Here is a 230,686-nt window from a genome sequence, read left to right as displayed (position 1 = left end):
GAGCTGGTAAAACAACCATTCTAAGGATAATAGCTGGAATAGTTAAGCCTTCACGGGGCACTGTGAAAGTATATGGACTCGACCCTTATAGGGACTTCGATAAGACTAGGGAGCTGATAAGCTATCTACCAGAAGAGGCCAGCACATATCCATTACTAACAGGCCTTGAACACCTCTACTTCTACGCTAGACTCTATGGTGGAGACGTGAAGTCCATGGTTGAGTACGGTGTCAAGATAACTGGGCTGGGCGATAGGTTAAACGAGGAAACCATTGGGTATAGCCACGGGATGAAGCGCCGTCTCCTCCTCGGCATTGTCCTCATGAGGCGGCCTAAGATAGCTATACTTGATGAACCTACGAGCGGGCTCGACGTGCATGCAAGCGTGTCTATCCGGAGGATGATAAAGCAGTATGTTGTTGAAACAGGTGCCTCAGTACTCTTAAGTAGCCATAATATGCTCGAAATAGAGTATCTGTGTGATAGGGTTGGATTAATATTCAAGGGGAAGATAGTCGCCGAGGGAGAGCCTAGAAAATTGATAGAGGAGTATAATGCAGCGAATATGGAGGAGGTTTTCACTAAGATAGTGGGGGAGGAGGAATGATGCGGAACGAGATGATTAAGGTGATACTGTGGAAGGAGTTGAAGGAGTTATCAAGGGATAAGAAGACCCTGTTAACCACGTTCCTCCTACCATTGATCTCACTACCACTTATAGGTTTACTCACATTCACCCTGATGACCCAGCAACCAGTGAATATAGCCGTGATCGATGAGGATTCCACATCGTATACGTCTCCAGTATTGAATATAACGGTGTCATCCAGCAAGCTAGTGGAAGATGTAAGAGAGTACCTTGCTAGATCCGGGTTAAACGTATACCAGTACAGTAATAGAGAGTATGCACTACGGAATTCAAGCATTGATTTAATAATAATTATACCGAAAGGGTTCTCGGAGAATGCTACAAGTATTGACAGAGTTGCATCAATAGAGATCATTAGGAGGGCTAATGTTCGTGCAGCTGAACAAGCAGAAGGTTTGGTAAGGGGGTATATAGGCTACTTATCCTCACAGCTTTCAAGAGAGAAACTCGACTCCCTTGCTAAGCTAGCAGGTTTGGAAACCTTTGATGTTAATGCACTGAGAGACCCCGTTGTAGTTGGAACAGTAACGCTTGTATCACCTATAGGTTCAACAGTGGGGGCTGAAGAGGAATTGAAGAGTATTATAGCCCGCCTACTAGTGTTAAGCTTCGCATTCGTTGTAACCCCGGCTTCATCATACGTGATTGATGGGATAATTGGGGAGCGGGAGAGGAAGACTATTGAAATGCTACTAACCAGCCCGGCATCCATCACCGAAATATTCTCCTCGAAGCTGTTGGTGGCGTCATTTCTCGGAGTACTTGCATCTCTAGCGGATCTAGGTGGGATACTAGCGTACTTCATCCTATTGATAATGGCTCTCGGCGGCAGCATATTCATAGTAATGGATCCAGTGCTGATATTCCTACATATAGCTACAACCTTCCTAACAATACTGGTATCAATATCGATTGCAACACCCTTCATAGCTAGGACACGGGGGTTGAGGAGCGCCAGTAATATAGCTGGGATCGTGACATCGCTTGGAGTGATATTCTTCATAGTTGGCTGGATGATTGACTTCCCTAAGCTCCCAGCATCGATACTATATCCCTTAATGCTTATACCCTACACTCACAGCATTCTGGTGATACAGGGGTATATATATGGTAGGATGTTAATGGTTGCAGTAAGCCTCACCGTACTCTTACTTGCTTCACTTATTTCAATGATTATATCAATAAGATTTTTAGACAAGGAAAAACTGTTACTAGCGGAATATTGATACAGGTTTATATATTTAGGGAAAGTTAGATAATTTTTAGGCGAAATATATGGGTGAAAATATTAAACTAGTGGAATTCATAGATGAGAAAGGGGTCACGATTCACGAGCTTGCATCCAGGATGGGTATCTCGCCTAGAACTATTAAAAGATACCTCAGGGAACTCGAGGAAAAAGGCCTTGTTGAATCCAGGGATGGATTATACTTACTTACACCGGTAGGGGTAAAGTTCAAGAAAGCGCTTGAAGTAGTTAAATCAAGAAAAGAGGCCTCCCCCTACATAGTGACCGATCCATTTAGCGGCAATATAGTGCCCCTGAGCTTCAAGAACTACAGGCAGTTACTAGCTATAATAGAGAATGAACTTGTAGATAAAAAGATACTGGATGAACATGTGAGGAAATACCTTATTGAATGGGTTAAGACATCTATTGGTGACGAGTATTTGGTCTATCTACTCGAAAACAACATTGTTAAAAACGTGGATGACTTGAGAGAATATTTATCCATGATATTGAAAACCATAGAGGGTTAGAATAGGCGTTTAAAATGGATAAGCTATTCGAGCACATCATAGGCAGCTATCTTCCCCAGGCCAGGTGGTGGCCCTGGAAGAATACCAGGGTAAATGTAGAGGTCGTGGACGAGGTAAACTACGGTAACGTATTGCTATTATTTTTTAGATCAGGAGACATATTTTTTCACTTACCCCTGGCGAAAGTCAGTGATCTGCCAGGGGGTTTGGAGTCACGTGGATTCTGTCTCGATAATGAATGTTATGTAGAGGCAGAGTATCTTTCCTCCTACATGGACCTCATAAGTATGATTCAAGGTGTCTCGATAGAGTATCACAGGTCGAATAAGCTACCCAAGATAGTTAAGGCTAAACCCCTCACGTTTGAGTCAACGAACTCGGTTACCCTATATGAGGCGGAAAATGGCGGCAAGCTTGTTTTAAAAAGCTATAGAGTAATACCGGTGGTCAACATTGAGGCACAGATGTTGAGGAAACTTACTGAAGAGAAGTACGCTCACATCCCCGAGATTATTGCGTTCTTGAAGTATAAGGATATGACCACCGGTGTACTTTCAAGGTATGTAGAGGGGGCCGGTGATGGCGGCTATCCCTTCTACAACGCATTATTAGAGTACTTGGGTAGTAAGGTTCGTGGGTCTAGGCTCGGGCTCGCCTCGAAGCTCGGTATTATTATTTCAGGTCTTCACAAAGCCTTGAATAAGGATAGTGAAGGCTTCTTCAGCGTTGAGCCGGCTTCAAGTAGTGATATTAAACAGTGGTGTTCACGCATCGAGAAAATGTACTCAGGAAGCCTGAAGAGATTGGATGAGATAAATACAGGGGAACTGGATTACTGGCGTGGCATGCTTGAGAAGGCCCGGGACATAGTGGAGGATGCCATATCACTGCTTGAGGTCTACAATGGTTTATTGAAGGCTAGGATACATCAAGACTTGCATCTTGGGCAGATGATATATGTTAAAAACATAGCGGAGGACTTCATCATAGTTGACTTCGAGGGGGAGCCTGGTAGGAGTATCGAGGAGAGACTGTCAAAGGAGCCTGTGACAAGGGATGTGGCGTCGATGATAAGGAGCTTCCACTATCTCTCACACGCCGCGATAATGCATTACAGTGGTAGAAGCCAGGATGAGGTTTCACGTTTAATGATCGAGGATGATCCTTCTACTAAGTGGAGGCTTAACCATGTAAAGGCAATGGTTTACTCCTACTCAATGGATATCGACTCAAGTAAACTACTTGGAGTACCTAGGGATAAAATGGTCTCCGAGATAGGGAGGCTCCTTTACCCATGGATCATTGAGAGGGCTGTTTACGAGGTCTACTATGAGTCCCTCTATAGGCCCAACTGGGTCTCCATACCTATAGCCGGCTTATATGAAGCAAGCAGGATCTATAGGGGGTGGATTATTTGACCGATATAGTCTTAATGTTCGAGGTCCATCAACCATATAGGTTAAGGAGAAATCTTCACTCAATACTGCTTGAAAAAGCATTGAGCGGTAGACTTGAGTTAAAAGATCTCGAGGACACAGTCTTCGATAACGAGCTTAACAGGCTTGTTATTGAGAGAGCAGCCCATAGATGCTATGTACCTGCTACACAGATAATACTTGAGAACGTGAAGAGATACATGGATACTTCTAAGGAGTTCAAGGCCAGCTTCAGCATAAGCGGTGTATTCATAGAGCAGGCTGAGAAGTGGAGGCCTGATGTAGTTGATTTATTCAGGAAACTAGCTGAGACGGGTAGGATTGAATTCATTGAGCAGACATACTACCACAGCATGGCGGCATTCCTACCCTACTATGGGTTTGAAGAACTCAGAGAACAGATACGTGAACACAGAAGGATAATTGAGGAGACTATAGGCTTCAAGCCTGTTTCAATCGAGAACACAGAGTTCACATATAACAACGATATAGCCTGCCTCTTCGACTCCGAGGGCTATAAGGCAGTGTTAACGGAGGGCGTGGACCGGGTTCTCGGGTGGAGAAGCCCTAACTACGTATATAAGGCTTTTGGATGTAATATAAGGGTTTTAACAAGGAACTACAGGCTAAGCGATGATGTCGGCTTCAGGTTCAGTGATAGGAAATGGGATCAATATCCATTGACCGCCGACAAGTATGCTTCGTGGCTGGCCTCCACACCGGGCGATGTAATATTCATCGCCGTAGACTATGAAACCTTCGGAGAGCATCACTGGCCTGAGACAGGTATACACGAGTTTCTTAGGTGGTTGCCTGGTGAAGTATTGAAGTACGGGCACCTCTACTTCTCAACACCTGGTGAAGTAGTTGAGAGATACCCGGTTAGAGACGTGATAGATGTACCTCCATGGTCCTCTATAAGCTGGGCTGATGAAAGGGATTTAAGTGCTTGGCTGGGAAACGAGATACAGCGTGAAGCATATAATGCGCTTGCAGCTATCAGGCCGTTTATAAAAGCTGTGAACAAGCCTGAGATCACGAGGCTGTGGAAGCTGCTCACGATAAGCGATCATGTTTACTATATGGCTACCAAGTTTGGGTCAATTGGCGAGGTTCACTCATATTTCTCACCATACAAGAACGCCAATATAGCATACGGGTTATTCATGGAGGCCTTGGGAGTCCTTGTTGAAGCGGTGAGGCGTGAAATCGAGGCGAATAGAAAGAGTGTACTTGGTAGACTAGTATTACCGGATAACAAGGCATTCCACTTCACACTGCCAACCGGTGAGCACACTGGTTTAGTAGCTCACTCTATAAGGGAATTCATCGAGGTGATCGAGAAAGTGCCGCCCGAATCACTTCTATATCACTTCAACAAAGGGGACATCGATGCATGGCTACTTAACATATTTGGTCTTGGAGACGTTGTAGAAGAATTGAGGAGGCTACGTGAAAACATTATTTCATATAGCGAGCTTATCTCAACACTTAAGAAACTGCTCTTGGAAATAATCGAGTAGGTGGTATATATGTCAAAGGTAAACTTCATATTTGCACTTCACTTCCATCAGCCCACCGGCCAGTTAAAGAGGATAAATGAAAAGATATTTGAAAACAGCTATAAATTATTACTAGATGTCTTCAAGTCCTTTTCCGACCTGAAGTTCACGATACATATAAGTGGCCCCCTCCTACTCTACTTAGCTAAAAACCACCCTGAATGGCTTGAAGAAGTCTTTAAACTAGGCGATCTAGGCTCACTTGAATTCATGGCTGGTAGTATTGGCGAGTCAATACTGCCTATAATACCGAGGGACGACAGGGAATACCAGATAAGGGAGTACATTAAGATATTTGAGGAGCTCTCGGGCTTTAAGCCGAGGGGTCTATGGATACCTGAAAGAATATGGGAGCCGCATTTACCTGAGGTTATAGGGAGGCTTGGATTAGAGTACGTGTTCATAGATGACTCAACCTTAACCAAGACAGGGTACCCCCACGACCTGGCTTATTACTCGTGGATCACTGAGGATAGTGGACAAGTAGTAAGGGTCTTCTTCATAGATGCTGGGATAAGGTATATTCTGCCCTGGGAACCACCGCAGAGGGTCCTCGAGTACCTTATCGGTAAGATAAAGGAGGGTGATCCAGCGAGGCTCATCTTATGGGGTAGTGACGCGGAGAAGTTTGGGGAGTGGATGGACTCGGGACATAGTAGAAGCTGGCTCTACGCATTCCTAGACTTGATGAGGAGAACCCGTAACAGGGTATCTATGATCCATCCAAGCGAATATCTTAGTGAATACGGGGTTAAAGGATTACTATACCTCGATACTGGGAGCTATGATAAAATGCTTGAGTGGAGCAGAGGTTTCTTCAGAAACTTCCTGGTGAAGTACAAGGAAGCAGACAACATGCATAAGAAGATGTTATGGGTTAAAAAGAAGCTGGAGAAAGCTGGTGATTTACCTAGAGAGCTAAGAGTAGAGTATCTCCTTGCACAGTGTAATGATGCATACTGGCATGGATTATTTGGAGGCGTGTATCTGGCGCACTTGAGGCAGGCAATATATGAGAAACTCCTCAAGGTTGAGAGGTGGGCTGAGGAGAAAAGTAATTACTTCAGCGGCGAGGACTTCAGAAAGATAATGGTAGATTTCGACTATGATGGCTTATCAGAACTATTACTTGAGACACCGATGCAAAACCTATATATAAAGCCAAGTGATGGCGGGGCACTCTTCGAGTACGATGTGAAAATCAAGGGGTTCGAGCATAATCTACAGGACACTATGACAAGATACGGTGAGCCATACCTAAATAAACCTGGATTCAATCCAGACTGGTATAGAAGGGTGAGCTGGAGGCTACATCTATGGAGCCCGGATACAGGTCTCTACGACTGGATAAACAATACGCCGTTTAAAGACATGAGCGATCTAGCGTTAAAGAACTACCATGTAGCCTCAGGAGAGGAAGGAGAGGTTGTTCTAAGAGCCCTAGGCGGGTTCTACCAGTATGGCAGTCCACCAGTAATGGTTGCAGCGGAAAAAATGGTGCGTTTAACAAGCAATGGTCACACCACGTTGTTCAGGGTTAGAAACATCGGTGATAGAGAGTTCACGGCTAAATTAGGCATAGAGTACCATGTTGCATGGAAGATAGATAGAGAGAACGAGGCGAAACCATACTACACCGTAAACGGCGTAAGCAGAGATGTAAGTGAGGGAGGGGTATTCAGCACCGAGAGAATAACTATAAAATCCCCCGTCTACCCAGGCATAAGGTTAGAGAGTAATACTCATCACGAGGTATGGGTTGCCCAGCTCTCATCATACTCTAGAACCGAGAAAGGATTTATGGAGATACCACAGGGTCTGGCAATAATGTTCGTGGAACAGCTCTCATTGAAACCTGGTGAGGAATATGAGACAAGTATATCCTGGATCCTGGAAATATAGTGGAGGGTGCTTTCAGCTTGAAAGCATGGATGTTCACGTTTGAATCAATATATACTAGGAAGGTGGGAGGACTAGCCGAAGTACCACCAAGGCTCGCTAATGCACTAGTAGAGAAAGGTATCGACGTCGAAATATATACGCCGAGCCATGGCCTTAAAACCAATAAGGGATTTAAAAGGGAGGTTTTTAAAACCAGTATCAACGGCGTTGAGTACTCTATACTAGAGTATAATGCACCAGTGAAACACTATATAGTCTCCGGCGGTATACTAGAGGATCCCCTGGTTTACTCTTCAAACCTTGTCTCGAAGAGCCTTGTTTTCGCAAGGGTGATCAGGGAGTACTTTAATCAAATAGTTGGAGAAGGAGAGATACCCGACATAGTCCATGGACACGATTGGCACAGCTATCCAGCGCTTCTCGCCATCAACCTTGAATCAACTAGGAGGGGTACACCTATAGGTATAGTATACCATGTGCATCTGCTTTCACATGGATTCATGGATCTCCAAGAGATCACCAGGGGGTTGAACATATGGAGTAATGACCATGTCCGCGGCAAGCTAGGGATTAAGTCGTTCGAGGAATATTATTATGCATCAGGCGGCTGGATCGAGAAGCTGGCCGCGTTGACAAGCGATAGGGTTATAGTAGTTAGTAAAGGATATACTAGAGACGTTGTGAGATATGTAGGTCTGGATAATGCTGATAGAGTAGACTATGTGTTTAATGCATCAACATGGACCTGGAGCACGGTCCTGGATACAGTGTCGAAGTATATTGGTGACAGGGATCCCTTCAGCTATGAAGCACGTAGGTTAGTCAGGGATAAGATGCTTAGGGAAGAATTAAGGCTAATCAACGTTGAAAACCCTGATCCCTATTTAAGAGATGTCATTAACAGGCTCATCGATAAATACGGGGTATCAATTAGTTCGCCATTCAAACAAGATGGACCATTAATATTGCTCACAGGTAGATCCACGAGACAAAAAGGCATAGACCTACTGCTTAAATCGATGGATAAGCTCTTAGTAGAAGTACCACGGACTAGAGTCGTCTTAGCGGTGATCCCTGTAAGCGGTACAGAGGAGTTGTTAAGGGAGATCATAGAGTACCAATTATTGTTCCCGGATAACCTGAGGATTCTACCAGGATATATTGACCACGAACACTATTTAATGCTGTATTATGCCGCTTCAGTCTTTCTAGCAGCAAGCAGGTATGAGCCATTCGGACTAGTGGTATTAGAGGCTTTGTCCTCAGGTACACCTGTTGCTGCATCTAATACAGGCGGGTTCAGAGACCTCATCAAGGATGTGAGGATGTATAGCCTAGATGGAACGGGTGCACTGTTCCCCCCACTTGATGTAGATGGAATGATCGATGCCGTGAAGACTGTTCTCGAAATAGTTGAAGACAGGGAGAGATCAGTTGTGTTCAGGAGGAGATGCGTGGAACATTCCAAACAGTTCTCATGGAGTAGTTCGGCCGATAAGCTAATCAAGATATATACGAGTATTAAGAGTCAGGCTGGAGGCAGAGACGCATTGTAGCAGTGGGATCGATATGTCGCTTATACCTCCCAGGAAAATACGTGATATAGAGGCGTATTTAATCCTTAATAAACCGGTTCTAAAACCCGGTGAAGAAGCGAAAATACATGTCCTCGTATCAGGTAGCGGAGAAAGAAAAATGCATGTCATGGTGTATGATGATGAGAAAGCCATCTTCGACGGGGACATCACTGTAGGGGGCTCCTTAATAGCCGGCATAATACCTTACGACACGCCGAGCAGTCCAGGCATATACAAGGTCTACCTGAAGATAGGGGATATCGTAGTGGATGAATTAACATACATGGTATATGATGCCGAGGAGAAATCTAAGCCGAAAAACCTGGCACTTGTATGGCATCACCACCAAGCCCCGAATTACCTACCCGATGGCGCGATTCATGGACCATGGGCATTTATCTATACATATGGTAGTTCCCTTAAGCCATATGGTGATGCACCCTACAGGTATCATGCACAAATGCTTCAGAAGCATCGTGACTACCATGCAACCTATAATCTGAGTCCGAGCTTGATTAAGCAGTGGGACACTGCTGTTAAGCATGGCGTAGTCTTCGCAACCGGGGAAAAGATTGAGCCTGGTAGCGAGAAAGCTAAGTTGATAGAGGAAACCATGAATATGTATAAGGATGCATATAAACGGGGCCAGATAGATGTGCTAACTAGTATCTATGCCCATACAATAGGTGGTTTCCTAGTAGATGTACTCGGGCTAAGCGATATAGTACGGGACGAAGTAAAGTATGGGGTATCTGTTACAAGGGAGGTATTGGGGATAACACCGCTTGGAGCATGGACTCCTGAGATGGCTTTCTCGATGAAGATGATAGATGTTTACTATGATAACGGGATAGAGTATACTATTCTAGATGATAAATGTCATTTCGAGATAGCTGAAGGAGAGAAAACCACTAGCTACGAACCATATGTTGCTTTAAATAAAGATAGCGGGAAACACATAGTAGTGTACTTTAGGGACCATGAGTTAAGCGATGTATTAAGCTTTAAAAACAATTTCACGAGCGAGGCCCACGCTTGGAGAAACGCATATGAGGTATCACTTCTCATAGCCAGGAAGATCATGGGGATACCAGGTAGGATGCTAACCCTTGCACTAGATGGTGAGAATTGGATGGTTTTCGCAAGTAATCCACCTTTAACAGCATTGTACTTTGATAAACTATTATTGTTCCTGGAATCCCTGAGCGATGAAGGTGTGTTAAGGTTGGCTAATCTGAGGGAGGTATATGAGGAGTTACCTGCAACACGTATACTTATGAAGATCCCTACTAATACATGGCTTTGTACGTTCAGGAAGTGGAGAGGGGAAAAAGAAGAACATGAGGAATACTGGCTTAAAGTAGTTGACGCCTATATGAAGATAAGGGCGTATGAATCGCTGGTTAAGGGAAGAGATCCTTATAGTGAGAAGGCTAGATGGGCGTTATGGCATGCCCTTGATAGCGATTACTGGTGGGCAGAGTTCTGGTCACCTAAAATCATAAAGACATGGTTAAACGAGTCACTGAGGTATATAGATGAGAGATTAAAGGGCATCCAGATAAAGGATATTAAAATACCTGGAAAACCGATGTCAAACACGCCTTTCACACTTATCGTGGAGGTCATGAATACCCTGGAAACCCCTGTTAAAGCCATTGTTAAAGTATCCTGTCCAAGCAGGAACTGTGTTAGTTGGAAGGAATTTGAGACCCCGGGTAGGACATCTACAAGCATACCAGTAGAGATCACTGTGGGCGAAGTGGGGTTAATACCGTTCTCAGTGGTGATTCAATCCGATTCATACATTATCTCTAGCTTCATCAAGGAGATCGAGATATATCCATCCATACCATCGAATCCACGATAGTATGGATAGAAATAAATACCACCCATATATTAGTTATGTTTTGTATTAACTGAGTGGTGGAGATCTTCGGTATGAGGAAAGCTGTTGTAACGCACTGGGATATAGACGGGCTTGCATCAAACACTATTATTTCACGTTACACGCGTCCCGATAAGAAGGTACTTTCCTCCGTTACATCTACATTTAAGTATTTAATGAGTTTATTTGAGGAAGGCTATAGCGAAATAGTGGTCGCCGATTTAAACCCCCAGTTAACTGATCTAAATAATTATGTGAATTTATTTAACGCGATGCGTAAAAGGGGATGTATAGTTAAATGGCTAGATCACCATCTATGGCCCGAAGGGGTTGAAAAAACTTTTATTGAATTCAGTGATGTTGTCTCATATATTAATGATCCATTCACTGTTACAGCAGATATCTCAGCAAACTTCGTGAACGCTGCCAGGGATAGATTTGTCACGATGCTTATAGAGCTAGCCTTCGACGACGACTGGTTCCAAGGCAAATACGAGTTGACTACTATATATAGACGTATCCTAAGATTCTACAAGTGGGAGACAAGGTATAGAGTTCTAGAGTCACTACTAGCCGGTGACATAGCTCCTAGATGGATGCTAGAACTATACAGGCTTGAAGTCAAAAACATTTACGAAAACCTGATTAGAGAAGCGCTTGGCAGGGCAGAGCTAGTAGAAAGGAAAGGAGTCAAAATACTGGTCTTCCCTGACGTAGATCCCAGGGTCCATCCAGGTGAGTTGATAAGCGTAGCCGAGAAGAACGGATTCACCTCACATGTGTATATAGTTAGATATCCTAGAGGAGTTAACCTACGCAGCGACTATGTCGACGTATCAAAAATAGCGTTGAAATATGGTGGGGGAGGACATAGGAAGATATCCGGGATACCCGGTAGAGTAGATATTGAGACCCTGATCAACGAAATAGTTAGGGCCATCGAGGTCGAGGCTAAAGTTCATGGTAACTACATTATTTAAAATCTAAGGAGCTAAGTAGAGAGGAGTCTATCCCAGAACCCCTTGTCCTTAGCCTCACCTATTACCACGGCCACTAGTTCACCGTTCTTATCTAGCACGATGATATGAGGTACTCCTAAAGCGTATTGGGGTGGTGCTCCCTTTGAGATCTCTAGGTTTGTAAGCTGGGAGAAGAGGGAGCCAGCCTTTTCATCCATGTCGACCCATAAGTATAATACTTTACCAGACATCTCAGACTCGAAGAATTCTTGTTGTGCATGGCAGTGGGGACAGGTGGTCAGGCCAAACATTATTATCCTAGTGGATTCATTGAGTTGCGCTATCTGTGTTAGGTTATTGTATATGTTTTTCCATTCACTACTGGTAATATCTATATTCATGTATTTACTGGTGCCAAGATAGAAAGCTGTATTACCACCGCTTCCACCCGGCTGGTTCCATGCTAGTAGTATTGCTATTGTAGTAATGAAAACTACTACCGGTATGAGTAAGAATATCACATTGCTCTTATTAGTCCCACCCTTATTTTTACTAGCGCTTTTACCAGGCATTTTACGGTACCCCATTATTATTCTTATTCTTGAACCATTATCTCTAATCCTGTTTTTAACGGTATAGATAGACATATACCGCTGTTGCAACCGCTATCAGACCCCCGAGTATTCTCAAGGAGGCTTGGTGCCTGATTAGTTTCTCATGTATCCTGGTTTTCGTTATTCCTATATAAATCAATGTGATGAGAACCAGCGGTGAAACGAATATCGCTGTATAGAGGAACGTGTAGAAAGCCCATATGGGGAAAGGTGTGCCACTTGTCAGCATATTATAGATAATATACATCCCTGCACTACAGGGGAGCAGCGTGAAGGACGCAATAAACCCTGTTAAAGCAATATAAATTAGTCCTCCTGTCTCCAGGAGTTTTTGTAAACCTATTCTCCTTGACAGATTACACTCAACCATATCCTCCCTGCAGATTCCATCCTCTCTGTTATTCCTCTCCTTGATTAAATTATGGAAGCCATAGATGATCATTGAGACCCCATAGATTATCATTGTGGTAAATATGTAAATAGGTGAAACCAAGGTCCGGCTGAACACGCTTTTCAATAGAAACCCGAATACCCAGTACCCGGTGAAAACAGTTAATATAAATACTGCTGATACCTCAACGAGTTTCCTCATACTGCCTGCAGTATATGATATGAGGATACCAGTGTATAATATGAAGAAGCACGGGTCCACCGAGTCTATCAGGGCCATAGTGGCTAACATGGGGATAAAAGATATAGGATCCAAAATACCCACCGAGACGCCTACGCCTTAAAAACTAATTCATCAAGGAAACGGAGCCTCTTGGGTATTGGGGGGTGTGTTGAGAGGAATTCCTGCATGCTATTCACTTCTTTATTCTTGAGCTCCTGTATTACTTCATCTATGCTTGCGTCATCTATCTTAGGACTTCTATAGAATGAACCATAGTGGTATAATGGGTTAGCCACCGCCTCTGTGAAGGCGTATATGAACATTGTTCTCAACTTACTTGTTGAAACCATTTCTCGGGCTCTCCCGCTGCCCTCATAGTATATGTGTAGTTTTGCAAGCGCCCTCTGCATGTTCGATGGGGACGAAGCATAAGCTCCAGTAGTGTCTGCATAGTATTCCCTGAGCCTGCTAAAGGCTAGTACGAGTATTTGAACAATGAAGCTTATTACCACTGCTAATATACCTATTATAGCTAATATGAAGCCCCCTGAACCACTATTCTTCCTCTCCGATGTAAGCCTCATTGACGAGTAAATTATGCCTGCCCTTATCAGGGAGACACCTAGATAATATATGATGCTGGGCAGTAGCCCCATGAATAACATTATAGAGTTATCCCTGTGTAAATGATGGCCCAGCTCATGCCCTATTACAGCCCTTAATTCATCCTCGTTAAGCATCTCGATAAGCTCCCTTGACGCAGCCACGTATCTACCTGACAAAGCGTTACCATAGGCAAACGCGTTTGGAGGCATATTTACGATCATTGCCTTAGGTGGGTTACTTAAACCGAGCCTTAATGCTACCTCATCAACTACCTTCTGTAACCATTCATCGTGTCTAGCCCCGTAGAGAAGGTTTATCATATAGGGCGAGAGAATATATGTGAACATATTGGCTATCACTATGAAGATCACGAGCCATATAATGAAGCCCAGCGTGAACTCTGCACCAATATAGTTAATTAATACATATGCTACAAGCGATATCCCTGCAATACTCGACCCAATAGTTAGGAGGCCTATCAGCAACATGGATGATGAGAGGGAGAATCTACTGGCGAACCTACGTGCCACCTTTGGGGCAATATAGCCAGCTGTAACCATTAATACTAGGAATCCAATAATGTATACTATTATAAGCGCTATCATCGTAAAGGGATCATAAAACCATAGCAACATCGATAATCACCAGGTAATAATATAATCGAAGACATCCTTAAAAACTTGAGAAAACTGATTTATAAGCGTCTTATAGTGTTGTTTAAACCCTCTTAACTAGCTATACCACTACCTGTACTTTATCATCCTGAGTGCAAGGATTACCGATATAGCCACAACTGTGATGACTAGTATTCCTAGGTATTTCAGGATTAATCCCCTTGATAGCTGGTTCTCAGGAGTAGTATTGGCTATGGGTTGATTTACAGGTATCTGTATAAATGACGTAGTAGTATTCGAGGATGCTACACCTCCCTGGGAAGATGTACTAGTATTAGAGTTTCCCTCTAGAGTTAATGCGAGAACCAGGTAAAGCGAGAATGCCTGTGAAAACCCGTGGATCGCTGAAGAGTAATCTCTGTTCTCTAGCGCCTCGTAACCATACTTAATGAAGAATCGTAGCACTTGTGATGACGGTATTTTACTTGATAACATTGTTAATATGGCTTGCTGTACATACGCGATGTCATCTAGATTACTCTGATCAAACACCATGTGTAACCCATACGTGGATTCACCAATAACATATATTGTGAAACCAAGTAGTGTGACGGTGTCGTTGACTATCTGTGAATTCATTAAACCATAGTAGTCTGATGCATCGCTTAACACCTGTGTATTCCCACCCACCTCATTAACAAGGGCCTCGATATACGAGTAAATAGTTGATGCCGCCGCGTATAAATCCCTGGTATCAACTAGGTTAATTAATGATGATGGAGAGCTACTTGATGAAGCCTCGATCAAATCTAGGAGTATACTACACTGTTTAGCATAGGAGAGCGAGTAGGATAAATATGCTAATTCATTACTATTGCTTGTGGAGGACAAGGCATTCGTATAATAGTAGCCGGCCCTATAGTAGACCGCCTTAGCCAGAGAGATCCATATTAATTCGTCTAGATCTAGGTTTCTCCCTATACTATTAAGCCTGTTGCCTATCGAAATAAGAGTCGTATTCACGGTGTCAAGTATAGAGTCCATGCTTAGAGTATTCGAGAGTACTTTCGAGTAAAGATTATAGTATATTACCGTAGGATATATGCTGAACCCCTGCACAAACGTGTAAACTGGGTATTTATCTTTAATGGAGTAAAGGCTTGAAAGAGTATTATTTAAATTATCGATAACCATCTGCAGGGTTCTCTTATAATAATAGTCATATACCTTGCTCGCCGAAGAATATGTATCCTGAACCATAGTGCTCAGATTATTCAGGAGGGAGTCAACGATCTCTCCCGGCATGCTTACCTGTAAGGGTTCGAGGACACTAGAGGCATTGATATCTACACCTGTGAAGTATACGAATGCATCGAATATAGAGCCGACTTCTATCACAGATACATTAATGCTTCTACCATACTCTACAAGATCAATGCTCTGGTAGGTTGTCCTCCTTATAACACCCCATGGCAACCTCGTCTCCTGTATAACTGGGTACTGATAGTATCGTTGCCCCCTAGGAATAAGAAATGTCTTAAATCCATTCGAAGCCGCTGCATCAAGTTTCTCCTTCAATCCGCCAACAGGCCCTATCGTGCCATCAGGGTTAATCATACCCGTCATCGTTACACTTGGATTAAGGGTTTTATTCATCAACAATGAGAGAAAGCCAACACACATTAATCCACCTGAACTAGGGCCGCCTATGATGGGTACATTGGACTCCGTAATCACATAGTAATCGTAGTTGCTGAATGATACCCCTGCTGCCAGTGAAGCTATATAGGCAGCTATCCTAGCAGCCCCCTGGGTATCTAGCTCAGTATATGGTAAAGCTGAGAAGAATACCCTCCCACCACCAGGATAAGCCACTATTAATGTGGTCTTAGATAACACTCCCTCTCCACTACCGGATACCGCCGGGGCGTATATTGTGATAGATTTAATATAGCTGTAATTCGGTAACCCTGAATCACTAATCGCGGCAGCCGGTATTAGTGTAAACGCCAACAAGATAATTAAAGAAGCAGGTGTAGCATACCTATACCCATGCATACACCGCGCCTCCTAAGTTCACAAATAATTTTATTTGAAAACAGTGTTTATACGCCTTTCCACGATGTAGAATAGGGATTGGTAAGTTTGAAACCGCTTTAAGGCGAAATAGCGGTGTTTTCAAACCGTTCTCCGTCCACGGTTTTCTGGGTCTTCGTTGGGTGGTTTATCATGGTTCCTCCCCGGCTCCCTCCCCGTAGACAGCCATGGGTCTCGGGGAGCTAAGGAGTCGCCAATAGACTCGTGTTTTTAGCTTACAAATTTAAACGGGTAAAGCAGGGCAAGCATCCTGTAAAACCTTCAAACTAGAAACAGATATATACCCTAAAATGAATTAAAAATAGCGATCCCTACAAAGGTAGGGGATTGATGCTGAAGCCGACATAGTCTGATTCATTGATGAGGGGTCGATTAACTGAGAAAACGTTATCCAGGGGTGCAAAGCACGTGTGCTATCTCGATGTCCTTAAACTCTAACACCGCGATCTCCATGTTCTTCAATAAGAATCCATCCACATCAAGTATCCCACGCGTTGGGATTGATTCTAAAAGCTGACCTGTAATGGGTTCAGCCGAGCCTAAATTCAGCCATGTTATCAGGCTTGCATTCTCTAATATGGCATGCCTCCTCACTATAGGGGAAAGATATTCTTCTCTGTTGATAGATGCGTTGATGCCTGGGTGATAGGGCCCTGTAGCAGGCATTATAATTAGAATACCCCCTGTTTCCAGAGGGATTTTCATGAATACTGGAAACCTATATGCTCCGAAGCATCTAAGGCTCGGATGCTCGTGCCCTATTATAACTATATCCTTACCCGAGGTATCAACATATTCGTGTCCATGCACCAATAAAACCTTCTTATTGTTGACCACTACCTCAATAGAGTCAACAAACTCTACTTCCAACTTTTTAAGAACTGGTTTTATGAAGTTATCGTGATTACCTCTTACGACCTCTACCTCTTTAACACCTATATCCCTGATCCTCTTAACTAACTCGCCTACCTCCTCTCTTTCCTGTCTGAGTAGTCTATCAAACGCGTGCTTTAGATCCCCATTGATAACTATCTTATCTATCGTGATTACCTGGGATACCTGGTCAAGGTATTGGAGGACACGTTTCAACTGGATTCGCGGTATAAATATCCCCCCATATCCACTGCTGCCTCTGAGACTATATATCAACCCCCGTGAAGCCGCCTCCTCGAAGCCTAAGTGGAGATCAGCCATCAATAATGTCCTACTTGGTGAAATATAGAGGAAAGGTGTTCCAGCGACAACGTAGATCCCAGTATCTACCTCCTTGACTATAGGCCTTAACACCATGGATCTGACCTCCCCCTGTCCTGAGGGATGAGGTTCTTGGGTGGCTCATTGATTTTGAACTACATTCCCGGCTCTTGCCTGGTTTAGTCCTGGCCGGGTCTCCGGCCGGTTACCCCCATCCCTCTCCTACAGCTACCATCTAGGGCAACTTGACAGCAGTACCCATCAACATTTCATTATCCAGCTATAATGCAAGCACAAAACTTATAAGTTTTTACCGTCCTCACCCTAAAAGATAAGACTTCCAGCTGTAAACCATCTCCTTTAACCACGGGGAAAATAGTGAAGCGGGCCCGCCGGGATTTGAACCCGGGACCTACGGGTTAAGAGCCCGCCGCTCTACCAGGCTGAGCTACGGGCCCATGTCCAATTCAATAACCATAGGTAGGTGTGGTTTTTAAATATTTTACGGTCTTCAGTACTAATAGACTCGCCGAGCACTCGTGTTTAAATATTTGTTGTCCCGTGGATAGTGTTTTGAGGATAGAAACATGCCGGCTGGAGAGAGAAAGCCCCGTTCCAGGAAGCTTACTGATTTCATGGTTCCCAGGGATAAAGACCGGGCGAGCGGGGAAACCAGTGGTTCCATAGATACCGTGAAATCCGCTGAGGGACATGCCATCCCTCAAAATAATATGAGCAGCCTCGATGAAATAAAGGAGATCATCCTGAGGAAGGCAAAGTCATCTAGGATGTCTGAGAAGAAGCCTGAGACACAGGAGCCCAGCTTAAATAATAATGGGAAGCTTATGGAAATAATCAAGATCATATCGTCCTCTAAACTAGTTAGAACCATAGAGTGTAACCAGCAGGGTATATGTAATGATGGGAGGAGGATTGGCGAGATCTTCACCGACGAATACGGGATTAAGCGTCAAAGAGGCTTCATCAACACTACCCGTTTACCTATATTCCTAGACTTAATAGTTGAGGAGGCGGAAGCCATGCCTGCACTTAGGGATAAAGCATATATCGTTAAGACAAAGAGAGGGTCTTTAGCACTGGTGCCAGATGACTTTATATGCGAGCTGAATTCACGATATGGTATTATAATACCAGCCATAGAGAAATGCGTTAACTACAAGAGTGGCCCGTGGATAGATAGGGGTAGGGGTACCAGGAGGAAAAATGTATGATTAAAAAACAGCCAGGATAGGGCTTAAGTGGTTACCTTGTATAGGGTTCCTTCTACATCTATATCCATCAGCCTTGGGGTTCTTCTACGGCGTCTACGCTTAATGGTGGTGGGCTCCCACTTCATGTCAGGTGTTCCAAGACTTCCATCCGGGAACTCCACTATCTTCTTTAATGCTAGTAAATGATTCACGGCTTTACGTACTCTATCCTCACCAGCAATACCGCTGAACTCCTTGACGAGTTCCTGGAAGAATACTGGCCTGCCCTTGTTTCTAATGGCATCGTATACTACATCGGGTAACTCTATATCCCTTGGGGCTATCTCGATTAGTATGTCTGAGTCCTCATATACTACTTTCTTCTTCCTAACCATTTTCTTCACCAATTTATATTATGTGGGATAGTAATATATAAACTTTTTTAATTATTGAATCCCACCAACCAATGGTTAACTAGCATTCATAACATAATCCACCGGGTTAGAATCTGCTACAGGATTACATAGGGTTAAAAATAGGGTCATGCATGAGAATATATGTAGTTTATAGTATATATACTAGTACATACCATACATAAGATAGTGGTGCGGGACATGAGTTATATACTTTCAGGAAAAGGTGAAAAAGTGTTATTAATGGGGAATGAAGCAATAGCCAGAGCAGCACTCGAGGCAGGAATCTGCGTAGCAACAGCGTATCCTGGAACACCATCCACGGAGATAATAGAGACTTTAAGCGAGGTAGCCGGTAAATGCGGGATATATGTCGAATGGAGTATAAATGAGAAGGTGGCATTTGAAACAGCGTACGCGGCAGCAATAACCGGGGTTAGAAGCATTACGGCTATGAAGCATGTAGGCGTTAATGTGGCGGCAGATATATTGATGAGTAGTGCTTACTCAGGTGTGAAAGAAGGCTTCGTAGTGGTTTCAGCTGATGATCCAGGCGAACACAGCAGCCAAAACGAGCAGGATAATAGGTGGTACGGGTTACTAGCCCATATACCAGTTATTGAACCCAGCAGCGCGAGGGACTCATATTATTTAACCAAGGAGGCATTTGAGCTAAGCAGTAGATACGAGCACCCAGTTATTCTTAGAACCACTACAAGGGTAAGTCACACAAGGCAACCAGTTGAATTAAATGGTGATATACCATCAGAGAAAAAGTGTAAAGGAGTCTTCGATAAAAACTATGAGAGATGGGTGCTTGTACCAGCTAACGCGAGGAAGCAGAAGACTAGGATGATGAAGATATGGGAAGCTATAAGGCGTAATGAGGGGAGGGAACCATTTATATACGTGTGGAATCCAGGTAGGAGTAAAGTAGTTATTGCAAGCGGGATTAGCTACTCTCATGCCGAGGAAGCCCTTAGACTACTCGACGCCTTAAACGATGTGACATTAATCAAGGTCTCCCTACCAGTCCCCCTTCCACCAGCACCTATCACTACAGTTTTAAAGGATGCAAAAGAAGTACTGGTCATCGAGGAACTCGATCCCGTGGTAGAGACCCAGGTGAAAGACATAGCCGTTGATGAGGGTTTAAGCGTAAAGATACATGGTAAAAACATGATACCCGAAAACGGAGAGCTCTCGATAGATAGGGTCTTCGAGCCAGTAGCTAAATTCATTGGCAGGGAGACCCTGCCTCCATGGCAAAGCATTGGGGAGGTGAAAACCGAGCCTCCGATTCCGCCACGCCCCCCAGTGCTTTGTGCTGGGTGTCCTCATAGAAGTACTTATTACATAGTTAAAACAGCCCTTAACAAGGCTGGTATAAGAAATACTGTGTTTACCGGCGATATTGGGTGTTATACACTAGGGTACCAAAAACCATTTGAAACACAGATGACGTGCTTCGAGATGGGTGGAAGCCTAGGCATAGCCCATGGATTCGGAAAAGTATTAGAGAATACAGTGATAGCTGTTATAGGAGACTCTACATTCTTTCACGCCGGTATACCCCCGGTATTAAACATAGTTTACAATGACTCCAAGGTCATACCATTAATACTCGATAACTCAACAACAGCTATGACTGGACATCAGCCGCATCCAGGTACTGGGATAACAGCGATGGGGTTGCGGACAACGGCTATACTCCCGGAGAAGATATTGGAGCAGGCTGGGTTTAAAACTATCGTTATTAATCCATTAAGGGTTAAAGAATCAATAGAATTACTTACACAGGCTTTCAAAGAGTACTTGAAGGGTGAGCGAATAGCAATAGTTTCACGTATGAGATGCGCTCTCGAAGTCGCGAGGGATGCTAGAAGGAAGCAGGTAGTACTACCCATTTATACCATCGTTGAAGACAAGTGCATTGGGTGTATGGCATGCGTTAACTTAACGGCCTGTCCAGCTATAATAGTGCCAGCAGGATCGAAGAAGCCCATCATACTAGAAGAGCTCTGCAATGGATGTGGACTATGTGCGTCTATCTGTCCCTATAAAGCGATAACTGTTAAAAACACTCCGAGCCCTGAGTGGGAGAAACTCTGGTGATGCAGTATGAAGACCAGGTTTAATCTAGTGTTATCCGGCGTAGGGGGTCAGGGTATAATAACGCTGGGCAGGTTAATAGGGCTGGGATGCATGCATGCAGGCGTAGACGTCAGTATCGCGGAAGTACATGGTATGAGCCAGAGGGGCGGTAGCGTTATAGTGCATGTGAGAATAGGTGAGGGTGAAAGCCCGATTATACCAGTAGGAGGCGCTGATACAATTATATCACTGGAATTGTTTGAGGGAGCCCGGAGCCTAGTGTATGCGGATAAGGGTACAACACTAGTAGTAAACGACTTCCTATGGCCTCCCCCACTAGTTAAATATCCCCCTAGAGATACAATCCTAGCCGCAATATCCGGGAAGGGCTTGACTTACTACCTCTATGATGCAAATAAAGTCAGCATGGAAGTGAGTGGCTCAGTTGTTTCATCAAATATAGCCCTCCTGGGATTCGCTCTGGCCGTGGATAAGCAGTTATCTAAATACATTGAATTAAGCGATATCGAGTGGGCTATTGAGAAAACGCTGAGGGGACACCTTGTAGATATAAACAAGAGGCTTCTCAAGAAATCATATGAGGATGGTTTGAGACATGTCAACCCATGAAATAATCGATCTACTGGAGGATGCTATAGATATCATTGATCAACTTGAGGGAGTCCTGCAGAGGCTGAAGCCGGGTGATAATATAACTCCTGGGGTAATCTACCAGCTATATAATAGTTTAGTATTATTGAGGGAGAAGATAATTGTAGCCAGGATAAAGGTTTCGAGCAGTCTAACCCCGTCACAAGATTAAACGAGTGCTTTTAACCATGGTAAACAAAGCAACCATATGTGTTTTTAATACCCATAATATATCGAATCCATATACTCTATCTCCGAGATATGGGAATGGGGATCCATAAATAGAGCGGTGGCAACGCTCACCTTATCCACATTGCTCATCGACGATGCCACCCATTTACCGGAGTTGAGTTCCCCAATATGTACCCTACGTGTATAAGCCTCTAAAGTCTTCACGTAACGTGCGATAACCGGGTATTGGATACCTATGAGCAGGGCTTTCTCACAATATAGGTGATCAATTATTATAGCCCCTTTTTCACTAATAGCAATACATGTTTCACCAGTCAACAACCATACCCTACCCCTACCATGAAGCACTACGGTTTTCCCGGCCGCGATCTTTACAGAGAATCCACCATTCACCGCGATAAAATCCCCTGCTAATACTGACTCATGTATAAATCCAACAAGTATTTTCCCGTCTTCCAAGCGTTTTTTAATACTATCCGCGGACATAGTACTATCCCTTAATATTCTTTCTCCCACTCCCAGTTTAAAGATAAGTTAAACTAGCATAAAACCCTAGATAAAATAAAGGTGAGTATTATGGAGGTTGTAGGGTTAGACACATCAATAATAGAGAGGGTTTCGAGAGTCTTAAGAAACAATATTGAGAGGCTTGACACATTGGATCTTTGTGATACAAAATTCTACCCGCCCTGCAACGATAACCCAGAAAACATCCTCAGATACTTTATAGTCATGGTGGCCATGGATCATAGGCTGAGTAGACCTGGAAAACCATACGAGGCCATGCTTGAAGATGGGTTCTACCACGGTGCTGATCTACTATATAGGCTTGGAATGAAAAAGTATTCGGAGGACCCGGGGTTCTTTGATCCAGCTCGCTTAGCACAGGTGAGAATCGAGGAAGTTAAATCCTGGCTCAGCATAGGTAGTGCAAGTCCACCGGATATAGATGCCAGAACTATTCTTCTAAGGGATTTGGGGTTGAAAATCTCTAAACTATACGAGGGCAGGGTTACCAGGCTCATAGAGGTATCAAGAGGGAGGCTCTACGGCTCTTTAATGGAGCCTGGATTCATAGATCTCCTAAGGGTTTTCAGGGCCTATGAAGACCCTGTTGAGAAGAAGTCATTATTACTCGCGAAATTCCTGGTCAAAAGAAGGGTGTTCACGTTTCTCGATAAACTAGGGATCCCAGTTGACAATCACTTATCAAGGATAGCGTATAGGCTTGGAATAGTGATGGTTTCAGGCAATCTATGGGTTAAGATAAGGGAGCAGAGGGAAGTCTCACGTGAAGAAGACATATTGTTAAGGATGGTTATTAGACGAGGATACGAGGCTATATCCAGTGAGGCAGGTATAGACCCGGCCACCCTGGATGACTATTTTTGGCTGATGGGTAGGAGGATATGTCTAAGGGATAACCCACCTAGATGTGATAAATGCTTGTTCAAGGGTTTCTGCAGAGCTAGAAGGAATAATAGTTTTATGGTCCCTGAGCACTATTACTATGATACATGGTATTACTGATAGGTGGATATCTTTGAGTAGCCAGAACAACAATAACACAGATATTAACAAGGGTATTAACAGGCTTAGAAGCCTCAGCAGGCTTGAGAGGATTATTGTAAACTACTTCCTAAGACATATAAGTGCAGGCGATATAATAGCAGTATTAGATATACGTGAAGAAGTGAAAAAGAAGATCCGGGAAGGAGATAGAGATCTCCTCCCAGAGACCGAGGATACACTCATCGAAGTAGAGGTGAGACGTGTACTAGCAGAATTAGTCAGAGAGGGGATACTATACCATAGGAATGGAGTATATAGTTTATCACCATGGCTGGTGGAATTAGTAAAGAAAAAGTTCGGAAGGCTCAGGCCAGGGGAATTCAAGCCTCTTGAAAAACTCCTTGAATAACTACCTCTTGAAGCCAATGAAGCCCTGAGCCTCTGCATCATAATATACGTTGGTGAACCCGGCCTCCATTAACCTATTCTTTATTCCTTTGAGAATACTTGGTGCCCCATGCCGCCTCGGCTCACCAGTATAATGGAATAAAATACCTCCATGCCTGAGCACCCTGTATAGTTCTTTGTAGAAGTCAAGACTATATAGGCTACCAGTGCTTCTTGTGAATCTAGGTGGATCATGTATTACTCTATGAAAATACTCTGACTCTAGTGAGAAGATGCCTTCAACTACATCCATTATATTAATCCTTATTCTATCACTGGATAACTCCCTGCTCCATGGATTCCTCTCAGTTATCCATACAACATTTTCATCTATCTCAAAAATATAGATGCTACTAGCCCCCCTCCTCAGAGAAGCTATAGCTGTATAACCCAACCCCATACATGTGTCAAGGATGTTTAGGCCACTTGTAACCCTAGCTGCCCGTATCTTCGAGATCGTGTCGCGCCACGGATCGGTGTCCTGTATTCTATGCATATGGATGCCGTTTATCTCGAGCGTTGGCACTGTAGTTTTACCCGTCGCCTTTAATTTATAGAACCCTGTTTCAGTATGGAGTACCACCTCATATATTCTCCCGGTTTCCTCTAGCAGTACAACCCTATCATGCTCGCTTGGCTCTAACTCTCTAACATCTACCTCGATGCCTTTGCTAAGTAGTAACCTATTGTTCTCCACGCAGACAACCCTAGTTGATAAACCTAGATCCAGTGTAGTTTCAATACATCCGCTTGAACGCTTCAGCTCATCAATAGTGAAAAAAGTGAACCAGTATCCTTTCACGGGTTTAAATACGAATGCCTCGGGCACGGTTCATACCTGGGCTCATTTAATCTACTGGCTTAACACGTTTAAATCATCTAATGGGAGATACCTCTGGATCTTGGAGCCTGATGAGACAAGTCTTCTCAACTCGCTTATTAGTTTAGAAGATCCCTCAACTATTATCACTATTATAAATTCATTCCCCATCCTATGAACACTATACGATGTAATAACAGAGCTGTATCTCGAAATAATAGAGGAGGGCAGCGGGCTCTGCGAGTAAACAACTATTACACCACGACACTTGTGCTCCCTATCCTCGTGGAGATTCTCATGTATATACTCGTTTAAAGCATTCGATACTATAGTAGATCTATCACAGCGAAATAATCCGGCTAGATTATCCAGTTTCTCCGCCACATGGTAGGGCACGCTCACTCCAAACCTCTTCTTTGAATTCCCGCCCATCTATCTTCCCCACCCTGTGAGCGCCACATATAGAAAAGCGATGACAAGGATAAAACCACTTACACCTACAGGGCTTAATCCATAGTTTACTGCAGCTACATATCCCAGCATCGTAGACGTTGTTGACACTAGTAGTGTTAATAGTAAGTGCTCCTTACTGCTTCTAGAGATTCTTGCCCCAACTATTGCCGGGAGGAGTATCATTACATGCTCCATTATGTAACCACTGATACGTAGTAGCCCTATCGTGGCTAAACCGATTAGGGTGTAAGTGATGAAATCATAGTAGCCTATCCTCACACCAGCTATCCTAGCGGACACGGGATCTATGCTTAATAAAATTATCTTGTTGTATATTAAAATAACCACTGTGACTACAATTATTGAAATAACAATAGTCACCAGGACGTCTTGCCTGCTCATTAGAACAGGATCCCCTAGCATTATACTGGATAGACTATATTGCGCAGGGAACATTGTTAACACGTAGTATGCTAGTAGAACACCCATCGATGATGAGAATGAAACCATGAAAGAGGATACTTTGTTGGGATCTATTCCTCTGTGAATTAAGTATCCGGCGAGATATGTTAACATCAACCCAACCGGTATCGCTGAATAATATATGTTCACCCCGAATATTAATGCAAAGATGTAGCCGAGGGTAGCCGCTAGAAAACTATTATGTATGGAGCCTGAGACAAGGAACTCTAACCCCCTATAATAGGCCAGCAAGCCGACTAAGCTAAGCGATAACCCCGTTAACCAGTATGCTATAACCTTATCAACCCCTATGACCCTGGAGGAAAACACCAGGGACACTAGGAAAACTATGGATACAATAATGCATGCTAACAGGGAACTCGATCTCCTTCTGGCACCTGGGGTCATCTGTAAACCCACCTAGACAATGCTAAACCTATTATGACACCTATAACCACATAGAGTATTATGGAGAGGGGATCAGATGCTAGATGAGAAGGCCCCTCCAGTTTCGTAGAAGGCTCTCCGGCTTCCTTAATGTTCACACCACTTACTTGAGAACTTATATAGTATAGTTTATCAGGTATGGAGCCATTAACCAGCGGCGATGGGACCTCTATTATGGTTATATTATATTTCTTCGATAACTCGATCAATGCATTGCCTTCACTAGAGGCGGCCGGCGATGTTATAAACACTAACGGAGTACTCCCACTCTTCATGAAGCTCTCGACAGACGCTATATCCTGAGGGGATGGTTGCACCTCATGCTCTGGAACAAGTGATTTAACTACCTTGAACCCCATCCATTCCACGGCATATTGTATTTCAGGTAGGTCTATTATAGTGGACACGTCACGGTATTTGCCTATCATCTTATTAACTAGGGATATGAGTGAGTTTACTAGCTTTAAGGCTTTATCCCTATAGCAATCAGCTTTCAAGGGGTTGGCTTTCGCTAGTGTGCTTGTCAGATTTCCAACGAAGAGGATGTAGTTTAATGGATCGTAAATAGGCATGTGGAGATTGGCCTGCCCACTGGAGGGATTAATGGTAATCCTGATTCCAGGGATCTCAAGTATATTGATAAGTGTTGCGTTCAACTCACCCTTCTTCACAAGCTCCTCTATCTCCACTTCGGCACCAGTATGCCCTGTTGAAACTATTATCGACGCCCTCTTTAGTTTCTGGTAGTCACTAATGGATAACTGGTATTCATGGGGATCTACGCCTGGGGGAATAATATAATCGACTACGTCACCATCGCACAGTAGGAGTTTAATATCACTTACCAGACTAGGGAAAACAGTAACCACGTATACTCCGCTGGTGGTTTGAAGAGAAAAAAACGGTAGCCCTTGTGAAACCAGCAGACTTAACACGGTGATTACTGGGATCAATGCGTGCCCCATGGTTTCACACCTTATGCACAAAATGTTTATAAGTCCTTAAATAGATTTGTGCACAAGGGATTCGATGTGATTATAGAGTTAATAGATTTAACTGTGAAGAGAGGACATACCCTGGTACTGAACAATTTAAACGCGGTGTTCGAGGGCCCTGGACTAATACAGGTTATAGGCCCCAATGGGGCTGGCAAAACAACACTGCTTCTCACCATCCTAGGCTTAATAAAACCTGTAAAAGGAGCGGTTAGGATCAGGAATACTGAGCTGAAGAATTCGAGTGGAGGATTATATGAAACAATATCCTACATCCCTCAAAAATTCTATATACCGAGGGATGCACCGATAACGCTCTGGGAGTTCGTGGAAAGCTATATTAGGGCTTACGAAGGAGGCATGCCATTTAGATCCAGCCATACTGTAAATAGGAGAATTGAGTCAGCACTGGAAATGGCTGGATTACCCAAGGATTCATGGGATAAGAAGATCAGTGAGTTGAGTGGCGGACAGCTCCAGAGAGCTCTAATGGCTAGAGTTCTCTCAGTAGATTCAGAGATAGTATTGATGGATGAACCCCTCTCCAACATAGACCCCGAGGGAAGGGGGGCGCTGGCTGAAATCATTGGCAAGCTTTCAAGTAGGAAACTACTCGTGGTGACAAACCATGATCCCGTATTATTGCTGCCATATACCAGTAAAATACTGTTACTAGGATATGGTGAATACAGGTACGGTGACCCCGACAGCATCCTTTCACGGGAGGTTTTGACGAAAATATATAAGAGTTGTGCCATAGTATTCGGAGAGCATGCCCACATAGCGGATTGGCACTAGGTGGGGATACTTTCTTGAGGATGCTTGAAGGCGAGTTATGGGAGTATAATGGAGTAGTATATATCGCTAAGGGTTTCCAGCACCCTGAAGGAATGATCGTAGCCTACCCTAGGTACGATCTTTATATCTCAGGGAAAATACCCGGGTGGCGCCTAGAGAGATACATTAACACCGTGGACTGGGAGTGCATTAAGTCCAGGGTTCCCGTGATACCGGTGTCGAAAAGCACCGTGTTTCTAAACAGGCTCAACAATATTCAACAAGTAGTCGCGGAAATCATCTCAGATGCTCTAGGCGTGAGAGAGAATGATATATATGTCACAGGATCCTCAAGGATCCTCGGTAAATACAATGACATTGATATCGCGATATATGGGGTTAAAGAAGACTTCACTAAAGACCTCGAGGATCTCGTTAATAGAGGAGTGCTTAAACGGGTTGATGAATGGGTGCTTGTATACGAGTACTGGGAGAAGCATAGAGGTGGAATAAGTCTCGCTGAATATCTATGGTTCAAAAAGAATACTCTTCTACACCTAAATATACTTGGAATTCACGTGAATCTTAGACCAGTTATCTACTCTAGAGGAGTCCATGGATGCATAGACCCAGTCTTGAATATATCAGAGTACACCGGACTAGTACGCGTGGTTGAGCCGATAATAGATCATGCCATACCATCGAGATATATTGGCTTACTTGATAATGGTGAGGAAGTAATCCTTGAATCCATGCGGGAAGTATACTCGGAGCTGAATACGGGTAGCTACCTCGCCATAAATAATAAAGTAGAGGAAAGGCCTAACGGTATATACCTTGTACCAGACCATGGATTGCTGAAGCCTATACTACGGCATTGAATCTAACTTAAGGGAGAGGAGGGAAAGTGGTATAAGGGAAAAAGAAGAATGTGGTTAAAACCTATTACCTCTTATTTAATCCACACTTCTTTATGATGCTGAACACCGTATCTGGGGTTAATGGTATTCTATTTACATCCCTGTTCGCATCTTTACTCCCTAATGCATGCGCTACAGCATTGGCGATGCTTGGAGCTATGCCAACTATAGAAGGTTCTCCAAGCCCCTTAGCTCCAAACGGTCCCCTAATATACCCTGCCTCCACGAAGTCTACTAGTATTCTCTCTGGAATATCCAGGCCTGTGGGTATATGGTATGTCGATAAGTTTGTATTGTAGACGTGTCCTTCAGGGCTATAATACGTATCCTCCATTAGGGCGTATCCCATACCCTGGATATATCCTCCAACACCGTGGTGCTCTGCACCAGTCCGATTGATTACTCTTCCAATATCATATACTGTTACAGCGTCTTTTACTCTCACAACTCCTGTTTCGAGGTCTACCTCCACATCACTCACTATGGCGCCAAATGTGTATGTGAAGTAGGGTTGACCGGTGCCTGTCTCCTCATGCCACTCTGCCGGTGGAGCCCTATAGTAGCCGAATTCTTGCAGTGGAACACCTTTCCAGAAAGATTGCTCCACTAGTTCTTTCCATGTTATATAGTGTTCTGGGTCGTCTCTACAATAAACCTTTGGAGCATCTATTACAACGTCATCAGGGCTACTACATCCAAGCATAGAGGAGGCTAGCTCATTGAGTCTTTTTCTTAGCTTATATGCCGCCACAAGTGTTGCATTACCGCCCATCGCAGTGCTTCTAGACGCAACCGTGGGTCCTGCATCAGGTGTTGATGCTGTATCCGGTAACTCTACTTTGAAGTAGCTTGGCGGGACACCCAGTATTTCAGCAGCTATATTGATTAAGCCCTGGATAGAGCCCTGGCCCATATCGGTTAACCCTGTCCTAAATATTATGCTTCCATCCCTCTGTATGATTAGTGTTACAGACGAGTAGTCGGCTCCCTCCGCGCCAATACTGTTTCCATGATAGAATACAGCTATACCTATTCCACGCCTAATAGTACCCTTGGCCTCGGAGTACAGTTTCCTCTTCTCATACCACCCGCTTAATTCAACTGCTTTCTTGATGGCATCTACTAGTCCAACGCCGTGATCCAGTAATTGTCCATGAACCGTTCTATCACCTGGTCTCAACGCGTTCCTAAGTCTTATCTCCACTGGGTCCAGGCCTAGTTCCTCAGCAAGTATATCCATCTGCCTTTCAACCGCGAATGTTACCTGTGGGTTACCGAAGCCTCTGAATGCTCCTCCGGGAACTTTATTCGTGTACACCGCTGCGAGATCTATTTTCGCGTTGGGAACCCTGTAGGGCCCGGTGCTATGTACTATCGCTCTCCATGCGACGAATGGGCCGAGGCTAGCGTATGCTCCCTTATCTAGTATTATCTCGGCCTCGACGCCGAGTAATGTTCCATCTCTCCTAGCTGCATGCTTGTATCTAGCGATAATCGGGTGCCTCTTCGTGTGTCCTATTATGGATTCTTCCCTTGTATGTAATACAACCGCTGGTTTCTTCGTGTATAGAGCTGCTAACGCGGCTTTAGCAGCTATCTCGTTGCCCACGTCCTCAGCGCCGCCGAAACCTCCACCCAGTGCTGGAGCTATGACCCTTACCATGTTGAATGGTAGTCCTAATACGTTTGAAACAGCTTTCCTTGTATCGAAGGGGCACTGTGTCTTAGCATATATTGTAACTCCTCCATCCGGCTCGGGTATTGCTATTGCCACCTCTGGCTCAAGATAGGCGTGTTCCTGCATAGGTGTCCTATACTCGTTCTCAACTATGACGCTGGCCTCCTTGAATGCTTTCTCTACGTCTCCAACTCTGATCTTGTACCTCGTTAATACGTCGCTTCCACGTTCATCATGTATTAATGTATGAGGCTTCTCCTTTAATCCATTCCATTCAATTATCTGCAACGGGTCTAGGTATACCTCTAATGGCTCGTAGTCAACGTGGACTCTTTCCCCAGCGTCTCTGGCGTTCTCAAGGCTCTCAGCCACTATTAGTGCTACGGTATCCCCTATATACCTTACCTTTCTATCGGCTATAAGTGGTTGATCCGGTAGTACATAGCCAACGTCATTTATACCCGGTATATCCCTGGATGTTATAACTTTTATCACACCTGGGTAGTTAACCGCCTCTGATACATCGATACCCTTGATTAATGCATGGGCATACTTGGATCTAACGCTGTAGACGAATACGGGGTTCTTTAATAGATTAATTAGATCCGCTGTGAATATCGGCTTACCTGTTGCCTTACTTATGGCGTCCCATCTCACTACATGCTTACCTATATACTTGAAGTCCTTCGTAGGCTTACTCCTTGTTTCATTGAATATCTTTTCAACTATTTCAACATACTCGGGCTTACTCATGTGAACCACCTACTAGACAACTTTTAAATGATACTTCTCTCTCACCTGTTTTTCATCGAAGTAGATCTTGCCCTCATTGATGTACTTGGCTGCAAGCTTGGCTGCTGCAAAGTAGTAGTGGTAGCTCCCACACCTGCACAATGTGCTGCTAAGCCACTCCTTTATTTCGTCGTAGCTTGGGTTTGGATTATGGTCGAGCAACGCCTTAGTCATCATTATGAAGCCCGATGTACAGAAACCGCATTGCATGCCTCTGGTCTCGATGAATGCTACTTGGATAGCGTGTAGCTTGCCCTCGGGGGCCAGGCCTTCCACAGTCGTTATCTTGGCTCCATCAAGCGTGGATGTTAGCGTGAGACATGAGTGCCTTGGTAACCCGTTCACGAGGACTATGCATGTTCCGCATTCCCCTCTACCACATCCCTCTCTAACACTTGTATAACCTAGTCTATACCTTAGTGTGTCAATTAACCTCTCATGAGGAGGTACGTCAACTATGTACTCCCTACCATTAACCTCTAACCTGACTTTAACGATCCCCGCCAACCTACATCACCCCGTTTAGGATTCTATTGTGTACGAGGCGCAGACCCTTCCTTAAAATAGCCTTAGACATTTCAAGCCTGTATTCACTGGTAGCCCACCAGTCACTAATCCTCTTCATCTCCTTATCGAGGCATTGTTCCGCCTCTATGAGGGTTTCCTCGCTTATATTTCTTCCAGTTATACATTTCTCAGTGCTCCTGGCCCTTCCAGGTATCCTGTGCTCACTAATCATGTCGAAGGCTATTCTGGCTTCCCTTATCCGTCCTTCCTCCTCTGTTAAATAGATGGCGCCAGTGACTATGCCGGCTATAAGTAGCTCTCTTCTATCAAACTTTATGAATGCACTACTTGTCTTAGATGGCGGCTCCTTGAATGATATCTCCGTGATGATCTCGTTCGGCATGAGAATCGTTTTCCTTTTATCGACCAGGAATTCCTCCAGCCTGACCTTTCTCACACCATGCACGCTTTCAAGCCTTAGCTCGGCATCGTAGACGAGCAGGAGTGTTATGTAATCGCTGTACTGTGTGGCCGACGCAATATTACCGCCTATCGTGGCGTTGAACCTTATTGCCATGGTACCGAATTTTCTGAAGACATCTATGAACCCGGCATATTTTATATCCTGGTGCAGTATACTCTTACTGAGCTCCCATAGTGTTGTGAGGGCTCCTATTCTCACCACGCCATTCTCCACTACTACATAGGAGAGATCCCTCCTCAGTGGAGAGAGATCCACTAGGTATTTTGGCACAGGTATTTTCCGGTCTCTTATCAATACTAGTAGTTCTGTACCACCTGCCAGGGGCTTCGCGTCTGGCGAGTATTTGTCAAGGAATTGCAGGGCGTCGCTAAGGTCCCGTGGACGATGGATATCGAATATACTCTACACCCCCCATTGGTTACTTTATTTTCTAAGAGCCCGTGGGTAATAAATTTTTACAATTATAAACCGTAACAATGATTTAAATACAGGTTCCCACTTTAGTAAGATATATACTGAGAAGGAGGGTATATGCATGAAGGTGTGTAGGGATATAACCGAGTGTATAGGGGGCACACCAATAATACGGCTCTCAAGGATACTGCCACAGGGCTTCAAGGCCGAAGTATGGGGTAAGATGGAGTTCACTAATCCAACGGGCAGCGTAAAAGATAGGATGGCATTATACATGCTGAGAAAAGCCGTTGAGAAAGGAGAATTGAAACCAGGTATGACAATAGTTGTTCCTACAACAGGTAATACAGGCATAGCTTTCTCAGCCCTTGCAAGCGTGCTCGGCTTCAAGGTTTTAATAGTAATACCAGAGGAGATGAGTGCCGAGAGATTCATGTTAATGAAGTTATTCGGAGCCGAATTCTACTTCACACCAGGCGGTGAAGCCGATGCTGGTAATGCATTAGAAATAGCTAGAAAGCTTGTGGCTGAAAACCCTAATAAATATTACTTATTCGATCAATGGGGAGATGAAGCCAATATACAGGCCCATTACGAGACAACAGGTAAAGAGATACTTGATCAAATAGGGTGCCCCAAGGCCTTTGTAGCTGAGGTTGGAACCGGAGGTACTTTAATAGGTATAGCGAAGAGGCTTAAAGAGGAGTGCCGCGACGTCATAGTGGCGGGTGCTGAACCAGCTGAATGCCCGGTTGCAGCAGAGTGGTTTAAGACTGGTAAGCCGGGTCCCTGGGGAAGACATGAAATAGAGGGAGTTGGTGACGGCTTCGTACCCGATATAGTTATGAGGAATAAGCGCCTGCTCGACGACTTTGTAACCGTGAACAGTGATGAAGCAATACAAATGGCTAGGAAGATAGCCAGGCTAGAAGGCCTCCCAGTTGGAATAAGCAGTGGAGCAAATGTTGTAGCAGCTATAAAGCTCGCACAAGCCCATAACCTGAGAAACAATGACAAGGTTGTAACAATACTACCAGACTACGCTGCCAGATATTTCAGCACCAGGCTCTTCAAGAAGAAGCGTGAAATAGTTAACAGGAAGCGGCTGCTGGAGGAGCTGGATATTTAGTCCCATACTATCCTATTCTTCTTTTCTTCTCTTCTTTCTTCAATTCCCTATCTTATCATATATGGTCTGGCTAGATAGAGACGACCTCATCTAGACGAATAATTTAAATTAAGGTGTGGTAAGTTTAATTATAGTTAATTGTATAGGGTGATAGGAGCAAGTTATGATGAGCTTTAATCCCAGGATCTGTTCTACATGCCGGGGCCGGGGCTTCTGCGGGTTATCCTACTGCCCTGTTATAGCTAGGGCTAGAGCATCCATTAAGCTATCGGGGATCACTGGCCAGCGTGTGATAGAGGGTTCCACCCCGCCCTCGTTATTTGTTGGGAGATATGGTTACCCATATGTTAGAGCAGGTCCAGGCGCTGCTCCTCCAAACAATGACGTACTAGTGTATGATTACCCTGAATCATGGCTTGGAAGAAGGATAGAGGACATCCTTGAATATAGATGGAGCCTTGTAACAGGATATACCAGTATAGATGTGAGAAAGCCGTATGATAGGATAGTTGAAGAGACAAGACTCATGACCCTGAGCAGTAGACCTGTGGATATTAGAGTAGAGTTAGCTAAGCCACCGCGTCCAATATTGCATCTCAGCGAAGAGGAACCACCGCAGGGCCCTAGGGCACCAATAGTAAGGCTACAGGTATTAGGCAATCCCTCTGTGCCTAGGCCCGTGGAGAAGGCGTTTAATGATACGGATCTACCAGCCTATGACGCAGTGGTCTACCTCTATAAGTCAAATATACCGGTTTCCCATATACAGAAGATACTCAGTGCCGGAGCACTAGGTGTTAAAAACCAGAGGAGACTGGTACCTACAAGGTGGAGCATCACCGCTGTTGACAGCATGATATCCAGGGAACTGCTTAGAGAGGTGAAAAAATATGACGTTATCAACGAGATAGAGGTATACATGCTTAGGCACTACGATAACTTATTCATAGCAGTACTCTACCCAGCTAAGTGGAGTTATGAATGGATGGAAGCCTGGTGGCCAGGCTCCACATGGAACCCTGGAGCCCTGGACGTGGTTGTTGAGGGAGACTATGAGGACTATCATGGGAGAACAACTTATCCAGGTATTGGTGGATGCTACTATGCAAGCATGCTTGCGACACTTGAGCATCTTTCAAGGATGAGAAGACAGGCTACAGCGATACTACTTAGGGAGATATATCCAGGTTTCAATCTACCATTGGGTGTCTGGTTTGTCAGGGAGTCGATTAGAGAGATGTACAGGCATGAACCAATCTTAAAGACCAGCAAGTTAAAGGAGGTCTTCGATCTACTGGATAAGGTAACCAGGCTCGGGGCTACTAAATGGTACAATTCCTCCAAGCTGCTTCAGAGGATTGTAAAAACGAGGAGTATTAGAGACTTCTTCTCGAGGGATACCTGAGTTGTTCCAGGAGTTTAAAGTAATAAAGACAAGGTGTGAGACAGCCCTGTCGAGGAGCGGGTTGCCGGGACTAGACTATGCTTTAAACCCCTATGTCGGTTGTTCACATGCCTGTATCTACTGCTATGCTAGGTTATACACGAGGAATAGAGATGTAGGCGGTAACTGGGGAAGGATAATCCTAGTGAAAGAGAATATAGTTGACGTATTAAGAAGGGAGGTAGTCAAGTACCCAAGGGGCGTTGTCGGCATTGGCACGGTAACAGATGCATATCAACCTGTTGAAGCCGTGTATAAGCTAACGCGGCGTTCACTAGAAGTATTATTAAGACATGGTTTCCATGCAAGTATTCAGACAAAGAATCCCCTGGTTTTAAGAGACATGGATCTCCTGGTAACACATAGGGATCTAGTTGATGTGGGATTCACGATAACCACCCTTGATTACAGGGCCTCCATACAGATAGAGCCACATGCACCGCCCCCAAATGCCCGTTTAAAAGCACTCGAAAAACTAGTCGAGGAAAAAATTGCCTCATGGATTTTCTACGGGCCAATTATACCAGGCATCAATAGTGACCCCGATACTGTGAGAAGCATGGTGGAGATAGCTAAGAAACTAAACATAGTACTATATTACGACGTACTTCATGTGAAATCATTCATGAATACGCCCACGCACCCATTGTATAATTACATTGAGAAAACCCGTAGAGAGAGAAGGCGGATCATGGAACTAATAGAGACCGAGTGCAAGAGGCAGAAGGTGACATGTAGAACCGGTTTCAGCGAGATGTGAATAGTCTACAATACTGGACTGGTTAAAGATCGCGCGTGATTATTTATCTTCTTTCTCCCCCGTATCTCTCTCTTCTTCCTCAACTCTGAGTACTCTGCCTAATTCTTTCTTGGATATGTTGAAGACGGCTTCGGCTATAGCTTTAACATATTCATCGCTTGGCGTGGTTTTAGGAAAGCCAATCCTGATTGCGAGAGCCCTCTTAAATGCCTCCTTATACTCGCGGGATCTTATCTCACCCCTGTATATTGCCTCGGCTAGTTTTAAACCTATGAAGAATTTAACATAGCTTTTAACGGTTTTTTCCTCCTCCGGGAAAGCATTATATACTGCATGCAGTATCTTCGTGAATCCATCCTCGCTCATGAATCCAAGTATGAATTTTGTTAGAGGTATTCTCAACAGTCTTGCAATCATGTTACCATCGACCACGCCTGTAGGGGACACCGATTTTATTTTCTCTCTAGCTCCCTCGATATCGCCTTGGAGTATTAGATCCAGCGCCATATCCAGGTTTTCCTCTACGTAGAAAATCTTCGAGAACATATATGGGTAATCCTGGGCAAGCCCCAATCCGTATTTACCGATTACATAGAGTGTTGTAAGCTCCTTGTCGTATATGTCGGGAGGCAGAGCCTTCCCTCTGATCGGGCTTAATCCAGTTTTTTCATACGTCTTCCTCAAGTAATCAACAAGTGCTCCTCTATCAAACTCGTTAACTCTCTTTGCCACCTCGCTCAGTATCGATACTGCTACCTGGATTCTTTTCTTATGTGGTTGCCTCATTACGCATATCACCCTGTATACATGGGAGCTCTCTAAGTAGAAACCGCTTGATCCTCAAGTCTAAGCCTGTCCTACCCGTGTAAACCCGTATTCTACTACAATCCTTACTGATTAAAATTTTTACAGTTAAGGAGCCAAGATATCTATTACGTACTCCAATGTATACTTGAAACCTGCCCTTTCTCTCCCTGATCTCCTTAAGGCTTGCCTCACCGTATTCCTGTCTAAGCATCTTCTCCAGTCTTCCCAGGACATTTATCAACGTGTTAGCTGTTAACATATATATCACTATGGCTTCCATGATTCCTTGAGCTTGACGAGCCCCAGTGTTTCAGCCGCCTCCAGATACCATGCAACTATTTCTTTCAGAAGCTCCATCCTGGCGTCCTCGCAGGATACACTTATACCGTGAACCATTTTATATGCTTCCACAGCTATATCACAATTAACCTTATCCTCTATTCTTACACGGATTTCTCCTAAAACCTCTAGATAAGAATACCCTTTATTCTCAGCCATCTCTTTAATGTCATCCAGTATCTCACGTGAAGGAAGCAGATCCATACACTCACCGCCTTTAGACATGCATATTTCAAAGTATTTAATTAAAACAGAGTAGTCTCCAAGTATTTTACCGCTGGCTAAAAAAGGTTTTCTACCCAAACCTGTTCATCCTTTAAAGAGTAATATTTCTCAAGTACTCCCTTATATACTCCTTATGTTTCTCATTAACAGAGTTGTAGAGGTTTCTAAGCGACTCCAACAAATCTGTAATTATTATCCTCATTGCCTCATCCACCTCATAAGGCGCCAGCTTTTCCACCGCTCTTTGAAGGACTTCATCACTGGGATAGGCCTCCCTCTTCAAGTATTTCCTTATAGCTGTTGGTGAGATACCTAAGTCCCTTGATAGCTCAATGATGCTCCTGGTTGAAAGCATTAATTCTATAAGCCTTGCCCTCACATCCTTGCTGACCCAATGTAAACTCATCGATGCCTCTTTTTTCGCTTCCGGGATGCTGGTCATCCCCCAACACCTTTGTAAATAAATATAAATCCAGGTTTCTTAGTGATATATTACCCTTAGTTATATTAAAAGCTTATAGTAGGTGGCTTTATTGAGGCAACGTAGCATAGTTTTCGATGGCACCGTGAAATTACATGAGCTACCATTTATAGAAGTCGAGCATGGTGACATATTAGCGAAAACAGTTTTTGTCTACGTGGGACAGATAGAGAGAAACATAATGAATCATAACATTACTCCCCCTGGGAGAATCATCCTAGGGGCGTCCGGAGTAGTAAAGGCTATAGAGACCTCTGGTAGCAATACAAGCGTGACAGGCAGGTATATCACTATTTCACCTCTTAGCCGCCACGGCATACTCGCATATAACGTTAATGGATTGCTTGCCGACTATGTTTCAGTTAAGCCGGAACACGTCTTCGAGGAGTCCCTTAATGCAAACCCATATACAGCTGTGAAGCCGTTTATAGCCCATGGGATAGAACTAGGGGCCGAGGCCGAAGGAGTTACCCTGATAGTTGGATGCAATATAACAGCGTTCTCAACCGCTTTATTCACTGGGAGGAGTAATGGAGAGCCAATACTATACTGTAGGGATTCAACCCGTCTAGCCCAGTATCTCGGGTTAAATATTGTTAGCCATGTGAGCAATATACCCAGTAGAATCAATACCCTTGTGTTAACGGAGCCTGGTGCCGACATCTATTATAGATTACTCAAGGAGATAGCCCCTCAGAAGATAGTTGTATCGCCATTCTCATTTACAACATGGATTCCAATAAACCATCGCCTTGAGAAAACAGTGATTACATACAAGAATACCATTAGGAATACCAATCCGGTGGCAGCCGAAAACATTCTTCATGAATTATCCAGCTTTGTAAAAATAATTGAGATAGGGGATATTGAGAAAACTATTGGGTTGCTGCCGCCTAAAGAACTTGGATCCATAATAGTGTTGAAGTAAACTAGGATTCACGAATCAATTTGGCCAGCCTAGCTATTCCCTCCCTTATCTGCTCGTGCGTGGGGTAACTGAAGTTCAGCCTCATACTATTAACTCCGTCTCCCTCAGGGTGAAAGCTACCGCCCGGTACATATGCCACTTTATACTGCTTCACCGCTTTCTCTAAGAGCACTCCTGCATTGAATCCATTCTTGTACACGTATGCGAATACAAAGAGCCCTCCTATGGGTTTAGAGTACCAGACGTAATCGGGGAAGTTTTCTTTGATAGCTTCAAGCATCGTGTTCCTTTTTGCCTTATAGTATGGTATGGCTTTCTGAACAACATCGTCTATTAAACCCGTTTTAATGGCCTCGGCAACTATGAACTGGTTTAAGGTGGGTGAGTGCAGGTCCACGTATTGCTTCACTATCTCAAACCTCCTTATAAGCTCCTTTTCAGCAACGATCCACCCGATCCTCAGGCCTGGTGCTAGAATCTTGCTTACAGTACTCATATACATAACTCTACCCTCTTTATCCAAGCTCTTCAGTGATGCTGTTTCAGCTCCTTCCTCGTAGATGATGTAACTGTAGGGATCGTCCTCCAGGATTAATAAATCGTATTTCGAAGCTATCTCGAGGAGATGTTTCTTCCTCTCCTTATTCATAGTGGTGCCAGCCGGGTTCTGGCCAACTGGTATAACATATATGAATTTCACTTTCTTCACATCATCTCCCAACTGCTTCAGCTTTTCCTCCAGGAGCTCCGTCCTCATACCGTTCTCATCTATTTTTACACCTATTAGTTTGGCGCCATTCATCTTGAATGCTCCAAGTGCTGCCAGATATGATGGGCTCTCAGTTATCACTATGTCGCCTGGATCTATGAGGGCCCTTGAAACTATGTCTAGGGCCGACTGGCTCCCACTAGTTATAATTATGTCCTCTGCATCGGCATGTATCTCCCTCTTTCTAGCTAGGAAGTCGCTCAATGTCTCCCTAACCTCTATTATCCCCTTGGTTTCGCTGTACTGTAATGCATCGTCACCGTATTTCTCGATGACTATTCCAGCTATTTTTGCTAGTTCTTTACGTGGAAATAAGGCTGGGTCTGGTATGCCTCCTGCAAAACTTATTACATCCTTTCTACCTCGTATTATTGCTAGTAGTTCACGTATCTCCGATGCCTTAATATTCGAGGCAACCTTACTAATGAACCTGGAGTAATCGATCATGCTTACACCGAGATATACGTATAGGTATATATGGTATATAAAGCTTAATATCGTGGAGGAGATACGCGGGTGGAATTGAACACGATATATAAGAACCCAGTTAAAGTAAAGGCGAGGATAGCATATATTTATCCAAGCATATACAGAGTGATGATTTCCAGCTTAGCCCCCGACATCATATATCAATTATCAAACAGTATGAATGAAGCATACACTGAGAGATTCACTAATACGAGACTCACAGGTGATGAACCTCCCCCTAGAAGCCTTGAAACAAACACTCCATTAAAATACTTCGGCCTCATACTAACCACGCTACACTATGAGCCAGACATAGTAAACCTCGTGAGGCTATTGATAGCTGGGAAAATACCGGTTAAGCGTGAGCAACGTGATACACCAATAATCGCGGGGGGACCAGTTGTCATGGAGAATCCTATCCCATACAGCGGCATAATAGATGCATTCGTTATAGGTGAAGCCGAGGTCACACTGGAAAAAGTGTTACTGAAATGGTTTGAGACGATGGATAAGAAACGGTTCCTGGAAGAAATAGCTGGACTCACATACGTCTACGTTCCAGGCGTTAATGATGGGGAGAAAATTATAAGGAAGTATGTTGAAAGGCTCGATGATGCGGCTCACCCTGTTCACCAGGTGGAAAACACGGAGATTGAACCGATATATGGCGGGGGCTTTAAGCTCGAGGTTAGCAGAGGATGCCCGTACTGGTGTAGCTTCTGCCTTGAATCAAGGGTTTTCCAGCCATATAGAGAGAGGAGTATAATGATGCTTAAGGAGATTATGGAGGAGGGGTTATCGAGTAGTATATGGGGTAGGAGGGTAGTAATATATAGTCTCTCATTCCCAGTATCCCCAACCCATGTGAAACTACTTGAATACATCTCACAGGAGAAAATAAAAGCCTCACTACCCTCACTAAGGCTTACTGCGTTGAGGAGCAATGTACTAGAGTTAATCAAAGAGATAGGTCAGAGGACTCTTAGCCTGGCACCGGAGACGTTTAGTCCATTACTCCATAGAGTGTTCTTCAAGTACGTGAGCCTCCATGATGAAATAGCGAATACTATAGAAGACATCCTGAAACAAGGCTTCAATATTAAATTATACATGATATATGGTGTGAAAGGAACCCGCATCGATGAGGTTAAAATAGACATCAATACTCTGAAGAAGCTGGCCAGCTCAGCTAGGAGGCATGGTAGAGAGCTCTCAATATCGCTCAACCCATTAATACCGAAGCCTCATACGATGTTTCAGTGGATTGGGATGGAGGAACCAGCTAAGCTTAAGGAAATACTCGGCTTATATAGGGGGGAGTTAAGGGGGTTAATAGATGCGAGACCATATGATATAGAATGGGGATTCATACAAGCCTATATAGCTTTATCCAGTATGCCATTAGACAATGTATTCATCAACGTGGCAACCCGTGGTGGAGGGTTATCGGCTTGGAGGAAAACCCTTGGAGACAGGTATCTTAGATCCAGTTACGTGTTAAAGGGATACGAATTCGGTGGTAAACTACCTTGGGAATTCATTGTTCTAGGTGATCTACCTGTGAAAACCGCTGAGAAACAATACGAGGTGTTCCTAAGTCTTAGCGGTGGGGGAAGCATGCCCTAAATCAAATATTAATGAGTAGAGGAGGAGTACAGCGCATATATAGGGTTTCTCAACGGCTTTAAGTAACTCCCTGATCTCACTGGTGATCGTATTATTCAGCAATTGATATGGTGCATCATGTATAACCTTGTATCTCAGGGTGTCCCCGTTAATAGTATACTCGCTTGGAGCCACCGGTATCCCTGCAGAAAATGCATCGAGGCCGAGCATATAGTATATGAGGGCCATATATGAGTGTTTCACACCGAGGAAAACTGGATCACTATATAGTCTTGGAAAAACCAATGGATCCAATACATCTTTATGATCACTGAACGTTACATACGCGTCAGAATTACATACACCCTCATAGTCTTTGATACCAATGTTAACAATAGAGCTTTCCAAGATGAGGATACTATCCCTTAACCTATTAAGCAGCCTGCCTTTAATGAAGGGGGCGACAACATAGATCTCGGTTTTCTCATTATTTATGAATAGATTTAAAACCCCTATCACCCCGATAGGTATTTGTAAAGCCCCTATTACGTTGAATCCCTCGTAATCCCCCTCTGCAAAATCAAGTATTGTAGACCCAATAGCCGAGAGACTGATGCCTTCCTTGCTCTGTATGTAGAGGCGCCTTAGAAGTGCTCTCAGGTTTTCACTTAGTTTTAATTCATTTATGTATTCAAATGGCTTCCCGGATTTCCTAAGGGATTCAAGTAAAAAATCTATGTTAGACTCCAACTCGCTTAAACACCGGTCTATATGATATTCCGTAGTGTATTAATCCTGCTTCATTGTCCTCGGATATCCTCCTCAAGACCGGCTCCATTAAAATACCCGGCTTTAACTCCTCTGGTAATACATCGGTGAGGGGAGCCATTATCCGTGCCTTACTATTAATGGTCTCCAGTATACCTATCATGAGGGGGCGTTTCTCCTCGAAGCCCTCCATCGCGCTATAAATTATTGTCCACGTGATCAACCTGGCCTCCTCATTTATCAACTCGATATATTCAATATTCCTTGACCCACAGAACCTGCATATACTTGAAGCCGGATAGGCCACTCTACCACAGTCCCTGCACTTACTGGCTTTAAGCCTGTATCTGTCAAGTCTTGTTCTCCAGGATGGAGGTATAGATATCTTCATCATTTTTCACCTTATCCTGTTAATCAGTCTCCTGTATTTAGCATATAGGGCATAATCTATCGATGTCTTCCTCACTATATAGTCATCCACGGTGGGTGCTAATTCCTGTTTCTCCGTGATCCTATCAGTTACAACGATACTGTAGGCGTCACTACCAGCACCACTGCCGAATGGTGCCAAGAGAATCCTCTGGCCCGGCTTAGCCTTATCAAGCACGCGGGAAAGCCCTATGAGGGCTGACGAATTATAGCTGTTACCTATGAACGGTGTGACTAATCCAGGTATTACTTTCTCCTTGGGTATTCCAAGCATTCTTGCAACCCTAAGCGGGAATGTACCGTTTGGCTGGTGGAAGATAGCGTAATCGAAGTCCTCTGGTTTAAGCCCGGTCTTCTCCATTAGTAGTTTCACGGCGCCCACTATATGTTTAAAGTATGCTGGCTCACCTGTGAATGCCTCACCATGAAGTGGGTAGCGCGAATGATCCCTACGCCAGAAATCAGGTGTATCGGTGACGAATGTGGCACTTGCCTCGAAGTATGCCGCTGACTCTTCCCTAGGCCCCGTTATAAGGGCTGTAGCAGCTGAGGAAGCTGTGAATTCTAACACGTCCCCTGGGTTTGCTTGTGCTGTATCACTACCTATTACTAGTGCATAATTTATCAAACCAGATGCCACAGCTCCAATACTTATCCTTAGCGCCTCACTTGCAGCTCTACACGCGAACTCCAGGTCTGTCGCCATGGTTTCAGGAGTTATACCTAGAGCCTCAGCTATAATCGTTGCCGAGGGTTTTACAGCATAGGGCTTACTCTCAGTCCCAAACCATACTGACCCAATTTTCCTCGGGTCTATTCTAGCACGTCTCAATGCGTTTACAGCGGCCTCCCAGCCCATTGTAATGGCATCTTCATCTATCCCTGCGACACTCTTCTCGGCGACATTTAATTCTTCTGGTTCCTTAGGATTAAATCCCCACGTCCTAACTATTTCGCTGAGGGGAAGTCTCCACCTAGGTATATATGAGCCCCAGCCAATTATCCCTACCCGTTCCTCAGGAATCATAAAGGCATCCCTCTACACTATTTTATTACCTCGATAAAAATCATTTTTTAGCGTATAGCCAGCACTTGACGTAGTGGCCTGGCTCAACCTCGACCAACGGGGGTTCCCTCTTCATACAGTATTCTCTCAACTCTGGTTTCTCATCAAGTGCAACACATCTTGGATGGAACCTGCATCCGGCTGGGATATTTATAGGTGAAGGGACTTCACCCTTAATAGGTATCTCCCTAATGGCAAGCCTTCTCGATGGTTCGGGCTCCGGTATGGCCTCTACAAGAGCCCTAGTGTAGGGATGTAATGGATTCTCAATGACCCTTCTAGCATCGCCTATTTCAACTATTTGTCCAAGATACATTACTGCGAGCCTATTGGATATATATCTTGCAACAGCTAGGTCATGGGTAATGAATAGGTATGTTAGCCCTAGTTTATTCTTAAGCTCCATCATTAACTGGAGTATCTCAGCCCTTATTGAGACATCAAGCATTGAGACAGGTTCATCAGCCACTACGAACTTGGGATTAAGTATTAGCGCCCTCGCTATTACTACACGCTGTCTTTGCCCACCAGACAACATATGCGGATATCTATCCATGTATTCATCTGGTGGCGTCAGTTTAACCGATTCAAGCGCTTTTGCCACTATATCGTATCTGTCCTCACGGCTCACGCCCACTCCATGGATTGCAAGGGGCTCTTCAAGGATCTCATATATGGTTCTACGTGGATTAAGACTTCCAAAGGGGTCCTGCCATATCATCTGGATATCTTTTCTGAGGGGACGTAACATGTGTTCATTGAGTGAGGCTAGGCTTATATGGCCGTATTCGCTGATGTTATTGATGCTTCCATAGGATCTCATTTCCTCGAGGATCTCCTTCGAGGGCAGATAACCTATCTCGCCTTCCGTGGGCTTATTAAGCCTCAATATGGTTTTGCCCGTGGTTGTTTTACCACAGCCCGACTCGCCAACTAATGCGAATACCTCTCCCTTGCTTATATCAAAGGATACTCCATCGACTGCTTTTACGTATAACTGGGGTCTTCCACGTAGTATGTCGAGAAAGCTCTTTCTTACCGGGAAGTATACCCTCAGGTTTTTCGCGAACAATATGGTGTTAGATGTTATCTTAGGCTCATATATTCTTTCCTCGCTCATCCCAATCACCCCTTAGCGTATAGCCAGCACTTGACGTAGTGGCCTGGCTCAACCTCGACCAACGGGGGTTTCTCACTGCATTTATTAAATGCCTTGGGGCATCTGGGCATAAACCTGCATCCGGGTGGTGGATTAGCTAGGTCAGGGGGAAACCCGGGTATCCAGGTTAGATCCCTTAATTCGCCGTGTAGCCTAGGTATGCTTCCAAGTAATCCAATCGTGTATGGGTGCATTGGCCTATTGTATATAACTTCGCTCGGGCCATACTCTATTATTTCACCGCCATACATTATAGCTATTTTATCGGCTATCTCAGCGATCAAGCTTAGGTCGTGGGATATAAGTATTATTGATAAGCCTAGCTCCTTCTTCAGCCTCTTCAATAAATTCATGATCTGTGCCTGAACTACTACATCGAGTGCCGTAGTAGGCTCATCAGCTATGACTATTGGTGGGTTAAGAGCGAGCGCCATTGCTATTACCACACGCTGCTTCATGCCTCCGCTTAGCTCATGAGGATAGCTCTTCAACCTCTTCGGATCTATGCCGACCATTTGAAGCATTTTAGCAGCTGTTTCAAGTGCCTCCTTCTTAGAGTAGCCCTGGTGAAGCATTAGTACCTCAGCTATTTGATCACCAACTGTGTAAACAGGGTTCAACGCATTCATTGCTCCCTGGAACACCATTGAAATACCTTTCCACCTAACCTCTCTCCTGAACTCCTCCTCGCTCATCTCTAAAACATTTTTTCCCTTGAAAATAATTTGCCCTCCAGTTATCTTACCTGGTGGAGGGACTAAACGTATCAATGAGTATGCAAGCGTGCTCTTACCGCAGCCGGACTCCCCAGCTATACCCAGGCTCTCCCCTTTATTCAATGTAAACGATACATCGTCAACGGCCCTCACCATACCTCTTGCTGTATAGAAATATGTTTTCAAGTTCCTTACATCAAGTATTGGCTCACTCAATAATTCAACACCCGCCTTTGGTCTATATTAGTGAATAATAGGGTAGGTTTAAATATTTTAGAGGGAGTATAACTGGGGTTAAAGGGGTTGCTGGAGGTTATTGGGAGGTTCCCGGGTAATAGGATAATATATAGGGTACCCGGGTCTATGCCGGCATATGGGTACATAGCCTTCGGAGTAATAGATAGGGGCACAAACGTGCTTCAGGCAAGACCGACGACTATATGCCCCCAGAATTGTGTTTTCTGTAGTGTCGATGCTGGGATACATTCACTTAACCGCTGGGCTGAATATATAGTGGACCCCGAACTTATAGTGAATGGTGTGAGAAAAGCCACTAGTGTGAAGGGTGAAGGGGTAGAAGTCCTACTAGACTCTATGGGGGATGTATTAACATATCCATGGCTCACCGAGCTAGTCAGCGAGTTGAAGAAGGTGCCAGGTGTCTCAAGTGTGGCCATTGAAACCCATGGATTACTCTTAAACAAGTATATCATAGATAAATTAGATGAGGCGGGTTTAGATAGAGTAAATCTTAGCATAGATGTAGTAGACAACGAGAAAGCTCATCTAATATATGGTACAAGATACTATGATGTCAGGAGAGTAATGGAACTTGCGGAATACATTGTCAGAGAGACAAATATAGACCTCCATGTAACACCGCTATGGTTACCAGGCTTAAATGATGAAGACGTAGTATCCATTATCAAATGGGCAATTAAAATAGGTGCTGGCAAACGCTGGCCACCTGTAACCATCCAGAAGTATATAAGGCATAAGAGGGGGAGAAAACCCAGGGGGGTAAGGGAAGTATCCTGGGATAGGTTCTGGAAATGGCTTAGCAAGGTAGAGGAGGAGACAGGTATAAGACTCCATTGGTCAATGAGTGAATGGGGCATGTATTACGCAAGAAGAATCCGGCCACCAGTGAGGAAGGGTGGGAAAATAATTGCCGAAGTAGCTGGTAGAGGCTTATTCAGAGGCGAGTATATAGGTGTAATTGGAGGCAAAGACTATCTTGTAACTATAATACCTAAAGGAAAAAACCTGAAGCCTACAGAAAAGGTTCTAGTAGAGATAGTGGAAGACCAGGATGGATTATTAATAGGGAGGATGCTTGATACTCTACCAAGCTAATTCAGGCCAGCTAAGAGGGGCTTTAAAAGAATACCTGTTTAGATCGTGACAAAACCTCTTCAACCAGGATGTAGATTAATCCTTACATATATGGCGGGAGGGGGATTAAAAAACAATGTAACTATAGAGTCCTTAAGCGTGGCTCAACTATTTTTTCAACTGCTAACCCGAGTAGCACGAATGTTAGTGATGTCAGAGAGAGTAATAGTCCGGGCGGCAGTATCCACCACCATGCAGCATATCCAACTGGTCCAGCCGCCCTCGCCTCGGCTAGCACAGCACCCCATGTAGGCCATCCATGCCTGAGTCCTAGTACACTCAGCCCGGCTTCCGTTAGTATCGCGCTTGGGACATTATATACTAGGGTTGCAACAGCATACATCATTACCTGGGGAAATATATGGTAGAATATTATACGCGTATTAGATGCACCCATAGCCTTGGCAGCCTCGATATATGGTTCCTCCTTTATGCTGAGCGTCATTGAGCGTACAACTATTGCTAGACCAGCCCAGCTGAATATTATCAGTATTGCAACATATAGCATTATTATGTAGAAGGATTTCTGTGTGCCGGGTGGAAGCACTTTCATTGCGGCTGTACCAATAATTATCATTAATGGGAGGAATGGTATGTTATTCAATATATCTATTATTCTCTGGATAACCTCATCAATCCATCCACCATAGTATCCACTTATAATACCAGCTATAACGCCTATGAGCGTTGAAGATACCGATGCTATTAATCCTATTAGTAAGGCTATTGGGAAACCATAGTATAGTAGCGTGGCTAAGTCAGCACCATTATTTATAGTGCCAAGTGTTCCCTTTACTGAGCCTTTCACAGCGAATTTCACACAGCTTATTAGCGACTGCGGGTTAGACGGATATGTTCTGACACCTGGATAAGTAATATTTACTTCGAACCTATATGCTCCCGTTAATATCTCGAACTCAGGGCTTATACCAATGAATGAAACAGTGACCTTTAGTGAGTCAAGATATTTGTCTATTCTGCTCTTCGCATCATTTATATTAGTTACAACTACCGAGGGGTAGTTTTCACTCATAGCTAACTTATATGCGTTATTTAGGAGCGTTGAAACGTTTTGAAGTGTCTCATAGAGATCACTGAATGTTATTTTATCCAGGTTGTTTATAAGGAATGTAACATTAGATATGGCGTTATTGATGAGCGGTAATATGTTGGCTGGATCGTTACTGATGGAGCCTTGGATGTTCTTTAGCAAGTTGTTTATTTCCTCAAGTACTGGTCTTTGTTCACTTCTCAACACGGTTACCCAGTTCTCCACGTTAACTGGTTTCTGGAAGATCGAGAGAGCTGTTGAAGGCTGCGATATCTTTGAAACTACTCTATCACGTAGCAACGAGCTTGATATTGCCTGTATCATGTAGTTTTCTCCGATTATATTGGGAGGTACTGTGATATTATATTTCACAAATATTTCCGATACAAGATCATCCATCTTTATTTTCTTCGGGTCTGTCTTGTAAATTGATGTAACATCAGCGTTAGTGTTATTTATAAATATGTTCTCCTGCCATAAAACACTTGTAATACCGTCCGGGCGCTCAACACTTATAGTTATTATCGGGGTAATGTTATCATAGGATTTTATACCGTAGACTGCGAAATAATAGTCCTGTGGAAATACTGGGTCGGTTAAAGTATATTCAAACCTATATGTTAATGTAAGTATGCCTGTTGATGGATCCCATTGAGGCGTGACATCGGGCTTCGATTTCTCCTCAACTATGCTTGGGGCTACTTTTGCACCAAAGTATTTCACCCATTCTGGTGGTACTATGACAGGGTTATCCTCCCAGAATGATGCGCTCTGCCATGAGTCCAGGAAGCCAGGAGGCATTGTTAATGCAGCTGACACAGAGACAGCTATTAGGATTGATAATAGTAATAATGCTATCTTACCTGTTGTCATACCCCATATTTCCTTTAGAACACCCTTTAAGGGATTCACTACTCTGAGAACTAATTTGTCTTTAAATGTCAACTCCCTTGTGGCCGCCATCGTGATCTCACCCTACCTCACACGAACCCTGGGATCTACTAATACGTATAATATTTCAAGTATAAACCTTGCTATCAAGTAGACTCCTACATATATTACGAATAATGCTACAATAGTTTCAGCATCGCCAGTTGTTATCGCTGCATAATATAGTGTTCCCATTCCAGGCCAGTCGAATACGGATTCGGTGATAATCATACCGCCAAGGGTACCGGCCAACGCTAGTATCACATTAGTCAATATTGGTGCTAGTGAGGGCCTCATCACGTATTTCCTTGTAATATCTCTCTCGGGCAACCCCTTTGCTTTCGCTACCATTACGTAGTCTTCCCTAACTATCCTTAAAACCATTGCCCTAATACCATATAGCCATCCACCAAGCGAGATAACCGTGAATACTGTAAGCGGCGGCGTTATATACCATAGTATAGTTACAAAGTTCTGAGCAGGGTTAGACCAGAAGTTGTTAAGCGGTGTGGTAACTCCTCTTAGACTCGTAGGGAACCATCCAAGCTGGTATCCGAACACCCTTATAAACAACATTGCAAGCCACCATAGTGGTATAGCACTAGTAAGAGCTGCGTAAGCCACCACTACCCTATCCAAGAAGGTACCGTGTCTATATGCTATTCTAGGACCAACCAGTAACGCTATTGCGATTACTATTAATTCGCCAACAGTGACAACTATTATTGTCCTAGGTAGAACTACCGATATTATGTAAGTGATGCTTGCAGGGGGCATAGTGGGAACAACCATTGCAACGAGATCCTCTTTTGTCTTACCGAAGTTAAATGTTAAAGCATTAAATGCGAGCTTCCACATTCTCACGTATGAAGGGACCGGATTACCATTTTCATCTATCAGCCCATACTGCTTCATATACTCTATGGTTCTGTTTTGACGATACTCTTGGATGTATGCTGGATCTACTTGGCCCTGACGTGCTTTCACCAATGCATCTACATCTGCCCTCACAAGTTCATTGATTACTGCCTGGTATATCTGGGTTGCATAACCTGATAGCTCCAGTATAGCAGCTATTATTATAATTATCGCAACATAGGAAACCAGTAAAACAACTCCACGCCTAGCTATATAGTAGCCGGCTCCCGGCATTCAACCACCATTAATCCTGATAAATCCCAGAGGCTTATAAATACATTACATACCAAACATATCTCACCAGTCATGTGGTTCTATGCCATTATATTATCTCTATTACTGAAGCCAGCTAGGAATCGGAAAAGCAATGCTAGGAGCGATACCAGGGGCCGTATTAATCAAAGCCGGCTATAAAAATTGAATAAGGGTGGAAGGGGGTGAAAAAACTAAGCCTTAGGTTTTCTTACCAGGGCTATGATTGATAAGACTATTGCAACCAGTGTTAACACTATGTTAACCACTATGTATGTCTGTAAGCTACTCACGGTGGCCTGTGTATCATTAAGTTTCTCGCTTAGAGCTGTAACATCCGATCTAATCTGCTGTATTTGTGAGGAAACCTGTGAAGTTATTGTCGAAGCCGTGGTCTGCGATAACCTATTCATGTTGTCCATTGCTGTGCCAATTAACGAGACGTACTGGTCTATCAATACCCCGGTAACACCGCTGATGGCGGTTGCCAACTGGTCTCTTAGTGATTCAAGATCCACGGCCCTCTCTTGTTTCAGCTGTGATAATATGATATTCACTTGTTCTAACGCTGACGCCTTTACATTAGCCAATACATCACTTATAGACTGCGTTGAGAGAGCCTCGGAGAGCGTTGCTGTATTCACGACCTGACGTGTTATCCCGGGTATGGCTACCTCCTCTGATAAACCAACGAGTATTACTGTGTATGTGCTTCCATATGCCAGTGTCTTAGTGAAGTTTGAGTCAAGTACAACCCTGAACGTATCTTCACTTACCTTTAATCCATCTCCACTAGTTATTATTATTCCTCTGGGATCCCTGATCATGTATTTCAGTGAGAATGGTGGGATACCGGATAGTTTCACAGTAATGTTAGCTGTTTGACCTGGCAGTATCTTACCCTGTATTGGAGACTCTATTGATACTGATACTATTGAAGTAGCGACTGGTTGTCCAAAATACCAGTCTCCCTTCTTAAACGGGTATGTTGGATCCCTGAACGCCGTGAGCTCTAATACCTGGTTCTGTGTATCTAACTTTGTCAGCATGAATGGACCATAGCTTATCCATGCAAGATTATAGGTGTTGATCCAGTTTAAGTCAGCGTCTATTCTAGCATTCCACTCGTTCATATTGAGTGTGCCCATAGCATACTTGTTCACCTTGTTTAACACAGCCTGGTTGTTCTTGTATGACTGCAGCGTTGCCTTTACTTTTGCAACGTGGTTAGGCCATACCAGGCTGAACCATTCATAATTCTTCTTCTGGTATAGTACGTAATTTGTTTCGTTCCTCCTGTCAAGAGCTAGCTCAAAGGTTACAGCGTGTATTTCAACCGGATTTACAGGGCTGAAGGAGGCCCATGATGCAATATAGTTTTCATCGAAGTGCCAGTAGTCAACGTACACAGTAACCCTCTTATTGTTGAAGTCGAACTCGAATCCTTTTATCGTGTTTGCCCAAGGCTTCGAAGATGAGGATATCCTGGTCTCTAGGCTACTGTATGTTGGGTCATACACAATGTCGAACATGTATGCCAGGAAACCTATTACATCGGCCCAGCTTATGGTTATCCCATTATGGAATTTAGCACCTATTAGCTTACTGAAGTCGAAGATCACCTTGCTTGTTGCTTGCGTACCATTGGGTACGGGTACCCATTGCTTCTTTGATGCATCCCATATCACAGCATTAGAAGACACATTCAACTTGCCTGAGGGCCCAGCTGTAACTACCACGTAAGGCGCCCTAAACGCCAGTGGCCCACCGTTGAATGGGTGATTCCATACCGAGGGATCGTAGGTGGCCCTCTCAAAGTCGACACTGTATACATCGGAGAATCCACCCCAGATATTCCATGCACTCGAGGATGTCCATACCCATAAGTGAGCCAGGTTTAATGTATTGCGCCCCTCGACATACATTTCACGCAGGTTCCATATGCCTCTTAAACCAGCACCAAGATCCAGCGTGATCCCTTTAACCTCGCTTCTCATAGGCCAGGTATCTAACCTGGTTACAACCCATATTCTAACAGAGTCCTGTATGCATAGCTCGGCTGCCTTCCTGTACAGCTCGTTCCTCTCCTCCTTGTTAGTGTAATTGGCCTGGTATATTCTCAAAGTGAGTTCATCAACTATATCATTCTTATAGTTCCAGTATCCTGCTTCACCCCACCCAGGCATGTAGCCATACCATGGGGCACAGAACTGTGAGATTGATCCATAATCATAGCGGTCTATACCGCCCTTACCCCATCCAGCAGTGTATATTTGCCATTGGAATTCAATTGGGTCGGTGCCATAGATTATGTCTATTGCCTGAGCGAATGGCATCTCCATCTCGTTGACCTCAAAGCCCAGCTTCTTGAGCTCCGATGAGAATGTGTAACCTATGTCTCTCCTCTCATCCTCCTGCCTAATAATGAATTTTATTGTTATGGGTTGACCCTCGTAAGTCCATTTTCCACCGATCTTCACAGCACCTACCTTGGTTAACACATTCGTGACTACTTGGTCGACATATGATGGGTTATAAGTGAACTCGTATTTGGCAATAATATCCGCTATTGTAGCATAATCTGGGTCATACTGACTCAGGAATGTGTACATGGGGACAGCGAATCCCTTCATTATCGTGCTAGCCACGGTGACCCTATCTATTAAGTAGTTCATGGCGAACCTGATCTCTTTAAATGCGAATGGGTTAACGCCTTTGCCGGGGTATGCTCCAACCTCTACAACTGTTTTATCTCCCTGAGTATACAGGTTAGTTATCGCGGCTGCCGGAATACCTAGCTTAGAGGCAGCCTCACTTATTGAAAGAGCTCCCTCCAAAGTGAAAACAGCCACTGGGGCAGGATTCAATGTTAACTCTATTAGGCCTGCTGGAGCCGAGTACAGAGTTACACCGGATACACCTTGTAACTGGGCAGCCTGTGCTGGCCTTAAGCTGTAGAGATATCCATCTATTTTACCACTGGATATGGCGTCTGGTACTTCCTCAATGGTTTTCCTCGTGACCACTATTTTATCTGACGCAGGGCCTGGCTGCGTAGCTTGGGCTGATGTTATTTGTGTGGGTATAACTAGTATTGAGACTAATACTATTGTTAATAATAGTAATGGAATATATTTACTCAATACTTCTCACCCATATAATTATTAAGGATTACATGAGTAGGTATATAAATCTTAGCCCGCTATAAACAAGTGGGCTTCGAGAGGGGTTTGACCGGGTTGTCCACGAGGTTATTGATGCTGATTGGTTTATCTATGCTGATCGCATCAATCTTGCTGTCGATGGCATCAATGCTAACCTATTACAATGTAATCCATTATTCAACAATATATAATTTAACCACCATAGAAATACCCCTTACATCAATCCTGGATAACACTGACCCAGGGAACCTGGTAAACATCACCTTAGCGGTTGAGAACATAGATACTCATATAGCAGAGATAACCATATTCAACAGGTTAATAGAGTATAGTGAATACGTTAAGCCAGGTGAAGTAGCGGTCTTCACACTGGATAATTTATTCTACAATATAATAGCCTCCGAGGATACCCAAGTATCAATCAATATGACGTGTATAAGGGAGGAGAAACCATTTCTATTACTCTCACTGCTCTCTCTAGTCACGTTCACCATAGGCACTGTTGTCTCAGTGTTCTATGTGTACTTGAAGACACTTGAGAAAATGAGGCCTCAACAAAAACCATTCATGCATCCATGGAGAGATATAAATTGAGCACCCGTATCCAGGTAAAAATAATCTGGTAGTCGACGATATCGGTTTAAAAACAGTTATCTTATAAACCCTTTTTACCGTTCTCAGACTTCAGGTCCTGGTATACTCTGTAAGCCAGTAATGCCAAGACCCCGCCCTCAACTATTGCGAAGACGCGATTACCGAGGACTAATGCGTAGATAAGGAGAAGGGCTGTGCCTATACCATTAAGGATGTGTAGCCAGAGCCAGTTACGGATTATAAACGATGTAAACACGAACAACATACCCAGGTATCCAATCAGCTCACTCATGCTCCCACCCCGGAAAATCAATACCAAGTAATGAACAGGGTTTTTAAACCTTCTACCAAGTGCATGTGGGAATAACATGGTTTAAGTAACAGTGCCTTGATGAGAGAATAAGGATGAGTAAGATTGATAATAATGAATCGAAGTTACAATATCTTGCCGCTGTATTCCTAAACCCTTGGTTAGAAACCAAGGGTTTAGGAATACAGCCTCTTTAGATTTTAGAAGATTAGGTAGAGATCGAGGGGAAAAGTAATTCACATAGAAGCAACTCTACTTGTTTGCTTACACCATTTACAACCGAAAGCCCCGCCGTTTATGGCTGGGATGAAGGTTTACAAGCTCTGTATTCTCTATCTTTTTTGGTGGTGAGTGTAGAAGTGGTGGGTATGAGGGGTTGTCCCGACTGCCCCGCAGGTGAAAGATGTAAACCGAATAGATGGAGGGAACCAATGAACCCCCTAAAGGGAACCCCAACCCTTTAGAGCGGGGAGGAGGTCAGGACATCTAAAATACCTTACAGTATAAGTCCTGACTCGATAGGTATTCCTCCATCAAGACGTGGATACCAGGTAACATCTCTGCCATCGGTAATAGATGCTCGTGGTGAACTCATTAATTATTGTATTGATGTCTTTTCCTATTTCTTCCTTGCTGAATTCAAGTGAGGGTGGCCTATTAGTCCCTTTCCTGGCTACCACTACTATGTAGGTTGGGTTTTCATTGAGCTCTAGAGTCTTAAGAAGTGGGAAAGCGATCCTGGTATCTCTACTCGTGATCTTCGTGGCCAATTCCTTACTCGGCTACTTCATCGCTATCATGCTTCTAAAGGATACCAGGAAAACATGTCCGCCACATGGAGAAAACAAGGTAGCTTTGAACCAATGATTTTATGCCTCTCGGTATGTTGTTTCTGCTTCCATATAGGTTCACTATTGAAGAATGCAATCGCATGCATAAACCTATTCCTTAATTCAAGATGTAGGGTGCCCGCGAACACCCCTAAGCCAAATGCAAGCCCAAGCAGGATACAGGGGGAACAAGGATGAAGTGATGAAACCAATTTAAATAAACCTATATGAGACCTGAACCCCAGTAAGCACCACCCACATCTTGAAGAAGACCGGTGGTTGTTATTATTCCTGTAGCTAATGGAACCTTAGAAAACACATTTATTTTCCCCGAGGAATTCATAGTTCTGGGCGAGTAATTATGACCCTACTCTGTGGTGAAATACATTATTTTAGGGTTCCAAAGCATCTCTGGAGAGATAGGCTCCTAAAGTTGAAGCGGGCTGGGGGAAACTGCGTATCCACTTATATACCGTGGAATTGGCATGACCCGCGGGAAAAAGTTGTGAATTTCACCGATGGAACGAGTCAGTGGCATGTAGCGAGCTACTATAGTAGAGATTTGGCTTCATTTCTCGAGTTGGCTGGAGAACTCGGTTTAAGAGTCATAGCGAGGCCCGGTCCCTACATATGTTCTGAATGGGATAGTGGCGGTCATCCAAACTGGATCTATACTAAAGCGATGAGGCTACGCTCGCTGGACCCCGGGTACTTTAAGCATGTGGTGGAATGGTATAATAGTGTCCTCAACATTCTCAAACCATACGTTGAGAGAGAGATTGTAATTGGTATCCAGGTTGAGAACGAGTATTTCTGGGGTAATGAGAAGTATATTGAGAAGCTAGCGGAGATCGTGGAGGAGAAGCTACCCGGTGTACTTGTGTTCACTAATGAAGACCCGTATTTAACGAGGATACCGAACACAATAGACCTATACCCTTCTCCCTGGGATATGAGGCAATTCGATGATAGGCTACGGAGCTACTTGTCATCGCAACCCGGGTTATTCAAGATGATCATGGAGCTCGAGGGAGGCTGGTTTAAGTCGTCTAGGTATGGATACTATCCAACAAATAGGCTGAGTATTCCACCTGAGTGGACGGAGATATTGTTGAAAACCGCTGTTGGGATGGGCCTTAATAATATAAATATATATATGTTTCACGGAGGATCGAATCCAGGCTACTACACCGCTAAGTACCTGGCTTCATCATATGATTTTGAAGCATGTATTAGAGAGTGGGGAGAGCTCTCGGAGAGATATTATAGAGTGAAGAGGGTGTTTACCTTCCTCAATGGGTTCCAGGAATTGGTGACTAGTTTAAAGCCAGGTGAAACCGTGAAAACCGCGTCTACTTGTAGTGAATTATTACAGCGTGTAGGTGATCACGGGAAAATAGCAGTACTGAGAAATACCGGTGACAACCTATGCTACCAGAGGCTTATAAACAGGGGCGAAATAATACCCATGTGGACGCCTATACGTGTGCCACCGCGGTACGCTAAAATAGTTCTACTAGACCTCGTCGTAGAAGGGACGCCTTTCAAACTCGTGTACACGAGTGGAGAGGCATTATTAATGAAAAGACTAGGAGACACCGTGGTCATGATTATTTACGGAGACCACGGTGAATACACTGAGACAGCTGTAGAAGTAGAGGGCGGAGTACTCGATGTAGATATACAGGGAGACGTGTTGATCCGTAGAGAGGGTGAGAGAGCATACCTGGTGGTTAACCATACACACGGTGAACACTTAGCCATTGTGAAGTCAACGAGGGGGCAAAACCTACTATTAATCTTCACATGTAGGTGTAGAGCTGAGAAAACATGGATTGTAGATGAAGACCTCGTACTCATATCCAACATCTATTACATAGGTGACTCAAGGATAGATGAGGGCAAGGTGGTAATTAACGCTGAACTCGACGAAGACAGCTGTGGAAGATTGCTAGTAGTTACTTCACGTGAAATAGAGGCGATCAGTCTTGAAGACCTAGACCTAGATTTAACAAGGCTCTCCAAGTATGTCTATGCCACACATATTCCATTAAGTATGTGTCGGAGCGGGAAAAACACCTACCACCCCTTAGAATACAGGCTTCTAGAAGACCCTGTATTCCACACGTTAACTAGTATTAATCCTTCGAGCCCGCTGGAAAAGAACGGCTTCTATGAAAACGGTATCTACGTGTACAGGCTAAGGCTTCACCTTGATAAGAAGCAACTAGGGGATCTATTAGACAAGCATCTCGCGCTGATCGGTTTCAGCGACTATGCTGTTGTATCCATCAATAACGAATATGCTGGATCAGGCTACCACTACATAGAGATGTCTGCAGACTCCCTTAGGGAAGGCGTGAACGAAGTAACAGTTATACTGGAGTCCACGGGTCACCCTAATGATGGCTTATTATATGTTCCAAACGGCATATATGGTGGAGTCTACCTTGGTAGAGTAGGCGAGATCAGGCTCTACAAGTGGAGAAAAACAGGGTTCGAGATACCATATGGGCCAGGCTTCGACCTCGCGGAATTCATCGCCAACCCGGAACCAGTGATTAAGGCCCTACAAGAACAGAGGAGTAGTACAGGGGAAACATACAGCGTCGACTCCCCAGGCCTTTATATAACAGAGTTCAAAGTAGATGATTTATCCAGGCACTATGTGTTGGATCCAGGCCTAGAATTCTACTACAACCATTACTATAGAATCCTCTTATTCGTGAACAAAGTATACGTCGGCCCCCTCATAGGCCCTATCGATATAACAAGGTATCTCAAACCCGGGGTAAACGAGGTAGCATTACTCGTTGAATGGGGCGTGGTAAACCCAGTCATAGGGGTCTACCAATACAAGGTGGATGGTGAATGGTTTATACAAGAAGGCCTCCATGGATTAATTGAGGAATGGTTTAGAAGAAGCCCACGCGGCGAGACAGCTGAACCCCCTATATTACTTGGGGATAAAGCAGGACGTGTTATATGGGTCAACACTGTGATTCCATATGAGAAGGAGCCAACGAGCTCCTCACCAGTGAAACTGGAAGTGGATTTCTGGGGATGTAGAATACTGGTGTTTGTAAACGGGGAATTCATAGGTAGGATTAGCGATGACTCTCCAGAAAGGGAGCTATACGTTCCAGAGACAGCTGTGAGAAGGGGTTTAAACAATATTACACTACTTGCTATAGTTACATCAAGGAGCTCTGGTATAAGGGGGCTGCGTCTGAAAGAAACATACGTGCATGAGAGAAAAGAAATTGTTTTTAAACTAGGCTTAACCTAGCCCTTCATTCCAAGCCTGTATGCTTCCCCAATATACTTCTGCGATAGCGTGAACAAGATTGCCATCGGTATAGCGTATAGCAGAGCGGCTGCAGCGAATTCACCCGGTCTCATCATCCCGGCTTGACCGGCAACCGCTTTAGAGTATATGTAACGTCCAAGAGTGTCGAGCCCCAGAATATTTGCTATAATGAACTCTCCCCACGCACTCATGAATGCAAATATTGTTATAATGATGAATGCTGCCTTGGATGCTGGGAGCACTACTCTGAATATTATGGTAAACCAGTCGGCCCCATCAATGAATGATGCTTCATCTAATTCCTTTGGCAATTGGTCGAAGTAGCTCTTAATAAGCCATGTCTGGAATGGCGTTAGGCCTGAGACGTAGACTAGTGGCAATACCCAGATCTGGATTATGTTTATACCATACGCAGTCAGTCTCAAGAAGAATATATACATTGCTAATACAGCTATGATTCCAAGCCCTCCCCCGGCCTGGCTTACGATGAGGTAGTAGTATAACAGCGTGTTTTTACCTTGAAACTCGAATCTCGAGAACGCGTACCCAGATGGTATGATGACGAGGATCGCTAGGATTACGGTGATTGATGCAACTATTAATGAGTTTCTTAACGCCGTATGGAACTCGGGGTCCTGAAGCGTCTTAATAAAGTTATCGAATGTGACCCCATAGCTTAGTAGTTGCTGGAAACTAGAGACTATTATCGTTGGCTTCCCTATCAGTGCCTGTGCCACTATGTATATTAGTGGATAAGCGATGGCGACGGCTATAAAGACCCCTATAATTGTAAGGGTTATTTTAAGTATAGTTAGAGAGACTGAAACCATACTACTTACCACCTTTCCCCATTAGTAGTTTAAGCCATAGAGTTACATAAACCAGTATTATTGCCAGGATAACAAGGTAGACTGAGGCAGCATATCCGTATTCCTGGTCAATTATGACCCTATAATATCCGAACACTATCAGCATCTCATTCATATACCCTGCTGTGCAACCGACAAACGGTGCACAAATGTATCCAGTGGGACCTGCACCATTAAGCGTCAGCGGTACAAGGAATGCCTGTAACGAGGCACCCGTCGTCGAGATCGATGCCACCAGCACGGGCTTCTTGATCAATGGAAATATCACTTTCCTTAGTCTTGTAAAGGCATTAGCACCATCAATATATGATGCCTCTATGACTTCTTTCGGTACTCCTCCAAGAGCACCTTGTGTTATAGTCATTATGAATGGGTAAGCAAGCCACGTCTCAAATAGGTTGTACACTAGGAATGCATCCCACTCCCTGTTATTCATGTTAAGCCCGAGTAATTGGCCTAGTTGACCATTAGGTATAAACAGGAACTTCCATGTGAGTGCTGAGAGTAGAAATGGCATTGCCCATGGAACAATAATGAGGGCTCTCATTATTCTCCTGCCTCTGAGGAGCTCCGAGGAATAAAATAAGGCGAGTAGAACGCCGAATCCAACCTTGAGCGGCACACTAGTAGCAACAAAGAGCATTGTCTTATATAGTGAGTTATAGAATCTCGGGTCATAGAATAGCTTCTTGAAGTTCTCCAACCCTATGAACTTCAACTGTAGTGAATCCAGTTCATTCTGGGCACTCGCTATGAATTCATTCATATATCCCTCGTAATCCGTCTCAAGACGCTTAAAGTAGTTTACCAGCTCAATGGTTATATTGTATCCGGTGACAACCTCATTATAGTAGGTCTTATTATCATATGCACCCGGGTTTTGAAGCCTTCCACTCAACGTACTTAATGCATCAAATTTCTCAAGCATTTCTTTAGAGATCGGTGATATACTTGTGGGGTAACCTAGCTCGGTGCAGTTGAAGTACATCTTGAACTCTTCTGACACCCTCATTAATGTCCTAACAGATCGATCTAACCCTCTTAAGTAGCTTAGAGGCGTATTCAAGAAGTCTCCACCGGCCTCGATATAGTTTTTTATCCCTGTCAAGTTGCCATATACATCCATTAGGCTACTTACTGTGGAATTCACTAGGCCGGAGGCTTTCTCCTTGTACTCCGGCTTGTCTCTAAGGTTAATAGCACACCGGGTCGCGTTCTCCCAGTTGCCTATGGCTTCTGGACTAGGCGATATATTCTTCTGAGTAGCATCTGTAAATGCTATTCCTATGGAGAATATCATTGGCCATGTATTAAAAAATAAATACAAGATCAATGCCGGCATTACCAAGATAAGCGCGATGCGTGTGGGAAAAAGGATTTTCCTCTTAGAGCTCATCCCATCCACCGGTCCTTAATCCCTAAACTATTATTTCTTTATCTTTGCAGATATATCGTTATAGGCGTCACTGAGTGCCTTATCCACCTGAGCGATCGCAGCTTGCACAGCATCATCTGGTGATTTACCAGAGCTTATAGCATCTGAATACGCCTTCCATATTGCTTGGAGATACGTATCGGCTCCCCAGACCTTCTGCATATTCGCGTCCTTCGGCATTGGAACACTTTTTCCTAGCTGTTCATAGAATCCTAGTACTATCTTGTAGAGCGGGTTTGCATTTATGTTTGTCCTCACATAATCAGCTACACTCGGCTTGACTGGGATGTATCCAAGCTCGTTGACAAGTGTTAGAATAGCTTTATCATCTAGGGCGATGTATAATGCAAACAATATACTAGCATATGTTCTCTCCTTACCTCCAGCCGTAGCCATAACCGAGACATATATTGTTCTAAATCCACTCCACGGCTTAGGTATTCTATCATTAATCGATGGTAGTGGAACAACAGTGAAGTTGTTGACACCTAATGTTTCAACAGCGTACTTGACATCCCATGGCCCAGATATATAGAATGGGGTCTTACCCTCGCCAAATAGTCTCCTCTGATAATCGTTGCCGAGGTCGGATACATCCATGTACCGTAGGATGTTGGCCACGAAGAACTTGAGGCCCTCGGCTGTCTCAGGCTTTAAGTAGCCTAGTTCCTTACTCACGTCATCATAGTAGAAACCACCGAACGCTGTGACCCAGGGATTAGTATGGTATTGGCCCGCGATCTGACCGGCTATCCCATATTTACCCTCGCTCGGCTTATAGAACTGCTCCATTAAGGTCTTTAACTCATTGAATGTTGTCGGCGGGTTTGGAACCAGCCCTGTATTCACATAGAGTGCTAATGCCTCACCAGCATATGGGAGGCCATACGTCTTACCCAGATACGTAACAGAGCTCATAGCTGATGGAAGTATGTTCTGAGATATATCGTCAACTGCATCATATCCTATATAATCTTCAAGCGGCACAAGGTACCCGGAATCAGCAAACCAACCAATCCAGTCATGGGCCCAGTTAAACACGTCGGGAGCCTGGCCAACAAGGCTTTCCCTTTGTGATGGTGGAAGCGATGCAGCAGCTATGACCGCGCTTTGAAGCTCACCCATTCCCCCATATCTCTTCTCTACGACATCTATTCCTGGATATTCTTGTTCAAAGGCCCCTATGACTTTAATGAATGAGTCTCTTTCCTCAGGGTTTAATGCATGCCCAAAGTATATCGTCACCTTGACATTACCTGTCTTGACATTCTCAACAAACTTAGCAAACTCCTCAGGTACCCTTATGGTGACATTACCAATTGTTATTGTAGAGCCCACCGGTGTAGTGGTTGTCGTAGTAGTTGTGGTAGTGGTGGTTGTCATAGTTGTTGTGGTGGACGTCTGGGTTGTTGTAGTAGTGGTTGTTGATGGTGGCTGGGCTGGTTGTTGAGTCAATAGGAGTACTCCACCGGCCACCGCTATGATTGCGATGATAACAATTATGATGGCCGAGGTTTTAGTTATAGCTGTTAACGTCATGAGGTATACCCCCTAATAATGCCTATAAGTAAACCAAGGTTATATATTTAATCTTTGTAAAAATCTATGGGTTGTATTTAGAATGCTAAATAAAGAATGTTGAAATACTTATGTAAAATCACTTCCTCTGTAGTCTTAACAAGAAATACCCTACTCCAATACCCAGTGCTAGTGACAGTAATGCTACACCGATCACAGTGTTTACCGTGTAACCGGGATACCCTGTTTGCGTCTCATATATACTCACGGTTTTCTCTGTGGTCGACAGCAGTGTGGTTGTAATGGTCGTAGTTATAGTCTGTGTCACAGTTTCTATTTGTTTTACCTCGGGTGGAATAATCGCTAAGGTGGATTTAGAGGGGTTGAAACCCATTAACCATGTATACTGTTGATCCGCGGTTAATCCATGTGGATATTCCTGGGAGTAAATTAATAAATCATACATCTTCGGCAATACATTCACGAGTAATGCTGACTGTATAAGTGGCTTAGATGATTCATTAGCGTAGGCCACGGGGTCTGAAAGCCATTCTCCACCTCCCGGTGCAAATGACCTTATACGATCAGGGTTTTCACCAGCCCAGCTTGCAACAGCTACAATTATCTTCCAAGACTTCAAGTTTTCCCAGTCCGAGAGCAGATTCAACGGTATCCTTACATCTACATAGTTATCACTCGTGTTTGATGATACCTTGAAGCCCTTGCCCTCCACGAGGACTGTTCCATTGGCATAGTGTAACGAGGATAACTCGCCATCTGGAAGAGGTCCCGAACCCCATCCAGGTGATATAAGTAACGCGTATTGCCATGCATAATCATCTCTGAGCTCTATATTAAGTCCAAAAGTATCCCTCCTATACACCTTGTTAGTCGTTAGCGGATTTGTTGTACGTATATATACTTGAATATACTGTAGGCTAAAGCCATTGGGCCCATTCCAGGGGTTCCCACCTAGGTTCTTAAAGTAGACTCTTACAACTAAGTCCTCGCTCTCCACCTCTAAACTAGCTCTCACAATATCGAATACTCCTGGAGCGTACACGGATGCTGTTGGATAGCCATATGTTCCCGGCCCCTTATCGTCTCCCTCGGGGTCTCCCACATCTATGTACAACCTCTCCAAGACTGTGATCCTGGCTACAACCATTATACTGGTGTTTTCCACGTATCCATTAAGGTAGTATGTGCCAGGTGACTCATATACCGGTATTTCACCCCATTTGATTGCAGCGTTTCTAATTGAGTCATCCGAGTAGACTACCAGAGTGTTCTCCAGTAGAACAGGTTTTGAACCAGCATAGGCTGTTACATTTAATGGTCCGGGATTATATAGCCCTACAGGCTTCACCTCGATGTACTCGGCCTCGTAGATCATTCTGAACACTCTCAGCGATGGTAGGGCCTTCCCATTAAAGTCAAATAAAGCTTGATTTTCCCATGGATTGCCCTCACCAGTCTTCCAGCCTGCACCCGGCACAGGGATCCAGGCTGCACCCCAGTAGAATACACCTAAGGCCTTATCCCCAGCTGATTCATACAGGGCCTCGATTATGTCTCTAATGAGGCTTGCCTGACCTTGTACGCTGGCCCTGTACCCGCCTTTAATCTCCTGATCCCTACTGCTAAATAAATTCGGGTATCCATCGGCATCTTCCAGCGTCCATGGGTATGCTATCTCGGCTAGTATGATCTCCTTGTTAAACCTGGAGGTTAGGGTTGAGGCTATCTGCTTCAGTTTTTCGAGGCTACCATGCCAGTATGTATAGTATGATAACGCTATGACATTATAGTCTACCCCATCATTGGCAAGCCTCTCGAAGAAGTTGACATAGTAGTCTAACTCTCTGTTACCAGATAGATGTATAACGACCTTGATTGAGGGATCTATGTCGCGGATAGCTTTTATAGCAGACTTTAACAGGGTCACGAATTGAGTCCAGTTCTCGACGCGCCCATCGGGCCATAGGAAACCATTGTTTATCTCGTTGCCAACTTGAACCATGTCTGGTAATGCATTATTGTTCTTCATGTATAATAGTGCGTCCCTAGTCCAATTATAAACTGTACTCACTAGTTCATTGAATGAAAGGTTAGCCCATGCCTTTGGCTTATATTGCTTTGAGGGATCCGCCCACCAGTCGCTATAGTGGAAATCAATGAGGAGCTTAAACCCCCTGCTTTTTACTTTAGAGGCGAACTGTGTCATCCTTTCAAGGTCACAGTTTCCACCACCATATGGAACACCATTTTCATCATATGGGTTATTCCAAACCCTCAGTCTAACAGCGTTGACGCCGTTATCAGCAATTATGTCAAGTATATCGCCTTCTCTCCCATCCTCATAATAATATTTTCCACCCAACCCCAGGATCCATGAAACCTCTGAGAGGTCTAGACCCCTGAGGAAATCCCTCGACAACCCCGGGACCGGGTTCACATGTATAGTGCTACTGCTCTGAGCATTTATTATTATCAGGGATAGCAGAGGAGCCAGTAATGAAGCAACTAGGATGAGGGGGCCGACAAGCCTTGGCAACCGATTCAATAATAGTCACCTTTACAAGGTATAATAGTTTGCCTGTTTATATAATTTTAAAAGGTATTTGAGCACTGTACTAATCATTTACCTATGTATTTACTATATCCTACAATGATAATAATATCAAGGGGGAAGTATAATGGCATAGAGCCCCGGTAAATGTACAGTCATATCGCAGATGGCTCCACTAGTCTAAATAGAACAATAGGGTTCGATCCGTGAATCTGCGGGCGAGTATTTGCTCCCAGTAATTACGTTTAAATATTATATTGAAGAGAGCTAGAGGTATACCCATGCGAGTGATAATATTACTGAGATTAACACGGGTATACCTCCGTACTTTAATAATTGCATAAGTGCCTGTTCTAGCCTGTATCTTCCGAAGATATTCTTAATTGTGGCCACTACTAATACTAGCACCAGGTATTTTAGTATCACCATTAGTATACCACCAAGTGTTGAATGCTGGAATGGCGCTGGACCTCCGAGTACTATGTATACTACTGTAAGGATCGACACCGTTAGATCCATGTCATGTAGTAGCGAAGCCAGCGCTAATAGGGGTCCCGAGAACTCTGTTTCAAAACCAGCTATTATCTCCTGCTCGGCCTCAGGAATATTGAATGGCGGATACATGGCTTTAGACTGTAGTGAGATCACTAGAGCTATCAGTGAGAGCAATAATATCAATGCCGCAACAGGGTTAAGCCATAAATCCATGACCCTATGTGAAGTCATGCTAACGGAGAGGACCAATGGATCCCTATATGTAGCTAGGAAGCAAGGTATGAATAACCCGGTGAAATATACCGGTTCGCTGATCGTTAGAATACTGAGCAACCTGGACACTCCTAGGCTTGTATATGGTCCAGGCATCGAGAGCGATGCAAGCACTATCATTAGAATCGGCATGACACTGGCCATGTAGAAGAATACCAGGTAATCTAGTGGACCCCGAATATTGAGGACTCCGATTGGTAGCAACACTATTGCACCGGTAATACAAGCTATGCCGATTAATAGGGTTAGCTCGGCTACTCTCTGCATGCTATACCTGGATCTAACCACCTCCTTAACTCTTAGAAGCTTCCAGAAATCCATGAATGGCTGGAGCACACCATAGGGTCCTATGTATGAGGGACCCATTCTCTTCTGATACCTGGCACTTATCTTTCTAACTAGGTACTGTGTGAACAGGGATAGTGTGAATATGAAAAGGAACCCGGGGAATACCAGTGTTGAGAACAGGAATAAGGCTACCTGGCTCACATCCATGCTACCACCCTGCAAGCATTAATATTAAAACAAGTATCGCGATTAACACGAGGAGCCCCAGCCATGAAGCTATGAAGTTGAACCAGTCGTGGAGGCTCCCTGTGTGAACACTCTCGGTCAACACCTTATACAGGTTTTTCGCGAATCTCTTCATGAATCCATAATATAGACTGCCCACACCAGGTGATAGGTTGCTTACAACATTTTCTCCTTCACCGGATAAGTAGAGCTCTGTTGTCCTCACCGACCTCGACTTTAATAGATAGTATAATGTAGCTGCTACAAGTAGTGTTAGCCCGCTTCCAGCTAGAATAATTAATGCTGTAATGGATGGATCCATTACTACCTCGATTATCAAGTCTACCCACCTCCTAAGATCCTTAGTATTTCATGATACGCTTTCAAAGAATAATCATATACCCCTACACGGGTTGTAATAGCCTCCGAAGCCTTCATGAATATGTTTTCCATGAATGGGAACAGGAGGCCCAGGATCACCAGTGTGATCGCCATGATAAAAATTATTACCTCAGCTGTTCCCGCATTGGTTTTCTCCCTTTCCCTGCCAATGCTGAATATAACCGAGTATATGGCCTTGAAGTACCCCGGTAGGGAGAGAGCTGATATCACTATTATCATTACGCCTCCAAGTATGAAGCCTGAATAGGTGTAGCCATAGTATATTAGTAGCTTAGAGTAGAAGCCTAAGAACGGCAGTAGCCCTGCGAGACTAAGGAACCCGGTTAACCATGCAAAGCTGGCGATCGGATAACTTCTACCAATTCCTCTTAATTCATCCAGGTCCCTGGAGCCAGCGGCATCGATGAATACCCCGCTTGCCATGAAGAGCATCGTCTTCGCTATACCATGTGAGATCATGTGGGCTATGGCGCCTGCCATGGCTATCTTTACAGCTTCCCCAACACCTGAGAGGAAGCCTATTGATAATCCTATATATATTATCCCAATATGACTAATGGTACTATATGCGAGCAGCCTCTTCACATCCTTCTGCATCATCATCATTAATGCCCCGATTAATCCGCTTAGAGAACCCAGGATAAATAATGTAGCCAGTACGATCGCCCTGAACTCAGCAAGGTAGCTACCAGAACCGAATATAGTGTAGAGGAACCTCATTACAGCATATACTCCCACGTTTACAAGAACACCGGATAAAGCTGCCGAGACAGGTGTAGGGGCTTCCGGATGTGCGTCAGGTAGCCAGAAGTGTGAGGGGAATAATGCTGACTTGTAAGTGAAGACCCATAGCGAGAAGGCTACAGCTATTAAGCCAGCGTATTTCACTGCCTCCCCTGCACCACTATATTGTCGTGCAATCAGTGATAATAATCCCATGTTCAACGAGCCATGGGTCACGTAAATTATTATTAATGCAGCAAAGTAAAGATTCGTGGCTACGGCACCGATTAACGCGTATTTCGCTGCTGCCTCAACAGCCTCAGCCCTATTCTTATGGTAGGCCACTAATCCGTAGGCAGATACGCTGAGAACCTCGAGCATTACGAAGAGGTTGAATGCATCGCCTGTGTAAACGCATCCAAGCATACCTATCTCTAACCCTGTGAGGAGTACATAGTACCATATAGGTTCATCAAGGTGGCGGCCATACCATGTAGAGTACACAACCACGGCAAGCATCGCTAATGCGATGTATGCACCAATCAACACGTTTAACTCATCTATCTCGTAGACTATACCGAAGTGTGGGGGCCATCCACCAAATGGGTATAGGATCACCTCTCCACTAGTATATACACTAATGAGGATTATTAGAGACGAAAAAACAGCTATCAGCGACCCCAATAAGGTTAGGATCCTCGGGGCATCCCTACTACCCGTGAGCTTCTCGAGTAAAGGTATGAGGAACGCTATGAGTGCAAGCAATGGGACTGTTAACCCAGCTAGTTTAAATGCTAGTTGATCCAGCATGATCTACACCTCTCACTCGAATATTTTACGGGAATACTTTTCGAAAACAAAAGATATCTCATTCCTGGCCCCGCTGGGTTCCACGGTTTTAGCATCAATCCAGTGAACATAGAATGCTTTCTCATCTTCTCTCACCTCTACAACAACCGTGCCCGGGGTATTGGTTATCGAGTTGGCTATGGCGGTTATAGCGTAGTCTGAGTCGACCTCGTATGGAACCTTGACTATAGCTGGGTTAACAGGGGTTCTTGGATGAAGTATCCTCTTTATTACATCTAGATGAGCCTTTGTCTCATCTATAGTGAAGTATCTTAACGCGTAGACGATTAACCAGATCCATCTAACTGGATTAATTACTTTACCAGGATTAGTCAGGGTTATATTTGCGAATAATGCCCCTACAATACCTGCCACTACGGCACCTGTTATTAAATCGTATGGCTGTATGCTCCCTGAGAACACTATATATGTAGTAAATGAAAGCATGAATACTACTACTGCCTTACCGAGCTTCTTCACTATGATCACCCTCTGAGCCTCCTTATCTCCCTCATGTCGAGAGTATGATAGTGTTTGTATAACTGGTAACCAAGAAATATAAGGAACAAAGTGACGGCAAGCCCTATCACCACAGCCGTCAGCACAAGTGCCTGTGGTAACGGGTCCACAGCACTATTAATGAACTCTGAAATAGCTCCAGGGGTAGGCGGCTTAATTAATACTGGTGGACGTGGGTTGATTCCGTTGATCCATCTCCTGTATCCAACGTATATTGCGAAGACATTGATCGTATCAGAGAATATGGTTAACGCGATCACCTTCTTAATATAATGGGGCTTAAAGAATAAGCCGTATATGGATAATACAAAGTTGAATATTAGTGAGAACAAGGTAAGTGAGAACAAGTAGTTTACAATAAACTCACTCATGCCTAACCCCCTCCTCAGACCCCGCCTCACTCATTGCTAGAAGCATGAATGCTATTGTAAACCCGGCTGTCACAGCTAAGAACTCGAATAGATTGAAAAACCATAGCGTCCCGCTTATTAATGCGCTATTCACCTCCCAGGGAAAGCTTAATCCTGCAAATGGTTTAGCCATGTTCTGGAATACATATGCGTTCTTACCGAGAATTAATCCAGCGAAGAATAACGCTACAGCTGTTAAACCTATGCCGGTTAAACCGATGCTCCTTAATATAAGCATTCTATCCTTGCTGACACCGTGCTCCACTAGGAACACTATGGAGAACACTACGATGGCAACCATGAATGCGACAGCCGCTGTGGCCCCACCCTGGAAGCCTCCACCAGGCGTTAAATGACCATGTAGCCCGATTGATGCTCCAACAGTTATAATCATCGGGAGTGTCAGCCTCGAAACAGTTTTAACTATCTTGGAGAGACCGAGCTCTCCACCAGTTGGCAACTTATATGATACACCCCTGGCTAACGCGATTCCCGCTATCAGTGCTAGGTAGAATACCGATGTCTCAAATAACGTATCCAGGCCACGGTAGTCCCACACTATTGCTGTAACAGCCTCCGGAGAATTCACAGTGTAGTTGGGTAGCTCCGGGTTATATGTTGTAGCCAAGTAGAATACTGGAAGACACCAGATACCCTGCAAGGGACACTTAAACCATTCACCAGGGACAAACCACTGCCATGATATGCTGGCTAAGAGGCTTAACCCTAGAAGCAGTGTTAGAATTATGGTTAGATGCAGAATACTCCTTCTCACTCTTTCTCACCCCTCTCGGTTTTACCAATCAATATGAGGAGTACACCAGGGATCAATCCAACCGAGACAGGTAGGTATACCAAGACTATGTCAGGAGCCATTAACAGGTAAAAGAGAATAGCGTAGAAAGTACTCTGGATAGCGCTATAGATCACTGCTTTCACGAGATCCTTCTCCATGATTGCAAAATACACGGCTATAGTCGATGCCACACTAGATATAGTCATTAATAAGTATACGGCTAGTTCCGCGCTTATCATTGCGTAGACACCTCCTTTTTCACACACATCCCACTATCTATTGCATCATAAATACAGGGCTCAACCAGTGCGGTCCTAGATCTATGCACGGCACGTGCCAGTGCATGAGAGCCGGCTGGGGCAAGTATGAGGATGGTGAAAGCTGTTACAAACCCGGCTCCAGCCATAAACCACCTGTATACACCCAGCTCAGGCATTACTATAGCTAGTATCGATGCACCTACAATCGGATACACGCCACCCCATATTGTTATAACTGTGGCTGCGTGAAGCCTGAGATAAAAATTCCTGAGTCTATGCATACCTATAGCACCTATGAGTGATGCAATGGCCCCTAGGCATAGTAGTGCTAATCCTACGTATTCGAGAATTATTTCCACGAGAGCCATACTTAACCACCTATCTCACTCTTTTTCTCAAGGTATTTAGCAATGTAGATGTCAAGCGCGTAAATCCATAGTGCTAATGGTATAGCTGTGACAACTAGTATGGCTTCTTTCAGGTAGATAGCCACTATAATCATCAATGTGACTACGGCATAAGTCATGGTATCAATGGCTAGTACTTGGTCCCCTATTGTGGGTCCCTTTACAGCCCTTATGAAGACGAGCATTATTGATATAGTGTATACGAGTATTATTACGGGTGCAACCATATCGATGATCATCCGGGACCACTCTTCTTAAGCGTGGAAAGACTTAGCTCAGATGAATTATGCATAGTGGTATCTGCAAGCCTGTACTCGTTTGTGGAGATATAAGCATTAAATGGGCACACGGTTATACAACGATAACAGTAAACACACTTACCATAGTCTATTAATGGATATATCTTCCTGGGATTGCTCTTCGGTACATCATACCCGCTGGGTATAGGCGTCATCTTTATTGCGTCAGCAGGGCACTCAATAGAACAGAGAGAGCAGCCAGTGCATTTACCTAGATCCGCGTAATGCCTCCCCCTGTAATCGGGCTCCACAGGGGTCGGTTCCTTGGGATACTGTATGGTAGCTGGCTTACTAGCCAGGTTCTTTAATACTAGATCGAGTATCTTCGGCTTCCCCATTTCCCACCACCCAGCTCCTTCAAGGAAACCTTGTACACGATATTCTTCTCCAAGTCCACAACAGTGACTCTCTCCATACATGAAATACATGGGTCGAGAGATGTAAGTATTACAGGAAGATCAGGTATTGTGTGGCCAATATACATGAAACCCGTGTTTATTATATTATTAAAACTGGGAGTCCTTATTTTAACCCTGTAGGGATTCATACCCTTACCATCACTCATGACATAGTATGTCAGCTCACCTCTTTGAGCCTCAACCCTTGTATACGCCTCTCCAGGCGGGAATTTCCTCGGCAGCTTCTTCTCATCCGGTACTGGATTACCGTCGCTGGGTAGTTTCTCCAGGATATACTCTACCATGTTTATGGCTTCAAGGACCTCATCCCATCTAACCATCATTCTAGCCCATGAATCCCCTTCATTCCTGGTTACAACGTCGAATGGAATCTCATTGTATGCATCATACCTGTCACTGGCCCTTGTATCTATCTTTACACCAGAAGCCCTTGCAACAGGGCCAAGTAACCCATGGCTTGTGACATCCACTGGTTTAAGCCTGCCTACATCGATTAGTCTCTTCAAGATTGTTTCGTCTTCCTCGAATACCTTCCTATAGTACTCAACCCTTGGCCTCAGCTCTGAGATAAGCTTTCTCAGTTTATCCCTCTTGACGTCATCTATGTCTCTTCTAACGCCGCCAACCATCATGTAGTCCGCCATAACTCTGGCACCTGTCACGATCTCCTTGGCCTTCATTACTTTTTCACGGTCTAGCATTATGTTCATGAATAGTGCTTCAAAGCCTATGTTTTCAGCCATCACAGCATTTATCAGCATATGGCTGTGTATACGCTCTAGCTCCATCGCCAGGACTCTTAGGTATCTGGCCCTATTATTAGGTGTTACATCTAATATTGCTTCAAGCGCCCTCACATAAGCATTTGCGTGTACCGCATTACATATACCACAGACTCTTCCAATAATAAATATGTCGCGGTAGAAGCTGTTTTTCTCGCAGAGCTTCTCGATACCCCTGTGATTATATCCCGTGTTAATATCTACCTTTACTATTTCCTCCCCATCCGCATAAGCCTTCAATAATACGGGCTCGTGGAGGGCGGGATGTTGGGGTCCTACAGGAATCTCTAGTGTGAATGGGACCTCGATTATCTTTGTTACAGCCATACGTCTACACCCCGCTATCTTTTCTCAGGGGATACCTATCCTGTTCAACTAAATCCTGCGGGATGAAGAAGCCGCGCTTTAAGAATGAATTACCCTTGAAAACCACTCCGAGAAGATCATATGTTTCGCACTCACCTGATAGAGCCCCCGGTAGTAAGTCTATTATGGAGTCTACCACAGGGTTATCGCGGGGTAGATAGGTTCTTATAACAATAGTTTCCTCCTCGGGGAGTAGTACAACATAGTAGTCCAGCCGTATCCTCCCCTCATCCTTCATATCGGTGCCGACTATTGTTGAGAGATAGAAGTTCTCCCTTCCCAGCCTCTCAATAAACTCTGTGAACACCTGTCTCACATGCTCTGATCTAATAGTGAAGAGCCTTCTATTTGGTTTAACAAAGCCTTTCTCAACCACATATTTATCCATGAAGCTAAGCTTTTCCTCCACAGCCATCACCGCTCTCGCCACTCTCAAGCTTCTTAAGGAGCTTCACAATACCATCTAGAATGGCCTCCGGGCGTGGAGGGCATCCCGGGATATACATTGAAACCGGGACAGCCTTATCAGCGCCGGCTAGGACAGGATATGACTTGGAAAACACACCGCCAGTACAGGCACAAGCCCCTACAGCGATAACGAATTTAGGACAGGGCATTTGATCATATAGCCTCTTAAGTCTCTCAGCTGCTTTCTTGGTTACAGCTCCAGTTACCACTAGTATATCTCCATGCCTTATGCTAGGCGCGAGCTTCACGCCGAATCTCTCTGGGTCGTATAATGGGGTGATTGCTGCTAAGACCTCTATATCACATCCATTACAGGCACCAGTGTTGAAGTGCACTAGCCATGGGCTATACCTGATTACCTTGTATTCTCTTCTAGTAGTTTTCCCCTCTACAACCTCATTATCCAAGGCGTAAGCACCCTCGCCATGGTTATAGGATTTATTAACTAGGATAAATAAATCAAGCGGTAGGTTTACCTAATTAAACCAGCTACGATCACCTGCCCGAAGGCTATTCCCTCATCATTAGGCGGTATATTTAATGGTAGTAAAGGCTTCAAGCCCTCTGAAGCAAGCCTATCACGTAGACCCCTGTAAATATACTCGTTTACAGATGCTCCACCAGAGACAACTATGTTGGAGACACTGGAGCCCTTAATAGATGCTGCTATGAGCTCCCCGTAATAGTAGCCAATGCTATATAGGAAGGATGCAGCTAGGTCACATGGTTTCATAGAGCTCCTTTCCTCAAGGATCCTGGATATAACGCCATATACATCCAGCCTCACCAGGTTGCCATCTACTTGGAACCTAACGTCCTCCAGTAGTCTTGGTACGCCATTGAATGCCATGGCTTCAAGCCTTATAGCTGGCTCCCCTTCAAAGCTCCTCTCAATGCCAGGGTCTATTATAGAGGCCACTATATCGATGAGACGCCCGGTGCTGGAAGCCGGGGTGTACCTGCCCCGCTTCACCATGTTGTATACCATGTGCCCCTCTAATATACGGTTGCCATCCCTTAGCCCTAGAACCCTGTCTATTTCCCCTATATCCCATCCTTTTTTAGCGAGGTATCCGTAGAGGAGCCTGAATGGTTTAACGGTGTCTCTATCACTGGTTAATGGGATGTAATCTATGGATGCGACCCTCCTATATACACCGGGTTTATCCATGTCGAACACTAATACCTCTCCACCCCATATCGTTGAATCGTCGCCCCATCCGACACCATCTATTGCCAGCCCGGCAACCACCCCGCTTAAACCTCTATCGACAGCTACGCCAAAGACGTGTGCATAGTGGTGTTGGATCTCGATTATCCCGGCACCATGCCTCCTGGAATACTCTATACCAAGCCTTCTAGAGTGGTATGAAGGGTGTTTATCAACAGCTATGAGAGCCTTCTCTGAGTCAACCCCGTAGTTTCTCACCAGGTATTCTATAGTGTTTACTAGATCGACCTGTGCATTATAGCTCTCAAGATCCCCAATATACTGTGTTAAAACAATCTTGTTTTCAAAGCCTATTCCACCAACATTGTTAAGATCTCCACCGAAAGCTATTACTTCACGCTGTAGTTCAACAGGTATCTTGATCCATGAGGGGGCATAACCCCTAGATCTTCTAAGTAAAACGTACTCGCCGCCTGTTTTACGTATAACACTGTCATCAACCCTATTCACGATATCACGGTCATGCACGAGGAAATAATCCACTATACTGGTCAACCTGTTTTTAGCGCATTCCTCATCACGGCACATGGGTTCCCCTGATACATTGCCGCTGGTCATTATAAGGAATTTATCCTTGGTGTTCATCAATAGTAGAAAGTGCAGGGGCGTGTAAGCTATGAAGACTCCTTCATGGCTTAAACCAGGTGAGACGAGCCTTGACACCGGTGAATCCTCGCGTTTAGGCAGAAGCAGTATTGGCGCCCTCGGCGACTCAAGTATCTCCCTATCCCTCTCATCCATGTAGACAAGTAGTTCTAGAATACTAGTGTCAAGCCCCATTACTGCAAACGGTTTCCTAGGCCTCTTTTTCCTAGTCCTTAATCTATGAACCACCTCGTCATCTGTAGCGAGCGATGCTATATGATACCCTCCTATGCCTTTAACAGCCACTATATACCCTTCATCAATTAATTGAGCCGCCTCTTTAATAGGGTCCCGTGTATTAATAGGGGTGAAATCATTATCGTAGAGAGCGAGCCTGGGGCCGTCCCTAGGGCAACTTATTCCCTGGGCATGATGTCTCCTTACATTCTCTGGGTCATTGTATTCCCTTAGGCATTCATCACAGAGCATGTACTTGGACATACTTGTATTCTCCCTATCATACGGCGACCTATGCATCATCGAGAACCTGGGACCGCACCAGGCGCACGAGTTAAAGGGATACATGTACCTCCTGTTCAAGGGGTCTAGTACTTCTTCGAGGCAGTGTCTGCATACAGCAAGATCGGGCGGTATATTCGACCTAAGAATCCTTGCTTCACTACTCTTTAGAATCGTGAACCCCGTGTAACCTACTGGGATCTCCTCCTCGAAAACAACATCATCGATCAATGCTGGAGGCGGCTTCTCGTATAACAAGGCAGCTAGAAATTCATACAAGTATTCTTCATTGCCCTCAATCCATACCTCGACCTCGCTCCCACCGACATTCCTCACATAACCGTTCAGCTTCATCTGCCTAACAACCCTATCTATGAATGGCCTGAAGCCAACTCCTTGGACTAGCCCTGTAACCACTATTCTTAACGCTTTCATCCAAGACCCCGGTTTCACAGTGTTCTAGATGCCACTGATCTCCGCAAGGAGCCTGAGTGTTTCCTCCGCCTCCTCTCTGCTGATCTTGCTTATGGCTACACCGGCGTGGACGATGACATAGTCGCCTACCTCTACTTTATCCAGCGCCGATATGACCTCGCGGATCACACCACCAATCCTCACCCTTAAAGTCTTCAGCTCATTATTATCCTCAATACCTATGACCTCACCTGGGACGCCTAAACACATAGTACTCCACCTAACATATCCTCGGTAAGTTATATGCTTGAGGGGGAATAATCGTTAAACCCCCAACCTCTGTTAAAGCAACTACCCGACCCCTCAACTCCCTTGATCTAGGCTCGACGACTTCCCCTATGATATATGGGTTCTCACCGTTTCTACGGAGGGCCTCAACTACTTTATCCGCTACCTCGCTTCTAACGCTTAACACTGCAACACCCTCCGATGCCAGTGTAAGAGGGTCTACCCCAAGCATCTCGAGGAACTCTGCCACCTCTTTTCTAACAGGTATCTTCCCCTTGTCAATAATTATTGTTAGGCCGCTGGAACGAGACCACTCATTCAGTATCGCGGCGAGCCCTCCTCTAGTGGGATCCCTAGCCGCGTTTATGTAGTCACGGTACTCCTCGATTACTGGTAAAACAGTTTTAACAAGAGGCTTTACATCGCTTTTAAGCCCGGGTGCATCGTTAAGCATGTCCAGCTGGGCAGCTAATATTGTCGAGCCGTGCTCCGCAATATAGTTTGTAACTATTATTTTATCGCCAGGCTTTATGGAATCAACCACGGGTGGTTTGCCAGAGACCCCTATGGCGAAGCCCGAGATAACTACTCCATCAACGCTTCCCCTTGGCATGACTTTGAAGTCCCCGCCAATCAATGCAACATTGTTTTCAACGAGCGTCTTAACCATCGAGTCCACTATGTCTTCCAATTCCCTTATGGCGAAGCCCTCTTCAACAACTATGTTATCCATGAATGCTACTGGTCGAGCCCCCATCATTACCAGGTCGTTTAATACTCCTGAAGCAACGAGCTCACCTATATTTCCGCCTGGAAAGAACAGTGGTTTCACAGTATATGCATCGCTAGCGAACACTATATATGACTCACCGATCCTAATGTATGAGCCGTCGTCGAGTACGTCTAGACCTGCTCCCCCTGGTGTGCTCCAGAGGTCTCTGGGTACACGTCCGCGTATCAGCTTCTCTATTATATTCCATGACTCGATTCCGCCAGCCCCGTGGAGGGTTGTAATTATTTTATCCTCCATTAATGAAAGCACCTCTAAGACTGCTATATGGGATGTTGAAACCTATATTTTTAAGTATCCTCGAATAAATCCTCTTCTTGAACGTATTCTTTCCCGGTTTTCAACGCTACATATGCCTTGCTTAACTCGTAGCCCAAGTAGAAATAGTGCTCGGGCTTTGAAGCGAGCTGTCTCCCAGTTATCTCTGAAAGTATAGCGTATGGATCATTCCCAATGATAGTGTAGTCGGGCTCTAATTCTCCGAGCCTGTAGTGCTCGACGATGATGTTTCCAGCATCATGATCCACATATATCTTAAAAACGCCTTTTGGATCGATCCCCGGGCTCCTTCTTTCCCTAGCATACAGGATTACACCACGCTGCCTGGTACCAATAGACTTCCTCCGCTTATCCTTCAGTAACAGAAGGTTTATGGATAAATCCTTTGGAGGCCTGGACTCGTTACGCGCTATAAGGCACATGTCGAGGGCTCTTCTAAGCTCCCTGGTGGAGCCACGCGTCTTCACACTAGCCTCAGTTGTCAAATAAGCTTCGACCCCGATTTCAACACCTATCGATGCCAGGATAGCGTTTACGCCAACGCTGTCAGCGTCTATTAGCTCGGTAACGTTTCCAACACCCATTAATAATGGAGTATGAGGGAACAACCGTCTTGCCGCCCTGTATCTCTCTAGGGAGGATGCAAGCCCGCTAAGCGGGGGGTCTAGGACAGGATCCACTATTATCTTTGAGAGCCCTTTCTCCACTGCCAGCTTATATGCCTCTACAAGGCTACCAAGCTTGTCTTCCTCGTGGATGCTGTGATCCGGTATCAAGACAACGCCTTTATCGCTAATGGATGATGCATTATCAAGCATCATTATCTTAGAGTAACTGAGACTCATCAACACATCTGCTCCGGCCTCAGCAGCTTTCAATAGTGCGTTGACATCCTCTACATCAACGCCAATGGGTCTTCCAAGCCTCTTCTTTACTTCTGCAACCACCTCTTCAATGATATCTACTGGTGCGTTATGGGGAAACCCGACTACAACTATATCGGCTCCATCGAGTAAAGCCTTCTCGGATTTCTTGATGATGTCGTCAAGCGTGTATGCATCATGTCCCATGTATACCTCGTGGATGATAATAGGATAAACGGGGTTCACGTAGATTTTATATCTATCCCCTATGGTGAAATAGTATTGTGTACTAGCCTTTTCTCTGAGACCCCTGAGCACCTCTTTATCTCTCTCAGCCCTATAGAGCCTTACCACATCATCTGCCGGCGTCCTGGGTGAGAGTTCAATACCATTGGAGATGGCTTTAATCATTAATGGGATGTCATACATGTACTTCACCCCCTTTACCACCGGTTTACCGATAAGTTCTGATACCCTCGTGAGGTCACCACTAGTGTATCCCGGAACTATAACCAGGTCCACGTTTCCAAGCACATCCATGTGCCTAGGCAGCTCCTTCTCGAGATAAGTATCACTCATCATGGCTGCTACAGGTATTGGTAATTCCACGACTACTAACTCGATCCCGGAAACATTGATCCCCGACGCTATTTTCCTAATAGCATCCCCTGCTAGCCTACCAGTCACCAATGCTATCCTCAATTAATTCACCTAGATGTATTCTAAGATCCTGTCAGGGTGATCTATTATCTCCACGCCCTCTATATCGTTAAGCCTCTTAATGATACCCACGTAGAATGGATGTGGTTTAACCACAACTTCTACATCGAAGTGGATAGCGTTATAGGGGCATATTTTTTGACATATGAAACACTTTGTACACCTTGCAGGGCTAACCCTAACCTTATGCCGAGGGTCAGGTCGTAGAGCCCCTGTTGGACAGTTCTCAGCTGCAATACACTTGTCACACATGGAGCATTTATCCCTATCTATTACAAGGGGCATCACGCTCTTAGACTCGTAGAGATCTACAGGCATGATTAAGACCGGAATATTATTCTTAACCGCATGCATTACCAGGTTGGATACCAGTGAGTCTGCTATCCCGTTAACTATTTTCGAGACAGTGTTCATGGAGGCTGGCGAGACAACCACCAAGTTATATACGCCCCTATATATTCTGCCAGTAGACGGATACCCGGCATCCTCCTCATCCTCGAAGACCACGCCGATAGGATAAGGGCCTTGAAGAATACCTGTTAATTGATCCAGATACCCATACATCGCTAGCACACTTCTACCGGCTCGCGAAACATATGCTGTGACACCTACGCCGCTATCCATGATCTTCGAAATAGCATTAATGCTCTCCTTCAAGAAGGCGCCGGCACCTGTTATGCCCCATGCAACATTCTTCTCCGGCATGAAGCAGCATCCTCAAAGCTCTTCAATATCCTCTATATACGCCAGGTTAAAGTCTAGTTCGGGAATGTATCTAAGCCTGGCTACAACTCTTACATTGTTGTATCTAACCACTATCCTGGCATCTATATGCCTCGTCTTCAGGGTGGTGTAGCTATATGGGTTCCCAGGGCTACTGCTTAGATCCCCTATCCTTATCTCTATCTTAGCATCCTCCTTGAAAGGCTGTGCCTTTACAGCGTTCTCGATGACTTTCCCTATTAACTCTATATCCTCCAGCCTCTTTACAGGTATACCTGTGAACTGGTGTACGATCATCCCTATAGCGATGCCTGCCTCGAATACTGCTCTATCCCTCGACGTGGTTTTACCTGAGAAATACTTTGCAGCTGGATCGCTAGTCAACTCCCTCCCCAATATATTTAAAGGAAACTCCTTTACCCGTTAAGTACTTGAGCATATATGAGGCTACTTCAAGCTTCGCTTTTTTCAACCTCTTATTAAACGGGACGATTTTACCTGGACATATAGAGGGCTCTCCATAGAGGTTGAAGCCTGCTAGATATATCTCTCTAATACCTATAGCGTAAGCTATGAAGGCCGCTCTATCACCATCGGTAAATCCCCCGAAGTTGTACACGTGTGGCCGCGGCTCCACCTGTGTAGAGCCGATTAACGGACCCCTGAACTCCCCGATAAACCTGTTTATCCTATGCATATTATCTCCGTGGGCATGTATCACGGTTATAGAGCCTTGATGCGAAGCCCTGGCTAGGTCATATATGTATCCATCTAGATCAGTGACAACAATATCCGGGTAGATACCATGTGATAGAAGGAGAGAGGTTGATCCATCAGCAGCTATAAGCAGTGCATCTCTAAGTACGTTGGTTTCAACAGCCTTCCTCAGGTCTCTCGCAAGGCTATGACTACATCCGAAAATAAGTGCACGATTTCTACCTTCATAGGCTTCCCTCAACTCATCGTACTCGATTATATTATCACGGTTTTCTAGAAGCCTACTTAATAAATCAGTTGATTCCTGATCCCTATCGAATGAAAGGTTCAGCCTGGACTTTATGTAATTATACAACGGTTTCCACCCGGAGGGATCTATTACCCAGCTCAATTAACCACCCTATTTAAGTCTTATTAATTATCTTAAAGCCAGCGATATCGGTTAACCTGGTTCTAACTATTGATTCAACAACGTACTCGTGTATGGTTTCATAGGATCTTACACTCACATATAATATTCCATCGGGCCCGCTGATTCCATGGTTAGCCACTAGCTCGGCTAGCTTAACTGCTGCAAGCCTGGCAATATCCTCTGTGAACAGCGGCTTCTCATATATCATCTTAACGAATTCGGCCTCCTCAATCCTCTTAAGGTAGTTACGTGGTGTGTAGACAACTGTATTAAGCTTCTCGAAGACCTCTATGGGCTCGATAAGGGTTTTACTGGACTTAATATATGCATTAATCCTTACCTTCTGCATGTGGGTGTAGGGTTCCCCATATATATGTCTAGAGACCGCTCCTGCACATGGACAGGTGGTTAACCCGTAAATGCCTCCACCAGTGTATTCACTCACGCTGCCTCCACGCTCATACCTCACGCCAGCGTATATAAAACCGTTGCTAGAGTACTCCGGTACACCTCCCCGATCCACCGTATGATAGAGCCTCCCCTTAACTGAAACCATGGCTCTCACAGCATACTCGTTTACCTCGAGTAGCCTTATGGCTAGCTGCCTCAGTAAATCCATTGTTAGCTCGGCACCTGGTTTCACAACCCCTGTATAAGCCTTGTATAAACGCGATAAATGAGCCCCCCTAAATGATGCCGGTAAGCTAACCGACACCTTGAATACCGGGATAACCATGTATTCCCTAATCTTCATAATGGGTCCACGAAGCCCTCTTAAGCCAACATTATCCACATCCAACTCGAATGGGGGTTTCTCACTGTGGACATCGGGGATCCCATCGTGGGCCACATCAACCACTTCCACTTACTTGACTACCCTTAACACTCTTGATGAAGTTTGATACCTCATTAACTAGTTCATCTATTCTCTTAGAACCCTCAAGTCTCTTGGATGCTTTAACCCCATTATTCTCCACATATAATAGTAGGGTTGTCGGTGATGCATGGATATCGTAGTATTCGAAGCTACCCTTAGCAATGCTCGAATCACACTCCCTTGTAAACCAGTCGCAAAGTATGACGACATAGTGCGAATTCTTGAATGCAGAGCCGAAGAGCTTGACGAAGGGATACCAGTATGCATCATAACCTCTGCAAGCAGGACACTTGGCGTTATCGAAGTATATTACGTATAATCCATCCTCCCACGGCTTAAAATAATCTCCCTCTATTTGTCTCAAGATCCATTTACCGCTTGAATGATTGAATACATATACTCCATGAGGTGACTCTGGCCCAATGGACTCGACCTCCAACCCCACCCGGCCCTCTATCTTTCTCTCGGGTTTTGAAAGAAGCTTCTTTAGTAGCTCTAAGATCTCTCGGTCATCACTCATTTATACCACCCTGTAAGCAGTGTCAGCACATTTAGATATTGTGAGGGCAAATTAAATAATTAATTTACCTCTGGCTTGTAATCCCAGCTGACCCATGGGTTATCATGGAATATAATTACTTAAAATATATGGCTCACATTATAAACTTTAAAAATCCCTATTTTAATTTATTAGTTTGGGTGGATAATATGACTGGATTAAAAGATCTCATATATACACCTTCATCAGCCAGGGGAGAGGCATTAAGCAAGGTGGAAAGCCACACACCCAGGATAGAGGCTCCTGACTCGGTGAAACCCGGTGAGGTATTCAAGGTAAAAGTTAGTGTTGGACCCCATCCTAACACCGTGGAACACTCTATTAGATGGATGGAATTATACTTTGAGGAAGAGGGCCGAGTATTCAACCCCATCCTAATAGGTAGATATGAGTTCACACCAGTATATAGCGAGCCTGTCGTGGAGGTATACTTGAAGATCCAGAAGCCGGGTAAACTAATCGCTGTTGAGTACTGTAACCTCCATGGATTATGGGAGAATTACAAGGAAATAAAGATATCAGGGTAAGATCCTTGGAGAAAAACCGGTTACTTCATGAAGTAGTTTTTTCCGCTCTCGAGGCATACAATAAAACCAGGTCTCCTGAGGCCACTGCCCGCCTTGTAAGTATTAGTGAAGAAGATGGAATAGTCGTGGTCGAGTTCGAGGGCTCGTTCTGCCTGACATGCGGTGTGAGGGATTGGGTAGAGGACTACGCATATATATTGAGATCTATGGGTTGCGAAGCTAGGTTGATCGAATACAGGGAGACCGGGGATAATGAGTTTAAAAGGCTAGGTATATTTAAGCTAGACTTGTGTAAGCAGGGTGATTAGACTTGCTTGATGAGATTGACACGTTTATAATAAGGGAGTTAATGGAAAACGCTAGAAAACCCTTTAGAGAAATCGCAATGAAGCTAAAGCTAAGTGATGTAGCAGTGATCAAAAGAGTTAGAAAACTGGAGGAAAGAGGTGTGATAAGGAAATATGCGTTAATAGTTAACCCGGCCATCCTGGGATATAATAAGATCAGCTTCACCGGTATAAATGTCAAACCAGATAAATTATTCGAGGTGGCATCGAAACTAAGGGAGAAGGAATATGTTAAATACATTGCATTGACGTCGGGAGACCACGAGCTACTTGCAGTAATATGGGCGAGAGATAGTGAGGAATTAAAGAAAATACATGATGAGATAAAGAATATAGAGGGCGTTATAAACATCTATCCAGCAATACTCACCGACATAATCAAGGCCGATGCATACGTTTAAATCCACCAAATCCACCAGTTACCTTACCTGCATGTTTCTCACTACATTCCATACCTAAAGCAACCAGTTGTCGAATCCTGGCCAGAACCATACCTACTTTATGGGATATCCCATAAAGTAGGATAATGCTGTCTTTGCTGTAAAGGAGTTAAAGGAGAAATATAGGTATGAGCTCTCCCAGGTTTCACCAATTGAGATACCTTTTATAGAGCAGGAACTCCTCAAGGAGGACTTCAGGGTGGATGACATATTAAAACTATGCGATCTCCACGTTGAGTTATTCAGAGAGGTATTAGCTAGTAGGGAGTTGAAGGATGTTCCGAGAGGCTATCCACTGGATCTATTAATCCGGGAAAACCAGGAAATACTGAAGTGGAGTGAGGCACTAGGATTATATGCATCACTCTTGTAACACTCCACCATCCAGCTATAGTGCAAGCACTAAAACCTAATAAACACTCCATTCCCGCCATAAAGGACAAGGACGAGGCTTTCAGTTGTAAAAGCCACGATAGGTGAGAAACACTTAATAAAGAATAAGGTATTTTAATTATTTCACCCTGATTTTATACTAGTGATCTATAATGGATCCCTACGAGTTATCCGTGAAGCTAACTAGAATGGTTGAGGAGATAGAGTCGTCAGTGGTAACCATAGCTACTCAAATATCTTATCCAATTCCATTCTTCTTCAGTCAGGAACAGGCTAGAAGCTATGGATCAGGCTTCATTGTTTCAGAGGGCCTGGTAGTAACTAATGCGCATGTGGTTAGAAATGCATCAGTTATCAAGATAATGTTTAGTGATGGATATATTAGTGAGGCTGAAATAGTAGCCATAGACCCAAGCAGGGACCTAGCTCTCCTAAGGACTGAGAAACATGGTGTACCAATAAGGCTAGGAGACTCTAACATGGTTAAGCCCGGTGAAATAGTATTAGCCATAGGGTCTCCACTAGGATTACCAGGTCCCAGTGTCACACTAGGAGTAATAAGCGCGGTTGGAAGAACTCTTTCAAGTGGTGAAGTAATACTAGAGGACCTCATTCAGACAGATGCCGCAATAAACCCAGGTAATAGCGGAGGGCCACTCGTGAACTTGAATGGAGAGGCTATCGGGGTAGCCACTGCAATAATACCTTATGCACAGGGAATCGGGTTCGCCATACCGGTGAACACGGTGAAGCGTTTCATAGAGATCATTAGAAAATATGGTAGACCGCTGAGAGCATGGATAGGGGTCTACGTAGCACCATTAAACCCAACCACTTCTTCGATATATAGGCTACCAGTAAAGGAAGGATTGTTAGTTGTAAGGGTTGTGCCAGGTATGCCAGCTTATAGAATGGGCATTAGGGAGGGAGATGTAATAGTAGCGGTTAATGGAAAACCAGTGAGGAAAACCAGTGAGTTAAAGGAGACTATAGAGGAGAGCATAGATAATGGCGTTATTCAGCTGGAGATAATTAGAGGAGGCAAGTTATTCAAGATAGAAGTCCCAATAGTTGTTGAGGAACTCGAGTAAGCCGTTTAGAAAGGGGGGTTCAGGGTCTGATATTAAGTTTATGTTGGCTGTGTTGTCCCTTCATCTGGCTTAGGGGTGTTGAGGGGTATTCTGAGACCCTGTATCCCGGGTTTCTTTGGAGGTGTCCTCAGCCCCTCACCTTATTATAATAAACTCTTCACAGCAGCAAACAACACCAACCAATACAAGCCCATATAAAAACCAAAACAACAGCCAAGGGCTCTAAGCAAAAGGATACTATGCTTTTCTAGTTTGTAGGTTTTTAAGGGTTTTGTAGGGCTGGTGAAACTTGTAATTCTGACTACATATAGGTACGTAGATAGTATTTATGAATGTATCGGGGAGTCCCTGAGACCACTAGCCCCGAGCAGTAATTCCGTATAGTGATTTACAACGTGAAGGAACTGGTGGAAAAAGCATACCTGAAGCCGTGGTGAACCAGCCCATGGAGACCTAGAAAGACCATAGGCTGGAAATGGTGTCTAAAAAGCAAATAACGGAGGGCCCTTCTCAGTTCTGGATAATTAAAACAATAAGTTGGTAAAGAGGAGGCATAGAACCACTATTAATGTCAGAATAAATGTGGTGGATGCAACTAATTCAGGCATCCATCCATACTTGCTTGCAATCAGGGTATTTAACACGGCGGGAGGCATCATTGAGACAACAATGGCCTGTGTAACAATACTCCAATCCACTCCAGGTATAAACAATACTATATATGTGACTAATGGTGCAATCATGAACCTATATATAGAGGTGAACGCTATGAACTTAATATTTCCCCGCAGTACATCCACTCTTAGCGGCAGCCTAGCTCCCAGGATCATTGTAGCTGTATAACTTAATGCGTAGGGTGCCCACCACAATGTGTTAATGATGATCTCAGCTAATCCCGGAGGGAACAGGTAGTGTCCAATCAACCCTATGATAAAGCCTAGCAGCGCCGGCATTTCAATGAGCCTTATCAGCGAGGCTTTACCCAGTGCGATGATGTCCGGTGCCACGACATTAAGGACTAGTGTTGCAAGACCATATATGGATGCAACATGTATGGAACCAAATAATGCAAGTGAAACCGGGAAACCGAGGAAGACTGCGTTGGGAAATATAGATGTGATAAGTAATGCATTATAATAGTCTTTACTTCCGTGCCTAACGATAAGTCTTAGGGATGTCATGGAGATAACTAGAAATATTATGAATGAAGCCATCAACCATAAATCATTCACCATGACACCTCTCTCGGTATAGGTCTTTGTGAATGCCAGGGGTATTAGTAAATAGTAGATGAAATCAACAAGCTTTTTCAATATTCTCTCGAAGAGCTCGTCTAATCCCAGGATCCGTTTGAAAACCACCTGTACAAGAATACCTATACCTATTAACAACATTAACATGGGGACCTCATTCAAGCCTGATACCCCTGATAGATCCCTAGTGCGTGTTATTTTTGATGTGAGCAAACAATATTAATGTTGGTTGCCCCCAAGGTATTCAACGATATATTCGTCACCACCAAAGAATACCAGTGGCTCGGAGAACCTGGCGAATACTTTTCCTTCTCTATTATATATGCTTACATAGGCTTCAAGCGGTTGTTCTTTCCACGGTACCTCCACCATGCATATATTCATTAAGGAGACACATGTCTTCTCTGATGATGTATCCTTTAATGGCAGCATCCTCACCACATAGCCGTCGGGTAACCCAGTAATGAATACATGCTCACCGATCGAGAAATAGTATCTATCATCCGGGATTACCTCTACTCTACCCCCTGGTTTCACCCATCCAAGCCTTACCTCGCTGTGTCTAGCCCTGTTATAGTAGAGCAGTATTATCCTTTTGAAACCCTTATTCAACCTTATCTCGGGACTACTATGTATCCGAGACTCCTGGCTGGACCATGTATCAATAAGTGTTTTATCGCCAACGGAGAATATAACACCGTTGTCTGAAACCACGTAGAACCTGTATACTCCGGGTACATCTATCTTAATAAAGCCTTTGAATTCGGCGATAAATTTTTCTGAGGTGATTTTCTCATGCAGCTTCTCAAACCATGTGAAATCTATACGTGGGCTGATCACCTCAGCTAAGGGGTGTAGTCCGTTAAGCCCCTTGGGTGGATTACCATTATCCCAGGCGTAAAATCGTGTCTTGACACCGTTGAGTAAGCCTGGCTTAGCCAGCCTTATTGTGACCAATGACACAGGGTACACCTTTAGAAGCATATCATGTAAATATCTATGTAAGTAATTTATTAAGGGTTTATTTACTATTTACATGGAAACACGGTAAAGGGATAAGTGATGGTTTTAGTTAACCCGAAACTCATCGAATCCATGTTATCTGGAAATCCCTTCCTTAAACAGGCATATACACTATTAGTAAATGATCCAGAGGTTCAGGCATTATGGAACATGGCTAATGTCATGGCTGTAAACCGCTTGAAATATAATGATCATGGATCGGTGCATGCACATATAGCCGCTGGTGCATCACTCTACATATACCAGTTACTTCTCTCCAAAGGAGTTCAGCCTTCCCTATTAAAGGATGGAGTCGTGGATAATATTGAATACACGTGGCTTATACCATTAATCGGATCGTTGCTTCATGATATAGGTAATAGCATCCATAGGGACATGCATGAAAGGATTGGGGCCCTACTGGCTATACCAATCATCGAGAGGGTTCTTGAGAAGTTGATCACGGATCAACTAACCAGGACTAAGTTAAGGCAGGAGATAGCGCATGCAATATATTGTACAAGCTATGACGTAGAATGCCTCACCTATGAGGCTGGATGCGTTAAAGTAGGTGATGGCGTTGATATGGCTGAGGGAAGGGCGAGGGTACCCTATAGGCTCGGAGGTATCTCCATACATAGTGTTTCAGCGCTTAGCATAAAATCCGTTGAAATACTTCCCTCAGAGAGATTCTCTGTAAGAATAAACGTGAATATGACGGAGCGAGCTGGGATATTCCAGGTGGATGAAATACTTATACCAAAGATATCGTCAACACCCTTGAAGAACCATGTGGAGGTCTACACTTTAATGGGGGGATCCGTGGTTAAATCATATACACCCTCTTGATCAATAATGATATATATGTCTTAGTCTGACCCCCCGCCCTGAAGGACGAGAGTTACCTCTTGGACAGTTCATTGGTTCCCACATCTATTCGGGTTTATATCTATAAAGATTTAAAAACCATCCAGAGGATATTATGTGCTCAATAGGTGAAAGGGATGTTATTTAACACGTAGTCTAAAAATCCCTGTGCATAAACTATTCTTAGATGAAGAAATAGCCATATATGCAAGAATAAAACCCCTCGACTCCTCGAGAATCCTTGTAAGAGATGCCACAGGCGAGAAAGAGGTACGAATCCTGGGTGAGAAGGCTAGGGATATTACTTCACTACCATGTGAGTCAACAGTATTAATAACCGGGGTGCTAACTGAGCAGGGATTGAAGGTGAAAGACTTCAAGGTTCTCCACAAACCATTAGAGCCCGCGAAAATATGCGTGGATAACGTACCCTTGGATCCGGCCGAGTATGTGAGAAACTACCCCATATATATTAGACGCCCTGAAATACTACGGGTTGTTAAAACATACTCTATAGTATTGAGGACCATGAGACGTATACTTGATAAGCACGGCTTCACGGAATTGTCAGCCCCAATAATAGGTTATGTAAGCGATCCAGGTCTGCGGGGAGCGGAAAAGGCCATCGTCAAAATATATGGTGAGACATATGAGGTACAAAGTAGTGTCATCATGTATAAACAATTATATGCATCACTACTCGGGAAGATATATTACGTAGCCAGGAACCTTAGAATAGAGCCACCTGAAAACATGTATACTGGGAGACACCTAGTCGAGTTCACTCAAGTGGATGTCGAAGCCTCTATAACCACAGCCAGCGATATGATGAGGCTGGCTGAGGAAACACTATATAAAACAGTGAGATATATGCTTAACCATTACAGCGAGCTCCTAACATACGATCAGGTAGATTTCCTAGAGAAGACTATTACAAAACCACCCTACCCTAGGATAGACTATGACTCAGCACTAGGGTTGTTGGAGAGAAAAGGGTATAGACTTGAACACGGTAAGGAAATAAGCTTCGAGGCCGAGGCAGTACTAGGAGATATGTATGGGACCCCAGTGTGGTTACACGGCTTCCCCACAGTAAGCAGGGGCTTCTATTATATGCCGGATCCCGAGAAACCGGGATATAATATAGACTACAACCTGATTCTACCAGGCCATGCAGGTGAAGTACTGGATGGTGGATGCAGGGAGTATAGGTATGAGAAACTAGTTGAAAGAATAAAGTATCATGGAGAACCACTTGAGAAATACAGGTGGTTCCTCGAGCTGGCTAAAGCGGGGGCAATACAACCCTCATGTGGATGGGGTATGGGTGTCGAGAGACTGGTGAAATACATCCACAGACTTCGACATGTAGCATACGCGTCTCCTCATCCAAGGATCCCGGGGATCATAGGTCCCTAGCTGGTTGAATCATTGTTTTTATAAGTGAAAGCCTCATCCTTTATAACGAGGGAGAATGTCAGCTATATTTAGGGCTATTGTTATGTCATTTAATAGGTGTCATGGATGTTTGACCCGGAGGAAATACGTAAGGATTTCCCCATCCTTAACAGAGAGGTCAACGGTAAGAAGTTGGTCTACTTCGATAACGCCGCGACAACTCAGAAGCCTATCCAGGTGATCAACGCTATCAGAGACTTCTACATGTATCACAACGCTAATGTGCACCGTGGATTCCACACTCTGAGCCAAGAGGCTAGCCAGATGTATGAGGAAGCACATGAGAAGATAGCCAAGTTCATTAACGCCTACTCGTGGAGAGAGATCATTTTCTGTAGTAATACTACCGAGGCATTGAACATAGTTGCCTATGGATGGGGACTATGGAATCTCAGGGAGGGCGATGAGATAATATTAACAGTTATGGATCACCATAGCAGTATGCTTCCATGGAGACTGATAGCAAAGCTCAAGAATGCCAAGGTGAAATATATCGATATAACCAATGATGGATACTTAAAGTATGAACTGCTAGAGGAATTTATCACCGAGAAAACACGCGTAGTAGCCTTCCCTATAGCAAGCAATGTCCTAGGAACGATAAATGATTCACGAAGGATAGCTAGGTTGGCCCATAGTGTTGGGGCAATAGTTGTTGCCGACGGAGCTCAAAGCGTCCCCCATCTCCCGACAAATATAAGGGAGCTTGAAATAGACTTCCTCGCTTTTAGCGGGCATAAAATGCTCGGTCCCACCGGGATAGGTGTCCTATGGGGTAGACAAGAGCTCCTCGAATCAATGCATCCATTTAAAGTCGGTGGAGATACAATCAAGGATGTCACATTGGATAATGTAGTATGGCATGACCTACCATGGAGGTTTGAAGCAGGTACACCTAATATAGCAGGGGGCATTGGATTAGGTGCTGCAGTAGACTACCTGTTGAAAATAGGTATGGAGAATGTGCGTGAACACGAGAAAGCATTAGTTGAATACACATTGAAGAGGCTTGGTGAGATCGAGGATGTGGAATATTATGGTCCACGCAATCCACGCGATAAGACTGGTGTAATAGCATTCAATATAAAGGGGTTAAACCACCACACAGTCGGCTCGGCACTCGACTTATTCGGTATAGCTGTGAGAACTGGAATGCATTGTGCACATCCATTACACTATAGGCTTGGATTAAAGGGTACTGTGAGGGCAAGCTACTATATATATAATACATTAGAAGAAGTGGACTACTTTATCGAGGCCCTGGAGAAAATAGTTTCTCTAAAAGAGTCGCTTAAATCAAAACCACCTACAGAAGTCTGCACTGGTACATAGCTAAAGAATTAGGATTACGAGGTAACGGTAATTAAAAAATAAATAATTTATTTTTATTCCTTAGAGTATTCATCAAGCCTACTTTGCTGGACCAAGGATTCTGGCAAACTTCTTGCCGGAATAGGGGCTGACAGCGAAGGCTATCTTTATCTTGCCCCTCTTGGTCTCCTTCACTACAACCTCATACTGGTCTGTCTCGAAGTACTTCTTCGCCTTTAGATCGAAGAACTTTAGCTTCTCGGGCATTCCCTTTCCCTCCATTCCTTCGTTTACTTTATTTAGTATGTTGCCATATTTAAACTTTATGTTTTGTAAAAACAGTTCCCACTGAACACGTTTATGTTTGATATAAAATATGATTAATAACTATTACTCAATCACTGTTTCCAATCGATATGAATGTATAAAGATTGTGATAAAAATATACCAGTTTTAAACTATTGTTTCAATTAAAAATATTGTGTTATAGTTTATGAATCAGTGATTAAATTTGTCTATTAAGAGTGTACAGAACCCCTTTTGTTTGTATATTGAAGGCTAAACCAGCGGCCATATTACATCAGGCTTCCCACATATCCCGGCACGATTATACAGATTCCAAGCCGCCTTCTCTGCCTCCTCTATTATCTCCTCCTCGTCTAACGTGAGTGTTTTCCTATCAAACATTACTAATCTCCCATCTATAATACTGTGTTTTACATCATGTCCCGAGGCAGCATAAACAATGTGTGAGACAGGGTTGTTTAATGGGTGTAAATGCGGGTTCCAGTAGTCAATCACTATTATATCCGCCCTTTTACCGATCTCTATGCTCCCAGTAATATTACCGATCATTAATGCCCGTGCACCATTTATAGTAGCCATCTCAAGGACCTGCTCAGCCCTTATCGCGTCAGCCCTCAGCGTTCTAAGGGGTTGAAGCAGTGCAGCATGCTTCATCTCCCTTACCAAGTCATACGTGTTATTACTTGGACCACCATCGGTCCCCAAGGCCACGTTAACCCCATTAGACAGCATATCCGAGACCCTGGCTGCCCCACTAGCCAGCTTCATATTGCTTGATGGATTATGGCTGACAGAAGTACCGGTTTCACCGAGAAGCCTTATCTCCTCATCGCTAACCCATACTACGTGCACCAGGACAGCGTTTGACCCTGTTAATCCTAGCCAGTGAGCGAATTCAACCGGTTTTTTACCAAATGTCTTAATGGTGTATTCAACGTCATCTCTTACTTCTGCGAGGTGCATTGTTATACCTGTCTTCAACTCCTTGGCTTTCTCAGAGATTTTTCTATAGAGTTCAAGGCTTACGGCTCCAGGGGTTCTTGGCCCAAACCATATCCATATCCTATTATCCCATCCATGATATTTGCTGTGTAGTCTCAGCGTGTCATTGAAACTAGTGTCCCCTGGCTCAACTAGTCCCTCGTGCAGGATGTTTTCCTCTAATGCATAACCTTTCAAATCCATTACATGTCTAGCAATAGCAGCCCTTATCCCTGAGCCGTGTAGGAATTCCACTATATTATCCACACCATAGCGTCCCACCAGCCCTGTCTCAAGGAAAGCCGTTGTCCCCGATTTAATCATTTCAAGGGTTACTAGTTTAGCTGATGCTAATGCCTCCTCAGGTCTATAGTTACCCTGAAGCGGCCAAACTCTATCCTTCAACCAGGGGATTAGAGGTAGGTAGTCTGCGCATGCCCTTAGCAGACCTTGGGCTAGGTGTACATGCGTGTTGATTAGCCCTGGCATCACTATGTCTCTCTCGGCATTGATTACTATATCTGAGTAATAACGGTAATCCTTGTCAAGCACCTCCCTTTTACCTACAGCTCTGACCTCTCCATCCTCTACTGCTACAGCACCGTCACGAATTATCCTTCTCGAGGAATCCATGGTTATTATCCAGCCGCCTCTAATATATATATCCGCCAAATAGCCCACCCACATAATTGGTTTATTTCATAAAAGTTAATAACCCTGCATAGTGAGAAATACATCAAAAAGGGCTAAAGGTGGTTGATTGCCATCCTACTTCGCGAGTTTTAACCCTGATGAAAGAGCCGAACTAATAAATACGGCGATGGGGCGTACGCCAGCAGACATCGTGGTAACCAATATAAACCTTGTATCCTCAACCACGGGCGAGATACTAGAGGATGCAAGCATAATAATTAAGGGGCGTAGAATAGCTAGGATCGGGGAGATCGCGGATGTCTCGAAATATATATCATCGAGGACCATCGTAATAGATGGAAGGAAAAGGTATGCTGTACCAGGCTTCATAGACCTCCACATACATATCGAATCAACCCTGCTGGATCCAATAGGTTTCTCCAAGATTGCTTTAAAGCATGGCACAACGACTGTGGTTGCCGATCCACATGAAATAGTCAACGTCCTCGGGTTGAAGGGGCTAGAGATATTCACCAAAGTATCCAGGGAGCTACCGCTGAAAATACTCTATGAGGTGCCAAGCTGTGTACCGGCTACAGATCCATCCTATATGCTTGAGACGCCCGGTAATATCGTGTCCTCTAGAGAAGTCAAGGAAGCATTAAACATGGATGGCATCATTGGCTTAGGAGAAGTCATGGACTTCATAAGTGTTGTAAACGCCAACCGGGAAGTATTATCTAAGATACAGGCTGCCAGCGAGAGGAGGATGGTTATCGATGGACACGCACCGCTCCTCAGTGATGAAAAACTAGATGCTTACATCGCGGCTGGAATATTGAGTGACCATGAATCAACCGGCAGCAGGGAGGCCTTAGAGAAGCTCAGACGTGGAATGTATATATTCATCAGGGAGGGGAGTGCATGGAGGGATCTAAAGGCCCTCCTTCCATTGATGAGGGATAGAGATTGTATGCTATGTAGCTTCGTAAGCGATGATATAAATGTCTTCGACTTATTCACGAAGGGTCATATGGATAGAATAATCAACCTAGCAATAGAGTATGGTGTCGATCCCGTTAAAGCGATCCAATACGCCACGATAAATCCAGCGTTGAGACTGCATCTAGAGGATCAGATAGGCTCGATAACCCCTGGGAGACTGGGTGACATAGTGATCACGGAGAGAATAGACCATATAAAACCTGTGACAACCATAGCGAATGGCTCTATAATATACTATGAGGGCGAATTAAAGAAGGTAATAAAGAAAGCCCAATACCCCGAGGAAGCATTAAACACCGTGAAGATAGGAGTGGATCCCTCCTCACTAAGCATCCCTCCACGCATAGAGGTAAGGAAGGGAAGCGTGTTGGCCAACGTAATAGAGGTTACACCAGGCTCAGCCCTCACCAAGTGGAGGATACTAGACGTAGAGGTTTCCGAGCACAAGGTACTCCCAGATCCAAGTAGAGATATAATGTATATAACAGTGATAGACAGGCATAAAGCCACCGGATCTCATAGCAGTGGGCTAATCAAGGGACTGGGCTTTAAGGCAGGGGCAATAGCACAGACAATAGCACATGACACGCATAATTTAATTGTAGCAGGCTGGAGCAAGGAGGACATGATGGTTGCCGTGGAGAGGGTTATGAGGCTTCAGGGTGGAATAGTCATTGTTGACGATGGTAAAATAGTATCTGAAATAGAGTTAAAGCTGGCTGGATTAATGAGTATAAAGGAACCGGATGAGGTATTCAGGGAATACCTTAACATGGTTAACACTTTGAGAACACGCTTCCAACTGGATTTCGAGTCTTTCTTTATGACTCTAGCACTTGTATCTCTGCCAGTAATCCCGGATCTACGTATAACTGATAAAGGCTTAGTTGATGTCATGAAGGGACGGCTAGTACCTCTCGTCGTAGAGGCCTCCAGGAGATAGTTTTAACCCGGGGATATATCTTTTTACCTTATTCATTCTTCATTTAAATCATCTGTTGGAATCCATCTTAGGCAGGATGTACTATTCTATTCCACGAGCTCTTAAAGCCTCTTCTACTTCCTGCAACCTAATTATCGTTAATTTTATCGCATCTATTATTATGACATAGTATTTGAATGGGTTGAAGCCGGGCTCCCATCCACGCGCTATCTTAGAGTCAGCCATTTGCCTCAGCTCCTCGAATATGTTGATGGTTAACGAGTACGCCATATCAAGCCTTATCTTCGATAGCAACCTAAGTAGATCCTCGCGCTTGCTTGTTGAGAAGATAAGCAGTATGGAGAGGATTAGGGAGAACCCATATATATAGAGATTCAAGTGATGCGTGGAGAGATTACCTGCTAGGTATGTTAATAATGCAACAGCCGAGATAGGGGGTATATACATTAAGAGAGCGGAGTAAACTAGTTTCAAAGCTCTTATACTAGCATAGAAGACCACATACATAATGGTGAATAATAAGATGATATAGGGATTATCTAGGACTATGATGGCTATGTTAACAATAAGGAGGATTAGCTTCAATAAGATGAACCACTTCCTATTGAGCCATGTATCCCTATCCTGCAGCATCACTGATTCATATAGTAGTGCCACATGAAATCCTCCTCGGAATTATGCCTGCCCCAAGTAATAGGTCATCGGTTAAATCCCCCCAGTCTCCCTTGAGCAGTCGTCTCCTGCCCCTGTCTATTAATAGAAAAGTATTTGGCTCTAGTGGATCGAGTAGTGAAACAATATGTGTTGTCATAACGATTACCTTACCGTTTTTAACTCCATACCTTATTAGCTCCGCGAGGATGAGATAGCCGTTATAATCTAGATCCGAGAAGGGCTCATCGAGCAACCATACTGGTTGATCTATTGAGAGAACGCTTGCAAGCGCAACCCTCCTAGCCTCTCCCCCGCTTAGTGTGAACGGGTTTCTATTCATTAACTCCATATCCACGAGCCTGTAGAGTATCTCACCATTTACCCGCGCCCCAGTCATCCTCGTGATGAATGATATCTCTCTTTCAACAGTAGCCTCTATGAAGCCGTGGAAAGGATTCTGCCACACATATCCTACAAGCCTTACTGCTTCCCGCCTACGTATGTCATGTATATTTACACTGTTTACCTCTACACTACCCTTCAAAGGCTTTATTATCCCAGCTATCGTCTTCAACAGCGTCGACTTACCACTTCCATTAGCACCGATCAATACGTGGAGCCCAGGGCCTAGAGTGAACTCTGCATCCTCTATTAACGGTTTACCCGGCGAATAACCTATTGATAAATCTACACCTCTCACCTCGTTCACTTAAAAAACACCCTGAGAGACCTATATACTAATCCACCTATGACGCCTATAATGACTAGCTCGCTTATGAAAATATAGAGTATAGTTAGCCCTGGAAGCCCATATATCACTGTTAACTCGTATCCCACTATCACAGCAATAGCTAGAGAGGCAAGTATCGAGGATACGGCAAGCTTTACATAAGTGTTCAGCCTGGTTCTCCCAACCAGGTAAACAATAGTTGAAGCGACTAGATTGGCCAGTGGTCCAAAGACCCAGTCCCATGGTATGAATGGACTCGCTAAATTTCCAAGCAACCCACCTATGGTTAAGCCAACAACCGCGTCTAAACCCATACCAACTATCAACGGCAATATTATCATTGCATCGCTCACCCTAAACTGTAGTTCACCATACGATATGTATCCAAGCATCAGGGTTACAGCAGTATAGACGGACGCTATAATTAACGACCTCGTTATGAACACGGGACTAATCCTCATGAAATCACCGTACCGGGTTTTCAAGGATTATATAAATAACTAACCATTGCTTTTTAAACCATGATTCTATCCCTGGTGCAACAAGGACAAGAACCTTCCCTGATTTCACAGCTCATAAATAACCTGGATTAATTGTTATTAGTGAATTCTTGAGTCATCAGGTGAAGAACTAATAATCCTATAGTATACCCCTATAGAACAATATGTTCTCCCAGACCCTTGTAACAGCTTTTTGTTCATCGACAATATTCTTCACTGCTATAAGCCCGTTTTCACCGTAAACCTGTAATATATCCCTAGTTGACAATGGAAGCCTGAGTATGTGATTATATATTACTTCTAAGAGCCCACTAATCTTAATACTCCTCAATGGAGGTAGATCCATGTTACACGTCGACACATCGAAGCCGTCCTCCTCTAGACGCCTCACGATATCATTTAATACTCGCCGGGATACGGGTTTGAGTTCCTCATTGAATGGGGGTCTCGAGAGGGTTTTGACACGTATCCTGTTAACACCAGTTTTCTTAATACAAGAGGATAGTTCTTGAAGCATCAGGGGATCCGGATATATCTCACTATTCCTCCTATATGCAAGCACCTCTATAATGAGTTTATCTTTCTCGGGAAATGATTGCAACAGGTTAATTAATCCTCCGAACCCATGAAGAGGATACTCACCGATACACCATGGAAAGGCCACTCCAACCTCATCCATTAATTCAGCTGTATTCGTCTCCACCATCCTGTGGAGTGCTAGCCCGCTGGAGTGTAATATTAACGACCCATCTATGCCACGACTACGCATATACTCCCTTAGAACCATTAATAATTCACTGAGGTTCTCAACTAGGAATGGATCGCCGAATCCCCATATCCTGATGCGTTTAACCTCTGCGAGTACATCACCATACTTCTCCAGCACTGATTTAAAGTGATCGATGTTGACTCTTACACCATAACCTTTCCCAACGACTTCTCTAATTGGTAAAGGACAGTACGGGCAGTTCAAAACACACTTGCCCGGGGGGAGAAGGGGATCTATGTTCACTATGTAGCCATAGCATTTACTCGGGTGTATACCGTAGAAGAATGATGTGAAAAACCTCATGAAGACTGAACCCTTACCTAGTATGGGTACTCTACAACCCTTACCTCTCTACCGGTTGTTCTCGACTTAAAGAATGGTAGTCCATTATACTTAATGTTCTCCAACACGTCGAGATCCCTGGTAAATAATAGCCTGATATCGTTTAAGCCCAGCACAGTCATAGCCAGCCTGTCTACACCTATACCCCATGCAACAGCCCTAACACCCGGTGCTCCAAGAATATTCATGACCTCAGGTCGGAAAACACCCCCGGGGAACACCTCAACCCATCCAAGCCTCGGGTGTTTAATATATCCTTCAACACTTGGCTCAGTAAAGGGGAAGTAACCTGGTTTAAACCAGACCTCCTTTATCCCTAAGGCTGCTGCAAGCTCCTTGAAGAAATATAGAAGGTGCTTGAAGTTAACATCCCTGCCCACGATCACCCCATCCAACTGGTGGAACTCCATACTGTGCTTAGCGTCAAGGTTCTCGGGTCTGAAGTTCCTATCTATCGTGAAAACCCTGTACTCACCCTCTCCCCTCTCATATATAGCTCTAGCAGAAACAGCCGTTGTCTGGCTCCTTAAGACTAGTCTTAGAGATCTTTCAGGACTCCACTTATACCTCCATCCTTCTTCATGTATCCTACCAGCCCTCTCAAGGAGCCAAGCAGGTATCTTAGCCCGTAGATCAGTCTTCAGGAAGAATGTATCATGTATCTCCCTAGCCGGGTGATCCTGTGCTTGAAATAGGACGTCGAAATTCCAGAACTCAGCCTCTACATGGGGTCCTTTAACCTCTTCGAAACCCATCGATGTTAGGATATCCCTTAGATCATCTATAAACTCCATAAAGGGGTGCTTTCTAGCCAAAGGTATGGCAGGAGGCTCTATTGAGAGATCGAATTCCTTTATAATGTATTGATCTAGTGTGGGGGTTAGGGCTGGTTTTACTATGGTTAATACCTCTTTTTCCCTTACCAATCCATTCCTATAGAGGTCTAAGAGCTCCGGCATCGGCAATACAGTGATACTCGTCCTATCCCTCAACTCTATTAGATGCCTCCTTCTAAGTAACTCTGTGTCGGAGGGCATCTCGCCCTTATCCCTGATCAACTCGAGTTTCCTCTTAACTTCCTCAGCACTTTTCATCAATTCAATACACTTTTCTTCCTCCCCCTTGGCAACTATGCCATTCAAGACCACCAGGCACTTCGACTTCAAATGGTACTGCAACCCTATCTTTACTATTTCCTCTGGTATACCTGTATGTTCTCTAATGCACTGAATAAACTCATTGAGCGGTTTATTAACACACTTACCGAGCACCCTATACACTTGTTCCTCTGGCATCCCCTTCTCCAGGTAGAAGTATGCCTCACTTGTTAAAACAGGTATTTTCACCGCCTGCTTAAGAATTCTAATTAACTTCCTTCCCTCTAGTTCAGCGAGATCCCTCATCAAATCTTCTGGCCTGCCTTCAATTAATTGAGCAAGAGTATTAATGTCTATGGCCTTCTTCTCCACTAATATAGATACTATTCTATACTGCCTAGGTGATAGAAACACCGGTCTACTCAAGCACTCCTCACCACCCATTGTGAACGTTTAATACACTCACCCTTAAGATGTCAGAGGGTTTAGGTCTGTTCGTCGTTATTTAATTACCTCTAAATATTTTTAATTGCTTTGCCTCGGTATGCTGTTTCTGCTTTCATATAGGTTTACTAGGGTTTACTATCAAAATTCTTTTATTGAAGAATGTAATCACATGTATGAATCTATTCCTGAAGCACTCTGCAAACCCAAGCAGTATACAGGGGGAACGAGGATGAAGGAATGAAACCAGCTTATATAAACCTATATAAGACCTAAACCCATCACTTCTCCCTATCGCTTCACCTCGTTTAAACTATGGTGTTTTGTGTATGTGGTAGGAAGTTCCGTTTGTCCCTACACCTTCATTTCGATTACTTTACATCCGTTCATGATCAGGTGTAGGGACTTCCGCCTCGCCCACAGGGCTTTGGGTACCCGTGTGGGCTCATGGGCGGCTGTCGAGCCCAACGGCACGGGGCTCCCATCTAGACTTAACCAACCCAGGCTTGGAGCATTGCTCCCACCGCCTAGGCAGGCTCTTAGCTACAACCCGTTATCAACAATGAAACAGCCCAGTTCATCAAAACGCTTACATGCTTCCCTGGGGAAGCAATCTCTCCGACATAGACAATATTACCAACATAAAAAGATACTGGCTTTGTAGTTAAACCTAGTAGCTTGAGACAAGTAGTCTTGTATACTCGTTTCTCGGGTTCTTGATTATAGAATCTATATCACCCTCCTCAATTATTTCGCCTCTATATAATACCACTGCTCTATCGGCTAGATACTGTGCAACACCGAGGTCGTGGGTAACAGTGAGGACGGCAAGTTCGAGCTTCCTATGTATTTCATTTATCAAGTTCACTATCTGGGCCTGCATTGATACATCTAGCGCTGAGGTTGGCTCATCCAGGATGAGTACTTCGGGATCGTGTATTATAGCCCTGGCTATAAGCACCCGTTGCCTCATTCCACCGCTCAATTCCATCGGATACATGTTGAGAACATTCTCAGGTAAGTTTACAAGTCTTAAGATGTCTTTAACCCGGGAACCCCGTTCACTTATACCAAGTGCCTCTAGGGGTTCCTCCAGTATTGTTCCAACCTTTACACTTGGATTCAATGCTTTATAGGGGTCTTGTGAAACATATCCTATCTGCCTTAATACTTTCACTCGCTCCCTCCATTTTAGACTATATATATCTTTCCCTATGACAAATACTCTCCCGTTGAAGGGCTTAAGTAGTCCCAGAATAACCCTTAGCAGGGTGGTTTTCCCCGAGCCGCTTTCACCTATGATTACAACTCTCTCTCCATCCTTTATCCTTAGATTAATGTTTCTCAACACCACCATCTTCTCTCGTGTTATGCTCTTAATGCCTTGTTTAATAACAACATATCCAGCTGTGACATCCTCCAGTCTAATGATATCACCTGGCACCATGATTCATGTACCTCCAGCATGAGACCTTCCTCTCCATTATATATAGCTCGGGAGGATGGATACCGCATTTCTCGAATGCAACAGGGCATCTCTCACGAAACACACACCACGATATCTCGCCTCCGACTTGGGGTGGTTCACCTGGAATACTCTTCAACGGCTTTTTCAACCCCAGGATTGGAACCGCGTCTACAAGCATTTGAGTATATGGGTGGAGAGGCTCGGTTAGAAGTAGGCTCCCTCTTCCCTCCTCAACTATTTTACCAGCATACATTACTGCTATGGTGTCACATATCCGTCCAGCTGAGACGAGATCATGTGTTATCAGTATTAGGGATAACCTCACAGTATCCCTCAGCTTCCTCATTAACCTAATCAATTGCAACCTGAGGTGAGCATCCAATGAGGAGGTTGGCTCATCAGCGACGATTATCCGCGCCCCTGTAGCCAGCGCTATACTTATCGCAGCCCTCTGCTGCATGCCTCCACTGAGCTCATGTGGGTAGTAATCGAGTACTTTATCGGGATCCAGTTCAACCATTGCGAGATATCTTCTGGCTGTCTCAACAGACTTCCTCTTATCATAGCCGTATACACTACTCAACACGTGGTAGAACTGTTCCTCTATGGTCTCATAAGGGTTCAAGCTTGTTCCGGGGTTCTGTGGTATATATGAGACAACCCTGCCTCGTATCCCGGTGTAATCCATTTTCTCGTTGTCGATCACCTTTTTATCATATATATAGAGCTTACCCCTTGTCACAGCATGTGAAGGTAAAATCCCGGCAATAGCGTTACCGATCGTTGATTTACCGCAACCGCTTTCCCCGACAATACAGTATATCTCGCTCTCACTCACCTGGAAGCTAACGCCTCTAACAGCCCAGTAAATCTTTTCCTCCTCATCCATATAACCTATCTTCAAGTCCACTGCTTTAACGGCTAGAACCACAGCCTCCACCTCCTCCTCATCCGTGGATCCAGTTCCTCTCTTAGGCTATCACCTATTAAGCTGAATCCGAGAGCAGTGATCAATAGAAAGATGCCGGGGAACATAGTTATCCATGGCGCGATAGTAATAACTGGGAGGCCTTCAAGCATTATAACCCCCCATTCGGGCGAGTTTAAGGGGACGCCCAGCCCTATGAAGTTTATGGAGGTGGCCTCTAAGAGGACACTCCCCATATCTGTCACAGCCTGTACTAGGACGGGTGGAATTGTGTTCCTTAATACATGCCTATAAATTATCTTTAAACTGTTCAGCCCACTGAGCCTTGCTAATACTACGTAATCCATTTCAACAATGCTTCTGGCATATATATAGGTAACCCTAGCATACCATGACCACCATGTTGTAATCAACCCGAGTATGACCACATATAAGCCGGGTCCTATTGCCAGTCTCAAAGCCAGGGCTATTATTATTGCTGGTACACTTACAAATAATTCAATAAGGTAGTTCAATACGTGTTCCACGACACCTTTAAAGTACGCTGCCGAAACCCCTATGATTATACCTATAGAGAGACTCGTGAGAACGACGATTAATATTTCAACCAATGCTGATCCGGCGCCAAAGAGCACTCTAGAAAATAAGTCTCTCCCCCTCGTATCGGTTCCAAATATATTGACTGGATTCGGCGGAAGCCTGGCCTTCGCTACAGCGTTCTCCGGTATATAGCCTAGGCCCTCCTCTGGGAACGGAGCTATTATTGGCGAGAGTAGAGCTAGAATGGTGATCACCAACACTATTGCTAAACCTGTTTTAAACCTCGTCTTCCTAAACTGTTTCCTGACAAGGTATGCTGCACCCCTAATATTTGCCTCAATACTGTTCATAGCCTCACCCTTGGATCTACGAGTGCCTGAATTATATCAGTTAGTGTGTTAACCACAAGGTAGAAGACAGCTACTACAGTGATTAAGCCTATTGCTAGCCTGAAATCAGAGTAGTTGAGTGCATCGTATAATAGATTTCCAAGCCCCTCCCTACCGAACACCGTGTATTCCACAACCATAGCATCAATAAGGCTGTATGCGAATGAAAGCCCACTTATCTGTATCACGCCTGGGATAGATGCCTTTAATGCATATCTCCATATGATTATATCCCTCCTAACCCCCCATGCAACAGGCACTCTTACGAAGTCCTCTAGGAGCGCCTCAGCCATGAGGGTTCTCGTTAACCTGATTAATACTCCAAGCGGGTATACAGCTACGGCGAGAGCTGGAGGCAGTAGTCGTAGTAGGACATCGATGAAGACGAGTAGGTTGCCCTGGATAAGGCTGTCAAGTAAGTAGAACCCAGTTATAGGGTGAAACCCCGTTGATAAAGCCAACCTTGTATTAATCCTACCGTATAATGAGATCCCTGACATCGAAAACACTAGGAAGAGCCCCGTTGCAACCCAGAAAGTAGGCGTGTTCGCTAAGATCGTGCCGACGGCCTGTATCAAGGAGTCGCTCCTACTACCCCTTCTCAACGCCGAGTAAATACCTAGGAAAATTCCCAGCGGTACAGCTATAACATACGCGATTACAAGTAGCTCCAGTGTCGATTGAAGCCTTGAGTAGATGAGCGGTAGCACTGGCTGCTTATAGGCGATGCTATCCCCTATATTACCGTTGAAAACGTTATACACGAATCTAGCGATCTGCAGGTATAATGGATCATTGAGTCCAAGTTCCTCCCTAGCTTTCTCAATAGCCATTGAGGCATACGGCCCCCTTGGGTTTCCAGCCCATTTAACAGCCGGATCTCCCGGTGAGAAAATGAGGATCAAGTATGAAAAAACAATTATCCCGAAAACTATTAGGATACACCAAAAAACCCTTTTCACAACATAGTTTATGCTCACGGGCAATTTACGCTTTCACCTTCACGTACTGGAAAAACACGACATACATGTAAAGCGGGTTCATGGCTTCCTCCGGTATCTCCAGTTTCCCACTATAGATAAACGGTTTAACCTCATCCCATAGATTTACGGCGATTGCTTCATTATATAGTTTAAGTTGTGCCTCCCTGTAAAGGTTGATCGCATCCGTGTAATTACTTCCCTCGCGTTCAAACGCCGTGTCAACCAGGTTATCGAACTCTGGATCCTCGTATCCAGCGAAGTTCCACTCCTTTGACTCACTATGGAACATTGTGTATAGGTAGTCGTATGGGGATGGTATGGTGGGCCACCAGTCAGCTATAATTATATGCGGTGTTGTCTCCGGGTGCTCCCAAATACCCTTAGCGATATCCTTTAACTGAGACCAGGGCTGTGGATTAAGCACCAGGTTTACACCTATCTCCCTAAGCCTTGACTGCAGATACTCAGCAAAGATCTTTAATTCCTCATAGTCCACCTGGTAAAGTATCTCAATGGTTACAGGGGTAGTGACCCCGGATTGATTGAGGTATCTTAATGCTTCCTCCATGTTATAGTCATATACTAGGTTATCTATATGCCCCGGAAAACTATGAGGTATTATACCGCTTCCCTTGAGAGCGTACCCTTTCATGGCTAGTTGCATGGCTTCATCCAGGTTTATCATGTAGAGTACTGCTTTCCTGAACTCTGTTATATTTGTTGGATACCTCTTCGTATTGAAGAACATTATGTAATTGTGATACGTAGTTAAATTGAATACCTTGAACCCCCTGTTTACAAGGTCCCCTATGTTGTCCCGGGGCACGCTTGAAGCGATATCTATTTCGCCGGCAATAAGTCCATTATACTGGGATTGGGGCTCCGTAAGTATCTTTATAATTATTTCATCTGGTGCATCAGGGTTGTTAACTATGCTCCACCCCCACCATTCGTCGAATTTCTTTAACCTGACCTCGGCGTCGGGACGATAGGATACAATCATATATGGTCCTGAGCCACCATCATTGCCATTGTTGAACCACTTCTCAAGGGCTTCATCCATGTAGGAGGATGCCGAGCTCTTTTCAAGGACGCTTGGAGAGAATATGTAGGCTGCGTAGCTTGCAGCCGCGATCATATCTAGTCTCTGGGGATAGCTAAGCTTGAATTTAACTGTGTACTCATCGAGCACCTGGACTTCCTCAACTGCGTCCCATATATATCCTAGACCCCTCCCCGTCTCCCTATATATATCCCGGGCTCTTTCAACACTTATCTTTACAGCCGTGGCATTGAATGGTGTTCCATCATGGAATTTTACACCCTGTCTTAAGTGGAAAACCCATTCAGTACCATCCTCATTACTGCTCCAGTTCACTGCGAGAGCAGGCTTGAACTCGTTTTTAAGGGGGTTATAGTAGAGCAGTGGCTCGTATACTGAGCCCAGGATAACCAAGCCTGTGTCATCCTCTATGCTTGGATCTATGCCTGATATCTTATCGTTGTACGCGTATACAACGATCCTCCTAGGTATAGATTCCCTTGGTGATAGCACTATATATAATAAGGCAGCTGCCACGACAATAACCAGGATTGCTATAACTAAGACTAATCTCCCACGCACTTCACACACCTTCTTAAAAACCTATATCAGCCAGGCGTTTTAAACAAAACCTCGTGAAAATTTATTACCTTAACCAGGTGAAAGTAGTATTAAAGGTGAGTCCAACCAATGCCGGCCCTAAGACACCTAGTAAGAGAGTTAAGCGGCAGAGATCTAATATCAACCCTTGACTGGAGCGATGAGGAATTAGAGATAACGCTTAGACTAGCTAAGGAGTTCAAAGAGATAGCACACTACTATGGTGTAGAGGCATTACCAAAGATCCTAGAGAGAAAGGTATTCTACATGTTATTCTTCGCACCATCAACGAGGACGAGGGCAGCCTTCGAGTCAGCCATGGTATTCCTAGGTGGACATGCAGCATTCATTGATGCAACAACGACACGCATGGCCTTCGGGAAGCAGGAGAAAGCCGGCGAAGCCGTTAAAGATGTCGCAGCTATGTACGATGTCTATGGCCATGGATTAGGGATTAGAATCCTGGATAAAGCCATAGATTACCTATATGGAGTTGGTAACGCGTATATAAGGGAGATGGCTGACGCAGCAAATATACCAGTAATAAACATGGCTGACGACAAGTTCCATCCAACACAGGGGTTAGCCGACATATTCACCTTCAGGGAGAGATTCGGAAACGCGGAAGGCAAAAAGTATGTCATAATGTGGGCATACAGCCCTGAGATAAGAGGGTGGTGCAGCGTCCAGGAGGACATGATACTGTTCCCACGCTTCGGAGTAGATGTAGTAGTGGCTAGACCACCAGGTTTCGACCTAGACCCAGAGCTGGTTGAAAAGGCTAAGCAGCTGGCAAGAGAACATGGTAGCACAATAGAGTTCACTGATAACCTTGAGGAGGCTGTCAGGGGTGCGCATGCGGTGTTCCCGAGGAACTGGGCTTCCCCACAACTAGTCAAGCTCGGATACAGTAAATTCAAGGATGAGGAATTAAAGATATATGAGAAGTATAAGAACTGGAAGGTGACACGTAGCCTAATGGACTTGATGGATAAGCATGGCGTATTAATGCACGTCCTCCCAATATTCAGGGGATATGAGGCAGATGACGAGGTAATAGACAACCCAAGGAAATCAGTCATATATGAACAAGCAGAGAACGGTTTATGGACGAAGATGGCTGTATTAGCATTAACGATGTACGGTGTTAAATAGCTCCCTGTAGTTTTGGTTAAAGGCTCTCTTTTTCCTATCCTCCCTACTCTTCTAAAATACTCTACTTCATGTATTCATCGAGATCTACTTCCTTACCATCCTTAACAAACTTTATCCTTATATCCGGGCGTATATTCAGTCCTAGAGCCTTTATAATACTATACGCGGTTAAACCATCCAGCTCCTTTAAAACCCCGTCCTTCAATAACTTATATAGCTCTCCAACGAGTACCTGGTAAATATCGGGGTAGAGTGCTTTAAGCTTATTCATGAGCTCCCTCGCTTTTTCATCCGTTAATTTACTCCACACCACATCCTCGGGTTTTTCAACCCGTGTTTTATCCACCTCACTGCTCTTCCTAGTGATTGCTGAAACATACTTCTTGTAGAGCTTCAGCCTTAATGAATCAGGTAGCTCATCGCTCATATAGTTCACCTCATTAATAATATTATAAATTATTACAACTTATAACCCGATAGGTGGTTGAATTGAAGTGCTATACCACTGCAAACGAGGGGTTAAAGAGTAAAGGTGTTGAAGTAGTAGTGGACTGTGTTATAGAGGAGGCAGCGGTTATCAATGATATAAGCGATGTAAGAGGTATTATTGAAAAACACCTAGAAGCCGTGTTCAAGGATGCTGGGAAGGGAATCCTAGTCTTCGACTCGAATGAATCCATTGGATCCACACATATGTTGTACAGGTTTAAATACAGAGCGTTAGATACAAGTGGTGAGTACATAAGTGTACGTATAGTAGTGAGAAACAATAGGGCTTCACGCATATTATTCACTATACCAAGAGGCTACGTTCACCTGGTTAGATTCGAGAATATGTATAATCCCCTCAGGGAGCTCCATACCAACAATGAGGAGGGGCCCGGAGCCCCTGGGCAAACATATATACCTAACATGATTGTATACAATATACTCGGAGTACCATCAATAGATGTGGCCAGATGGCGTTTAGAAGTAGTTGGGAGCGTTGAAAAACCGGTGAGCCTGTCACTGAAAGACCTCTATGAACTAGGGGTGGAAACGCTTAGGGTGAATTTCCACTGTGTAACAGGCTGGAGCGTGGGAGGCCTCGAGTTCACGGGAGTCAGGCTCTCAAGGATTATGGAGATAGCGGCTCCACGTCACAATGTGAAATGGATGTTCACGGAGAGCCTCGACGGGTACACAACAATAGTCCCGTATAGTGACGGGGTTAAAGGAATAGTAGCGTTGGAAATGAATGGTAAACCACTCGATATCCTGCATGGATACCCAGCCAGGCTAATAATACCACATCTATACGGCTGGAAGAGCGCTAAATGGGTTTCAAGGATAATCCTTAGCGAGGAGTACAGGGATGGATACTGGGAAGCACTTGGGTATCATCCACGGGGAAGGGTTGATCTAGAGGAGAGGTTTAAACGGTACTAGGTTTTAGAAAAGCATCACCCTGGATAATATTCTTCAACAGGAATAAAGCTATCGAGGATACTGTGAGATCGGCTATGGCACCTGGATTTACTTTAAGCCTGTATAATTCCTCATCGAGAAGCATGACAGGTTTCACCCACTCGCTACTATTATCCTTGAGAACCATTAAGAGAACATCCTCCGCCCTCTTTTTCACATATTCTACCATTCCAGCCCCATGCTTTAACAACACTATTGTATCATTGTTTTCCATGAGGATGTACAGGTATGTCTCAACAACGCTTCTATTCCAGTCACCATGCAGGTTGAATCGCTCTCTAAGAAATCTCTCCGAAGCGATGGAGCGTTTATATCCGTTAACCAGCTCATCGGCCACCACATCTATTCTAGAACTATACTTTAAGACGTCTATTAGCCGAGTATTTTTCTCAGCTAGTTTCCTAGCGTAATGCGGATCCCATATGTTTACATATTCCCCCGTGTCATCGCTTGGCTTAAGATAGCTTGGTGAGGCCGTTCTCACGGCTCTATAGTAATATATAGTGTCCCACACACCAGCCCCGTTAAGCGCCTCCATGGCCCCCTCTATCACACACTCTAATCCAGGGATCCCCTTTGCAATACAGCGTCCTAGACCAAGACTGAGGGGGATTAAGAGCGTACTGGAGCCAAGGCATGTATTGGATGAAGGGGTTTTCCTCATGGAGTCAGAGACTAATCCATAGATCAGATCACCAAGCACTATGCTACGCCATCCATTCAAGCCTCGTTTAATACCCCTCCTGAAATAACTGTAGGCCATAACCCCTGTAGCCAGGAACGCCTCGTACCTTAGATCAGGTCTATCCCTAAGCCTATGTACGTTGCCTGGCTTAGGCCATGCAGAAGCTTCAAGTATTAAGGATAGTGAGAGAGCCCTTGAAAAATCCTCTAGGATTGAGGCTTGCAAATACTTTCCCCTTTCCCACTCCAAGGCTTCCCAATCTTTCAACCCTGTTTAAATACATCATTTCCTCTCCGCAAGAACTCTGTCAAGCATTAATAAGGCCCCTATATTGTCACCTATCATTTTAACTTTCCCCAGGAGCTCTAATGCGTTCTTCTCCTCTTCAACCTGCTCGTTAATGAACCACTCCAGGAATACCTCACATGCTTTATCACCGTGTCTCCTGGCTAGATCCATCAATCTCCATATCCTCTCAGTATTCTCCCGCTCAGCATTATAGAAATCGCTTGCCAACTCCACTATATCCCTCCACTCACGCCTGGGTGCATCTATCCCCTGGAGTACTACCATATCCCCTCTATCATTGATGAACTGGTATATTTTTAAGGCATGCTCTAGCTCCTCCTTCGCCTGTATCTTGAAGAAGTGCGAGAATCCATGTAGCCCCTTATAGTCGAGGAAGGATGCCATGGAGAAGTAGAGGTAGGCATTCCTGAGTTCCTGGTTCAACTGCTTATTTAATGCCTCGATTAACTCAGGGTGCATATGGGACACCTAAAATTATTTTATCGTATTCGATCATTTTAAATCATTGGTGTATTGCATGGCGGACCCCAGGATCTCTAATCTAGCCCGCCTTATAGTCAACTATTGTGTATATCTGAGGAAAGGGGAAGAAGTCGTAATCAATGCCTCAGTTGAATCAATACCGTTGGTCAGAGAGATAGTCAGATATACCGTGGAGGCCGGGGCTTACCCAGTATTCATAAATATAGGTGATGAATCAATAACCGAGGCATTCTACAAGTATGCACCACAAGAAGTCCTCTCACATGTAAGCATACTCGAGAAGGAAATCGTGTCGAGAGTGAACGCGCAGATAAGCATACTCTCACCATCCCACACTAAGCCGCTTATCGGAATAGACCCGGAGAAGCTTAAGGTGAGGAGTCAGGCTAGAAGGGAGCTAAATAAAATATACTTGGAGAGAAGCGCGAAGGGTGAGCTGAAATGGGTTATAGCCCCATATCCAACGAGGGCATTAGCCCAGGAAGCCGGTATGAGTATAAGTGAATACGAAGACTTCGTCTACCACGCCACATACGCTGACTCAGCTGACCCGGTATCTGTGTGGAGCGAGATCGGGAAGAGACAGCAGAGGATAGCTGAGTTCCTGAATAAGGCTAGGGAGATAAGATACGTGGGCCCCGGGATAGACCTCTATCTACGCGTGGATGGAAGAACATGGATTAATGATGATGGACACTACAATATGCCTGGTGGCGAGGTATTCTCAGCCCCTGTAGAGGATAGTATCGAGGGATATGTGGAGTTCGAGTATCCGGCCATATGGCGTGGTGTAGAAGTAGAAGGTGTTAAATTGGTCTTCAGAAAAGGCGAGGTAGTAGAGGCTACCGCTAGACGCGGCGAGGCATTTTTAAAGAAGATGCTTGAAACAGATGATGGAGCCAGGAAAGTAGGGGAGATAGCATTCGGGTTGAACTATAATATAACTAGGTTCACTAAGGAAATACTGTTCGACGAGAAGATCGGGGGCACCATACATCTAGCCCTAGGTTCGGCTTACCCTGAGACAGGTGGGAGGAATGTTTCAGCAATACACTGGGATATGATTAAGGACATGAGGAATGCGAAGGTCTACGTGGATAACGAGTTAATCTATGAAAACGGTCGGTTCATAATCTAGCCTGTTGCGGGTTGAAGCTTTTCATAGATCGTTTTCCCACTCACTATATCGCTTAACCCGGTTTTATCCTCTATAATAACAGTATAGCTGATCAGCCCATCCCTGGCCTTAGCCAACTTCTCCATCACGGTACCACATTCAGCCTTCTTCTCCTTATCTTCCTCACAGAGGAACCTTGTTTTCTCAGCGAAATCCATGATTAGTCCCTCCACAGTTGTTATGAATCCCTGGGAGAATGGACCTGGTTCAATACTTAATCCAAGCTCTGGTATTAAGAGGATGCTGCCCGACGACCTGATCACCAATGCCCTTTCATCACCGGGCTTCTCAACCCTGTATATTATTCTCCTAGGCTCCTTTTGATCTGTCAACCTTACATCCCTGTACTTATAGCCACATGAGGAGCACTCACCAGTGGTTATCAACACGGATTCATAGTAGGGTATCCTGTAAACATAGTCTACGTAAACCATTAAGCCTCCGCAAACAGGGCACTTACCAGTGTACTCGTTGAATTTCACCGGCTTATTTATATCCAAGTACATCACCCTAGTTTATTTAATGGATGATACACTATTAATCCAGATCCATCACAAGACGAAGCCTTGATGAAGAACTCTGGAAATCCCTCCCTACATGTTGCAACAGGCAGGTTGCTTCTCACAGCCTCATTGATGACCCGGCTTAGAATACTCTTCCTTACCTCGTTGGAGAGATACATGTATCCATGAATGAATTCACCGTTCTCCACGTATAACTCCCTTAGTTTTTCTGAAACCTGTGGAAACGCGTTCATAAGCCTCCGCAGGCTGTCCCATTTAGCCTTATATGTTGACACAGTTACCTGGAGCGCGCCGGCTTCCTTAACGGTTTTAACTAGTTTACTTATCTCGGTTGGGTTATCATTGATGAAGGGTATTACCGGGTCTATTCTAACACCTACCGGAATACCCTTGCTCCTGAGCTTTTCCACAGCCTCTATTCTTTTCTCAGGAGGTGGAGCCCCGGGTTCCAGTATTCTAGCCAACTCTGTGTTAAGGGTTGTGATAGTGATCATTACTGATGAAGGGTATCTCGCCAGTATATCTATATCCCTCGTAATAATATTGGATTTCGTTGTGATTAAGAGCTTAAAGCCGTTTTTACCAAGTATCTCGAGGCTTCTACGGGTTAAACCCATCCATAACTCGATGGGTGGATATGGATCACTACTAGTGCTTAGCTCTACAATACCCTTCACACTAATCCTCTCTAAATCCTTTTTAAGCCTCTCGATAAAGCTCTCCTTAGGTGTACTAGGCCTCCTGCCAATATACGAGGCTGCATAGCAGTAAAGACAGAAGTGGCTGCACCCTGTGTAAGGGTGCAGGCTGTACTTAAATGGACAAGTACATAGGGGGGAATTCCAAGGATCGAATCGCCTTAAGACACTCATACCGTGTCCAACTCATACCCCGATTCACTGGTTTAGTGTACCCCGCCCGACCGCCCTCCTTCATTTTCATCCCCCGTCGATGGGGTCTCGTGGAGGTGTGAGGGAGGCGGGGCTGTATTAGGTTATGTCTAGCCCAGCTAATATTTCTTCACTGACCTCTTCCCCGCCTTGAAGTGCATGGGTTCCTTCTTGGGTGGTTCACCTGTTTCCCGCGTCTATTCGGGTTTACACCTGTAAAACACTTGATCTACGCATACTATATTATTTAAATACGTGTTAAAAGATAGTAGCCTAAGGGAGTCTCATGGTTTCAGGTGTAACAAGAGATGCTATGCTTGGGATAATAGACTTTGCATTGAAAGCAGTCGACTTGATAAGCGATGATGAGAAGGAGAAAATGATATATACACTTATAGACGCGTTAAGAAATAATAAGAAGGTATTCGTCATAGGTGCTGGTAGAAGTGGTCTGGTTGGAAAGGCATTCGCTATGAGGCTTCTCCACCTAGGCTTCAACACGTATATTGTCGGTGAAACCATACTCCCAAGAGCCTCCCCGGGCGATGTCTTAGTATCCATCTCGGGTTCTGGTAGGACTAGACTGGTTGTTGCAGCTGCTGAGGTGGCTAAGAGTGTGGGAGTTAAGGTGATAGCTATAACCACATATCCTGATAGCCCGTTAGGTAAGCTAGCTGATATAGTCGTTAGAATACCTGGTAGAACCAAGATGGCTGCCGAGGAGGATTACATTAGCAGGCAGATATTGGGACTACATGAGCCCCTAGCCCCTCTTGGAACCCTCTTCGAGGATACACTGTTAATATTCCTTGACGGCGTTATTGCTGAGCTAATGGATAAACTCGGCGTCACCGAGGAAGAATTAAGAAATAGACATGCTAACATCGAGTGAGCAATAATTGATCACCCGTATCCAGGTAAAAATAATATTGTGAACACTCATTATTCCTAGAGTGAAGGTGGTAGAATGAGTAGGAGAAACTGGAGAGAAGACTTTATCAATGAAGTAGTAGAAGAGCTCGGGATACAGGATGAGCAGTTAAAAAATAAATTAAGAGATAAGCTACGTGAAAAACTCGATGAATTACACTGCGGAGAGGAAAGCGATGCAGAGGAGATATCCAAGATACTATCAGCCGTATCACCATTCTTAGAAAACCTATTCACCTGGCTTGGGTCAGGGCTCAGGGACATATTCAACTTCATCCAGTCATCATATGATGGTAAAAAACTAGGAGAGGATATAGGGCAGTTATACCAGGCACTCAAGGCCCAGGGACTCCCCGATGAAATGGTTAAAGAGATGGTTAAAGAATACTATTACTCAAGGCTTAAAGCGCTACCAGCATGGGGAGACCTCCTCGAACGCCTCGCCCAGCTAATAATGCAGAGAACAGCTTCACAAAGGATAAGGGTTGATGAAGAAGAGAAACAATGAAAGCCGGCCGTAGTACTTGATATACTAGAGGTAAAGCATGGCTTGAGCAGTATAGGTGAGAAACTAGACATCCTCATCTCAGTATTGAGGGAGCTAGTGGAGAAACTAGAGAAACTTGAGGAAAGACTGGAGAAACAAAACATCGATCACCCAGAAATTAAAATAGCGCTTGAAGTAGCATCAGCATTCTCACTCCCGTTAATTAGGTCCCTTGAAATCGCTAGGATGGCTTATGATGTTTTAATTAGACTAGATAAACCGGATCCGATTACAAGGGCGATTATTGAAGTACTTTCCAGCTGTAATGAAATGAGTATCTCGGAAATATATAGAGGTGTCAGAAACATACGTGGGAAAGCCTCAAGGCGCATCATTGGTGAGAGAGTTAGGATATTACTTAGTAAAGGCATTATAGTAAACATGGGGAGTAGTGAGAGGCCCAGAATAATATTGAGGAAGTGCCTGGAGAAGCCCCATGGATAGTAGAAAACACTATGTAATACTGTTTCTTGAATTACTGGACATCATTATAGGTGCTGCATCATGGGGGATAATCTTATTATTAATTTTTCTTACAGGGTACATCCTCCTATACATATACAACATTACCTGTTTAACAGTCTCGCTTCTATGGAAACGGGTTCCACCAGACCTAATAATAGATATAATTCATACATACACCGTGAGATATCTTGACCTAGTGGATTCCGGTTCCCATGTGAGGAGGATCACAGTTTTGATCCCGGAAACCTTAAATATACCACCAGTTTACCACGGTAAGTTACCGAGCCAAGGCTTCTAGAGATGGGGTCGCATTTAGGTATGAAGATATGTAACACAGGCTTACCTATATCAATATCTGTTAAGTACTCGTAGTGCGCCATACCTTTTGCAATGATTAAGTCGACTGAATTCAATAGTGATTTAAAGTCCTCGCTCACCTTATCGAGGTGTATGGATGAACATATGCTTCTGCAACCTGGTGTTACAATCTTATCGAACACCTTGTCCAGGCCGATCTCTATGAAATCGTTAAGTGTTACATCGTTTTGAAAGCCTGGCTCATCCTTAACTACTCCTATAGTAGTGTTACCTTTTCCACGGAGATACTCTACGAGTAGTGAATCGTAGACTGCTTCCCCAGCGTTATCCAGCAGGAACATTATCTTGAGCCCGCCTTTTCTCACTAGTTCATAGAATTTAACACTATCATCTATTGCTATCTCCACGTTCTCAGCGATACCTGGGTCTATTTCTTCATTGAAGTTATGATCCATGACACCATAGTCTATAAGGTTTCCGAGGGCTGAGACCTTCAATAGGTAACGTAACCTCCTGTAGTCGTCTAAGTATCTTGCATGCTCCCTATGGGCATCTCTCAACGCGAGAGCCCTTCTCATACTTTGGGTCTTCACTAACCTATAGTAGTCGAGGACGCCCGGCGCTGTTACCGTTAGCTGAAACAAGTCCGATGCAAGCCTTGTTAGCTCAGTTGAATCAAGGGAGAAGTCGTTCACTAGTTTGCTCATTATCCTCTTAGCTAGTACTATCTTCTCTCCTGGACTTAACGATGAATACTCTATCTCTCTAAGCCTCGTTGTCAAAATACACCTTAAACACTCCGTCTGCGGCTTCATGTCGTTATCCCTGCTGATTCACCATGTATGATGCCGTGATAAATCTTGATTTGACTATTAATTATTGGACAAAAATATATATTTCTCAGCATAGTTGTCTAATAATTAATAGTCAGATAATATGAGTTGATTTTATATGAAGCTTGTAAAAGTAGATGATGCAGTAGGTAGGAAGCTGGCATTCGATTACTCGGCTGTTACACCGGATTTCAAGTCACCGATTAAAAGACGCGGTGAAGTAGTAAGTCTTGAAGATGTTGAGTTACTAAAGAATCACGGCCACTACTACGTGTATATTGAGGATGGAGACAGCGTAGAGTACGGCTTACACGAAGAGGAGGCTGTGCTACAGCTTGCCCAATTAATCTCAGGGGAAAATATCATAGTTGAGAAGGCGTCTGAGGGAAAAGCACTACTTAGGTCAGCCGTGAATGGGTTACTCATGGTTGACTCAACTCTACTCGAGAAAATCAATTCTACAGGAGTATACGTCGTCATAACTAGACGTAAAGGCGTATATGTGAAGCACTCAGATATAGTCGGCATTGTCGATTTAATACCTCTAAGTATCCCCAGGGATTATCTCTCATACATATCAAGTGAAATACTTACATCACGTAAAATCCTACAGGTCTACAGGAATACACACCCAAAGATAGGTATTATTGTAACAGGAACAGAGATCGTGGAGGGAAGGAAGAAGGATCTTGCATCCCCGGTTGTCGTTGAGAAGATACGGTTATATGAATTAGAGCAGGGGGCACTAGTATATGTCCGGGATGACGAATCCGAGATAGCGGGAGCCATTGAAAACCTATTACTCGACCATGATGCAGTAGTTGTCACCGGAGGTATGAGTATTGATCCAACTGATAAAACACCAAAGGCTATAGCCAGTGTAGCCAGCGAGGTAGTAGCCTACGGTGTTCCAATGAAGCCGACCACCATGAGCATGATTGCGTATAAGGATGGGAAAGCCGTAATAGGGGTTTCAAGCGGAATAATATATTTCCCAGACTACAATATCCTAGACGTAGTGCTACCGTGGATAGCGGCCGGTGTAAAAATCCCGAGGGAGTATCTGATCTCATTTGGTGAGGGAGGGTTGTCCGAGTACTTTCTACGAAGGCGGTGAGACATTATGAAGCCTACGTCTAAGACAATAGTTTTAAGCATGATACTACTGCTTTTAGTGGTATCCTCATGGATTATCTACACGTATTACTCACAGAGTCCCGCCCAGGTGGTGCTCTTAGTCTATACTCCCCCAGTGGTTCAACCATTACTGAATAACGCTTCAAGGGAATACATGCAACTACATCCGAATGTTAGAATCGAGATCATTGGAGGTGCTACCGGGACATTATTAAATAAGATATTATTGACTGGTGAAGGAGACGTCTTCGTCACAGCGGATCACGAGTACATGTTGAATGCCTCAAGAATGGGGCTCGTAGTGAACGAGTCGATTAAGGTACTCTCATATGTAGTATTAGCACTCATAATCCCCAAGGATAACCCGGCAAATATCACTAGCCTGGATGACTTAGTATCAAAGGATGTGAAAATAGGTATAGCTAACCCGAGCGTGGCTCCCTTCGGTAGAATGGCTGTAGAACTACTTGTCAAAAACGGTATCTACGATAAAGTAAAAGACAAGCTAGTGATCTATGGAGATGTAGGGCAGACAGCTAGGCAGGTCGCATTAGGACTCGTAGATGTTGCAATACTTCCACATGTAGCGCATTACTGGTACTTGAATGATACAAGTATAATCTGGCTTAATCCAGCACAGCTACCGTTGATGAGTTGTCAAATGACTGCAGTACTCAACACCACTAAAAACTATCAGGCAGCACTAGAATTTGTGGAGTTCCTTGTAGAGTATGTTAGATTCAATCCATACCCCTTGGAGAATGGATATGTAGGGGACCTCGATAAGATATCCTCTATAACTCCTTATAGACTCGAAGAGCTATTGTTTAATAATGCTTGCATGGGGTATGCGAAGTGAGGGTGTTCCTCCTCCTGCTTATACTGCTACTAGTCCTTGATGCCACGATATTTGCAACCCCTATATATATGGCTATATGGCAAGGGATCCTTGTACCGGGTCACCTGTTAAGCGACTTCTACTACTCCATGCTTCTCTCCCTGTACACCTCGACCACCTCATCCATCCTGATATTACTGATCACGATACCTATAGGTTACTATATTTCAAGGAGGATAACTAGGAGGAATCTACTACTCCCGGTTATAATGCTTCCATCATCTATATCTCCAGCGGCTGTGGGACTCCTATTACTACTATTCTTCACCAAGACCCCTCTAGGCTTGATCATCGACAATACATTAAAAATAGTGAATGACCCAAAGGGAATAATAGCAGCCCAGCTCTTTCTAGGAATACCCGTTGGCGTAAGCTATTTCACTGCATTGTTCTCAAGCATCCCTAGAAGCTATGAGGATGCCGCCTTGACAATGGGGTTTACTAATATCGAGTACCTTTACACTATCCTACTACCTATGAGTACTAGGCAAGTGTTCACCGGCTTTATACTTGTTTTTACACGTGTCCTAGGGGATTTCGGGGCATCCTATATTATCGGTGGAGGTATATGGGGGAAAACAGTGACGTTACCAATATACCTCTACTTGGTTAGCCAACTAGGGGGTATAGGTGTGCTTGTGATCACGCTGTCAATATATATCGTGTCAATACTAGTGCTCATCGCCGTAGTCTACCAGCTGGAATCCATGGAGGGGCATCCACAAAATGCTTGAAGTCAACGGGCTCAACAAGAGTTTCAATGGTAGACAAGTTAACAAGGACATCGGGTTCAAATTAGAGAAGGGTGGGATAGCCGTAATAATTGGTCCCAACGCGTCTGGTAAAACAACCCTGTTGAAATCGATATCTGGTCTCATAGAGCCCGATTCAGGCGTTATAATCATAGATGGCGAGACAATATATGAGAAAAAACCATATATGAAGAAGCCTAGAGTGAATAAGCCTCCCTATGAGAGAAACATAGGTTACGTGCCATCAGAACCCTCATTATTCCCTAATTTAACGCTTAAGGGGAACATTGAGTTACCCTTGAAAAAGCGGGGTTGGAGTAGAAACGATATTGAGAGAAGAGTGAATGAGCTACTAGAGATCTTCGGGCTAAGGGAATACAGGGATATGTATCCTGGTCAACTAAGTAATGGATTAAGGCAGAAAGCATCTATTGCAAGAGCCCTATCATATAATCCCTCATTACTACTATTAGACGAGCCATTGTCCCCTATAGACCCGGTTACCAGAGAGAGGTTGAGGAATGAGCTATTTAATCTATTTAATAAGCTTAAGGTGGCAGTGTTATTGACCACCCATCTCATAGAAGATATATTGTTCTTCAAGGAGCGGATCATAGCCTTGGTTGATGGTAGAATAGTATATGATGGCGAGTTAAGCGAGCACAAGATTCTTTCAAGCCCATACATGCTTCAAGCCCTTGGATTCCTCGTAATCCCAGCTAGAATAAAGAAGTGCAACGAGGGTGAAGCATTAGTGGCTATAGATAAGGTAGAGAAGAAAATAGGGTATAATACATACGCTAGTTCCTGCATAGATGGGAGAAACTCCCTCATAGTTGTAAACCCGGGATATATAACCCTTACTCCAGGCAAAGGCGATCACTATACCCTTGAGGCATCCCTGCTTGAAGAAATAGATAATTTAACCAGTGTAAAGCTAGTTATAGATATATGGGGACGAATCACGACGTTAACAATACCTAAGAATGAGTGGTCCAAGCTAAATGATTTCGGGGGAGGTAAGAGGATACTCCTCTATATGAGCAGGGAGCACACCTACTTAATCGATCAGGAAAGTGGTTAAAAATGTTGGTTGATAGGTTCGGTAGGAAAATAGATAGCTTCAGGATCGCTGTAACCTCGAGATGCAACTATCAATGCATATTTTGCCACCGGGAAGGAATGATGAATGACCAGGGGAATGAAGCATTAGATGCCGGGGACTATGGCTTCTTAACCGAGGTAGCGGTAAAACATGGCATAAAATCCTTCAAGCTAACTGGAGGGGAGCCCTTGGTGAGGAGTGATATAGTAGATATAGTTAGAGAGATAGCCATCTATACAAGGGACGTCTCAATGACTACGAATGGGAGTTTATTACTTGAAAAAGTAGGATTGCTTGCTGAGGCTGGGTTAAATAGAATCAATGTAAGCATACACTCCCTTAAGCCCCCCGTATATAGATTTATAACCGGGGGATCCACGCTACTCGAGAAGGTCTTGAAAGGCGTTGACGAGGCATTGAACCATGGAATCAAGGTTAAAATAGATTTCTTAGTAATGAAGGTGAACATTGATGAAGTAAAGAATATAATAGAATACGCGTCGGATAAGGGACTTGACGTAAACATCATAGAGCTTATACCCCTTGGGATACCACAAGATGTCTACAGGGATCAGCATGTTATAGTGGATCCGATTATAGAGTTTCTCGAGAAAAACTCCATCGCTAAAACAGTAAGGGAGTTCCAGAGTAGGCCAGAGTACATTATGCCAAGCGGTATAAAGGTAGATGTTGTAAAAGGGTATGGAAATCCAGCTCTTTGTTCAAGGTGTACAAGGCTTAGGCTTACACCGGAGGGATGGATCAAGACATGCCTATTTGTAAATAAACCAATAGTAGATATATCTAGGGAGCTTAAGAATAGGGATGAGAAAGGAGTTATAAACGGTATAAAGAGAGCTGTTTACTTGAGGGAGCCATTCTTTAAACCTGGGTGATCCACTTGGGCATCAGAATGGCTGATATAACCGGGAAGGAGGACGTGTACAGGGAGGCAACGGCGACAGGCTATATAAAACTTAAGCCTTCAACCATAGAAATTATTAAAAAAGGGCTTGTTGAGAAGGGAGACGTGTTTTCAGTGTCAACAATAGCAGCTATAATGAGTGTTAAGGAGACACCTAGAATACTGCCTTTAACACATAACATCCCCATAACAAATGTCAAAGTTGATTTCGAGGTACTCGATGACGGCATAAGAGTCTATATAACAGTTAAGACAACGGCTAGGACAGGGGTGGAAATGGAGGCTTTAACAGGTGCGGCCATAGCATTACTGAACATATGGGATATGGTTAAGAAATACGAGAAGAATGAAGACGGGCAATACCCATATACGGTTATAACTGATCTCAGAGTCGTAGAGAAGAAGAAAGGGGTGTAGCCATGAGGATCACTATCAGGTCGTACTCCATATTCTCGGATTTCCTTGGAAACGAAGTGAGAATCGAGCTCGATGAGTCTATCACGGTGGGCGAGCTACTGGATTACTTGAAGAACACGTATAGTCTACCATCAAAGCCCGAGCCAATAGTACTGATCAACGGGGAGATAGCAAGCCTGGATCAACAACTTAGAGATGGTGATACAGTCTATATAGTGCCTCCGTTTTCAGGTGGCTGAGATGTGCTATATCGAGGCCAAGCTCCTAGAGAGTGGTGAAAAAATACTCCTTGATGAATTAATCGGGAAGCTCTCAGCCATGGATAAGAACCATGGAAACGGTGCTTTATCCATATTCGTTGGCTTAGTGAAAGGGGAGTTAAACGAGGCGAGAGTACATGAGCTTGAATATACGGCTATAAGCGAGGTTGCTGCCAAGAGACTAGAGGAGATCGCGAGGGATATATGCACCAAGTACTCTCTCAGCGCTGTCGTGATATATCATAGGCTTGGGCGGCTCAAACCTGGTGAAACCACTATATATATCGTTACGATGGGTACAAGCAGAAAGAACACTAATCCAGCAATGATAGAGGTGCTTGAAAGGGTTAAAAAAGAAGTCCCGGTTTTCAAGCTTGAAAAAAGAAGCGATGGCGAATACTGGGTTATAGGCGATGGAGTTAGGTATAGGAGGACGCTGACCCCCTCACCATCATAGTGGAGGACTAGCCGAACACCGCTATCTCCTTTATTAACTTCCCCTTCTTAAACCTATCAGGTTTAAGATTCTCAAACTCCGGTATGGTGGGTTTCCCGCCTAGAATATACTGTGTGAGTGCCTCGGCGACTGCTGGAGCCATCATGAATCCATGACCGCTAAACCCGGCTGCGACAAGTATGTTCTCGTTTTCCTCCAGGGGCCCTATTATTGGATGGTGATCCGGCGTCATATCATAGTACCCGGTCCAATACCTTAGAACATATACTTCACCCAACCACGGGAAATACCTTGTCCATACTTTGGCGGCTTTCTCTAGAAACATGTATTTATTTACAGCCGGCTCATCGTACTTCTCAGGTATATCCGAGCCAATGTATATGTTGCCGTGGAATACCTGTAGAATATATGACGAAGATGACCAGTCTATTATAAGCGGCTTAATAACCGGTTTAAACGCCTCAGTAATTAAGACATGCTTGGCTAGATTATGTATTGGGAGTTCAACGCCGAGGCCTTTGAGTAAGTTAGCACTGTCTTTACCGGCTGCAACAATTACCTTATCCGCCTCAACCCTTCCCTTATTTGTTTCAACAACTATCCTACTTCCTTCATCACTGATTTTAAGGGCTCTCATACCCTCATATACATTAATATTGTTTCGTTTTAAATGAATGACAGCGTTTAAAACCGCGTTGAATACTTGAGCCTTACCAGCTAAGGGGTCATATACTGCTGCAAGTATTCCATTAGTATTTATTGATGGAACTATTTCCCTTACTTCCTCAGGAGAAATCATTCTTGAAGGTACGCCGAGTGAGTGATGAAATTCGACAACCTGCTTGAAGAACTCGACGTCCCTCTCCCTTGTCAATACCCATAGGTAGCCATCCCTCCTGTATAGAAACCCTAGTTTCCTAGCGTACTCGGGCCATAAGTCTATAGCCCTCTTCATCACGTTAACATGCTCCCTACTAGTGAAGCTCGCCCTTATCCCAGTTGCACATCTAAATGTACCGCCTGAACCAATGTATGATTTCTCTATAATCACTATATTCCTGCACCCTTGCTCCAGAAGGCTTACAGCGGTGAATAACCCGGTTACCCCGCCCCCAATAATTAACACGTCCGTCTTCATCTCTCATCACCTATAAAGTACTTCACTTTCACAGGAGAGATCGGGGGTCTATTACGGGGGATGAGGACCTCATCGAAGCTTTTCCCAGTCTTCCTCGCTAGAATGCCTGCAACCAGGAGGAGGCATGTCTGTCCCTGGCACTGACCCATCCCTATCCTCAGCTTCCTCTTTAATACCTCCAGGTTATCTAGCCCGCTCTCTATAGCGTTTAATACATCGGCTAATGTAACATTCTCGCATCTACAAACTATTACTTTCCTTGGATCAATGCCCACGTTCATCACCTTACAATCCTGACCGCGCGTACATCAAACCATAAATCACCTGGTACTTCAACTGTCACAACCCATGTTTTCTCATAGACCCACGCCTTAACTACTGTCCCCTCCCCGATGACCCTGCCCTCCCTATCCAGTAGCTCCACCCGGGCTCCTTTGGAGGGCGACGGCAACATTTCATATGGCAGTGTGACATAGGCCTTACCAGGCTTACTTAAGTCAACGACGAATATGGCTAAGCCGGGGCACTTGCCCACGCAGACCCCGCAACCGATGCATTTATCCGGGTTTAATCTGGGTACCTCGTATATCCTGCTCTTGGAGATAGCGTTGAAGGGGCATGCCGATACGCATATGTTGCATGGTATTTCCTCAGGGCATTCAAGTATGGCTATGGGTCCATTGGAGAGCCTCTCCATGGATGGAAGCAGCTTCTTCTCTACTAGTTCCTCTTTAGTTATAATGCCTGTCCGCTTAGAGCTCATATATCGATCCCCTTCCTAAGCTTCTCCATCTCCTCCTCTGTTACAGTGGCTTTGAGCTTGCCCTGCCTAGCCCTTGAGATAACAGGGCTCATCCTGTATTCGTTCCACAGGAAATCCACCAATCTATCTCTTTCAGTGATCACATCCGTAAACCCCATTCTCTCAAGGATCGTATATGCCGCAATCTCTCCCTCTATGAAGGCTGTTGTGGCTTCCTCAATACCCGTTAGATCGCCTGCCACGAAAACACCTGGTATACTTGTCTCCATGTATTTCGTTCTAACTGGTACGAGGCCGCCGGCTTCTGGAATATACTTCATAGTAGCCCCCATTTGACTCAGGAGTGCATAATTAGGTTGTAAACCAACCGCTAGGAGGACTAGGTCTACGCTATATTCCTTCTCCGAGCCCTGGATAGGGTTCAACTTATCGTCGACAGCCGCTACTATTGCTTTCTCAACTTTCTCTGCCCCCTCAACCCTTGTAATTGTATGACCAGTGAGGATTGGCACTCCATACCTCCTCACCTTTGCTGCGTGGACGATCCAGCCACCGATCTCTCTCATTATCTCGATTATACCGTGAACCCTTACCCCGGCTTGCAGTAATTGATAAGCCACTATTAATCCAACATTACCGCTACCCACAACCAACGCATTCTCACCTGGTCTAACACCATATTCATTCATAAGTGTCTGAGCACCGCCAGCCCCCATGACACCTGGTAGGTCATTGTTCTCGAATAAAATCATCCTCTCAGTTGCACCTGTTGCGATTATAGTGTACCTGGGTTTGACAAGTAGGTTAACAGGTTCCTCCCCCTGGACAGCTATACCCATATAACCCTCACCGAAGAACCCGTAGGCAAAAGCTCTTGTATATGTTTTAATGGTCGAATACTTCTTGAGCTCGTTGACCAGTTTCTCAGCTATTTTGAAGCCTCTTACACCACCATAGTATCTTGTATCACCGAAGAACTTATGGGTCTGCTTAACCAGCTGGCCTCCAAGCCTGAAGTGATCTGTAACGAGGACCACATCAACGCCTTTCTCACCCAGCTTTAAAGCTGCTTGGAGCCCAGCTGGACCAGCACCAATTACAAGGACATCCGTATCCACTATCTCCTTTCTCACGGATGCACTACTAATATTAGCTGGCGGCTCCGGGATACCGTCTCCACTTACCACATTAATTCCATCTCTCACTGGCTCAATACATATCCTTGTATTTGGAACACTGTTAACATATGAGAGGCAGCTAGAGCACTTGCCAATCATGCAGAAAGCGCCCCGGGGCCTGCTACCATCGGGGCTCCTGGAGAAAACCCTGTAGCCTAAAGCATATAGAGAGGCAAGTATGCTTTCTCCCTCATATGCCTCTATAATGTTGCCATTATAAGTGAACTTGATGAGCCGTCCCCGCTTGAAATCTATTATGGGGTGTTCATATATCCTATAATCTAGCACCAGCTCCCACCACGTATTAAGCAGCTCCTTAAATAATATATACAATATATATACACTAGGATGCTACCGGAAATAAATATTTAATGCCCCTGGGATTAAATAAAACCGGGGGTAGTAGCCTTGGAGAAGATCCTTATTACACTGGACTTGTTCCTCTACATACTACCCGAGGGCGTCCCAAGGAACTCGTTTATAGTGTTAGCTGGGGAAGGAGGTTCCGGGAAAAGCGTGATAGTAGCCAATATAGCTAAGAACATCATAGAGAACAATGAACCAGTGATATATGTTTGTCTAGACGATGATCCTTTAACTATAATAGAGCAATTAGAGTCCTTTGGTTTAAGAATAGATGACAATATCTCCTCTAGGCTACTCTTAATAGATGGATTCAGTTATCTGATCAGAGGCAAGAAAGGAAGGATTCATCCACTCGTAGTAGAAGATGTTGATCCACGGAACCCTGAGAACCTTGCCAACGCTATCCTACGTGTACTGGATTCAACGAGGTTAAGTGGTAAGGGATTAATCATTATAGATTCATTAAACGAAGCAATGATCTCACTCGATCCCACACGGTTCATGGAGTTCATCAAGCTTCTAAGAGCCAATATCTCTAAGACACTGAAAATACCTATAATAGCAACGCTCCACACCTCCACAGAAGGCTTTAAAGAATACCTGTACACTATAGAACACCTAGTTGACGGTATAATTGAAACACGCGGTCTAGAAGAGGGGTTATCCCTACAGCTACCTATACAGGTACGCCAGATAATGATAAGGAAGATAAAGGGTGTGACATATAGACATGGATGGGTTCTCTACGCAATTGACAACACTGGAGTTAAGCCGGTGATATTAAAGGTTGAGAAAAAATAGTGGGCAACAAATTATCTGACCTCCTCCTCGCCCTAAAGAGCGAGGGGTCCCTTTAGGGTAGGGAGGTTGGGGCTACACCTCCTCTAGCCTGGTTCAGCCCCGCGCCTGGTCTTAGGCGCGCTACCCCTACCCAGCTTAACGCGGGGCTCGGGGCTATGGGTTTTCTCTTCAAGAGTATGTTGTATGCTCTTACAAGATATGCGTTGAATACCTTGTTATGTATGAAGCATTTGATCAACCCTCTAGTTATCCTCTTATGATTATCATGAGTTCTGCATAATGGGCATGTTGTTAACGTATATTCCTCGCTTACAAACTCTGTTTTGATCCTGTATTCTTCTGCTACCTCGGTTATTCTTCTGAGCAGGTATCTATAGCTCCAGACATGGGCTATCTCAAAGTTAACCATAGGGCTCTTCCCCCGGCTCTTGAACAATATACCTCGGGTACCCAACAACTACCTCTGATACACCTCTCAGATAGAGCCATTTAACAGTATTTCCCACAGCCCAGTTGATATAGCTTCTAATCTGCTTCCTCCACTTCTTATACATCTTCCTAAGCATCCTAGACGTCTTGAACCCATATCTGTTTAGCATGCTTTGATATTCTGAGATACGGTTCCTCCAATAGAAACTAATAGCTTTTAGAGGTCTCCCGCTTACAAGCAATGCAGAACCATCCTCAACATATACAGCCAAGAGATTGTTAATGCCAATATCTATCCCAGCACTCTTATTTCCAGGAGGGTTCACAGGTACTTTAATCATTTTGTCTCTAACGATCTTCTCCTCAACTTCGAAGGATATATGCATATACCACTCTTCTTCTCATCAAGGTCGTAGCATATCTCAGCCCTACCTTGTTTCCCGAAGACGTGTATTCTCCCAGAGTACCTAACACTGATAGACCCGAGAGCCCTCAAACCCTTCAATATAACATAGTCATCCTCAAACTTATACTGATCATTTCTCAGAACAACCCATAGAACTCTCTTACCACCTCTCTTCCTATACCCCGGCGGGTTAACTCCTGTCATGAATGACGGTGGTTTTCCCTCTTTCTTAGCTTTTAGTAGCGGGAAGAATGACCTCCAAGCCTCGTCGTTCTTATTTAGAACTTGTTGTGTAGTGGCTGAACCTATATAGGATAGGCATTTAAAAAGTCCATTAAGAGAGGAAACTATCTTCTATACCCATAGAAAACCAGTATTACAATGATCATCACTATAATTATTATACCTATCGCCAATGGTAAGATACTGCCTAATACTCCATGAGTTACAGGGATCGATTCAGTAGCTGGCTCTGTAGACGTAGTAATAGCTGTAGCCGATGTACCAATGGTAGTTAACGTGGTGCTGCTAGTAATTGTCGTCATAGTTGCCGTGGGTGATGTGGTAGCCTCTGTTACAGAAACCCATGTTGTTACAGTGTAGAGAAGCGCCTGGGATAAGTTCACTATTATTGATTCATTACCCTGCGATACAGTGACACCTGTTGAAGGCATTACATTTACCTGGTATCCATATGGTATTTGAAGCGTTAACAATAGGTTCGCTACATCATTATAACCAGTTAAGTCTATGTAGGCAACGTAAGACCCAAGGCTACTGGACTCCATGAAGCCCTCTATAGTGAAGTACAACATCACCCAGCTCGTATTGTTAAATAATATAGTGATACTATCGACACCATAATCTACAACAACGTTTCCACCTGGCTCACAATCCACTGAGACCAAGGAGAGGCTTACAGATGGATCAAATGGATTATCCAGCGTCAGTTCAACAGGGGTTTCACTCCTACTTGAAAGAGTGATGTTTAGATCGAACATCCCATTATCCTCTAATGGATCATATATTATCGAAGCATAAAGCCCAGCTATATTAACGGTGACAGAGCCAGTGTATACACTGATGATGCTTGAAAATACCATGGTGGTAAAGAGTAGAAGTAAAGGTATTCTAGCTATCATACATCATCAACCCCTACTTATAAACCTAAGCTCTATAGCTCTATATAACATCCCAGCGTTTCCCCGCTGATGTTTTGTTAGCGGGGTTAGCCCCTGGCCTGGGCTCACTTGCTTCACCCAGACTGCATGGGGCTCGGTCGAGCCCAACGCCGCAGGGCCCCATCCGGGTTTCTAGCACGGCCCTCACCGCAATGCGGATCACAGGAGCTCTAAGTACCCTAGAGATATCTACAGGAATTTAAAGTTATCTATAAATCCACAGCAGCCCTATATTAAATATCGTTTTACATCACAAATCGAATTATGAACGGAGGGCGTGAAAATGTTGTTAAAGGATATCAAGGTACTTGATCTAAGCCATACACTTGCCGGGCCCTTTGCCTCCATGGTGCTAGCTGACCTAGGAGCCGAGATAATAAAGGTTGAGGCCCCACATGGAGATGAAACCAGGAGCTGGGCCCCGTTCATCAAGGGGGAGAGCGCTTACTATCTCTCGATAAATAGGGGGAAGAAGAGTATTGTAGTGGACTTGAAAAACCCTAAGGGGCGGGAGATAGTCTACAAGCTAGTAGAGAGAAGCGATGTCGTGATAGAGAACTATAGGCCCGGGGTGCCTGAGAAACTTGGGGTCGACTATGAAAGCCTCGTAAAAATCAATCCCAAGATCATATATCTGAGTATTAAGGGGTTTAGACAGGGAAGCATATACGAGGATAAGCCAGCATATGACCTGGTTCTACAAGGCATGTCAGGCCTCATGATGTCCACTGGCGAGGAGGGGGGACCTCCTGTGAGGGTTAGTTTTGCGTTATTTGATGTGATCACTGGATTAATGTCCTCAATATATATTTTAAGCGCCCTCTACGCAGGTAAAAGGCCTGTTAAAATAGAGGTTCCAATGTATGACACTGCAATATTCTCAATGTGCTACCTACCAATAATGTACCTCACGACAGGTAGAAAGCCAAGAAGGATGGGTAGCGCCCATCCCTCCATGGTGCCTTACCAAGCCTTCAGAGATAGGGATGGGAAATGGTTCATCGTGGCAGCAGCAAACGATAGGCTCTGGGGTTCTCTATGCCGGGCTATTGGCAGGGAAGACCTTGTAAATGATCCGCGCTTCAGAACAAATGCCGATAGAGTGGCTAATAGAGAGGCCCTTGTTAACATGCTTCAATCAATATTCGAGATCGATACAAGGGATAACTGGCTTAGGAAGCTGGAGGACGCTGGTGTTCCTGCTGCACCAGTATATGAGCTAGACGAGGTATTTCAAGACAGGTATGTTAGCGAGCAGGGAATAGTCTATAAGATACATCATCCAGTACTAGGCGAGATCCCCCAGTTAAGCGAGCCAGGATATTTTAATAATGAAAAATACAACTCGAAACTACACCCACCAAGACTCGGGGAACACACAGTAGAGATACTTCAGGAGCTTGGATACACCCCGGAGGAAATAAGCAGGCTTAAAGAGGCGGGCATCATATATTATCCATAGGAGGTCATCATGCCCGTAGCTAAGCTCGGCATAGGATTTAAGGGTGTAGTAGCTGACCATCCCTTAGCTGTAAAGACCGGGTTAGACGTGCTGGAGGAAGGAGGCAACGCATTTGATGCATCCATAGCCATTAGCGCTGTTTTATCGGTTGTACAGCCCCAAATGGGCGGGCCCGGAGGCGATGGATTCCTATTAGGCTTCGTAGGAGACAAGGTTGTTGCCTACGCGTCCTCAGGCCGCTCGCCCAGCGGATTCAACGCCGATGAATACATTAGGGAAAAACCTCTAAGAGGATCTCTAACAGTAACGATCCCCGGGCTCGTATACCTATGGGGTATGGTTAACGAGGAGTATGGAACACTTGATTTAGCGACACTATTGAAGCCAGCAATATCACTGGCATATAATGGATTTAACGCTGGATATACCCTGGCGAGATCCATTGAGGCGGTTGAAAAAGAATTATCCGGGTTCAAGTGGGCTAAATACTATAAAGGGGTTAAACTAGGCAGCAAAATCACCAATAAAGATGCTGCTAGAACCCTTAGGCTAATCGCGTCGAGGGGCTGGGAAGAATTCTACCAGGGGGAGTTAGCTGAGGAACTAACCAGGGAACTACAGGATCAAGGAGTTAATACAGGGCTTGAAGACCTTATGACCCACGAAGGCTTTAAAGTAGATCCCCTCAGGCTAGAGGTGGAAGGAAGAATACTCTATGAGCTCCCGCCAAACACTCAAGGAGCATCAACGCTCCAGCTGATCAGCGCGCTCTATGAGGAAGAGTTATCCAGGTACGGGTTCCATGATCCTCAGCGGGCTAGCGCCTGGAGTAAACCAGTTGATATCGTCTACACATTCAGAGACATCTATCTAGGTGACCCCGACTACATGGAGATAGATGTAAACGAGTATTTGAGATATAGTAGGGTAAAGAAGCTTATCGAACACAGTGTAAGTCAAAGCAGTACACGTGTAAAACATGGAGGAGATACAACATTCTTCATAGTCTCCGATGGAGAATCATTGATCGGATTCATTCAAAGCCTCTTCCATCCATTCGGCTCAGGGCTAATGATGGGCGGCTTCCCAGTGCAGAATAGAGGAATAGGATTCGCGAAGGAGCATGGATTACCTAACAGCCCTGCACCCAGGAAATTACCCCTCCACACGTTATCAATTCTAGGCGTAGTTGAAGACGATAAAAAATATATTATAGGCTGTGTAGGAGGAGACTACAGGCCCCAACTACATCTAAGGGTATATGAAAACATGTTCGTATATGGAATGGACCCCGTAAAAGCAGTTGCAGCCCCCCGATTCATCTATGTGGAACCCCGTGGAAGCCAAAGACTCGTCTTAGAGAAACCACTTGAGGCTAATACGGTTGGAGGCATAAGTATCGAAGAAGTAGAGTATTTTGGAAGCCATGGACATGTACATGTAGCCATCCTAGACGATGAGAAATTAATACTTGCCGGCGACCCACGTAGCGAGGGAATAGCTATAGCCATAAACTAGATTACAGCGTTATTTTTCCTCCACAACCTCGGCCCCTTTATTACGTGGTCTAGTAATGAATACCTTCCCGTCGAGTCTTGGCATCAAATTCTCCAAGATCGCCTCAGCCTCATCTAATCCTTTTACAACCCCATAGACAGCCGGACCCCACGAGCTTTGTCCAACCCCTTCTACACCGTTTTCTCTGAGTAGCTTAATGGCCCTAGCAGAATTAACCGAGAAAACACCGCCCTGATATCTGGAAAACATAGAGCCAACGGTTTCCTGCAAAGCTGTCAACGCCTTCACGAATGAGTCGAAGTCCCTTTCAGCCACAGCTGAGGATAACTCGATTAGATGATATGAGGCCTTCCATGTTAATTCTACGGGAATATTCCAGTTTTCTTCAGCGAAAATCCTGTCTTCCCTCTCCTCATCGAGCCCGCTACCTGAAGGTATTGCAATGATGAAAACCCATTCCTCAGGGAATTCAAGCCTGGTTAGGAGGGGCGGGAATGCTGTGGACTCGGATCTACCCATGTCAACCACGAATCCACCATGTTTAAACACATATGTTCCAACACCGGAGTATTTGCCAAGTCCTGTCTCAACAGCTATTTCGACAGGATCTATCAGGTGGTTATTCACTAATGCAAGCCCATATCCAGCTGCGAGCACTAGTTGCGTTGTGGAACCTAGTCCTATGTGTCTGGGTATGCATTCCCTTATTTCAATGATTCCTTTTAAACCATGTTTAACGGCGAAGTCTTTTATTCTGGTAAACACCTCATCGGATCTGCAGCCCTCGACGCGTAATTCGCTTCCCTCCTTAACGATAACAACGTTGTTGGGGTATGATACTGCAACCCCTGCTGAGATATATCTCCTAGCTCCCCTGATAAACGGGTTAACCATGCCGAAGTGCAGTCTCGAAGGTGTGTTAATCTTTACTTCCCTAGCCAATCCTCCACCACCTTTCTAATCTTATTGGCTAAATCCATGTAAGCACTATCCATACAGGTCTTCACTGCCACATTATATGAATACTCAATACTTCTTAAAGCTGTTTCAAGCTCTGTGGTTGAGAGCTGATCCCGTGCTCTTATCTTGGTAGTGTATATAATCATCTCTATGAGAGAGCTATAGCACCTTGAGTATGGCTCGAGCACCAGGTGGATATGTGGATTCACTCTTATTTCCCTTAAATCATACTCAAATAAGCTATATTTCCCATGATCCACGATTCTAATAAGGTCTAGTAGCAAGTAGGCTTCAGCATTCCTCAGGAAAACACGTCCACTCACCTCATCAACCATGTAGTCCTCTGGGGTCAACCCACTGGATTCCGCCTTAAAAGCTGTCCTATAGTATAGAAACGGATCCCTGACAATGTTGAGCACTGGGTTTTTCACAGCCACTAATAACTCATGTGTTTTAAACCCTTTGTAGAACTTCACCAGTATTCTCCCCTTTGACTTCCAGAACCCCGATGGTGTTGCATAGGGTTTGTCCAGATCATCTAGTAGAGATATTATCGCCTCGTAGAGTATCCCCTCCCTAATTAGAGCCAAGGCTACTCCACCATCTTATATTAAATGCTTCCCCATGCATTAGCCTCCTTAACTCAGCGAACTTCTTTCCAAGCTTCGATTTCATGAATCTCGGGTGAACTATGTAGTCAAGAGAGGTGCCCCTAGCACTTCTTATTCCAACGTGATCAACTAGTTCTTTGAAGACGCCGCCAGCTATGCCATCAGCTATTACAGCGTATCCTTGTGCGGTCTCTTTTACTATGGATGCATCCGGCAACCCCTTCATCGCCCTGATGCTCGTCAAGTCCCCGAGTTTATCCTCTATGTAATCCTTAACGACAGGGTTTCTTGAAACCCTGCCTGATAACAGTATCTCACGCACCTCGCCCACCAGCGGGATCATAGAGTAAACCGTCTTTACAATAGACTCAATCATCGCGTCGAAGCAGATCTCTGCTAATGGATCTTCGCTTATCCTAGATATGAATTCCTCCGGTGACATAGTATTAGTTAATACATTACAACCAGTGGAAAACACATCTGTTTTGCTGAATAACCCTACGGCCTGTACTACTTCCAGATCCAGTGCACCTGAAGTTAGAAATGCTGGGCCAGGCATTAAGGTGCCGCCGACACCATCAACTATGACCCCATTCCTAACTGCTATCACTGCGTTATAGCCGAACCCCATCTCTACGTGTATGTAGTTAACTCTATCATAGGGTATTTTATGCTCCTGAGATACCTCGTGTATCCCTAGGACTGCAACGGCTAGCTTATCAGCTGTACCCATATCGATCTTGTTGAGCTTCCTATGTAGGGGGATTGTTTCAAGGTTTATTACTGCTGGAATGAACATCCCTCTAACCCTTCTCTTCTTCAACTCCCTCACTATCTTCCCCATTGCATCGTAGATGAATGCCCCAATATTATTCCTGTTTAAGCCTTCCACTATCTCCTCCTTGGTGGTGGCTAGTATGAAAGTGTAATACCAGTCCTCCAACATGTTGTCCTCTACATGATCCAGATATGTGAGCTCTACACCATAGCCCGAGGGGAGAGCTATTAGATCAACCCCTGGGAAGCCCTCAACAAGCTCCACTACTCTGAGGGGATTCTTACTCGCCTCAACGGTATCTATTGATTTCTCGAAGCATATTCTCCCATCGCAGAGACCACATATATCAATACTCTTAGAGCCAGGATCCATACCTAGTACTCTGGGCATTTCGGGATCCCCCTAAACCATAACTAAGTGGAAAATGTGATATTAAGCATCGGATTTAACTATTATAGAGTGATAGAATACTGTTAAACCGTTTCAGGCTCCCTGGTCTTTATAACTGGGATAGCCCACCCACCTCTAGCAACCCATATTATCATTAAGAGGCCGGCAACCACGTTGCTTAAACTCATTGAGATCCATACCCCTAGACTACCGAGGCCTATGGTGAATGCTAGTATATAGCCTAATAGTATTCTTATGCCCCATAGACGAATTATCCCCATTATTGTTGGAACCATTGTATGCCCTGAACCTCTGCCAACACTCATGCCTATGAAGAATAACGCGAAGAACACTATTGATGGTAGGAAAACTGTGATGAATCTATCTGCCTCAGATAATATAACCTGGTTATCGGTGAACACTGAGATGAATGCCTCCCTCAACATGTAAACTATGGATGACCCTATCAGTGTTGATACCCCTATATAGAGCATTGATTTAAAGGCAACCTTCCTTGCCCTATCAATTAATCCAGCCCCAAGTGCCTGTCCCACCATAACTGCGACACTGCTTGTGAAACCCCATAACGTTGCATCAGCTAGATCCATCATTATAAGCCCTATGGCTGCTGCAGCAGCAACATACTCACCGAACTGGTTTATAAGGCCATTCTGAAACATAAATGCCAAGCTATTTGAAGCCATCATTAACGTCACTGGAGCCCCGATCCTCAGGTTTTTAGCAAGCCAGTCCAACTCTATTTTAAGTGTTAACCTGGGCTTTAGATATGGGTATTTCTTATTCAATCTATCATACAGGAGTAATAGTCCGATGAACCTTGAAAGTATTGTAGCGTACGCTGCTCCGGCAACCCCCATAGGCGGTATCAACATCGATCCATTGATTCCAACCCCTAGAATGAATATGGGGTCTAAAACCATATTCATGGATGCGGCTCCGAAGTTTATTGATGCAGGTGTACGTGTATCACCTATTGATTGAAGAATTGTCGAGTAGGTTAGAGTGAATGCTGAGAAAACTATATCCAGCGTGATTATCCCGGAATAAGTTAAGGTATCATTGTAGAGGAGAGGCGGTGTCCGCACTATATAGCTGAATATCATGGGTCTTAGAATAAAGTATATTATAGAAACCACAGAATTGATGAGAAGCGTTGCCGAGACAAAGAATGACACGTATTTCCTGGCCTCATCATACCTGCGCGCACCTATCAATTGAGTTATCAATGCTAGATTCGCTGCCATTAATCCCTGCGCTATCGAGTTCCATAACATGAAAGTTGGCATGACCTGCCTTGGTACAGCATAGGCTATCTCACTGTAACGGCTTAGCCAATATGTATCCACTATATTGTATGATACGTTCACTAATTGGACAACCATTAATGGTAGCCCAAGCCATAGGAGTGTTCTACCAATGGACCCGTAAAGTATTCTCTCCCTGTTTTCCTCTATCCTCATCATTTTCTCGATCACCAGTAAATCAATACACTATTTACGACATATCTTCAGCGATGCCTCCCTGTAGAGGTCTACTAGGTTCCTCATGTCGTTAATTACGGCCGCGTTGAGCTCCCATACATATATACTCCTATTAGACCTCCTATTTATCAATACACCCAGGAATCCCGATGACAATGCTCCACCAACATCCTCGATAACATTGTCTCCTACATGTATTACCCTGTTTGGCTCGAAACCAGAGATCTTAGCGAATTCCAGGAATATCTCCCTATCTGGTTTGCTATAGCCTATAATGTCCGAGAATACGGCTACCCTAAAGTATTTTGAGAGCCCGGTTTTATCCAATATGATCATTGTGTAAACACTGGGCCAGAATAGAACATTGCCCACTACACCCATATAGATGCCTTCATCATGGAGCTTACTTAAAACCGGTATAACATCAGGGTAGATTATCGATCCCGGTTCAACGGTTGTGAACGCTTCCATTAGGATGGAGTCAACAGTATTGAGGCTGGTTGAGAGCTTTGCCGCGATTATCTCTTTGCCACGTGCAATGAGCTCAAGTGGTGGAATATTCGGCGTGAACCTCCTGAGCTTCCGGGCCTCCTCATGTGATACGTATATTGCTTTCCGCGCTTCATCGATGCTTAAACCCAGCCTATTAGAAGCTATCTCTGAGAGGTGATCAAGGGTTTTATCGAGATCCACAAGCGTACCCCATATATCGAAACTTATAGCCAGGCAACCAGCCATACCTAATCACCTATGCGGACCCTCAAATCTCTCCACTTCTTCAACGAGGTGTTCAATAATATCCATTAGTATCTTTAAACCTATCTCGAGCGCGCTGGGGGAGCCTGGTAGCACAACAGCTATTCTCCCATCCGGCAGTATATAGAGGCCTGCACGAGACAGTAACGCTCTCGACCCCTCTCTCTCATACGATATTCTCCTAAAGGCTTCACCAAAGCCGGGTAACGTTCTCCATGCAAGCGATTCAATAACGTCCACGGTTATATCCCTGGGACTGGGGCCTGTACCACCAATGAATAATACGACTTTGCTATTAGCCTCACGTATTACCCTGACTATGTCTCTATAATTATTACCTATCACGGTTTTCCCTGTAACCATATGCCCCCTCGCAGTAATGTAGTCAACGGCTTTCTCACCGCTAACATCCATAGATTCCCCGCTGGCAACCCTATCACTAACCACTACAATATGGAATTTCACAGCCATATTCAACACCATTGATATCTAGAACCACTACATGTTTAATTAACCTAGCTGTATCAACACTATTCCTACTTTACATGAATTTATCGCTCAGCGTAGAGTAAGAGAGCAGATATAGATACGGATCCCGAGGAATGTGTTGAATAGTATTTAATATAGGGTGCTGTGGATTTATAGATAATTTTAAATACCTGTAGATATCTCTAGGGTACTTAGAGCTCCTGTGATCCGCTGTGCGGTGAGGGTCGTGCTAGAAACCCGGATGGGGCCCTGCGGCGTTGGGCTCGACCGAGCCCCATGCAGTCTAGGTGAAGCAAGTGAGCCCAGGCCAGGGGCTAACCCCGCTAACAAAACATCAGCAGGGAAACGCTTAATCCTGTTAGAAGCCCTTAAAGGTGTAAGCCTTGATAGTAATCGAGATCAAAGGCAGAGAGGTCACCGCATATAAAGCGTCGATGAGAGATATATGTGAAGCTGTCTATACGTTGACTATGATCATACCCCCCGGTAAAACAACATCATACTCGAGTATAGCTAGGCTACTCAAGATACATCCCCGGGTAGTAGCTTACTGCCTCTCCATTAATAAACACCCGGTTATCATCCCCTGTCATAGGGTCGTTTATAGTGATGGAGGAATAGGTGGTTTTTCACTAGGAGGTAGCCATGTGAAGAAGAAGCTATTAAGCCTGGAAGGTGTGGAATTCCTGGATGGACACGTTAAAGAAGACTATATAATGGACCTGGAATCCAGCATCCTAAGTAAAACCTCTTAGAGTTTTTATCCAGTATAATGAATCCCGGGCTAGGTGAAGAACAACTAATTATTTTAATATCCTGGTCGCATTTAAATAACATGGTTATAGGTGGTGAGTTTGAAGGCTTTCTGCATGGTGTTAAACAGGAAGATAATGCCAGTTATTAAATCCTATCTAGCGGTGAGGCTAGTTAAAGAACTAGGGTTCACACAACTTGAAGCAGCCAGAGCACTAGGTATGAAGCAGTCAGCCGTAAACTATGCTTTAACGGGAAAGAGGAAGCCTAAGTATTATGAATCAGTCCTTGGAATACCAGGCCTTAAGAACTTGCTTGATGATACTGTAGAGGATTTCAGGAAGGGAAGAGTGAGAAACCTGGATCAATGCAGTATATGCCGCTCCCTATTCTCGAGAGGCCTCTACAAGGAGGTTCTTAACGCTGTTGACGAGCCTATTGAAGAGATCAGTAGAGTTGGTAGGCTTTAATCTCGCACACGATACATTACAACTGAAAGCTTGTCCCTTGGGGCGGAGAGGAGGCTGGTTCCAGGAATTATTTATATCGGGTTATAGTTGATTTAAAGCCGGGATAAAGATATATTTGCTCATGATTACCATTTTAAATATTTTGAAGGAGTAAATCTATTTTAGGTGGCATTTTCCGTGGCATCAAGTGGCTTCGAGAAGGTAATAATAAGGCCTATATCTAAGGAGGAAGCATACGCATTACTATATGATGTAGCCACTCTTATATCAAACATGAAATCCTTCACAATAACAGCACGCGATCCATCCACAAACGAGGTCTCAGCCGTCTTAAGCAGGAGGTCTATTCTAGGAGTAACAAGGATTCCCCTGAAGATAAGAAGCGAGGTCAAGAGTGATGACATAATCCTAATGTACTTCAACTCAGATGCATTTAAGGCACAGATAGAGTATAGGCTTGTACCAGTCTTCTATGCCTTACATATTAATTTAAGGGCTGTGTGCGAGGGAGGAAACACGGTGTTGTGTACAAGCGTCATCGAATCATTCACCAAGGAGTTAGAGGATGTATTAAAGAAGCCGGTAAAGCCAATGATAACTCCACCTAAGCCAGCCCCAAAGCCAGCCGAAGTAACACCTCAAAGAGTTGAAACCCCGCCACAGGAAGCAGTAAAGCCACAAACCCCCCAGCCTCCCCCACCCACGTTATCTCCCACTCCACCTAAGCCTACTCAACCAGAGAGGATACTGGTTCCCCAGGAAAAAGAAACTGTAGATATTACTAAATTATTTGACGAGGTATTGATTGCAATGGCACTCATAAACTCAGACCTAGTGTCAACAGGTGAGTTAACCGTGCCCTGGGATATCAATACCCTTATAAATAAGGCACGTGAAAAGAAAGGCATGCTCTCGCAGTATAAGATAGGGATACTCTCCGTAAAGGATAAAAGCGATACAATGGATCTAGTGATATTTGTTAACAGGAATGGAGAGCCCATGGGCTTCTACGGTAGAATCGAAAACCTCTCCGTCAAAGGCCTCGCAGATGAACTAGTATCACTCGAGAAATCTCTTCCAGCAATAGAGATAACATACAGGCTATGGGGTGTAAAGCAACTGCCAGGGGTTTAGGGCTTGTTTTTAATTGGGCAAGGCTTAAAAGCTATTCTATAAGCAGTATAATATACGGTGGCACCGATTAAATGCAAACAATAGAATATGTGTTTCTAGGTTTTCTAATCTCGAAGATCACTGGACACATGGCACGTAGACTAAATATAAACGAGGTAGCTGGTTATTTAGCAACAGCTATTCTACTTGGATTAACCCTGGGTAAGGGCGAGTATATACGTGATCTAATGCTTATCTCAAATGTGGCAGCTATATTTGTAGTATTCTATGCAGGTGTTTCGAGTGATCTAGAGACTATCATCGAGAATTTCAAGTCATCAACAATGGTCTCGCTGCTCTCCGTAGCCTTCACTATGGCATTCGTTTTACTGGCTGTAACATATATTGGATTCTCCCTGGAGTTAGCATTCATTATTGCACTATTATTATCTAACACCGCGACTGAAACAGTATCTATGATTATAAAGAGGCTCCCCATACACATCAGGTCGATACTGGTCTCGGCAAGCTTCGTTGATGACCTCTTCATGTTGTTTACCACGTCTGCATACTATATCTGGTATGTAACGGGGAACGTCAGTAATGTTGCACTACCAATACTGGTTTCTATGGCGCTCACGATACTGGTCTTCACATTATTATCGAGGCGGCGGAGCGTCCTTAAAAACATGTTTATCTATATGTCTAGGGACATAGCGTTTTTCACTGATATAGCATTGCTACTATTATCACTAATGCTACTAGTAGCCTATGTCTCCGGTGTAAGTCCCTTTATAGCTGCTTATCTAGCTGGAATATTCATCTCGGGAGGAATATGGATACATGACCCCATGTTAAGATATAGAACCAGGATAAATGATTTCACCAATATATTGAGTACCATAATAGATGGTGTCTTCACCCCCTTATTCATGCTATATGTAGGGCTCCATATAACAGTATCAGCCGTCAACACGTTACTCTTCATCCTGCTTCTAGCCATAGGATTATCTGTTAAAACGGTAGTGTATTTCTCATTCTTCAAGCTTCGTGGTGAAGAAACATTTACAAGCCTGGTTGCAGGGGCATCAATGACGGGAAGGGGGGTATTAGAGCTAACCCTGCTGGTTAAGGGCTTTGAACTAGGGGTTGTATCACTAGAGATATTTAACACCGTGGTGGCTGTTGCCCTCTCCACTATCGCTGCTTCAATAATACTTGTAGCCTTATTATCTAGGAGAGGATTCAGCTAGGCCCGTGCATTCATCCCCTTTCGAGTCATCCCTTCCAAGCCTCATCCTCGAAAATATTCAATTGGTTGCGAGTAATTTAATAATTTTATTCAGGTTTATTTCAGATACGATGACAGGATTCATTAATCCCAGCTTATACAGTATCTCAGGCTTCACTTCCCCGACAAAGCCTATCTGTTCCCCGTTTACATTGATAGCAGCTGTCCTCTCGGGGAGTAAGCCGGGGACCATGGTTTTTTCAAAGGATAATGTTACACCTAGCTCTTTGAAGAGTGTTCTAACCACTGCGAGGCCATCGGTTAACGTGGCCTTCTCATGGGAAACAGCGATACCTATCCTCCTCTCCACACGTGCATTCGTCTCCATTGACTCGTCGGGGAGCACCACATCCCCGATTTCAAACACTGCAAGCCTGGCCCTCTTACCCTTGTTCTCAATTATCGCCTCTATTATGCCGGGCGTCAGCCATGACCTTATAGCTGTATACCTATCTGACTTAGGGTTCTCGACAACGAAGATCCCCTGGTTATATCCCATTAATGTAGTCTGGGACTCGATACTAGTCATCATGTAGTTTGCTATCTCGATGAATCCGAGTCCTACTAGTATATCCCTGACCCTCCTCGATATATACTCTAATGGATGTATCTTTCCAATGCTGGTTGAGTAGGGTAGGGAGTCTGCCTGCCTTCCTATAGCATCGTAGCCATGGGATATAGCTATATCTTCTGCGACATCAACCCAGCTTCTAGCATCAAGCCTGTAGATAGGTGCTTCCACTGTGAGGACTCTTCCCTCAATGCTTCTCACTGTATAATAATGGAGTGAGAGATACCTTACAGCGTCTTCTACACTGATATCGACGCCTATGAGTCTACTGACATCACTTAAATTAACACTGATAAAGTTGCCCCTTCTCCTAGGTGCCTCAATGATTAATCCGCTGGGATGCTCTACTCCAACAACTTCGATTATCCTGTTCTTGGATCTCTCGGCGATGTTTACAGCCATTATAGTAACCATGTCTACGACGATCTCTGGGTTTAAACCTGTTGAATCAATCAATATGTTGCGTGTATTAGTGGTGACCTTGTTATCATCGGAGTTAAGTATAGGTGCTAGACTGAGTATCGTCCCCTCAGAGTCCATTAGCACTGGGTACCTCTCCATGGACTCAATTATATACCCATACAACCTCCCCTTCTCGGTTTCACTAAGCACCTCTCTAAGCGTCATTTCACGGTTTTCATTTAAAGGTCTATACTTGGTTTCATAGGGGTTGACAGCTCGATAGTATATCGGTGGTTTAATCTTGTCGAGATCGTATACACCTATACTCGCCTTCCTACGCGCCCGGCCATATGTAGAGGCCAGTTTCTCTTGTAATTGCATTATTTGGACAATGGCCTCCTCATTCAAAACCACATCCCTTACCACGGCGAGAGCTATATAGGGTCTCCCAGGAATGCCCTCACTATATCCTTTAATACTTGAATTGACGATATGGTACTGCTTCCCCTCCAGTCCTAGGAAGGGCCTCAGAGCCCTTGCAAGACCTTCTGCACTAAAGAGATCGGGGCGGTCATGGTTTGCCTCGTACTCTAATATATCTCCCTCAACATTGTCAACCTCGCATTTAAGCTTCGTTAACCCTTTATACAATTTCTCCAATGTAACACGACTACCCAGCAGGGCCTCTATATCGCTAATGCTTACCCTGATAACCGGCATATCTATCACTTCAATAATTTATTTCTAATTAATTCCCAGGCGTTATTGATTAATGTTTCTTCCTCACTGCTCCATTTAATCAGGTTTTCAACCTGGAATAATTGTGCAACATTATTTAAGCCGTTAACATAGGCTAAGGGTGCATAGAGCGATAAATATGTGAGAGCTCCCTTTATCTCTGAAACCCTCTTATATGTTTCAAATCCCAGTATTCCCCGAATACTCCTTGTTGATATTGGTGATGGTAGTTTCACGATATTGTCAGACCTCAGCTTCGGGAATCCATCGATCACTCTTGATAGATCTCCCAGGCTGGTGCCGAAGCCTGTTTTAACGGCTTCTATGGCATACCATGTTTTTAAATAATCCCTGAACACCGAGGAAACCTCGTTACCATGGAGCTTCCTATAAGCTAGAAGTGTGGCCAGTAGTGAAGCCACTGTCGTCTCCTGTAGGTAATGTTGTGAAAGAGTCTCCACGGTATCCATGTCTGTATGATAGTATTTACTCGGCCACTCGTTAAGCATGACTGTGTCAAGCCCCCATGAAATAAAGATATCGTGATCGCTTCCAACAGTATACGGTGACAGCGAGTATCTCACCCCTGGTAGATTAAAGCCTCCGAATGACTGTGCTGTATCAAATACAGCTTTCACAGCTAGATACATGTAGGGGGTAATCATCGACTCCATATATAATGGCGTGTTAACTATGTTGAGCGTGGACCCGGTCACCCATTGCTTAGAGCCCACCATGTCTAGGTTGATTACTCCAAGAGGCTGCCACGGTAGAGCGTTATCGAGGAATACAGTCCCAGTGTGCTCTGGAACCCATACATGACATAAAGGTACCTCCAACCCGGTTAACCGTGATGCGAAAGCCGCCATATAGTTTACGACACTACCACTGGCATTATCATGGGCCCCCGGTTTAGGGTGACATATATGGCTTACAAGCACTATACCGGGCTCCTCATATTTATTACAAGCAATAAGTGCGTGCATAGGTTTACCCGTATACCTTGTCCTACTGCTCCAGCAAACCTCTATCTTCCTCCCAGGGTTCTCTATCAGCATCGACATTAGTTTAAGAGCTGTTTTATACGGTATATTCATCACAACCTTATCCTTCACCTCATCGCTATGGAGGAACAACCCCATGTAAGGTACTGCCTCACTATATCTCTTAGAATCATAGACCAACACCAACCTGGCATCTGCTTTAATATATGCCTCGTAGGCAGGGCCCTTAGTTAAAACTACCTCACCCTCACATTTTCCTCCACTGCACAGGGAGAGAACGCCACATCCCTCCCCTGGAGGCGAGTGGGCTGCAACAAGTGTTGGATGCTCATTAAAACGATACTCCTCTATCACATTACCCCCTGTTTTGAATTGTAGAAAGGCTTCGTCGATATCCCATGAAACAGGGGTGTCGATGAATCCTTTTCTGGAATCGCTGGGTATCTCTATCATCCGTGTAGAGTAGCCCAGCCCCTCAAGTATTTCGCGTAGATCCATTAAAGCGTTCTCGAGACCGCTACTACCCTGTATTCTATGATGCCTTGTCAACATGTTTAAGACGTCTAATGTCATTAAACCACGTGTATTTCTCCTAAGAGACTCCATTACTTCTTTAATCAAATTCGTCAATCCCCATGTAAGTAATACTTAATAATCTATAGAGATAATAAAGTGTGACAGGCCATTAAAAATAATACCAGGGAGATATACATGGTCATTGTAAGTATAACACCCGAGTTAGCCCTCGATAAATCACACATATATGCTGGCGGACTAGGCGTCCTAGAAGGGGATAAGCTATATGGGGCAGGTGATATGGGTATCGATTACACAGTGCTCTCCCTCTATTATAGACATGGATATGTGTCTGTGTCTTTCCAGGGCATTCAACCACTACTAGCTCCTGAAAGACAGAATAGGGAGTTCCTTGAAAAACTAACCCCTGAGGAGGAGTTCGTAGTAACTCTTAGGAACACTGAGGTAATAGTCAGGCCCTGGGTCTACAAATATAAGACGGCGAAAGCCGTATTATTCGAGGCCGTCTGCCCTCAATGGGCGAGGAAGCTAACCGATAGGGTATACCTTGAAGACAGTGCAGAGGAGAGTTTCCTCAAGTATGCTCTTCTGGCGAAGGCATCCTCATACTATATAAGGAATGTTATAGGCCTAGATAAGATCAACGTAATAGACCTTGAGGAGTCATACACCGCACTCATCCTAAGCATGCTCGATGTAAGCGATAAAGCTAGGATAATAATCCACACACCCGGACCTTGGGGTCATCCAGGGTTTCCAGGGGAATATATAGCGAGGGAATTCGGGCTGTTCCTGGGAGACAACGTAAACCTCTCCGAGTACGCTTTGTCACGGCTTAAATCAGCAATCGTTGTATCCAGGAAGCAGGAGGAGATAATAGGCAGGATCTTCCCGGCGCACGCTGGTAAATTCAAGGGGATAACCAACGGCATATATCTACCAAGGTGGATGCATCCAGAGCTATATATGGCGTGGAAACAGGGTCTGTTCCAGAAAGAAATACTAGTGAAGGCCAGGGCTGAGTCACGGGAGAAGCTTCTCTCACTAGTTAAAGCAGTGAAAAATAATGTAAACGCTGAGGGGAAACCAATTATTGTGTGGACAAGGCGTTTAGCTAGATACAAAAGGCCATACTTTATAGCTAGATTCATCGAGGAAAACCCGGATATCAACGCATTCTTCATAATAGCTGGGAAACCCCATCCAAGAGACCAGGATGGAATAGAGTATCTAAGGAAATTCAGGGAGCTAGATTTGAAGCTGGCTAATGTAGTATATCTTCCAGAATACGATGTTGAGACAGCCCGTTTAATAATACAGGGATCAGACCTGTGGCTCTTCACCCCGTTCAGCGGGTGGGAGGCATGTGGAACGAGCTTTATGAAGGCACAGGTCAATGGAGTACCGGTGCTCTCTAGTAGGGATGGAGGAGTACTCGAGGTGGTTGAAGACGGTGTTACAGGCTGGCTCTTTGGCCAGGACCTCAGGGACTTCATAAACATATATACTGATCCTAGAGCCAGGGAGATAGATGAAAAGGAATACGCGGAGTTCAGAAGCAAGTTACTATGGATAATAGACATGTATCATAAAGACCCGGAGAAATACCTAGAGATCTCAATGAATGCCTGGAAGAGGACTCCTGAAAAAGTAGATATGACTGGTGTCCTGAAAAAATATTATTTCAGTGGAACTACCTCACAATGAACACTGAAACCGGTGAGTTTATTACTAGGGATAAAGCCGTACTCCCTATAGGTATTTCTGTCGAGAGACTTAGACCCCTAGCCCCCACTACCACTGCATCATAACCCCCTTCAATAACCTCCCTGACAAGGACCGAGGGAGTGTTACTACTAGAGGGATCGTACTCTATCAGCTTATACTGTATATCCATACCCTCCTTAGCCGCCCTTAGTTTCACGCGTTCAAAGGGGTCTCCCCGTAGATCTCCCTTCGGTTTAGCGTATACTACAATTATCTTGGAGCCATAGTGCCTTGCCAGGTCAATAGCGAACTCCAACGCTTTTAAACTATTCTCGCTCCCATCCACTGGGACAAGGATTTTCCTGAAGTAGAAGCTTATCTCGTATGTAGGTGCTTCACTCATGGTTCTCACCTTTTTATCTATGTCTACTTGTCTTAATCAATTTTTCCAGGGAACCGATTCCCAGTAGGCTATCTGTTTTCTCCACAACCCTATACTGGTCGTGTTCAAGGCCCAGTATCGCGTATGCTACATCCATGTTTTCCGGGATAACAATTGACTCCTGGTGGATCCCCTGGAACATGTAGAGTCGTGTATCCTCGATCTTGACTGTATCGATGAACACTGAGTTCTCATATATGTCACCACGCATCCTACCAGCATCTCTGGCTAGTTCCATGAGCTTACTGGTGGAATCAATGCCTGTCCGAGTTGAATCTATAAGTAGAAACCTCCTATATCTTCCTAGCACCTCCAGCACCTCATCCTTCTTGACAGGGGACTTTAGCTCGACCTCTATAAACTGCATATGCATAAGGGTTGTTGGAACCACGACGGCAGCACTCGTGATATTAAGCCATGGAGCCACTGTACGGGCATCTACCCCGTGGTGACTAGGTATCTCCGGGGGATCCAGTAGTATGGAGTTGACGGGGCCCTTGTTATCCTCCTTGGGATCCGCCGCTCTCCTGATAATTACTGCCAGCGCCTTCTTGACACCATACTCCTTTTCTAGTATACATAGCAGTCTCAGCATACCTGTTGTATTACAGCTGACGACCCTTACATTTTTCTTATTTATTGCATCACTGTAATTACAGAACGTACTATAGCTGATCTCAGCTATCTCTGGGTCCTCACCTCCCTGGAAGACAACTGGTTTGCCGTGTTTCTCATATATCTTCTTATTTAATACACCTTTACCACCTGGTGAGGCGTCATATATTAAATCTGCTTCTTCAAACAAGTAGTCTATGTATCCACTTGGCTCGATGCCCGAGTTAATAAATTCCCCTGCTCTATCCCGTGGAACAAACACTGGTATACCCTTCTCTATCATTAGGTATGCCTGGTAATCCGGCTTATACTTGGCGACTCCAACTAGCTTAAAGTCCTTGTTCAACAATACTGAGTCAACAATTCTCTTACCTATGGTTCCCGAGCCATTTACAGCTACTTTAACAGGCATGGCTACCATCCCAGGAACATTTTAGCCGATAACTCCAGTGCCTTTAGCGCTGGGAGTTCTTCGCCGGAGAGGAATAGTAGGAGTGCGTTGCCGCCTGTTGACACATGTATTCTATTCGATAACTTTGATTCATTCACCATAGAGGCCAGGTGTCCTCCAGCTATCAATGTAAAAGCGTTGGAACTGTATACAGCGTCGAGTATCCTAAGTGTTCCATCTCTAAATCTCTCATCCTCTATAACGCCTGCGGGACCACGCATAACTATGATCCTGGCATCCCTTATGAGGTCGCTGTATATCTGGACTGTGTTTTCACCTATATCCTTAACCACACCTCTAACCTCACCTATATATGTGTTCCTCACATCACCGTTTACTTCAACCTTGAGATCAACTGGTGTCTCAACCGGTGCTCCCCGTAGCAGTATATATCTAGCCCTGGGGACAAGGGATAGTACCCCCTTCTCCTCCAGGATTTTCATGTTCTCTGTCCCTATGTTCACTCCCTTGGCGACTAGGAATAAATGTGCTAGGAGGCCTGTTGTAAGTATTCTATCGGCTAACTTATTCCTCATCAGGTTCTCGATGACCCTTAATAATTCCCTAACCTTGGAGCCGCCTAGAACATATATCCTGGGCGACTCACCGGAGCCGAATACCTTTCTAACTGCCTCTATCTCACGCTCGAACAGGGGGCCGATGCAACTCGGCATGAGGAGTGGTAATCCCACGATGCTTGGCTGGCTCCTGTGAGCTGTTGCAAATGCATCGTTCACATATATGTTGATCACCGATGAAAGCCTCCTGGCCATAATAGTTAATGCCTGCCTCTCGGGTGGAGCCTCTAATACTTCCTCTGAAAGGAGCCTCAGGTTATCCAGCAAGAGGATCTCGCCTGGCTTTAAGTTATTTATTTCCTCAAGAGCCTTTGGACCTATTACGTCAGGAATGTAACGTATGTTTATCCCAGTGTACTTTGATAGCAACTCGGCATGCTTCTCCATTGATGTAAAATCGCTGTCACCGGGTCTACCCTGGTGTGATGCAAGTACCAGTGCAGGCCTATACTCCTCCACTAGTCTTTTGATAAAAGATGCATGTGTTCTAATCCGTCGATCATCAAGTATTTCACTTGTGTCGGGATCTATGGGGACATTTATATCTATGCGCATGAAGACTTTTCTACCCGTTATATCAATATCCCTTATTGTGGGTAGCCTGGGGATCTCTAAGTGGCTCATTGTTCCACCATTTATTCCATTAACGTCAGCGTTTATAACTTCCAATGGAAGGGTTTATTTAAATATTTAAAACTAATCAACGAGAATTCTTACATGATTTTTTACATAAACACAATAAAATGAAGAATTAAGAAAAATTATGATATCTGATTAAAACTACTCCTACTTCTCAATAAAGTGTATAGCTCTAGTGGGGCATACACTTGTACATAATCCACATCCATAGCATTTCATTATACTAACCCTTGCAACACGCTTACCACTTGACTCCTCAACATGTACAGCATCATAGTTGCATACCTGCTCACAGAACCCGCATCCAATACACTTCTTCTCGTCTACTACCGGTGGCTGGGCCCACACTCTTCTAGGCTCCGGCTTTAAATACTTCAATGCCAAGCCCTTTACATCAAGGATACTTGTATATCCGTGTCTATCGAGCCATTCATTCACCTCCCTAATTATTCTAGCGAATGCCTGTGGGCCCTCAATCAACGCCGCTGTACATATCTGTACTGCTGAAGCACCAGCCATGAAGTACTCTATGACATCCACACCCCTACTAATCCCTCCAACACCTATCACAGGTAGCTTTGTATTCAAAGCCACCTGTGAGACAACTGCCAATGCGAGTGGCTTAAGGGCTGGGCCACTCATCCATCCATAGCCGTATGGACCACCAACGATCGGTAAGCCGGTCTCAACATCTATGTGTAGGGCTGGGCCAATAGTATTCGTAGCAACGATCCCATCAACGCCCACTTTCTCAAGTTCCTTCACTAGTTCGGGAATGTTGGGGGTGAAGGGACTTAGTTTCGGAAATATTGGTATGTCAACGCTCTCCCTGAGGGCTTTGGCAGCCTCTATTACTGGACGATAATCCCTGCCTATGTAATGTGTTGAAAACTCGATCGCCTGGACGCCGGCTTTCTCAACCTTCGGGCCGAGCAAAGATAGCTCCTCGGGTGTATACCCTATACTCGCTATAAACACTGCCCCCCTCTCCTCGCAATAACTCTTAACAAGCGGGTACTCTCTCTCTAAATAATGCTCAGCCGGTATATCACTCCATAATTCAGCATTAAGAACAGCATATATGAAGCGGTGGTTCCCGCTGTCCACCGGCGTAATCCTTACATCGCCAGGCTTCAGGGTTTTCAGTAGGTGGGCCCTCACTAATCCACGATCAACTGCTGCCATGCTGGGGCGTGGGACTATAGCCGGCTTCACACTTATAGTCTTAGCCACGACTGCACCAACGCCATTATCTATTAACATCCTCATGGCATCGGCATCCCTTGATACAGGACAGGCAGCATTCATTATCGGATTTCTTAGCTTCAACCCGGCTAGTTCAACACTTAGGTCAGCCATATACTCTCCCACCAATCTTTATTATGAATATATATTGTTAAAACAGGTAAATAAGCGCTAACATTGCAACTAAAAATCCTGTCCCCCAGGATGGAGAGAGACATAATCAATCATGCTAGAACCCTGGTAACAGCTGGCCCTCTTTCCAGGATCAATAGAGGTCTGGATGGGTACTATCTTGGAAGAGGATCATTATCCTCGAAACAGAGATAGAGGGTTAAAAATATGCTATAGTAACCGGCTAGCTGCAGAGCGGGTATTCCTCTGGTACCCTGGTTCTAAAGTATCTCCCGGTTCCAGGATCCTGGAACAACCCTATCTTAACTCCTTTCCTACCCCTTGGGTTCAGCTGCCATACCTTTACAGGAACTAGCTCTAGTTCCCTACCGCCTGGGGTTTTCACCTTTACTTTCTCTGTACAGGGCATATGGATCACCATTGTAAATTAATATGTTAAACCCTTATATAATTTTTCCCATAGCTTAGTAATTATTCGATTTTTCTCGATACAACACTATCTATGTACATAACAATGTTATTACATATATTCAACTATATTGAGAAATAGTAAGGTATCAGCACTATTCAAAACCCTAGCGGGTCTTAGAGATGTTCTACAATATCCATTCCTAAGTGTGATCCTATAGATGGAGAACCGCTCAGCTACCCCAGGGCTGAGGTCATCCTAGGGATCCCTCGGCATGACTCTCCTCATCGCACATTATATTATTTATTCCGAGACATGGATTTAACTATTCCCACAGATATCGTTGGAAACAACCATGAAAACCAGGTACAAGGCATATGAATGAATCAGTAGGATGACATGGAATGTGTTCACGCATTAGTAAGCCATTGCTTGTATAATGCGACCGTGTTCAAAGAAATAGCTTAGATGATTCATGAGTGAAACCATTCAATCGCTAGCTGTGAAAACAGAAGTCTATTATAGAATGTGAAAACCGGGATACCGGGTACCCGGTGACCAATTTATAGTTTAACCGGGTACCCGGTTCTTTAGAGTGCACCGTATTTCTCTTGCCATTCCTTGTATGCTTCCAGCCATGAGGGATCTATACTAGGCTTCCTCTTCTCTATTACCTTTACGAAGTCCTCTGTGGTTAGTGGCCTGCTTTGCTTTATGTCCTCAGGCTTCGATAATCCTTTCTCGTTTAATTCCTCTGCCACATTATTCTGTACTTCTTTAACTATGCTGGCTATGTCTGCTGGACTATAGTTTTCTGTTAAGTCCGCTAGCTTCTCATAGTCTATGTTATCGATTGTGTAGATGTCTTTCAATTTACCGATGAAGTGTATGAATAATTGTTTCCTGACTTCACTGTTTGGTGGTGGGACATATATCCTCTTCTCGAACCTCCTTATGAAGCCTATGTCAAGGGTCCACGGCTTATTCGTTGCACCCACTACGAATAACGGCATCTTCTTGTTCTCCTTGCTCTTTAATCCATCCATCTCGATCAGGAACTGGTTTCTCATCCTCTTCTCGCCACCCACCTCGTTTCCCAGGGGCTGTAGTAAGCTGTCTACTTCATCAATGAATATGATCACTGGTTTACCTTGCGAAGCATATTCCCTGGCCTTATCAAATATCTTCTTAACGTTTTTCTCTGCGTCACCAAGCCACTTACTCATAACTGTGGCTGGGCTTACATTTATAAGGACAGCGTCTACCTCGTTGGCAAGGGCTATCGCCAGCTCTGTTTTACCGCATCCAGGTGGACCAAACAAGAGTATTCCCTGGGCCCATCCAAGAGGGTAGAGGTGTGGTGTTTTCACAGGGTATATTACTGAGCGTTTCAAAGCCTGTTTTACTTCCTCCAGGTCTACTAGATCCTTAAACGTGTTCTTATTACTCCTCTTCTCAGGCTCCAGTACTTCGACAACGTCATCTATACTGCCCTCCTCGCCCTGAGAACCACCTATCTTCACTGAGTTAGATAGATACTTTTCTAGCAGTGCTACCCTATTCTTATACTTCTGCACCAGGTCCCTATACGTCTCCGCTAGAGGGGAGTCAGGGTATAGTTTAAGGTACTTTGATAAGAGGTCTATGGCAGAGTTATAGTATTTTATAGCTGTCTCGTAGTCCCCTGCCTTATCTGCTGAGACAGCCTTGTGAGCGTACTCTATACCTTTATCAACGAGATACTGCATGCTCACAGCAATCACACCCAGTAGCCAGGGTTAATCCGGCTTAGAAGCGCTTTAACCTCACTAATCCCTTCTCCTCTAGCCGCCTCAATACCTCATAAACCGTGTCGCGTGAAACCCTATACTTCGATGTGAAGTATTGGATGTCGAGTATACCCGCCTTACTCCTTAGCTCAGCCAGCACCCATTGCTCAACAATATTTAACGGTACCTCGTTCCTGCTCTCTATACTGTCCCGCTGAAACTCGGGTTCAACCTCCACCGGTTTCGATGCTTGCTGCCCATTGTTCGAGGGTGGTGGAGGCGGTATTTTCACAGCCGCCCTGGCTCTCTCATCCACTGTAGCTGGTGGGACTAGTGCCTCAATATTTTCAACCGGCTTTACAGGAGTCTTTTCCTCGTTTTTCTGACTCATATACTTATTTATGAGGGGCTGGGGTATAGATGAACTATCGGTTGACACCTTTATGCTTCCAACCTTCTGCTCAATCATCTTTATCAGGCTTACCAGTTGTGGGTTGATCTTCTCTACTTCGGGCTCGATCCTCTTTAATTCTTCTAGTACCTCCGGTAACACCTTCATTGGTTCCTGGACCTGCGTGATTGTCTCAAGCCTGAGCCTAACCCTTGTTAAATCATAGTATACCTTTGTGAAGAGGTTGAGGTAGCCCATTATATTCCTGTTCTCCTCATCTATTATCTCTTGAAGCTCCTTGTCTTGTACACCACTTAGCTTAAGCTTCCTCTTATGCTCCTCGAGAGTGATCTCAAGGCTTCTCTTAGATGCCTCAATACTCCTTATCATCCTATCCATTAATACTATGGATTCCTCAATATTCCTGACAAATGGATCCTTGGGCTTAAACGCCCACAGCAGTTTACTGAAGAAGCCACCCCTAGAGCCAGTAATAGAGATAGACATGCCTAAACCCCTTTATCACACGCTTCCACCAACATATCCCTTGTGAACGGTTTTTAAATAACGGGTATAGTAATACACTAGGGGTACCCGGCATTATTGGTCAACCAAGGGATTCACAAGCCTTAAATATTAAATATTATGGATCACAATATGTTTACTAGTGGAGTTGATATAAAGATGGATCTCATTAAGCGGGCCCCGCTCATCTTCCTAGCTTTGATACTACTGGGATTAGTATTCATAGTTCTAGCTGTATCAATAGCCTTGTCATCGTTCTACAGCTATAGATTACCAGGGATCGAGGGTTCAGGCATAGAGGAAGCAGTAGTCAAACTAGTGAATACACTTGTCGATATAGCGGTGAGACTCGGTTTCCTAGGTATAACCGTGTGGGCGGGCTCCCTTCTAATAGGGCACGGAATCAAAGGATTAAAGTCTGAGGGTAAGCCTTGTGAAGGAGAAGAGAAGAGGTCTGAAGAGAAGCCTGAGTCTAAGATGAGAGAAGAGAAGTAAGGGAAGTAGCTTGCTCGGCCCGTTCAGGTATGTGTTGCTCGTGGCATCTATTACAGTGGTTATTCTATTGATATCCCCGCTGATTATATTGATGCGTGATTTCGCTACCAATACATCCTGCCTATCAATCAGTGTTGACACCGGTGGACTCCGGGTCCTCGACAATAATACCTACAGGGTTTCATTAATTATTTCATATTGCTCATATATAAAGCTAAGGGACTTCAAGGTAAACCTCAGTACAACCAGTATCTCGATCCCAGAGCTAGATAAAGGAGAGAAGAGGATAGAGATCAGCCTAGATGTTAATGAGGTCCCAAGCATCAACTACATTGAGTTCAAAGTTCTAGGCTTATACAAGATAGTGATTAAGACAGGGTGACCAGGCGTAATGGCTGTAGGGAAAATCGTGACCAGTATCATCAAGGGGCTTATAACCGGGTTAATATACTATACTGTATTCACCATCATAGTACCAGGTGTACTAGGCTATGCGATAAATACGTTGAATACAGGTTTAACGTAACGTTTTACAGGGGGAGGATGATTAATGACAGCTTCATTATTCCATTATACATCACCGCCTACGTTGATATCAATGGGCAGAGGTCGATGTATATACCAGATCCATCCACGGTGACGCTGAGAATATATAGTAAAATGCTTGAGAGAATAGGCTTCATTAATTTAACTAGTGATGAATGGGGCAGCAACTACGCTAATGGATACCTATATGCCTCATACTACTATGACAATGGTACAACACTACTCTTATTCAAGATACCGGTAACCATAGATACGTATAAATACTGGGATACAATTGTAATAGATAAAATCCTGAATGCCACGGTATTCTGTCGAGACAGCTCATGGTTCATTAATTACATGGCACCTCGAAGACTCGATAGTAATACATGCTGTGGGACAGGATCAAGCTGCTATTCTTCGACTACGCAAGCCTACTTGTTCGCCGGGCTTCTTTCACTGGATATAAATGGTTTAACAATGTTCAGCGGGGTTAAAATAGTGTGGAAGACGTATTTTAATGCAACTAGTAAATCATATACATCTACATCATATACTATTTTCGCAAGCCTCTACGGGGATGAAAAAAGCGATTTCCAAATAACTGTACCTCTATACTAGACTAGAATCACTGACCTCCTCCACGTTTCGGAGAGCAGGGGGCTTTCGGCTGTAAAGTAACAACCCTAGAACCAGAGGGAGAATCGTCCACTTGAGAGTAGTCTTTTACTGTGGTTTAGGGGCTCGTTTGTGACAACCGTCCCATTGCCCTACAGGAGCGGTTGACTTTACTCATGGCTTGGAGGGGAAATACTAATATTTATGCTTGAAATTAAGGCAGGGAGAACGCTAAGCAGCCTACAACTAAGAAACACTTGGCAAACCATATTCTACGTGGTGTCCATGTCGGGGCTCGAGGATCTCCAGGATCAACTTCATGAGAAATTATAATATATAGCTCATCATTATTCAACAATTGCTTTTCTCAATAATTCTTAATCTATATGCTCCGAGGAGTAATGAGGATAAGATTATGATCAATGCCAGCCTGGAGTCTATTTTTGAAAAAACGATCCAAGTCGCTATAACAAACGCGATCACCCCAACTAATATCCTCGATGAAGCCGGGTTTACCAGTCTCTTGCTTACTTGTCCTTGCCTCTCTACCCCGTAGAACCAGAGTGAAGTAATATAGAAGAATACTATTAGAAATAGGATTAAGGGGTCTTCTCCTGTAGGAAGTATTGTTGAAGACACTCCAGTTATTAGTGATGTGATTATGGCTGTGAAATCTCGGAATGCCGTTGCAAGCTTCAGCCTTGTGAAAGATATGGCTGTGTAAACTATTGTTGAAATAACTCCCAGAATGATTAATACTTCAGTCATCTCTACCCATCTTATACACTCAGTTTAGCCAGATTATCCAAGTCTGTTATAAGGTTAATGCTTAGGCCTCTCTCGTAGGCTAGTGTCCGCTGGTTGACAGGGTTGAACGGAATGTATATAATGCCTGTTGCCTGGGAGGATACGAATATTATTTTCCCACCATACTTGTTACTGACTATATTCATGTAGCTGTCGAAGATCTTCTCAGCGAGCACGCTTGATATAAGCGGTGGGGTTACTCTAGCATCGGTCGGCAGACCCGAGGCTTTTATCGATGAGATAATATTCTTTAAAACCGGGTAAAGTGGTGCCTCCTCGACCTTCTCTAGCTTCACAGGTTTACCTGAGTACACTCCAAAGACATCTGTCACAGGGTTTGCAGCATATGGTGCTATTGCCGAGACAAGCATTGTCAGCCTCAACTCCTCACCCCTCTTCAGAAACATGCCTTTAACAAAGGAAAACCTGGATTCAACCACGTAGAACGGTAGATAGAAATTTCCGCTGCCTGAAACAACGTAGACTTGAGGTGACCCGTTTTTAGCAAGCACGATCCCCCTAAGGTTCTCAACAATCTCCACGAGATCGCTCAAAGGCCTCTTATAGGTTTCTCTAATTAGCTGGAAAACCTTTGTATATGCCTCGATAAACCTCAATACCTCCAAGGGATCCTTGCCAGCTCTGAAAAACTCGTGTGATGCTTCAGAGATTTTATACACTATCTCCGCAATCATCTTCTCGGCCTCTAAAACCCCTCTATTGACTTCTGGCGAGGCAGGCGATCCTACACTATCCAAGAGCGTATTGTACTGGTCTATCCCCGTCTTCGCGATATCAATGGCTGCTTGGGTATCCCTATCGTATAAGAGGCTGAGTGCTGTTAGCACAGACCTTGCAGCCTTAAACCTCTGCTTAACGAGGTTGAATCCAGGCTCGTCGGGGATGTCTGCTAGCGCTTCTTCGATATTCTTCAATGCCGATTTGACGTCGAACCTGGATAGTGCTTTAACCGCGTTGAGCAGATAGCCTGCTGTGTTGCCGTATATTATCGTCTCCTGTATCAGCTTCAAATCATCTTCTGATACGGCGAGGTCTCTTACGGCTTGGATTTTTAGCGTTTCCTCAAAGATCGGTTTAGGATCATCGCTTGAAGAAGATGATGGGAAGATCGGCGTTAGAGGAGTTGAAAGATAAAGCAGGTACTTGGCTCTTAAATTGCTCCTCGCGATCATTACCTTCGGCTTTATAATCTCCTGGAAGATCTGGTGTCTAGCCGCAAGATCTGCCACCGTCGACGAGATCGTTGTAGAAGGGAGAATTTCTCGAATCCATTTTTCAAGGTCTCTTCTAAGCTTTTCGACGTATGCTGTAGCATCAACAACCTTGTTCAGGAAGCCGCAGTACTCACATCTAACCCATTCTTCGCCAGGCTTGGGCTTAGGGAGTGGAGCCCCGCAGTTAGTGCAGCGGAGTGCTACCGTCTCCACTGCTTTAATCCCTCATATAGTACCTGCGTCCCGCTTGGATACTTAGGCTCATCAGCTTTGCTTCAAGTATGCTTATCCTAGCGTTTAACCTTGCCTCAACCTCTTGCAGTGCTTTCATAGCCTGCTCGTAGTATTTTTTCGCAAGGGCGTCACTTAAATTGTATATCATCGTGTAACAAACTCTGCAGACAGCGATCGTCCCATTATTTATTATATATGGGGAGTCATTCCCGTACTTCTCAATGATATACTTATTAATCGATGCTGGAAGATATATGTAGTTGATCTCTTCGCCTTGAATCTCTCTGTGACAAACCCAACACTTGGTGGTTTTAGACAGCTTGCCCATCCTGCTGTCAACAAACTTCTTAATCTCGGCTGGAGCCTGTTGGAGGTAGGCTGCTGCTTCGCTGTATAACTCCATTGCATTTGCTGGATTATCGGCTTCTATCTTCAAAGCCCTCACAATTCTAGAGTAACCAAGGAACCTGAATCCTATTGTAGACAGTGGATCGTTGATTTTCAAATAGTCTTCGATTATCAGCCTCCTCGATCCTTCTGCTAGAAGTTTACTACCTATCTCCTCGTACTTTGAGGCAAGCGACTCATCCATGCGCCTAGCCACGTCTATGCTGAACTCAGGGAGGCTCACTATCATCGAAGCGATCTCAAGATCCCTGCATAACTCGCTAGCTGTGGGCTTGCTAGCTAGGCCTATGTCAAGCTGCCAACTGGGGTCCAGCTTCTTGCATTGCTGCGATGCTTTAGAAAATGATTCAGCCGTCTTTTTGACCAACGCATCGTAGAATAATGCGTAGAATAACGTCTCGTCGGCTCTCTTGGAGATTTCTGGATCTTTCGCCCCTAAAGCTATCTCGTAGGCGTTTAGAAAGTATTTCACAGCGCTCTCTAAGTTGCCTTTATTCCTCTCACTTAAAGCCTTGTTCAACTCGTTCTCAAACTTCTCTCTATCGCTTTTAAACAAGTGCAAGGCTATATCTCCTTCTTGAACTTTTCAAGGATCTCCTTCTTCAACTGCTCGTATTCTTCCCTTGTGATTAATCCCTCGTCGAGCATATTCTTCAACTCCCTAAGCTTAGCGATCGTCGGGCTCTCGGCTGGCTGAGACGGCTGACTAGGTTGCTGGGATTGTTGAGTAGGCTGGACAACTTGTTGCATTAGGCTGGGCATTGCCACAAGTGCACCCATCCAGCCAGCAGCAGGCGATTTACCCAGTGCTCTCATGACTTCAACCGTTTTAACGATCTCCAGTACTTTATCCTCCTCGCCTTTCTGAATAGCCAATAAGAGCGGGAGACCGTAGGTAGGGTCTTCTTTCTCCATCCTCTCGAGTTGCGGCAGGCTTGCTCCGGCGATTTTGACATCTATGAGCTCCAGCCCCCTCTGGACAAAAGCTTCCTGTATCACTCCTGCTTTAAGCCTCGAGGTCGTCTGAGATAGATTTGAGTAGATGTCTATTGCGGTATATTTGCTGATCTCCTGAATCAATGTCTCGGTAAAATAGTTTCGAATAAATTCCGCCACAGCTGATGAAGTCAGATTACTCACTGAGCCAGCTATTTGGGTGAGGAATAAGACTGGATCTGAAACTCTATACCAGAATTCGCCATACACTTGAAGCTCAGTCATGTATAATGTTCTAGGACCAAGTTTAACCCTAGTGGATAGACCGAATTTACCTTTGAACTGTTTGAGTGATACAAATACAATCCTCGCCTTGAAAGGCGACTCGCCGTAGCCCATTACCAGCCTATAGGCCCTCGTGAGAAGGGGTAGGTTTTGAGTTGTCAGCATATGTCTTCCTGGTGGAAGTACATCGTAGATCTTCCCGTCCCTCATGAATATTGCCGTCTCATACTCGTGGACTATCAATACGCTGCCCCAGCGGATCTCCTCATATGGGTAAACCCAGAGGAGATCCTCTGGCCCTGAATTAACCCACTCTATAACATTAGTCTTGCTCAAGCCCGTCACCTCCTATACCCTGACAGCAGGCTATCCCTTTCCTCGAGCATTGCCTCGTATTCTTTTGCTAGTCTTTCGATGTTCTCTAAGAATTTCTCTGCATCTGTGATGCTTGAAGGCGGGTTTGAAGCGGCTTTCTCTAGCGTTTCCGCTATCTCGCCGAGCTTTAAATCGTGCTCCAACATCTTGTTCAAAACCTCATCGTCCACCTTAATCACGTGGAAGAGGGGCCTATAACCGTAGGGGGCATGCATCGTCCTCTCTGCAAGAGAATCGATTTTGTAAATTAATTTTTCCAGCCTCTCCGCGAGAGGCATTGAGACAGTAGACGAAACAGTGTTCGAGTAATAGTTTTTCAAGCCATTAACACATTTCTTAAGCCTACGATGAAGCTCATCGCGTACAACACGATCAGTCTCTCTAACAAGCTCCTTCTCTTTATATCCTCTGTAGCCTGGGAAAAGCATCATCAGCTTCTCGTAAAGCCTTAAATCCGGGGATGGCTTAGCATTCACGACAGCTTTAGCACCTCTATTAAATAATTATATTATCCCAATTATATATAAAACACCTTGAAATCTACTTCGATTCAGTAGTATCCAAGGTATACCTGTTGTATAAATAATGATGAAGCCTCTCCAACTTCCTTGCGGGATCCAATTCTAGTGGTGCTAGAGTGATAGGCATGGGCAACCACCATGAAACAATAGAATTGCTTCAACGGGCCCGCCGGGATTTGAACCCGGGTCCTCCGGCTCCGGAGGCCGGCGCCCTATCCTGGCTAGGCAACGGGCCCGTATTCCTCTTGATTATAATATGCTCTTGATTTTTATTAATTAATTATGTTGAAGACTCTGGAGTGTTGATGTCTAGTTGTCTTCTTTAACTAGTCTCTCGAGGATCCCGGTGAGGCCCCATACCGTTATGATGCCTAAGATTACTAGCAGTAGTGGCGTGGTATCTATATAGACCTCTATATTGTTTTCTCCAGTGACTAGCGGGGCTTTGATGAGTCCCGGGCTTGTTGTGGATGTGATGAGTAGTATACCTACTAGTATAGATATCGCATGGAAAACTATTCCTATAAATGGCTTCGATAAATATGATAGGATGCTTAGTGCTGTGAAAACACATATCAGGAACGGTAGGATACGGGGCTCGATTAACTCGAACCTTGTTTTTAACAAAATGCTTGTACCCGGCATTCACCGAGAACACGTCTAAGCTGACATTTACCCTAAGCCTGTTACTGAACCTGGAGAACGGTGTAGAGGGGTCACCTTCGAACACGTACTCGTATTTAACGGTTGGCGGATATACTATCACTGTGATACCTATATCCCTTACTAGGCTTGCCCAGTTATTCAGCACTGAGTAAACACTGCTTGAAATCGCGTTAGCATAGTCAACCTGGAGTGTTTGATTATATAATATACCCGCGAAATTATTAAGAGCATACCATACTCCAACCCCATCATAGTCTCTGGTAAGGTATCCTGGTCTCACAAAACTAGTATAATCATATATAGTGTAATAAGTGATGCTTGATCTGCCGCATCTCCTCACATATGTGATGCTACTCTGATTTATATCATTATATGACATCACCTGTCTTCCCCATTTCTGCTTGAACGCCATGTATGCTGTTTCATTAGCGCCTGAGATCGCCGATATTATCACGCTGTCTAATTGTTCATTTATGCTCCTCCATGTAGACTCTTCACTCTCCTTCATCCATATACTGGATGTATGTGTTAGCGTTGACGTCATGTAGAACAGGGTTGTAGTGATCACGAACACGAGTAGTGTAACCGCTATTACAAGTGGAAGCTGAGCCCTCATCAATATATCACCCTGACGCCATATTTTATAACCGTGCCATAGATGGTGCCAATGCTGTAAACGTAGCTCAAGGTGTACCCTGAGCCACTCCTCGATTCTACGCTGGCAGTACAGTTCTCGCTCCTAACCAGGCTTACACCGCCAGTTAACTTGTACTCAGTGATATTGACGGAGACCTGTATTGCATTGAGTCTTGTTAATAATTCATTGGCTAGGCTACAGGCACTCCAGTAGGGTTTCTCCCTCAGTACATCATATACATTACCACCTCTAACCACAATCCTGTAGTTCGAGGTATACGCGTATATAGATGTAAACAACAATGCGATCACCACAACCGTTAAAGCCAGCGCCATGGATGAGACCAGAACCTGTAGCTGCCCTCTCAAAACTACCTCCTCCAGCTCCATAAGTCAACCATATAAGTAAACATGCCAATTCTTATATAAGATGATATCTTACTTCCACCTTGAGGCGGGGGATTCACCGTATTCGACACCTCGTAGACATTGCTATAAATGGGGACAGAAATAGTCTTAGTACCATCATATATTGATACAAGCACCATATTGTAGACGGGATTGCTTATACTTGAGTATTCATAAGTGGATTCAACAGGTTTAGTCGTTCCATTGTTATAGTAGTATATGGTATAGTTCCTGCCTTTAACAAGGTAGACATTATACATGTATAGGGTTTCATTATATCGACCATTGATACGACTCATGTACATAGTCTCAGTGATATTATACCTTATATAATTATACTGCACAAACTCCCATGATATATTAGTCCATGAGCTAGTGTAGTTCATTATGGCTTTCCCGGTGAAATAGTATAGTGTTGTATTATAGCCTGTGAAACCGTAGAATTTAGTGGCCTTCAGCCCTATGTTACGAGCTATCACAGCAAGGTTTCTATTGGTATCCGATATAGCATAACCTTTCTCCACTGTTGTGTTAAGCCAATGGCCTATGAACCAGGTGCTTCCATAACCGCTTACAGCAATTATAGCTGAGAAGCTTTTAACTGGTAGTTTAGAATAATCGAATATATAATTGAATACGTTGCCCCCGGCTCCGGTGGCTGTAGGCATTGCGTTATAGCTTACAGTACCGTTCAGGGATACTAATAGTAGGAGCATTGACATATTGTAGGGTGAGGAGATGATTACCCTGCTTGAGCCAGGATCCACCGTGACGTTGAGCGGAGTATATATTCTCGCATAGAAGTAATAGTCGTCATATATTGAGCCGGCATACTTCTTTATAATGTTTTCGAGGCTAGCCTTAATATCTGTTAGCTCTATAGATATATTGCCATAATTATACATGTCTATGAAAACCTGATTAATAATCGATACAAATAGATCAGATACCTCGCTATACCCAATGCTTTTCTCCGGCGTATAGAATTGCGTGACAACCATATTGTAGAATGGTACTATAGATAATACTATCAATACCGCTAACACATATTCAACAATCTCCTTCACGGTGCCCTTACACCCCTGGGAACCTCGATAATAATTATTCTCCCAGTATTGTCTATTGTTACAACAATATCCACCATTAACTTACTTGAGAAAACAATATAACCAGTATACTCATCTACTATCACCGTCGGTTGCTTAGGAAATGAGATATTCTGAATGCCGAGCACGCTGTAAGATACCGCTGGCTCAGGATACACGAATGGTCTCACCCATATCTTCTCAAAGACACCCGTGGTGTTAACCTGATTCACCTGGCCCGAAAGTTTGCCCTCTAATGATACACCGAAAACAACCCTGAATAATAGAGGAGTAGTATTAGCTGGTAATGCAATACTATTACTATCCCTTAATTCACGGTTCACTGTGTATATGAAGTAGTAGAACGAACCATTATAATAACCTATACTCGTCAAATACCTGCCCCAGTTCAGCCAGGATGTCTTACATACAGTATTGAACCCGGTGTTGCTGGGGTAGCTAGCTAGGTATACATATTGATTCCTATTAAGAGTACAGCTACCGATATTATTACCTGATGCATGTATCATTGCAGAGAACGATTTCGTGGACTCCCTTATTTCCGGTGTGTAAACTATTATTGTGCCCCCTGAGATAGTTTTATTGATCTGGAAGTAGTCCAGTAACGTTCCATTCTCAGCGTAAATGAATAAGTCGATGGGGTTATTGATACCTAGGATTGGCCTTGTAGAGACATTGAGTAGTGCGACACCATTGTCGTCAGCTGTATTGTTAACTGAGAAATCCCCGTCATCTAATTCAACGATTAATCCAGGGGTTAAACCCACGACTTTCACTGTGGTTAGATCAACTGGTTCACTATACCTTATCGCGATGAGGTCGTCGAATCTTGATCCGTTATAGCTACTTAATACACCATTATAGTATACTATTGGTCCAATATAGTCAGGCCTACCGGGTAGTCCCACTGTACCAACCCTTGATTTACTATATACTACTGAGCCATCAGTTCTATAAATATATAGATCCATATCCGGATTACCCTGCCCCTGCGCCGGATTTCTAATTGTCACGTTGATGTAGAACCATTCTTCACCATTAATGTCTACGTTTGTTGGTTGACATTCGAGGAATTCAACATTATTATTTAATAATTGGTCAACATCTAACGTGCACACTTGTAAATTCCCAGATGTATCAGCTGCGAGCAGTATCGCGTATGCCTGATTAGACTGATTCACTAGATTATTGCTTAAAACTAATCCACGATATATATTGTCTGGGGCTACTTTTACCTTATATAATATACTTACATATCCACCTTCACCGGTCGACCCTATGCTTCTCTGTGCAATCGCTATAGAGACATTAGATTTTGACTTAGATGCGGGGAGTATTGATAAATTAGTATTGGCTATAACAATATTTATTTCGTCACCAGTGATCTCCGAGGTTATGTTCCAGCCCCCATAAATAATAGTGTATGGGGTGAGATCTATTGATGGATCTATTACTGGCGGTATAAGCTGTATACCATATTTCTCACTAGTAGTAGTGTTCCACATGTAGAATCCTACCCGGTAGTTCTGGCTATTTACGCTTGTGTCGACCGGTGTCCCTACAGCCTCGATGATCCATCCCTGTCGTCCAGTCAAATTGAAAGGCCTTAACGAATATATGTTCACGTAGCCGTAGTTAGTATATTTTGTCGATACCATTAGGCTAGTGGTGTTCCCAACTATGCTTGGTTCACCCACAGTGTTATTATACTTAATGCCCCATACGCCTCCAAGCAGTAAATCCCCTAGATCCTGGTATCTACCGAGGTAGTCTATTAGGGTGAAGATGCCTGGATTACTCTTATCCACGGCATATGGGTTACCCCAATACATGTATATTGTTTTACTACTTGACGCGCTTAGCGAGGGTATTTTAACCCATATCAATGCCTGTTTACTTGTATCATTCCAGTATTCTATATAGTAGTCCAATGGCGTCACACCATCGGAGTCTGTGAATCTCACATCATTCCTACTTGGAGCATATATTTTACCTAGATACGTACAGTTTACACTACTATATGAGAGGTTCACCAGCACTAGATAATCACTTAGATACACCCCAGCTCTCTCACTTATATTGATTGGCATACGGCAGAGAAATGGAACCCCGTTCTCCACATAACTGTTTCCAGCATCAAAGCCCGTCCTATACCTGTCAACTATGAAGCTTCCTCTCGCCACCTCTAGGTTACCTATATTGCCCACCAATGCATAACCATATATTGTGTTATCAGGTGTTGAGACAACAACATATATTGATGTATCTGGTGGGACACGTGAGAAAACCCGGTTTAAGTAAACACCCTTACCTACATAGACATTGTAACCCTCGTTAAAAGCCGACTCCACCGGGTTCGCTAATTGTATAAGCGTATTATTTATTCTCCAAATATAAGCATCCATGACAGCCCCATTTATTCTAGCCGCTATCCTAGATGATAGCTCCTCGTATAAAGCTTGTAGATTGTTATACCTGGTAGTATTATACACTATTGACGCGTAATTCATTAATGCTATAATAATAGCTATCATAACCGTGGCGCCGATAACATGTGTTATAATGGGTGAAGCCACTTCACTACACCTCCACAACTAACTCCTCTACTGCTATGGTAAGTGAAAACGGGATACCAGCGTATTCTTTTCCAAAACCAGTTTTAACCAGGTCTATCACGTTGTATGAGGATGATTTACCGAGAATATAGTCGGAGACCACTATAGTTATATTCCATAGGTTTCCACCAATATTGGAATATGCAGTATACGTTCTCACAGGTTCTATCCTTAAAGACCCAGATCCTCTAAAACTTATGATCAAATTATAGTATGTAAGGACATAGTAGTAGCCACTATAATTACCGGTCGGAATTGTATTGACGTCTAGGAGGAGCCTGCAAGTATCAAGCGTTATAATCATTAAGCCGTTGTCATCCCTGTACTCGTATATCCTCGGTATCATCCTTGAATCATTAACAATATGTGTATCCACGCCGTAAAGTAGTCCTCTTGGAGCACCGCCTACATTAGCTCCCTGGGTTAAAGCCATACATGAGAAAGATAGTGTGGGTTGGGAACTACTGTTTAAATATATATCTATCCTACCGATCTCAATATATCCTCGTGAAGTATACTGCGATGGGAAATCAATACTATACTCACCACCGGTAGCTATCATAGGGAAGTAAGCGGCGATAGAGTAAAATCCATGTTTAACATACTCGTACTCTGTTTTAGCTACACTACCCATGATAGTGTAATAGCTGAATGGTAGGAGTATAAATACTAGGGCCAAGAATATCGATGTCAGTAAGATCGTGGAAAATACTTCGGAAACACCGTCCACGAAAACCACCAAATCATCTTTTAGTATATCAATATTTATTTTAACCCTAATAATAATTTACAACTTACTTTTCCAATATTTCATCCAAATTTATATCTTAATGTCACTACCTATATAGTTATGGAAACACCGCTGGAAAACCGATGCTTAACCTATTAAAACCCCTATGTTTACGAACCGAATGACAACTGTTGTAAACACTGCTGGAAAACCAGAGGTAACCGTTTGATCAAGAGGGGTGATCGTAGCTTTTACATTACTAAAAACAATATCCCTTACTCTAGGCAATACTACTATATGTCCCTGCCCAGTCACCATGGGAGGTGTGTCCTCACCATTCACGCCGGTTAGATTAAACAACCATATCTCCAGCATCCTGGTGTTGTTCAGTGATTTAATAGAGTAGTATATCCTGCATAAATCCAGTACAAGTATACTCCAGCCGTTGGAATAGTATTCGTAGATTAATGGAACAGTATTAATATCATTAACTACTGTAATATTATCACCCCTTAGCTTCACAGGGGTTAAACTAGTTACAACAGGCCTCGGTACACCAGCCCTTAAGACATAGCATCTAGTTGTATTTAGGGACCATATAAGACTATTGTTTCCTGCATCACGCAATATTATAGATAGGTTTACATCCCGGTAGCTATATCCTATTGAAACGGCTTCATGAGGATAGGTGAAATCCATGGCTGTGTTGTTAGTGAACCTAGTGATAATGGCTTCAGCAATATTGTTGAACATGGATACTGCATAACCATACTCTGTTAAAGCCTTAGCGTAGTCAACGTAGAATATGGCATAAAAGAATATGGCGAGGGATATCAGGGTTACCACTGTGAATAATATTACTCCAGCCAATATTTCGCTTACAGCTCTACTGCTTCTAACCATATCATACACTACCCCGTGAATAATGGTGAAACCAGTATCGCCGCCAGAGTTATTAGGGTCAGTAGTATGGCGTGGAATAATCCAGCTATCAATCTACCCGAGGATATTTTACCCGCGACAAGCCCCATGATATAGTTATTTAATACTATGCTAGGTAAGACCAGTCCAGCTGCCTGACCAAATGCCCCCACCTGCACCGGTAGTTTAGCCATGTAGCTAACCATGTATATTACTGTAACCGCTGAGAGTATCCCGCCCATGTATGGGACTATCATGAGGGTCCTTAGGCTCCTCTTCTTCTCATCCTCTATTGCTTCAACGCTCTCTGCGAACCATGCTAGGTTCTCAAGCACCTCTACTGTTCCTCCCCCGACTTCTATGGAGTCAGTGAGTATGAATAATAGTACCTGCCCCGTCCAAGACCTTATCTTCTTCATTAACTCATCAATAATTCTCCTTAATGGAACACCTATGCTTAGCTCCATAGCCGCCTTCCTAAGGTATTGGGTGAAGACACCGTAGTCCCTACTACTGAGCTCTATAATGCTTCTCTCAGGTGGTAACCCAGTTTTCCTTACCTCGACTAGGTCTCTGAGGAACCTTGTTATACCTCTCACCACCTTATACTCCCTTGATACATACAAATAGTAGATGAAGCCGGGTATGGTAGCTATAATTAACGCTGTTGATAAAGCTATAGTTGAGTACATGTAGTCGGGTGGGTTGCCCACGCCGAATAACAGGAGCATTTCCCCAATGAATTGGGTAACGGGGTTTAATCTCAATGGATTATATGGTGGAAGCATTAGGTAGAAGAATATACCGAATAATGAGAGGACTAGTATTATAGGTATAAAGGTGGCGAAGAACACCATGTAGGGCTTCCAATCCATATATGGATCCTTATACTGGAGTAGTTCGGCCAAATATATTATGACGCCGCTTAACAAAGGCATAACTATGTAAAGGAAGAAGAACATTCCCCCACTTGATAAACCAAAAGGCACCACCCCAGCAAATCCCGTGGTCACGAAGTATAGCACGGTAAAGCTTATCATGGTTAATAAAACCATGGCTAAGTAAGCCTCGAGGAGCCCACCAAGCCTGTCGGCAATAATTTTCATGCCGACAAGCATCTCGTTGAAGAGCAACCTAGATCTCTTATTGAGGTAATCAATAACGTCTCCCCCAGCCTTCACTGTGGCTATATAACCTGACAAAGTCTCCTTAACCCTAGAGCTAGCAACCCTCTGAGAGAGCTCATCGAAAGCCGTTAATGGATCCCTTCCGAGAACCCTGCTTAACAATATGAATCTCTGAGCCAGCTCACTACTCCTCTTAAATATAATACTGCCCCTCAAAACCCTCTCAAAAGCTATGTATGGCGAAAGACCACTCATAACCATCGTACTGAGATAAGCTGATAGAAACGGGAACTCTCCATCAATCGATGAAGCCCAGCTACTCGCGATGAGGGATGGGAGGGACACCATGAGTAATAAGACTATAGTGGGAAGAATGACCAGTATGATTACGAGGAGCGGGTTGTGAAATAAGAATACAGCCAAAACAATTAAAGATATTGATGCAACTAGGGAAACCAGGAACATGAAGCCCGTGAAAGACGCATAGACCTCTGAGTGAACGTGTATACCTGATTTCTTCACAGAGTCAGATATGTTTGGAAACCATTTTAAAATCCACTCACCGATCCAGTGGAAATGACGGTAGATCCAGTTCCAAAACCCCATAATATATACACCTACCACCACATCTAGACTTTCAACTTAACTTTAACTTAAAAATGCAGGCTTATTTATATTATTAACTAGTCTAATAAATATTTTGTAAGAGGTATACCCGTTAAACATAGCTAATATTTGGATATGGAGGTATCAAGCTTGAAATTAAAGATGCCATTGATTAAGCTGAGGAAGGAACCTGTGGAAAAGAAATCCGAAGCGAAGAAAGCGAAGATATTAAAGGAGAGTATTACAGCTATCGAGGAACTAGTACAGGTATCGACGAGAGATCCATCCTGGCGCATTCTCGATTCATACTACATATATAAGCCATTCGTTAAGATAACCATTGCTGAAACACCTAAGGGACCCATGTACTTCGTGGAGGAGCAGGGGCTGGACGAAGAAGATAAGATGGCTCTGGAGAAACTCTACGAGATCCTTATGGATGAGATAAGACCGCCCCAGAGAAGAGAGGATCTGGCTGATCTAAGGGGATACGTGTTTAAGGAGGTCGAGAGGATCGGTGAGAAATACCGTGAGAAACTGGGTATGGTTGGATCTAGAAGGCTTAAGGTGATGTATTATATCGAGAGGAATCTCCTCGGTTACGGCGTACTAGACCCGATAATGAAGGATCCCAATATAGAGGATATCTCCTGCAACGGCGTGGGGATACCAGTATTCGTCTGGCACAGGAAGTACGAGAGCATACCCTCCAACATCACATTCACCGCTGAGGAGGCATTGAATGAGCTGATAATGAAAATGGCTCATATGGCGGGTAAGCATATAAGCATAGCATACCCTATTCTAGACGCAATGCTACCCGAGAAACACCGTGTTGCAGCAACCTACGGTAGAGAGGTTTCCACCAAGGGGCCATCCTTCACTATACGTAAGTTCCGTGAGAAACCATTCAGCATCATAGAAGTTATCGAGCAGGGTAACATAGATGCTTTATCTGCAGCATACCTATGGATGCTTCTAGAGCATGGTAAGACATTCATGATTGCTGGTGGCACCGGTACAGGTAAAACAACAATGCTGAACGCGCTTTCAATGTTCATTAAGCCAGGTATGAAAATAGTGACAATCGAGGATACACCAGAACTAAACCTGCCCCATGTCAACTGGGTTCAGTTAACCAGCAGGGAAACCTATGTTGTGGGGACGCAGAGTCTTGGGACAAGTGTGAAGCTCTATGACCTGGTAAAGTTAAGCCTTAGATATAGGCCCGATTACGTGATTGTTGGAGAGGTGCGTGGCGAGGAGGCATCTGTATTATTCCAGGCAATGGCAACTGGGCACAGTGGTGCCAGCACCATCCATGCTGAAACACTTGACTACGCTATTAAAAGACTTACAAGCCCTCCGATGAATATCTCTCCAGCATATATGAAGCTTATGAATGTATTTATGCATATCCAGAGAGTGATCACTAGGGTGGAGAAAGGAGTGGTAAAGGTTAGGAGAAGAATAACCGTGGTACAGGAGGTCGAGGACTTTGAAAAATATAGGTCGATAAGCGTATGGGATCCGAGAACAGATACACATAAAGTAGGCCTGAAAGAGAGCATCCACCTAGAGGATGTCGCGGCAAAGAAAGGATGGGACCTGGAAGATGTCATAGAGGAGATAAAGAGGAGAGCACTTGTCCTCGAGTGGATGAAGGAGGAGGGGATTAAAGATGCCTGGGATGTCTCAAGAATAATCTTTGACTACTACTATGAGCCGCAACTAGTGTATGAGAAGGCTGTTAAACGATTGACAGAGATAAGAGGGGAGAGTAAGGAGAAGATCAGTGAGGAGATCACAGCAGAAACCAGGCCTGACGCTGGGTAGATTTAATAGCATTAAATCTCGCACCTAGAGGTTAGCCGATTAGTTGAAACTCTATTCTAACCTCCAAGCCCACCTCATGTAACTCCTTTAGTATCGGTAAATCCTTCTCTATATTAGTCTTTAATTCGCTATCTCTACATTTACCAAACAACCCCCTCTTTCTGAGCTTAACCTTAACCACTAATACCTCGTTGCTTAGATCGGTTGAGATATCATCAATCATCATACATCCATATAGTTCAGCTGTCTCACTTATAATATCTCTTAAATGCTTTACAAATCCCTTTAATCTATCTTGATCTATAGCTGGCGGGACAACTAGTTTCACAGTCTCGGTGATTCGATGAGCAGCCCCCTCTCCTGCTAGTGGGGCAGCTGGTTTCACACTCTCTATAGATTTACCACCGGGTTCTACAGGTTGTGTCACTTTTACTTCCCCAGCTTGCACACTAACCTGTGCTCCTGATTCCCCTTCTCTCTGCTTAGCTGTGAGGTTGAATACGCGGCACTCAATCATCGATGATGCAAGCTTTCTACTGAAATCCCTTAGAGCCATATACCCCGGTATTCTAATCGATGTCTCAAAATATTCGACTATTGACTTGATTACCCCGTCCTCGATTAGTATGGTGTAGCTGATGTCATCCCGGCAGGAGAGCAGGTAGGAGCCCTTTGAGAGCCTTGAAGAGATAAGTTCTACGAAATCAGCCAATGTAATGGTAACGGTTTCAACATACTGTCCTCTTAAAAATAATTCAGCCTCTTTAACAGGGTCTTCAAGTAAATTAAGACTACTTGGATCGTGTTTCAACCCTGTTAAATCCTGAAAATCGCTCAAAACATAATACACCTGTTCCCAGTATTTATCTAGATGAGATTTACTTATAAGGGTTCACTCCTAAATCAGGGAAGAATAAGGATTGTAGTGTGGTTCACCATGAGTAATACATTGATAATAACACACACAGACATGGATGGCGTTGCATCGGCAGCACTATACATATATTTAAATAATCTAAGGGACTACCGTGTATACTTCGCTGAGCCATATAACCTCAACGAAGCACTCGAGAGGAATAATGGCAAAGAATATTCGAATATAGTAATCACAGACATAGGGGTTAATCCAACAGTATTCGAGAGAGTTAAGGAACTACTAGACAATTATCGTAGAAGAGGGAGCAGGATATACTGGTTCGACCACCATGTATGGAGCACCAAGTGGATCCAGGAGGTGAGAAGCATAGGGGTTGAACTATACATTGATGAATCCACATGTGCCACAGGAGTGGTATACAAGTATAGTAAGCACGGGGTAGACGCTAATGAAGACTTCGTCTCCAACCTTGTCAACGGAGTTTGCGCAGGCGACTTATGGAGATTCGATCACTGGCTGGGCCCATACTATATAAGGCTGATCAGGAGAAAGGATAGCAATGAGTGGAGAAGACGGGTCCTCAGCAGGCTTACCGAAGGCGTCTACTGGGATCCATCCTTCAATGAAAAAATCTCAGCCACAATAGACTTGGAACTAGGGTTGTTCAGAGATGATATTAGAAAAATCATCAGAGAGATGAATGGTTTCAGGGTATGTATCGTTGAGTCAAATGAGAATGTGGAAAATAGTTTCCTGGCCTCATTTATAATGGGGCGCTTCAACACCGATGTTGCTGTCATCGCCTCAAGCGATGGAAAACTAAGCTTTAGAAGCAGAGGTGTAAACGTGAGGGATATAGCAGTAGCACTGGGGGGAGGCGGGCATCTAACCGCTTCAGGGGCCAGGGTCAATATACCATGGAGGATCAGGGTTTTATCCAAGATTTCGAGGGAAGCATTGTTAAAACATATTGCCAGTAGAATAGAAGAGTACTCAAGGCTTTTACAGCCAATTTAACCACACAGGGGTTTAAGAAGGAAGATCTCGCCGTCAGGAGCCTTGAATGAGACAGCTTCTCCTCTAGCATACTCCATTGCAACAATAGAAGCTATTAAAGCGTCCTCCTCATCCCTGGTTAGGCCAGTTCTAGCTGGGAGACTCATCTTCTCTGCTAACTCATAAATGCTCCTACATCCACTTGACTTTAAAGCACTCCGTGGATGAGTCTCTACGACTCTAATACCCATATTGAAAAGTATTCTAGATAATCTAGCAGCCCTCTCATAGAGGAGCCTCATACCATGCCAACCCGGGGGCAATACCCTGTATCCATTATTCAGGAGTAAGAGATCCACTTCACGGTAACCATGGCCAGGCGTTAAGGGGGCGTCTAGTGCAACTATATTGGGCTTAAATGTCCCCAGTAAATCAATTATTTCTCCATCACTGTAAAGGACTCCTATAAAAACTATTCTGGCCCTACCGTTGTGCTTGATTAATGCTACGCCTGTTGGATTCCTCGGTGAACCAGCTAGATCTATACCAGCATATATCACCATTTAACTCTTTCTCCCTTATTGAATCCTATTATCCTCCTGTATTCTTCAACCATATCTTCAACCATCCCCATCCAGCTTGGTAGCTCGTTAGGCGTCGAGGGGTATTTATCAAGATATAGCTCGCTTGCCTTCTTCATGTAGTTTCTCACAATCCTTAACTGGTTTAGCAGGCTCGGCCTACTTAAGGCTCTCAACACTGAGAGTATCATGTGAGTTATTTTCTCACCTAACTCGCCTTTAACGCCTATATCATAGACGGATGCACCGTCAACGATCTTATTCGCCATCAACCATTCGAAATCCTCATTGGAGAGCTTCTGCATATACATCCTTAGGATATCTAGTCCTGCTTGCTTAGCCCCATAGGCCCTCATATACTCTATGTTTGCCTCCCACATTGTCTTCTCACTGACCTCTCCCTGCTCAAGGGCGTCCCCTACATGTCTAGCTACTATATCAGCTGCCTCCAGTGATGAACCTATGCCACCTCCATGCACAGGGTTTACTGTATATGCTGCATCACCAACAACACCGACGTTCCTCCAGACCATGGTTGGCAGCGGTCTCCGTGTAGGTACGATTCCTCCTCCTGCATGTAGCACTTTACCATTGAATCTTTGTCTGAGGTACTTATCATAGTTATGCCTTGGATTGTGGAGTCCATTCCATATTACTCCCAACCCGACATTGATCACCCTGCCATCACGTGACTTGGGGAAGAGCCACCAGTAGCCGCCTGGGGCTATAATAGTGTTCAAGTATATTACAGCGTAATCCCTATCCTCCTCCCTTACACCGCCATCGTACTCTACTACCTCTCTATAAGCTATATTGAAGTCTGTTGTATAGGGTTTATCAGAAATAGGCCATGTCTCGGGAAGCCTGCTCCTTAAAGCTGGTTTTGAGCCGCTTGCATCAATGAATGCTTCTGCCTCTAATTCCACTGTGCCTCCGCCAACCTTCTTTGCTATAATAGAACCTACCCTATCACCCATCATATTCACCCCTATGACACTATGCTGGTCGAGTAATTCCACACCCCTATCAAACGCCTGCTTAAGCAGCCATTGTCCCAGTTTAACCCTGTTAACGCTTACTCCCTCACCGGGAACAATTATCTCATGCCTCTCGCTTGGACTATATATCTTCACTCCCCTGTAGACATGGTCTATGATGTCTTCAGGCAGCTTCAACCCTATGTGCTGGAAATGATGTACACCTATCGCGTCTCCGCATGTCTTATCCCCTATTTTACTGGCTGGCTTGCTCTCCACTAACGCGACCCTGAACCCCTTTGAAGCCAAGACTAATGAGGAGTATAATCCAGCAACACCAGCTCCCACAACTACTACATCATACTTCAAAGCACTGGCACCCCTTATAATACTTAACTATGTTATAGTTAAATAAAAATAAAAAGCACTCCGGTTAGGGGCATGAATAATCTATTATCCTATGGCAGAGTCCTTAAAAGCATCCCCTCAACTATCACTGGCTGTAGGTCTCTCAGAAGCTTCACAGCTGTCTCAAGTCTTGACGCGCTGTCACTATATAACGTTATTAATGGATCACCCTTGTTAACCCTGTAGCCTACCTTTGCATGGAGTTTCACGCCAGCTCTTTTATCATAGGGGGCTCCACACGCCTTAGCTATTAGAGAGATAGCAGTGTTATCTATATGTGTAACAGCTCCCTCAAGCGGTGAGGTGAGAGTATATGTGTGAGAGCCTATGGGTATATCGCTTGGCTTGGTCTCAGGGTTCCCTCCTTGAGCCTCTATTATCTGCTTGAACTTCTCATATGCCTTACCGGATACGAATATCTCCCTAGCCACCTCCTCACCCTGCCCAGGCTGAACCCTCCCGCTTAACTCCATAACTAATCCAGCTAGGAGTATGGCTTTATCAATAAGGCTCCTGCTTCCCTTTCTCTCAATAAGGGCTTCTAGAGCTTCTCTCGCCTCTAGGGCCGGGCCAACCGATGTACCTATGGGTTGCCCACCATAGGTTAAGGCGACCCTCATTGCAACCCCTAGTAAACCGGCTTGCCTTATGAATAATCCTGCCAATTTTTCAGCAAGAGAAACCTTTTCAACCTTTGCCCCACGCCCCACTGGTATATCTATCACTAGTCTCTCCACACCCATAGCGAGCTTTTTGGATAATATACTTGCAACCATTTGTTGCTCGGGATCTATGGAGAGCCTTCTCTCAATATTAACAAATATATCGTCCGCTGGAGCCAGATTAAGCCTACCTCCCCAGGCTAAAACGCCTTTAACCTTCCTAGCTATCTCAACTATCTCATCGATCGTTAGATCAACCCTAGCTAAGACCTCCATAGTATCAGCTGTGCCAGCCGGGCTCGTTATGGCTCTACTACTGGTTTTAGGTATTAATAACCCTGAAGCGGCAACTATTGGTACTGTTATCAAAGCCACCTTACTATTACCAGGTACCCCTCCAATACTATGCACATCGTATACCGTCTCCTCAAATATGAGTTTACTTCCCGTTTCAACCATTGCTTTAACAAGATAGCTTAATTCCTCCTCGCTTAACTCATTGTAGAGCTGACTAATGAGGAAAGCCGCTATCTCAGCCTCGCCATAGATCCCGTTCACAACATCCTGTATAATACTCTTCATCTCGCTCTCAGAGAGCTTAACACCACTTATCCTCTTCTTTAACGCATTGAAGCTAGCCGGTAACCCAATGGGTTTAACACCAACCATATCTCCTTCTGAAACCCTTAGCGTCGAAGCCGTCTGCGTTGATAAAGCTACTACACCGGGTTGAGTAACCGTCCTACTAGTTATAACCATTGCATAAGCCGAGTAGTCTCCAGCAGTAACTAAAACAATGTTGTTTGTAACTACACCTAATTCCTCAGCATCACCACTATTCATTATAATTAAATTCCTATGTATATCCAGGTCAATTATTTTTACATTAAATAGCTTAGACTTACTCTCAAACCCCATTACTATCCCACCCTAATCCCATGCACCGGGCAAAAAGAGCTATGATTACCCATAAGAGTTTTTAAACATTTACAATTGAAAGCCCCCGTCTTTTAGGGTGGGGTTGGAGATTTACGGGTTTTGTTTTCTCTTGTGTTTCTTGGTGATGAGTCTTTAGTGTTTACGAGCCTCAGCTATATTCGAGGCGGTGATCACTGGAAACCATAGCCCCGCGCCCGGTCTCGGGCGCGGGGCTAAACCAGGCAAGAGCCTGGAATGAAGCCCCAAACCATCCCACAAAACCCTACCCTAAAGGGCAGTGAGGAGGTCAGACACACCTCCGAGAGGGGCTGGAATCTTTTTGATGTTTGTTGGTGTTTAGAGGAGGGGTTTATATGGGTTGGTGGGCTGGGTGGAGTCCCCCTAGGTGAAACCATGAACATAGTATAATTAGAGCGAACACCTAGGGAGAAACAGAGTGGCCCCACTCCTTAAAAGCTATTCCTAGAAGATGTTGCTTACGGGGCATATATGAGTGAGTTAGAGAATATCAGTAAAGTTATAGTGGAGATACAATTGGATTTCAGCGGGGAGAGCGATGAAGCGTTGAGGCTCTTATTCCAGGTAGCTGAGGAACTCTTAGACAGGGATGGCATATGGGTTGAAATAATACCCGTCCACATATGGCTGGACGATCCCTTGGAAGCTGAATCCATGGATCTACCACGCATATTCATAAACGGCAAGCTACGCTTTATTGGGAAAGTTCCCTCTAAGAAGGAGTTAAAGTCAGCCATAATGGAGCGTGTTGGAGTAACCCCTGTTAATAAAGAGGAAAGCGGTATCAATGTAACCAGACTATATGATGGCGGAGTAGGCGATGCCGTCCTGATCGCATAGGGGACTTTATCCTCTTTACACGTCTAACCCTGCTCTTCTCAATATATTTATGATTTAAATAATGAATCAATTACTTAAAATAGTTAAAGTGTCTTGGTGAAAATATATTCAAAAAATATATAAGGGGATTTAAACAAAGATATTATTGCAGAGCCGCCCACCATCATGGGAGAAAAGCAAGTATACAGTATTACAATAATTATTTTTAAGTAATATGCTGTTTTCAGTGTTTAAAACATACACGAGTAAAGCGGACAATTTAGAATACGGTGCCGACCCAGCTGATGAGGCATCGAGATGTCAGTAATTTAGGAAGATGGTGGGTGGCGATGAAGCATTTTTCTCCTTAAGCCACATGCCTGTCTCCTCATAACCTTCCCAATATCCTTAATGAAGTTGCTGTAGGGCTTATAGTCTCTACAGTGTTGCTTGGCAACACGTGAATCGGCTTAGTCCATTCGTGCAATCACTATAGTTCCTCCAAGTATATCTTTAAGCTTCTTTAAAGCCCTATACGTACACCTCCTTCGCTACCCTCTTAGCTACTTCTAAGATCTTGTTAAGCACCTCATCTAGACGTACGCTGGTGTTACACTCACATCATCACCTCTTTCTAGGTTTTACTCTGGTGACGAACTTAGATTTCTTATCACCGGGTGTTTTGAAGACTAAGGAGAGATGAAGCCATAAGGAGAAGTACCACGTGGAGATAGGAAAGTCCATAGTTGATCCTCAGGTGGGCTTCTACGATTTACGTTCAGAGGAGTGTTGGCATACGATTTCGGCTACTTAAGCGAAATAGCTATAATAATTATATAGAAACATCATGTGATCTAATTCATGTAGTCAGTTAGTTTCCTGTCTTTGGATCTAACAGCTTTTGTGAAGTTTTCTAATCTCTTGATTAGTTCTTCATCTATTTTCGCTATCTCTTTTGATTTAAGGTATTGAATGGGTTTTCAATGTTTTGCCATCCACGTCCACTAAATAAGGTTCTCAAGGTATCTGTTTCTGCTACAATGTTCTTTATGTTCATTTGTTTAACTATCCTCTCTATGAAATGCCTTGTCCTGTTCTCATATATGAGCTTCTTAATCTCTTCAATGCCCTGAATCGATACTGCTGGGTTTGTAAGCATCTTGTCTATGCTTATGTAGGTGTACCTCTTTCCATTTAACAATTTTTGCTTCTTTATAGATTCATCTCTACACAACTTCTCTATAACTTCTCAGAGCATATACTTCCTTTTGCGGTTAGCGCCAAACACATCTAGTTGTGCAAAGTAGGAGGCCGGATCTCTCGCTGGCAACTCTTCGTACTTCTTTGCAACTCTACTATATTTCACGTTAACGCCGTAGACTGCGTCTGCCCCTGAAATCTCTTCTCGTAGATTCTTCACATAGTCTAGAACGTAGTTATGGATGGTAACTTGGATATGGGATTGGAGCTGTTATAGTCTACACATAGAAGGTTAGGTACCATGTCATTGCTTTTGCTAAGCATAATTTATATACATCTTAATTATTATCGTAGTAGCAATAGTATTTACTAGGAGAAAACACTAATAGACCCAGCAAACAGAAGCTTCAAATCAACTTTCTACATCTAATAACTTAAAAATTAAACGCGTAATACAGCCAGCTACAGGAACATCTACGGCTTTCCAATCCGTTTCAATTCGTTTGTCCCCAGAGGGTCATACCATGTAGTCTAATGTCGGGTTTACATAGATACACACGATCTCCATTAATCCTCCTCTTCACTAGACTTACTAACTACACTCTCAATCCTCCTATGCCATCCCCTTACATGATATGTTTTCAGGTGTGAGATGAGATCATCTACTGTGAAGAAATAGGAGTTCTCGAATTGATAGTTCTCAGGTGGTTTACCACCTAGGCAGCTTGACACGGCATGTATACATATAGGGCATGCTATTAACCCAGTGTATCTATCCCTGCATGTCTTAATCACTATTCCATCTACATTTATCTCGAAGGGCTCCCATTTGGGCTCCCAGGTATATGCCACACAGCATCACCTCAGCCGGTTGATCCCTCCTCATTCCGGGGACTCAGTTGTGGGCATTCATCACTGCTTCTTAACCATCTAGCATAGTCTCTTAAAAGATTGAATAATAACTGTGCCTTATTCAATCTGTATTCCACAATGTATCTTGGTAACCCATATCGCTGTGTGAGAAACCTGGTTGAGGCCTTTCTAAGGAACTCTAACTCTCTAATCAGGCTTTCCTCGTGTCTAAACCCCATTCTAATACTCCACCTAAACGTATTTAAGCTGAATAATACTATTCGAGTAGTTCTCCAGAGTGAAGCTGTTGGAGTCGAGCCTGACTATACTATAGCCCTTCACATGCTTCAAGAACTCGTCAATAGGCTTCAACGGCAGTGAGACACCCGTGAACCAGTAGTGTATTGGTAGTATGTTTACGGGTCTCACCTCCTCTACTATGCTCCACGCCTCCTCGGGCTCTATGGTAAAAGTACCTCCAACCGGGATGGCTAGTAAGTCTACTCCCTTAAGCCTGGAGATTATATCCCAGCCAGGTTTCTCACCTAGATCCCCTAGATGCGCGATCCTCTTGTTGCTGACTTCCACTATGTATACGGTATTCTCACCCCTCCTCCTCCCTCTTTGTTTATCATGGTATGTTGGCAGGCCGGTTATCTTTACATCATCTATCACGACTTCGCCCCTGAAAGACTTCAGGATCCTAGTCTTCACCTTGTCTCTGGCGACAACGTCCACTGCATTATGGTCGAAGTGATCATGCGTGACCAGTACAAGGTCTGCCTTAACCTCAGGCCTCTTTATTCCTATACTGTATCCATCATGGGGATCGATTACAATAGTGTATCCATCATCCCTCCTTAAGGATATACATGCATGGCCATACCATGTTACCGGGAGCATCAGCCTTTACCCCCTTCAACGTATATATTACCTCTACATGTTTTTATCTTTAACTAGTGCAGGTGTTTCTAGTGTTGGATCTAGCCATAGTATTAATGATAACACTGCCACAACTATGGTTTTACATAGTATACGCCGTGTTCGCTTGGAGAGCCGCCAACTGTAGACAGCATACTACTAGCTGTAATCCCGGAGAAGCCAGTATATCATTCATAATCCCAGTAAGGCGTGAGCCGTTGGAATACCTTGAGCAAGCAGTAGAATACATACATGGCCTCGGCATCCGGGACTATGAGATCATAATTGTATCGGATGATGACGAGGGCTTCAAACAGGTGTTTTTCGACAAGCTCTATGAATGGAGAAGAAGAGGATTAAACGTTTGGATTATATGGAGGAGTAGACCAGTAGGGTATCGTACAGGTGCTTTAAACACAGCCCTCTGGCTCTCGAGGGGTGACTACATATACGTGTTGGACGTGGATTCCAGACTCGATAAATGCCTCCTAGACTGTGCCATGGAAATACTTAGTTCACATGAAGACACAGTAGCCGTTGTAGGGAGATGGGAACCATTGAACCTCGATACCAGGTTAAGCGAGGCACTGGGTTACTCGATGAGGTTTATTGTTGGAGCCATATATCATGGTAGAAACTGTATGGGTTTAAACGTGTTCCCACTTGGCACCGGCACCCTCTTCAAGTCCAGGTATCTTAAGGAGATCCTGAATGGATGGGATCAGGAGAGGATACAGGATGATATGGAGATCGGCTCTAGAATAATGTATCACGGATTAAAGGTTAGATACCTCAGCGACTGCGCCGTCTACGTTGAAAACCCCTCCACGTATAAGGCACTACGGATCCAGCAGTCTAGATGGGCTTACGGAGCCACTGATGTATTGATTGCAAGGTGGAGGCATATCCTTGGCTCTAGGCAAGGAGTTCTAGGGAAGATCGAGGCCATACTCTTTCTCTCGCAGTACGTTGTGCCCTCAATAGTATTCCTTGGAACAGTAATGCTTGCGGTAAATGCCTTCATAAAGCCATTCGATGTGTTAATGAGGCATGCCTACTTGATCATAGCGCTAGCTATCTCGCAATGGTTTTTCGGCAGATACTACTATAGAGAGGTGAAGAGACATATCGGCTCAAGTTGGAGGACCCTTGTGAACATGGGGAGAAGCGCAGCTGTAACAACTGCTTTATCACCTTACTACCTGTACTCGACTCTTAAAGCCCTGTTAAGGATCAGGGTTCAATACGCTAGAACACCTAAGGGAATGTATCAGCTGAGTTCATCCAGGATTAGAATACCATGGGAGCTAATACTAGCCGTCCTCTACGCTGTCACAGGAATAATATATTTACTCAATAATGCTATCCTCTCAGGCCTATGGTTGATTGCCAACTCCAGTGCATATAGCTATGTTGTTTATAGGTGGCGTAAAGATGTATTCTTCAATTAGTAGTGCCTACACTGGTTGAAAAATTAAGTAATAGGTGGGGGAAATGACTATAAGCGTATTTAATGGGGATTTCACAGTTGCGGAGGCCATGGATGGATTAAGACCATATGTAAAGGAATGGTTCACCAGGAAATACAGGGAACCAACGCCCGTTCAGAGGAAGACCATACCCCTCGTTAAAGAAGGGTTTAACATACTGGTTTCAAGCCCTACTGGAACCGGTAAGACCCTGGCAGTCTTCCTCGGGATAATAGATAATATCTACAAGCAATATGAGGAAACAGGTAAGATGCCTGAAGGTATTTACGTGGTATATGTGAGCCCGCTTAGAGCACTTAACAACGACATGAGGAAGAACCTGTTGGATCCAATTGAAGGCATTGTTAACGAGGCAAGGCGCATGGGACTGGAACTCCCCCCTATAAAGATAGCTGTTAGAACCAGCGATACCACTCAGAGCGAGAAGCAACGCATGAACAGGGATCCCCCGCACATATTGATAACGACCCCTGAGAGCCTTGCAATATCGTTGAATGCCCCTAAGTTTAGGGAGAAGCTAGCTAACACTAGGATACTCGTGGTCGACGAAATACATGAACTAGCCTCAAGTAAGAGGGGGAGTCATCTAGCTGTAAGTATAGAGAGACTTGAGAACCTAGCCGGAAGGCCCCTCCAAAGAATTGGGTTAAGCGCAACGATATCTCCTCTTGAAGAAGTTGTATTATTCCTAGCCGGTTACAATGATAAAGGAGAGCCCCGGGACTGCATTATAGTTGATGCTAGATTCGATAAGAAGATGGATATAAGGGTTGTTTCCCCAATCAGGGATTTAGCGCGAGCATCCGCCGAGGAAATCAATGAGTCAATATATGGAGAACTGAAGAAGATAATATCAAGGCACCGTACAACACTAGTATTCACCAACACTAGGAGCGCTACCGAGAGAGTAGTATTCAAGCTCAGGAAGATCTTTGAGAAGGAGGGAGTAATAGATATAGATGATATAGAGGCACACCATAGTAGTCTAAGCAGGGATACCAGGATTGAGATAGAGAATAAGCTTAAGAACGGGGAATTAAGAGCCATAGTGAGCTCGACATCACTGGAGCTCGGGATAGACATAGGCTACATCGATATCGTGGTCTTGCTTAGCTCCCCTAAGAGCGTTACAAGGCTTCTACAGAGAATTGGGAGGGCTGGACACCATATCAGGGAGGTTAGTAAGGGTAGGATAATTGTAGTAGACCGCGATGACCTACTTGAGTGCACTGTACTATCTAAACTAGCCCTCGAGAGGAAGATAGATAGGATCAGGATACCGCGTAATCCACTTGACGTCCTCGCCCAACACATCGTTGGAATGGCGTTAGAGCGGAAATGGAGGATCAATGAAGCCTATAGTCTTGTGAAGAGAACATATACATTCCATGATCTAAGCTACGATGACTTCCTCTCGACGCTGAGATACTTGGCTGGACAACTGGGAGATTTCTACGAGTATCAAAGAGTCTACTCCAAGATATGGCTGGATGAAGAAGAAGGCGTATTCGGCAGGAAGAAATCCACACGAATGATATACTATCAAAACATAGGGGTTATACCAGATGAAAGTAAAGTACACGTGTTCACGGTGGATAATAAGTACGTTGGAGACCTCGAGGAGGGATTCGTAGAGTACTTATCACAGGGAGACTTATTCGTGCTAGGTGGTAGAGTATATGAGTACCTATATAGCAGGGGTCTCAAGGTCGTGGTTAAGCCGGCGGATGGACAAAGACCCACGGTTCCCTCCTGGTTCAGCGAGATGCTGCCCCTCTCCTATGACTCAGCCAGGGAGGTTGGATGCTTTAGACGTGTAATCGCTGAAATGCTTGATGAGAAGGACCGTGAAGAAGTGGTCGAGTACCTTGTAAAGGAGTATAAGCTACAAAAACATGCGGCTGAGACTATTTGCGACTACATAATGGATCAAAAGCTCTATACAAAGGGACTCGTGCCTTCAGATAAATTGATACTTATAGAAATATATGATGAGCCAACACGGAGAAATATAATCGTACACTCGATCTTTGGACGAAAAGCAAACGACGCTCTTGCCAGGCTATATGCTTACACCGTGGGGCAGAGACTAGGGGTGAATATCAGGTTAACGGTAACCGATAACGGCTTCATGCTTACGATCCCCGGTCATCCGCAAGGCAAATGGGTTGAGTGGTTTAAATCAATACCACCGGATCAAGCGTGGGACATGCTGGAGAGAATTATTAGAAGAACAGATCTACTCAAACGGAGGTTCAGGCATACTGCTGTCAGGAGCTTTATGCTATTGAGAAAATACAGGGATACGGAGAAAAGCGTTAACAGGCTACAGGTTAATGCTGAGGAATTACTGAAGGCCGTCGAAGAGATACAGGGATTTCCGGTTCTCAAGGAGACTTATAGGGAGATCTTAATGGATTACATGCATATAGATGAAGCGATAGAGGTCCTTAGTATGGTCAGAAACGGGGAGATAGAGGTGGCACTACTAGGACCACTTGATGTACCAAGTCCCTTCGCGCATAGCATAGTCGTGCATGGATACAGTGACGTGGTGTTAATGGAGGATATGCGTAGAATGCTTATAAGACTCCACGAGCTCGTTAAGGAGAGGTTATCCAGTTCTAACATGGATACGTGGAATACCGTTAATTAAGTAGGATTATGTATTTAGAGATATAGGGATCGACTATGAGCCTGGAGGTACAGGGGCTTTCAGTGGCTGTAGACGATAGGATAGTACTTAGAGACATCTCATTAACAATTCCGCAGGGTGAGCTGCATATCATAATGGGCCCTAATGGCAGTGGGAAATCAACTCTCCTGGCATCATTAATGGGGCTACCCTACTTGAAAATTATTTCCGGCAGGATATACTTTGATGGAAGAGATATCACCAAGCTACCCCCGTATGAGAGGGCCAAGCTAGGTATCACTTTAGCACATCAGAACCCTCCAGAGGTCAAGGGAGTTAAGTTAAGGGAGATAGCGAGGTTCATGCTCGAGAAATATAGATGCGATGACTCAGCCATGTTTTCAAAGCTACTTAAAATAGATCCTTTACTGGATAGAGATCTCTTCCTTGGGTTCAGTGGAGGCGAGAAGAAGAGGGCTGAACTCTTTCTTTCACTACTGCAGTCGCCTAGGCTAGCTATGCTGGACGAACCCGACAGCGGTGTTGATGTGGAGAGTGCTGAGATCATTGCCCATGCAATAGAATTATTGATCCATAAGAAGAGCTCAGTTATACTTGTAACCCATACGGGCTTGATAACCAATAAGCTGAACAGAATAGATGGGGTCCATTTATTAATAGACGGTAGTATAGCCTACAGTGGCTCACCAGATGAAGTGCTCCCTGTAGTCTTCAAGTTTGGGTATAGGCGTGGAGTAGAAATTCTGAAGGGCGGTAAGAATGGTTAAATATAGTCTTGAGGAAGTTGAGAAAGCACTATATAAGCCATCCACTTACGGTCCCGACGTAGATTTAGGACTATATACTAGTGACTCAGCGAAGACGACTGAAATCAGTGGCAGAGACGAAATTCCCGTTGAAGCCAGGAAGGCTGGTGAGAGATTCGGTATAAACGTTGAATCAGCGATGTATATACAGGTTGATGAGTCAGCACTATACCGCTCACTTGAGAAGGCCCTTGGAAAATACGGTGTGAAAATAATGCCTACAAGGCTAGCTCTTGAGAAGACTGATCTAGGGAGGGAGGTTTCATGGAGGCTCATAGATCCACGTAGCGACAAGTATACGGCATCAGCCTTTCTTCATGGCGGTGAGGTAGGGTACTTTATCTATGTTCCGAGAGGGGTTAGGGTACCGGTTCCCATATATACCTGCCTAGCTATAACTAGTAACCGTAGAATACAGTACGCGCATAATATAGTATTCGTGGATGAGGGCGCCGAAGCCCACGTGGTAACAGGATGCGCCGTACCCCACGGGGTAAGGGAAGGCGTCCATATAGGTATTTCAGAGTTCTATGTCTCCAGGAACGCGAGGCTTACATTTACAATGATGCATGCATGGGCCGAAGGTATGCATATAAGGCCTCGTACAGCCGTGAGAGTTGAAGAGGGGGGTGAGTACGTTAGCTATTATATCATATATAGCCCGGTGGCGAGCCTGCAAACGTATCCAAGGGTAGAATTATCCACAGGAGCGAGAGCATACCTTGCATCAATCATAGCTGGCAGTGGTAATGGGATATATGATCAGGGTTCAGCCGCTATTCTACAGGGTAAGAATAGTTCAGCCGAAGTGGTTTCACGTGCCGTGGCCGGTGGGTATTCAGAAATATATGCCAGGGGCAGCATTGAGGCATTCGAGGCAGAGAGTAAGGGACATATAGAGTGTCTTGGATTACTTATCTCGGAGAACGCGTTAATATCCTCAATACCCATGATAACATCAAGGAAGCCAGGGGCTATTTTAACCCATGAAGCAGCCATAGGCATGATAGCTGAGAAGGAGATACAGTACTTGATGAGCAAGGGGTTCACTGAGGATGAGGCTAAATCAGTTCTTGTCAAAGGCTTCATGAGTATAAAGGCACCGGGTATACCATTAACTGTGGAGAGAGAAGTTGAAAGACTACTAGATATAATTACGAGGAGCGCTCTTGGCTGAGAGTTACCACCTTGTCTCCTTCACTCCAAGCATGTAGGCGATATTGTTCGCCGCCACGTGTAGGATGAATATTAACGCGAGCGTTGACAGCACGTAGTCGGGACGGCTTATAACATCCACTACACCGAGAAGAAGGTATGAGAGAGTCGTCATCAATGTAAAACTAAGCTGGTCAATTATAGGTAGAGGTCTCCCCGGTTTTAATCCAAGCCTTCGTTTTATAAAGGCCCCTACTAGGTCTCCGAGCATGCTTGAAACACCAGCTACTACTGAGAGTACTTGTATACAGGGATCCCTGAAGGCTATCCCCACGGCTGAACCAGTTAAATATGAGTTGATCACCCCTATTGCAAACCCCTCCCAGGTCTTGTGATTCCCTAGAATAGGTTTACCATCAATGAACAGTCTCCCCTTATCTATGACTTTATCACCCTTCACTAGTAGTGGAGAGGCATTAGCGATCATTGCTGGCAAGTAGTATTTAACGATCCAGGCAATATAGGACTCTATATCCATTCTATACCCTCCCTTGTTATTCTAAAGCGATGAATCTTCTCCCCGCCCATGTGCTTTGGCTTAACTATCCTAGCATATCTCACTGAGTCCCCTATATTTAGCTCTATTATCACGTCAAAGTAGTATTCTAATACAGGTTTACCCACAGGCTCACTCTCACCCTCCCGGGTTCTCACCTGTGCCGAGGCGAACATTTTTCCACCTGCATCCTCGACAACCCTCCTAATTGATGCCACCACGTATGCGAGCCTCGACATGGAATTCTCCGCTAGTGGTTCAAGCCTGAATAAGGAGTTTAAGCTATCTACGAAAATAACATTGGATCCATAGAGGTAGATTAATGTAGCTAGCTCAACAAGTTTATTGAAATCATATACCTCGGTGAATAATACATCACGGTATTTATCCGGGTTTACAGCCACCTTCTCATAGTGTAAGGTCTCCTCAGTGGACATATATAGGCACTTCACATTCCTGCAATAGTTACCGGCTATGGTTATCAGCATAGATGTCTTCCCAGAGCCGGCTACACCGTAAAACAATATTGTAGCTGCATTCCTGATCAATTCATCAATATCCCTGTTACCAGTATAAAACTCTATAAAAATCACCTTCCAAGTATTCTATGTATTGAGAGGAGTAATATTGGTGACTCACTGATTTGCAAAGGCGGCCATTGGTTATAGCCATATACGAGCCCAAGTGGTTTATACATGTACTCAGCGTTCTACGTGAGAGAAACATCTTTTTTAGCCATTACTATACCAGGGATGAAGTCCCATACGGTAGCATCCTATACACGGACTACTCACTGTTCTCTGAGGAGGTAGCCGGTAGAAGCGATATACTCGTCTTCTATGACCCTACCCATGACTGCAGGATCTTAGAGAAGGCTATCCTAGCCAGCTACTTGAAAGATATATATAATGAGCTAGTGGTCGGCGTGGATCCTGGTAGGCGAATAGGCTATATAGTGGTAGGTGACGGCGAATACATAATACATGGTATAGGAGAATACATAGACTTAATCCATGTGGTCAACTACTTGAAGAAGTGCGTACCCGCTGAGAGAATAATCATAAGAGTTGGCTCAAGACACAGAGGCATTGAATTAGCGTCAATACTTAAAAAAGACACAGGGGTGAAGGTGGAAGTTGTCAGTGAAGACGACACCACGCCTAGCTCCGTAAAGATTGATGACGCTAGGTTACTGGGGTCGAGGATAGGAAGGATAAAGCCGTTTAGAGAGAAAGACGTATATGCTGCCTACAAGATCGCCATGAAGAAGGGAATAGAGGTGGTTTAAACTGCCTCGTTTAAACCTCTCAAAGGGAGAGGCTGTCAGGGTATTCGGTCCTATGTCAATAAGCATCCTCAAGGGGTCTATTACTATATTGGGGAAAACAGTTAGAAGCGATGAGAAGGTGATCATCCATAGGTTCAGAAACTATATCATAGAGGCCCTTGAAGACGCCGAACTAGATATAGTCATGGCTAATGAATCCGATATACAGCCGGTCGATGTTGAAGATCCTTACAAGTTGAGAAACACCCTGGCCGTGGAAATAGTTTCAAGCGGGCTCAGGAAAATCATTGTGATAGGTGATACGGATTCAGGCAAGACGTCTTTCACCACACTTCTATTAAACACCGCGATCTCGGCTGGGTTAAAACCCTGCATAATCGATGGGGACATAGGGCAGGCCAATGTAGGGCCGCCGGGATTCATATCACTCGGAGTCCCCGTCAACCAGGTTCTCTGGAACACTGAGATCCCTGCCTACATAATGAGGTTCGTAGGCGATATCCGCCCACAGAACTATATCTACTTGATTCCAAGAGAACTCCGCTGGCTAGCTGAAAAGGCTGAATCATCGGGATGCAACATGGTTGTTATTGATACCGATGGATGGGTGAGGGATTCAGTTGCGATACACTACAAGCATTATTTAATCGAAGTAGTGGAACCGGACGCCCTCGTGGTTATCGGGAGTAAATTAAGCAGGTACTTTAAAAAGTATGAGAAGATAGGGGTAAAGGTGTATGAAGTGCCTGAGCCCCGTGTTAAGCGGGCCCGTAACAGGGAGGAAAGAAGACTCTTAAGAAGCATGAGGTACAGGGATTTCCTAGCTGATGCACCATTGAGAAAGATAGAAATGAACTCTGTACTTGTCACTGGTCACCCATTATTCCATGGATATCCTGTCGATGCATCTAGCTTGATCGACCTAATAGATGGTAGGGTAATATATGTGTCTCAGCTAATGGATGAGCTCCACGTCTACGGCTTCATAAAGACGTATAATGGCGAGGAGATCGCCAAGAGGCTTGGAGCTACAAAGGTAAAGATATATCAGCCAGGGTTCGAGAGAAATATCTATTGCGGGATTAGATCCCTAGGGGGATCAGATTATCCCTGCATAGTTGAGAAGCTGAGTTTCGAGGATAACACAGTGGTCATTAGAACCAGATATCAGGATAGAATAGATGTATTAAAACTCTCTCCCATTAAACTTAGAGATGACTACACAGAGGAGTTTATTGAGGTGTAACACTTGGATCTCAAAGCAGTTGAGAAACTAGCTGGTTTCCTCAACAAGGAAATACTTGACCTAGGCACAGTGAATCCAGAGTACACTGTAACCAGGGCAGCATGGAGGAACAGAGATAAGGTCATTGTTTTCAGAGTTAAGGGGAGGGAATGGGTAACTGGTTACTCTAACCTAGTTACTAGGAGACATGACATCTATAGGTTATTCAATGTAAGGAGTGATGAGGAATTATATAGGCTTATGGAGAAAGCATTAAACAATCCAATACACCTCGAGAAAGACGACTTCGAGAAATACTTTAAACGCGTTGACGGATTACTCGATACACTCCCATTCATAAAGTACTATAGGGAGGATGGGGGATACTATTTAACCAGTTCCGTCTTCATAGCATGCTATGAAACCTACTGTAACAGTAGTTTCCATAGAGTCATGTATCACAGTAATGAGAAAGCGACAGTTAGAATAGTTCCAAGACACCTATACTACATAGTTGGTAGGAGACATGAAGAGGGGGACGACGCTCCAGTCGCATTAGTCCTCGGATTAAACTCGTTTCAAGAGCTAGCTGCCGCAATGAACCCCCCGCTTGGTGTTTTCGAGGTCGGTGTGGGGGCTGCTCTAGGTGGTGGGAGTAAGGTTGTTGAGACACCATTGTTTAAAATACCTGTCCCGGCGGATTCCAGCATAATTGTTGAGGGCTTTATAACCCGTGATAGAGATAAAGAAGGGCCTTTCACAGATATATTAATGCTGGTGGATCAAGAGAGACGGGAACCCGTCTTCAAGCCTCTCGCCGTCTACGTATCCAGAGAGGAGTCTCCTGTGTTCCATGCCATAGTACCTGGTTCATGGGAGCATCAATTCTTAATGGGGTTCCCACGGGAACCCATAATATACAGTGCTGTAAAGAGAAGTGTGCCTGGTGTGAAATCCGTTAGACTGACCGAGGGAGGAAGTGGCTGGCTTAACGCTGTAATCTCTATAAAGCAGTCTTCCCCGGGTGAAGCGAAGCTGGCTGGACTAGCTGCGGTATCAGCGCATCCTAGCATTAAGCATGTCTTCGTTGTGGATGAGGATATAGATGTTGATGATCCATTGATGATTGAATGGGCGATGGCAACAAGGATGAAAGGCTCGAGCGATATAATAGTTCTAAGAGATGTTAAAGGCAGCACATTAGATCCCAGGAGCAGTGAAGGGGTTGGAGATAAGGTAATATTCATTGCTGTTAAGCCCTGGGGAGAACCCTGGGATAAATATAGGAGGGTTGGAATACCCTAATGTATTTAACACCTGAGCAAGAAGCAATGCTAAAAGGGGAGTATGGCTGGAGCACTGCGAAGGCTATGGAGATCATTGTTAAGGTAGGGGAATCCCTTGGCGCTGAAAACCTCGTTAAAATAGTGCACGCCCATATATCAGGTGTCTCATTCTCCAATATAGGTGAACATGGTACTAGATTTATAAGAGACTTCTATGAGAAGGGTGGGAGGGCAAGGGTATATACCACGATAAATCCTGGATGCGTTGACTATAGTGGCTTACAATCCATTATAGATAATAGCCTAATAAATGCTCAGAAAGACATCGATAACGCTCTCGTTAAGATGGGCTTCAACCCTGTATTCACATGTATACCATACTGGTATAGGCCTCCATCACCAGGAGAGCATTTAGCATGGGGCGAGAGTAGTGCAGTAATATTTGCGAACACATTCTACGGTGGATACACGAATAGGGAAGGGGGGCCTATCGCGCTGGCAGCAGCTATAACGGGTTACACATATAATGCTGGACTACACCTCTCAGAAAACCGGAGGGCTACAGTCCTTGTAACCACGGCACCTGATATCGATAGACAGGTCATTGGGGCCGTTGGATTATGGATAGGCGATAACATTAGGGAGATAACAGTTATCCCTTTTGCCAAGCATCTCACCTTTCCAGAGCTTAAGATACTCCTGGCATCCATGGCTGCCTCAGGCTCCCATGCAATGAGTGTTGTACCTGGTCTAACTCCTCGAGGAACCTATATCGAGGAAATCGAGGAAAAAATCGTGGTTGAAAAAAATAATATCGATAAATACATTGGGGATGAATATCCTAGGGGTAGCTTAGTGCTCGGGTATGTAGGGTGTCCCCATACAACGCTTATGGAGTTAATGGAGGTAGCCAGGCTCTTAGAGAGGTACGGCTCCCCGAGAAAGGGGAGACTACTACTCACCATTCCAGTCGAATACACGGAGAGATATAGGTTGTTGATCAACAGACTGAAGTCCAAGGGCGTAGAGATAGCGGCGGGCACATGTCCAGTGGTCTCTAGGCTACGGAGGAAATACGATGTCGTCGTAACCAATAGTGGTAAAGCGGCATTCTACCTCAGGAAAATACATGGGTTAAAGGTCCGGATAACAGGGCTTAGAGAGGTGATAGAATCTGTATACGCATAGCTGGCGCGTGAAACCAGTGGTAGACGGTGATTGTGAGGGTGAAGTAGTATTGGTGGACCAGTATATGAGCTTCCTCGGCGAGGTAGATCCAGTCCGTGGCATTGTAAAAACTGAGAAAGAGGAGATCAGTGTTGAAGGGAAAATACTTGTGTTCAAGGGTAGCAGAGGCAGTACCGTTGGTTCTTACGTTATCTACGCTATGAAGCAATACGGTAGGTCACCACTTTGTATGTTGGTTAAGGAGGTGGAGCCAATACTGATCGCTGGATGTGTTATCGCTGAAATACCCTTACTAGTGGTAGAGGAGTATGATGACTTCGCAGGCACCCTTAAAAATAAAAACCACCGATATGTAAGATACACCCGCGGCTCAGGGATCCTTTATGCATGGTAAGGGATGCTTTATTGTGCTGGAGGGACTCGATGGAGCCGGGAAAACAACGGTAGCACGTAGGCTTGTAGAGGATCTATCCAGTAGAGGGATCCCGGCTTCATACACTTATGAGCCAACAGATTCCGAAATAGTTAGAGTCATCAAGTCTACTTATAACAATTTAAGGGACGCGTACATCGATGCATTAGCATTTGCTCTGGATAGATTAATACATGTGAAAAACTGGGTTAAACCCCTTCTGGATAAGGGTGTAACGGTTATTTCCGATAGATACTTCTATAGTAGTGTTGCATATCAATCAGCTAGTGGAGCACCGTTTGAATGGGTTATAGAGGTAAATAAGTTCGCCATGAAGCCTGATGTAGCAATCTACCTTGACATAGAGCCTGAAGAGGGTTTATCCAGGAAGTACATGCATACATCAAGGTTTCCAGAGTACGAGGAGAAGGAGTTCCTACAAAGGGTTAGGAGCATGTATCTGAGAATGGTGGAGATGGGTCTCTTAATATATATTGATGCATCGAAACCCCTTAGTGAAGTATATGGTAGGATATGGGATATAGTATATGGGAGACTGATCAGTATGAACAGCCGGGTTTATGATACTTAAGCTTCTTTACGGGGTATCCTGCTTCCTAGCAATAATCTTTAATCGTGCAACCCTTTCAAGTACTTCAAGCCATTTAATTATCTCAGTTGAATCGATATCCGGCTCACTTATCAATGAATCGATGGCTCTAATAGCCGTTGCCTCCACCTTTTCCAGTAACATTGAGAGTGTCGCCCTTGAATAAACTTCCTTAGCCTCTTCATCGGTTTTAACCACATGTATCCTACCATGCAGAGGGCACACCACTTCTCCGCTTTTCAGCTTAAATAATGGTAAGTTGCATCCCTCCACTGGGCATGTCTCGGCAAGCATTACAGCACCTGATTTGAGTAGTTCAGCCATGATTTTTATTGGATCCTGGCTGGACATGCCTTCACCTCTATTCTTAAGATTTATTTATTTAATGGTTTTTAACCAGTAGTAACGTTATGTATTAGGAGTAATCATACTGATTAAGGTGATGGAATTGAGCAGGGTACTTGATAATGAGGTTAAACTAAGAAACGCCATATACTTACTGATGAGTATAGTTAATGATACAGCCGTTCCAAGGAATATTAGGAGGGCTGCAACAGAGGCATTAAACTACCTCAGGGATGAAAGATATACACCTGGTGTTAGAGCAGCAAATGCTGTAGGGGTTCTAGACCAGGTTAGCCAGGATCCCAATATGCCTTTAAGTGCTAGAACAAAGGTATGGCAGGTAATAGCCATACTTGAAACAATACATGATTAAATTAATAAACTATAGATCTACCAATGCCCTAGTGAATACTTCATGCATCTTTGAATTCTTCGAAATACCACGTTATAAATGCGATGGCTTAATTGGCTTGAAAACAATGTGGAAACATACTCGGTTTCAATACTCTATTACAAAGGGTTCCCCGAATTTCCCAAGGCTTATTTTTTCACCGGGTTTATTGTTCACAGGTATCGCTCTAAGTGCTATAGGCTTCGATTTAACCAAGCCAAGGGAGTAGGTGTCCATTACTAACCTGGCTAGTTTTTCAATGCCTGATGGAACAATAATCATGTCTACTCCAGCAACACATGTCGATGCATAGCGTAGAAAATCCCTTGCCTTAATTAAGCCCATGCCCCCATATTTGATTAGTAATGAATCCTCGGCGTATGGTAGCATCACCTCGTTGAAGCCTATTGCTCTACGCGGATCATAGTGTTCCTGTATAAGGTTGTTGACTACGTGCAAAATATAGTTGGCACCGGGCTCTAGGAGGCTGTAACCCAGCGACTCCAGTATTTTAACAACACTCTTCTCCATCCAGGGAGATAGGCTGTAATCTATTGAAACAGGGTAGCCGATATTATTCTCTATTACCTGGGCTATATTATTGAATAACCTGAATGCGTTGCGAATAGAGTTGGAGAGTGATGAGATATTATTAGTTTCCAGCATATCTGGGTAGAGAAAGGATAAGCCTATACTCCTAACACCCCTGCTGGATGAGTCAGGGAAATAAGGAGTATGAAATGACTCATTATGGAAACCTATGGCTATCCTCGTAGCGTTTAAGGGATCCTTCTCCGCTACACCATGTATAATTCTAGAGAAATGCCTTGCATCATCAATCGTGAAATCCCCCAGAGATGGCAGAACTGGAATGTAAACCCCATTACTGGTTAAATATTCAGCATCCCTGACCCCTATCCTCCTTAAACTTACATAGCCCGCGCTGACTAGTATATCCTTATCACTAGCTATGTCGGGGAGCTTCACTAATTCATCCATGCTTAAGCTCTGCATTGAGATACGCTTTGTGAAAACCTCTAGGTTCAATTCCTTAGCTATCTCACTAATCCTGCCTAATACCTCTACACCGAGCTGGTATTCCTCCCTAATGTTACTGCTTTTACCAATGAAGAAAGTTGCAGCGCGAATAACTATTTTCTCCATAAATCCACCCTGCTATCTTTAAATACGTTCCTCCTATTTAAGAAAACGGTGTAAACAGGTGGGTAGTCATGGTGACTAGTCTTAAAGGTAGACACTTCCTAACGCTAGCCGAGTATAGTAGGGAAGAATTATTATTTATGATCAGGACAGCAATGCAGTTCAAGCAGAGGTATCTAGCTGGAGAGAGGATAATACCCCTGCTGGTGGGGCGTCACCTAGCGATGATTTTCGAGAAACCCAGTACTAGAACTAGGATCAGCTTTGAAACAGCCATGAAGGAGCTGGGAGGCGACGCTATATACTTGAGCGCCAGCGAGCTACAATTAGCCAGAGGCGAGACCATCGAGGACACTGCACGTGTTTTATCAAGGTATGTCGATGTGATAATGGCCCGCGTTTATGAACACTATAAGATCGAGAAGCTCGCACAGTACAGTAGGGTCCCAGTAATAAATGGGCTAAGTGATCTACATCACCCAGCCCAAGCACTAAGCGATGTCTTAACAATAATGGAGAAAAAAGGCGGGGATATCACTAGGCTGAAAATAGTTTTCGTTGGTGATGGAGGCGATAATGTCCTACATAGCCTGATGCTCGCCACAGGGATACTAGGCGGAAAGATAATCATTGCCTCGCCCAAAGGCTATGAGCCACATCCAAGTGTTGTAAAACTTTTCAATGAACATGCCTCACCGAATGGGGGCTCCTATGAGATAGAGAGAGATCCATTTAAAGCAGTTGAAAATGCTGACGTAGTATACACTGATGTATGGGTCAGCATGGGACAGGAAAAGGAGAAGGAGAAGAGGATAAAGGATCTAGAACCATACAGGGTCACAGTAGAGTTAATGAACCATGCAAAGCCAGACGCGATATTCATGCATTGTTTACCAGCTCATAGAGGAGAAGAAGTAGTCAACGAAGTCATTGATGGTAAATGGAGTGTTGTATGGGATCAAGCAGAAAACAGGAAGCACGCACAGAAAGCAATACTAGCCCTCCTAACTCCATAGAGATTATCCCATTAAGGTTTTTTACTACATTCTATCATACCGTTACTAGTCAGGACCATGATAGATGGGTGCTGTGAATGAGTGTTAATGAAGCCGTGTCTAATACTATTTACAAGGTATACGAGTACTTTATGCAACATCCAAGGGCAGCAAAAACCATTATGTATATTCTTCTAGCACTTATATTGGTGTATGGTGTATACGTGAGGTTTTCACCGTATTGGTTGAACGGCTTCGAATTCTTCGAATTTGATAGCTACATAGAGTATTGGCAAGCCAAGTACGTGTATGAGAATGGCTTACTCTCATGGTACACGCTTACCAGGGATAACCCTGCAACGCATATATTCTGGTATCCATGGGGTAGGGATATAATCTACACTAGCTACCCGTTTCTACCAATATGGACTGGTACAACGTATCATTTAGTGGAAGGCCTAGGGTTAACGCTGAAAGAGTGGGGAATACTGCAACCACTTATATTCGCCGCTATAGGTATAATCCTTGCATACATAACTGGTAGAGAGCTCTCAAATGGTAATAGAATAGCTGGTTTAATAGCAGCACTGCTTATAGCTATACTACCCGCTGCAACTGAGAGAACAGTTATAGGGTACATCGAGAAAGAAGGCGTTGCAATTGTCCCCTTACTACTCTACATCTATTTCTATAGTAAGTTGGCGAAGTCCATTAATAGGGATGAGTCGAGCCTGAGGAAGGCGTTATACACAGTCCTATCAGGGTTCTTCCTTGCAGTAGTAGGGTGGTTATGGGGTGGCTACGTCTTTATACTTGGTACAATGGTTGCATTCACCATACTATATCCGCTTCTAACTAGAAGCGGTGTCACAAGGGAATTTCTCATATATCAGGTGGGATTAATAGTGTTATCTATGGTCTTCGTGATGCCCTCGCCAGCTAACGCGTCAAACCTGGGGGTGTACCCGTTTAACCCACGGGAGCTTGGTACGGCATTATTATCCACCCTGATACTCCCCGTTATATACTATCTATTCAACACCGAGTACAAGAAGCTAGGGTTCAAAAAACCTCTTTTAACAAAGGGAAGATACTTTATTCTACTAGTATTGCTAGTTATTGGAGGAGCTGTGCTAATTACGCGTGGCTACATACCTATTGGCGGTAGGCTTGCATGGGCTCTTGGACTGAGATTTATACCGGCAACACCCCTTGTAGAAAGCATTGCTGAGCACCAGTCGCCGCTTTCAAGCTATAGTACCCTGGTAGGTATGCTGCATTCATGGGGGGTTTACCCTTGGCTATTCTACGCATCCCCATTGATCCTAAGCATAATAGGAGCTCTTTACTTCATCTACCGTGGGGAACCTGATAAATTATATGTATCCATAGCATTCTTGCTAGCATTCTACTCGTATCTTAATGCAGCCTACATGATAGCTATAGCCGCTTATTTCGGTACATTGGTTATGGGAGTCTTCATCGGGAGGTTATTCGAATACATAATGCCAACATCCCAGGAGTTAATAGATAGAAGAAAAGGGCGTGTCAGATATAGGCAGACCCGGGGGTACCGGGTGATCGTGCTAGCTATACTAGTACTAGCCCTGATCAATATAGGGTACGCCGGTTACACGGACTACGCATCGAATACAAGCATGATCTACACGTTAAAGGCTGGTGTCTCGGGGCTCCCCTTCTACACTGATTCCTGGTATAAGGCTGTTGAATTAATGAGAAGCCTGCCCAATGATTCCCTTGTAATAGCATGGTGGGATTATGGATATGGTATATCCGTGGATGGTGGTAAAGCCAGTGTAGCAGATGGTTCAACACTCAATGAAACGCAAATAGGTATTATTGGCTTAATAATGTCATCCATTAATACCAGTACTTCCTTCGAGCTCGCTGGGCTCTTTAACCCTCCATTAAACAACACGTATTTAATGGCTATAGATTCATTCATTGTATCAAGCGATAACACCAGTGTAACCATATGGCCGATAATGACTGGAGGCATGCCCGGCACCGTTGATATACCAAAGAGTATCTGGATGATAAGAATAGGGAACTCGACTGTTGATAGGCTAAGGGCGCTGGGGATAAATATATCATATGTGGATACCACGCGGTTCATCTACGTATATAACTTCCAGGATACCTCGATAATTTCACCGGTATTTGACTCGCCTAACACACTTCCATTACTCTACAAGATGCTGATGGATGGAGTAATGTACTGGGCTGAGTTAAACAATAAGTCCTATACATTTAAATGGTTCACGGGGTCCCAGGGACTCCTTGATTCGTCAACAGCATCAAGGATCAAGGAGGTCACCGGTTTAGATGTCAAATACTATATTCAGGCACGATCTATTTCATCAATAAACACCAGACCCCTAGCTAATGATACATATATTAAACCATTTAGGATAATAATGGAGCCATTCATTAATCCATGGACTGGTCAACCCGTAAGGATTTCAACACCTGATGGTGGCAATGGTATACTATATAGTATCATAGTGTTCTATCAATTAAACCCCGTATCCTGAAACCCTTTTTCTTTTAAAGCATTTACAAACCCATAATATGGTTAGGTAGCAAGGTGCTGACGAATGTTTAGGAGAAGCAGGGATCCTTTGAGAAAGGCCTTAGAGACGCTTTACCATGTAAGGCTGTTAAGAAATAAAATCGACATGTTGTACAATAGGGTTAGTGAGAGAAGAGACGTGCTCTTTGAGAAACTAACTGACCTAGAGTCCAAGGGCGAGAAATACCTTGCAAAACGATACGCCGAGGAAATAGCTAAGCTCGATAAATTGCTTGCAAGGCTTGCGGCCGTGCAGCTGATATTAGAGAAAATAGACCTAGCACTCCAGTATGCTATAAACATGAGGGAGTTCTCGGGGCTAGCTTCGGAGATAAATAACTTGGTTAAAGATATGTCAAAGATACCGGAGCTCAATATACCTGACTTAAACCTAGTATTCATCGAGCTACAAGCATCAGCTAGAGAACTGAGTGAGGCAAGTGAGGCGAATAGTGTTGTAGACATTAACTACTCTATCTCGGAGGGAAGCGATGTAAAAAGAATACTGGAAGAGGCCAGGGAAGTTATGAAGAAGAAACTTGAGAACGAGTTAACAGTTTAGGCATGCTTAAAAAGATGGACAACCACTATAATTGCAGAGTATATCTTCTCTCTTCTCTAACAGTAGCAAAGCGTATTTTAAACCGGTCCAGCGTATCAATCAAGTCCTTCGTAACCCTCTTCAAGAGCTCGCCTGGAACAACTACTATATATTCACTGTATTCCCTGTTGAGTAGGCTGGAGCCAATCGCGTATGCAAGCATCTTGTACTGGTCTGATAAAGGCGTACCTGGATCTATCACCCATACCCCAACCACCTCATCTCCCTTCTCAGCAACTATATCTGGCTGGAGCGGTTTAGCATACCTGTTCTCCGATGCATCATACCCCATTTTTTCTAGTTCACTAACTACTTCCTCAATTAAGTGTTTTCTAGCTGGAGAGACCTTCTTTATCCCAATATACTTCTCTAGCTCGCCATGTTCCTCAGGACTGTAAAGCGTATATCTTCCCCTATCAACCCTGTAGAGGAATAGTTTCTCGGGGTCCTTATATCTATCCTTACTACTACTGTTAACTGTGACAAGATCTATTTCGAAATCCAAGCTCATCTCAGACCTTGAGGGATCCTTCTCCCTTGCCTTATCAACAAGCTCCTTACGTGTAAAATATATCTTTCCAGCCCTATATAATTCCTCAGCCGACTCCTTTAAGAGTTGCCAATTAGGCTTCTTCTCGACGCCCGGTGATTCATGGTTTTCACTACTACTCAAGACACCCACCATTAGAGTGAGAGCCCTCATGAATTGTTTTTGTTTTTATATGTTTATAGTTGTTGATGTTGGTTTATATTGTTTGATGTTGTTCTTCTGCTATTATTATATTATTGTATAATTTTTGCCATGTAGATGTTTCATCTTCTCAAACCAGCCTCGACTCCTCATCCCAAGTGTTTCGAGAAGGCTACAGGATCCTCAAGTACCCGGAGCACGGGCTCACCGGAGACAGGAATAGGGTGACATGCATGAATCTATTCCTTAAATCCCTTAATTCAAGATGCACGGGGCTCCGTTGTGCCAGTGAACGCCCCTAAGCCGTATGTAAGCCCAAAGGGGATATAGGGGGAACAAGGATGAAGAGATGAAACAAGCTTATATAAACCTATACCTATATAAGACCTGAACCCCTTTTAATTACGGCTCCTTAAAAATTAATTTGCCTCGGTGTTTTTTATTATTTTATCAACTACCTCCATGATGGCTTTAGCAGCCTCGCCATGTGGATAGGCCAGTAAATAGGGTATCCCCTTATCCACGGCTTCATTTATTAAAGGATCTAACGGTATCATGCCAAGGAGCACCGTGCCATATTTACTTGCGAGATACTCGCCTGTGCTTTTACCTAGCAGGTTGAACACTGTACCACAGACAGGACACTTGAAGTAACTCATATTCTCCACTATACCCAGTAGCTTGACATTATTCTTCGCTGTGAAGTTAACTGCTTTAGCCACAATAGTTTCTGTCAACATATTCGGGGCTGTAACTATTATTGCCCCAGTCATACTGGGGAGGGATTGAACAAGTGTTATGGCTGCATCACCTGTACCAGGAGGCATGTCGATTACCAGGTAGTCTCCACTACCCCAGGCAACTTTACTCAGTAGCTCTGTAATGGCTCTGGATACAAGTGGGCCACGCCACACCACCGGTAAATCAGGTGAGTCGAGCATTAGGTTTATTGCAACAGCCTTCACACCTAGCGGTCCTTCGACGGGAAGTATATCACCGTCTTCATCTGCGTAGTGTCTCGCTCCCTGTATACCGAGCATCAATGGTATCGACGAGCCGTGCACATCGGCATCTAATATGGCTACTTTTCTCCCTCTTATAGCTAATCCAAGAGCTATGGATGAGGAGATAAATGTCTTACCTACCCCACCCTTACCGCTTAAAACAATTATTTTATACTTATATCCCTCCAGCCTCTTTTTGGCATCATCGATTAGCTTGAAGACTGGTGTGAATGGGACTCGTTTCTCCCCGCTACTACTCATTAACATGCACCATGGCAATCATTTATAACCATGTTATCTCACTATACTCTTAAATAGTTTAAGGGTGCGTAGAGTAAATGACCTGTAGTATAGCACCTGGCAAGATTATCTTATTCGGCGAGCACTTCGTTGTAGAAGGCTATCCAGCGATCGGCCTAGCTGTGGGGCTCTACGCTAGAACATGCGTTGAGGAAGGGGATTTAAAAATCTACTCTAGGCAACTGGGGCCAATAGATCCCTCCTCCAAGGAGGCGAAACCATATATGAGGATCATTGAGGAGGCAAGTATAAGATATGGTTGCAGAGACAGGTATAGGATATATATAGACTCCGAAATACCCGTTGGAGCTGGAATGGGTTCTTCAGCAGCTGTAAACGTCTCCCTAGCTCACTCCCTACTGGAAACATGTGGCGTGGAGTTCACTAAGGAGGATGTCAGTAGAATAGCCTACCTGGGGGAAATCATGGTCCATGGTAAGCCAAGTGGCGTAGATAACACGTTATCCACTTATGGTGGACTCGTATACTACAGGCAGGGCTTATTCAAGCGCCTTAACACATCTTTACCAGAGAATACAGCACTAATAGTAGCTGACACAGGTGTTAAAAGGGATACAGGCCTAGTGGTTAGAGAAGTATTAGAGAGATATAGGAGACTAGGAGGGCTTGGCAAGGCGATTTATGAAGTAGCTGGTAGACTAGTCGAAGAAGCAGCAGTAGCCATCGAGAAAGGCGATGTAAGTAGGCTGGGTGAATTAATGATCGTTAACCATGGATTACTCTTCGCGATGGGTGCCTCAGCCTGGATAAACGACTACCTTGTCTACAAAATGATTAACAATGGTGCTCAAGGAGCAAAGCTGAGTGGTGCTGGGAGGGGGGGTATAGTTATAGGGATAGCAAGACTGGAGAACACTGGTAAAATAATGGAGGCACTGAAGACCGAGAAGGTTAACGCATACCTGGTTAAACCGGATTATGAGGGTGTCCGCTCAATAAATACTAGGGTTTCCCCATGAAGCATTAAATAAAGCCGATGCCATTATTTAAATGAGAATGATGAATATAGTGGTCTATGAGACATGATTAGACTCCCATGGGCTGACCCCTATGATGGATGAGAATAAGCCGGGAAACGGGAAAATTCGGATACGCGTAACCCGTGAGATATTGGAGAAATTAAACTCTATTCTCCACGAGTTTCTCCCATCGATTTACAGCTATAACAATTTAATCAAGGGCGAGAAATACTATTTAAAACCAGTCCACATAGTCTCCAGGAAACTACCCTCCGGCTCAGCTGTGAAATACTATTACTATGGAAGATACTGGTATAAAATCGAGAAAAACAATAAAAGCATTAAATGGATCTACCTTGGTAAAGAAAAACCATCGCCAAACCTTCCCGACCCACCGGAGAATCCACTTGAGGGCCTCGTAGTAAAGAAGATTGATGATGGAAACATGGTGGAACTAGTAATCGCTAGCGAAGAATTATTTAGGAAACTATACGATAAGCTTTTCCAGCATTGAAACACTGTTTTCCCATTCTATCCAACCCATTATACAATCCTTACCGGCACATCCTTGATGCTGCATCTACAAGGAAGGGATCCCTATTAGCGGATGCTATTCTAAGTGGATCCCTTATCCTGGTTCAGTCAACTATAGCCAAAATTTATAACTGGACAATGATATAATATACAAATAAGCCTGGTTTTAGGAATACCGGTTATCATGGGGACCAAGTAATGATAGTAAATATAGATGTGGCTAGCAGAGTTCTCAACAGGATACTTCTTAAATATCTCTCGGTATCCAGGGGAAGTCTAATAGCTAGGATGGCCTTCGCCAATGAAGGAGAGCTGTTCAAATATCTGAAGGATACATGTAGAAATACTATATGTATAGCATTAATTCATGCTGGAAACGTGAACGGCGAGATATATGTTACGCAGGAAAATATAGTGGCCAGCTACCTCGAGGTTGGGGGAGAGCAATTGAATGGCGTCAACGCATTGAATAAGCTTAAAGAACTTAACAATGGGTATGTTGAAGTATATAGCTTTAACCCCCAGGTTATAAGCTATATACATAAACACATTGATACATTGATAAAGGAGGTAAGAAGCGAGGCTAAAACATCTGGCAAAATAATGACGTCTATGAATACTATTCTAAGATTAATAGACATCCCCTGCTACATCGATGAACTAGAATTCATGAATGGAGAGGAAATGATTTACGTCGATGCTGCATGTAACGATGAAGATCTTACATTATATATCATTCTTATATTACTCAGATTGCTCGACTCATACTCTATATCTCCCTCGGTGATCAATTATTCTGTAAGACTGAAAACCCTGGAGCAAGGAATTATAAAGGAGAAAATAATGAAAAAATATCTGGAAATCCCTGATGATACAACCAGGATGATATACCTTGAGCTACCAATGATTCTCGCATCAGTTGGCTCGCACCTCCTCAACATTGAAATAAAGAGGCAGCGTGGAAAGATCATCCTCAACATTGAGGCTACACCACCTATATTTACCATGGAACCCGACGAGCTAGCCTCGAGGATCTATAATGCTCTTAGCAGATACATCAGTAAACTCGAGGTCAACGTGGAATATACAGTGAAAACTCCCGTGGGTCCGGTGAAAACCAGGGGTAAAGCCCCCTAAAACCATCACATTGTTCACGACCCTCAACAATAAACTTTAATAATTATCCGGGGGAATTAATATTGTCTGTATTAAGGTGATTAGGATAAACCAATTTTGATGGATGATTAGGGTTGAACCAGGAATTAGCAGGCAGTATCACCGAGCTGGTTGTAGGGGTGGCACTTGCCTACTCACTGCTACTTTCCATAGGTTTAACAGGGTATATAGGTTATAAACCCCACAGAGCCAGCTTTAAGGCGAATAACTATGAACTAGTTATTGTTTCAAAAGCTAATGAAAAAGTACAGAGGAGCCTTATAGAGTCTATAAAATACCATGTGTCAAGGTTCGGGCATGTAACCCTTGTTGTTGACGAGGGGGCTCCACTACTTAATACCCTGCGTTATTTCAAAGGGGTGAAACTCATAGTCGTCCCATCAAACTATAGAAGGGATTTAATGGGGAAGGGAAGGGCCTTAAACTACTTCGTAGAACACTTTGTCTCCCCAGATAAATGGTATGTATTCATAGATGATGACAACCTTATTTTAGATGATTCATTCCTCTATGAGATACCTTATTACGAGGCAAATGGTTTTGTAGCAGGTAATGGAATCCTGCTTCCCAGGCCGGGTAAAAGTAAGATGGCTTATGCAATGGATTGGATCAGGTATATTGATGATCTAACCCTTTACAGATTCTTCACAGGCTTACTGGGAAAGCCCTTGATAGGGTTGCATGGTGAGCTCTTAATAGTTAAAGGCGCTGTTTTAAAGGAGATAGGCTTCAATAATAGATCCCTAACCGAGGATTTCAGGTTTGCGATAGAATTGGTCAAGAGAAAATATAAGACATGGCAGTCTAATACCAGGATCTCGATAAAGAGTCCAAATAGTATAAGGGATCTAATGATTCAACGTGGACGATGGTTCAAGGGCTTGATAAGCGATATAAAGTACTCGCCGACACCAATGAAGCTCATAGTTGGCTTTAGATCCTTTGCATGGGTTCTTAACTCAATTATCTCAATAATGTTCTTCCCGGTTCTAATATATCTAGGCCTAGTATGGTATATACTACCTGGAAGCCTCTATTATTTCGCATCATATACCTATGGAGTAATTAGAAGCAAAGAGCCATATCTATTTTTCCTCATACCATTATTCGGCTTCATAGAGGCTTCATCAAGGATTTATGGATTAATCGAGGTAAGTGATTTCATAGTAATAGATAAAAACTAGGACAATTATAGTAAAACCTATCTATAGGGTGGATAAAATGAGATATTATAGTCAAACATATAGATTCAGATATAATGATGCATGCTTATTCTTTGGTAGCGGTGTTCTCCGTGAGAAACTCGGAGAAAACGTGAAAAACCATAGAAAGGCATTACTCATCACCAGTAAAAATGCAGCAAAGGTTTCAGGAGCACTCGACACAGTGGTTGAAGCCTTGAAGAGAGAGAACATAGAATATTTCATTTATGATGGGGTCAAAGCGAATCCTTATACAAGTATGGCTGACGAAGCTGGTAGAATAGCTGCCGAGAACAGGGTTGACTTGGTAATAGCTATAGGTGGGGGCAGCGTAATAGATACTGCTAAATTCGCCTCGATAATTGCCACTACAGGCTTTAAGGCTGTAGAAATCCTGACAAATCCATCCCTGTCATCGAATGTCACGCGCTTACCACTGATAGCCGTGAACCTCACCCATGGAACAGGCAGCGAGATAGATAGATACGCCGTATTAACAATCGATGGAACCATTGAGAAAAGAGGGGTAGCCGTGAGATACCCGGATGTAAGTTTCGACGACCCGCTTTACAGCAGGACCCTCAGTAAGGATCAAACAATATATACAAGCCTGGATGCATTCTATCATTCATATGAGGCAGCTACATCAGCATTCTCCAACTTACTATCAATAACTCTCTCCAAGGAGGCTATAGAGATAATCGCGGAAACCCTGCCTAAAATACTTGGAGACCTAGATAACATAGAGTACAGGACCAAACTACTATATGCATCGATGATAGCCGGCATAGCTATCGATCAATCAATGACTCATTTAAACCATGCTCTTGAACACGCTTTCAGTGGATTACACCCGGAGCTACCCCATGGGGCAGGTCTCGCCATACTGGGACCCATGGTCGTATACTACACGCATAAAGCTGTCCCTGAGGTCTCAGCTCAACTATTAAAACCATTGGATCCGGGAATTAAACCGGTGAGTGAGGATGCCGAGAAGGCATATAAAGCCGTCAGAGACTTCCAGTCATCAGTAGGCCTCGATAAGAGGTTAAGTGATTATGGAATAGATAGGAGGGATGTTGAGAAAGCAATAGAGTTCGCCGTGAGAATGATCAACACGCGGTATACGTCTATACCATTTAAACCCAGTAGCGATGTCTTAAGAGATATAATTGAGAAATCCCTCTAATCTCCTGAGGCATCTAGATACCGTAGTTTTATCTTGCCTGCAAACGATGCCAATTTCTTCAGCATATATTCCCTCTCCTTATTCCCCGTTTTTAAATCGCTCAGCAGTTTGATGAAGAAATCTATTGTTTTATCAATATGCTCTACCTTAATAGGGTATGGTACACCGTCTTTACCTCCATGGGCATATGCATATATAAATGGATCCATGATACTCGTTGTGGGATCCCTAAGCGATGGCCTGTAGCCATATATAAGGTCAGCCACCAGTGCTAGAGCCCTTATGATCTCAGCACCAACACCCTGTATACGTAGTAATTCGTCAAACTCCCTTAAACCCCTCTCCTTTATCTCCTCAGCTATTTTCTCCATTAACCTAATATTAGATACTGGGCGATAGTATCTGGGACACTCCTTGATTAAATTCCGGTTTCCTGTTTTCCTAGTAATAGATCCACTACTACTCCATGAAAGAATAGAGTGTTCGCCCCGGAGGAGACGGTTAACTTCCCCAATATTTTGAAGCAGAGAATTAACCGGGGTTGATGCAACTATCTCAACAATCGCTCTCCGTGCATTTAGGCTGTCTGCATCAACGAGGTTGAGTGAGGGCTCCATCTTCACTGACGCTACACCGGAATGCGGGTCTCTGTTGGTCGTTAACGGGTGGCTACTGGTGAAGATATGGTAGCGTCTAGCTATCCCTAACTCCTCATTTAAGCCCTGCTGTATAACGAGTATTCCTCCCCTGGAATCGATGACCAAGCCATGAATATAGAGGCTGTAGCCATCTTGAAGGGCCACCCCATCTATTTTGGCAGCCATTCTACTGGTGTCAACAACGGTATTGTAGTCAACTACATCTCCCACTAACCATGCTTCTTCGACCACATTGTGTGAATCACGTCCCTTACCGCCCAAGACAGCTATCTCGTTATCTCTAAACATACTTGGTGGGAACATGTTTTTCAACACATATAAAACAATTGTGGTTGATCCACTGCTATCCCAATCCATACCGATGACATTGTTGAATGCCTGGAACCATAATGGGTCTGAGAGACGGGTTAATAATTCCCTCGGGCCATAGTATTCAACAATATATCTAGCTATTAATCCACCGAGCTTCTTCATTCTCTCAAGCAGAAACAATGGCACATGTCCATCATGCAGGGGTAGCTCAGCAAAGCCGCTTGACATCCTACCCACTTATCCCCATTATTAAATAGGTATAAACCATCCTTTAAACCATGATTATTAATCTAGGGTAGCAACGTCAAATGGTTTCACACCCTCATCCATTAAAGCCGGAGTTGATGTCTGCAATGCTGAATATACAGGTTAGAAAGCCATCTAGAATGCTGAGCGGTATAACAGTTGTAGCTGTTATGACGCATCCCCTACCCTGCCCAGGCGAATGCGTTTATTGCCCAGGTGGACTGGGATATAATGCCCCGAAAAGCTATTTTGGGAATGAACCAGCAGTGAGAAGGGCTAGGAGAAACCAGTTCCACCCGTTTAAACAGGTATACGAGAGGTTGAGGCAGTACGAGGCACTCGGCCATAATCCAAGTAAGTTAGAGGTAATAATCATGGGGGGCACCTTCCTAGCCCTCCCGGAATCCTATAAGAAATGGTTTATCGCAAACATATATGAAGCATGTAATACCTATCCCTATGGAAGCCCACCTTTAAGAGTCGACCTAGAGTCAGCTATCCTAAGAAACGAGACCAGCAGGTATAGAGTTGTAGGATTAACAATAGAGACAAGGCCTGATTATGGAAGAGAAAGACATGCAGATGAAATGCTGCACTATGGGGCTACAAAGGTCGAGCTAGGTGTTCAATCAATATATGATGATGTATTAGAAATAGTGAGGAGAGGGCATAGTGTAAAGGATACAATAGAGTCAACACGAATACTTAGAGATGCCGGCTTCAAAATATGCTACCACATAATGCTCGGTCTACCAGGTAGCAATCCTGACCGGGATCTAGAAATGGTTAAAGAACTATTCACCAATCCCGATTTTAGACCGGATATGCTGAAGATCTACCCCACCGAGGTAATAGAGGGAACAACCCTCTACACTTGGTGGAAAGAGGGAAAATATAAACCATACAGCGATGAAGACGTTATAGAATTAGTCAGCGAAATGTACCGTTACATACCTAAGTACGTTAGAGTAATGAGAATACGCAGGGATATCCCAGCAGATGAAGTGGCTGCTGGAACAAGATACGCTAATCTAAGAGAGATGATCGAAAAGAGTGCTATTGAGAAAGGCATAGAAATACAGGAGATAAGGTTTAGAGAGGCCGGGCTCCAAATGTATAAATACGGTAAAACCCCTGATCCCAGTAGAACCAATATAACCAGGCTGACATATGAGGCCGGTGGGGGTATCGAGGAATTCCTAGCCGTGGAGGACACGGCTTCAAATATATTAATAGGCTTCCTAAGAATGCGCGTGCCAAGCGAGAAAGCCCATAGATGGGAGATAGACAGAGATACTGCTATTATAAGAGAACTACATATCTATGGCCCTGAAACACCTGTAGGAGAGAAAGGTGTATGGTTCCAACACGTAGGGTGGGGTAGGAAATTAGTTGAGAAAGCCGAGGATATCGCCCTGAATAAATATGGGGTTAAGAAAATACTCGTGATAAGCGGTGTCGGCGCCAGGGAGTACTATAGGAGACTAGGGTATTTCCACCCACCGGAAAGCCCATACATGTTCAAATATCTTAAGTAAAAATATTAGACTACAGCGACTCCTTCACAGACTTCTTGAATATCTCTAACCCTGTTTTAGCTTCCTCCTCGCTTATCACTAATGGCGGGATAAGCCTTATCGAGGATTTCCCGCAGGGCAGTAGCACTAGTCCATTCCTCAGAGTCTTGGATACAATCTTGTTCCTAAGCGCTGGATAAGGAGTCTTAGAGCTTTTATCCCTAACTATTTCAACACCCCATGCTAACCCGATACCCCTTACATCCCCTACTTGTTCGACTTCGTGCTTCAACTCATTTAACTCATCCCTGAACAATGATTCGAGTCTTCCCACGTGTGGAAGTAGCCTCTCAACCACTTCCAGGGTTTTCAATGCTGCTATTGATGCAAGGGCATGACCACCGTAGGTGTTGCTATGTATCCCGGGTTGTTTAAAGTCGAGCTCGCTCCTGAATATAGTGGCACCTATCGGTACAACGCCACCGCTTAACGCCTTAGCCATTGATATGATGTCAGGGGTTATTCCAAAATGCTCTATAGCGAACATTTTACCGGTTCTTCCAACACCCATTTGCACCTCATCAATCGATATCAGTATCCCATACTTATCGGCCAATTTCTTCAACTCCATGAAGAACATTGGTGGAGGCACCACGTATCCACCTTCGCCCTGTATGGGTTCAACGAATATTGCGGCAACCTCATCGGGTGGTACGAGTTTATCAAGTATGTATTCTTCTATGAACTCTATAACTCTATTGACTAGTTCAGCAGGCTCCTCATAGCCGTCGATATGCCAGGGATTCCTATATGGATTAGGGTATGGTGCATGAAATACCCCGGGCATCCATGGGAATACCAGTTTCTTGTGAATGTTTTTACTAGCCGTTAATCCCAGGGATCCCATTGTCCGCCCGTGGAATCCACCAAAGAATGCTATGAAGAACTTTCTCCCAGTTGCCTGTCTAGCTATCTTTAAAGCAGCTTCATTAGCCTCTGTACCGCTATTCGAGAAGAACACCTTCCTAGGTATACCCCCAGGGGCTAGCTCGGCGAGTCTCTTAGCCAGCATGACCTGGTATGGGTTGAAGAAGTCTGTGCCGGCTCCATGGGCGAGCTTTTCTAACTGCTCTACAACAGCCTTCTTTACCTCTGGATGTGTTGGATAACCTAGGTTGTTCACTCCTATGGCGCTTGAGAAATCAAGGTACTTGTTTCCATCTACATCATATAACCATACACCCTCTCCTCTCTCGATTACCAGGGGTTGTTCTTCTGGGCTATGAGTTGTTGTTGCAACGTATTTGAAGTGTTCCTCTATCCAGTATCTAGACTTACTGCCTGGTGAGCCTGGCTCTACTCTTACCTCGGGCTTCAATAATTCGACACCTCTACATCCTATATATATCTACACATATAAATACATATGGCATAGACTATAAATACTATTCAACCGTTAAGCTCCATTGGAAACCGGGTAAAGTCATCTACATATGAAACCGGTCAGACGCACTCAAAGGATTCCTCACTACTCGGAGAGTACAGCCTTCTTCATCCCGTTTACTATTGATCACTGATATTCCCTTTAAATACTTGCCTGGGCTGCGTCTATGTTCTCTTAATAACATTGTTATCAATAAATTAATAAATAGGTGATACATATAATATGTCAAGGGATCGATATGAGCGACCAAAACACATACATATACCGCTTGTGGAGCATCTGGGTTAAAACACCTATGCTTAAAGACAGTGATATACTAGTGGCATCAGCATGTCTACCACTGGTCAATCCCGGGTTATTCAAGGAGTTATCGAGGAACAGGATTGTATTACTAGCATGTCCCGAGGGAGAGCCGCCTGCCATCTATGGAAAACTAGCAAGCATTATCAGGAGCTCGAGACCTAGGAGTATTACGGTTGTGACTATAGATGGAAGCCCCATTGCTTCACCTTACATGCAAGTGCTAATGAGGCAGAGTACATACTTGGTGAGAAAATATCGAAGAAGCACTACGTGGTGGTTAATTCAAGCGAGCTCAAGGAGATAAGCCCTGACTCTATACGCATTGCAAGATATTTATCACTCGTCGACGAGCTGATTAAAGAGAAGCCAGAGATCCTTGAGAAGCTTAAGGGGCTCAGCATGGAGTACCAGAACTACTTAAGGATGAGAGGAAAGAACCGTGACTAAAACAATTATGGGTATTGCTAAATCCGGGAATACTACTGAGGAGATGAAGAGGCTCAGCGAGATAGAGGATGTTCCTGTTGAGAAGATCAGGGAGAGAATAGCTTCTGGTAGAATAGTTATTACTAGAAATATTAGACGTGAGAGTATAAGAACTACTGGGATAGGTGAGGGATTATATACAAAGGTGAACGTGAATATTGGGACAAGCGGCATGCTAGTAGATATTGAAATGGAGAAGAAGAAGGCTCGCATAGCCGTGAAATACGGTGCCGACACCATTATGGATCTAAGCACTGGGGGCAACCTAGATGAGATAAGGAGGATTCTCTTAAAAGAGGTTGAGCCACTACCACTGGGCACAGTCCCAGCGTATCAAGCATGGATTGAAGGCGTTAAGAAATACGGAGGCGTGAGCTTCCCGAGTGAGTGGTTTATCGAGTTTGTTGAGAGACAGTTGAGGGATGGAGTTGACTTCATGACCATTCACTCAGCGCTATCCCTTGAACTAGCTAGGAAAGCAGTTGCTAGCACACGAATAATGCCGATTGTGAGCCGGGGTGGGGCAATGCTTGCTGTCTGGATGTTGGAGAACAATGAGGAGAACCCGTTTAGGCAACACTGGGACTACTTATTAGAATTGTTCAGGGAGTATGATGCTGTTATAAGTATAGGGGACTCCCTAAGGCCGGGTACTATAATGGATCAACACGATGAGTTACAGGTAACCGAGTTGATAGAGATAGCCAGACAGGTGAAACATGCTAGAGAGCACGATGTACAAGTGATCGTCGAGGGACCCGGACACATGACGCTGGATCAGATCACTAGTAACATCACTTTAATGAAGAAACTAACTAATAAAGCCCCCTATTACGTCCTAGGACCACTGGTCACCGATATAGCTATGGGCTACGACCATATAGCCGCCGCCATAGGCGGCGCCATAGCTGCTGCTCATGGAGCAGACTTCCTCTGTTATCTAACACCAGCAGAACATCTAAGTCTCCCAACCATAGAGCAGGTCAGGGAGGGATTAGTGGCCACTAGGATCGCTGCACATGCAGGCGATATAGTGAAACTCGGCAAAAAAGCCTACCGTAGAGATGCTGAGCTAAGTGTTTTCAGAGCTAGGTTGGAATGGGATAAGGTACTTGAATACGCTTTCGATATTGAGAAGGCCAGAGAGATCTATACACAGTTCCCAGTATCCACTAGGGGTTGCAATATGTGTGGACAATACTGCGTCTTCCTATTGCTCGATAAGTTATTGAAAAAGCCAGCATTAAAACAGTGAGGGTATTGATGTAGTTTCAGGTATGAGGGTTTTAAGGTTTTTGTAGGTTCTTTAATGCCCTTCTAGCTCTCAGTGCTGTTGGGCATGCTAATGCTGTAGAGCTTATAAGCTTTTAAGGGCTGATAAATTCATTGAGTGATCCTTAGTTCCCAAGACCCATAACAGTCTGTGGAGAGGGAGCTAGGGGAAACCGTGGGCGGGAAACAGTAAAGAATTAAACAATAGTTGTTTTTCTAAATAACTCTAGGCATGTTAGCTCCCTGCTCTTACCTGTATCTTTATCAATTATCTTGAAGGAGGCTAGTTTATCCTCAAGCAGGCACACTAGCATCATGTATTCTAATGGTGTTGTCTCACTATCCCTCATGAATGATGGTATTGCATATATCTTTAACTCCGCGTTGTTTTTCCTAAACACATTGTTGATGAGACCGTAGATCCCTGAGAGGACTGGTGCATCTCTCTCTAGGTTGAATAAATTACCTGATAAACTCTCTGATACCACCTCTCTGAACAGCTTACTGGTTTTATCCATATAGGTGTAATCAATTACTATAGTATTCAACAAGGATTTTACACCAATTTCCATGAGGTGACCAGTAAGCCTTAGAATGTTCTCGAGAAGACCCACCTGGTATTTCTCAAGTATTATACGTGTTAACACACTGTTAAGCCGGTCCCCCAGGAACTCTGCATCTATCCCATCTAAATCATTGGAAACACATCTGAGAAACTCCTTGTATGCATTAATACTTATAAAAGGCGATACCTTCACTAGTACCTGTTTTGAATCAGCAGGTAGGTTAAGCCTGGATGCCTCGTCACCAGCCACCTTATCCACGCAGGCTTTAACTATTTCTGGAACATTATCTCTGACATCCTCTCTTTCGCCGCGAATAACATGTAGTATTGTGTCAGTAAGAATACTGTGTATATTCTCCCCAGCCCATGCCAACGTCCTAAAACTCGTCATGAAGTAATGGTAGTCGGCTGGGTCATTCTCTACTAGGAGCAGGGTCTTTAACTGATCCAAGTAACTCCTAATACTAGCTGGCACTAGTATAAACAATATGTTTGACTCAAGGAGGAGCCCTATAAGCAGGTATGTGAGGAGCGGGGCTGTAATGATCAACCTCTTTAAATAACCTTCAACCTTGTCGACAACTATCTCGACACTACCGGCTTTACCGATATTAAGGCAAACATCTTTTGAATCACTAGTTGCCTCGAGAGTACATATGATTCTATTTAAATCAGTGAAGGAAACCCTATCCTTTCTAACATCTCTTATGGTTTGTACTACACTTTCCACTAGATAGGCTATTTCACTAGACCTGCAGAAAACCCCTTTAATAGACTTACATATTTCACTGTATGGGTCAAAGTATTCTTTTAATTCCCCATACCTCGGTATAGGCGACTCGATTAACCTGAGAAGCGTTCCCTTACTAATTCCCTCTCCCTCACTAGACACCAGCTCGCCCACTAATTCTCTCGCCATATTCAATATCTCATTTAGAAGCGTTCTCCTGATAATATGTAATGAGTCCTCGTTGAGTAGTTCAAGTATTTTTTCAGTAAACAAATATGTGGCTGAGTGGTCATGGCCTGTATAGTCAATCGTAATGAGGACTGTATCTATCGATCTGCCCCTAATAATCGAGGTAAATGGCAAGAAGTGCCTTGAATGCTGTGTACCCTTCTCATATATCCTCGTAAATACCTTGGATGCAATATAATGATCCGTTAATTTCATTATATTGTTTATCCTACTGCTTTTGCCTGACTGGGAAAAGCCTATAAAGCCTACTATTAGCGGTCTGCCATTTCTCCGCTCTTCAGGCATGCACAGCATCCTCGCATTCATGAATTATTATTAAATTTTTTATAAATTATTAGAGCTGTCCAGGTATATTATAATTTAGTTGAGAGTGGCGACCATGGAGGACTGGGTTAAGAATACTGTAGCATTATCCCTCTTATCATTAATACTTGGAACAGCCTCGGTAATACTGTTGGGCAGGTACTCCATGTACATTGTCATGAGTCTCTCCATGTTAACACCAGGTATTATTAGTTTTACTCTCCTATTTCCATACCATCTCTCATCAGATATTACTGGGAGGGGTATACTGCCTAGAGGCAGCAGTGAGATCAAGCTATTTATAGCTTCATACCTTCCGATCTTAGTATTATACATACTACTCTTGCTAGGATACGGCCAGGATGCTGCTGCCATCCTTAGGGGATGGCTTATCCCTATCTTAATCATACCAGGCCTACTCATGGTTGTGTTAATGCTTCACTACGGGTTATATAAGCCTGTCACGCGTTTTCCAGTTAAAATACTGGTGGCATTTATAATATTACTGGTTGACACAACCATATGGGTTTACATAATACTGGCTGCAGGAATAGCCGTGGCCAGCTGTATTGAATTAGCTACACTATATCTACCCATCAATATTGAGGTATTTCGCCAACTAGTAATCGAGACATTATTTATAAGTGTACCAGCTGCTTCACTGGTTCTAGCATTAATAGATATAACCATGTATAGGAAGCAACGTATCAATCAGGTCTCGAAGCATGGGCCTCTTCTATATCTATATAGGAAATACTTGCTTTCAAAGATATTTACACGGTTAACCACGAGTCATTTAATAGTGCTACCCCATGGGCTCTACGATGACATCGTATTATTTGTAGAGAAATAGGGCTCTTCATGCCTCAGCCAATCATAATAGATGCCACCCTAGCATTTTTCAGAGATGCTATTTTCTTAACTAACTCATCCACCGTTTCCGTAATCTCCCTGAGTCTTTCAAGGGTTTCAGCTTCAGCATATAATCTTATCTTAGGCTCTGTACCACTGATCCTTATCAGTACCCATGAGCCATCATGGTACTCGAATCTATAGCCATCTACATTAATTATATTCGATGGCTCTCCAAGCCTGCCCTTCAACTCCTCCACCAGTTCCCTGTACACGTCTACCCTGACCTCGGGCGGGTCAAGCACGTAGCTTCTTCTATCCCATGGGTAGTCCGGTATTTTCTCCTCCTCGAGTATCTTTACGAGGGGCTTGCCTCTTTCAATAATTAATTTAACAAGTAAGGCTGCCTGCCTTACTCCATCAACCCATGTGCCCCATGAGGTATCAATTAACTTCCATGGCTCTCCAGCCATGATGACGTTGCTTGCTCCGAGTTCCTTAACTCTTTCATGGGTTTTACCGAGTATGTATCTCTCAAGTCTGCCGCCGGCTTCCTCAACAACCTCCTCAATCACTCTACCAGTGTCCACGCTAACTATCACTAGCCCCCTTCTCTCCTCCAAGAGTATTTTCGCGAACAATGCGAGCAATCTATCCTGTCGAATAAAGCCGGCATGGCGATCTAGGACTGCTAATCGGTCCGCATCGCCGTCATGCGCTAGAATCACCGCTGGCTCGACGCTACCGTAGAGTGGTAATAGTTTTTCAAGTACATCCTTCCTAGGTTCAGGAGGTCTTCCCGGGAAAAAGCCGTCTGGACTACAGTTTACGGTAATAGGTATCCCACCTAGTAATCTGGTGACTAATGGTGTTACATGGTATGATGCCCCATTAGCGCAGTCTATAACTACCTTGGGTTGCCAGGCTTTTTTAACCGGGGTAGATGACTCGACGAGGTCTTTAATATAGTTGTCTAATGGGAGAGGATCATGGTTGGATTTGGCGGACTTGTTCCATTCAACCGGCTTCAACGGTGTTGAGACCAGCTCCTCGATTTTCTTCTCCAGCTCACGTGTAAACTCATACCCCTCCACATCATAGAATTTAAACCCATTATACTCAGGGGGATTGTGACTGGCTGTCACACTGATACCTATACTCTTATATTTTAACCCGGCATATCCTGCCACAGGAGTTGGAGCTAGTCCAATGATGCTGGCATCTATTCCTCCAGCTGTTATCCCTGATACTAGCGCGTGAACCAGGACATGGCTAGTGGTCCTTGTATCATAGACTAAGTGGCTGGTATCCGACAACCCCAGCCTGCCGAGGCTGAGGCCTATCCTATATGCAAGGATGGGATCCAGTTCTTCAGGGTACTTCATTCGTATACCAGCTGTGCCAAACAACCTCATTATCAACAACCTCTATTACACTGAATTAATTCATTATTCTTCATTAAAAACCTGTTAATATATGGTATATTGGTAGTGAACCAGGTATGAGTATATATAGGCCTGGGAAGGATAAGAAACAGGTAATCGATAATATATTAAAAGACCTAGATCCATCTCTAAGAGAGATAGCAAGGGTCATCCTTGAAAACATGAGCCTTGAGGAGCTGGCTGAAGTAGATAGAGAGGAACTATATAAACGGTTAAAAAACCAGGCTAAGCAATGATTAGCTGATACGTGATCATAGGGTTTATTCCTGGATCTACTTAGTAGGTTTTTATAGTTGTTGGTGTTGGTTTATATTGTTTGATGCTGTTCCTCTGGTATTATTATTGCATATATTTTTGCCGTGTAGGTGTTTCATCTTCCCGAAACACCCGGGATAAGGGGGCGAGGCTGATTCGAGAAGACCGCAGGATCCTCAAGAACCCGAAGCACGGGTTCACCGGAGACAGGAATAGGGTGACATGCATGAATCTATTCCTTAAATCCCTTAATTCAAGATGTACGGGGCTCCGGTGTACCCGTGAACACCACAAGCCAAATGTAAACCCAAAAAGGGATGTAGGGGAACAAAAATGAAGGGATAAAACTAATTTATATCAAACCTATATGAGACCTGAACCCCTATTCTCCCATAACCATCGACATAACTGCCTTCTGGACGTGGAGCCTGTTTTCTGCTTCCTCGAAGTACAGACTCTTCTCATAGCTGTCTAGAACTTCGTCTGTTACCTCCTGTCCTCTATCAGCTGGTCCACAATGCATGTAGTATGGCTTACCAGCCTTCTCAAGCCTCTCCATGGTTACAATCCAGTTCTTGAATTTATCCTGGTATGCCTTAGCCCCATCCTTATCTACAACATTATTGTATGGTGGGAAGAAGCCTTTAGGGCTCCAGGCCTTCGGGTAGACTATTGTCGCACCTTCGAATGCTTCATCCATGTCGTGGACGATCTTGAACTCGCTTCCCCAGTGCTCGGCATATTTCTTAGCTATCTGCATTGCTTCATCCATTAACTCGAAGCCTGGTGGGTGGGCCACATACACGTCTGCACCAAGCAGTGCGAACATGCTTGCCACATCCTGTGGTACAGCCAATGGTTTCAGCCCACCGCTATATGCGTAGCTCACGACGACTTTTTTGCCTCTAAGATCCCTGGGCCAACCTAGTGCTTCAAGGGCTGCCTGTGCATCAGCTAGCGACTGGAATGGATGCCACACGTCATCCTCCATGTTTAACACTGGAATATCAGCCCACTTAGCGAATTCCCTTATTATTCTATGTCCACGCCCGATTACCCATTTAGCGGCATCACCATATATTCTTATAGCTATGCCGTCCCCATACCTGCTTAGAACCCTCGCTACATCACTTATAGCCTCCGTCTGATATGGTACCATGTCTTCAGGTAGTGTGGGGGCATAAACCTGGTCAGGACTAATATAGGTAGCCTGCCCGCCCAGCTGATACACACCAGTCTGGAAGCTATTCCTCGTCCTCAGGCTTTTATTATAGAATATCAGGTACAGCATCTTCCCTTCGAGCCAATTTACTTTTCTAACACCACTATGATACATCTGTTTCAACTCTTTCGCGGCCTGTAGAACCTTGAATATCGTGTCTATATCATAGTCATAGTTAGAGAGCCAATCCTTGCCTTTTAGATATCCAACGAACCAGGGTTTATGTCTTCCCATACCACTCTCACTTACCTAGATTTATTGATCCATAAGTATTATCTGGTTGAATTAATAAATTTTAATCATGAGAGCCCACAACCAGTGGGATAGATAACAGTGCCAGGGTTCCACACCTTGTCTCTCTAAGTAGCTTGTTCCCGCTTATCCCTGAAGGTTACGAATAAAAATGAATTAATGAGATTATGCACATCTAGGGGTAAGAAGGTGGTATGGTACAGACCTAAGCATAGCCATGATGACTAGTCCTGGACCTGATGAAGAGTTATAAGGATGGCCTGGATTACTCGGTTAAATAGTTGGCTGGGAACATTAATATACATTAATATTATGTTCGCTGCATGAATCAATACCGAGCCTCAGTGTGAACAGCTATGAGCGTTGAAACCATAAGAAGCTATGTCGGTGAAAATAGGGTTGTTATTTGTATTGGCACACGGAACCCAGCTAAAATCAGGGGGGTAACCAATGCATTTAAGAGGTTCTTCAACGAGGTTGAAGTTAAGTATATTAATCCATCAATCAATCTTGCACCACAACCAATAGGCCTGGAAAACGTTATAGATGGGGCTAGGAGAAGGGCTCTCCATGCCATGGATAAGCTCAGGGATTGTAGCTACGGTGTCGGCATCGAAGCTGGATGGGTACTAATCAATGGAGAATATTATGACTTGGAAACAGCATGGATTCAGAGATGGGATGGTGTGGGTTCGCTAGGATTCTCTCCAGCGTTTAAGATACCCAGGTTATTCGCTGAGAAAATACTTGATGGCAGTAGGAAGGAGCTGGAAGATGTAGTGAACGAATACTATGGCACCGAGAACATTGGAGATAGGGGAGGCTTTATAGGTGTGTTAACGAAGAACGTTGTCACCCGCTCTGATCTAAGCTATATGGCTACATTAATGGCTTTAATACCATTTATAAACGAGGACCTCTATATTAGGGGAAAAGATACACGGTAAAGCATAAACCAGGTGATGCCTAATATTCTATTAGTAACCATAGGTCACTCCATACTACAGCAATAATTATTTGTATCGTTGTTGATATAAGAGCTATCTTAAGCCATTCACTCCATGAAATCCCCATTTTTTCTCTCTCAGCCATAGAGACAGCAACTATGTTAGCTGTAGAACCTATCGGCGTATAGTTGCCTCCAAACACTCCACCATAGAGCAGGGAGAAGTACGATACCCTACTTAAACCCAGCTGGACGAGTACTTTAACAGGTTGCATTAATGTCACTATCACAGAGAGATTATCTAGTACACTACTTAACACTGCGGAGCTTATTAACAATATATTTGCAGTAATGGCGTTACCCTCAAAGCCGCTTAGACTCGAGACCGACGCGATAACGTATGCTATCTTCGCTATAGCACCAGTATAGCTAAGCGAGTATGATAGAATGAATAAGGCGATGAAGAACAGCATCGTCGGCCACTCTACAGCCGACTCAATCAACTTGTTTATGCTGGACGGATCAGTTATGAATATCGCCATTGCTATAGAGAAGAACGGGATGAAAGCCAGTAATGCATGTGGGTCAATGCTGACACCCGTAAGTATGCTCATTAAATTGGCAAGATGCTCGCTTGAGACTACCAGGGCAACGAAGAATATTAGTATAAAGACGCCTGTCTTAAAACGCTTGACCCCGATTCTGGAAACATCGATTGTTCTAGCAAGACTTAACTTGCTTATTAATTCCTTAGATTGTTTCAGTTCCTGGTCGAGCGCCTTTGTATAATCCCTCAACACTAGCTTGAAAAGTAGTACTAGAACCATAAGCTCCAGCAGTGATAACGTAAGGCATTTTACTATGAACTCGCTGACCGCTACATTTGCTGTAAATGCGATGTATACACCTATAGGGTTACCCACCGGTAGTGCTATGCTGCCAGTGTTTGTAGCGAGCACGGCGAATATTATTAACGGCTTTAAATCTATCCTCATTACCCTCTTAAGCTCTAGAACAACCATGACAGCATAGATGATGCTTGACACCTCGTCGAGAACCATGCTTAATACAGCTGAGAAAATACCGAGAAGCATAAGTAATCCAAGCGATGACTCACTCTTACTCAACAGTAAAATCGCGAGCCTATTGAAAACCCCTGTCTCCCTGAGTACACCTGCCAACGTCATTGAGCCTATGAGAAATAATAGTAGCCTCCAGTCAATAGCTTTAACCACCAGGTCCTGAGGCGGCACAATAGCACTCATCACCAGTATACCTATGCCCGAAATAGCGGCTGCTACACGCCACTCCATCTTTATGATCGTCACCACTATCACAGTAAAGAATATTGTTAACGTAATAGCTTGTGAAAGGTCAGCGTATTCACTATCTAAGTTTACTGGAGCACCCCTATATTCTGTTACAACCTCGGTTATTTTACTCCCGAGAGGCCCAGTTAAATGTACCATGCTCACAAACAGATATGACAAAAAAAATATTACAGCTATATAGATGGTAAGCTTAATCATGGTTTTCAAGACTATCACCATACTTTCTTCTAACAAATACCTTACCATAATTATTAAATTTATCTTATCTTTGTCACTAAATACTTCTAGAACCAGCCCATATATTATCAAAATATGAGAGGGCCTTAGAAACTATACTTGTACAATTAGTCTCTATTGACGCCTCATGGTTATTCATTAAAGCCGACTCAGTCCAGTTATGGCTACCAAGTATTACTGTGGAATTATCGATAATCACCATTTTAGTATGAGTTGTTATAGCTGAAGACTCATCTAGCCTTACAGGTATATTATTTGATAGAAGATAACGAATCGTTGTATCTTTATATGATTTATAGGTTTCATCATCCACAACTATTTTCACATCTACGCCTCTATTCTTTAACTTCTCCAGCGTTTCCAGTAGAATGTTTACAGGATCGCCCCTCTCATTTGGATCATATTTCACGACATACATCATTATGTATACACTTCTATTAGCGCCGCCCAGGGTCCTCAATACTGCGTCATAGTACTCTCTATCCAATAATAGATTGAGTGAACAAGTATTATTTACCATCAAACCACTTCCACCGGTTTGGAAATACCTTGAATAAACATACACACCTATAGACGCCCCGATAATCATCCCCAGTATGAAGACTATCAATAGGTTTGCAACGGCTCTCATGGGCCCACCCGATCCCTTTATTAACTATCTCTAGAAGTTTTAAATATTCGATGTAATCTTATCTTACTAGAAAAGGAGGTCTGATAATGTTTTACCGGTTTCAGAAGATATGCGGTAGGTTCAGGGAGATGTCCCTGTTTGCTTCAGTCCTTTCTAGGTGGTATGAGTGAAAGCAGTGGTGCTTGCTGGAGGACTTGGGACAAGACTTTACCCCTTAACCAAGATCACTCCTAAACCCATGATACCTCTAGCAGGCAAGCCTATATTAGAATACATTACAGAATGGCTACGTAAACACGGCGTTAAAGATATAATCATTGTGGCCCGCTACCTTGGTGACCAGATATTGGCATACTTTAAGGATCACTCATATGTTAGAGCCATGCTGCTTGATTCGAAGGATACAGCTGACGCTATAAGATTACTCGACGGCATCCTTGAAGAATCCTTTATAGTTACAATGGGTGATACATTATGTAATATTGTTTATAGAGAGATCTATGAATCACATGAGTCTTCAAACGCTGTTGCAACCATAGCGCTTAAACAGGTTGAAAACCCACTACCATACGGCATAGTCTATTTGAACGAGCAGGGGGATATACAGTTATTTATTGAGAAACCTCTATCCATAGAGGTATACTTGCTGAATATAGCATATTACAGGAGGAAGAGTTTATCGGCCTACGAGAACCTCATCAACACCGGGATATACGTGCTCAGCCAACACATACTTGAGATCCTCGAGAAGAACCCTGGTCTACTGGATTTTGGGAGGCATGTCTTCCCCTATTTGATTGAAAATGGATACAAGGTTAAAGGCTATATTTTGAAGCATAATGTGTACTGGAACGATGTTGGTAGACTGGAAACATATAGGAACGTGGCATGGGATCTCCTCGATGGTGAAATAGCTGGTTTTGAACCGGGAGCACCAAAGATCTCGCCCGGCATCTATATGCATGAATCCTCCCTGGTGAAGGGTGAGGTACATCCTCCAGTCTATATAGGTAGGAATGTCGTTATAGAGGATGATACGGTCATCGGACCCTACGTCATACTAGAGGATAACGTAAAAGTGGAACACGGATCTATTATACGGGAAAGCATCATATGGCATAACACTATAATTAGAAGGGGGTCGAAAATATATGATACAATAATAATGAACAATGTAGAGGTAGCCGAAAACACGAGAATGATGGCCTCAGTGATCGGCACGGGCAACCATGTAAGAGGGGATATTTCTAAGAAAAACATAGAGCCAGTAGAGGTGACGCCGCCTTATGCTTAAATACGTTGATGGAAGAATAACAGGAGAACCACTAGTCGATATCAAGCTAGATGATGTTGTCATGCTTGGAGCGGTATTTGGCTCGTTACTCGGTAAGAGATCACTGGTTGTAAGTGGAAGAGATGTCAGGCCTGTCTCCAGGATGTTTAAGAGGGCTTTAACGGCTGGACTAATGAGTGTTGGATGCGATATAATGGATTTCCACGAGGCTGTAAGCGGCGAGATCTCCTTCAGCATGAAGAGATTTGGAGCGAAAGGGGGTTTCAATATACATTTAAATCCTAGGAAACCCGGCTACATAACTATAAGACTCTATAAGGCTCCAGGTTACGAATTAGTTGGAAAAGAGATAATCGACATAATAGCACTAACACAGGGTAAAACCGAGGGTCAAGGGGTAGGTGAAATCGGATGGGTTAACTATGCCGAGTACATGCATGAACTATATACCTCAGCATTGATCAGCTTCATCAAGTCCGATGAGATCTCGGCCACAGGATTAAAGATTGTAGCAAGCCACGGATACGGTGCATCAGGAGAGATACTTGGAAGGCTCTTCTCACTACTAGAACTCGAGCACACATTGATGAGTAGTGGTAGGGGAAACATAGAAACATATCCATATATAAAAGAGATGAGTAAGATTGCGGCATCCACGAGGGCTTTAAAGTCTGATCTAGGCGTGGTATTCAATATAGATGCATCCGCGCTGGCTGTCTATATCAAGGATATAGGGTTCCTGCTACCTGAGGAGGTGCTTCTAGCAATATTAACCAGGTATCCAGTAAACAGTAATGTAGTTGTCGACACGTATGTCTTACCGGGAATAGTAGAATACATGATTAATAAGGGTTACCAGGTTAAAGTAGTTGAGAATGAAGAAAAGCTCATAGAAGTTGTTAGAAGAGAGAGGCCTGTTTTAGCATTGAATAGCAGAGGAGACTTTATAACTCCGTTGTTCAGCCTAGGGTATGATGCATTAATAGCATTCATGCAATTACTCGAGGCCTTCAGCATTCAAAGAAAGGAGGTATATGAGGAAGTAGCTAATGTTAGGAACCTCCTGTCCCACTCTCTAAAAGATGGGAAAGATGTATCAACTGCATGTAACAACAATCCTGAATGTATTAAGACATTATGGGGGTATAGAATACCCGGGGATAAAGTAATACGTACATACATCTATAGCCCGGAGATGGATTCGTATATAGAGTTCGTAGAGCAGTTGAGAAACCCATAAATGTTATCAATAACTTAATCAATATCGAATATAATATATTCGAATAGGTAATGCAAGCAACTAGATGAAATCAAGTAGCTAAATTATTATTGTTGTGCATGGGGAAGGTTTAATGGATAACTATATATATGCAGAGATAAGGTTGGCTGGATACAATGCTAGCAACCCGATACTGGTTGAGAGCAAGGTTGAGATCAGTAATGGTGAGGCTGGTTTAATCGCAGGGCCCTCCGGCTCTGGTAAAACAGTATTCCTCCTCAGCATAACCGGGGTGCTCAAACACTTCTTTAACGGTGTGGTTGAAGGCCGTGTAGACATAGGTGGATTAAACCCATTGAGTTACAATGACTATATTAGCTTACCGGGGAAACTTGGCTTCCTGATGCAGGATCCTGAGAGACAAATCATCTACCCCACCCCGCTTGATGAAGTAGTGGCACTGCTGGAGGCCCGGGGATACAGCTATGAGGAGGCTCGCAGGAAAGCATCCAATATTCTAGAATCTATGGGGTTACTGGATAAGGCTAATGAACACGTGGAGAATCTATCAGGAGGTGAGAAGAAACGCTTAGCAATAACCCTTTCAATAGTACATGACCCCGGGATAATACTACTTGATGAGCCCTCAGCCAGCCTGGACCCTGAGGGAATAAATTTCATTAGAAAACTCATCATAGAGAGGAAGAATAAGGGCTGTTCCATACTCCTCACCGAGCATAAGAAAGGTTATTTCATAGATGTCATCGATAAAAACTATTTGTTAATTAAGCAGAGAATAATACCGCTCAACGAGATAGATGTATTAGACTATGAGAAACCGCCACCCTGTAAAAATGGTGGCACATTGGCTGGCGAAGTAATCCTGGAGACACGTGGACTGGATATAGGGTACGGTAAACCCTTAGTGAGGAACATCAACATCTACGTGAGGCGGGGAGAGGTGGTGGCTTTAGTTGGACCCAATGGATCGGGCAAGTCAACTCTCCTTAAAACACTAGCAGGTTTCCTCAAGCCTTTGGGTGGAGAGATAGTGAAACGAAATATAAGAATGTTCTATAAGCCACAGAACCCTGATCTCGTGTTTATTCATAGTAGTGTTGAGAAGGAGGTGAGGGATGTGGTACGTAGAACAGGTTTAATGACTGAGAACATCATCTCCATGTTTCCATGGTTCCAAAGCGTGAAAAACCTGCATCCACTCCGCCTGAGCCATGGCCAGAGACGATGGTTATCACTGCTTATATCATATGCATATGGTAAAGATCTCCTCCTCCTCGATGAGCCAACTACAGGGCTTGATTACACACTGTATAATAACCTGGTTAAAACCATTAGCGAGTTAAGGAGGAATCGCTCAATGATAATAAGCACGCATGATCCACGGCTCCTCGCTGATGTAGCTGATAGAGTGTATGTTATGAGGAATAACTATGTCGTGGAGGAGGAGAAATGCCGCGTTGTCGAATCAATGTATAGGGAAATAGGTGTTACCCCTTGATGAAGCCGCATGTATACTCAACATTCATCTACGCTACAATAATAACCCTCATGGCATTCATAATTAGAAACCCCAAATGGCTTATCATGTCATCGGTAATCAGCATCGTTATCTGCCTCATATATGGTGGTAGGAGAGTCCTCTACCTAATCCTATTGGTCTCAATTGGGTTAATCGGCGTATTCGTGAACGCATTGTTTTTCGCGAACATAGGAAAGGTTGTTGTGGAGACCGGCCCAATAATTATTAGAAAACATGCACTGGAGGAATTCATGGTGGTTGCACTGAGACTACTACTAATAGCTAGCGGGGGAGGCGTCTTAGCATTAACCCATAGTAGTAGCGAGATCGCTAGAGGGTTAGCAAGGGAACTCGGGCTCCCATATTACATAGTATTACCGATATTCTACGCCCTCAGATCCCTACCATTGATAAAGCAGGACCTGGATGAGATATTATTCATGCGTAAGCAAAGGGGGTATGGAAGAGTCCCCATATCTCCCGGCAGTATATCCTCCATAATAACGCCGTTGCTCTCAATAAGCTATCAACGAGCTGTATGGGGAGGCATAAGCGCCGAGTTGAAGGGTTTGAGGGGTTCAACCATATACAGGCATATCGAAGTAAATATCCTGGATATACTTCTACTCATCTTACTCATGATTTACATCATGGCGGCATTTATTCCCGGGTAGATTTACACAGCGCCTGTGTCAAGCATGCTAGTTTGAACACTTAATCCGTGAAACCCCTTAACTGTTTCACTAAGCGAGTCGGGTTCGGCTCTTCTTCATCATTTCCTCAGGTTCGCGGTTCCTCCCCATCGCTTCAGTATCAATGGTTCTAGAGCATAATATAGTTTGTCATGGAACACATGTCTATCCAGCTCTCTAGCCCGGTTAATACTTCTCTTACTTAGATACGCCCATAGCCTCTCATTCTCGAGAAGTGTCTTTACCTGAATAAAGGCCTCATCGATGTTTCCATATGGTGCTGCAATATTCCTATTGCCCAAAGCTATATCCACCCAGCTACCTGAGTCTATCGGTATCACAACGGGTGTCCCAGCTGCCATTGCTTCGACGATCGATATTCCAAAGTGTTCTCTAGGTGTTGGATGCATGTATACCATGGCTTTTCTATACAAGTCCACTAACTCCGTTCTCGAGATATTTACTTTGAACTCGACTATATCATCTATTCCCTTCTTAAATGCTTTTTCACGGAGTTCATCGTAGTAATCTCTATTATATTTAGAGAGTGCTCCAGCGATGACGAAGCGTGGTTTATTTTTCTCTCTACTGAATTTCCTAGCCACGTAGAGGATGTTCTCGACATGCTTCTCTGGACTTATACGTGTGATACTTAAGACTATGTACTCTCTCTCATTCCTTACTAACAAGGGCTCGCTCACTATGTCATCTATATTCACTGGCGGAGTGATCACATATGGGTCAATATTATAATATTTCTTGAAGAATGATGCTGTAAAACTAGAGTTAGCTATGTATATCTTAATCTTCTTCATCATAAATGGGAAGATCACCGAGTTTAATAGTGAATATGTTTTCCCAACTAGATTAAATATACCGTTTAAGCCAGGATAGTAGATATCATGGTTGAGAAACGATGGGTAATGTAGGTAGAGTACGTCGCTGTGCCCGGACAATATATCGCCACTGGTATTTATGGTGAGTAAGGGATCCCCCTCTGGATCACCTATCCCAATTAATCTTAGTTCGGGGTGTTTTAAACCATAGTGATCCGCTAGCTCCCTCAGCTTAGATGGGGTGTTTAGTGTCACGGAGTCTATATATACTGGAAAACCCCTCTCCGTAAAAGCTATAGCTGTTTCTAGTGTAACGTACTCGGAGCCGCCGGGACCCATTAGGTATGTATTGAACATGTGATGCCTTATTAGAATATAAGTCATTAAGTACTCGTTCCCCCACTACACTTGTTCAATTGCTCCAATGGATTCGCGCTTGGCATGACTATGGCACAGTACCCCGCCTCGATCAAGGCATTCCTAAGGCTCCAAGCATCTCCTTCCCTTGAAGCATCAATAACCACGAGCTTTGGCTCACCTCTTCTAACATATTCCACCAAGTCATCGAAATCCGCGTGATCACTCAACGCTACCAGGTACGTGTAGTCGTCTATTCTTCTAAAGGGCTTGTTAAACTCCCACCCACTCAGAACAATATGCAGCGCACTTCCATCGAGTCTCCTATATTCAGCTACATTCATGTGTTTGAAAATAACTGCTTTCTCCCCAGGATTTAGCCCGCGGAGCATATCTTCTTCATGTATATAATTTCCTATCTTAATCCCATACTTCTCCAGCACCCTTGTCGAATGATATATCTTGGAGGGTAGGATAAATGGTGCCTCAATACCCTTCTCCCTTAGAATTATCATTGCCTCCTGTACTTTCCCATGATACCCGTATACATAGACCCTTTTATACCGGTAGAGGCCTTCTTCAACAAGGCTCGCGAATAACTCTGGAACCCCGTCCTTGAATGGCCGCCTATAATTAGGGTTACCATAAGTTGATTCCATCACGAGTACATCCAGATCCTTCATCACCTGTGTTTTGCCGTCAAGTTTAAAATCACCTGTATAGCCAAGTCTAAGCTCCCTGTACTCAACGTACACTTGTGCAGCCCCCGGGATGTGGGATGCCTGAAACAGACAGAGGGTCTCGTTGTCATCAATGACCAGGCACTCCTTATAGTTCAATGGCTTCTTCTTTAACCTGTAGTATGGTAGTAGATATTTATCAACGTAGTTAAGGGATTCAATTAGATCCAGGGTGATTGATGTAGCGATTATCATCTTAGAGTATTTGATACTCTCCTCCAAACCCCCTAAATGATCTACATGGGCATGTGTAATCACTCTAACTGGTTTCTCGGCATATCCATCAATCGATATGTTTTCACCCAGTATTATGGCACCGTTCTCCCGTATATTAATGGATTCAAGTAGCCTGGCATAGTTACCTGTAGACAGCATGAACCAGTATCCCCGCTTACTTTCTTACTTCATCTGAGACAGGCTTCCAACTACGGGTCTTAGAGTCATATAGAATCATGTTATCCTCATATAAGGCTTTCCAGAGCAAATATCCTTTTTCACCAAGTATCTTCTTCAAGTCCTCCTCGGTATTAGTCTTGGCCTCTTTAAACAGCTTCTCCTTGAACTCATTCCAAAACTCGCTGTCGACAGCGATTCTCTCCTTGCTTAAATGAAGTACCACAGCCCCCATTCTCTCGAAGTATGAGAAAAGCCTGTCACGCTGTATTCTAGCTGGTAACATGCTTTCAAACACTATTTTGTCCTCGCGGAGCCTCTCTATCCCGGTCTTATATGGTTTGCCAACCTTACCTTCACCACGTGTCTCACCCGGTTTAGCACCCTCCTTACCCTCAATACTCTTTATCTTTTCCTCTAATTCGTCAACTCTTTGAATCAGCTCAGCCAGCTGGCGCCTCATGTTTTCAAGGGGTGCCAAGCCTTTATTGATTTCATCCTGGATGAATTTTTCGAGGCGGGAACGCATCCTCTCTAGTTCTTCCGCCCCGGTTTTCTCGGTCATCGATAATAGTTCCCTGGAAAGTACTTCAATGATGTAGCTTGAGACATCCTTGAAGCCTAGCTCTAAAGCCTTCTTCTCTAAACTCTTATAGAGTTCCTCGTTTATCAATATCCTTATCTCTCTCTTACTATCTCCACTCATGGTTTAAACCTGAGAATATATTATTTATGCCGGCTTTATATCAAGATACCTTATACCTTAAAACACTTCCCTAGAGCGATCATTCACCAGTCCTAAAATACCCTTAAACCATGGGAGAAATATTGCCTGATCGATGCTGGGTGATACTGGTTAGTAAGCCCAGTGAAATGGTGATGTATATATGGCTGATCTACTTGTATGGGAAAAACCCGACTTAAATACTTTACCCGGTGTAATTAAGAAGGCCATAGTTGAAGGGAGGGTAGTTATTATTATTGGCGAATGCAGCATTGAGTACGAGGGTAGAAGTGCATCTAGGCTTGGAAACGGTGAGAGGATACTGATTATAAAGCAGGATGGCTCCGTTCTAGTACATCGCCCCCAAGGATACTCACCCGTTAACTGGCAACCAGAGACATCAGTGATAGAGGTCTGGACCGATGACGAGGTTATAGAGGACAAGCGCACGGGTTGCAGGGCGTGCGTCAACGTGACTGGCTGCCCAACACTCTACATCGAGGACGGGAAGGCGAAGATCGTGGAGGACGACTGCACAGGCTGCGGTCTGTGCGCTAGGTTCTGCCCGTACAAGGCTATAGTCGAGGTGGGTGGGGCTTGAGCAGGATGTTCAACATCCTCATATCCTCGGTAGGCGGGCAGAGCGGGCTGACGCTGTCGAGGATAATGGCCGTGGCCGCTGTGAGGTAGGGGCTCAGCGCGAGGACCGGAGAGACGCTGGGGATGGCACAGAGGTTCGGCAGCGTTCTCAGCTTCGCGAGAGTCGGTGAGGACGCCCAGTCACCGATATTCGGTCCGGGCGAGGCGGACTACATCATCGGCCTGGAGCTCTTCGAGACTGTGCGAGCTACGAGGTACCTCCACGACACCGGAGTTGTCTTCGCAGCCGACGAGTACAAGCCGCCGGTCAGCGCCAGCCTCAGCCCTAGCCCGGCCTGAGCGATGGAGAGCGTCCTAAGGTCGCTGAAAGAGGTTGTGGGCGAGAAGCTCCTAGTGGTCCCCGCCAGGGACCTAGCAGTGAGGGCCGGCTCGGCCAGGGCCATTAACATGGTTATGCTGGGGGTCTTCAACGCGCACGCACGCCTCTTCGCCGACGACGTCGTGTACGAGGCTATCAAGAGCGTGCTCCCGGGGAGGGCGGGAGAGGTCTCTGTCAAGGCCTACGAGCTGGACAAGGCCTTCTACGCAGAGAGGGCTAAGAGCGCCTGACCCCGGGTGGTAGTGTCTGGGGATCAGGCTGTACATAGGTAGCGTGAACCCGTCTAAGGTGCGGGGGGTCGTGAGCGCCTTCCAGAGCTACTCCCCCGTCTCCGACGTTAGAGCAGTGAAGGTGGAGACCGGCCTGCCGCCACAGCCGATCGGCCTCGACGTGATCGTCAGGGGCGCGGAGCTGCGGGCGAGGCTGGCGATGAGCGGGGACTGCGACTTCAGCACGGGTATCGAGGCGGGTTTCTACAGGTTTGGCTCGACCTACTTCGACATCGAGGCCGCGTACGTCATCTCGAGGGAGCTCGGGGAGTCGCTAGGGTTCTTCCCCTCCTTCCCAGTCCCGACGTGGTTCGTCGACGAGATACTGTCAGGGAGGTTCAGGGAGCTGGAGGAGATCGTCGACAACCTCTACAAGACGGAGAACATAGGGGAGAAGATCGGCTTCATCTCGCTCCTGACCAGGCACGTCGTAGTGAGGTCCGAGCTGTCGAGGCTGACCACCCTGATGGTGTTGACAAAAATACTCAATAGAGAGCTGTACGAGAAAAGTGCCCTACGCTAGTCCCTTCTTCCTCCTCACGTACAGGTCTATCTCTTCCGCAGCCCTCTTCCCGTCTGCCATGGCCTCGACGACCGTCGACTCGCCTCTTATAGCGTCGCCCCCCGCGAACACGCCGGGCAGGCTCATCATGAGGTGGTCGTCTACGGCTATCGTCCCGTCCTCGTTGAACCTCAGCCCGCTCTCCTCCATGAGCAACCTGTTGGGTTCCAGCCCTATCGCTATAACCACCGTGTCCGCGGGGATCTCGACGTACCTACCCGTCCCGACGATCTTCTTCTTGCCCCTCTCGTCGAGCTCGTTGAGGGGCTCCATTACCTCGAACCTCACAGCCTTAACGAAGCCGTTCTCGTCGCCGAGGAACTCGATCGGCTGCAGGTAGTACTTGAACTCCACGCCCTCCTCTTCCGCGTGCAGCACCTCGTCCCTCCTAGTCGTCTTCAACATGTCCTCCCTGTCCCTCCTGTAGACGACGACCGGCTTGCTGCCCAGTCTCAGAGCTACCCTCGCCGCGTCCATGGCGGTGTTACCTCCCCCGATTATCAACGTGGTCTTCCCGACGCTGATCGGTGTGTCCCACTCTGGGAAGAGGTGCGCCCTCATCAGGTTGACCCTGGTGAGGAACTCGTTAGCCGTGTAGATGTTGTTCAAGTCGACGCCCGGGATGTTGAGTAGCTTGGGTGTACCGGCGCCGCTGCCAATAAAGACGGCGTCGTACTCGCTCAATAGCTCGCTCAGCAGCACGGTTTTCCCCACCACGTGGTTCAGCCTTATCTCAACGCCTAGGTTCTCGACCTTCTTGATCTCGTGGTCTAGGACGCTCCTGGGCAACCTGAACTCGGGTATCCCGTACGCCAGCACACCCCCAGGCCTGTGGAGGGCCTCGTATACGACGACTTCATAACCTCTCAACCTAAGCCAGCCGGCCGCTGACAGCCCGGCGGGGCCCGAGCCTACCACCGCTACCCTTCCCTTGACCCCACTGTTCTTAGAGACCATCTCGGCCAGGATCTTCTCGTCCAGTCCATTCTCCCTCGCGTAGTCTCCGACGTACCTCTCTAAGAGGCCGACGGAGACGCTCTCGCCTATCTTGGAGACTACGCAGTTGCCTTCACAGAACCACTCCTGGGGGCAGACCCTGCCCGTTATGGAGGGGAAGAGGTTGTCCTCGTAGACCTTCCTGGCGGCCGCCTCGAGGTCCCCCTTGACAATGTACTCTAGGAAGGCCGGGACTTTGACCCTCAACGGGCACGCCTTCGAGCATGGGGCGAACCAGAGGGGGCAGCGGAGGCACCTCGAGGCCTCTCTAACAGAAGTCTCGTAGTCGTAGCCCAAGACCACCTCGCCGAAGCTCCTCAGCCTCTCGCTTACGGGCAGGACCTTAGGTGTAAACCTCTTCTTGACCACTCGGGACAAGACAGCTCACCTCGCCAGGTACTTGTCCAGTGCGATCTTCTCGACCTTCTTGAACCTCGCGTCCCTCCTCAGGACGTCGTCCCAGTCGACCAGCCTGGCGTCAAACCAGGGGCCGTCTCTACACGCGTAGGCTATCACCCCGTTGTACCTGACTCTACAAGACCCGCACATCCCCGTCCCGTCCACCATTATCGTCCTAACGAGAGCGTAGACCCTCACGTCCAGCCCCGCCGTCGCCTCGGCGAGCTTCTTGAGGTTGGCCAGCGCACCCCCGGCGAAGACGGCCTTCACCTCCCTGCGAGCCAAGAGCTCCCTCAGTAAGTCGATGTAGTGCCCCTTATACCCGGCCGTGCCGTCTAGTGTAGTTATGAAGTACTCGTCAACATACTTCTTGGCCAAGTACTTCTCGGGGTACACCTCCTTCTCGGTCTTGAAGGTCTGGATCGATATCACCTTGTTGCCCAGCTTGGCGAGCTCCTGGGCGAGACCCAGCTGCTCGGCGTGGCCGCAGACAGCGTCTGACGCCAGCACGACTGTCCCGTAGCTCTCCAGCTTCAGGGGCCTACCTAGAGGGCCCGCTACAGCGTACAGCGAGCTCCCCACCTTGAAATCTCTGTAGAGCTCAACCGAGGTCTTTCCTAGCTTCTTAATGAACATCCCCACCCTACCACCGTTAATAGTTGCGACCGATATGGGGACGCGCTCACCCCTCTCGTGGGTCATGATTATCACGAACTGGCCTGGCCTCCAGTGCCTGGAGACGTGGGGACTCTCCACCTCAAGGTAGTAGTCCTGCTCGTTCAGGTCTTCCTTCATTGTCACACGGAACATGTTAACACCCCTTTCGTTTAACCTACCTAACAATTACCATTGGAAGGATATATAAACGAATATGTAGTAGACGTTCGGCTATGTACACCGCGCTCTCGAGTCCGGGGTAGGGCTTAGCCGTGTAGTAGCGGGTGAGGGGGTGTGCGGTGAGCTCGGAGTGTTGCGAGGAGCTGGTCTCGGAAGCCAAAGAACTGGTCGTGAAAGCCCTCCACGACTA

General features: G+C 44.4%; 231 protein-coding genes, 2 tRNA genes and 2 pseudogenes (1 of these 235 running past the window's edge). 97 read left to right on the top strand and 138 right to left on the bottom strand.

The window, feature by feature from the left end:
* From SPHMEL_RS02775 to SPHMEL_RS02735, 9 genes are all read left to right on the top strand, one after another.
* Positions 1-608, top strand: partial view of an ABC transporter ATP-binding protein gene (locus SPHMEL_RS02775; RefSeq protein ID WP_042667256.1) — the 3' portion only. It extends 118 nt beyond the left edge of the window; only the last 608 of its 726 coding nucleotides appear in the window; the start codon falls outside the window, past its left edge; its stop codon occupies positions 606-608.
* Positions 605-1,876 carry an ABC transporter permease gene (locus SPHMEL_RS02770; protein ID WP_042667255.1) on the top strand — a complete coding sequence of 424 codons (1,272 nt, stop codon included), beginning with the start codon at positions 605-607 and terminating at the stop codon, positions 1,874-1,876. The genes SPHMEL_RS02775 and SPHMEL_RS02770 overlap by 4 nt, the downstream gene beginning before the upstream one ends.
* A gap of 49 nt (positions 1,877-1,925) precedes the next feature.
* Entirely contained in the window at positions 1,926-2,411 is a 486-nt protein-coding gene (locus SPHMEL_RS02765; RefSeq protein ID WP_012608016.1) for a winged helix-turn-helix transcriptional regulator, read from the top strand.
* 14 nt (positions 2,412-2,425) lie between these two features.
* On the top strand, positions 2,426-3,829 hold the full coding sequence (locus SPHMEL_RS02760; RefSeq protein ID WP_042667253.1) for an alpha-amylase: 1,404 nt from the start codon (positions 2,426-2,428) through the stop codon (positions 3,827-3,829).
* Positions 3,826-5,370, top strand: a complete 1,545-nt coding sequence (locus SPHMEL_RS02755) for a glycoside hydrolase family 57 protein (RefSeq protein ID WP_042667251.1) — start codon at positions 3,826-3,828, stop codon at positions 5,368-5,370. Before SPHMEL_RS02760 ends, SPHMEL_RS02755 begins: the two co-directional genes overlap by 4 nt.
* A 9-nt stretch (positions 5,371-5,379) precedes the next feature.
* Positions 5,380-7,311: an alpha-amylase/4-alpha-glucanotransferase domain-containing protein gene (locus SPHMEL_RS02750; RefSeq protein WP_042667250.1), complete on the top strand. Its 1,932-nt coding sequence runs from the start codon at positions 5,380-5,382 to the stop codon at positions 7,309-7,311.
* 17 nt (positions 7,312-7,328) lie between these two features.
* Positions 7,329-8,867, top strand: coding sequence for a glycosyltransferase (locus tag SPHMEL_RS02745; protein ID WP_042667249.1), 1,539 nt, complete (start codon positions 7,329-7,331; stop codon positions 8,865-8,867).
* A 13-nt stretch (positions 8,868-8,880) separates the two neighbouring features.
* Positions 8,881-10,758, top strand: a complete 1,878-nt coding sequence (locus tag SPHMEL_RS02740; protein WP_042667248.1) for a glycoside hydrolase family 57 protein — start codon at positions 8,881-8,883, stop codon at positions 10,756-10,758.
* A 71-nt stretch (positions 10,759-10,829) separates the two neighbouring features.
* The gene (locus tag SPHMEL_RS02735) at positions 10,830-11,756 is read left to right on the top strand and encodes a DHH family phosphoesterase (RefSeq protein ID WP_042667247.1); all 927 of its coding nucleotides are present in this window, start codon (positions 10,830-10,832) and stop codon (positions 11,754-11,756) included.
* Positions 11,757-11,767: 11 nt separating this feature from the next.
* Here the strand turns inward: SPHMEL_RS02735 and SPHMEL_RS02730 are convergent, their stop codons facing one another.
* The 6 genes from SPHMEL_RS02730 to SPHMEL_RS02705 form a co-directional block, all read right to left on the bottom strand.
* Positions 11,768-12,382, bottom strand: a complete 615-nt coding sequence (locus SPHMEL_RS02730) for a thioredoxin domain-containing protein (RefSeq protein ID WP_042667245.1) — start codon at positions 12,380-12,382, stop codon at positions 11,768-11,770.
* On the bottom strand, positions 12,363-13,064 hold the full coding sequence (locus SPHMEL_RS02725; protein ID WP_232216727.1) for a transmembrane electron transporter: 702 nt from the start codon (positions 13,062-13,064) through the stop codon (positions 12,363-12,365). The genes SPHMEL_RS02730 and SPHMEL_RS02725 overlap by 20 nt, the downstream gene beginning before the upstream one ends.
* An 8-nt stretch (positions 13,065-13,072) precedes the next feature.
* On the bottom strand, positions 13,073-14,203 hold the full coding sequence (locus SPHMEL_RS02720; RefSeq protein ID WP_042667242.1) for a zinc metalloprotease HtpX: 1,131 nt from the start codon (positions 14,201-14,203) through the stop codon (positions 13,073-13,075).
* Between the two features lie 108 nt (positions 14,204-14,311).
* Positions 14,312-16,240, bottom strand: a complete 1,929-nt coding sequence (locus SPHMEL_RS02715; protein ID WP_042667240.1) for a S16 family serine protease — start codon at positions 16,238-16,240, stop codon at positions 14,312-14,314.
* 426 nt (positions 16,241-16,666) lie between these two features.
* Complete coding sequence (locus tag SPHMEL_RS02710) at positions 16,667-17,569, bottom strand: metallophosphoesterase (RefSeq protein WP_042667238.1); 903 nt, start codon at positions 17,567-17,569, stop codon at positions 16,667-16,669.
* A 288-nt stretch (positions 17,570-17,857) separates the two neighbouring features.
* Positions 17,858-17,931: transfer RNA gene (locus tag SPHMEL_RS02705), tRNA-Lys, on the bottom strand.
* Positions 17,932-18,060: 129 nt separating this feature from the next.
* Here SPHMEL_RS02705 and SPHMEL_RS02700 point away from each other — a divergent pair.
* Positions 18,061-18,705: a hypothetical protein gene (locus tag SPHMEL_RS02700; protein ID WP_042667237.1), complete on the top strand. Its 645-nt coding sequence runs from the start codon at positions 18,061-18,063 to the stop codon at positions 18,703-18,705.
* Positions 18,706-18,728: 23 nt separating this feature from the next.
* Here SPHMEL_RS02700 and SPHMEL_RS02695 read toward each other — a convergent pair whose 3' ends face one another.
* Positions 18,729-19,079 carry a hypothetical protein gene (locus tag SPHMEL_RS02695; RefSeq protein WP_042667235.1) on the bottom strand — a complete coding sequence of 117 codons (351 nt, stop codon included), beginning with the start codon at positions 19,077-19,079 and terminating at the stop codon, positions 18,729-18,731.
* A 219-nt stretch (positions 19,080-19,298) separates the two neighbouring features.
* Between SPHMEL_RS02695 and iorA the strand changes: the two genes are divergently transcribed.
* Genes iorA through SPHMEL_RS02680 form a run of 3 tightly spaced genes read left to right on the top strand, consistent with a single transcriptional unit; the run spans position 19,299 to position 22,014 of the window.
* The gene (iorA, locus tag SPHMEL_RS02690; RefSeq protein WP_042667233.1) at positions 19,299-21,212 is read left to right on the top strand and encodes an indolepyruvate ferredoxin oxidoreductase subunit alpha; all 1,914 of its coding nucleotides are present in this window, start codon (positions 19,299-19,301) and stop codon (positions 21,210-21,212) included.
* Positions 21,213-21,218: 6 nt separating this feature from the next.
* The gene (locus tag SPHMEL_RS02685) at positions 21,219-21,821 is read left to right on the top strand and encodes an indolepyruvate oxidoreductase subunit beta (RefSeq protein WP_042667232.1); all 603 of its coding nucleotides are present in this window, start codon (positions 21,219-21,221) and stop codon (positions 21,819-21,821) included.
* Complete coding sequence (locus tag SPHMEL_RS02680) at positions 21,808-22,014, top strand: hypothetical protein (RefSeq protein ID WP_012608033.1); 207 nt, start codon at positions 21,808-21,810, stop codon at positions 22,012-22,014. The genes SPHMEL_RS02685 and SPHMEL_RS02680 overlap by 14 nt, the downstream gene beginning before the upstream one ends.
* A gap of 44 nt (positions 22,015-22,058) precedes the next feature.
* On the opposite strand, the gene SPHMEL_RS02675 is transcribed toward SPHMEL_RS02680, so the two are convergent.
* Positions 22,059-22,520: a hypothetical protein gene (locus SPHMEL_RS02675; RefSeq protein WP_051400984.1), complete on the bottom strand. Its 462-nt coding sequence runs from the start codon at positions 22,518-22,520 to the stop codon at positions 22,059-22,061.
* 90 nt (positions 22,521-22,610) lie between these two features.
* On the opposite strand from SPHMEL_RS02675, the gene SPHMEL_RS02670 reads away from it, so the two are divergent.
* Positions 22,611-23,564, top strand: coding sequence for a hypothetical protein (locus tag SPHMEL_RS02670; protein ID WP_042667231.1), 954 nt, complete (start codon positions 22,611-22,613; stop codon positions 23,562-23,564).
* Between the two features lie 13 nt (positions 23,565-23,577).
* Complete coding sequence (locus SPHMEL_RS02665; protein WP_084322096.1) at positions 23,578-23,955, top strand: PolB1-binding protein PBP2 family protein; 378 nt, start codon at positions 23,578-23,580, stop codon at positions 23,953-23,955.
* Here SPHMEL_RS02665 and SPHMEL_RS02660 read toward each other — a convergent pair whose 3' ends face one another.
* The 4 genes from SPHMEL_RS02660 to SPHMEL_RS02645 are packed head-to-tail and all read right to left on the bottom strand — an operon-like array spanning position 23,956 to position 27,140.
* Positions 23,956-24,822: a class I SAM-dependent methyltransferase gene (locus SPHMEL_RS02660; RefSeq protein WP_042667230.1), complete on the bottom strand. Its 867-nt coding sequence runs from the start codon at positions 24,820-24,822 to the stop codon at positions 23,956-23,958.
* Positions 24,823-24,846: 24 nt separating this feature from the next.
* On the bottom strand, positions 24,847-25,245 hold the full coding sequence (locus SPHMEL_RS02655) for a CopG family ribbon-helix-helix protein (RefSeq protein WP_042667229.1): 399 nt from the start codon (positions 25,243-25,245) through the stop codon (positions 24,847-24,849).
* Positions 25,246-26,136, bottom strand: a complete 891-nt coding sequence (locus SPHMEL_RS02650) for a metal ABC transporter permease (RefSeq protein WP_042667227.1) — start codon at positions 26,134-26,136, stop codon at positions 25,246-25,248.
* The gene (locus SPHMEL_RS02645; protein ID WP_042667225.1) at positions 26,133-27,140 is read right to left on the bottom strand and encodes a metal ABC transporter substrate-binding protein; all 1,008 of its coding nucleotides are present in this window, start codon (positions 27,138-27,140) and stop codon (positions 26,133-26,135) included. The genes SPHMEL_RS02650 and SPHMEL_RS02645 overlap by 4 nt, the downstream gene beginning before the upstream one ends.
* 66 nt (positions 27,141-27,206) lie before the next feature.
* On the opposite strand from SPHMEL_RS02645, the gene SPHMEL_RS02640 reads away from it, so the two are divergent.
* Positions 27,207-27,968 carry a metal ABC transporter ATP-binding protein gene (locus tag SPHMEL_RS02640; protein WP_042667915.1) on the top strand — a complete coding sequence of 254 codons (762 nt, stop codon included), beginning with the start codon at positions 27,207-27,209 and terminating at the stop codon, positions 27,966-27,968.
* A 20-nt stretch (positions 27,969-27,988) separates the two neighbouring features.
* On the top strand, positions 27,989-28,828 hold the full coding sequence (locus SPHMEL_RS02635; RefSeq protein WP_042667914.1) for a hypothetical protein: 840 nt from the start codon (positions 27,989-27,991) through the stop codon (positions 28,826-28,828).
* A gap of 64 nt (positions 28,829-28,892) precedes the next feature.
* Here the strand turns inward: SPHMEL_RS02635 and SPHMEL_RS02630 are convergent, their stop codons facing one another.
* The 3 genes from SPHMEL_RS02630 to SPHMEL_RS02620 are packed head-to-tail and all read right to left on the bottom strand — an operon-like array spanning position 28,893 to position 32,727.
* Positions 28,893-31,298: a xanthine dehydrogenase family protein molybdopterin-binding subunit gene (locus SPHMEL_RS02630; RefSeq protein WP_042667223.1), complete on the bottom strand. Its 2,406-nt coding sequence runs from the start codon at positions 31,296-31,298 to the stop codon at positions 28,893-28,895.
* Positions 31,299-31,310: 12 nt separating this feature from the next.
* Positions 31,311-31,844 (bottom strand): (2Fe-2S)-binding protein, encoded by a 534-nt coding sequence (locus tag SPHMEL_RS02625; protein ID WP_012608044.1) that lies wholly within the window; start codon positions 31,842-31,844, stop codon positions 31,311-31,313.
* Position 31,845: 1 nt separating this feature from the next.
* Positions 31,846-32,727 (bottom strand): FAD binding domain-containing protein, encoded by an 882-nt coding sequence (locus SPHMEL_RS02620; RefSeq protein ID WP_084322094.1) that lies wholly within the window; start codon positions 32,725-32,727, stop codon positions 31,846-31,848.
* 136 nt (positions 32,728-32,863) lie between these two features.
* Between SPHMEL_RS02620 and SPHMEL_RS02615 the strand changes: the two genes are divergently transcribed.
* The 3 genes from SPHMEL_RS02615 (at position 32,864) to SPHMEL_RS02605 (ending at position 36,075) form a co-directional block, all read left to right on the top strand.
* Positions 32,864-33,871, top strand: a complete 1,008-nt coding sequence (locus tag SPHMEL_RS02615) for a PLP-dependent cysteine synthase family protein (protein WP_042667221.1) — start codon at positions 32,864-32,866, stop codon at positions 33,869-33,871.
* Positions 33,872-34,034: 163 nt separating this feature from the next.
* Positions 34,035-35,276 (top strand): Nre family DNA repair protein, encoded by a 1,242-nt coding sequence (locus SPHMEL_RS02610; RefSeq protein WP_042667219.1) that lies wholly within the window; start codon positions 34,035-34,037, stop codon positions 35,274-35,276.
* 1 nt (position 35,277) lies between these two features.
* Positions 35,278-36,075 (top strand): SPL family radical SAM protein, encoded by a 798-nt coding sequence (locus SPHMEL_RS02605; protein ID WP_042667218.1) that lies wholly within the window; start codon positions 35,278-35,280, stop codon positions 36,073-36,075.
* Positions 36,076-36,114: 39 nt separating this feature from the next.
* Here SPHMEL_RS02605 and SPHMEL_RS02600 read toward each other — a convergent pair whose 3' ends face one another.
* Genes SPHMEL_RS02600 through SPHMEL_RS02585 form a run of 4 tightly spaced genes read right to left on the bottom strand, consistent with a single transcriptional unit; the run spans position 36,115 to position 37,888 of the window.
* Positions 36,115-36,861, bottom strand: coding sequence for a DUF2192 domain-containing protein (locus SPHMEL_RS02600; protein ID WP_042667216.1), 747 nt, complete (start codon positions 36,859-36,861; stop codon positions 36,115-36,117).
* Positions 36,845-37,141, bottom strand: coding sequence for a hypothetical protein (locus SPHMEL_RS02595; protein WP_232216804.1), 297 nt, complete (start codon positions 37,139-37,141; stop codon positions 36,845-36,847). The genes SPHMEL_RS02600 and SPHMEL_RS02595 overlap by 17 nt, the downstream gene beginning before the upstream one ends.
* A gap of 8 nt (positions 37,142-37,149) precedes the next feature.
* A complete protein-coding gene (locus tag SPHMEL_RS02590) occupies positions 37,150-37,524 on the bottom strand; it encodes a hypothetical protein (RefSeq protein ID WP_012608051.1) in 375 nt (124 codons plus the stop codon).
* A gap of 13 nt (positions 37,525-37,537) precedes the next feature.
* Positions 37,538-37,888, bottom strand: a complete 351-nt coding sequence (locus SPHMEL_RS02585; RefSeq protein ID WP_042667213.1) for a helix-turn-helix domain-containing protein — start codon at positions 37,886-37,888, stop codon at positions 37,538-37,540.
* Between the two features lie 82 nt (positions 37,889-37,970).
* Between SPHMEL_RS02585 and SPHMEL_RS02580 the strand changes: the two genes are divergently transcribed.
* Positions 37,971-38,855, top strand: a complete 885-nt coding sequence (locus SPHMEL_RS02580) for a hypothetical protein (RefSeq protein WP_084322092.1) — start codon at positions 37,971-37,973, stop codon at positions 38,853-38,855.
* Between the two features lies 1 nt (position 38,856).
* On the opposite strand, the gene SPHMEL_RS02575 is transcribed toward SPHMEL_RS02580, so the two are convergent.
* Entirely contained in the window at positions 38,857-40,071 is a 1,215-nt protein-coding gene (locus tag SPHMEL_RS02575; protein WP_042667209.1) for an aminotransferase-like domain-containing protein, read from the bottom strand.
* A gap of 69 nt (positions 40,072-40,140) precedes the next feature.
* On the opposite strand from SPHMEL_RS02575, the gene SPHMEL_RS02570 reads away from it, so the two are divergent.
* Positions 40,141-41,718 (top strand): radical SAM protein, encoded by a 1,578-nt coding sequence (locus SPHMEL_RS02570; RefSeq protein ID WP_012608055.1) that lies wholly within the window; start codon positions 40,141-40,143, stop codon positions 41,716-41,718.
* On the opposite strand, the gene SPHMEL_RS02565 is transcribed toward SPHMEL_RS02570, so the two are convergent.
* Genes SPHMEL_RS02565 through SPHMEL_RS02545 form a run of 5 tightly spaced genes read right to left on the bottom strand, consistent with a single transcriptional unit; the run spans position 41,686 to position 46,051 of the window.
* Entirely contained in the window at positions 41,686-42,447 is a 762-nt protein-coding gene (locus SPHMEL_RS02565) for a 3-hydroxy-3-methylglutaryl-CoA reductase (RefSeq protein ID WP_042667207.1), read from the bottom strand. The genes SPHMEL_RS02570 and SPHMEL_RS02565 overlap by 33 nt on opposite strands.
* Positions 42,437-42,856 (bottom strand): Zn-ribbon domain-containing OB-fold protein, encoded by a 420-nt coding sequence (locus tag SPHMEL_RS02560; protein ID WP_042667206.1) that lies wholly within the window; start codon positions 42,854-42,856, stop codon positions 42,437-42,439. Before SPHMEL_RS02560 ends, SPHMEL_RS02565 begins: the two co-directional genes overlap by 11 nt.
* Positions 42,857-42,862: 6 nt before the next feature.
* The gene (locus SPHMEL_RS02555; protein WP_042667204.1) at positions 42,863-43,921 is read right to left on the bottom strand and encodes a hydroxymethylglutaryl-CoA synthase; all 1,059 of its coding nucleotides are present in this window, start codon (positions 43,919-43,921) and stop codon (positions 42,863-42,865) included.
* 40 nt (positions 43,922-43,961) lie between these two features.
* Positions 43,962-45,080: an ABC transporter ATP-binding protein gene (locus SPHMEL_RS02550; protein ID WP_042667203.1), complete on the bottom strand. Its 1,119-nt coding sequence runs from the start codon at positions 45,078-45,080 to the stop codon at positions 43,962-43,964.
* Between the two features lie 5 nt (positions 45,081-45,085).
* On the bottom strand, positions 45,086-46,051 hold the full coding sequence (locus SPHMEL_RS02545; protein WP_042667201.1) for an ABC transporter ATP-binding protein: 966 nt from the start codon (positions 46,049-46,051) through the stop codon (positions 45,086-45,088).
* An 87-nt stretch (positions 46,052-46,138) separates the two neighbouring features.
* Here SPHMEL_RS02545 and SPHMEL_RS02540 point away from each other — a divergent pair, with 87 nt between their 5' ends.
* On the top strand, positions 46,139-47,191 hold the full coding sequence (locus tag SPHMEL_RS02540) for a radical SAM protein (RefSeq protein WP_042667199.1): 1,053 nt from the start codon (positions 46,139-46,141) through the stop codon (positions 47,189-47,191).
* A 121-nt stretch (positions 47,192-47,312) separates the two neighbouring features.
* On the opposite strand, the gene SPHMEL_RS02535 is transcribed toward SPHMEL_RS02540, so the two are convergent.
* The 3 genes from SPHMEL_RS02535 to SPHMEL_RS02525 all read right to left on the bottom strand — a co-directional run bounded on the left by SPHMEL_RS02535 (position 47,313) and on the right by SPHMEL_RS02525 (position 53,467).
* Positions 47,313-49,244, bottom strand: coding sequence for an ABC transporter permease (locus SPHMEL_RS02535; protein ID WP_042667197.1), 1,932 nt, complete (start codon positions 49,242-49,244; stop codon positions 47,313-47,315).
* A gap of 12 nt (positions 49,245-49,256) precedes the next feature.
* Positions 49,257-50,363 (bottom strand): ABC transporter permease, encoded by a 1,107-nt coding sequence (locus SPHMEL_RS02530; protein ID WP_042667196.1) that lies wholly within the window; start codon positions 50,361-50,363, stop codon positions 49,257-49,259.
* A gap of 212 nt (positions 50,364-50,575) precedes the next feature.
* Positions 50,576-53,467 carry an ABC transporter substrate-binding protein gene (locus SPHMEL_RS02525; protein WP_420865882.1) on the bottom strand — a complete coding sequence of 964 codons (2,892 nt, stop codon included), beginning with the start codon at positions 53,465-53,467 and terminating at the stop codon, positions 50,576-50,578.
* Here SPHMEL_RS02525 and SPHMEL_RS07665 point away from each other — a divergent pair.
* Positions 53,400-53,549, top strand: coding sequence for a hypothetical protein (locus SPHMEL_RS07665; RefSeq protein WP_420865876.1), 150 nt, complete (start codon positions 53,400-53,402; stop codon positions 53,547-53,549). The genes SPHMEL_RS02525 and SPHMEL_RS07665 overlap by 68 nt on opposite strands.
* Before the next feature lie 71 nt (positions 53,550-53,620).
* A complete protein-coding gene (locus SPHMEL_RS02520; RefSeq protein ID WP_232216726.1) occupies positions 53,621-54,139 on the top strand; it encodes a hypothetical protein in 519 nt (172 codons plus the stop codon).
* Between the two features lie 61 nt (positions 54,140-54,200).
* On the opposite strand, the gene SPHMEL_RS02515 is transcribed toward SPHMEL_RS02520, so the two are convergent.
* On the bottom strand, positions 54,201-54,431 hold the full coding sequence (locus SPHMEL_RS02515) for a hypothetical protein (RefSeq protein WP_042667192.1): 231 nt from the start codon (positions 54,429-54,431) through the stop codon (positions 54,201-54,203).
* A gap of 551 nt (positions 54,432-54,982) precedes the next feature.
* Positions 54,983-55,219, bottom strand: a complete 237-nt coding sequence (locus SPHMEL_RS02510; protein ID WP_042667190.1) for a hypothetical protein — start codon at positions 55,217-55,219, stop codon at positions 54,983-54,985.
* Positions 55,220-55,640: 421 nt separating this feature from the next.
* Here SPHMEL_RS02510 and SPHMEL_RS02505 point away from each other — a divergent pair, with 421 nt between their 5' ends.
* Positions 55,641-58,568 (top strand): beta-galactosidase, encoded by a 2,928-nt coding sequence (locus SPHMEL_RS02505; RefSeq protein WP_042667189.1) that lies wholly within the window; start codon positions 55,641-55,643, stop codon positions 58,566-58,568.
* On the opposite strand, the gene SPHMEL_RS02500 is transcribed toward SPHMEL_RS02505, so the two are convergent.
* The 26 genes from SPHMEL_RS02500 to SPHMEL_RS02375 form a co-directional block, all read right to left on the bottom strand.
* On the bottom strand, positions 58,565-59,419 hold the full coding sequence (locus SPHMEL_RS02500; protein ID WP_042667187.1) for an ABC transporter permease subunit: 855 nt from the start codon (positions 59,417-59,419) through the stop codon (positions 58,565-58,567). The two genes, SPHMEL_RS02505 and SPHMEL_RS02500, sit on opposite strands and share 4 nt — an antisense overlap.
* Position 59,420: 1 nt before the next feature.
* On the bottom strand, positions 59,421-60,854 hold the full coding sequence (locus tag SPHMEL_RS02495) for a carbohydrate ABC transporter permease (RefSeq protein ID WP_042667186.1): 1,434 nt from the start codon (positions 60,852-60,854) through the stop codon (positions 59,421-59,423).
* Between the two features lie 30 nt (positions 60,855-60,884).
* Positions 60,885-62,432, bottom strand: coding sequence for an extracellular solute-binding protein (locus tag SPHMEL_RS02490; RefSeq protein WP_042667184.1), 1,548 nt, complete (start codon positions 62,430-62,432; stop codon positions 60,885-60,887).
* A 118-nt stretch (positions 62,433-62,550) separates the two neighbouring features.
* Positions 62,551-64,977, bottom strand: a complete 2,427-nt coding sequence (locus SPHMEL_RS07045) for a glycosyl hydrolase 53 family protein (RefSeq protein ID WP_051400983.1) — start codon at positions 64,975-64,977, stop codon at positions 62,551-62,553.
* 273 nt (positions 64,978-65,250) lie between these two features.
* The gene (locus SPHMEL_RS02480; RefSeq protein ID WP_042667183.1) at positions 65,251-66,246 is read right to left on the bottom strand and encodes a complex I subunit 1 family protein; all 996 of its coding nucleotides are present in this window, start codon (positions 66,244-66,246) and stop codon (positions 65,251-65,253) included.
* A gap of 1 nt (position 66,247) precedes the next feature.
* Positions 66,248-66,604: a hypothetical protein gene (locus SPHMEL_RS02475; RefSeq protein WP_042667182.1), complete on the bottom strand. Its 357-nt coding sequence runs from the start codon at positions 66,602-66,604 to the stop codon at positions 66,248-66,250.
* A gap of 2 nt (positions 66,605-66,606) precedes the next feature.
* Positions 66,607-68,199, bottom strand: a complete 1,593-nt coding sequence (locus SPHMEL_RS02470) for a proton-conducting transporter transmembrane domain-containing protein (RefSeq protein WP_042667180.1) — start codon at positions 68,197-68,199, stop codon at positions 66,607-66,609.
* Positions 68,200-68,211: 12 nt separating this feature from the next.
* Positions 68,212-68,727, bottom strand: a complete 516-nt coding sequence (locus tag SPHMEL_RS02465) for a Na+/H+ antiporter subunit E (protein WP_042667179.1) — start codon at positions 68,725-68,727, stop codon at positions 68,212-68,214.
* Entirely contained in the window at positions 68,724-69,128 is a 405-nt protein-coding gene (locus SPHMEL_RS02460) for a Na+/H+ antiporter subunit C (protein WP_012608079.1), read from the bottom strand. The genes SPHMEL_RS02465 and SPHMEL_RS02460 overlap by 4 nt, the downstream gene beginning before the upstream one ends.
* Complete coding sequence (locus SPHMEL_RS02455; protein WP_042667177.1) at positions 69,121-69,942, bottom strand: Na(+)/H(+) antiporter subunit B; 822 nt, start codon at positions 69,940-69,942, stop codon at positions 69,121-69,123. The genes SPHMEL_RS02460 and SPHMEL_RS02455 overlap by 8 nt, the downstream gene beginning before the upstream one ends.
* Positions 69,939-70,202, bottom strand: coding sequence for a Na(+)/H(+) antiporter subunit B (locus SPHMEL_RS02450; protein ID WP_012608081.1), 264 nt, complete (start codon positions 70,200-70,202; stop codon positions 69,939-69,941). The genes SPHMEL_RS02455 and SPHMEL_RS02450 overlap by 4 nt, the downstream gene beginning before the upstream one ends.
* Positions 70,199-70,591, bottom strand: a complete 393-nt coding sequence (gene mnhG / locus SPHMEL_RS02445; RefSeq protein ID WP_042667175.1) for a monovalent cation/H(+) antiporter subunit G — start codon at positions 70,589-70,591, stop codon at positions 70,199-70,201. Before mnhG ends, SPHMEL_RS02450 begins: the two co-directional genes overlap by 4 nt.
* 2 nt (positions 70,592-70,593) lie before the next feature.
* Positions 70,594-70,869 carry an MrpF/PhaF family protein gene (locus SPHMEL_RS02440; RefSeq protein WP_012608083.1) on the bottom strand — a complete coding sequence of 92 codons (276 nt, stop codon included), beginning with the start codon at positions 70,867-70,869 and terminating at the stop codon, positions 70,594-70,596.
* The gene (locus SPHMEL_RS02435) at positions 70,866-71,267 is read right to left on the bottom strand and encodes a 4Fe-4S binding protein (protein ID WP_042667173.1); all 402 of its coding nucleotides are present in this window, start codon (positions 71,265-71,267) and stop codon (positions 70,866-70,868) included. The genes SPHMEL_RS02440 and SPHMEL_RS02435 overlap by 4 nt, the downstream gene beginning before the upstream one ends.
* Complete coding sequence (locus SPHMEL_RS02430; RefSeq protein ID WP_042667171.1) at positions 71,240-72,457, bottom strand: hydrogenase large subunit; 1,218 nt, start codon at positions 72,455-72,457, stop codon at positions 71,240-71,242. The genes SPHMEL_RS02435 and SPHMEL_RS02430 overlap by 28 nt, the downstream gene beginning before the upstream one ends.
* Positions 72,458-72,461: 4 nt before the next feature.
* Positions 72,462-72,911, bottom strand: a complete 450-nt coding sequence (locus SPHMEL_RS02425; protein ID WP_042667170.1) for an NADH-quinone oxidoreductase subunit C — start codon at positions 72,909-72,911, stop codon at positions 72,462-72,464.
* A complete protein-coding gene (locus SPHMEL_RS02420; protein ID WP_012608087.1) occupies positions 72,889-73,371 on the bottom strand; it encodes an NADH-quinone oxidoreductase subunit B family protein in 483 nt (160 codons plus the stop codon). The genes SPHMEL_RS02425 and SPHMEL_RS02420 overlap by 23 nt, the downstream gene beginning before the upstream one ends.
* A gap of 65 nt (positions 73,372-73,436) precedes the next feature.
* On the bottom strand, positions 73,437-75,734 hold the full coding sequence (gene hypF, locus SPHMEL_RS02415; protein WP_042667168.1) for a carbamoyltransferase HypF: 2,298 nt from the start codon (positions 75,732-75,734) through the stop codon (positions 73,437-73,439).
* 24 nt (positions 75,735-75,758) lie between these two features.
* On the bottom strand, positions 75,759-75,983 hold the full coding sequence (locus tag SPHMEL_RS02410; RefSeq protein WP_012608089.1) for a HypC/HybG/HupF family hydrogenase formation chaperone: 225 nt from the start codon (positions 75,981-75,983) through the stop codon (positions 75,759-75,761).
* Positions 75,984-75,993: 10 nt separating this feature from the next.
* Complete coding sequence (gene hypE, locus SPHMEL_RS02405; RefSeq protein WP_042667167.1) at positions 75,994-77,031, bottom strand: hydrogenase expression/formation protein HypE; 1,038 nt, start codon at positions 77,029-77,031, stop codon at positions 75,994-75,996.
* A 50-nt stretch (positions 77,032-77,081) separates the two neighbouring features.
* A complete protein-coding gene (locus SPHMEL_RS02400; RefSeq protein WP_042667166.1) occupies positions 77,082-78,635 on the bottom strand; it encodes a dihydropteroate synthase-like protein in 1,554 nt (517 codons plus the stop codon).
* 9 nt (positions 78,636-78,644) lie between these two features.
* Positions 78,645-79,358, bottom strand: coding sequence for a flavoprotein (locus SPHMEL_RS02395; protein WP_042667164.1), 714 nt, complete (start codon positions 79,356-79,358; stop codon positions 78,645-78,647).
* A 12-nt stretch (positions 79,359-79,370) separates the two neighbouring features.
* A complete protein-coding gene (locus tag SPHMEL_RS02390) occupies positions 79,371-79,760 on the bottom strand; it encodes a dihydroneopterin aldolase family protein (protein WP_042667162.1) in 390 nt (129 codons plus the stop codon).
* Entirely contained in the window at positions 79,753-80,448 is a 696-nt protein-coding gene (locus tag SPHMEL_RS02385) for a 6-hydroxymethylpterin diphosphokinase MptE-like protein (RefSeq protein ID WP_232216725.1), read from the bottom strand. The genes SPHMEL_RS02390 and SPHMEL_RS02385 overlap by 8 nt, the downstream gene beginning before the upstream one ends.
* A gap of 49 nt (positions 80,449-80,497) precedes the next feature.
* Complete coding sequence (locus SPHMEL_RS02380; protein ID WP_042667159.1) at positions 80,498-81,370, bottom strand: GTP cyclohydrolase, FolE2/MptA family; 873 nt, start codon at positions 81,368-81,370, stop codon at positions 80,498-80,500.
* Entirely contained in the window at positions 81,357-81,902 is a 546-nt protein-coding gene (locus tag SPHMEL_RS02375) for a hypothetical protein (protein ID WP_042667157.1), read from the bottom strand. Before SPHMEL_RS02375 ends, SPHMEL_RS02380 begins: the two co-directional genes overlap by 14 nt.
* 188 nt (positions 81,903-82,090) lie before the next feature.
* Between SPHMEL_RS02375 and SPHMEL_RS02370 the strand changes: the two genes are divergently transcribed.
* From SPHMEL_RS02370 to SPHMEL_RS02355, 5 genes and pseudogenes are all read left to right on the top strand, one after another.
* The gene (locus tag SPHMEL_RS02370; protein ID WP_012608097.1) at positions 82,091-82,468 is read left to right on the top strand and encodes a class II SORL domain-containing protein; all 378 of its coding nucleotides are present in this window, start codon (positions 82,091-82,093) and stop codon (positions 82,466-82,468) included.
* A 5-nt stretch (positions 82,469-82,473) separates the two neighbouring features.
* On the top strand, positions 82,474-82,776 hold the full coding sequence (locus SPHMEL_RS02365; RefSeq protein ID WP_042667155.1) for a hypothetical protein: 303 nt from the start codon (positions 82,474-82,476) through the stop codon (positions 82,774-82,776).
* A 2-nt stretch (positions 82,777-82,778) separates the two neighbouring features.
* The gene (locus SPHMEL_RS02360; protein ID WP_042667154.1) at positions 82,779-83,216 is read left to right on the top strand and encodes an Lrp/AsnC family transcriptional regulator; all 438 of its coding nucleotides are present in this window, start codon (positions 82,779-82,781) and stop codon (positions 83,214-83,216) included.
* Positions 83,217-83,367: 151 nt separating this feature from the next.
* Positions 83,368-83,628 (top strand): annotated as a pseudogene (locus tag SPHMEL_RS07490) (DUF438 domain-containing protein); the annotation flags it as partial.
* Positions 83,629-83,800: 172 nt separating this feature from the next.
* On the top strand, positions 83,801-84,739 hold the full coding sequence (locus SPHMEL_RS02355; protein ID WP_012608101.1) for a S1C family serine protease: 939 nt from the start codon (positions 83,801-83,803) through the stop codon (positions 84,737-84,739).
* Between the two features lie 524 nt (positions 84,740-85,263).
* Here SPHMEL_RS02355 and SPHMEL_RS02350 read toward each other — a convergent pair.
* Together SPHMEL_RS02350 and SPHMEL_RS02345 are read right to left on the bottom strand one after the other, a co-directional pair.
* The gene (locus SPHMEL_RS02350) at positions 85,264-86,154 is read right to left on the bottom strand and encodes an AEC family transporter (RefSeq protein ID WP_232216723.1); all 891 of its coding nucleotides are present in this window, start codon (positions 86,152-86,154) and stop codon (positions 85,264-85,266) included.
* A gap of 57 nt (positions 86,155-86,211) precedes the next feature.
* Positions 86,212-86,955: a PA14 domain-containing protein gene (locus SPHMEL_RS02345; RefSeq protein ID WP_232216722.1), complete on the bottom strand. Its 744-nt coding sequence runs from the start codon at positions 86,953-86,955 to the stop codon at positions 86,212-86,214.
* Between the two features lie 99 nt (positions 86,956-87,054).
* Here SPHMEL_RS02345 and SPHMEL_RS02340 point away from each other — a divergent pair, with 99 nt between their 5' ends.
* The 3 genes from SPHMEL_RS02340 (at position 87,055) to SPHMEL_RS02330 (ending at position 90,651) form a co-directional block, all read left to right on the top strand.
* Positions 87,055-87,843 carry a phosphohydrolase gene (locus tag SPHMEL_RS02340; RefSeq protein ID WP_042667148.1) on the top strand — a complete coding sequence of 263 codons (789 nt, stop codon included), beginning with the start codon at positions 87,055-87,057 and terminating at the stop codon, positions 87,841-87,843.
* Positions 87,844-88,029: 186 nt separating this feature from the next.
* Complete coding sequence (locus SPHMEL_RS02335) at positions 88,030-89,280, top strand: asparagine synthetase A (RefSeq protein WP_042667146.1); 1,251 nt, start codon at positions 88,030-88,032, stop codon at positions 89,278-89,280.
* A gap of 105 nt (positions 89,281-89,385) precedes the next feature.
* On the top strand, positions 89,386-90,651 hold the full coding sequence (locus SPHMEL_RS02330; RefSeq protein WP_042667145.1) for an aminotransferase class V-fold PLP-dependent enzyme: 1,266 nt from the start codon (positions 89,386-89,388) through the stop codon (positions 90,649-90,651).
* Positions 90,652-90,729: 78 nt separating this feature from the next.
* Here SPHMEL_RS02330 and SPHMEL_RS07405 read toward each other — a convergent pair whose 3' ends face one another.
* A complete protein-coding gene (locus SPHMEL_RS07405) occupies positions 90,730-90,897 on the bottom strand; it encodes a hypothetical protein (RefSeq protein WP_014767131.1) in 168 nt (55 codons plus the stop codon).
* 291 nt (positions 90,898-91,188) lie between these two features.
* Positions 91,189-92,589, bottom strand: a complete 1,401-nt coding sequence (locus SPHMEL_RS02320) for an amidohydrolase family protein (RefSeq protein ID WP_042667142.1) — start codon at positions 92,587-92,589, stop codon at positions 91,189-91,191.
* A gap of 148 nt (positions 92,590-92,737) precedes the next feature.
* Between SPHMEL_RS02320 and ade the strand changes: the two genes are divergently transcribed.
* Positions 92,738-94,498, top strand: a complete 1,761-nt coding sequence (gene ade, locus SPHMEL_RS02315; protein ID WP_232216802.1) for an adenine deaminase — start codon at positions 92,738-92,740, stop codon at positions 94,496-94,498.
* 81 nt (positions 94,499-94,579) lie between these two features.
* Here the strand turns inward: ade and SPHMEL_RS02310 are convergent, their stop codons facing one another.
* From SPHMEL_RS02310 to SPHMEL_RS02265, 10 genes are all read right to left on the bottom strand, one after another.
* Complete coding sequence (locus tag SPHMEL_RS02310; RefSeq protein ID WP_042667139.1) at positions 94,580-95,155, bottom strand: energy-coupling factor transporter transmembrane component T family protein; 576 nt, start codon at positions 95,153-95,155, stop codon at positions 94,580-94,582.
* Positions 95,139-95,861 carry an ABC transporter ATP-binding protein gene (locus SPHMEL_RS02305; protein ID WP_042667137.1) on the bottom strand — a complete coding sequence of 241 codons (723 nt, stop codon included), beginning with the start codon at positions 95,859-95,861 and terminating at the stop codon, positions 95,139-95,141. The genes SPHMEL_RS02310 and SPHMEL_RS02305 overlap by 17 nt, the downstream gene beginning before the upstream one ends.
* Complete coding sequence (locus tag SPHMEL_RS02300; protein ID WP_042667136.1) at positions 95,858-96,343, bottom strand: QueT transporter family protein; 486 nt, start codon at positions 96,341-96,343, stop codon at positions 95,858-95,860. Before SPHMEL_RS02300 ends, SPHMEL_RS02305 begins: the two co-directional genes overlap by 4 nt.
* Positions 96,344-96,521: 178 nt before the next feature.
* A complete protein-coding gene (locus SPHMEL_RS02295) occupies positions 96,522-97,454 on the bottom strand; it encodes a radical SAM protein (RefSeq protein ID WP_042667135.1) in 933 nt (310 codons plus the stop codon).
* Between the two features lie 17 nt (positions 97,455-97,471).
* Positions 97,472-99,034 carry a phenylalanine--tRNA ligase subunit alpha gene (gene pheS, locus SPHMEL_RS02290; protein ID WP_042667133.1) on the bottom strand — a complete coding sequence of 521 codons (1,563 nt, stop codon included), beginning with the start codon at positions 99,032-99,034 and terminating at the stop codon, positions 97,472-97,474.
* Positions 99,035-99,704: 670 nt separating this feature from the next.
* Positions 99,705-100,481, bottom strand: coding sequence for an ABC transporter ATP-binding protein (locus SPHMEL_RS02285; protein WP_042667131.1), 777 nt, complete (start codon positions 100,479-100,481; stop codon positions 99,705-99,707).
* Entirely contained in the window at positions 100,468-101,433 is a 966-nt protein-coding gene (locus SPHMEL_RS02280; protein ID WP_042667129.1) for an ABC transporter ATP-binding protein, read from the bottom strand. The genes SPHMEL_RS02285 and SPHMEL_RS02280 overlap by 14 nt, the downstream gene beginning before the upstream one ends.
* Positions 101,424-102,320 (bottom strand): ABC transporter permease, encoded by an 897-nt coding sequence (locus tag SPHMEL_RS02275; RefSeq protein ID WP_012607901.1) that lies wholly within the window; start codon positions 102,318-102,320, stop codon positions 101,424-101,426. The genes SPHMEL_RS02280 and SPHMEL_RS02275 overlap by 10 nt, the downstream gene beginning before the upstream one ends.
* Entirely contained in the window at positions 102,317-103,345 is a 1,029-nt protein-coding gene (locus SPHMEL_RS02270) for an ABC transporter permease (protein ID WP_042667128.1), read from the bottom strand. Before SPHMEL_RS02270 ends, SPHMEL_RS02275 begins: the two co-directional genes overlap by 4 nt.
* 1 nt (position 103,346) lies before the next feature.
* Positions 103,347-104,966 carry an ABC transporter substrate-binding protein gene (locus tag SPHMEL_RS02265; RefSeq protein WP_012607899.1) on the bottom strand — a complete coding sequence of 540 codons (1,620 nt, stop codon included), beginning with the start codon at positions 104,964-104,966 and terminating at the stop codon, positions 103,347-103,349.
* A gap of 108 nt (positions 104,967-105,074) precedes the next feature.
* On the opposite strand from SPHMEL_RS02265, the gene SPHMEL_RS02260 reads away from it, so the two are divergent.
* Complete coding sequence (locus tag SPHMEL_RS02260; protein ID WP_042667127.1) at positions 105,075-106,139, top strand: ornithine carbamoyltransferase; 1,065 nt, start codon at positions 105,075-105,077, stop codon at positions 106,137-106,139.
* A 61-nt stretch (positions 106,140-106,200) separates the two neighbouring features.
* On the opposite strand, the gene SPHMEL_RS02255 is transcribed toward SPHMEL_RS02260, so the two are convergent.
* On the bottom strand, positions 106,201-106,566 hold the full coding sequence (locus tag SPHMEL_RS02255) for a hypothetical protein (protein ID WP_042667126.1): 366 nt from the start codon (positions 106,564-106,566) through the stop codon (positions 106,201-106,203).
* A 53-nt stretch (positions 106,567-106,619) separates the two neighbouring features.
* Between SPHMEL_RS02255 and SPHMEL_RS02250 the strand changes: the two genes are divergently transcribed.
* Entirely contained in the window at positions 106,620-107,567 is a 948-nt protein-coding gene (locus SPHMEL_RS02250) for a molybdopterin-dependent oxidoreductase (protein ID WP_084322090.1), read from the top strand.
* Here the strand turns inward: SPHMEL_RS02250 and SPHMEL_RS02245 are convergent.
* Together SPHMEL_RS02245 and SPHMEL_RS02240 are read right to left on the bottom strand one after the other, a co-directional pair.
* Positions 107,554-108,516: a triphosphoribosyl-dephospho-CoA synthase gene (locus SPHMEL_RS02245; RefSeq protein WP_012607895.1), complete on the bottom strand. Its 963-nt coding sequence runs from the start codon at positions 108,514-108,516 to the stop codon at positions 107,554-107,556. The genes SPHMEL_RS02250 and SPHMEL_RS02245 overlap by 14 nt on opposite strands.
* A 57-nt stretch (positions 108,517-108,573) precedes the next feature.
* Positions 108,574-109,059: a ferritin gene (locus SPHMEL_RS02240; protein ID WP_012607894.1), complete on the bottom strand. Its 486-nt coding sequence runs from the start codon at positions 109,057-109,059 to the stop codon at positions 108,574-108,576.
* A 58-nt stretch (positions 109,060-109,117) separates the two neighbouring features.
* Between SPHMEL_RS02240 and SPHMEL_RS02235 the strand changes: the two genes are divergently transcribed.
* Entirely contained in the window at positions 109,118-110,221 is a 1,104-nt protein-coding gene (locus SPHMEL_RS02235) for an aminopeptidase (RefSeq protein WP_042667122.1), read from the top strand.
* On the opposite strand, the gene SPHMEL_RS02230 is transcribed toward SPHMEL_RS02235, so the two are convergent.
* Together SPHMEL_RS02230 and SPHMEL_RS02225 are read right to left on the bottom strand one after the other, a co-directional pair.
* On the bottom strand, positions 110,218-110,766 hold the full coding sequence (locus SPHMEL_RS02230; RefSeq protein WP_042667120.1) for a ZPR1 zinc finger domain-containing protein: 549 nt from the start codon (positions 110,764-110,766) through the stop codon (positions 110,218-110,220). The two genes, SPHMEL_RS02235 and SPHMEL_RS02230, sit on opposite strands and share 4 nt — an antisense overlap.
* Positions 110,766-111,656 carry an SPL family radical SAM protein gene (locus tag SPHMEL_RS02225; RefSeq protein WP_042667118.1) on the bottom strand — a complete coding sequence of 297 codons (891 nt, stop codon included), beginning with the start codon at positions 111,654-111,656 and terminating at the stop codon, positions 110,766-110,768. Before SPHMEL_RS02225 ends, SPHMEL_RS02230 begins: the two co-directional genes overlap by 1 nt.
* A gap of 304 nt (positions 111,657-111,960) precedes the next feature.
* On the opposite strand from SPHMEL_RS02225, the gene hxlB reads away from it, so the two are divergent.
* The 3 genes from hxlB to SPHMEL_RS02210 all read left to right on the top strand — a co-directional run bounded on the left by hxlB (position 111,961) and on the right by SPHMEL_RS02210 (position 113,595).
* On the top strand, positions 111,961-112,566 hold the full coding sequence (gene hxlB, locus SPHMEL_RS02220; RefSeq protein WP_012607890.1) for a 6-phospho-3-hexuloisomerase: 606 nt from the start codon (positions 111,961-111,963) through the stop codon (positions 112,564-112,566).
* Positions 112,567-112,641: 75 nt separating this feature from the next.
* Complete coding sequence (locus tag SPHMEL_RS02215) at positions 112,642-113,112, top strand: hypothetical protein (protein WP_012607889.1); 471 nt, start codon at positions 112,642-112,644, stop codon at positions 113,110-113,112.
* 42 nt (positions 113,113-113,154) lie between these two features.
* Positions 113,155-113,595, top strand: coding sequence for a hypothetical protein (locus tag SPHMEL_RS02210; protein WP_042667116.1), 441 nt, complete (start codon positions 113,155-113,157; stop codon positions 113,593-113,595).
* Positions 113,596-113,840: 245 nt separating this feature from the next.
* Here SPHMEL_RS02210 and SPHMEL_RS02205 read toward each other — a convergent pair whose 3' ends face one another.
* A complete protein-coding gene (locus SPHMEL_RS02205; RefSeq protein ID WP_012607887.1) occupies positions 113,841-114,749 on the bottom strand; it encodes a damage-control phosphatase ARMT1 family protein in 909 nt (302 codons plus the stop codon).
* 136 nt (positions 114,750-114,885) lie between these two features.
* On the opposite strand from SPHMEL_RS02205, the gene SPHMEL_RS02200 reads away from it, so the two are divergent.
* From SPHMEL_RS02200 to SPHMEL_RS02165, 8 genes are read left to right on the top strand one after another with little or no spacing between them, the layout of a single operon-like run.
* Entirely contained in the window at positions 114,886-115,884 is a 999-nt protein-coding gene (locus tag SPHMEL_RS02200; RefSeq protein ID WP_012607886.1) for a molybdopterin-binding protein, read from the top strand.
* A gap of 6 nt (positions 115,885-115,890) precedes the next feature.
* Positions 115,891-116,763, top strand: coding sequence for a molybdate ABC transporter substrate-binding protein (gene modA / locus SPHMEL_RS02195; protein ID WP_042667114.1), 873 nt, complete (start codon positions 115,891-115,893; stop codon positions 116,761-116,763).
* Complete coding sequence (locus tag SPHMEL_RS02190; protein WP_012607884.1) at positions 116,760-117,536, top strand: molybdate ABC transporter permease subunit; 777 nt, start codon at positions 116,760-116,762, stop codon at positions 117,534-117,536. Before modA ends, SPHMEL_RS02190 begins: the two co-directional genes overlap by 4 nt.
* Positions 117,529-118,638 carry an ATP-binding cassette domain-containing protein gene (locus tag SPHMEL_RS02185; RefSeq protein ID WP_012607883.1) on the top strand — a complete coding sequence of 370 codons (1,110 nt, stop codon included), beginning with the start codon at positions 117,529-117,531 and terminating at the stop codon, positions 118,636-118,638. The genes SPHMEL_RS02190 and SPHMEL_RS02185 overlap by 8 nt, the downstream gene beginning before the upstream one ends.
* Positions 118,639-118,640: 2 nt before the next feature.
* Positions 118,641-119,555 (top strand): GTP 3',8-cyclase MoaA, encoded by a 915-nt coding sequence (gene moaA / locus SPHMEL_RS02180; protein WP_012607882.1) that lies wholly within the window; start codon positions 118,641-118,643, stop codon positions 119,553-119,555.
* Between the two features lie 17 nt (positions 119,556-119,572).
* Positions 119,573-120,001: a cyclic pyranopterin monophosphate synthase MoaC gene (moaC, locus tag SPHMEL_RS02175; protein WP_012607881.1), complete on the top strand. Its 429-nt coding sequence runs from the start codon at positions 119,573-119,575 to the stop codon at positions 119,999-120,001.
* A gap of 2 nt (positions 120,002-120,003) precedes the next feature.
* On the top strand, positions 120,004-120,240 hold the full coding sequence (locus tag SPHMEL_RS02170) for a MoaD/ThiS family protein (RefSeq protein WP_012607880.1): 237 nt from the start codon (positions 120,004-120,006) through the stop codon (positions 120,238-120,240).
* Between the two features lies 1 nt (position 120,241).
* Positions 120,242-120,718: a molybdenum cofactor biosynthesis protein MoaE gene (locus SPHMEL_RS02165; RefSeq protein ID WP_042667113.1), complete on the top strand. Its 477-nt coding sequence runs from the start codon at positions 120,242-120,244 to the stop codon at positions 120,716-120,718.
* Between the two features lie 7 nt (positions 120,719-120,725).
* On the opposite strand, the gene SPHMEL_RS02160 is transcribed toward SPHMEL_RS02165, so the two are convergent.
* Genes SPHMEL_RS02160 through SPHMEL_RS02145 form a run of 4 tightly spaced genes read right to left on the bottom strand, consistent with a single transcriptional unit; the run spans position 120,726 to position 124,085 of the window.
* Positions 120,726-121,856 (bottom strand): NAD(P)/FAD-dependent oxidoreductase, encoded by a 1,131-nt coding sequence (locus SPHMEL_RS02160; protein ID WP_012607878.1) that lies wholly within the window; start codon positions 121,854-121,856, stop codon positions 120,726-120,728.
* Positions 121,853-122,137 (bottom strand): (2Fe-2S)-binding protein, encoded by a 285-nt coding sequence (locus SPHMEL_RS02155; RefSeq protein WP_012607877.1) that lies wholly within the window; start codon positions 122,135-122,137, stop codon positions 121,853-121,855. The genes SPHMEL_RS02160 and SPHMEL_RS02155 overlap by 4 nt, the downstream gene beginning before the upstream one ends.
* On the bottom strand, positions 122,137-122,619 hold the full coding sequence (locus SPHMEL_RS02150) for a 4Fe-4S binding protein (RefSeq protein WP_012607876.1): 483 nt from the start codon (positions 122,617-122,619) through the stop codon (positions 122,137-122,139). The genes SPHMEL_RS02155 and SPHMEL_RS02150 overlap by 1 nt, the downstream gene beginning before the upstream one ends.
* On the bottom strand, positions 122,616-124,085 hold the full coding sequence (locus tag SPHMEL_RS02145; protein ID WP_042667912.1) for an FAD-dependent oxidoreductase: 1,470 nt from the start codon (positions 124,083-124,085) through the stop codon (positions 122,616-122,618). The genes SPHMEL_RS02150 and SPHMEL_RS02145 overlap by 4 nt, the downstream gene beginning before the upstream one ends.
* A 120-nt stretch (positions 124,086-124,205) precedes the next feature.
* Between SPHMEL_RS02145 and SPHMEL_RS02140 the strand changes: the two genes are divergently transcribed.
* Positions 124,206-124,964 (top strand): RAD55 family ATPase, encoded by a 759-nt coding sequence (locus SPHMEL_RS02140; RefSeq protein WP_042667112.1) that lies wholly within the window; start codon positions 124,206-124,208, stop codon positions 124,962-124,964.
* A 52-nt stretch (positions 124,965-125,016) separates the two neighbouring features.
* On the opposite strand, the gene SPHMEL_RS07040 is transcribed toward SPHMEL_RS02140, so the two are convergent.
* The 4 genes from SPHMEL_RS07040 to SPHMEL_RS02130 all read right to left on the bottom strand — a co-directional run bounded on the left by SPHMEL_RS07040 (position 125,017) and on the right by SPHMEL_RS02130 (position 126,941).
* Positions 125,017-125,373: a zinc ribbon domain-containing protein gene (locus tag SPHMEL_RS07040; protein ID WP_051400982.1), complete on the bottom strand. Its 357-nt coding sequence runs from the start codon at positions 125,371-125,373 to the stop codon at positions 125,017-125,019.
* Positions 125,366-125,779 carry a transposase gene (locus SPHMEL_RS07035; RefSeq protein ID WP_084322088.1) on the bottom strand — a complete coding sequence of 138 codons (414 nt, stop codon included), beginning with the start codon at positions 125,777-125,779 and terminating at the stop codon, positions 125,366-125,368. Before SPHMEL_RS07035 ends, SPHMEL_RS07040 begins: the two co-directional genes overlap by 8 nt.
* A complete protein-coding gene (locus SPHMEL_RS07280; protein ID WP_051400980.1) occupies positions 125,731-126,003 on the bottom strand; it encodes a hypothetical protein in 273 nt (90 codons plus the stop codon). The genes SPHMEL_RS07035 and SPHMEL_RS07280 overlap by 49 nt, the downstream gene beginning before the upstream one ends.
* A gap of 143 nt (positions 126,004-126,146) precedes the next feature.
* The gene (locus SPHMEL_RS02130; RefSeq protein ID WP_042667111.1) at positions 126,147-126,941 is read right to left on the bottom strand and encodes a hypothetical protein; all 795 of its coding nucleotides are present in this window, start codon (positions 126,939-126,941) and stop codon (positions 126,147-126,149) included.
* A gap of 322 nt (positions 126,942-127,263) precedes the next feature.
* Between SPHMEL_RS02130 and SPHMEL_RS02125 the strand changes: the two genes are divergently transcribed.
* Both SPHMEL_RS02125 and SPHMEL_RS02120 read left to right on the top strand, forming a co-directional pair.
* Complete coding sequence (locus tag SPHMEL_RS02125) at positions 127,264-128,442, top strand: CaiB/BaiF CoA transferase family protein (protein WP_042667109.1); 1,179 nt, start codon at positions 127,264-127,266, stop codon at positions 128,440-128,442.
* A gap of 9 nt (positions 128,443-128,451) precedes the next feature.
* Positions 128,452-129,960: a gamma-glutamyltransferase family protein gene (locus SPHMEL_RS02120; RefSeq protein ID WP_042667107.1), complete on the top strand. Its 1,509-nt coding sequence runs from the start codon at positions 128,452-128,454 to the stop codon at positions 129,958-129,960.
* Positions 129,961-129,969: 9 nt separating this feature from the next.
* Here SPHMEL_RS02120 and SPHMEL_RS02115 read toward each other — a convergent pair whose 3' ends face one another.
* The 6 genes from SPHMEL_RS02115 to SPHMEL_RS02090 form a co-directional block, all read right to left on the bottom strand.
* A complete protein-coding gene (locus SPHMEL_RS02115; protein ID WP_042667105.1) occupies positions 129,970-130,902 on the bottom strand; it encodes a GHMP family kinase ATP-binding protein in 933 nt (310 codons plus the stop codon).
* Positions 130,887-131,510 carry a DUF447 domain-containing protein gene (locus SPHMEL_RS02110; RefSeq protein ID WP_012607868.1) on the bottom strand — a complete coding sequence of 208 codons (624 nt, stop codon included), beginning with the start codon at positions 131,508-131,510 and terminating at the stop codon, positions 130,887-130,889. The genes SPHMEL_RS02115 and SPHMEL_RS02110 overlap by 16 nt, the downstream gene beginning before the upstream one ends.
* Entirely contained in the window at positions 131,497-132,699 is a 1,203-nt protein-coding gene (locus SPHMEL_RS02105) for a DUF1464 family protein (RefSeq protein WP_042667103.1), read from the bottom strand. Before SPHMEL_RS02105 ends, SPHMEL_RS02110 begins: the two co-directional genes overlap by 14 nt.
* A gap of 83 nt (positions 132,700-132,782) precedes the next feature.
* Complete coding sequence (locus tag SPHMEL_RS02100) at positions 132,783-134,183, bottom strand: MATE family efflux transporter (RefSeq protein WP_232216719.1); 1,401 nt, start codon at positions 134,181-134,183, stop codon at positions 132,783-132,785.
* Positions 134,184-134,210: 27 nt separating this feature from the next.
* The gene (locus SPHMEL_RS02095) at positions 134,211-134,939 is read right to left on the bottom strand and encodes an HAD family hydrolase (RefSeq protein ID WP_012607871.1); all 729 of its coding nucleotides are present in this window, start codon (positions 134,937-134,939) and stop codon (positions 134,211-134,213) included.
* 6 nt (positions 134,940-134,945) lie between these two features.
* Complete coding sequence (locus SPHMEL_RS02090) at positions 134,946-135,440, bottom strand: MogA/MoaB family molybdenum cofactor biosynthesis protein (RefSeq protein ID WP_084322086.1); 495 nt, start codon at positions 135,438-135,440, stop codon at positions 134,946-134,948.
* Between the two features lie 389 nt (positions 135,441-135,829).
* On the opposite strand from SPHMEL_RS02090, the gene SPHMEL_RS02085 reads away from it, so the two are divergent.
* From SPHMEL_RS02085 to SPHMEL_RS02070, 4 genes are all read left to right on the top strand, one after another.
* Positions 135,830-136,201: an MGMT family protein gene (locus SPHMEL_RS02085; protein ID WP_042667100.1), complete on the top strand. Its 372-nt coding sequence runs from the start codon at positions 135,830-135,832 to the stop codon at positions 136,199-136,201.
* A 99-nt stretch (positions 136,202-136,300) separates the two neighbouring features.
* On the top strand, positions 136,301-136,669 hold the full coding sequence (locus SPHMEL_RS02080; protein WP_042667099.1) for a transcriptional regulator: 369 nt from the start codon (positions 136,301-136,303) through the stop codon (positions 136,667-136,669).
* Between the two features lie 177 nt (positions 136,670-136,846).
* Positions 136,847-137,803 (top strand): hypothetical protein, encoded by a 957-nt coding sequence (locus SPHMEL_RS02075; protein ID WP_012607861.1) that lies wholly within the window; start codon positions 136,847-136,849, stop codon positions 137,801-137,803.
* A 71-nt stretch (positions 137,804-137,874) separates the two neighbouring features.
* Positions 137,875-139,035, top strand: coding sequence for a cation:proton antiporter (locus SPHMEL_RS02070; RefSeq protein ID WP_042667097.1), 1,161 nt, complete (start codon positions 137,875-137,877; stop codon positions 139,033-139,035).
* Positions 139,036-139,092: 57 nt separating this feature from the next.
* Here the strand turns inward: SPHMEL_RS02070 and pheT are convergent, their stop codons facing one another.
* Positions 139,093-140,766 (bottom strand): phenylalanine--tRNA ligase subunit beta, encoded by a 1,674-nt coding sequence (pheT, locus tag SPHMEL_RS02065; protein WP_042667095.1) that lies wholly within the window; start codon positions 140,764-140,766, stop codon positions 139,093-139,095.
* 5 nt (positions 140,767-140,771) lie between these two features.
* Positions 140,772-142,409, bottom strand: a complete 1,638-nt coding sequence (locus tag SPHMEL_RS02060) for a zinc-binding metallopeptidase family protein (protein ID WP_042667093.1) — start codon at positions 142,407-142,409, stop codon at positions 140,772-140,774.
* A gap of 90 nt (positions 142,410-142,499) precedes the next feature.
* Between SPHMEL_RS02060 and SPHMEL_RS02055 the strand changes: the two genes are divergently transcribed.
* Positions 142,500-144,032 carry a glycosyltransferase gene (locus tag SPHMEL_RS02055; RefSeq protein WP_042667091.1) on the top strand — a complete coding sequence of 511 codons (1,533 nt, stop codon included), beginning with the start codon at positions 142,500-142,502 and terminating at the stop codon, positions 144,030-144,032.
* Here SPHMEL_RS02055 and SPHMEL_RS02050 read toward each other — a convergent pair.
* From SPHMEL_RS02050 to SPHMEL_RS02020, 7 genes are all read right to left on the bottom strand, one after another.
* A complete protein-coding gene (locus SPHMEL_RS02050) occupies positions 144,019-144,435 on the bottom strand; it encodes a universal stress protein (RefSeq protein ID WP_042667089.1) in 417 nt (138 codons plus the stop codon). The genes SPHMEL_RS02055 and SPHMEL_RS02050 overlap by 14 nt on opposite strands.
* Before the next feature lie 13 nt (positions 144,436-144,448).
* A complete protein-coding gene (locus SPHMEL_RS02045) occupies positions 144,449-145,501 on the bottom strand; it encodes a type II glyceraldehyde-3-phosphate dehydrogenase (RefSeq protein ID WP_042667087.1) in 1,053 nt (350 codons plus the stop codon).
* 2 nt (positions 145,502-145,503) lie between these two features.
* Positions 145,504-146,742, bottom strand: a complete 1,239-nt coding sequence (locus SPHMEL_RS02040; protein ID WP_198011709.1) for a phosphoglycerate kinase — start codon at positions 146,740-146,742, stop codon at positions 145,504-145,506.
* 162 nt (positions 146,743-146,904) lie between these two features.
* Positions 146,905-148,116, bottom strand: coding sequence for a 4Fe-4S dicluster-binding protein (locus SPHMEL_RS02035; protein WP_042667084.1), 1,212 nt, complete (start codon positions 148,114-148,116; stop codon positions 146,905-146,907).
* 241 nt (positions 148,117-148,357) lie between these two features.
* On the bottom strand, positions 148,358-148,543 hold the full coding sequence (locus SPHMEL_RS02030; RefSeq protein WP_173361975.1) for a chromatin protein Cren7: 186 nt from the start codon (positions 148,541-148,543) through the stop codon (positions 148,358-148,360).
* 590 nt (positions 148,544-149,133) lie between these two features.
* Complete coding sequence (locus SPHMEL_RS02025) at positions 149,134-150,291, bottom strand: AAA family ATPase (protein WP_198011729.1); 1,158 nt, start codon at positions 150,289-150,291, stop codon at positions 149,134-149,136.
* Positions 150,292-150,331: 40 nt separating this feature from the next.
* On the bottom strand, positions 150,332-151,210 hold the full coding sequence (locus SPHMEL_RS02020; RefSeq protein WP_042667082.1) for a hypothetical protein: 879 nt from the start codon (positions 151,208-151,210) through the stop codon (positions 150,332-150,334).
* Positions 151,211-151,360: 150 nt separating this feature from the next.
* On the opposite strand from SPHMEL_RS02020, the gene SPHMEL_RS02015 reads away from it, so the two are divergent.
* From SPHMEL_RS02015 to SPHMEL_RS02005, 4 genes are read left to right on the top strand one after another with little or no spacing between them, the layout of a single operon-like run.
* Positions 151,361-151,723 carry a hypothetical protein gene (locus tag SPHMEL_RS02015; protein ID WP_042667910.1) on the top strand — a complete coding sequence of 121 codons (363 nt, stop codon included), beginning with the start codon at positions 151,361-151,363 and terminating at the stop codon, positions 151,721-151,723.
* A gap of 10 nt (positions 151,724-151,733) precedes the next feature.
* Positions 151,734-152,105 (top strand): hypothetical protein, encoded by a 372-nt coding sequence (locus tag SPHMEL_RS02010; protein ID WP_042667081.1) that lies wholly within the window; start codon positions 151,734-151,736, stop codon positions 152,103-152,105.
* 9 nt (positions 152,106-152,114) lie between these two features.
* Positions 152,115-152,249 (top strand): hypothetical protein, encoded by a 135-nt coding sequence (locus SPHMEL_RS07600; protein WP_269479112.1) that lies wholly within the window; start codon positions 152,115-152,117, stop codon positions 152,247-152,249.
* Between the two features lie 17 nt (positions 152,250-152,266).
* On the top strand, positions 152,267-152,869 hold the full coding sequence (locus SPHMEL_RS02005) for a hypothetical protein (RefSeq protein WP_198011708.1): 603 nt from the start codon (positions 152,267-152,269) through the stop codon (positions 152,867-152,869).
* Between the two features lie 348 nt (positions 152,870-153,217).
* On the opposite strand, the gene SPHMEL_RS02000 is transcribed toward SPHMEL_RS02005, so the two are convergent.
* From SPHMEL_RS02000 to SPHMEL_RS01940, 13 genes are all read right to left on the bottom strand, one after another.
* The gene (locus tag SPHMEL_RS02000) at positions 153,218-153,634 is read right to left on the bottom strand and encodes a hypothetical protein (protein ID WP_042667079.1); all 417 of its coding nucleotides are present in this window, start codon (positions 153,632-153,634) and stop codon (positions 153,218-153,220) included.
* Between the two features lie 11 nt (positions 153,635-153,645).
* Positions 153,646-155,121, bottom strand: a complete 1,476-nt coding sequence (locus tag SPHMEL_RS01995; RefSeq protein WP_042667078.1) for a hypothetical protein — start codon at positions 155,119-155,121, stop codon at positions 153,646-153,648.
* 4 nt (positions 155,122-155,125) lie between these two features.
* Positions 155,126-156,112 (bottom strand): hypothetical protein, encoded by a 987-nt coding sequence (locus tag SPHMEL_RS01990; RefSeq protein ID WP_042667077.1) that lies wholly within the window; start codon positions 156,110-156,112, stop codon positions 155,126-155,128.
* A 2-nt stretch (positions 156,113-156,114) separates the two neighbouring features.
* The gene (locus SPHMEL_RS01985; protein ID WP_012607845.1) at positions 156,115-157,116 is read right to left on the bottom strand and encodes an SPFH domain-containing protein; all 1,002 of its coding nucleotides are present in this window, start codon (positions 157,114-157,116) and stop codon (positions 156,115-156,117) included.
* Positions 157,113-157,622 carry a hypothetical protein gene (locus SPHMEL_RS01980; protein ID WP_042667074.1) on the bottom strand — a complete coding sequence of 170 codons (510 nt, stop codon included), beginning with the start codon at positions 157,620-157,622 and terminating at the stop codon, positions 157,113-157,115. Before SPHMEL_RS01980 ends, SPHMEL_RS01985 begins: the two co-directional genes overlap by 4 nt.
* A gap of 206 nt (positions 157,623-157,828) precedes the next feature.
* A tRNA-Arg gene (locus tag SPHMEL_RS01975) sits at positions 157,829-157,903 on the bottom strand.
* 86 nt (positions 157,904-157,989) lie between these two features.
* Positions 157,990-158,949 carry a hypothetical protein gene (locus SPHMEL_RS01970; RefSeq protein ID WP_198011707.1) on the bottom strand — a complete coding sequence of 320 codons (960 nt, stop codon included), beginning with the start codon at positions 158,947-158,949 and terminating at the stop codon, positions 157,990-157,992.
* Positions 158,949-159,359 carry a hypothetical protein gene (locus tag SPHMEL_RS01965; protein ID WP_042667073.1) on the bottom strand — a complete coding sequence of 137 codons (411 nt, stop codon included), beginning with the start codon at positions 159,357-159,359 and terminating at the stop codon, positions 158,949-158,951. The genes SPHMEL_RS01970 and SPHMEL_RS01965 overlap by 1 nt, the downstream gene beginning before the upstream one ends.
* Complete coding sequence (locus tag SPHMEL_RS01960) at positions 159,341-160,444, bottom strand: hypothetical protein (protein ID WP_042667072.1); 1,104 nt, start codon at positions 160,442-160,444, stop codon at positions 159,341-159,343. The genes SPHMEL_RS01965 and SPHMEL_RS01960 overlap by 19 nt, the downstream gene beginning before the upstream one ends.
* On the bottom strand, positions 160,441-163,059 hold the full coding sequence (locus tag SPHMEL_RS01955) for a DUF2341 domain-containing protein (protein WP_042667071.1): 2,619 nt from the start codon (positions 163,057-163,059) through the stop codon (positions 160,441-160,443). Before SPHMEL_RS01955 ends, SPHMEL_RS01960 begins: the two co-directional genes overlap by 4 nt.
* Positions 163,060-163,063: 4 nt before the next feature.
* A complete protein-coding gene (locus SPHMEL_RS01950; RefSeq protein WP_042667070.1) occupies positions 163,064-163,828 on the bottom strand; it encodes a hypothetical protein in 765 nt (254 codons plus the stop codon).
* A 147-nt stretch (positions 163,829-163,975) separates the two neighbouring features.
* Positions 163,976-164,731, bottom strand: coding sequence for a hypothetical protein (locus tag SPHMEL_RS01945; protein ID WP_232216718.1), 756 nt, complete (start codon positions 164,729-164,731; stop codon positions 163,976-163,978).
* Positions 164,732-164,739: 8 nt separating this feature from the next.
* Positions 164,740-166,482 (bottom strand): type II secretion system F family protein, encoded by a 1,743-nt coding sequence (locus tag SPHMEL_RS01940; RefSeq protein ID WP_042667067.1) that lies wholly within the window; start codon positions 166,480-166,482, stop codon positions 164,740-164,742.
* A gap of 135 nt (positions 166,483-166,617) precedes the next feature.
* Between SPHMEL_RS01940 and SPHMEL_RS01935 the strand changes: the two genes are divergently transcribed.
* The gene (locus SPHMEL_RS01935) at positions 166,618-168,318 is read left to right on the top strand and encodes a type II/IV secretion system ATPase subunit (protein ID WP_042667907.1); all 1,701 of its coding nucleotides are present in this window, start codon (positions 166,618-166,620) and stop codon (positions 168,316-168,318) included.
* A 31-nt stretch (positions 168,319-168,349) separates the two neighbouring features.
* Here the strand turns inward: SPHMEL_RS01935 and SPHMEL_RS01930 are convergent, their stop codons facing one another.
* Positions 168,350-169,156, bottom strand: a complete 807-nt coding sequence (locus tag SPHMEL_RS01930; RefSeq protein WP_042667065.1) for a hypothetical protein — start codon at positions 169,154-169,156, stop codon at positions 168,350-168,352.
* 99 nt (positions 169,157-169,255) lie between these two features.
* Between SPHMEL_RS01930 and SPHMEL_RS01925 the strand changes: the two genes are divergently transcribed.
* Complete coding sequence (locus tag SPHMEL_RS01925) at positions 169,256-170,212, top strand: DHH family phosphoesterase (RefSeq protein WP_042667063.1); 957 nt, start codon at positions 169,256-169,258, stop codon at positions 170,210-170,212.
* Here the strand turns inward: SPHMEL_RS01925 and SPHMEL_RS01920 are convergent.
* The 3 genes from SPHMEL_RS01920 to SPHMEL_RS01910 form a co-directional block, all read right to left on the bottom strand.
* On the bottom strand, positions 170,209-170,754 hold the full coding sequence (locus tag SPHMEL_RS01920) for a DUF429 domain-containing protein (RefSeq protein WP_042667062.1): 546 nt from the start codon (positions 170,752-170,754) through the stop codon (positions 170,209-170,211). The two genes, SPHMEL_RS01925 and SPHMEL_RS01920, sit on opposite strands and share 4 nt — an antisense overlap.
* Positions 170,748-172,118, bottom strand: a complete 1,371-nt coding sequence (locus tag SPHMEL_RS01915) for a geranylgeranyl reductase family protein (protein ID WP_042667061.1) — start codon at positions 172,116-172,118, stop codon at positions 170,748-170,750. The genes SPHMEL_RS01920 and SPHMEL_RS01915 overlap by 7 nt, the downstream gene beginning before the upstream one ends.
* 89 nt (positions 172,119-172,207) lie before the next feature.
* Positions 172,208-173,737: an AMP phosphorylase gene (locus SPHMEL_RS01910; RefSeq protein WP_042667060.1), complete on the bottom strand. Its 1,530-nt coding sequence runs from the start codon at positions 173,735-173,737 to the stop codon at positions 172,208-172,210.
* 510 nt (positions 173,738-174,247) lie between these two features.
* Between SPHMEL_RS01910 and SPHMEL_RS01905 the strand changes: the two genes are divergently transcribed.
* The gene (locus SPHMEL_RS01905) at positions 174,248-174,616 is read left to right on the top strand and encodes a thioredoxin family protein (RefSeq protein ID WP_012607828.1); all 369 of its coding nucleotides are present in this window, start codon (positions 174,248-174,250) and stop codon (positions 174,614-174,616) included.
* 925 nt (positions 174,617-175,541) lie between these two features.
* Here the strand turns inward: SPHMEL_RS01905 and SPHMEL_RS01900 are convergent.
* The 4 genes from SPHMEL_RS01900 to SPHMEL_RS01885 all read right to left on the bottom strand — a co-directional run bounded on the left by SPHMEL_RS01900 (position 175,542) and on the right by SPHMEL_RS01885 (position 177,550).
* Positions 175,542-175,829, bottom strand: a complete 288-nt coding sequence (locus SPHMEL_RS01900) for a hypothetical protein (RefSeq protein WP_156915410.1) — start codon at positions 175,827-175,829, stop codon at positions 175,542-175,544.
* Positions 175,830-176,362: 533 nt separating this feature from the next.
* Positions 176,363-176,647 carry a hypothetical protein gene (locus SPHMEL_RS01895; protein WP_042667057.1) on the bottom strand — a complete coding sequence of 95 codons (285 nt, stop codon included), beginning with the start codon at positions 176,645-176,647 and terminating at the stop codon, positions 176,363-176,365.
* 11 nt (positions 176,648-176,658) lie between these two features.
* Positions 176,659-176,886, bottom strand: coding sequence for a hypothetical protein (locus tag SPHMEL_RS01890; protein ID WP_012607825.1), 228 nt, complete (start codon positions 176,884-176,886; stop codon positions 176,659-176,661).
* A gap of 13 nt (positions 176,887-176,899) precedes the next feature.
* Positions 176,900-177,550 carry an MBL fold metallo-hydrolase gene (locus SPHMEL_RS01885; protein ID WP_042667055.1) on the bottom strand — a complete coding sequence of 217 codons (651 nt, stop codon included), beginning with the start codon at positions 177,548-177,550 and terminating at the stop codon, positions 176,900-176,902.
* Positions 177,551-177,621: 71 nt separating this feature from the next.
* Between SPHMEL_RS01885 and SPHMEL_RS01880 the strand changes: the two genes are divergently transcribed.
* Genes SPHMEL_RS01880 through SPHMEL_RS01865 form a run of 4 tightly spaced genes read left to right on the top strand, consistent with a single transcriptional unit; the run spans position 177,622 to position 183,697 of the window.
* The gene (locus SPHMEL_RS01880) at positions 177,622-179,019 is read left to right on the top strand and encodes a glycosyltransferase family 2 protein (RefSeq protein ID WP_232216717.1); all 1,398 of its coding nucleotides are present in this window, start codon (positions 177,622-177,624) and stop codon (positions 179,017-179,019) included.
* 43 nt (positions 179,020-179,062) lie between these two features.
* Positions 179,063-181,714 (top strand): ATP-dependent helicase, encoded by a 2,652-nt coding sequence (locus tag SPHMEL_RS01875; RefSeq protein WP_042667053.1) that lies wholly within the window; start codon positions 179,063-179,065, stop codon positions 181,712-181,714.
* Positions 181,715-181,749: 35 nt separating this feature from the next.
* On the top strand, positions 181,750-182,481 hold the full coding sequence (locus SPHMEL_RS01870) for an ABC transporter ATP-binding protein (protein ID WP_042667051.1): 732 nt from the start codon (positions 181,750-181,752) through the stop codon (positions 182,479-182,481).
* Positions 182,474-183,697 (top strand): SufB/SufD family protein, encoded by a 1,224-nt coding sequence (locus SPHMEL_RS01865; protein WP_012607820.1) that lies wholly within the window; start codon positions 182,474-182,476, stop codon positions 183,695-183,697. The genes SPHMEL_RS01870 and SPHMEL_RS01865 overlap by 8 nt, the downstream gene beginning before the upstream one ends.
* A gap of 3 nt (positions 183,698-183,700) precedes the next feature.
* Here SPHMEL_RS01865 and SPHMEL_RS01860 read toward each other — a convergent pair whose 3' ends face one another.
* Positions 183,701-184,213 carry a CDP-archaeol synthase gene (locus SPHMEL_RS01860; RefSeq protein ID WP_042667050.1) on the bottom strand — a complete coding sequence of 171 codons (513 nt, stop codon included), beginning with the start codon at positions 184,211-184,213 and terminating at the stop codon, positions 183,701-183,703.
* On the bottom strand, positions 184,204-184,824 hold the full coding sequence (locus tag SPHMEL_RS01855) for an RAD55 family ATPase (protein ID WP_042667049.1): 621 nt from the start codon (positions 184,822-184,824) through the stop codon (positions 184,204-184,206). Before SPHMEL_RS01855 ends, SPHMEL_RS01860 begins: the two co-directional genes overlap by 10 nt.
* Positions 184,825-184,874: 50 nt before the next feature.
* On the opposite strand from SPHMEL_RS01855, the gene SPHMEL_RS01850 reads away from it, so the two are divergent.
* The 6 genes from SPHMEL_RS01850 to tmk are packed head-to-tail and all read left to right on the top strand — an operon-like array spanning position 184,875 to position 190,222.
* Positions 184,875-185,519, top strand: coding sequence for a hypothetical protein (locus SPHMEL_RS01850; protein ID WP_042667048.1), 645 nt, complete (start codon positions 184,875-184,877; stop codon positions 185,517-185,519).
* 52 nt (positions 185,520-185,571) lie between these two features.
* The gene (locus SPHMEL_RS01845; RefSeq protein WP_042667046.1) at positions 185,572-186,765 is read left to right on the top strand and encodes a Clp1/GlmU family protein; all 1,194 of its coding nucleotides are present in this window, start codon (positions 185,572-185,574) and stop codon (positions 186,763-186,765) included.
* 3 nt (positions 186,766-186,768) lie between these two features.
* Entirely contained in the window at positions 186,769-188,049 is a 1,281-nt protein-coding gene (locus tag SPHMEL_RS01840) for a UbiD family decarboxylase (RefSeq protein ID WP_042667044.1), read from the top strand.
* Positions 188,049-189,218, top strand: a complete 1,170-nt coding sequence (locus SPHMEL_RS01835) for an aconitase X catalytic domain-containing protein (protein WP_042667043.1) — start codon at positions 188,049-188,051, stop codon at positions 189,216-189,218. The genes SPHMEL_RS01840 and SPHMEL_RS01835 overlap by 1 nt, the downstream gene beginning before the upstream one ends.
* Positions 189,219-189,270: 52 nt before the next feature.
* Complete coding sequence (locus tag SPHMEL_RS01830) at positions 189,271-189,612, top strand: aconitase X swivel domain-containing protein (RefSeq protein WP_232216801.1); 342 nt, start codon at positions 189,271-189,273, stop codon at positions 189,610-189,612.
* The gene (gene tmk, locus SPHMEL_RS01825; protein WP_042667041.1) at positions 189,602-190,222 is read left to right on the top strand and encodes a dTMP kinase; all 621 of its coding nucleotides are present in this window, start codon (positions 189,602-189,604) and stop codon (positions 190,220-190,222) included. Before SPHMEL_RS01830 ends, tmk begins: the two co-directional genes overlap by 11 nt.
* Positions 190,223-190,228: 6 nt before the next feature.
* Here the strand turns inward: tmk and SPHMEL_RS01820 are convergent, their stop codons facing one another.
* On the bottom strand, positions 190,229-190,591 hold the full coding sequence (locus tag SPHMEL_RS01820; protein WP_042667040.1) for an Sjogren's syndrome/scleroderma autoantigen 1 family protein: 363 nt from the start codon (positions 190,589-190,591) through the stop codon (positions 190,229-190,231).
* Between the two features lie 97 nt (positions 190,592-190,688).
* Between SPHMEL_RS01820 and SPHMEL_RS01815 the strand changes: the two genes are divergently transcribed.
* A complete protein-coding gene (locus SPHMEL_RS01815) occupies positions 190,689-190,958 on the top strand; it encodes a stationary phase-response protein (RefSeq protein ID WP_014767029.1) in 270 nt (89 codons plus the stop codon).
* Positions 190,959-191,084: 126 nt separating this feature from the next.
* On the opposite strand, the gene SPHMEL_RS01810 is transcribed toward SPHMEL_RS01815, so the two are convergent.
* On the bottom strand, positions 191,085-192,140 hold the full coding sequence (locus SPHMEL_RS01810) for a DUF711 family protein (RefSeq protein WP_042667039.1): 1,056 nt from the start codon (positions 192,138-192,140) through the stop codon (positions 191,085-191,087).
* 68 nt (positions 192,141-192,208) lie between these two features.
* Between SPHMEL_RS01810 and argF the strand changes: the two genes are divergently transcribed.
* From argF to SPHMEL_RS01795, 3 genes are all read left to right on the top strand, one after another.
* On the top strand, positions 192,209-193,153 hold the full coding sequence (gene argF / locus SPHMEL_RS01805) for an ornithine carbamoyltransferase (protein WP_012607808.1): 945 nt from the start codon (positions 192,209-192,211) through the stop codon (positions 193,151-193,153).
* Between the two features lie 77 nt (positions 193,154-193,230).
* The gene (locus SPHMEL_RS01800) at positions 193,231-195,687 is read left to right on the top strand and encodes an STT3 domain-containing protein (protein WP_042667037.1); all 2,457 of its coding nucleotides are present in this window, start codon (positions 193,231-193,233) and stop codon (positions 195,685-195,687) included.
* 63 nt (positions 195,688-195,750) lie between these two features.
* Positions 195,751-196,287, top strand: a complete 537-nt coding sequence (locus SPHMEL_RS01795) for a hypothetical protein (protein WP_012607806.1) — start codon at positions 195,751-195,753, stop codon at positions 196,285-196,287.
* 25 nt (positions 196,288-196,312) lie between these two features.
* On the opposite strand, the gene SPHMEL_RS01790 is transcribed toward SPHMEL_RS01795, so the two are convergent.
* Both SPHMEL_RS01790 and SPHMEL_RS01785 read right to left on the bottom strand, forming a co-directional pair.
* Entirely contained in the window at positions 196,313-197,029 is a 717-nt protein-coding gene (locus SPHMEL_RS01790; protein WP_198011706.1) for a DUF7669 domain-containing protein, read from the bottom strand.
* 407 nt (positions 197,030-197,436) lie between these two features.
* Positions 197,437-198,288, bottom strand: a complete 852-nt coding sequence (locus SPHMEL_RS01785) for an Mrp/NBP35 family ATP-binding protein (RefSeq protein WP_042667033.1) — start codon at positions 198,286-198,288, stop codon at positions 197,437-197,439.
* Positions 198,289-198,359: 71 nt separating this feature from the next.
* On the opposite strand from SPHMEL_RS01785, the gene mvk reads away from it, so the two are divergent.
* The 5 genes from mvk to SPHMEL_RS01760 all read left to right on the top strand — a co-directional run bounded on the left by mvk (position 198,360) and on the right by SPHMEL_RS01760 (position 203,402).
* Complete coding sequence (gene mvk / locus SPHMEL_RS01780) at positions 198,360-199,301, top strand: mevalonate kinase (protein ID WP_042667031.1); 942 nt, start codon at positions 198,360-198,362, stop codon at positions 199,299-199,301.
* Positions 199,302-199,392: 91 nt separating this feature from the next.
* Positions 199,393-199,815 (top strand): UBP family nucleoid-associated protein, encoded by a 423-nt coding sequence (gene ubp / locus SPHMEL_RS01775; protein WP_084322070.1) that lies wholly within the window; start codon positions 199,393-199,395, stop codon positions 199,813-199,815.
* Between the two features lie 218 nt (positions 199,816-200,033).
* The gene (locus SPHMEL_RS01770; RefSeq protein WP_042667029.1) at positions 200,034-200,972 is read left to right on the top strand and encodes a hypothetical protein; all 939 of its coding nucleotides are present in this window, start codon (positions 200,034-200,036) and stop codon (positions 200,970-200,972) included.
* Between the two features lie 113 nt (positions 200,973-201,085).
* Positions 201,086-202,195: a glycosyltransferase family 2 protein gene (locus tag SPHMEL_RS01765; RefSeq protein ID WP_012607799.1), complete on the top strand. Its 1,110-nt coding sequence runs from the start codon at positions 201,086-201,088 to the stop codon at positions 202,193-202,195.
* A 37-nt stretch (positions 202,196-202,232) separates the two neighbouring features.
* Positions 202,233-203,402 (top strand): iron-containing alcohol dehydrogenase, encoded by a 1,170-nt coding sequence (locus SPHMEL_RS01760; protein WP_042667028.1) that lies wholly within the window; start codon positions 202,233-202,235, stop codon positions 203,400-203,402.
* Here the strand turns inward: SPHMEL_RS01760 and SPHMEL_RS01755 are convergent.
* Complete coding sequence (locus SPHMEL_RS01755) at positions 203,399-204,601, bottom strand: DUF763 domain-containing protein (protein WP_042667027.1); 1,203 nt, start codon at positions 204,599-204,601, stop codon at positions 203,399-203,401. The two genes, SPHMEL_RS01760 and SPHMEL_RS01755, sit on opposite strands and share 4 nt — an antisense overlap.
* A gap of 80 nt (positions 204,602-204,681) precedes the next feature.
* Between SPHMEL_RS01755 and SPHMEL_RS01750 the strand changes: the two genes are divergently transcribed.
* Positions 204,682-206,157: an elongator complex protein 3 gene (locus SPHMEL_RS01750; RefSeq protein ID WP_198011705.1), complete on the top strand. Its 1,476-nt coding sequence runs from the start codon at positions 204,682-204,684 to the stop codon at positions 206,155-206,157.
* Between the two features lie 10 nt (positions 206,158-206,167).
* Here SPHMEL_RS01750 and SPHMEL_RS01745 read toward each other — a convergent pair whose 3' ends face one another.
* Positions 206,168-207,514 (bottom strand): acetyl ornithine aminotransferase family protein, encoded by a 1,347-nt coding sequence (locus SPHMEL_RS01745; RefSeq protein ID WP_042667026.1) that lies wholly within the window; start codon positions 207,512-207,514, stop codon positions 206,168-206,170.
* 304 nt (positions 207,515-207,818) lie between these two features.
* Between SPHMEL_RS01745 and SPHMEL_RS01740 the strand changes: the two genes are divergently transcribed.
* From SPHMEL_RS01740 to thiC, 3 genes are read left to right on the top strand one after another with little or no spacing between them, the layout of a single operon-like run.
* Positions 207,819-208,187 (top strand): hypothetical protein, encoded by a 369-nt coding sequence (locus SPHMEL_RS01740; protein ID WP_232216716.1) that lies wholly within the window; start codon positions 207,819-207,821, stop codon positions 208,185-208,187.
* A complete protein-coding gene (locus SPHMEL_RS07485) occupies positions 208,154-208,330 on the top strand; it encodes a restriction endonuclease subunit S domain-containing protein (protein ID WP_232216715.1) in 177 nt (58 codons plus the stop codon). Before SPHMEL_RS01740 ends, SPHMEL_RS07485 begins: the two co-directional genes overlap by 34 nt.
* A gap of 7 nt (positions 208,331-208,337) precedes the next feature.
* The gene (gene thiC / locus SPHMEL_RS01735) at positions 208,338-209,624 is read left to right on the top strand and encodes a phosphomethylpyrimidine synthase ThiC (protein ID WP_042667903.1); all 1,287 of its coding nucleotides are present in this window, start codon (positions 208,338-208,340) and stop codon (positions 209,622-209,624) included.
* Positions 209,625-209,838: 214 nt separating this feature from the next.
* Here the strand turns inward: thiC and SPHMEL_RS01730 are convergent, their stop codons facing one another.
* Complete coding sequence (locus tag SPHMEL_RS01730) at positions 209,839-211,470, bottom strand: hypothetical protein (protein ID WP_042667025.1); 1,632 nt, start codon at positions 211,468-211,470, stop codon at positions 209,839-209,841.
* A gap of 94 nt (positions 211,471-211,564) precedes the next feature.
* Here SPHMEL_RS01730 and SPHMEL_RS01725 point away from each other — a divergent pair, with 94 nt between their 5' ends.
* Positions 211,565-212,341, top strand: coding sequence for a hypothetical protein (locus SPHMEL_RS01725; protein WP_042667024.1), 777 nt, complete (start codon positions 211,565-211,567; stop codon positions 212,339-212,341).
* A 13-nt stretch (positions 212,342-212,354) separates the two neighbouring features.
* On the opposite strand, the gene SPHMEL_RS01720 is transcribed toward SPHMEL_RS01725, so the two are convergent.
* Positions 212,355-213,755: a phosphohexomutase domain-containing protein gene (locus tag SPHMEL_RS01720; protein ID WP_042667023.1), complete on the bottom strand. Its 1,401-nt coding sequence runs from the start codon at positions 213,753-213,755 to the stop codon at positions 212,355-212,357.
* Between the two features lie 86 nt (positions 213,756-213,841).
* Between SPHMEL_RS01720 and SPHMEL_RS01715 the strand changes: the two genes are divergently transcribed.
* Positions 213,842-214,021: a hypothetical protein gene (locus SPHMEL_RS01715; RefSeq protein ID WP_012607789.1), complete on the top strand. Its 180-nt coding sequence runs from the start codon at positions 213,842-213,844 to the stop codon at positions 214,019-214,021.
* A 401-nt stretch (positions 214,022-214,422) separates the two neighbouring features.
* On the opposite strand, the gene SPHMEL_RS01710 is transcribed toward SPHMEL_RS01715, so the two are convergent.
* Entirely contained in the window at positions 214,423-215,496 is a 1,074-nt protein-coding gene (locus SPHMEL_RS01710) for an ornithine carbamoyltransferase (RefSeq protein WP_012607788.1), read from the bottom strand.
* A gap of 374 nt (positions 215,497-215,870) precedes the next feature.
* On the opposite strand from SPHMEL_RS01710, the gene yjjX reads away from it, so the two are divergent.
* On the top strand, positions 215,871-216,461 hold the full coding sequence (yjjX, locus tag SPHMEL_RS01705; RefSeq protein ID WP_042667022.1) for an inosine/xanthosine triphosphatase: 591 nt from the start codon (positions 215,871-215,873) through the stop codon (positions 216,459-216,461).
* A gap of 19 nt (positions 216,462-216,480) precedes the next feature.
* Here yjjX and SPHMEL_RS01700 read toward each other — a convergent pair whose 3' ends face one another.
* Together SPHMEL_RS01700 and SPHMEL_RS01695 are read right to left on the bottom strand one after the other, a co-directional pair.
* Entirely contained in the window at positions 216,481-218,025 is a 1,545-nt protein-coding gene (locus tag SPHMEL_RS01700; RefSeq protein WP_232216714.1) for an ArsB/NhaD family transporter, read from the bottom strand.
* Between the two features lie 40 nt (positions 218,026-218,065).
* Entirely contained in the window at positions 218,066-218,659 is a 594-nt protein-coding gene (locus tag SPHMEL_RS01695) for a phospholipase D-like domain-containing protein (protein WP_012607783.1), read from the bottom strand.
* A 166-nt stretch (positions 218,660-218,825) separates the two neighbouring features.
* Here SPHMEL_RS01695 and SPHMEL_RS01690 point away from each other — a divergent pair, with 166 nt between their 5' ends.
* From SPHMEL_RS01690 to SPHMEL_RS01675, 4 genes are all read left to right on the top strand, one after another.
* Complete coding sequence (locus SPHMEL_RS01690) at positions 218,826-219,953, top strand: nucleotidyltransferase family protein (protein WP_042667018.1); 1,128 nt, start codon at positions 218,826-218,828, stop codon at positions 219,951-219,953.
* Positions 219,946-221,193 (top strand): phosphohexomutase domain-containing protein, encoded by a 1,248-nt coding sequence (locus tag SPHMEL_RS01685; RefSeq protein ID WP_042667016.1) that lies wholly within the window; start codon positions 219,946-219,948, stop codon positions 221,191-221,193. Before SPHMEL_RS01690 ends, SPHMEL_RS01685 begins: the two co-directional genes overlap by 8 nt.
* Positions 221,194-221,305: 112 nt before the next feature.
* Positions 221,306-222,691, top strand: coding sequence for an ATP-binding cassette domain-containing protein (locus SPHMEL_RS01680; RefSeq protein WP_042667014.1), 1,386 nt, complete (start codon positions 221,306-221,308; stop codon positions 222,689-222,691).
* Positions 222,691-223,386, top strand: a complete 696-nt coding sequence (locus SPHMEL_RS01675; protein WP_042667902.1) for an energy-coupling factor transporter transmembrane component T — start codon at positions 222,691-222,693, stop codon at positions 223,384-223,386. The genes SPHMEL_RS01680 and SPHMEL_RS01675 overlap by 1 nt, the downstream gene beginning before the upstream one ends.
* Before the next feature lie 98 nt (positions 223,387-223,484).
* On the opposite strand, the gene SPHMEL_RS01670 is transcribed toward SPHMEL_RS01675, so the two are convergent.
* Genes SPHMEL_RS01670 through SPHMEL_RS01660 form a run of 3 tightly spaced genes read right to left on the bottom strand, consistent with a single transcriptional unit; the run spans position 223,485 to position 226,436 of the window.
* Positions 223,485-224,624 (bottom strand): glycosyltransferase, encoded by a 1,140-nt coding sequence (locus tag SPHMEL_RS01670; protein ID WP_042667012.1) that lies wholly within the window; start codon positions 224,622-224,624, stop codon positions 223,485-223,487.
* The gene (locus SPHMEL_RS01665; RefSeq protein WP_051400977.1) at positions 224,624-225,712 is read right to left on the bottom strand and encodes an MBL fold metallo-hydrolase; all 1,089 of its coding nucleotides are present in this window, start codon (positions 225,710-225,712) and stop codon (positions 224,624-224,626) included. Before SPHMEL_RS01665 ends, SPHMEL_RS01670 begins: the two co-directional genes overlap by 1 nt.
* A gap of 16 nt (positions 225,713-225,728) precedes the next feature.
* Positions 225,729-226,436: a hypothetical protein gene (locus SPHMEL_RS01660; RefSeq protein ID WP_042667011.1), complete on the bottom strand. Its 708-nt coding sequence runs from the start codon at positions 226,434-226,436 to the stop codon at positions 225,729-225,731.
* A gap of 181 nt (positions 226,437-226,617) precedes the next feature.
* On the opposite strand from SPHMEL_RS01660, the gene SPHMEL_RS07480 reads away from it, so the two are divergent.
* The 3 genes and pseudogenes from SPHMEL_RS07480 (at position 226,618) to SPHMEL_RS01645 (ending at position 228,225) form a co-directional block, all read left to right on the top strand.
* Positions 226,618-227,055, top strand: a complete 438-nt coding sequence (locus SPHMEL_RS07480; RefSeq protein ID WP_042667009.1) for a 4Fe-4S binding protein — start codon at positions 226,618-226,620, stop codon at positions 227,053-227,055.
* A 101-nt stretch (positions 227,056-227,156) separates the two neighbouring features.
* Positions 227,157-227,663 (top strand): annotated as a pseudogene (locus SPHMEL_RS01650) (2-oxoacid:acceptor oxidoreductase family protein); the annotation flags it as partial.
* A gap of 43 nt (positions 227,664-227,706) precedes the next feature.
* Positions 227,707-228,225, top strand: a complete 519-nt coding sequence (locus tag SPHMEL_RS01645) for an inosine/xanthosine triphosphatase (RefSeq protein WP_269479111.1) — start codon at positions 227,707-227,709, stop codon at positions 228,223-228,225.
* On the opposite strand, the gene gltA is transcribed toward SPHMEL_RS01645, so the two are convergent.
* A complete protein-coding gene (gene gltA, locus SPHMEL_RS01640) occupies positions 228,217-229,629 on the bottom strand; it encodes an NADPH-dependent glutamate synthase (RefSeq protein ID WP_012607771.1) in 1,413 nt (470 codons plus the stop codon). The genes SPHMEL_RS01645 and gltA overlap by 9 nt on opposite strands.
* A 15-nt stretch (positions 229,630-229,644) precedes the next feature.
* Entirely contained in the window at positions 229,645-230,469 is an 825-nt protein-coding gene (locus SPHMEL_RS01635) for a sulfide/dihydroorotate dehydrogenase-like FAD/NAD-binding protein (protein ID WP_232216712.1), read from the bottom strand.
* Between the last annotated feature and the right edge of the window lie 217 nt (positions 230,470-230,686).

This window comes from Desulfurococcus amylolyticus Z-533 (genome assembly GCF_000513855.1).
Taxonomy (GTDB): Archaea; Thermoproteota; Thermoprotei_A; order Sulfolobales; family Desulfurococcaceae; genus Desulfurococcus; species Desulfurococcus amylolyticus.
Note: the sequence above shows the minus strand (reverse complement) of the source record. Positions and strands in the feature narration are given on the sequence as shown.

Excerpts from the sequence above, each read along its gene's own strand:
- SPHMEL_RS02770 (WP_042667255.1), top strand. The coding sequence starts at position 605 with ATGATGCGGAACGAGATGATTAAGGTGATACTGTGGAAGGAGTTGAAG.
- SPHMEL_RS02765 (WP_012608016.1), top strand. The coding sequence starts at position 1,926 with ATGGGTGAAAATATTAAACTAGTGGAATTCATAGATGAGAAAGGGGTC.
- SPHMEL_RS02760 (WP_042667253.1), top strand. The coding sequence starts at position 2,426 with ATGGATAAGCTATTCGAGCACATCATAGGCAGCTATCTTCCCCAGGCC.
- SPHMEL_RS02750 (WP_042667250.1), top strand. The coding sequence starts at position 5,380 with ATGTCAAAGGTAAACTTCATATTTGCACTTCACTTCCATCAGCCCACC.
- SPHMEL_RS02740 (WP_042667248.1), top strand. The coding sequence starts at position 8,881 with ATGTCGCTTATACCTCCCAGGAAAATACGTGATATAGAGGCGTATTTA.
- SPHMEL_RS02735 (WP_042667247.1), top strand. The coding sequence starts at position 10,830 with ATGAGGAAAGCTGTTGTAACGCACTGGGATATAGACGGGCTTGCATCA.
- SPHMEL_RS02730 (WP_042667245.1), bottom strand. The coding sequence starts at position 12,382 with ATGTCTATCTATACCGTTAAAAACAGGATTAGAGATAATGGTTCAAGA.
- SPHMEL_RS02720 (WP_042667242.1), bottom strand. The coding sequence starts at position 14,203 with ATGTTGCTATGGTTTTATGATCCCTTTACGATGATAGCGCTTATAATA.
- SPHMEL_RS02715 (WP_042667240.1), bottom strand. The coding sequence starts at position 16,240 with ATGCATGGGTATAGGTATGCTACACCTGCTTCTTTAATTATCTTGTTG.
- SPHMEL_RS02710 (WP_042667238.1), bottom strand. The coding sequence starts at position 17,569 with ATGGTGTTAAGGCCTATAGTCAAGGAGGTAGATACTGGGATCTACGTT.
- SPHMEL_RS02700 (WP_042667237.1), top strand. The coding sequence starts at position 18,061 with ATGCCGGCTGGAGAGAGAAAGCCCCGTTCCAGGAAGCTTACTGATTTC.
- SPHMEL_RS02695 (WP_042667235.1), bottom strand. The coding sequence starts at position 19,079 with ATGGTTAGGAAGAAGAAAGTAGTATATGAGGACTCAGACATACTAATC.
- iorA (WP_042667233.1), top strand. The coding sequence starts at position 19,299 with ATGAGTTATATACTTTCAGGAAAAGGTGAAAAAGTGTTATTAATGGGG.
- SPHMEL_RS02685 (WP_042667232.1), top strand. The coding sequence starts at position 21,219 with ATGAAGACCAGGTTTAATCTAGTGTTATCCGGCGTAGGGGGTCAGGGT.
- SPHMEL_RS02680 (WP_012608033.1), top strand. The coding sequence starts at position 21,808 with ATGTCAACCCATGAAATAATCGATCTACTGGAGGATGCTATAGATATC.
- SPHMEL_RS02675 (WP_051400984.1), bottom strand. The coding sequence starts at position 22,520 with ATGTCCGCGGATAGTATTAAAAAACGCTTGGAAGACGGGAAAATACTT.
- SPHMEL_RS02670 (WP_042667231.1), top strand. The coding sequence starts at position 22,611 with ATGGAGGTTGTAGGGTTAGACACATCAATAATAGAGAGGGTTTCGAGA.
- SPHMEL_RS02655 (WP_042667229.1), bottom strand. The coding sequence starts at position 25,245 with ATGGGCGGGAATTCAAAGAAGAGGTTTGGAGTGAGCGTGCCCTACCAT.
- SPHMEL_RS02650 (WP_042667227.1), bottom strand. The coding sequence starts at position 26,136 with ATGACCCCAGGTGCCAGAAGGAGATCGAGTTCCCTGTTAGCATGCATT.
- SPHMEL_RS02645 (WP_042667225.1), bottom strand. The coding sequence starts at position 27,140 with ATGGGGCACGCATTGATCCCAGTAATCACCGTGTTAAGTCTGCTGGTT.
- SPHMEL_RS02635 (WP_042667914.1), top strand. The coding sequence starts at position 27,989 with ATGCTTGAAGGCGAGTTATGGGAGTATAATGGAGTAGTATATATCGCT.
- SPHMEL_RS02630 (WP_042667223.1), bottom strand. The coding sequence starts at position 31,298 with ATGAGTAAGCCCGAGTATGTTGAAATAGTTGAAAAGATATTCAATGAA.
- SPHMEL_RS02615 (WP_042667221.1), top strand. The coding sequence starts at position 32,864 with ATGAAGGTGTGTAGGGATATAACCGAGTGTATAGGGGGCACACCAATA.
- SPHMEL_RS02610 (WP_042667219.1), top strand. The coding sequence starts at position 34,035 with ATGATGAGCTTTAATCCCAGGATCTGTTCTACATGCCGGGGCCGGGGC.
- SPHMEL_RS02600 (WP_042667216.1), bottom strand. The coding sequence starts at position 36,861 with ATGAGGCAACCACATAAGAAAAGAATCCAGGTAGCAGTATCGATACTG.
- SPHMEL_RS02595 (WP_232216804.1), bottom strand. The coding sequence starts at position 37,141 with ATGTTAACAGCTAACACGTTGATAAATGTCCTGGGAAGACTGGAGAAG.
- SPHMEL_RS02585 (WP_042667213.1), bottom strand. The coding sequence starts at position 37,888 with ATGACCAGCATCCCGGAAGCGAAAAAAGAGGCATCGATGAGTTTACAT.
- SPHMEL_RS02575 (WP_042667209.1), bottom strand. The coding sequence starts at position 40,071 with ATGATCGATTACTCCAGGTTCATTAGTAAGGTTGCCTCGAATATTAAG.
- SPHMEL_RS02560 (WP_042667206.1), bottom strand. The coding sequence starts at position 42,856 with ATGAAGATATCTATACCTCCATCCTGGAGAACAAGACTTGACAGATAC.
- SPHMEL_RS02555 (WP_042667204.1), bottom strand. The coding sequence starts at position 43,921 with ATGATTCCTGAGGAACGGGTAGGGATAATTGGCTGGGGCTCATATATA.
- SPHMEL_RS02550 (WP_042667203.1), bottom strand. The coding sequence starts at position 45,080 with ATGAGCGAGGAAAGAATATATGAGCCTAAGATAACATCTAACACCATA.
- SPHMEL_RS02535 (WP_042667197.1), bottom strand. The coding sequence starts at position 49,244 with ATGGCGGCCACAAGGGAGTTGACATTTAAAGACAAATTAGTTCTCAGA.
- SPHMEL_RS02530 (WP_042667196.1), bottom strand. The coding sequence starts at position 50,363 with ATGCCGGGAGCCGGCTACTATATAGCTAGGCGTGGAGTTGTTTTACTG.
- SPHMEL_RS02515 (WP_042667192.1), bottom strand. The coding sequence starts at position 54,431 with ATGAGTGAGCTGATTGGATACCTGGGTATGTTGTTCGTGTTTACATCG.
- SPHMEL_RS02505 (WP_042667189.1), top strand. The coding sequence starts at position 55,641 with ATGACCCTACTCTGTGGTGAAATACATTATTTTAGGGTTCCAAAGCAT.
- SPHMEL_RS02500 (WP_042667187.1), bottom strand. The coding sequence starts at position 59,419 with ATGGTTTCAGTCTCTCTAACTATACTTAAAATAACCCTTACAATTATA.
- SPHMEL_RS02495 (WP_042667186.1), bottom strand. The coding sequence starts at position 60,854 with ATGAGCTCTAAGAGGAAAATCCTTTTTCCCACACGCATCGCGCTTATC.
- SPHMEL_RS02490 (WP_042667184.1), bottom strand. The coding sequence starts at position 62,432 with ATGACGTTAACAGCTATAACTAAAACCTCGGCCATCATAATTGTTATC.
- SPHMEL_RS02480 (WP_042667183.1), bottom strand. The coding sequence starts at position 66,246 with ATGGATGTGAGCCAGGTAGCCTTATTCCTGTTCTCAACACTGGTATTC.
- SPHMEL_RS02470 (WP_042667180.1), bottom strand. The coding sequence starts at position 68,199 with ATGCTGGATCAACTAGCATTTAAACTAGCTGGGTTAACAGTCCCATTG.
- SPHMEL_RS02460 (WP_012608079.1), bottom strand. The coding sequence starts at position 69,128 with ATGAGTGAGTTTATTGTAAACTACTTGTTCTCACTTACCTTGTTCTCA.
- SPHMEL_RS02450 (WP_012608081.1), bottom strand. The coding sequence starts at position 70,202 with ATGATAAGCGCGGAACTAGCCGTATACTTATTAATGACTATATCTAGT.
- mnhG (WP_042667175.1), bottom strand. The coding sequence starts at position 70,591 with ATGGCTCTCGTGGAAATAATTCTCGAATACGTAGGATTAGCACTACTA.
- SPHMEL_RS02440 (WP_012608083.1), bottom strand. The coding sequence starts at position 70,869 with ATGATCATCGATATGGTTGCACCCGTAATAATACTCGTATACACTATA.
- SPHMEL_RS02435 (WP_042667173.1), bottom strand. The coding sequence starts at position 71,267 with ATGGGGAAGCCGAAGATACTCGATCTAGTATTAAAGAACCTGGCTAGT.
- SPHMEL_RS02430 (WP_042667171.1), bottom strand. The coding sequence starts at position 72,457 with ATGGCTGTAACAAAGATAATCGAGGTCCCATTCACACTAGAGATTCCT.
- SPHMEL_RS02425 (WP_042667170.1), bottom strand. The coding sequence starts at position 72,911 with ATGGCTGTGGAGGAAAAGCTTAGCTTCATGGATAAATATGTGGTTGAG.
- hypF (WP_042667168.1), bottom strand. The coding sequence starts at position 75,734 with ATGAAAGCGTTAAGAATAGTGGTTACAGGGCTAGTCCAAGGAGTTGGC.
- SPHMEL_RS02410 (WP_012608089.1), bottom strand. The coding sequence starts at position 75,983 with ATGTGTTTAGGCGTCCCAGGTGAGGTCATAGGTATTGAGGATAATAAT.
- hypE (WP_042667167.1), bottom strand. The coding sequence starts at position 77,031 with ATGGAGGATAAAATAATTACAACCCTCCACGGGGCTGGCGGAATCGAG.
- SPHMEL_RS02395 (WP_042667164.1), bottom strand. The coding sequence starts at position 79,358 with ATGCCGGAGAAGAATGTTGCATGGGGCATAACAGGTGCCGGCGCCTTC.
- SPHMEL_RS02375 (WP_042667157.1), bottom strand. The coding sequence starts at position 81,902 with ATGAGTGATGACCGAGAGATCTTAGAGCTACTAAAGAAGCTTCTTTCA.
- SPHMEL_RS02370 (WP_012608097.1), top strand. The coding sequence starts at position 82,091 with ATGACTGGATTAAAAGATCTCATATATACACCTTCATCAGCCAGGGGA.
- SPHMEL_RS02355 (WP_012608101.1), top strand. The coding sequence starts at position 83,801 with ATGGATCCCTACGAGTTATCCGTGAAGCTAACTAGAATGGTTGAGGAG.
- SPHMEL_RS02340 (WP_042667148.1), top strand. The coding sequence starts at position 87,055 with ATGGTTTTAGTTAACCCGAAACTCATCGAATCCATGTTATCTGGAAAT.
- SPHMEL_RS02330 (WP_042667145.1), top strand. The coding sequence starts at position 89,386 with ATGTTTGACCCGGAGGAAATACGTAAGGATTTCCCCATCCTTAACAGA.
- SPHMEL_RS07405 (WP_014767131.1), bottom strand. The coding sequence starts at position 90,897 with ATGCCCGAGAAGCTAAAGTTCTTCGATCTAAAGGCGAAGAAGTACTTC.
- ade (WP_232216802.1), top strand. The coding sequence starts at position 92,738 with ATGGGGCGTACGCCAGCAGACATCGTGGTAACCAATATAAACCTTGTA.
- SPHMEL_RS02300 (WP_042667136.1), bottom strand. The coding sequence starts at position 96,343 with ATGAGGATTAGTCCCGTGTTCATAACGAGGTCGTTAATTATAGCGTCC.
- SPHMEL_RS02295 (WP_042667135.1), bottom strand. The coding sequence starts at position 97,454 with ATGAGGTTTTTCACATCATTCTTCTACGGTATACACCCGAGTAAATGC.
- pheS (WP_042667133.1), bottom strand. The coding sequence starts at position 99,034 with ATGGGTGGTGAGGAGTGCTTGAGTAGACCGGTGTTTCTATCACCTAGG.
- SPHMEL_RS02285 (WP_042667131.1), bottom strand. The coding sequence starts at position 100,481 with ATGGTGCCAGGTGATATCATTAGACTGGAGGATGTCACAGCTGGATAT.
- SPHMEL_RS02275 (WP_012607901.1), bottom strand. The coding sequence starts at position 102,320 with ATGAACAGTATTGAGGCAAATATTAGGGGTGCAGCATACCTTGTCAGG.
- SPHMEL_RS02260 (WP_042667127.1), top strand. The coding sequence starts at position 105,075 with ATGCCGGCCCTAAGACACCTAGTAAGAGAGTTAAGCGGCAGAGATCTA.
- SPHMEL_RS02255 (WP_042667126.1), bottom strand. The coding sequence starts at position 106,566 with ATGAGCGATGAGCTACCTGATTCATTAAGGCTGAAGCTCTACAAGAAG.
- SPHMEL_RS02240 (WP_012607894.1), bottom strand. The coding sequence starts at position 109,059 with ATGCACCCTGAGTTAATCGAGGCATTAAATAAGCAGTTGAACCAGGAA.
- SPHMEL_RS02235 (WP_042667122.1), top strand. The coding sequence starts at position 109,118 with ATGGCGGACCCCAGGATCTCTAATCTAGCCCGCCTTATAGTCAACTAT.
- SPHMEL_RS02230 (WP_042667120.1), bottom strand. The coding sequence starts at position 110,766 with ATGTACTTGGATATAAATAAGCCGGTGAAATTCAACGAGTACACTGGT.
- SPHMEL_RS02225 (WP_042667118.1), bottom strand. The coding sequence starts at position 111,656 with ATGAGTGTCTTAAGGCGATTCGATCCTTGGAATTCCCCCCTATGTACT.
- hxlB (WP_012607890.1), top strand. The coding sequence starts at position 111,961 with ATGGTTTCAGGTGTAACAAGAGATGCTATGCTTGGGATAATAGACTTT.
- SPHMEL_RS02215 (WP_012607889.1), top strand. The coding sequence starts at position 112,642 with ATGAGTAGGAGAAACTGGAGAGAAGACTTTATCAATGAAGTAGTAGAA.
- SPHMEL_RS02205 (WP_012607887.1), bottom strand. The coding sequence starts at position 114,749 with ATGAAGCCGCAGACGGAGTGTTTAAGGTGTATTTTGACAACGAGGCTT.
- SPHMEL_RS02200 (WP_012607886.1), top strand. The coding sequence starts at position 114,886 with ATGAAGCTTGTAAAAGTAGATGATGCAGTAGGTAGGAAGCTGGCATTC.
- modA (WP_042667114.1), top strand. The coding sequence starts at position 115,891 with ATGAAGCCTACGTCTAAGACAATAGTTTTAAGCATGATACTACTGCTT.
- SPHMEL_RS02185 (WP_012607883.1), top strand. The coding sequence starts at position 117,529 with ATGCTTGAAGTCAACGGGCTCAACAAGAGTTTCAATGGTAGACAAGTT.
- moaA (WP_012607882.1), top strand. The coding sequence starts at position 118,641 with ATGTTGGTTGATAGGTTCGGTAGGAAAATAGATAGCTTCAGGATCGCT.
- moaC (WP_012607881.1), top strand. The coding sequence starts at position 119,573 with ATGGCTGATATAACCGGGAAGGAGGACGTGTACAGGGAGGCAACGGCG.
- SPHMEL_RS02170 (WP_012607880.1), top strand. The coding sequence starts at position 120,004 with ATGAGGATCACTATCAGGTCGTACTCCATATTCTCGGATTTCCTTGGA.
- SPHMEL_RS02165 (WP_042667113.1), top strand. The coding sequence starts at position 120,242 with ATGTGCTATATCGAGGCCAAGCTCCTAGAGAGTGGTGAAAAAATACTC.
- SPHMEL_RS02160 (WP_012607878.1), bottom strand. The coding sequence starts at position 121,856 with ATGAAGACGGACGTGTTAATTATTGGGGGCGGGGTAACCGGGTTATTC.
- SPHMEL_RS02155 (WP_012607877.1), bottom strand. The coding sequence starts at position 122,137 with ATGAACGTGGGCATTGATCCAAGGAAAGTAATAGTTTGTAGATGCGAG.
- SPHMEL_RS02150 (WP_012607876.1), bottom strand. The coding sequence starts at position 122,619 with ATGAGCTCTAAGCGGACAGGCATTATAACTAAAGAGGAACTAGTAGAG.
- SPHMEL_RS07040 (WP_051400982.1), bottom strand. The coding sequence starts at position 125,373 with ATGGTTAACTTTGAGATAGCCCATGTCTGGAGCTATAGATACCTGCTC.
- SPHMEL_RS07035 (WP_084322088.1), bottom strand. The coding sequence starts at position 125,779 with ATGCATATATCCTTCGAAGTTGAGGAGAAGATCGTTAGAGACAAAATG.
- SPHMEL_RS07280 (WP_051400980.1), bottom strand. The coding sequence starts at position 126,003 with ATGACAGGAGTTAACCCGCCGGGGTATAGGAAGAGAGGTGGTAAGAGA.
- SPHMEL_RS02130 (WP_042667111.1), bottom strand. The coding sequence starts at position 126,941 with ATGATAGCTAGAATACCTTTACTTCTACTCTTTACCACCATGGTATTT.
- SPHMEL_RS02125 (WP_042667109.1), top strand. The coding sequence starts at position 127,264 with ATGTTGTTAAAGGATATCAAGGTACTTGATCTAAGCCATACACTTGCC.
- SPHMEL_RS02120 (WP_042667107.1), top strand. The coding sequence starts at position 128,452 with ATGCCCGTAGCTAAGCTCGGCATAGGATTTAAGGGTGTAGTAGCTGAC.
- SPHMEL_RS02105 (WP_042667103.1), bottom strand. The coding sequence starts at position 132,699 with ATGCCCAGAGTACTAGGTATGGATCCTGGCTCTAAGAGTATTGATATA.
- SPHMEL_RS02100 (WP_232216719.1), bottom strand. The coding sequence starts at position 134,183 with ATGATGAGGATAGAGGAAAACAGGGAGAGAATACTTTACGGGTCCATT.
- SPHMEL_RS02095 (WP_012607871.1), bottom strand. The coding sequence starts at position 134,939 with ATGGCTGGTTGCCTGGCTATAAGTTTCGATATATGGGGTACGCTTGTG.
- SPHMEL_RS02090 (WP_084322086.1), bottom strand. The coding sequence starts at position 135,440 with ATGGTGTTGAATATGGCTGTGAAATTCCATATTGTAGTGGTTAGTGAT.
- SPHMEL_RS02070 (WP_042667097.1), top strand. The coding sequence starts at position 137,875 with ATGCAAACAATAGAATATGTGTTTCTAGGTTTTCTAATCTCGAAGATC.
- pheT (WP_042667095.1), bottom strand. The coding sequence starts at position 140,766 with ATGCCGGTTATCAGGGTAAGCATTAGCGATATAGAGGCCCTGCTGGGT.
- SPHMEL_RS02055 (WP_042667091.1), top strand. The coding sequence starts at position 142,500 with ATGGTCATTGTAAGTATAACACCCGAGTTAGCCCTCGATAAATCACAC.
- SPHMEL_RS02050 (WP_042667089.1), bottom strand. The coding sequence starts at position 144,435 with ATGAGTGAAGCACCTACATACGAGATAAGCTTCTACTTCAGGAAAATC.
- SPHMEL_RS02045 (WP_042667087.1), bottom strand. The coding sequence starts at position 145,501 with ATGCCTGTTAAAGTAGCTGTAAATGGCTCGGGAACCATAGGTAAGAGA.
- SPHMEL_RS02040 (WP_198011709.1), bottom strand. The coding sequence starts at position 146,742 with ATGAGCCACTTAGAGATCCCCAGGCTACCCACAATAAGGGATATTGAT.
- SPHMEL_RS02035 (WP_042667084.1), bottom strand. The coding sequence starts at position 148,116 with ATGGCTGACCTAAGTGTTGAACTAGCCGGGTTGAAGCTAAGAAATCCG.
- SPHMEL_RS02030 (WP_173361975.1), bottom strand. The coding sequence starts at position 148,543 with ATGCCCTGTACAGAGAAAGTAAAGGTGAAAACCCCAGGCGGTAGGGAA.
- SPHMEL_RS02025 (WP_198011729.1), bottom strand. The coding sequence starts at position 150,291 with ATGCAGTATCTCGTTGATAAAGGTATAGAGTACGCTCACAAGGCTGTC.
- SPHMEL_RS02020 (WP_042667082.1), bottom strand. The coding sequence starts at position 151,210 with ATGTCTATCTCTATTACTGGCTCTAGGGGTGGCTTCTTCAGTAAACTG.
- SPHMEL_RS02015 (WP_042667910.1), top strand. The coding sequence starts at position 151,361 with ATGTTTACTAGTGGAGTTGATATAAAGATGGATCTCATTAAGCGGGCC.
- SPHMEL_RS07600 (WP_269479112.1), top strand. The coding sequence starts at position 152,115 with ATGGCTGTAGGGAAAATCGTGACCAGTATCATCAAGGGGCTTATAACC.
- SPHMEL_RS02005 (WP_198011708.1), top strand. The coding sequence starts at position 152,267 with ATGATTAATGACAGCTTCATTATTCCATTATACATCACCGCCTACGTT.
- SPHMEL_RS02000 (WP_042667079.1), bottom strand. The coding sequence starts at position 153,634 with ATGACTGAAGTATTAATCATTCTGGGAGTTATTTCAACAATAGTTTAC.
- SPHMEL_RS01970 (WP_198011707.1), bottom strand. The coding sequence starts at position 158,949 with ATGAGGGCTCAGCTTCCACTTGTAATAGCGGTTACACTACTCGTGTTC.
- SPHMEL_RS01965 (WP_042667073.1), bottom strand. The coding sequence starts at position 159,359 with ATGGAGCTGGAGGAGGTAGTTTTGAGAGGGCAGCTACAGGTTCTGGTC.
- SPHMEL_RS01945 (WP_232216718.1), bottom strand. The coding sequence starts at position 164,731 with ATGGTTAGAAGCAGTAGAGCTGTAAGCGAAATATTGGCTGGAGTAATA.
- SPHMEL_RS01940 (WP_042667067.1), bottom strand. The coding sequence starts at position 166,482 with ATGGGGTTTTGGAACTGGATCTACCGTCATTTCCACTGGATCGGTGAG.
- SPHMEL_RS01935 (WP_042667907.1), top strand. The coding sequence starts at position 166,618 with ATGGAGGTATCAAGCTTGAAATTAAAGATGCCATTGATTAAGCTGAGG.
- SPHMEL_RS01925 (WP_042667063.1), top strand. The coding sequence starts at position 169,256 with ATGAGTAATACATTGATAATAACACACACAGACATGGATGGCGTTGCA.
- SPHMEL_RS01920 (WP_042667062.1), bottom strand. The coding sequence starts at position 170,754 with ATGGTGATATATGCTGGTATAGATCTAGCTGGTTCACCGAGGAATCCA.
- SPHMEL_RS01910 (WP_042667060.1), bottom strand. The coding sequence starts at position 173,737 with ATGGGGTTTGAGAGTAAGTCTAAGCTATTTAATGTAAAAATAATTGAC.
- SPHMEL_RS01905 (WP_012607828.1), top strand. The coding sequence starts at position 174,248 with ATGAGTGAGTTAGAGAATATCAGTAAAGTTATAGTGGAGATACAATTG.
- SPHMEL_RS01890 (WP_012607825.1), bottom strand. The coding sequence starts at position 176,886 with ATGGGGTTTAGACACGAGGAAAGCCTGATTAGAGAGTTAGAGTTCCTT.
- SPHMEL_RS01885 (WP_042667055.1), bottom strand. The coding sequence starts at position 177,550 with ATGCTCCCGGTAACATGGTATGGCCATGCATGTATATCCTTAAGGAGG.
- SPHMEL_RS01875 (WP_042667053.1), top strand. The coding sequence starts at position 179,063 with ATGACTATAAGCGTATTTAATGGGGATTTCACAGTTGCGGAGGCCATG.
- SPHMEL_RS01870 (WP_042667051.1), top strand. The coding sequence starts at position 181,750 with ATGAGCCTGGAGGTACAGGGGCTTTCAGTGGCTGTAGACGATAGGATA.
- SPHMEL_RS01865 (WP_012607820.1), top strand. The coding sequence starts at position 182,474 with ATGGTTAAATATAGTCTTGAGGAAGTTGAGAAAGCACTATATAAGCCA.
- SPHMEL_RS01860 (WP_042667050.1), bottom strand. The coding sequence starts at position 184,213 with ATGGATATAGAGTCCTATATTGCCTGGATCGTTAAATACTACTTGCCA.
- SPHMEL_RS01845 (WP_042667046.1), top strand. The coding sequence starts at position 185,572 with ATGTCAATAAGCATCCTCAAGGGGTCTATTACTATATTGGGGAAAACA.
- SPHMEL_RS01835 (WP_042667043.1), top strand. The coding sequence starts at position 188,049 with ATGTATTTAACACCTGAGCAAGAAGCAATGCTAAAAGGGGAGTATGGC.
- tmk (WP_042667041.1), top strand. The coding sequence starts at position 189,602 with ATGCATGGTAAGGGATGCTTTATTGTGCTGGAGGGACTCGATGGAGCC.
- SPHMEL_RS01820 (WP_042667040.1), bottom strand. The coding sequence starts at position 190,591 with ATGTCCAGCCAGGATCCAATAAAAATCATGGCTGAACTACTCAAATCA.
- SPHMEL_RS01810 (WP_042667039.1), bottom strand. The coding sequence starts at position 192,140 with ATGGAGAAAATAGTTATTCGCGCTGCAACTTTCTTCATTGGTAAAAGC.
- argF (WP_012607808.1), top strand. The coding sequence starts at position 192,209 with ATGGTGACTAGTCTTAAAGGTAGACACTTCCTAACGCTAGCCGAGTAT.
- SPHMEL_RS01800 (WP_042667037.1), top strand. The coding sequence starts at position 193,231 with ATGAGTGTTAATGAAGCCGTGTCTAATACTATTTACAAGGTATACGAG.
- SPHMEL_RS01795 (WP_012607806.1), top strand. The coding sequence starts at position 195,751 with ATGTTTAGGAGAAGCAGGGATCCTTTGAGAAAGGCCTTAGAGACGCTT.
- SPHMEL_RS01790 (WP_198011706.1), bottom strand. The coding sequence starts at position 197,029 with ATGAGGGCTCTCACTCTAATGGTGGGTGTCTTGAGTAGTAGTGAAAAC.
- SPHMEL_RS01785 (WP_042667033.1), bottom strand. The coding sequence starts at position 198,288 with ATGTTAATGAGTAGTAGCGGGGAGAAACGAGTCCCATTCACACCAGTC.
- mvk (WP_042667031.1), top strand. The coding sequence starts at position 198,360 with ATGACCTGTAGTATAGCACCTGGCAAGATTATCTTATTCGGCGAGCAC.
- ubp (WP_084322070.1), top strand. The coding sequence starts at position 199,393 with ATGATGGATGAGAATAAGCCGGGAAACGGGAAAATTCGGATACGCGTA.
- SPHMEL_RS01770 (WP_042667029.1), top strand. The coding sequence starts at position 200,034 with ATGATAGTAAATATAGATGTGGCTAGCAGAGTTCTCAACAGGATACTT.
- SPHMEL_RS01760 (WP_042667028.1), top strand. The coding sequence starts at position 202,233 with ATGAGATATTATAGTCAAACATATAGATTCAGATATAATGATGCATGC.
- SPHMEL_RS01755 (WP_042667027.1), bottom strand. The coding sequence starts at position 204,601 with ATGTCAAGCGGCTTTGCTGAGCTACCCCTGCATGATGGACATGTGCCA.
- SPHMEL_RS01750 (WP_198011705.1), top strand. The coding sequence starts at position 204,682 with ATGGTTTCACACCCTCATCCATTAAAGCCGGAGTTGATGTCTGCAATG.
- SPHMEL_RS01740 (WP_232216716.1), top strand. The coding sequence starts at position 207,819 with ATGAGCGACCAAAACACATACATATACCGCTTGTGGAGCATCTGGGTT.
- thiC (WP_042667903.1), top strand. The coding sequence starts at position 208,338 with ATGGGTATTGCTAAATCCGGGAATACTACTGAGGAGATGAAGAGGCTC.
- SPHMEL_RS01730 (WP_042667025.1), bottom strand. The coding sequence starts at position 211,470 with ATGCCTGAAGAGCGGAGAAATGGCAGACCGCTAATAGTAGGCTTTATA.
- SPHMEL_RS01725 (WP_042667024.1), top strand. The coding sequence starts at position 211,565 with ATGGAGGACTGGGTTAAGAATACTGTAGCATTATCCCTCTTATCATTA.
- SPHMEL_RS01720 (WP_042667023.1), bottom strand. The coding sequence starts at position 213,755 with ATGAGGTTGTTTGGCACAGCTGGTATACGAATGAAGTACCCTGAAGAA.
- SPHMEL_RS01715 (WP_012607789.1), top strand. The coding sequence starts at position 213,842 with ATGAGTATATATAGGCCTGGGAAGGATAAGAAACAGGTAATCGATAAT.
- SPHMEL_RS01710 (WP_012607788.1), bottom strand. The coding sequence starts at position 215,496 with ATGGGAAGACATAAACCCTGGTTCGTTGGATATCTAAAAGGCAAGGAT.
- yjjX (WP_042667022.1), top strand. The coding sequence starts at position 215,871 with ATGAGCGTTGAAACCATAAGAAGCTATGTCGGTGAAAATAGGGTTGTT.
- SPHMEL_RS01695 (WP_012607783.1), bottom strand. The coding sequence starts at position 218,659 with ATGAGAGCCGTTGCAAACCTATTGATAGTCTTCATACTGGGGATGATT.
- SPHMEL_RS01685 (WP_042667016.1), top strand. The coding sequence starts at position 219,946 with ATGCTTAAATACGTTGATGGAAGAATAACAGGAGAACCACTAGTCGAT.
- SPHMEL_RS01680 (WP_042667014.1), top strand. The coding sequence starts at position 221,306 with ATGGATAACTATATATATGCAGAGATAAGGTTGGCTGGATACAATGCT.
- SPHMEL_RS01675 (WP_042667902.1), top strand. The coding sequence starts at position 222,691 with ATGAAGCCGCATGTATACTCAACATTCATCTACGCTACAATAATAACC.
- SPHMEL_RS01670 (WP_042667012.1), bottom strand. The coding sequence starts at position 224,624 with ATGACTTATATTCTAATAAGGCATCACATGTTCAATACATACCTAATG.
- SPHMEL_RS01665 (WP_051400977.1), bottom strand. The coding sequence starts at position 225,712 with ATGCTGTCTACAGGTAACTATGCCAGGCTACTTGAATCCATTAATATA.
- SPHMEL_RS01660 (WP_042667011.1), bottom strand. The coding sequence starts at position 226,436 with ATGAGTGGAGATAGTAAGAGAGAGATAAGGATATTGATAAACGAGGAA.
- SPHMEL_RS07480 (WP_042667009.1), top strand. The coding sequence starts at position 226,618 with ATGGCTGATCTACTTGTATGGGAAAAACCCGACTTAAATACTTTACCC.
- SPHMEL_RS01635 (WP_232216712.1), bottom strand. The coding sequence starts at position 230,469 with ATGTTCCGTGTGACAATGAAGGAAGACCTGAACGAGCAGGACTACTAC.